Here is a 211,209-nt window from a genome sequence, read left to right on the forward strand (position 1 = left end):
CCATCGGTGGCATCGTCCAGGTTCTGCATGCCGTCGGCGCCATACCCCTGTTCGCGGAAGCGGTAGTCCTCGCGGTTGCCGCCCAGCCCCAGCTTGCTGCTGAGCTTTCCGCCGCTGTCGAACTCACGCGCCCAGCTGAGATCGGTGCGGAGCTGGACCACGTCGATGCCGGTGGACTGGCGGTAACGCACGTGCCGCAGCTCCGGTCCGGACTGCGTCTGCCAGTCGATGTCGCCATGCTTGTTGTAGTTGCTGGCCTCCAGGAACGTCTGCCAGCCGAGGGTGTCGCCGTTCTCCAGGACGGCGTTGAAGTAGGGAGACAGCGAAAGCACATCGCGGAATCCTTCGACGCGCAGGTTCGTGCTGCGATGCAGGTCCTGCACGCCTTCAGGGCTGAAGCCGGCTTCGATACCGGTGTCCTCCACCAGGAACGCGCGCCGTGACAAGGCGGCATTCACCGTGTAGCCACGGTGTTCACCGCGACGGGACCGGCTCCAGTTGATGCCGGGCGTGGACCGGCCATTGGATTCCGCCAGGCTGATCTTGAGCTCGCGCGAATCCCGGCTTGCAGCCTTGGCCAGCACGATGTTGATCGTCCCGGCGATGGCCTCGGCGCGCATGTCGGCGGTGGCCGTGCGCAGGATTTCGATCCGCTCGACCATGTCCGGGGACAGCGAGCCGGGATCGAAACCCGCGTGAGCAGCCTGCCCGTCGACCAGGATCTGCGTGTATCCCTTGCCCATCCCGCGCAGGGTGATGCTGCCCGTGCTTCCGGGCGCGGCGGTGGTCACGGTCACCCCCGGCAGCCGTTTGATCGCATCCACAAGCGTGGTGTCTCCGTGCCGGACCAGTTCGTCCTTGCCGAAGACCAGGCGGGAGGCCGTATCGTGCCGCCGCGGATCATGGCGCTCGCCCCTGACCTGCACCTGCTGCAGGTCGGTCACGCCTTCGGGCGCAGGTGCCTGCAATGCTGCGACAGTCGAGGGCTGGGGCGCGGAATCAGTGGCAGCGGCCGCTTGGAAGCAGGCCAGCAACAGCGGAGCAGCAAGTCCCAGGCGCAGACAACTGCAAGTGGAAGGCGATGCGGAGCGGACTTTCATCTGCAGGAGCGGATTTTTCATGTTTCGCCAGGCAAGCAGCGTCCCTCCCGTGAGCCGGGAAGCGCGGCAAGTGATGGTTGTGGGGGAGGCCAGCCAGGGATACGCCGACCGGGACTCCGGTGCAGCCGTGCTGCGTGCCTATCCGCTCATCGCAGCAAGGGCTCCGGATCGACGCGCTGCCCGTCCAGCAGCAGCTCCATGTGCAGGTGCGGCCCTGTCACCTTGCCGGTGGTACCGGCGCGGCCGATCTGCGTACCGGCCGCGACCCGTTGCCCGACCTGGACGTCGAAGCCGTCGAGATGCGCATGCAGTGACTGCCAGCCACCGCCGTGGTCGAGCACGACCACCGTCCCGTAGTTGGGGCCATCCGGATAGCGCGTGGTCGCCGCCACGACGCTTGCATCCGCAGGTGCGTAGACGGGAGTGCCACGCGCCGCGGCGAAATCGATGCCCCTGTGCGGGCGCGTGTAGGGCCCGCCTTCGGCCCCGTAGCGGCTGCTGACCCTGGGCGCCGTCACCGGAAAACGAAAGCCGATGGCGGGCCTGGCAGACACGCCGGCTGTGGCTTCCGGAGCCGCCGCTTCACGGCGCACAGGCGCCACGACCGACACGACGGCTGCCCGTGGGCCGGCAGCAGCTTCGTCGATGCCGGCCTGGTCGCGGCCAGGCGTGACCGTGCCGATCTGCACTGCAGCCACCGCGCCGCCGGCCACCAGCGCCAACGCAAGCAGCGCGATGCGCCATGGCAGGGCCAGGCGTCGCCGCGCATCCCCCTGCACCATGTGGCGGATCCTCAGCCTGTGGCTGCCGGGGTCATGGCGCGAGAATGCCGCGACCGGGGATGGCATCTGCGATCCTGCCGACAGGCGCAAGGCTTCCAGGTAGGCCCTCGCATAGACATGGCGGGCTTCCGGCTCCACTCCCGCCGCCGCGGCGTCGCAGCACAGTTCCGCGGCGACCTGGACACGGCGCTCGATCAGTCCCAGGAAGGGATTGAACCAGAACACCACGCTCACCAGGCGCATAAGCGCCGCGCGCTGCGGGTCATGCCGGGCCAGGTGGCTCGCTTCATGGCGCAGGACCATCTGCAACTGGCGATCCTCCAGGCGAGCGGCCAGGGCAGCCGGGATGATGATCGCCCGCCGCGGCCAGCACAGCGCGAAAGGACTGACCTGCCGCGTGGTCGCCCGCAGTTCGATGCCAAGACGATGGAGGCGTTGCCATTCCATTGCGGACAGGGGCCCCGGCAAGGCAGCCGGAACGACCGGGGACGACGCCCGGACGATGCAGCGAACAGCGAGCATGCCCCTGCCCCAGCGCAGGGCCGCCAGCCCGGCACCGGCCACATACAGCATCAGCAGCAGTGGTTCCTGCCAGGCCCTGGCGCCAAGAGGCTCCGCTGCGTCCTGCCACGGCGCTTCAAGGCCGTTCGACCACCCACCCAGCTCGGCGACCGATGGCAGCGGCAGCGGCATGGGCAACGACCAGCTCGCACCTGCCGAGGCGAAGCCGTGGAAGGCGACTGCCAGCAAGGTCGGCAGGATCGCCAAGGCCCAGACGACGAGCCAGTAGCTGCGCGCCGCGTGCGAGATGCGCAGGCCGCGATGCAGGGCAAGACCCAGCGACCAGGCCAGCGCGCCGGCGAACAGGCAGGCGCCGGCGTGAAACCCCCAGATATCCGGCGCGAAGATGCTCATGCCTGCCCATCCTGGTCGGGATCACGCAGCAACGCCTCCAACTCGTCGACCTCGTCCGCGCTAAGCAGGCGACTGTCGGCAAAAGCCTGTGCCGGAAGCGGCCCCTCTATCTCCAGCACTCTCCGCGCGAAGTCCATGCTCAACGCCGCCAGCGTCGAAACCTTGCCGACGGCCGCGCGGTAGACGTTCAAACCGTGCGAATCGAACTCCTCGACCAGACCCTTTTCCACCATCCGCTCCAGCGTCTTGCGCGTGGACGAGTAGGACCAGCCGAGGACGGGCGTCACATGGTTGTGCACTTCGCGGGCGCTGCAGGCAGCGTGCCGCCACAGGCACTTGAGCAGCTCAAGCTCGGTATTCGAGGGATGGATCATCGAAGCTGTGTCCGCGACATGTCGTGAGTCGCAAACATACGACACTTGTCACACGCATGACAAGCCTCGTCCCATGGGCGTCACGGGCAGTCCCGCCCCAACCCGCCCCAACCCGCCACAGCGATGGCAGCACCGGGTGCGTGGGGTACGCAGCCGGCATAAAGACCACCACCCTGGTCAGCCGGCGGAGTACCCCACGCACCCGGTGCCCGCCGCCAAACCCTCAGCCCGAAAGCTGCTGCAACGCCAACAGCTCGTCCTCGCTGAAGCCCGCCGCGCTGCGCGCATCGATGTTGAATGGCCCATGCAGCACCGCGCGCGCGTACTCGGCGAGCAGCTCGCGGAAGCGCGGCTCCGGGTCGATGCCTTCGCCTTCGCAGCACCAGCGGAACCAGCGGCTGCCAGCGGCCACGTGCGCGACTTCCTCGCGCAGGATCACTTCGAGGATCCCGACGGTGGTCTCGTCGCCCAGCGCGCGCAGCTTCACGATCATCCCCGGCGTCACGTCCAGGCCGCGCGCCTCGAGCACCCGCGGCACCAGGGCCATGCGCGCCAATGCATCGTGGGCGGTCTTCTCGGCCATCTCCCACAGCCCGTTGTGGGCGTCGAAGTCGCCGTAGTCGAAGCCCATCGCCTGCAGCCGCGTGCGCAGCATCGTGAAGTGCCGCGCTTCGTCGTCGGCCACCATCACCCAGTCCACGTAGTACTGCGCCGGCATGCCGCGAAAGCGGTAGACCGCGTCCCAGCCGAGGTCGATCGCGTTGAACTCGATGTGGGCGATGGCGTGGATGAAAGCGGCGCGGCCTTCGTCGCTGCCGAAGCCGCGACGCGGCAGCTCGCGCGGGTGCACCAGGCGCGGACACGGCGGACGACCCGGCATGCGGATCGGTTCGGGCTGCGGCGCAGCCGCATCGACCACGAGCTCGCCGCGGCGGAACGCGGCGGCGGCGGCATGCGTGGCCGCGACCTTGTCCTCAGGCGATGCCGCGGCGAGGCAATCGCGCGCCGCGTCGAACAGCGAACCTCCCACCCTCACGCGCCCACGCGGCGCTTCTTCTTCGCCTCGTCGGAGCGCAGCTGGCGCAGGCGTTCGAAGTAGCCCGGCTCGATGCCGGTGACGTACTCGCCGCTGAAGCAGGAGCTGTCGAACTTCTTGCCGGGGAACTTGTGCCCGGCCACCGCGGCCTCGAGATCGGGCAGGTCCTGGTAGACCAGCCAGTCGCAGCCCAGCACCCCTTCGATCTCCTTCTCGCTGCGGCCGTTGGCCACCAGCTCCTCGACCGAAGGCATGTCGATGCCATAGACGTTGGGATGGCGCACCGGCGGCGCCGCCGAGGCCAGGTACACCTTGCGCGCACCGGCGTCGCGCGCCATCTGCACGATCTGCTTCGAGGTCGTGCCGCGGACGATCGAATCGTCGACCAGCAGCACCACCCGGTTGCGGAATTCGAGCGGGATCGCATTGAGCTTGCGCCTCACCGACTTCGCCCGCTCGCCCTGCCCCGGCATGATGAAGGTACGGCCGACATAGCGGTTCTTGACGAAGCCCTCGCGGTACTTCACCCCGAGCACGTTGGCCAGCTCCATCGCCGAGTCGCGCGAGGTGTCGGGGATCGGGATCACCACGTCGATATCGTGGTCCGCGCGCTCGCGCAGGATCTTCTCGCCGAGCGTCACGCCCATGCGCATCCGCGCCTTGTGCACCGAGATGTTCTCGATCATCGAGTCCGGACGCGCGAAGTACACGTACTCGAAGATGCACGGCGCATGCTCGCCGGCCTCGACGCACTGGCGCTGGTACAGCTCGCCGCGCGCGGTGATCACGATGCCCTCGCCCGGCTCGACGTCGCGCACGCGTTCGAAGCCGAGGATGTCCAGCGCCACCGACTCCGAGGCCACCGCGTACTCGGTGCCGCCCTCGGTCTCGCGCTTGCCAAGCACCAGCGGGCGGATGCCGTTGCGATCGCGGAACGCCACCAGGCCCAGGCCCAGCACCAGGGCCACCGCGGCATAGCCGCCGCGCGCGCGCCGGTGAACGCCCTCGACCGCATTGAGCGCCGCTTCGGGGGTCAGCGTGCGATGGCTGTCGAGCTCGTGCGCGAAGACGTTGAGCAAAACTTCCGAATCGGATTCGGTGTTGACGTTGCGGCGGTCGGTCTCGAAGACCTCGCGGCGCAGCGCATCGGTATTGATCAGGTTGCCGTTGTGCGCGAGCGCGATGCCGTAGGGCGAGTTGACGTAGAACGGCTGCGCCTCGTCACGGCCTTCGCTGCCGGCGGTCGGGTAGCGGCAGTGGCCGATGCCCACGCGCCCTTCGAGCAGCGCCATCGCCGCGTCGTCGAAGACATCGCGCACCAGGCCGTTGCCCTTGTGCACGCGCAGGCGGGTGCCGTGGCCGGTGGCGATGCCTGCGGCGTCCTGCCCGCGGTGCTGCAGCACCGTGAGGCCGTCATACAGCGCGGCTGCGACTTCAGTGGTTCCGACGATGCCAACGATGCCGCACATGGGGGTTCTGCCAGGTCTGGGTTGGAGCGGTGATCAGGGATGCGAACGCACGAGGCCGTCGATGCCGAAGCCCGACTTCACCCGCGCCTTGAGCTGGTCGGCGTCGCCGCGCGTGGCGACGGGACCGGCCTTGACGCGGGTCAGCGTGCCATTGTCCGTCTGTACGGTGTCGGTGAAGGCGCCGATGCCGGCGGCGCGCAGCCTGTCGCGCAGCGCGTTCGCATCGGCGGCGTTGCCGAAGGCGCCGAGCTGCACGGCGAAGCCGGTACCGCCCGCGGCGGCCGGCGCCGACGCTGCCGGGGTCGTGGAGCCCGTCGTTGCCCGCGGCGCCGCGGCGCTGCCCGAGCCCGAAGACGCCGGAGTGGCCGCGTCCAGCGCGACCACCGCGGCCTGGGCGCGCGAGCCGATGCCGGCGGCGCGGACGCGCGCGGACTCGGCGTCGGCACGCCCGGCGTAGGGACCGATGCGCACCCGCCACGCATCGCGGCCGTTGACGCGCGTTTCCTCCACGTAGGCAGGCAGGTTCTCGCGGCGCAGGCGCTCGACGACGGTGCCGGCGTCGGCACGGGTGGCGTAGGCACCGAAGTTCACCGCGTAATCGCCGCCGGCCGTGGCGGCGGGCAGGCGCGGCGCAGGCGGCGCAGGCGGCGCAGGCGTGGGCTTCGGAGGCTCGGGCTGTGCGGGCTCCGGGGCCGGAGGCTCTGGCCGGGTCGTGGCGACCGGAGGCGAGGTCGGCTCGGGCGCGGCTTCGCGGGGCGTTTCCGCCACCGGTTCCGGCGCGAGCGGCTCGGCAGCCACGTCGCTGCCCGCCACCGGCAGGGTCGCCACGTCCGAAGCCAGGTCGGCTGCATCTTCGTGGCGCGCATCGCCCTCGGGCCGCGCGGTCGCGGTGTCGACGGTCGCCAGGCTGCCGTCATCGGCCAGCAGGCCGGCGCTGGTCGTGGCATTGGGCACCACCAGCGGCAGGTCGCGGGTGACGTAATCGCCCGTGGGTGCGTCAGGCACCTGCAGCGACAGATCGGACACGCCGCTGTCGGGCGCCGGGCCCTGCACCAGCATCGGCAGGAAGATCACGGCCAGCGCAATCAGTACCGCGGCGCCGACAAGGCGCTGTTTCAGTCCGGAGTCCATGGGTGCTCGGGGCAGCAGGGGGCACTGGAATTATACGGCCCCGCCCGCTCCGGCTTCTGAATCCCCGGCAGCGAGCCACGCCAGCGCGGCACCGGCGACGTGGAAGGAGCCGAAGGCGAGCACGCGATCGCCCGTCCGGGCCTGCGCCAGGGCGACCGAGAGCGCTCCGGCGACGTCGTCGTGAGGGGATCCATCGGCCGCCGCGGTGTTCGCAAGTGCCGCGGCAAGCGTACGGGCCTCGCGGCCACGGCTGCCGGCATCGGCAATGCCCGCGAGGTGCCAGGAGTCCACGCAGGGGGCGATGGCCTCGACCACGCCGGCGGCATCCTTGTCGGCCAGCGCCCCGTACACCGCGATCGTGCGCGCGGCCGGGGCCGCGCGCAGCCATTCGGCCAGGGCACGCGCTGCCTGCGGGTTGTGGCCGACGTCGACCAGCACCTCGACACCGTCGCGTTCGAAACGCTGCAGCCGCCCGGGCACCTGCGCCGCGGCGACGCCGCGCGCCCAGGCGCCGTCATCGATGTCGAGGTCCAGCGCGCGCAGCGCGGCGATCGCGGTCGCGGCGTTGCGCAGCTGCGCGGGCGCCGCCATGCGCGGCAGGGGCAGCGCCAGTTCGAAGCCGGGCTCGCGCCACCACCATCCCGCGCCCGCTCCTTCCACTGCGCCTGCACCGGCTCCACTGTCATCGCGCCCGAAGCGGTAGTCGCTGCCGGCGCGGATCGCGGACGCGCCGATGGCATAGGCATGGCCCAGCACGCTCGATGGCGGATCGTCCTCACCCAGCACCAGCGGCGTCCACGGCCGCGCGATGCCCACTTTCTCGGTGCCGATGGCCTCGCGATCGGGGCCGAGCCAGTCCTGGTGGTCGAGGTCGACGGTGGTGATCACCGCCACGTCCGGATCCACCAGGTTGACCGCGTCCAGGCGCCCGCCCAGCCCGACCTCGAGTACCGCCAGGTCCAGGTCGGCGCGCTCGAACAGCCACAGCGCGGCGAGCGTGCCGTATTCGAAGTAGGTCAGCGTGATCGCTTCGCGCGCCGCTTCGACCGCCTCGAAGGCCTCCACCAGGGCCGCGTCGGACGCGTCGGCGCCGTCGATGCGCACGCGCTCGTTGTAGGCGAGCAGGTGCGGCGAGGTATAGGCGCCCACGCGCAGGCCCGAGGCCGCGGCGATGGCTTCGATGAAGGCCACCGTCGAGCCCTTGCCGTTGCTGCCGGCGACGGTGGCCACGCGGCGCGCGGGCCGGCCGAGCCCCATGCGATCCGCGACCGCACGCACGCGGTCCAGGCCCATGTCGATCGACTTCGGGTGCTGTTGCTCGATGCGCTGGAGCCAATGCTGCAGGTTCATGGGGCGAGTGTGGCGGATCGCCCGGGGGATGGCGACGGGCTGGTGGCCCCCGAGGACGGGAATCGCCTCTCAGAACGATTGCAGGTAGCTGGCGCCTCCGCCCCACTCGGGACTGCCGTCGGACAGGCCCCTGCTGAGATAGAGCTGGAAGCGGCCGCCGCCTCCGGCCTGTGTCGAGAAGAAACCGGTCAGGTCGCTGCGGTCGTCGAAGCTGCTGGAGGCGGTCTCCCGGTAGTCGTACATCAGGCCGAGCCGGCCACGGTTGCCGGCGCGCCAGCCCACGCCGAAATTGCCGCTGAGGACGTTGTCGACCTCGATGTAGTCCGAGTCGCCGAGCCGGGTGTAGCCAGCGCCACCGAACAGCATGGTGCCGTCGAAATCACGGTACAGGTCGATGGCGACGCCGTAGTCGTTGGCCCCGGTGCCCAGGCTCTTGTCCTCGTCGGCAGTGGCGACCTTTGCGTTGAAGGCCAGGTCCACGCCGAGCGCGCTGCCGGTCGGGATGGAATAGATCGCGGCGAGCGACAGATCGCCGATACCTGAGGTGCTGCCGCGTTCGGCGGGCTGGTCCGCGCCGTCGCCCGGGATGCCGACCAGGCCCCCTCGGCCACGGCCGAGCGGATTGAGATTGCTGACCCGGCCGGTCGTCGGCAGCACATTCGGATCACCGCTCACGTGCAGCCAGGGCAGGCTCGCGCGAAGGCTCCAGTTGCCGCTGTCGATGCGGCCGCTGACCGGGATCGAAAGGATGTCGGTGGTGGTGTCGCTGCCGTAGTCGCCGCTGCTGTAATCGACGCCGAGGCCGAAGCTGAAACCATCGACGGCATGGGCCTGGCCGGCGAGCGCGAGCAAGGCGAGGCTGAGAACGCTGGAACGGATCATGGGGTCTACCCTTGTGGAGAGGCTGTACGGAAGAACCGGACGCATATGCCAGGTCGCATGCGCCCGATTCGGACACGAAGACCGATGGGCGCCTGGCGGCCCCCATCGGCAGGGATCATCCTCGTGGGCGCCGGATCAACGGCCAACGCGCTGCGGGCGCTCGGGGCGCTGCGCACGTTCCGGCAGCAGGGGGCGCTCCGGCAGCAGCGCACGGGTGGGCAGCACCGGCTTCACGGCGCCTTCCGGACGGCCGGAGATATCACCGCGCGCACCGGCCTCGATCCTGGCGTTGGCGCGCGCGCCGGCGGAGACATCCGCACCGACCCCGGCGCGGCTGCGGGCGTCAGCAGCGGTGGCGGCACCGGCACCCGCGCCGCCGGCGTTGGCGGTGCCGTGGCCAGCGGCCTCGCCGGAGACCGCCAGGTCGACTTCGGCGTGGCCGCGGGCGCCCAGGGCACGACGGGGAGCACTGACCAGTTCGCCGAGGTTGAAGTCAAGCTCGCGGGCGATCTGGCCCCAGCCCATGCCGTCGACGCGCAGGTCGAGAACGCTGGCCAGGGCTGTGTCGAGGTCGGCCACGGCCCCCCCTTCGAGCATGGCTTCGGCCATCGCGAGGGTGAGGTTGATCTCGCCGTAGGCCATCGCCGCGCTGGTCTCGCTGCCCTCGCGCAGTGAGTCGACCAGGTCGACAGCGGCCTCGGTCGAGCCCGCCAGCTCGGCGTAGCGGTCGGCAAGCCTCTCCGCCGGCACGGTAGCCCGGGCGACCACTTCGGCATCCGCCGTGGCGTCGGCGGCGGCATCCTGGGCATGGGCCGTGGAGAGGGCGAACAGGGTGGCGAGCACCGCCGTCGTAAGCAGGGTCTTGTGGTTCATGTCTGGGACTCCATGACGTCGCGGACCATCCGCGGCCTTCGAGTCCAACTACGAGCGGGGTCGCGGGTTTCTTCCCGGACCGGTCAGGTCGCGTTCATGGCGGCGGGTCGGCCTCCACGAATCCTGGAGCCGTGCCCAACAGACCATGGCCGAAGGTGTTGTCGCGGCCGGGGCCGCCAAGGTTGCGGGCCTGCGCGGCCAGCGCGTTCCGGACCGCTTCGTTGCCCTCGCCGCTCGGCGCCGGCACGAGCTGCGCGGCCAGCCGGGCCACGATCGGCGCGGCGAAGGAGGTCCCGCGCACCCTGTCCCAGCCGCCGGCCGGCACTGCCACGCGCAGGTCGGCACCCGGTGCCGCGAAGTCGACCTGAGGTCCGCGCCCGGCCTCGGCCAGAACGCGCATGCGCGCATCGACCGCGGTCACCCCGATCACTTCGGGGTAGGCGGCCGGAAACAGCGGCGGCGCTGCCGGCCCGTCATTCCCGACCGCGGCGACCAGCACATGGCCGCGCCGGTGCATGGCCTGCACCACCCGCTCCAGCAGGCGGTTGTGCGGGCCAACGAGGCTCAGGTTGATGACACCCACCTGCTCGCGCGCCAGCCAGGCCATGGCCTCGGCCAGGCTGGTGACGGTGCCGCCGACCGGCTGGCCGCAGTAGATATCGGCAGCGAACAGCGTGGCCGGGGCGGGCGCGACCGTTCCGTCGCCGGTATCGCCCACGAGCAGCGACGCGACCGCGGTGCCGTGGCGGTCGGGTCGGGGCCCGCCATCACAGCCCCAGACATGCAGTTCGACGCCGGCCAGGGCCGGATGGCCGCCATCGACGCCGCTGTCGACCAGGCCGATGCGCCCCGGCCTTCCGCCAGCGCGTGCGACGAGGGTCGAGGCCGGGGCCTGCCCTCCGGCGCCCTTGGACGCGGAGCCGAGATAGAGGTGGTTGTACTCATACTGGCCGTCCGGATCGAGGCGCCGCATCCGCCGCAGCGCGGCGCGGGTGCCCATGCCATCGCGCGCACGCAGGACCACGATGCGCAGGCCCAGCTCATCCAGCTCCGACTGGCCGGCGATGCTGAAGCCGCCCGCCTGTGCGCGCCGCAATGATTCGACGCTCGGGTCGATGGCGACGATCTCGCTGCGCACCACCGGTGCGCCGGTCCGGTCCGTGTCGATGACGTCGCGGTGCGCGCGCGCCAGGCGTTTGAACTCCACCGTGGTGGGCGCCGACCGCAGGACGCCGTTGGCGGCCTTCTCGATGGCTGCCTGCGGCACGGGCAGCTCCTGCAGCTGTCCGGACGGCAGTCCGTGCACCCGTGCCGGCACCGGCAGCGCTTCCGGCACGCGCCCGGTGTGCGGAATCCGCTGCGCGGATGCCGCCGACGCAGCGGCCAGCGCCAGTGCGGCCAACGCCAGTGCCAGGTACCGCGGGGATGAATGTTTCCAATTGCGCATGGGACTGGATGGCGGCCTGCCCGGGTCCGCCCGCGGAAACGGTGGTGGCGGTGGATGCTAGCATCCGCCCCCGCCATTCCGTCCGCTGGCCGGGCGCACGCGCGGCATTCAGGATGAGGCACACAATCCGGGGAAGAAAACCCGCGCGCCGGACGTATATATCCAATGACCGACAACGATTCCGTCCATGCGCTGCAGGAGCGACTGTGCGAACTGCTGCCACGCCTGCGCCGCTTCGCGCGCTCGCTGGCCGGCAATCCGCACGATGCCGACGACGTCGTGCAGCTCGCGCTTGAACGCGCGCTGGCACGCGCGGCGCAATGGCGTGCGGGAGAATCGCTGGAGGCGTGGGTGTTCGGCATCGTCCGCAACGCCTGGATCGACGAACTGCGCGCACGCGGCCGCAGGCAGCGGATGTTCGCACCCGAGGAAGCGGGCGAGCACGTAGGCAGTTCGCCGCTGGAGGGCCAGGTGGCGGCGATGGCGGTACAGGCGGCGATGGCGAAGCTGCCGCCGGAGCAGCGCGAAGTGATCGCGCTGGTGCTGGTTGAAGGGCTGGCCTACCGTGAGGCGGCCGAGGCGCTGGGCGTTCCGATCGGCACCGTCACCAGTCGCCTCGCACGCGGACGCCACGCGTTGCAGCAGATGCTCGACGACGCTCGCTAGGGAAATGCAACCGGGACAAACGATGAAGATCGACGACCAAGCCCTGATGGCCTACGCCGATGGCGAACTCGACCCGGCCGAAGCCGCGCGCGTCGAGGCCATGGTCGCGTCCGATCCCGGGCTGGCGGAGGAGCTCGCGCGGCATCGCGCCCTGCAACGGCGATTGTCGGCGGCGTTCGACGACATGCTCGACGAACCGGTGCCCGGCCACCTGCTCGCCGCCGCGCGCGGCGGCGACCGCGCGACCGGCGGCGCCACCGGCATCAGCGCAGCCTCGCCACGGCGCGAGGCGCACACGCAGCGGCGCCGGTCATGGCCGCGGTGGGGCGCGATGGCGGCGTCGCTGCTGCTCGGCGTACTGCTCGCACAGGGGTTCCATGCGCACAACGCCCGCACCGATCCGCTGGTGGTCGATGCGGGCGGACGATTGCACGCGCAGGGCCGTCTGGCCGAGGCGCTGGAGGCTCGGCTGGCCAGCGAACCGGAGGCCACGGCCGAGGTCTCGATCGGCATCAGCTTCCGCGATGCGGGGGGCCGCTACTGCCGCAGCTTCGTCCTGCGGGGGAAGCACGCCCAGGCGGGACTCGCGTGCCGGGGCGAAGCGGGATGGCAGGTGCCGGTGACCAGCGAGGTCGCGGCCGCGCCGGGCGGCGAACTGCGCCTGGCATCCACCCCGCTGCCGGCTGCTGTGGTGGCCGAACTGGATGCGCGCATCGAAGGCGAACCCCTCGATGCCGACGCCGAACGCGCCGCCCGTGCCGCCGGCTGGCGCCGATAGCGGGAGCACGGAAGGCGCTTACAGCGCCCGGTGCACCGCCTCGCCGAACAGGAGCGTGTGGTGCGCACAGTCGTTCAGGCGCACCACCTCGAGCTGGCCGGGTTCCGGGCCCTCGAGCAGGTTCAGCGTCGCCGGCGCCTGGCGGAAGGTCCACAGGCGGAACAGCGGCAGGCCCAGCACCCGGCACAGCAGCACGCGGTTCACCGCGTCATGCGAAACCACCAGCAGCGTGTCCTCCGGCCCCAGCCCTTCGCAGGCCTTTGCGAACGCCGGCCAGGCGCGCTCGAGCACCTTCTTCAGCGACTCGCCGCCGGGCATGTGCACCTTGTCGGGCGTGTCGCGCCAGGCCGCCAGGCGCTCCGGGTCGGACTCGCGGATCTCGCTGGCGAGCTTGCCCTCCCAGCTGCCGTGGGCGATCTCCATCAGGTCCTGGTCGACCTCGAGCATGTCGGCCCGCGCATCGCCCAGCGCCAGCCGGGCGGTGTCGTAGGCGCGCCCCAGGGGCGAGGCCACGGCGCGGTCGATGCGCAGGTCGTGCAGGCGTTCGCCCAGGCGCAGCGCCTGCTTGACGCCGGTCTCCGACAGCGGGATGTCCTCCTGTCCCTGGTAGCGGCCCTCGCGATTCCAGTCCGTCTCGCCGTGGCGGGCCAGGAGGATCCTCACCGCTTCGGCTCCAGCCCGAGTTCGGCGAGCACGCGCGGCGCCGGGAAGACCTCCTGCATGATCCAGCGCATGTAGCGCTGGTCGACCGAGATCATCCGCGTCATCACCGGGTCGAACACCCAGTTCGAGGCCACCGATTCCCAGTTGCCGTCGAAGGCCAGGCCCACCAGCTTGCCGTGCGCGTCGAGCACCGGGGAGCCGGAATTGCCGCCGGTGATGTCGAGATCGGCGAGGAAGTTCACCGGCACCGACTTCAGGCGACGATCCTGCAGGCCGCCGTAGCGCTTGTCCGCGATCGCCTCGAGCAGCACCTTCGGGGAGTCGAAGGGCTCCTCGCCGGTGTCCTTGGCGGGGATCTCTTCGAGCACGGTGAACGGCTGCTGCGGCGTGCCGTCGAGCTTGGTATAGGGCTTGACGTTGCCGAAGGTGATGCGCAGCGAGGAGTTGGCGTCGGGATAGACGAACTCGCCCTTGCTGGCCTTGTAGTCGGCCACCGCCTGCAGGTAGACCGGGCGCGCCAGCAGGGCGTCGCCTGCACGTGCCTTGCGCTCCTCTTCAAGCGCCAGCAGGGTCGGCATCACCGCCACCGCATAGCTGATCGCAGGGTCCTTGCTGGACTCGAAGGCCTGGCGGTCGGCCTGCAGCCACTTCAGGCGCACGTCGGTGCCGTCGGCCAGTTCGCTGCGCCCAAGGCGGTCGAGCGCGCGGTCGATGGCCTTGTCGTCGCTGCCACCGAGCCATGTGTCCACCGCTTCGACGCGCTGTCCTTCCGGCAGCTTCACGTACTCGTCCAGCCAGTAACGCTGCAGGCCTCGATCCATCCCGGCCACGTAGCGGCGCTCCATCTGGCGCACGGCACCTTCCAGCGTCGGCAGGTCGCGCTCCTGGTAGCCCTGCTCGCGGTCGGCGTCGGGCTTCTCGCGCTCGATCGCCAGGCGGTAGGCGCGGATCGCGGTCGACAGCACGCCGGTGCCGTTGAACTGGCCGAACACCAGGTCGCGCTCGCGCGTGGCGCGGCCGACGGCGTTGAGTTCCAGCAGTTGCGCGTGCGCGTCGAGCACGGGCTGTCCGGCTTCGCCCTCGCCCTTCGCCCAGGCCAGCACCTCGGCCTCCTGCTGTTCCTTGGCGGCCATCGCGTTCGTACGCTCGAAGCCGGCCAGCTGGCTGTCGTAGTTCTTGTAGACGTTTTCCCAGCCGCGCATGGCGCTGGCGTACTTGACCTCGATGTCGGCGTTGTCCTTGCCGGCGTCGGCGACCATCTTCTGCAGCGCCTTGTAGTGGCGGACGATGGTCGGGTATTGCCAGTCCCGGGTGTCCTGGAACTCGCTGGCCAGGGCGTAGCGCGCGGTGCGGCCCGGATAGCCGGCCACCATCACGAAGTCGCCTGCGCCCAGCGGACGGTCGGCGAACTCGAGCCAGCGCTTCGGCTCGTAGGGCACGTTGTCTTCGGCGAACGCCGCCGGCTTGCCGTCCTTGCCCACGTAGGCGCGATAAAAAGAGAAGTCGCCGGTGTGGCGCGGCCACATCCAGTTGTCGACCTCGCCACCGTAGGCGCCGACGCTGCCCTGCGGCGCATACACCAGGCGCACGTCGCGGATCTCGAGGTTCTTGAACAGCCGGTAGGTGTTGCCGCCGGCAAAGCTGTACAGGCGGCAGCGGTAGCCTTCATCCGCCTCGCAGGAGGCCACCAGGGACTTCTCGATCGCGTCGAGCGCATGGGTGCGGCCGATGGCGTCGGCGGCGCCGTCGACCGCGGCCTGCACCTGTGCGGTGACGTCCTCGATCGACTCCAGCGCGAAGATGCGCGAGTTCGGCCCGGCGCTGATCTCGTCACCGACCTCGGCGGCGTAGAAGCCGTCGCGCATCAGGTTCTTCTCGGGCGTCGAATTGAGCTGGATGGCGCCGTAGGCGCAGTGGTGGTTGGTCGCGACCAGGCCCTGCGGCGAGACGAAGCTCGCGGTGCAGCCGCCCAGCGAGACCACGGCGCCCAGGGGATCGCCGGTGAGGTCGGCAAGCTGCTCGGGCTTGAGCTTGAGCCCGGCCTTCTTCAGTGGCAGCGCGATCTCGGGGAGCTGCTGCGGCACCCACATGCCTTCGCCGGCGTAGGCGGGGCTGGCGGCGGCCGTGACTGCGGCGGCGGCGGCGGCGGCGATGAGGGTCTTGCGCATGCGTCGGTATCCTGGATTCTGGTGGATGGATCGGAGTCTAACGGCCGGCGGCGGCGGCCGGGCGCTGCCGGTCGGCCTGGTCGAGCGGCAGGCCCATCTCGCGCAGCAGCTGCGGCGCGGGATAGACGCGGGCCATGATCCAGCGCATGTAGCGGGCGTCGACATGGATCGCGCGCTTGTAGCGCGGGTCGAACTTCCAGCTGGCGCTGACCGCTTCCCAGTTGCTGTCGAAGTTCAGGCCGACCAGGCGACCGCGGGCGTCCATCACCGGCGAACCCGAGTTGCCGCCGGTGGTGTCCAGGTTGGTGAGGAAGTTGACCGTCTGCGTGCCGAGGCCGGGATCGACCGTGGCGCCGAAGTCGCGCCGCGCAATGGCGGCGAGCAGCGGCGCCGGGGCGTCGAAGGGATCCACGCCGGTGTGCTTCTCGACAATGCCCTCGACCGTGGTCAGCGGCGACCAGCTGACCGCGTCGCGCGGCTGCAGGCTGCTGATGCGGCCGTAGCTCACGCGCAGGGTGGAGTTGGCGTCCGGGTACACCGCCCTGCCCTGCGAGCGCGCGTGGCCGATCATGCCGCGCATATAGGCCGGGCGCAGGCGCAGCAGTTCACCGGCGCGGGCCTTGTCCTCGTCCTCGAAGCGCAGCTCGGCCTGCAGCAGGGTGGCCGCGGCGCCCATCAGGGGATCCGCCGAGGCCTGGACTTCGGCCGGGTCGGCCGCCAGCAGGCGCAGGCGCTCCTCCTCCGCGGCCAGCGCCGTATCCGAGTACAGGGCCACGAGCGCGGCTTCGGTGGCGGCGGCATCGGTGCCGAACACGGCCTCGACTTCGGGCACCCGCTGCGCGGCCGGCAGTGCGCGATGGCGGGCCAGCAGCTCGGTCAGGATCGCGCGCTCCACCGCCGGCGCGTAGCGGCGCTGGGCCTGTTTCAGGGCGGCTTCGATCCGGGCTTCGTCGCGCAGCTGGTAGCCAGGCTCGCGCCCGGCATCCGGCTTGCCACGCTCCAGCGCCAGCCGCTGCAGCTGCATGGCGCCACGCAGCAGTTGGGTCCGGCCGCCCAGCATCGCGAACAGCTGGTCGCGTTCGCGCGTGGCGCGGGCCTCGGCGATCACCTCCTGCGCGGCAGCGATATCGGCGCGGGTGGCGGCGGCATCGGGCTGGCCTGCCAGCCACTCGGACATGACCGCTTCCTCATGTCGACGCCCGGCCACTGCATCGCTGCGACGCAGGCCGTCGAGCTCGCCCTGGGCACGCTTGAGGGTGTTCTTCAGGCCGGCGACCTGGGCGGCGTAGCGCACTTCGGCATCGGCGTCGCCGGCCGAACCGCGTTCGACGGCCGCCAGCAGCGCATCCATCAGCTCCACGCGCGAGGGCAGCTGCCACTCGACCTGGTCGGCGAACTCCGCGGCCGTGCGGTGGCGGAAGGTGCGTCCGGGATAGCCCGCCAGCATGGCGAAGTCGCCCTCGGCCAGCGGATCCGTCGACACCTCCAGCCACGCCGCCGGCCGGTAGGGCACGTTGTCGGGCGAGTACGCCGCCGGCAGGCCGTCCGGGCCGACGTAGGCGCGATAGAAGGTGAAGTCGCCGCTGTGCCGCGGCCACATGAAGTTGTCGATCTCGTCGCCATAGCTGCCGATCGCATCCGGCGGCGCGTAGGCCAGGCGGATGTCCTTCAGCTCGAGCTGGCGCACCAGGTGGAAGTCGGTGCCGTAGTACATGTCGGCCACGCTGCAGCGGTAGCCGGGCTCGGCCTCGCACTCGGCCACGGCGGCCTTGGACGCGGCCTCGACGGCGTCGTGGTAGGCGCGTCCGGTCTTGCCCCGGGCGTCGGCGAGGATGCGGTCGGTGATGCGCTCGAAGCGGTCGGTCACCAGCACCCGCGCCCCCGGTCCGGCGGAGACTTCGTCGGCCATCGTGGCGGCATTGAAGCCGTTGACGATCAGGTTGTTCTCCGGCGTCGAATTCAGTTGGATCGCGCCGTGGGCGCAGTGGTGGTTGGTGACTACCAGGCCCTGCGGCGACACGAAGCTCGCGGTGCAGCCGCCCAGCGAGACCACGGCGCTCATCGGCGGCCGGGACAGGTCTGACAGGTTCGCCGGATCGCCCTGGAACCCCGCCCCGCGCATGGCCGTTTCGATCTCCGGCAGCTGGGACGGAAGCCACATGCCCTCGTCGGCAAGGGCGGCGGCGGGGAGCAGGAGGGCGGCAATGGCCGCGGTGGTGAAGCACAGGCGCATGGGATCCCCGTTGGTCTGGACAGCCCGCGACCTTAGGCCGTGGCGGCCGCCGCAGGCAAATGCCGACGGTCATCGCCGGGGGGGCGACGGTACAATGCGCATCCCAGACCTGAACCGATCGGCCCACCATGTCGCAGCCGCAACAGTCCGCCATCCCCACCACCATGAAGGCGCTGGTCAAGCGCGAGCTCGCCAAGGGCATCTGGATGGAGGAAGTCCCGGTGCCGGAGCCGGGCCCGAACGAGGTGCTGATCCGCCTGGAGAAGACCGCGATCTGCGGCACCGACCTGCACATCTACCTCTGGGACGAGTGGGCGCAGCGCACCATCCCGCAGGGCCTGGTGATCGGCCACGAATTCGTGGGCCGCGTGGTCAAGCTCGGCCCCGGCGCGACCGGCTACGAGGTCGGCCAGCGCGTCTCCGCCGAAGGGCACATCGTCTGCGGCCAGTGCCGCAACTGCCGCGCCGGCAAGCAGCACCTGTGCCCGAACACGGTGGGCATCGGCGTCAACCGCAATGGCGCCTTCGCCGAGTACATCGTGATGCCGGCCAGCAACCTGTGGCCCATCCCCGACCAGATCCCGAGCGAGCTGGCCGCCTTCTTCGATCCCTACGGCAACGCCGCGCACTGCGCGCTCGAGTTCGACGTGGTCGGCGAGGACGTGCTGATCACCGGCGCCGGCCCGATCGGGGTCATGGCCGCGGGCATCTGCAAGCACATCGGTGCGCGCAACGTGGTGGTCACCGACGTCAACGACTTCCGCCTGAAGCTGGCCGCCGACATGGGCGCCACCCGCGTGGTCAACGTCAGCAAGACCTCGGTCAAGGACGTCATGGCCGAACTCCACATGGACGGCTTCGACGTCGGCCTGGAGATGAGCGGCAATCCGGCGGCGTTCAACGACATGCTCGACTGCATGTACCACGGCGGCAAGGTCGCCCTCCTCGGCCTGCTGCCCAAGGGCGCCGGCATCGACTGGGACCGCGTGATCTTCAAGGGCCTGACCCTGCACGGCATCTACGGCCGGCGCATGTACGAGACCTGGTACAAGATGACCCAGCTCGTGCTCTCGGGCTTCCCGCTGCACAAGGTGCTCAGCCACCAGCTGCCGGCCGACGAGTTCCAGAAGGGCTTCGACCTGATGGAGAGCGGCAAGTCGGGCAAGGTGGTCCTGAGCTGGTGACAGGTGCGGGCTGGTCGCGCTGGCCGGTGGCCGATGTCCGGCGCGAGGCAGGTGGCGCCGCCGCGGCGCGACACGCCGTGAATACGTCCATGTAGGCTCATCGGCGGCATCCATGCCGCCGAAGGTCGCGTCGCGGCGGCGCCACCTGCCTCCCCAACCTTCGAGGAGTGTCCCGTGTCCCTCACCGAACGCTATAGCGAGACCCTGGCCGAGATCCGCGAGGCGGGCCTGTTCAAGGCCGAGCGCATCATCACCAGCCCGCAGTCGGCGGAGATCGAACTGGCCGACGGCCGCACGGTGCTGAACTTCTGCGCCAACAATTACCTCGGCCTGGCCGACCATCCCGACGTCATCGCCGCCGCGCGCGACGCGCTGGACACGCACGGCTTCGGCATGGCCTCGGTGCGCTTCATCTGCGGCACCCAGGACCTGCACAAGGAGCTGGAGCAGACCATCGCGGACTTCTTCGGCAAGGAGGACACCATCCTCTACGCCGCCTGCTTCGACGCCAACGGCGGCCTGTTCGAGCCGCTGCTGGGCGAAGGGGACGCGATCATCAGTGATTCGCTCAACCATGCCTCGATCATCGACGGCGTGCGCCTGTGCAAGGCGAAGCGCTACCGCTACGCCAACTGCGACATGGCGGACCTGGAGAAGCAGCTCCAGCAGGCCCGCACCGATGGCGCACGCACGATCATGATCACCACCGACGGCGTGTTCTCGATGGACGGCTTCATTGCGCCGCTCGACGAGATCACGGCGCTGGCGGCGAAGTACGACGCCCTGGTCCACATCGACGAGTGCCACGCCACCGGTTTCCTCGGCGCCACGGGCCGCGGCTCGGCTGAGGTCAAGGGCGTTCTGGACCGGATCGACATCATCACCGGCACGCTGGGCAAGGCGATGGGCGGCGCGCTGGGCGGCTTCACGACGGCGAAGGCCGAAGTGGTGGAACTGCTGCGCCAGCGCTCGCGACCCTATCTGTTCTCCAACTCGCTGCCGCCGCACGTGGTGGCCGCGGGCACGAAGGCGTTCCAGATGCTCGATGCCGCCGGCGAGCTGCGCGAGCGCCTGGCCACCAATACCGCCTGGTTCCGCGAGCGCATGAGCGCCGCCGGCTTCGACCTCAAGCCGGGTGTGCACCCGATCGTCCCGGTGATGCTGTACGACGCGCCGCTGGCGCAGCGCTTCGCCGAGCGCCTGCTCGAGGAAGGCATCTACGCGATCGGCTTCTTCTTCCCGGTGGTGCCCAAGGACCAGGCGCGCATCCGCACGCAGCTGTCGGCCGCGCACACCCGCGAGCACCTGGAGCGGGCGGTCGACGCCTTCACGCGCATCGGGCGTGAACTGGGCGTGCTCAGGAGTTGATCTGCAGGCCGCGGGTCCTTGCGGACCCGCAGCTGGCCGCCGGCCAGTAGCCGCGGGCCAGGACGGGGGTCAGTACAAGGCGGTCAGCGCGGCCCGCCACCGTCGGCTTCCGGGTCCGCTTCGGGGGCCGCTTCCGGATCTGCTTCGGGTTTCGCTTCGGGTTTCGCCTGGACCGGCGCGGACTGGTCTCCGACGGGAGCCGTCGCAGTCCCGTCTGCACCTGGCGCGGCCACGGCCGCTGCGGCCGGCGCGGCTCCGCGCGCAATGCGCACGCCGCGGGACTTCATCCAGGCATCGAACTCATCGGCAGTCATCTGCCGGCCGTTCTGGTTCATGTCGAAGCGCCAGGGCGCGTTGTCGAACTCGGTCCTGGGCTTGTAGGCGGCCGGGTCGTTCGGATCGGCGACGCTGGCAGGCGGCGCGATGGCCACGTTGCGGCAGCCCTCGATGCGTCGGCGCAGCAGCACTTCGTCGACGGTGTGCGATTCGTCATAGGCATGCCCGAGGACACCGCTGTTGGCGCCGAGCATGTACGACGGCGCCGTCAACTCCAGGGCCAGCGGTGCGAGCACGGTCACACGCTGCACGTTCGCGCCCGTATTGGGCAGGCCGGCGCAATCCACCGCCGCCGCTGCCAGGCCGGGGGCCGCGAGGCCCGCTGTCGCCACCACTAGCCACGCCAGACGCTTCATCGCCTACATCCACTGCTGAGATCCGGCCGGAAGTGTAGCAGCCGCCGGATACACGAAGCCCGGCACAAGGCCGGGCTTCGTGGTGTTGCCAGTGCCGCCGTCCTCAGTTCTGGACGTTCAGCTCCGTGCGGCGGTTGATCGCACGGCCTTCCGGGTTGTCCGAACCGTCATCGTTGGTGTTCGGCGCGATCGGGCGGCTCTCGCCGTAACCGGTCGGACCCACCATGCGCGAGCTGTCGATGCCGTTCGAGGCCAGGTAGTCGTACACCGCAGTCGCGCGGCGCTCCGACAGGGCCTGGTTGTACGCATCGGTACCCTTCGAGTCGGTGTGGCCAGCCACCTCGACCTTCAGCTCCGGATAACGCTTCAGGATCTCGATCGCCTCGTTCAGGATCGACACCGCATCCGGACGCAGGGTCGACTTGTCGAAGTCGAAGTTCACGCCCTTCAGGTCGATCGACACCGGTACCGGGCAGCCGTCCGGACCGATCGTCTGGCCAGGCTGCGAATCCGGGCAGCGGTCGTCGCAATCGTTCACGCCGTCACCGTCGCTGTCCATGTCGGCGCAGCTCGGGGCCACCGGCGCGGGCGCCGGGGCGACCGGGGCGGTCGGCTCCGGACCCAGCGGGATCACGACGCCCACCGTGGCCAGCACGTCGCCCAACCAGTCTTCGCCGGGAGCAGAGACGCTGCGGTCGTCAAAGTCGGCGCGATAGGCCAGCTCCGTGCGGACCTTTACGCGGCCGACGTCACCCTGCGCGCCGACACCGACCTTGGCGGCGAAGTTGCCTTCCTCGCGCTGACCGGGGGAGTTGGGGCTCGGGAACGCGTCGTACTCTTCCTCCGAACGCTGGTAGCCGATGCCGGCCAGCAGGTACGGGTTCCAGCCGCGACCCTCGGACAGGAAGTGGCGGCGCAGGTCCAGCGAAATGCCGTACTGGCTCCAGTTCAGGTCGCGGTTGGCGTCCTTCTGCGGGTTCTGGTAATTCAGTTCGGCGTCCACCGACCACTCGGGCGCGATGAACTTGCCGATGCCGAGACCCAGGAACGGCGCATTGCGCGTGTCGCGCTCGCCATCCTGGAGGTTCATGCCGGCGCTGCCGGTCAGGTACCAACGGTCATCGAACTCCTGGGCGGAGGCGGCATACGAAAATGCGAGGCCTGCCAACAGGGCGGTGCTCAGCACGCGAGTCTTCATTACGTAACTCCTAGATGTCAGTCAGGAAATGATCGGGGATGGCTGTGATGGGAGGCCGGCCACCAGCCGCCCGACCCTGCCAGTCGCGGCGCAATCATACACAATTCAGTTAGATGTTAACCATCCATTAAAAGACAGGGCCCGGCAGTAACCGGGCCCCGTCCGTAGCCATTGCGTCCTCAGTTCTGGACGTTCAGCTCCGTGCGGCGGTTGATCGCACGACCTTCCGGGTTGTCCGAACCGTCATCGTTGGTGTTCGGCGCGATCGGGCGGCTCTCGCCGTAACCGGTCGGACCCACCATGCGCGAGCTGTCGATGCCGTTCGAGGCCAGGTAGTCGTACACCGCAGTCGCGCGGCGCTCCGACAGGGCCTGGTTGTACGCATCGGTGCCCTTCGAGTCGGTGTGGCCAGCCACTTCGACCTTCAGCTCCGGATAACGCTTCAGGATCTCGATCGCCTCGTTCAGGATCGACACCGCATCCGGACGCAGGGTCGACTTGTCGAAGTCGAAGTTCACGCCCTTCAGGTCGATCGACACCGGCACCGGGCAGCCGTCCGGACCGATCGTCTGGCCAGGCTGCGAATCCGGGCAACGGTCGTCGCAATCGTTCACGCCGTCACCGTCGCTGTCCATGTCGGCGCAGCTCGGGGCGGCCGGCGCGGGCGCCGGCGCGACCGGAGCGGTCGGCTCCGGACCCAGCGGGATCACGATGCCCACCGTGGCCAGCACGTCGCCGAACCAGTCTTCGCTGGGAGCAGAGACGCTGCTGTCGTCGAAGTCGGCGCGATAGGCCAGCTCCGTGCGGACCTTTACGCGGCCGACGTCACCCTGGGCGCCCACGCCGATCTTGGCGGCGAGATTGCCGTCTTCGCGCTGACCGGGGGAATTGGGGCTCGGGAACGCGTCGTACTCTTCCTCCGAACGCTGGTAGCCGATGCCGGCCAGCAGGTACGGGTTCCAGCTGCGACCCTCGGACAGGAAGTGGCGGCGCAGGTCCAGCGAAATGCCGTACTGGCTCCAGTTCAGGTCGCGGTTGGCGTCCTTCTGCGGGTTCTGGTAATTCAGTTCGGCGTCCACCGACCACTCGGGCGCGATGAACTTGCCGATGCCGAGACCCAGGAACGGCGCATTGCGCGTGTCGCGCTCGCCATCCTGGAGGTTCATGCCGGCGCTGCCGGTCAGGTACCAACGGTCATCGAACTCCTGGGCGGAGGCGGCATGGGTGGCACCCAGGCCAGCCATCAACATGGCTGCACAGAGCAGCGTCTTGTTCATCATCATTGTCGCTCCTTGGATAGTGGGCGGGACCGGCAAACGCCTGGATCGCAACACTGGTGTGGGGTACGACGGCCGCCACCGGGGCCGCCATCGGGATGCAGGTTAGATTCGGGGATGTGAAGAGGACGTTAACGCTGGCCTAACAAATCCTTCCGGAAAGTCGCCTTTGCCATCACTTGCCGCGGAACACCGCTTCCCTGCATGGTGAAGCATTCCATACGCAAGCGAATGCAAAGATGACCGATGCCCGGCCCTACCCGCACCTCCTGGCCCCGCTGGACCTCGGTTTCACCACCCTGCGCAACCGCGTGCTGATGGGCTCGATGCACACCGGTCTCGAGGATCGGTGCCGCGACTTCCCGAAGCTGGCGGCCTACTTCGCCGAGCGCGCCGCCGGCGGCGTCGGGCTGATGGTTACCGGAGGCTTCGCACCCAGCCTCGACGGCTGGCTGAAGCCGTTCGCCGGCAAGCTCACCCGGAGTTGGGAAGTGGCCCGCCACCGCCTGGTCACCGCGGCAGTGCATGCGCACGACGCCCGCATCTGCCTGCAGCTGCTGCACGCGGGGCGCTACGCCTACCACCCGCTGTCGGTGTCGGCTTCTGCGCTGAAAACGCCCATCAATCCCTTCCGCCCTCGCGCCCTGTCCGCACGGGGCGTGGAGCGCCGGATCGACGCCTTCGCCCATGCCGCGCGACTGGCACGCGACGCCGGATACGACGGCGTCGAGGTCATGGGTTCGGAGGGCTATCTGCTCAACCAGTTCACCGTTGCCCGCACCAACCGCCGCGCGGACCGCTGGGGCGGCAGCGTCGAGAACCGGATGCGCTTTGCCGTGGAAACGGTACGCCGCGTGCGCGAAGCCTGCGGCCCCGACTTCATCATCATCTACAGACTGTCGATGCTCGACCTCGTGGAGGACGGCAACGACTGGCCGGCGATCGTCGCCCAGGCGCGGGCCGTCGAGGCCGCGGGCGCGACCCTCATCAATACCGGCATCGGCTGGCACGAGGCGCGCGTGCCGACCATTGCCACCTCGGTGCCGCGAGCGGCCTTCGCCGGCGTCACCGCGCGGCTCCGGCCCGAGGTCTCCGTACCGCTGGTGGCGACCAACCGCATCAACATGCCCGAGGTCGCCGAGGCGATCCTCGCCGCCGGCCAGGCCGACATGGTGTCGATGGCACGGCCGCTGCTGGCCGACCCGGAGTGGGTGGCCAAGGCCGCCGCTGGACGCGCCGACAGCATCAACACCTGCATCGCCTGCAACCAGGCCTGCCTGGACCACGTGTTCCAGAACCGCCGCGCAAGCTGCCTGGTCAACCCGCGCGCCTGCCACGAGACCGAGCTCTCCTACATGCCGACGGCCGCGCCGCGGCGGATCGCCGTGGTCGGGGCCGGGCCGGCCGGGCTCGCCTGCGCCACGGTGGCGGCCGCACGCGGGCACGCGGTGACCCTGTTCGAGGCCAGTGACGCCATCGGCGGCCAGTTCAAGCTTGCGCGGCGGATCCCAGGCAAGGAAGAGTTCGACGAAACGCTGCGCTACTTCGGCCACCGCCTGGACGAAACGGGCGTCACGCTGCGCCTGGGCACGCGGGCGACGCCAGCGCTGCTGGCCGGCTTTGACGCCGTGGTCCTGGCCACCGGCGTGGTTCCGCGCGCGGTCGACTTCGAGGGCCACGACCATCCCAGCGTGATCGGCTATGTCGATGTGCTGCTTGGCAGGGTGCTCCCCGGCAGGCGCGTCGCGATCATCGGGGCGGGCGGCATCGGCTTCGACGTCGCGGAGTTCGTGGTCCACGAAGGTCCATCGCCCAGCCTCGATACCGCGCGCTGGATGCAGGAGTGGGGCGTCGACCTCGCGTCGGACACGCCGGGCGGCCTGAAGCCCCCGCGACCGGAGCCCCCCGCGCGCGACGTCTGGCTGCTGCAGCGCAGCGATGGTCGTCCGGGCGCGCGGCTGGGCAAGACCACCGGTTGGATCCACCGCGCGACGCTGAAGGCCAAGGGCGTGCGCATGCTCGGCGGCGTGGAGTACCGACGCGTGGACGACGCCGGCCTGCACGTGGCCATCGACGGCGTCGACCAGGTCCTCGAGGTCGACCACGTGGTGGTCTGCGCCGGACAGGAGCCGCAGCGCGAGCTGTTCGAACCGCTGGCGGGCGTCGCTGCCGAAGTCCATGTGATCGGAGGCGCCGACGTGGCCGCGGAGCTGGATGCCAAGCGCGCGATCGACCAGGGAAGCCGGCTCGCTGCCGCACTCTGAGTCCGGGTCGGAGCCGTCCTGCCCTGCATCCCGGCCGCCGGATCCCATTCAGGTTTCAGTCAAAAGCACAAATGCCCGGCCACCCCCCGTTCAGCCGGGATTGCGAAAACCGGCAGTAAGGTGCGCCGACTTTCTCCGCCGCGTCTTCGGCGGAACCGGCACGGCCCGCACTCCCGCGGGCTTCGCGCCCGGGCAGCAAAGCGCCACAGAGTGCCGCCGCCCTCCCCAATACGCCAGGCCGTTCCGCGACGCGGTGGCCCGGACCCTCAACGGGTCCGGCCATGGCTGCGCGGGCGGCGCAACGGAGCAAGGAGCCGTCATGAAACTCGCCTGGATCCTGTGGCTGGCATCGGTACTGCCTCCACCAGCCGCAGATTCGCTGTGCCTCAGCACAACGCTGTACCTCGAAGCACGCGACCAGTCCGTCCTGGGCCAGCGCGCGGTGGCCGAAGTGGCCCTGCGCCGCGCCGACAGCGGCCTGTGGGGCGATTCGGTGTGTGACGTGGTGACCGCGCGCAAGCAGTTCGCGCCGACCATCGTTTCGCCGCGCACGCGCCTGACCAACACCGAGGCCTGGTCGCAGTCGGTGACCATCGCCCTGGAGTCGCAGCGCAACTGGGCGCTGCCGGCCGACGTGCGCAATGAAGTCGTGCCCGGCGCCAGCCACTTCCTGGCCCATGCGATCGCGAGCCCGAGCTGGCGCAACGCCTACCAGGTGGCGACCATCGGCGACCACACGTTCCTGCGCGTGCAGAACCTGAAGCCGAAGTCCTGACACCTCGCCGCTAGCCACAGCCACGCAAGCCTTGAGCAGGGTGTGGCCAAGGTCGATGATGGCGGCTCCACACATGCGGAGCCGCACATGAAGCTGTATTCCAAGCCGGGCGCCTGCTCGACGGCCGTCCACATCGTCCTGCAGTGGGCGGGTGGTCCGTTCGAGGTCGAGATCCTCGACGGTCCCGCGATGAAGGCGCCCGCCTTCCTCGCCATCAACCCCGCGGGCGCGGTGCCGGCGCTGATCGACGGCGATTTCGTGCTCACGCAGAACGCCGCGATCATGGGCTACATCGCCGACACGCATCCGCAGGCGGCCCTGGGCGGCGACGGATCCCCGCGCCAGCGTGCCGAAGCCGTGCGCTGGCTGGCCTTCGTCAACTCGGACGTGCATCCGGCGTTCAAGCCGATCTTCTCGCCCGCGCGCTACATCGGCAGCGACTCGCAGCACGACGCGGTCAAGACGGCCGCGCGAACCATGGTCCGCGGACTCATGGAAACCGCCGACAAGCGCCTGGCCGGCAACGACTGGCTTGCCGGTTTCCGCAGCTTCGCCGACCCGTACTTCTACATGACCGTGCGCTGGGCGCAGGGCACCCGCGTGGACATGGCGGGCCTGGACCACGTCGCCGCGTTCAAGGCGCGCATGGATGCCGACGCCGGCGTGCAGGAGGCATTGAAGGCCGAAGGCCTGGAATGATCCCCCCACCTCGCCGCAGGAGCAGCTACAGCTGCGACCCGGGACTTGCGGGGAGGTCGCAGCTGTAGCTGCTCCTACAGGTCTGGGCGCACTGCAGGAACAAAAACGGCGCCCACGTGGCGCCGTTTTCTCAAGCCCGCTCCGGGGCGATCAGTCGCGGTCGGCCATCGGCACCCAATCGCGATTCTCGGGGCCGGTGTAATTGGCGCTGGGGCGGATGATCTTGCCGTCGATGCGCTGCTCGATCACGTGCGCACTCCAGCCGCTGGTGCGTGCGATCACGAACAGCGGGGTGAACATGGCCGTCGGCACGCCCATCATGTGGTAGCTCACCGCGCTGAACCAGTCGAGGTTCGGGAACATCTTCTTGATGTCCCACATCACCGACTCCAGGCGCTCGGCGATGGCGTACATGCGGGTGTCGCCCTGCGCGTCCGACAGCTCCTTCGCAACCTCCTTGATGATGCCGTTGCGCGGATCGCCGACGGTGTACACGGGATGGCCGAAGCCGATCACGACTTCCCTGCGGCCAACGCGCTCACGGATGTCGGCCTCGGCCTCGTCGGGCGTGTCGTACCGCTTCTGCACCTCGAACGCGACCTCATTGGCACCGCCGTGCTTGGGCCCGCGCAGCGCGCCGATGGCGCCGGTGATGCAGGAATGCATGTCGCTGCCGGTGCCCGCGATCACGCGCGATGCGAAGGTCGATGCATTGAACTCGTGCTCAGCGTAGAGGATCAGCGAGGTGTGCATCGCGCGCACCCACGACTCCGGCGGCGGTTCGCCGTGCAGCAGGTGCAGGAAGTGGCCACCGATGGAGTCGTCGTCGGTCTCGACGTCGATGACCCGGCCGTTGTGGCTGTAGTGGTACCAGTACAGCAGCATCGAGCCCAGGGAAGCCATCAGCTTGTCGGCGATGTCGCGCGCGCCGGGGTGGTTGTGGTCGTCCTTCTCGGGCGCCACGCAGCCCAGCACAGAGACGGCGGTGCGCATCACGTCCATCGGGTGCGCCGAGGGCGGGAGCTCTTCCAGCGCGGCCTTGACCGCGGCCGGGATGCCACGCAGCGACTTCAGCTTCGCCTTGTAGCCGGCAAGTTCCGGCTTCGACGGCAGCTTGCCGTGCACCAGCAGGTAGGCCACCTCCTCGAACTCGGCGACGGTCGCGAACTGCGTGATGTCGTAGCCGCGGTAATGCAGGTCGTTGCCGCTGCGACCGACGCTGCACAACGCGGTGTTGCCGGCGGCGGTGCCCGACAGGGCCACCGACTTCTTCGGCTTGGGCAGGGTGCTCGGGGTTTCGCTCATCTGGTCGTTGCTCCGTCTAGGCAGTGGGATCGGCGCGGAGACGCGCTCAGTCCTTCGAGAACAGCGCGTCGAGCTTCTCTTCGTAGGCGTGGTAGCCCAGGAAGTCGTACAGCTCGCTGCGCGTCTGCAGGGTGTCGACGATGTTCTTCTGCGTGCCCTCGCGGCGCACGGTCTCGTAGAAGTTCAGCGCCGCCTTGTTCATGGCGCGGTAGGCGCCGCAGCAGTACAGGGCGATGTCGACGCCCGCACCGCGCAGTTCGTCGGTCGTGAAGAACGGGGTCGAGCCGAACTCGGTGAGGTTGGCGAGGATCGGCACCTTCACCGCCTCTTTGAAGCGACGGTAGTCGTCCAGCGTCTTCATCGCCTCGGGGAAGATCATGTCCGCGCCCGCCTCGACGTACGCGATCGCGCGCTCGATCGCGGAATCGATGCCCTCGACCGCGGCGGCGTCGGTGCGCGCCATGACCACGAAGCCGGCATCGGTGCGGCCGTCCACCGCGGATTTCACGCGATCGACCATCTCCTGCGTCGGCACCACCTCCTTGTTGGGGCGATGGCCACAGCGCTTCTGGCCGACCTGGTCCTCCATGTGCACGGCGGCCACGCCGGCGCGCTCGAAGCTGCGGACGGTGCGGGCGATGTTGAACGCCCCGCCCCAGCCGGTGTCGATGTCGACCAGCAGCGGGAGGCCGGTGGCGTCGACGATGCGGCGCGCGTCGATCAGCACGTCTTCCATGGTGCTGATGCCGAGGTCGGGCATGCCCAGCGAGTTGGCGGCCACGCCGCCGCCGGACAGATACAGCGCCTTGTAGCCGGTGCGCTTCGCCATCAGGCCGGCATAGGCGGTGATGGCACCCATCACCTGCAGGGGGGATTCTTCGGCGACGGCGGCGCGGAAGCGCGCGCCTGCGGAGGTCGGCTCGGACATGGCGATCCTGGTTCGTGCTGGGCGCGCCATTCTAACCGGGCGCGCGCCGTGCCCTTGCACAAGGTCGCCCGCGGCATCGACCACCGGCGGCCGGGCGGCCGATGCCGCCGACGAAAAAGCTCTTCTCCGATTTGAGGGAATGGCGCGCCATTGATACAGCGCGGGCGCCGGATGCCGGGTACCAAGGCCCTTGAGTGCTCATGTCCCCCGGCGCTGGCCTGCGGCCAGCGCCTCCTCCTTGACTTCGCTCTCAAGGGCCTTGGCACCCGGTGCGCAGCAGTACGCGGTGGCCCGGGAGAAAAGCCCGCGAACCTGCGCATTGCAGCCGAAGTCGAGCCCTGCCGTGGCCGGGAGGCCGCGGCGGGGCCCTCCAGGTCACGGCGAGCCGTAGCGAAGGAAGCAAACACTCCTCGTCGAAACCGTTTCCCCGGAGTCGGGAGATGGACCACGAAAAAGCCAGGCGCTGGGCCCGGCTTTCCGCGAACAGCGGCGGCGCAGGCTCAGCCCAGCAGGTGCGCCACGCCCGCGCGCTCTTCCTCGAGCTCGGCCAGCGTCTTGTCCATCGCGGCCCGGCTGAACCCGTCGACCTCCAGGCCCTCGACGCGGGTGTACTCGCCGTTCTCCGTGGTCACCGCCACGCCGTAGATCACGCCCTCGGGAATGCCGTAGCTGCCGTCGGACGGCACGCCCATGGTCACCCACTTGCCGCTCGAACCCAGCACCCAGTCGCGGACGTGGTCGATGGCGGCATTGGCCGCCGACGCCGCCGAGGACAGGCCGCGCGCTTCGATGATCGCCGCGCCGCGCTTGCCGACCTGCGGGATGAAGGCGTTGGCGTTCCAGTCGGCGTCGTTGATCCGGTCCTTCAGCGATTCGCCCTTGACGGTCGCGAAGCGGTAGTCGGGATACATGGTCGGGCTGTGGTTGCCCCAGACCACCAGCTTCTCGATGTCGCCCACGGCCACGCCGGCCTTGTTGGCGAGCTGGCTCAGCGCACGGTTGTGGTCCAGGCGCAGCATGGCGGTGAAGTTCGCGGCCTTCAGGTCCGGGGCCGACTTCATCGCGATATAGGCGTTGGTATTGGCCGGGTTGCCAACCACCAGCACCTTGACGTCGCGGCTGGCGACCTTGTTCAGTGCCACGCCCTGGGCGGTGAAGATCTTGGCGTTCTCGAGCAGCAGGTCCTTGCGCTCCATGCCCGGGCCGCGCGGGCGCGCGCCGACCAGCAGGGCGATGTCGGCGTCCTTGAACGCGACCTCGGCATCATCGGTGCCGACCATGCCCGCCAGCAGCGGGAAGGCGCAGTCCTCGAGCTCCATCATCACGCCCCGGAGTGCGGCCTGGGCCTTCTCGAGCGGCAGCTCCAGCAGCTGCAGGATGACGGGCTGGTCCTTGCCCAGCATCTCGCCGGAGGCGATGCGGAACAGGAGGGCGTAACCGATCTGGCCGGCGGCGCCGGTGACGGCAACTCGGACGGGGGTCTTCATGTGGGTGGCTCCGGGCGTGCTGTGGGTTCGTGGAGTGTGGTTCGCGCGCGGACTCAGGACAGTTCGGCGAAGAATTCCTGGATCCGCGCAAGGCCCGGCGCCAGCTGCGGCGTCGGACAGGTGTAGCTGATGCGCAGGCCGCGCGGCTCGCCGAAGGCCGAGCCCGGCACGCAGGCCACGCCCTTGGCTTCGAGCAGTGCCGCGCAGAACTCGACATCGTTGTCGATCACCTTGCCCGAGTGCGACTTGCCGAAGGCGACGCTGATGTCGGGGAAGGCATAGAACGCGCCCTGCGGCACCGGGCAGACCACGCCGGGAATGGCATTGAGCGCGGCCACGACCTGGTCGCGCTTGGCCTGGAACTCGGCGCAGCGCTCGACCGGGACGTCCTGCGGGCCGGACAGCGCCGCGACGGCGGCGGCCGAAACCACTTCCGGGAGACTGGTGATGTGGTTCGAATTCATGATCGTCACCGCCTGGGCCACGACCTCGGGGCCGGCCATCAGGCCGACGCGCCAGCCCGGCATGCCATAGGTCTTGGACAGCGAATCCACGAAGATCACGCGATCGCGCAGTTCGGGGCGCGCGTGCACGAAGTTGTGGTAGCCGACGCCGTCGAACACCATCATGTTGTAGATGTCGTCGGTGACGATCCAGGTGTCGGGATGGCGGACGACGACGTCGGCCAGCGCCGCGATCTCGTCCTTCGTGTAGACCATGCCCGTCGGGTTGGACGGGTTGTTGAACAGGAACACCTTCGGCTTCTTCGCCAGCGCGGCGTCGAGCTGGTCCGGGGTGAGCTTGTAGTCCTGCTCCGCCGGGCACGGCAGCAGCTGGATGTCGGCGCCGACGATCTCGGCGATGTCCATGTAGCTGGTCCAGTACGGCGTGGCGAAGGCGAGGCCGTCGCCCTCGTCGAGCAATGCCTCGGCCAGGTTGTAGAGGATGTGCTTGGCGCCGACGCCCGTGGCGCAGTTGGCGCGGGTGTAGCCATCGAGGCCCAGGCGGCCGAGGTGGCCGATGAAGGCGTCGAGCACGGCGTCGGCGCCGCGGTTCTTGCCGTACTGGCCGGAATCGGCCTCCAGCGCCTGTCGCGCGGCGGCGTAGACGTGTTCGCCGGGCAGGAAGTTGGGGACACCGATCGAGAAGCTGATGATGTCGCGGCCTTCGGCCTTCAGGCGCTGGGCCGTCTCGGCCACGACCATGATCGCGCTGGGCTTGGCGCGACCCATGCGCTGGGCAAGCTGGGGCATTGCGGGAACCTCGGGAAGTGGAGTGGCGGGGCGCGCCGGGAAGGCCCGGAAAGCGCCGGTTGCAGCCGCTTATTCTAGCATCGCGCCCCGCGGGGGCCGGTGGCTCAGGCCGCCAGGATCCGGTTCCACTCGGTGACGCGGTCCGCCTTCGCGGCCAGCACGGCATCGGCGTCGCCCTCGATCTTCACCGACTTGATGGCGTCGCCCTGCTTGACGGCGTCCACCACGTCCAGGCCCTCGGTGACCTTGCCGAAGACGGTGTGCTTGCCGTCCAGCCAGTCGGTCTTGATGTGGGTGATGAAGAACTGGCTGCCATTGGTGTTCGGGCCGGCGTTGGCCATGGACAGCACGCCGCGGTCGTGCTTCACGCCGTTGTTGGCCTCGTCCTCGAACTTGTAGCCGGGGCCGCCGGTGCCGGTGCCCTTGGGGCAGCCGCCCTGGACCATGAAGTCCGGGATCACGCGGTGGAAGTTGAGGCCGTCGTAGAACCCGCGCTTGGCGAGGTTGACGAAGTTGGCCACGGTCAGCGGGGCCTGGTCGGGGTAGAGCTCGACCTTGATCTGGCCACGGCCGGTGTCGAAAACTGCGTTCAGGGACATGTCGGGATTCCTGGGGAGGGGTCGGGAGGCGCTCGGACGGGGGGTCGCCCCGGCCACGGACCTGAAGTGGAGCCACTGCCGCCGCATTGCAACACTATGTGGCGGGAGGCAAGGCACAGTATAATGTCCGGCTTCCCGTCACAGGCCCTGTGCGCCCTGCCCCAAGAAGGCACGAGGTGCGGTTTCCCCGATGTCCATCGAACGCCTCCGCAATATCGCCATCGTCGCCCACGTCGACCACGGCAAGACCACCCTCGTCGATTGCCTTCTCAAGCAGTCCGGCACGTTCAACGAACGCACGGTGACCGCCGAGCGGATGATGGACAGCAACGACCAGGAAAAGGAACGTGGCATCACGATCCTGTCCAAGAACACCGCCATCAACTGGAATGGCAACCGCATCAACATCGTCGACACCCCTGGACACGCCGACTTCGGTGGCGAGGTCGAGCGGGTGCTGTCGATGGTCGACTCGGTGCTGATCCTGGTCGACGCGATGGACGGCCCGATGCCGCAGACGCGCTTCGTGACCCAGAAGGCGTTCGCGATGGGCTTCAACCCGATCGTGGTGGTCAACAAGATCGACCGCCCGGGCGCGCGCCCTGACTGGGTGATCGACCAGGTGTTCGACCTGTTCGACAAGCTCGGCGCCACCAACGAGCAGCTCGACTTCCCGATCGTCTACGCCTCGGCGCTGCATGGCTACGCCAGCCTGGACGACAGCGTCCGCGACGGCGACATGACTCCGCTGTACGAAGCGATCATGAAGCACGTGCCGGCGCCCACGGTGGACCCGGACGGCCCGTTCCAGATGCGCATCAGCCAGCTGGACTACAACAACTTCGTCGGCCTGATCGGCATCGGCCGCATCCAGCGCGGCACGGTGCGGACCAACATGCCGGTGAGCGTGGTCGACCGCCACGGCAAGAAGCGCCAGGGCAAGGTGCTACAGGTGCTGGGCTTCCTGGGCCTGGAGCGCGTCGAAGTCGATGAAGGCAAGGCCGGCGACATCCTCGCCCTCTCCGGCGTCGCCGACCTGTCGATCTCCGACACCGTTTGCGCGCTCGATAGGCCGGAGGCGCTGCCCGCGCTGACCGTCGACGAGCCGACCATCAGCATGACCTTCCAGGTCAACAACTCGCCCTTCGCCGGCAACAAGGACCGCAGCGGCGGCAAGTTCATCACCAGCCGCCAGATCCGCGAGCGCCTGGAGCGCGAGACGCTGCACAACGTCGCGCTCAAGATCGAGGAAGGCTCGGACCCGGACAAGTTCCTGGTCTCCGGCCGCGGCGAGCTGCACCTGTCGGTGCTGATCGAGACCATGCGCCGCGAAGGTTTCGAACTGGCCGTGTCGCGCCCCGAAGTCATCATCAAGGAAATCGACGGCCAGCAGATGGAGCCGGTCGAGCAGCTGGTGGTCGACATCGAGGAAGTGCACCAGGGTGGCGTGATGGAGAAGTTGGGCATCCGCAAGGGCCAGCTCAAGAACATGGAGTCCGACGGCAAGGGCCGTGTGCGGCTGGACTACATGATCCCGGCCCGCGGCCTGATCGGTTTCCAGAACGAGTTCAAGACCCTGACCCAGGGCACCGGCCTGCTGTTCCATGTCTTCGACCATTACGGCCCGAAGGAACAGGGCGCGATCGCCAAGCGCAGCAACGGCGTGATGATCGCCAACGCCGCCGGCGCCACCCCGGCCTACTCGCTCGGGCCGCTGGAAGAGCGCGGCAAGCTGTTCGCGGCCGAGGGCGACAACGTCTACGAGGGCCAGCTGATCGGCATCCACTCGAAGGACAACGATCTCACCGTCAATGCCATCAAGACCAAGCCGCTGACCAACATGCGTGCCTCGGGCAAGGACGACGCGATCAAGCTGACGCCGGCGATCAAGTACACGCTCGAGCAGGCCCTGGACTTCATCGAGGACGACGAGCTGGTCGAAGTCACCCCGAAGGAAATCCGCCTGCGCAAGAAGCACCTCAGCGAAAGCGACCGCAAGCGGGCCAGCCGCGCGGCGTGAGCCAGGCGCTGTTTCCCGGCTGGCGGCCGGATGCCGATGGCCGCGAACGCCTGGCCGCGCTTGCGGCCAGGCTCCAGGTCACCCAGCCGGCCGACGGGCGGCGCTTGCAGCTGCGCCGTCCGGACCAATGGCACGCGACCCTGTGCTTCATCGGTTACGACGCCCGTGACCTGGTGACGCCCGCGCTGTTCGACGCCTTCGCGGCGGCTGCGCGGCACATTCCAGCACATGGGTTCGAGGTCGAACGCGTGGCGTACTGGCCGCAGTCCGGGGCTGTCGTCGCGCTGCCCCATGCCAGTCCCGAGCTCCAGGCGCTGTGCGACGCGACCCGCGACGCCATCCGCCGATGCGGCATTCGCCCGCTGCAGGTGACGACGCAGCCACACGTGACTCTGGCCTATCTCGAACGCGGCTTGCCCGCGCAGTCGTGGCTTGAGGACATCGCCTGCGGCGACGAGGTGCTGTGCGTGGAGCGCTTCGAGCTGCTGTTCAACCCCGGCGGCCGCTACGAGGCGCTGGCCGCGTGGCCCTTGACCGGCGCGCCGCTTCCCCTCGCACCGGTGCAGGCCCGGTTGCTCTAGAGCGGCACCGCGTCAGACGCGCGCTTACCGTGCAACGCGGACGCCGCTCAGGCCTTGATCGGCGGCTTCAGCTGCGCCTGCTTGCGCACGATCGCCATCGCGATTTCCAGCGACTGCTCGTAGTTGAGCCGCGGGTCGACCGACGACCGGTAGGCGCGCTCGAGGTCGATCTCGCCCAGGTCGCGCGCGCCGCCGGTGCATTCGGTCACGTCCTCGCCGGTGAGCTCGAGGTGCACGCCACCGAGGCGCGTGCCGGCCGCGACGTGCAGGTCGAAGGTCTGCTCGATCTCGCTGCGGATGTTGTCGAAGCGGCGGGTCTTGTAGCCGTTGCTGGTGGACTCGGTATTGCCGTGCATCGGATCGCAGATCCAGAGCACGCGGCGCCCGTCGCGCTTCACCGCATCCAGCAGGGGCGGCAGCCGGTCCGCGACCCGCGGCGCGCCCATGCGGCAGATCAGGCTCAGGCGCCCCGGCTCGTCATCGGGGTTGAGCAGGTCGATCAGGCGCAGCAGTTCGTCGGGCGCGACCGTGGGCCCGACCTTCACCGCGATGGGGTTGCGGATACCGCGGAAATACTCCGCGTGGGCGCCGCCGATGGCGGCGGTGCGCATGCCGATCCACGGGAAGTGGGTGCTGAGGTTGAACCAGCCCCACTGCCGCGGCACCTGGCGCGTGAACGCCTCCTCGTACGGCAGCAGCAGCGCTTCGTGCGAGGTGAAGAAGTCGACGCGGTTGAGGTTGTGCACCTCGGTGCCCGACAGCGTCTCCATGAAACGCACGGCCTCGCCGATGTTGCCGACCATGCGCTGGTAGTCCTCGGCCAGCGGCGAATGCCCGACCCAGCCCAGGTCCCAGTACTCGGGATGGTGCAGGTCGGCGAAGCCGCCATCGATCAGGGAGCGCACGAAGTTCATGGTCATCGCCGAGCGCGCGTGCGCCTTCACCATGCGTCGCGGATCCGGAATGCGGGCGGCGGCGGTGAACTCGGGCGCATTGACCATGTCGCCACGATAGGTGGGCAGCGTGGTGCCGTCGCGGGACTCGGTGTCGGCCGAACGGGGCTTGGCGTACTGGCCGGCAAACCGGCCGACGCGCACCACCGGCAGGCGCAGGCCGTGCACCAGCACCAGGCTCATCTGCAGCAGCACCTTCAGGCGGTTCGAGATCACCGCCGAGTTGCAGTCGGCGAAGTTCTCCGCGCAGTCGCCGCCCTGGAGCAGGAAGCGCCGCCCCTCCTGGGCCTCGGCCAGCTGCTGTTTGAGCGCCATGATCTCCCACGAGGTCACCAGCGGAGGCAGCGCATGCAGCTCGTCCTGCACGCGCGCCAGCTCCCCGGCATCGGGATACACCGGCATCTGCAACGCGGTGCGCGTGCGCCAGCTGTCCGGGCTCCAGTCTGGAGCCAGGTTCACGGGATGGAGGTTGCGTTCGTTGGCGGGCATCGGATTCGTCAGTGTTGCACTGCAGCGACGTCCATCATCCGCCCCGGGGCGGCATATCGCAATGCCGGTCAGCGGTAGCTGCGGCGCCGCCGGCGCATGAACGCGGCGGTCACGAACAGGACGGCCAGCAGCACGAACCAGACCAGGCTCCAGGCCGGCATCGACAGGCCAAGGAAGGTCCAGTCGACGCTGCCGCAGTCGCCGCTGCCGGTCAGGACCTTGCGGATCACGTTGCCGGTCGACATCGTTTCCTGCAGAAATGACAGCGGCGGACCGCAGCCGGGGATCTCAGGCGGATTGTGCTGGATCCAGACGTGGCGCCCGGCGATGGCCATGCCCACGGCGGCGGCCAGGAAGCCGAGCACGCCATAGACCGCCCTGCCCCCGCCCGAGCGCGGCGCGTGCAGCCCGGCAACCAGGAACACCAGGCCCAGGGCCGCGAACGCGATCCGCTGGAAGATGCACATCGGGCACGGTTCCAGCCCCCAGGCGAACTGGGAAAAGATCGCGAAGCCGATCAACGCCGCGCAGCTCGCGAAGCCGGCCAGGCACTGCATGCGGAAGGTCCAGCGGAACGGGTTCAGGGTCATCGGTCGGCTCACGCGAAACGGACGCCAAGATAGCAAAAACCCCGGCACATGGCCGGGGTTGGTGCATGCGAAACGCCGCCGTGATTACTCGGCGGACGCCTGCGGCCGGTCGACGAGCTCGACATAGGCCATCGGCGCGTTGTCGCCGTCGCGGAAGCCGCACTTGAGGATGCGGAGGTAGCCGCCCGGACGCTCGCGGTAGCGCGGGCCCAGTTCGACGAACAGCTTGCCCACGGCTTCCTTGTCGCGCAGGCGCGAGAAGGCCAGGCGGCGGTTCGCGACGCCGTCGGTCTTGCCCATGGTGATCAGCGGCTCGGCGACGCGGCGGAGCTCCTTGGCCTTCGGGAGCGTGGTCTTGATCAGCTCGTGCTTGAGCAGCGACGCCGCCATGTTGGTGAACATGGCATCGCGGTGTGCGCTGGTGCGGCTGAACTTCCGGCCGGATTTCTGGTGGCGCATGGTCTTGGTTCCTGTCTGTCTTGTCTTAGCCGAGCATGCCGTGCGCCGAGACACCGGCCGGCGGCCAGTTCTCGAGCTTCATGCCGAGCGAGAGGCCACGCTGGGCCAGCACTTCCTTGATCTCGGTGAGCGACTTCTTGCCGAGGTTCGGGGTCTTGAGCAGCTCGACTTCCGTCTTCTGGATCAGGTCGCCGATGTAGTAGATGCTCTCGGCCTTGAGGCAGTTGGCCGAACGCACCGTCAGCTCGAGGTCGTCGATCGGGCGCAGCAGCACCGGATCCACGCCCGGGGTCTGGGCCTTCTGGTCGTTGCCCTCGCGGCGGGTGAAGTCACCGAAGACGCTCAGCTGGTCGGTGAGGATGTCGGCGGCGGTGCGCACGGCCTCCTCGGCGTCGATCGTGCCGTTGGTCTCGATGTCGATCACCAGCTTGTCGAGGTCGGTGCGCTGTTCGACACGGGCGGCTTCGACCTCGTACGCAACGCGGCGGACCGGCGAGAACGACGCGTCCAGCATCAGGCGACCGATGGCGCGGGTCTCCTCGTCCGGACGGCGGCGTGCGGACGCCGGCTGGTAGCCGAAGCCACGCTCGATCTTCAGGCGCATGTTGATCGACGCATCCTTGGTCAGATGGCAGATCACGTGCTCGCCGTTGAGCACTTCGACGTTGTGGTCGGTCTTGATGTCGGCGGCGGTCACGACGCCCGGACCGGACCTGGTCAGGGTGAGCGTGGAGCTGTCGCCGGTGCCCATGCGGATGGCGACGTCCTTGAGGTTGAGGAGCACCTCGAGCACGTCTTCCTGCAGGCCTTCGATGGTGCTGTATTCGTGCAGCACGCCATCGATCTCGACCTCGGTAATGGCGAAGCCGGGAATCGACGACAGCAGCACGCGGCGCAGGGCGTTGCCGAGCGTATGGCCGTAACCGCGCTCGAGCGGCTCGATCACGACCTTCGCGCGGTTGCCGGCGAGGCGTTCGATCTGGGGGCCACGCGGGCGCAGGACCTGGTTGGCGGTAACCGTCATGTTTCGTGTCTCCTGAGGCCTGCCGGCATCCGCCGGCGGGCCGGGTGAATTACTTCGAGTACAGCTCGACGATCAGCGCTTCGTTGATGTCGGCGGGCAGGTCGCCGCGGTCGGGGACCGCCTTGAACACGCCGCTGAACTTCTTCGAGTCGACCTCGACCCAGGAAGGCGACAGGTCCATGGTGGAGGACACCGTCAGGGCTTCCTGGACGCGCATCTGCTTCTGGGCCTTCTCCGACAGCGCGATCGCGTCGCCGGCCTTGACCTGGTAGGACGGCAGGTTCACGGGCTTGCCGTTGACCGTGACGCCGCGATGCGAAACCAGCTGGCGCGCGGCCGGGCGGGTGATAGCGAAGCCCATGCGGTACACGACGTTGTCGAGGCGGGTTTCCAGCAGCTGCAGCAGGTTCTCGCCGGTGTTGCCCTTCTTGGTCGAGGCCTTCTTGTAGTAGTTGCGGAACTGGCGCTCCAGCAGGCCGTAGATACGCTTGACCTTCTGCTTCTCGCGAAGCTGGAGGGCGTAGTCGGAGAGCTTGCTGCGACGCGCGCCGGTTCCGGCGCCGTGCTGGCCGGGCTTCTGCTCGAGTTTGCACTTCGAATCAAGGGCGCGCGCGGGCGACTTCAGACCGAGGTCGGCGCCTTCGCGGCGGGCGAGCTTACAGGTGGGACCGATATAACGAGCCATTTCTTATCGCCCCCTTAGACGCGACGCTTCTTCGGCGGACGGCACCCGTTGTGCGGGATTGGCGTCACGTCGATGATGTTGGTGATCTTGTAGCCCACGTTGTTGAGCGACCGGACGGCCGACTCGCGACCCGGACCCGGGCCCTTGATGCGGACTTCAAGAGACTTCACGCCGTAGTCGAGGGCGGCCTTGCCGGCCTTCTCCGCGGCGACCTGGGCGGCGAACGGGGTGGACTTGCGCGAACCGCGGAAACCCGCGCCGCCCGAAGTCGCCCACGAGAGCGCGTTGCCCTGACGGTCGGTGATCGTGATGATGGTGTTGTTGAACGAAGCGTGGACGTGGGCAACGCCGTCGGTGACGACGCGCTTGATCTTCTTCTTCGGCTTGGCTGCCGGCTTGGCCATGGTCGTGGTTCCTTATTTCCTGATGGCCTTGCGCGGACCCTTGCGGGTGCGTGCATTGGTCCGGGTGCGCTGGCCGCGCAGGGGGAGGCCACGGCGATGGCGCAGGCCGCGGTAGCAGGCCAGGTCCATCAAGCGCTTGATGGCCATGCCGATCTCGCGGCGCAGGTCGCCCTCGACCACGTACTTGCCGACCTCGGCGCGCAGGCGCTCGACGTCCGGCTCCGACAGGTCGCGGATCTTGATGCTCGACAACACGCCTGCGGCTTCGCAGACCTTCTTCGAACGGGTACGGCCAATGCCGTAGATGCTTTGCAGCCCGACCCAGACGTGCTTCTGGGCAGGCAGGTTGACACCTGCAATACGCGCCATGCGCGGATCTCCAACTGATTGGGGCGGCCGGACGGGTAATCCGGCGCAGTGAACAAGAAATTGTATCAGGATCCCGGGATGCAAGGAAGCCCGCGGCCGCCAAAGGCGTCCAGCAAGCCCGGCATGGGGAGTGTGCCCATGCTCCGGCGACGGTTCCCGGCTGGACCGGACCCCTTTCGGGGCCCTGCCCGCCCGGCGCTACTCTGGCGCCGGGACTGGCCTGGGAACCACCTGCGTGCGGGACCGCCGCGCAGGTCGCCCATCAAGGCCCGGCCGTGGGACGGTCGGGCCTGGATCCCCCGGAGACTCCGGCAACGCCGGGCACCTCGGGATCCGTGTTGAATCTTCAGCCGCGCGGCAAGCCGCGCGCGCCACCCTTGAGGTTGGCCTTTTTCAGCAGGCTCTCGTACTGGTGCGACATCAGGTGGGCCTGGATCTGGGAAATGAAGTCCATCACCACCACCACCACGATCAGCAGCGACGTGCCGCCGAAATAGAACGAAGCATTGAGCTCGGTACGCATGAACTCCGGCAGCAGGCAGACCAGCACCAGGTAGGTGGCGCCCGCAGCAGTGAGCCGGGTCAGCACGCCGTCGATGTAGTCGGCCGTGGCCTTGCCCGGGCGGATGCCCGGAATCAGCGCGCCGGACTTCTTCAGGTTGTCCGCGGTCTCCTGGGAGTTGAAGACCAGCGCCGTGTAGAAGAACGTGAAGCCGGCGATCAGGCCCGCGTACAGCAGGATGTAGAGCGGTTCGCCCGGCGACAGCGCCTGGCTCACCCGCTGCAGCCAGGTCGCCGAACCCGCCTGGCTGAACCAGGTCGAAGCCGTGGCCGGGAACATGATGATCGACGAGGCGAAGATCGCCGGAATCACGCCGGCCATGTTGAGCTTGAGCGGCAGGAACGAGCTCTGGTTCATGTACGCGTTGCGACCGCCCTGGCGGCGCGCGTAGTTCACCGTGATCCGGCGCTGGCCACGCTCGACGAACACCACGAAATAGGTGAAGGCCGCCACGATCAACGCGATCAGGATCACCGCGATCGGGCTCATGTCGCCGTTGCGGGCGGCCTCGAACGTGGTGATCACCGCGCTCGGAAGTCCCGCCACGATGCCGGCGAAGATGATCAGCGACACGCCGTTGCCGACGCCGCGCTCGGTCACCTGCTCGCCCAGCCAGACCAGGAACATGGTGCCGGCGGTCAGCGCGATGACCGCGGTGAGGATGAAGCCGAGGCCCGGGGCATAGGCCACGCCCTGGCTCTGGAGCATCGTCGCGATGCCCGCCGCCTGGAACACCGCCAGCGGGATCGCGCCGATGCGCGACCACTGCGTGATACGACGGCGGCCGGACTCGCCTTCCTTCTGGATCGCCTTCAGGCTCGGCACGATCTGCACCAGCATCTGGATGATGATCGAGGCCGAGATGTAGGGGATCACGTTGAGCGCGAACAGGCTGAAGCGCTCGAGGGCACCGCCGGAGAACATGTTGAACATGTCCACGATAGTGCCTTCGGTCTGCTCCATCAGGCGCAGCATGGCATCGGGATTGACGCCCGGCACCGGGATGTAGCACCCGACGCGGTAGACGATCAACGCGCCGAGGACGAACAGCAGGCGCTGGCGCAGCTCGGTGAACTTGCCGAGCCCGCCCATGCCCCCCATTGCGCTGCCGCTGCGTGCCATGCGCTGCTTACTCCTCGACCTTGCCGCCGGCGGCTTCGATCGCCGCGCGCGCGCCGGCCGTGGCCAGCACGCCCTTCAGCACCAGGGCCTTGGTGACTTCGCCCCGCAGCACGATCTTGGCGCGCTTGGCCGTGGCCGGCACCAGCTTCGCGGCGCGCAGCGCCTTGAAGTCGATGTCGCCTTCCAGGCGCTCGAGCTGGTACAGCATGACCTCGGCGGTGTCGCCGGCGATGCGCGAACGGAAGCCGACCTTGGGCAGGCGCTTGCGCAGCGGCATCTGGCCGCCTTCGAAGCCGGCCTTGATCTTGCCCTTGCCCGAACGGGCGAAGGAACCCTTGTGGCCACGGCCGGCGGTCTTGCCGAGCCCGGAGCCGATACCGCGGCCGACGCGCTTGCGATCGGTGCGGGCGCCCTCTGCGGGCTGCATGGTGTTGAGCTTCATGTGCTTATTCCTCGACCCGGACCAGGTAGTGGACCTTGTTGATGAGGCCACGGACCTGGGGGCTGTCCTTCAGTTCGCGGACGCTGTTGAGCTTGCCCAGACCCAGGGCCCGGACGGAGAGGCGGTGCTTGCCCTGCGCGCCGCGCAGGCCCTTGACCAGGCGCACCTTGACGGTGCCGGTACCGGCTTCGTTCTTAGCCATGGACGATGTCCTCCACCTTCTTGCCGCGCTTGGCGGCGATGTCGCCAGGCGAATGCATGCCGGCCAGGCCCTTGACCGTGGCGCGGACGAGGTTGATCGGGTTGCGCGAGCCGACGGCCTTGGCAAGCACGTCCTTCACGCCGACGGCCTCGAGCACGGCGCGCATGGCGCCACCGGCGATCACGCCGGTACCTTCGGACGCAGGCTGCATGAACACGCGGGCGGCGCCGTGGCCGGCCTTCACCGTGTGGTACAGCGTGCCGCCGTTGAGGTGCACGCTGGTCATGTTCCGGCGGGCCTGCTCCATCGACTTCTGGATGGCGACCGGGACCTCGCGGGCCTTGCCATAGCCGAAGCCGACCTTGCCGGCGCCGTCGCCGACCACGGTGAGCGCGGTGAAGGTGAACTGGCGGCCACCCTTGACCGTCTTGCTGACACGGTTGACCGTGATCAGCTTCTCGATCATGCCGTCGTCCATTTCCTCGCGGTTGCGGTCGCGGTCGCGGCCGCGCGGAGCGCGTTCTTCTGCCATTTCGATACTGCCTGTGTAGTTGAAGGATGTACGGCTCGTGGCCGCTTATGGTTGTGGTGTGGATCGGTGGACCGCGGCCCCGGGCAGAAGCCGGGAGGCGACCGATGCAGCCCGCATCGGCAGGTGGCAAAGGGTGGGGACGGTGCCCCACCCTTTCAACACATTGGCTTGACGCCTAGAACTGCAGGCCGCCTTCGCGCGCGGCGTCGGCCAGGGCCTTGATCCGGCCATGATACCTGTAACCGGAGCGATCGAAGGCAACCGTATCGATACCGGCGGCCTTGGCCTTCTCGGCGATCGTGCGGCCGACCTTGGTCGCGGCCTCGGTGTTGCGGCCGTTCTTCAAGCCGTCGCGGACGTCGGCCTGGGTGGTGCTGGCCGCGGCCAGGACCTTCGAACCGTCGGCGCTGAACAGCTGCGCGTACAGGTGCTGGCCGGTGCGCAGCACCGACAGGCGCGGGACGCCGAGTTCGCGGATGTGCGCGCGCGTGGACTTGGCGCGGCGCAGGCGGGCAATTTTCTTCTGCATGGTCTCGTTCTCCGAAAGCTGAAGGCCGATCAGGCCTTCTTGGCTTCCTTGCGGATGATGTTCTCGCCGGCGTACTTGACGCCCTTGCCCTTGTACGGCTCCGGCGGACGGTAGCCGCGGATCTTGGCGGCAACCTCGCCGACCTGCTGCTTGTCGGCGCCGTTGACCACGATCTCGGTCTGGGTCGGCGTGCTGATGGTGATCCCCGCCGGCGGCTTGAACAGCACCGGATGGGAGAAGCCCAGCTGCAGGTTCAGGTCCTGGCCCTGCATGGCGGCGCGGTAGCCGACGCCGACCAGCTCGAGCTTGCGCTCGAAGCCTTCGGAGACGCCCTGCACCATGTTGGCGATCACCGAGCGCATGGTGCCGGTGACGGCCATGTCGGCCGGGGTCGCCGGCGACAGCACGGCCTGGCCGTCTTCCATCTTGAACTCGACGCCGGCCGGCATCGCCATCGACAGCTGGCCCTTCGGGCCCTTGGTCGCGACGGTACCGTCCTGGATCTTCAGCTCGACGCCCTTCGGGAGGGCGATCGGCTTCTTGGCAATTCGGGACATTGCGGTGACTCCCTTAGGCCACGAAGCACAGAACCTCGCCGCCGACGCCCTGCTGGCGCGCCTGCGTATCGGTCATGATGCCCTTCGAGGTGGAGATGATGGCGATGCCGAGGCCGTTGAGGACCTTCGGCAGCTCGGACTTGCCACGGTAATGGCGCAGGCCCGAGCGCGAAATGCGCTGCATGCGCTCGATGACCGGACGGCCCTCGTAATACTTCAGCTCGATCTCGAGCTCGGCCTTGGCGCCGTTCTCGGTCACGCGCGCGCCTGCGATGTAGCCTTCGTCCTGCAGCACCTTGGCGATGGCCACCTTGGTCTTGGAGGACGGCATCTTCACCGTCGGCTTGCCAACAGCCGCCGCATTGCGCATGCGGGTCAGCATATCGGCGATGGGATCAGTCATGCTCATTGATTGTTACCTTTGAGTGCACCGATATCCGCGGGATTGCGAATTCGTTGAAACCGGCCCGGCGGGCCGGCGTACTACTGTTACCAGCTGGCCTTGCGCAGGCCGGGCACGTCGCCACGCATGGTGGCTTCGCGCAGCTTGTTGCGGCCCAGGCCGAACTTCTTGTACACGGCGCGCGGACGGCCGGTCAGCGCGCAGCGGGTGGTCTGGCGCGAGGGCGAGGAGTCGCGGGGCAGCTTCTGCAGCCTGACCGCGGCGTCCATCCTTTCCTCGTAGCTCGCCGACTCGCTGCTGACGATCTTCTTCAGCTCGTCGCGCTTGGCGGCGAACTTCTTCGCCAGCTTCGCGCGCTTCACTTCGCGGTTGACCATCGAGGTCTTTGCCATAGTGTGGTGTCCTGAGGTCTGTTAGCGGAACGGGAAGCGGAAGGCTTCGAGCAGCGCCTTGGCTTCCTCGTTGGTCTTCGCCGTGGTGGTGATGGCGATGTCCATGCCACGCAGGGCATCGACCTGGTCGAAGTCGACCTCCGGGAAGATGATCTGCTCCTTCACGCCCATGTTGTAGTTGCCACGGCCGTCGAACGACCGGGCCGACACGCCGCGGAAGTCGCGGACGCGCGGCAGCGCGACGTTGACCAGGCGGTCGAAGAACTCGTACATCCGGGCGCGGCGCAGCGTGACCTTGCAGCCGATCGGCCAGCCGTCGCGGATCTTGAACGACGCCACCGAGACGCGCGACTTCGTCACCAGCGCCTTCTGGCCGGAGATCTTGGCCATGTCGGCGGTGGCGTGCTCGAGCACCTTCTTGTTTGCGGCAGCCTCACCCACGCCCATGTTGAGCGTGATCTTGCTCAGGCGCGGAACCTGCATCGGATTGGTGTAGCCGAACTGCTCGGTGAGCTTCGGCACCACTTCTTCCTTGTAGAACTTTTCCAGGCGGGTCGTCATTTCACATTCCTCAGGCGTCAATCGCCTCACCGCTCGAGCGGAACACGCGTACGCGGCGTCCATCCTCGAGGATCTTGGTACCAATGCGCTCGCCCTTGCCGCTGGCAGGGTTGAAGTGCATCACGTTCGACGCGTCGACCGGCGCTTCGCGCTCGATCACGCCACCGGGCTGGTTGGCCTGGGGATTGGGCTTGGTATGGCGCTTGATGATGTTCACGTTGGAGACGACGACCTTGTCGCCGAGCACCCGGACCACCTCGCCCTGCTTGCCCTTGTCCTTGCCGGCGGTGACGATCACGCGGTCACCCTTCTTGATACGGTTCATGTTGGCTTCCTCTTCGACCGGCTCAGAGCACTTCGGGTGCGAGCGAGACGATCTTCATGAACTTCTCGGAGCGCAGCTCGCGGGTCACAGGCCCGAAGATGCGGGTGCCGATCGGCTCCTGCTTGTTGTTGAGCAGCACGGCGGCGTTGCCGTCGAAGCGGATCAGCGAACCGTCGGGACGGCGAACACCCTTGCGGGTGCGCACCACGACGGCGTCGTAGACTTCGCCCTTCTTGACCTTGCCGCGCGGGATGGCGTCCTTGACGGACACCTTGATGATGTCGCCGATGCCGGCGTAGCGGCGCTTGGAGCCGCCCAGCACCTTGATGCACATCACTTCCTTGGCGCCGGAGTTGTCGGCCACGCCGAGGTGGCTCTGCATCTGGATCATTTCGGAGCCTCCTTATTCAGCCGCGCGCGCGACGATCTCGACGACGCGCCAGTTCTTGGTCTTGGACATCGGCGCGATCTCCACGACGCGGACGGTATCGCCCTCGCTGCAGGAGTTCTCGGCGTCGTGCGCGTGCAGCTTGGTCGAGCGACGGATGTACTTGCCGTACAGCGCGTGCTTGACCTGGCGCTCTACGAGCACCGTCACGGTCTTGTCCATCTTGTTGCTGACAACGCGGCCTTCGACCGTGCGCAGCTTCTTTTCGGTGTTTTCGGTCATGTCTGCCCGGTCCTTACTGCTTCGCGCCGAGCAGGGTATTGACGCGAGCGATCTCGCGGCGTACCCGACGGGCGTCGTGGGTCTTGGCGAGCTGGCCGGTCGCCTTCTGCATGCGCAGCGAGAACTGCTCTTTCTGCAGCTCGAGAAGGTGCGCCTTCAGATCGTCCGAAGACTTCTGGCGGAGTTCCTTGATGTCCATCAGCGCACCGTCCGGGTCACGAAAGTGGTGGTGACCGAGAGCTTGGCGGCAGCCAGGCGGAACGCCTCGCGTGCGGTCGCCTCGTCGACGCCCTCGATCTCGTAGATCATGCGGCCGGGCTGGATCTGGGCGACCCAGAACTCCACGTTGCCCTTGCCCGAGCCCATGCGGACTTCGATCGGCTTCTTGCTGATCGGCTTGTCGGGGAACACGCGGATCCACATCTTGCCGCCGCGCTTTACGTGGCGGCTGATGGCACGACGCGCGGACTCGATCTGGCGAGCGGTCAGCTGGCCGGTCTGAGTGGCCTTGAGGCCGAACTCGCCGAAGCTGACGGCGTTGCCGCTCCAGGCCAGGCCGTCGTTGCGGCCCTTGTGCATCTTGCGGTATTTGGTTCGCTTGGGTTGCAGCATGACTTAGTCCCTCGCCTCGCGATCACGACGCGGGCCGCGCGGACGCTCGCGATCACCGCGGTCGCCACGCTCGCCACGCGGCGAATCGTCCTGCTTTTCCTGGCCGACCTGGGCGAAGTCGAAGATCTCGCCCTTGTAGACCCATGTCTTGATTCCGATGATGCCGTACTGGGTCTTCGCCTCGGCGAAGCCGTAATCGACGTCGGCGCGAAGCGTGTGCAGCGGCACGCGGCCTTCGCGGTACCACTCCGAACGCGCGATCTCGGCGCCGTTCAGGCGACCACCGACGTTGACCTTGATGCCCAGCGCGCCCAGGCGCATCGCGTTGCCGACGGCGCGCTTCATGGCGCGGCGGAACATGATGCGGCGCTCGAGCTGCTGCGCGATCGACTCGGCGACCAGCTGCGCGTCGAGCTCCGGCTTGCGGACCTCGGTGACGTTGATGTGCGCCGGGACGCCCATCATCGCGCTGACTTCCTTGCGCAGCTTCTCGATGTCCTCGCCGCGCTTGCCGATCACCACGCCCGGACGGGCGGTGTGGATCGTGACGCGCGCGGACTTCGAGGGACGCTCGATCAGGATCTTGCTGATGCCGGCCGCGGCGAGCTTCTTGCGAAGCATCTCGCGGACCTTCAGGTCCGAAACCAGGTAGTCGGCGTAATCCTTCTTGCCGGCGTACCACTTGGAGTTCCAGTCCTTGGAAACACCCAGGCGGAAGCCGATGGGATGAACTTTGTGACCCATATGCTTACTTCCCCTCGCCGACAACGACGGTAATGTGGCTGGTGCGCTTGAGGATCCGCGTGCCGCGACCCTTGGCGCGCGCCATGAAGCGCTTCAGCGTCGGGCCTTCGTCGACCATGATCGTCTTGACCTTGAGTTCGTCGACGTCGGCACCGAGATTGTTCTCGGCATTCGACGTGGCCGAGTACACGACCTTGTAGATCAGGTGCGCGGCCTTCTTGTCGCTGAACTTCAGCAGGTCGAGGGCGCGCGCGGCCGAGAGGCCGCGGACCTGGTCGGCGACCAGTCGCGCCTTCTGCGGGGAGATGCGCACGGAGCGCAGAATTGCCTTGGCTTCCATCGTCATCTCCTTAACGCGACTTCTTGTCGCCGCCATGACCCTTGAAGGTCCTGGTCAGGGCGAACTCGCCGAGCTTGTGGCCGACCATGTTCTCGTTGACGAGCACCGGGACGTGGTTGCGACCGTTGTGGACGGCGATGGTGAAGCCCACCATCTCCGGAAGCACCATCGAACGGCGCGACCAGGTCTTGATCGGACGCTTGGTGTTGCCCGCGGCTTCCACCTTCTTGACGAGGTGGTGGTCGACGAACGGACCCTTCTTGAGTGAACGTGCCATGGTCGATTAGCTCCTGCGATCGCGCACGATGAACTGCTGCGTCCGCTTGTTGTGGCGGGTCTTGTAACCCTTGGTCGGCACGCCCCAGGGGGTGACCGGATGCGGGTTGCCCTGGCCGGCCTTGGCCTCGCCGCCGCCGTGCGGGTGGTCGACGGGGTTCATGGCGGCGCCACGCACGGTCGGCTTGACGCCGCGCCAGCGCTTCGCGCCCGCCTTGCCCAGCTTCTGCAGGTTGTGCTCGACGTTGCCGACTTCGCCGATGGTGGCGCGGCACTCGCTCGGCACGCGGCGCATCTCGCCCGAACGCAGGCGGAGGGTCGCGTACACGCCTTCGCGGGCCACCAGCTGCACGCCGGCACCGGCGGCACGGGCGATCTGCGCGCCCTTGCCCGGCTTCATCTCGATGCAGTGCACGGTGGAACCGACCGGAATGTTGCGCAGCGGCAGGCTGTTGCCGGCGCGGATCGGGGCATCGTTGCCCGCGATCACCTGGTCGCCGGCCTTCAGGCCCTTGGGCGCGATGATGTAGCGGCGCTCACCGTCCACGTACAGCAGCAGCGCGATGTGCGCGGTGCGGTTGGGGTCGTACTCGAGCCGCTCGACGCGCGCGGGAATACCTTCCTTGTCGCGCTTGAAGTCGATGATGCGGTAGTGCTGCTTGTGCCCACCGCCCATGTGGCGGGTGGTGATGCGACCGTGATGGTTGCGGCCACCGGTCTTGCTCTGCGGCTCGAGCAGCGGTGCGTAGGGGGCGCCCTTGTGCAGCTCGGGCGCGACCACGCGTACGGCGGAGCGGCGACCGGCAGAGGTGGGCTTGAATTTCATCAATGGCATGGGAGCTTCCTCAGGCCTTGGCGTTCATGACGTCGATCGACTGGCCGTCGGCGAGCTTCACGTACGCCTTGCGCCAGTCGCCGCGACGGCCGTTGCGGTTGCGGAAGGCTTTCTGCTTGCCCTTCACGTTCAGCACGTTGACCGACTCGACCTTGACGTCGAACAGCTTCTCGACGGCGGTCTTGATGTCGGCCTTGGTGGCATCGGTCGACACTTCGAACGCGTACTGGTTGGACACTTCCTGCAGGCGCGCGGTCTTCTCGGACACGCGCGGCGCACGGATCAGTGCATAGAGCTTGGCGTCGTTCATGCCAGCCACTCCTCGATCTTCTTCACGGCGTCGGCGGTGACCAGCACGCTGTCGGCACCGACCAGCGAAACCGGGTCCAGGCCCTGCACGTCGCGGATCTCGACGTAGGGCAGGTTGCGTGCCGACAGGTACAGGTGCTCCGAGGCGTCCTCGGTGACGATCAGCGGCCGGCGGCCGAGATCGAAGCCCTTGAGCTTCTCGATCAGGCCACTGGTCTTCGTTTCTTCGACATCGAAGGAATCGACGACCTGCAGGCGGCCCTGGCGGTTGAGCTCGGACAGGATCGCCGACATCGCCGCGCGGTACATCTTGCGGTTGACCTTCTGCTCGAAGCTGCGCGGCTTGGCCGCGAACGTCACGCCGCCGCCGACGAAGATCGGGGCCGTCAGGGCGCCATGACGCGCGCCGCCGCCCTTCTGCTTCTTCGACTTCTTGGTCGTGCCGCTGACTTCCGAGCGCGTCTTCTGCGCCTTGGTGCCGGCGCGGCCGGCGTTGCGGTACGCAACCACGACCTGGTGGACCAGGTCCCGGTTGAACTCGCGGCCGAAGACCACGTCGGAAACCGACATCTTGTTGCTGCTACCGGTGATAGAGAGTTCCATTGCCATCTCCCTTATGCCTTGCTCGCGGGACGTACGATCACGTCTCCGCCCGGCGCGCCCGGAACCGCACCCTTCACGGCGATCAGGCCGCGCTCGGCGTCGACCCGGACCACCTGGAGGTTCTGCGTGCTCTGGCGCACGGCGCCCATGTGACCGGACATCTTCTTGCCCGGGAACACGCGACCCGGCGTCTGCCGCTGGCCGATCGAGCCAGGCGAGCGGTGCGACAGCGAGTTGCCGTGCGTCGCGTCACCCATGCTGAAGTTCCAGCGCTTGATCGTGCCCTGGAAGCCCTTGCCCTTGGTCACGCCCTCGACGTCGACCATCTGGCCCACTTCGAAGATGTCGGCCTTGACTTCGCCGCCCACTTCGAAGCCGCCGATCTGGTCGTCGGCGACGCGGAATTCCCACAGGCCACGACCCGCTTCCACCTTGGCCTTGGCCAGGTGACCGGCCTCGGGCTTGTTCACCAGCACGGCGCGCTTGCTGCCGACGGCGACCTGCACGGCGCTGTAGCCGTCGGTCTCGCTGGTCTTCACCTGGGTGATGCGGTTCGGGGTGGCTTCGATCAGGGTCACCGGGATGGACTGGCCGTCCTCGGTGAACACCCGGCTCATGCCGGCCTTGCGGCCGACGATACCCAGCGAATACTTCTTCGCAGTCATGTCAGCGGCCTCAGGTCAGCTTGATCTGGACGTCGACGCCGGCCGCGAGCTCGAGCTTCATCAGCGCGTCCACGGTCTTGTCGTTGGGGTCGACGATGTCAAGCACGCGCTTGTGCGTGCGGGTTTCGTACTGGTCACGCGCATCCTTGTCGACGTGCGGGGACGTCAGGATCGTGTAACGCTCGATCTTGGTCGGCAGGGGGATCGGGCCGCGCACCTGCGCACCCGTCCGCTTTGCCGTTTCGACGATCTCGCTGGCAGAACGGTCGATCAGTCGATGATCGAACGCCTTCAGCCGGATCCGGATTTTCTGGTCCGCCATGACGGAATTCCTTCGTTGAAAGAGCGACGGGCCCGCGGCTGGGTGCGCGGAACCCCATGTGGATTCAATGATTTCCGGAGCCCAAAACCCTGCGCGCCGGAAACCTTCCCTGCAAAAAACGAGGCAGGCCGGTCACCCGGCCCGCCCAGACTGAGAAGCGAACGCGACGATTCCCCTGGTTCGTCATGTCCCGAAAAGCTTCGGAACGAACCGGGGTACTGCCGCGCGACATGTTCCCTGTCTGGCGAAAACGAGGTGCGTCCTGCCCCTCATTTCGCAGTTCCGGCGAAGGCCCGAGGGCGTTCGCCGAAGTGGTCAACGATTATAGCTGGCTTCCAGGACAAAGCGCAACACCTGGAACCCGAAAAAGGCCGTCGGCGTGAGCCGATGGCCACTGGCGCTGTCCGGACCACCGGTCCGGATCAACGGCAGCACGTATCACGGCGGCAAGGCCGCCGGAATACGCTGGTTTACTTGATGATCTTGGCAACCACGCCCGCGCCGACGGTCCGGCCGCCTTCGCGGATCGCGAAGCGCAGGCCCTCGTCCATCGCGATCGGGTTGATCAGCGTCACCACCATCTTCACGTTGTCGCCCGGCATCACCATCTCCACGCCCTCCGGCAGCTCGCAGGCGCCGGTGATGTCCGTGGTGCGGAAGTAGAACTGCGGACGGTAGCCCTTGAAGAACGGCGTGTGGCGGCCGCCCTCGTCCTTCGACAGCACGTACACCTCGGCCTCGAAGTCCGTGTGCGGCTTGATCGAACCCGGCTTGCACAGCACCTGGCCGCGCTCCACGTCGTCGCGCTTGGTGCCGCGCAGCAGCAGGCCGGCATTGTCGCCCGCCTGGCCCTGGTCCAGCAGCTTGCGGAACATCTCGACGCCGGTGACGGTCGTCTTGACGGTCGGACGGATGCCGACGATCTCGATTTCCTCACCCACCTTGATGATCCCGCGCTCGATGCGACCGGTCACCACCGTGCCGCGACCCGAAATCGAGAACACGTCCTCGACCGGCATCAGGAACGGCTTGTCCACGTCACGCTCGGGCTCCGGAATCCACGTGTCCAGCGCCTCGACCAGCTTGATGATCGCCGGCACGCCGATGTCCGACTGGTCGCCTTCCAGCGCCTTCAGCGCCGAACCCTGGATGATCGGGGTGTCGTCGCCCGGGAAGTCGTACTTCGACAGCAGCTCGCGCACTTCCATCTCGACGAGCTCCATCAGCTCGGCGTCGTCCACCATGTCGGCCTTGTTCAGGAACACCACGATGTACGGCACGCCCACCTGGCGTGCCAGCAGGATGTGCTCGCGCGTCTGCGGCATCGGGCCGTCGGCCGCCGAACACACCAGGATCGCGCCGTCCATCTGCGCCGCACCGGTGATCATGTTCTTCACGTAGTCGGCGTGCCCCGGGCAGTCGACGTGCGCATAGTGGCGGGTCGGCGATTCGTACTCGACGTGCGAGGTCGAGATCGTGATCCCGCGCGCCTTCTCTTCCGGCGCCTTGTCGATCGCGTCGTAGGCGTGGAACTCGCCGCCGAAGCGTTCCGCACCGATCTTCGTCAGCGCCGCCGTCAGCGTCGTCTTGCCGTGGTCCACGTGACCGATCGTGCCCACGTTCACGTGGGGCTTGGTGCGCTCGAACTTACCCTTGGCCATGATTGCTGTCTCTTCGAAAGTTGGTTGACTTGGTCGCCGTCTCTGGCGCCGCTTACTTCTTCTTCACCACTTCTTCGGCGATGTTCGACGGCGCTTCCGCATAGTGGTCGAATTCCATCGTGAAGGTGGCGCGACCCTGCGACATCGAGCGCAGGCTGGTGGCGTAGCCGAACATCTCGCCCAGCGGGATCATCGCATTGATGATCTTGCCCGTCGGGCTGTCGTCCTGGCCCTGGAGGATGCCGCGACGACGACTGACGTCGCCCATCACGTCGCCCAGGTAATCCTCGGGGCTGACGATCTCGACCTTCATTACCGGCTCGAGCAGCACCGGGCTGGCCTTGCTGAAGCCTTCCTTGAAGCCCATCGAACCGGCGATCTTGAACGCCATTTCCGACGAGTCGACCTCGTGGTACGAACCGTCGTACAGCTTCACCTTGACGTCCACGATCGGGTAGCCGGCAAGGATGCCGTTGGCGACCGCTTCCTGGATACCCTTGTCGACGGCCGGGATGTATTCCTTGGGCACCACGCCGCCAACGATCGCGTTCTCGAACTCGTAGCCCGTACCCGGCTCCTGCGGCGAGATCTCGAGCCACACGTGACCGAACTGGCCCTTGCCGCCCGACTGGCGCACGAACTTGCCTTCGCACTTCACCGTCTTGCGGATGGTCTCGCGGTAGGCGACCTGCGGCTTGCCGACGTTGGCCTCGACGTTGAACTCGCGCTTCATGCGGTCGACAAGGATGTCCAGGTGCAGCTCGCCCATGCCGGCGATGATGGTCTGGCCGGACTCTTCGTCGGTGCGCACGCGGAACGAGGGATCTTCCTGCGCCAGGCGACCGAGCGCGACACCCATCTTTTCCTGGTCCGACTTGGTCTTCGGCTCCACGGCCATCGAGATGACAGGCTCCGGGAAGATCATGCGCTCGAGCGTGATGATCGCGTCCTGGGCGCACAGCGTATCGCCGGTGGACACGTCCTTCAGACCTACGGCGGCGGCGATGTCACCGGCGCGGACTTCCTTGATCTCGTTGCGGTCGTTGGAATGCATCTGCAGCAGGCGGCCGATGCGCTCCTTGCGCGACTTGATCGGGTTGTAGACCTGGTCGCCGGCGTTGAGCACGCCCGAGTAGACGCGGAAGAAGGTCAGCGAACCGACGAAGGGGTCGGTGATGATCTTGAACGCCAGCGCCGAGAACGGTGCCTTGTCCTCCGCCGGGCGGGTCTCGGTCTGCTCGCTCTCGTTGATGCCCTGCACCGCCGGACGGTCGAGCGGCGACGGCAGCAGCTGGATCACGCCGTCGAGCATCGCCTGCACGCCCTTGTTCTTGAACGCGGTGCCGCAGTACACCGGCACGATCTCGACGTTCAGGGTGCGCAACCGCAGGCCGGCAACGATTTCTTCCTGGCTGAGCTCGCCGCCCTCGAGGTACTTGTCCATCAGCTCTTCGGTGGCCTCGGCCGCCGATTCGACCATGAAGGCACGCGCCGCGATGGCCTTGTCGGCCAGGCTGGCCGGAATCTCGCGGTACTCGAACACCATGCCCTGCGAGGCGGTATCCCAATGGATCGCCTTCATCTTCAGCAGGTCGACGACGCCCTCGAAACCGTCCTCGGCGCCGATCGGCACCTGCATCGGCACCGGGCTCGCGCCCAGGCGCGACTTCAGCTGGCCAACGACCTTGTCGAAGTTGGCGCCGGTACGGTCCATCTTGTTGACGAACGCCATGCGCGGCACCTGGTACTTGTTGGCCTGGCGCCACACGGTCTCGGACTGCGGCTGCACGCCACCGACGGCGCACAGCACGAAGACGGCGCCGTCGAGCACGCGCAGGGAGCGCTCGACCTCGATGGTGAAGTCGACGTGCCCGGGGGTATCGATGATGTTGAAGCGGTGCTGCGGCAGCGACTTGTCCATGCCCGACCAGAAGGCGGTGGTGGCCGCCGACTGGATCGTGATGCCACGCTCCTGCTCCTGCTCCATCCAGTCCATGGTCGCGGCGCCGTCGTGCACTTCGCCCAGCTTGTGGCTGACACCGGTGTAGAACAGGATGCGCTCGGACGTGGTGGTCTTGCCGGCATCGATGTGGGCCATGATGCCGAAGTTGCGGTAGCGGTCGATGGGAGTGGTGCGGGCCACGGCGGTCTCTCTATATGTTGTCCGCAGACGCGGACGTGCGGAATTGGTTCCGGATGGCCGAATGCCGCCCTGCGGCGGCACCCGGCTACGCGTTGATCGGGCCGGCGCGCTGCGCGCGGCCTGGTGCCGTTACCAGCGGTAGTGCGCGAAAGCCTTGTTGGCCTCGGCCATGCGGTGCGTTTCCTCGCGCTTCTTGATCGCGCCACCGCGGCTCTCGGATGCGTCGATCAGCTCGCCGGCAAGCTTGCGCGGCATGCTGTTCTCGCCGCGCTTGCGGGCGGCATCGATCAGCCAGCGCATCGCCAGCGCCATGCGGCGCGACTGACGCACTTCGACCGGCACCTGGTAGGTGGAGCCGCCAACGCGGCGGGACTTCACCTCGACCGACGGCGAAATGTTGCCAAGCGCTTTCTCGACGACTTCCAGCGGGTTCGGGTTCTTCTCGCCGATGACGTCCATGGCGCCGTAGACGATCTTCTCGGCGACGGACTTCTTGCCGCTGTACATGACCATGTTGATGAAGCGGGCGATCGTCTCGCTGCCATGCTTCGGGTCGGGCAGCACCGAGCGCTGCGGGGTGTTTCCTTTACGCGACATTGTTCTTGTGCCTTTTCAGTATCTGGTTCGAAGGGCGGGACAATCCAGGGACAGGAGCGGATCAGCCCTTCGGACGCTTGGCGCCGTACTTGGAGCGGGCCTGCCTGCGCTTGGCGACGCCGGCGGCGTCGAGCGAGCCACGGACGGTGTGGTAGCGCACGCCCGGGAGGTCCTTGACGCGACCGCCGCGGATCAGCACCACCGAGTGCTCCTGCAGGTTGTGGCCTTCGCCACCGATGTAGGAGATGACCTCGTAGCCGTTGGTCAGGCGCACCTTGGCCACCTTGCGAAGGGCCGAGTTCGGCTTCTTCGGGGTGGTGGTGTACACGCGCGTGCACACGCCGCGACGCTGCGGGCAGTTCTGCAGCGCGGGGGAGTTGCTCTGGTAGGTTTCCGGGCTGCGCGGCTTGCGCACAAGCTGGTTGATCGTTGCCATCGGTGTCGGGTCTTCTGCTTCCGGGCGCGGGGCCCGCGGTGGTGTATGAAAACGAAGGCAGGCGGAATGAACCCAGCCTGCCGAGACGGAAAAGTATAGCCTGCGCCGACGACCAGCGTCAACGCATGCGATGACCGGGCAGGCGACGCCCCGGTACCCGGAGCGCGGCCTGGGCCGCAGTCTTCTTTCCCGCCCTTCCTGGGCCGAACACGAGGCGCCTCCATGGCACCTCATTTCGGAATCTGGGACGGCCCCGTGGGGCCGTCACTAACGGTGGATCAGTCTTCGGCGCCCTGGGCCGGAGGAGCATCGCCCCCCTCGACGGGCGCCGTTTCCTCGGCGACGGACTCTGCCACGGTGACCCCGGACAGGGCATCCATCTCGGACTCGGTCAGCCCCGAGGCGTTCTTGCGGCGCTGCGTATGGTACGCCATGCCGGTGCCCGCTGGGATCAGCCGGCCGACGATCACGTTCTCCTTCAGGCCGCGCAGGCCGTCGCGGGTGCCGCGGACGGCCGCCTCGGTCAGCACGCGGGTGGTCTCCTGGAAGGAGGCCGCCGAGATGAACGACTCGGTGGCCAGCGAGGCCTTGGTGATGCCCAGCAGCACGGGGGCGAAGTACACCGGGAGCTCGCCCTTGGCGTTCAGCTTCTCGTTGTCCTCGATCACGCGCTGGCGCTCGGCCTGCTCGCCATTGAGGAAGCGGCTGTCGCCGGCGTCGGTGATCTCGACCTTGCGCAGCATCTGGCGAACGATCACCTCGATGTGCTTGTCGTTGATCTTCACGCCCTGCAGGCGATAAACGTCCTGGATTTCCTTGGTCAGGTACGACGCAAGCTCTTCGACGCCCTTCAGGCGCAGGATGTCCTGCGGACTCGGCTCGCCGTCCACCACGGTCTCGCCCTTCTCCACGTGCTCGCCTTCGAACACGATGATCTGGCGGTACTTCGGGATCAGCTCCTCGTGGTCGTCGCCATCGGCACCCTTGATGATCAGGCGCTGCTTGCCCTTGGTGTCCTTGCCGAAGCTGACCACGCCCGACTTCTCGGCGAGGATCGCCGGGTCCTTGGGCTTGCGCGCCTCGAACAGGTCGGCCACGCGCGGCAGGCCGCCGGTGATGTCGCGGGTCTTGGAGGCTTCCTGCGGAATCTTGGCCACCACGTCGCCCACGCCCACCGCGTCGCCGTCCTGCATGTTGACGATCGAGCGCGGCGGCAGCATGTACTGCGCCGGCAGGTCGGTGCCCGGGATGTTGAGGCCCTCGCCGGTCTTCGCATCGACGATGCGGATCAGCGGACGCAGGTCCTTGCCCTGGGAGCCGCGGCGCTTGGGATCGGTGATCTCGCGCGAGGCCAGGCCGGTCAGGTCATCGGTCTTCTCGATCACGGTGACGCCGTCGATGAAGTCGACGAAGCGGACCACGCCCTTCACTTCCGACACGATCGGATGGGTGTGCGGGTCCCAGGTCGCGATGGTCTGGCCGGCCTTGACCGCCATGCCGTCCTTCGCGTTGATGGTCGCGCCGTAGGGCAGCTTGTAGCGCTCGCGCTCGCGGCCGTGCTGGTCGAGCACCGAGATCTCGCCCGAGCGCGACACGCCGACCAGGTGTCCATCGCCGTGCGACACCGACTTGACGTTGTTGAACTTCACCGAGCCGGTGGTCTTCACGGTCACGTTGTCGATCGCCGCCGCACGCGAGGCCGCGCCACCGATGTGGAACGTACGCATGGTCAGCTGGGTACCCGGCTCGCCGATCGACTGCGCGGCGACCACGCCCACGGCCTCGCCGTGGTTGACCAGGTGGCCACGACCAAGGTCACGACCGTAGCAGTGCGCGCACACGCCGAACGAGGACTCGCAGGTGATCGTCGAGCGGACCTGGATGGTCTGCACGCCGGCGTCCTCGAGCTTCTGCACCCAGGCCTCGTCGAGCAGGGTGTTGCGGGTCACGACGGGCTCGTCATCGTTGCCGGGCAGGAACACGTCCTCGGCCACGACGCGGCCCAGCACGCGGTCCTTCAGCGGCTCGACCACGTCGCCGCCTTCCACGATCGGGGTCATGGTCAGGCCGTCATGGGTGCCACAGTCGGTCTCGGTGATCACCACGTCCTGCGCCACGTCGACCAGGCGACGGGTCAGGTAGCCGGAGTTCGCGGTCTTCAGCGCGGTGTCCGCCAGGCCCTTTCGGGCACCGTGGGTCGAGATGAAGTACTGCTGGACGTTCAGGCCCTCGCGAAAGTTCGAGGTGATCGGAGTCTCGATGATCGAGCCGTCGGGCTTGGCCATCAGGCCGCGCATGCCCGCCAGCTGGCGGATCTGCGCCTGCGAACCACGGGCGCCGGAGTCGGCCATGATGAAGACCGAGTTCATCGACTTCTGCTCGACCTTCTCGCCCTTGGCGTTGGTCACGATCTCGGTACCGATGGTCTTCATCATCGCCTGGGCGACGCGTTCGTTGGTGCGCGACCAGATGTCGACCACCTTGTTGTAGCGCTCGCCGGCGGTGACCAGGCCCGACTGGTACTGCTGCTGGATCTCCAGCACCTCGGCCTCGGCCTCGGCGAGGATGCCCTTCTTCTCGTCGGGGATGGTCATGTCGTCGATGCCGATCGACACGCCGGCGCGCGTGGCGTACGCGAAGCCGGTGTACATCAGCTTGTCGGCGAACACGACCGTGTCCTTCAGGCCGAGCATGCGGTAGCAGGAGTTGATCAGGCGGCTGATGTTCTTCTTGGTCAGCTCGACGTTGGCCAGCGCGAAGGGCAGGCCCTCGGGCAGGATCTCGGCCAGCAGCGCGCGACCGACCGTGGTGTCCACGATCGAGGTCTTCTTCTGCGGGTTGCCGTCCTCGTCGATCACCGTCCCGTCAATGCGCACCTTCACCTTGGCATGCAGGCCCGCGACCTTGCTGTCGTAGGCACGCTTGACCTCGGAGACGTTGGCGAACGCCATGCCCTCGCCCGGGGTGTTCTCCAGTGCGCGGGTCATGTAATACAGGCCCAGCACCACGTCCTGCGACGGCACGATGATCGGCTCGCCGTTGGCGGGCGACAGGATGTTGTTGGACGACATCATCAGCGCGCGCGCTTCCAGCTGGGCTTCCAGCGAGAGCGGCACGTGGACCGCCATCTGGTCGCCGTCGAAGTCGGCGTTGAACGCGGTGCAGACCAGCGGGTGCAGCTGGATGGCCTTGCCCTCGATCAGCACCGGCTCGAACGCCTGGATGCCGAGGCGGTGGAGCGTCGGCGCGCGGTTGAGCAGCACCGGGTGCTCGCGGATCACTTCTTCCAGGATGTCCCAGACTTCCGCTTCTTCGCGCTCCACCAGCTTCTTGGCGGCCTTGATCGTCGTGGCCAGGCCACGGCGCTGCAGCTTGGCGAAGATGAAGGGCTTGAACAGCTCCAGCGCCATCTTCTTCGGCAGGCCGCACTCGTGCAGGCGCAGCGTGGGGCCGACCACAATCACCGAACGGCCCGAGTAGTCGACGCGCTTGCCGAGCAGGTTCTGGCGGAACCGGCCCTGCTTGCCCTTGATCATGTCGGCCAGCGACTTGAGCGGGCGCTTGTTGGTGCCGGTGATGGCGCGGCCGCGGCGGCCGTTGTCCATCAGGGCGTCGACCGACTCCTGCAGCATGCGCTTCTCGTTGCGCACGATGATGTCGGGCGCGTTGAGTTCGAGCAGGCGACGCAGGCGGTTGTTGCGGTTGATGACGCGGCGGTACAGGTCGTTCAGGTCGGAGGTCGCGAAGCGGCCACCGTCCAGGGGAACCAGCGGGCGCAGGTCCGGCGGCAGCACCGGCAGCACGGTCATGACCATCCACTCGGGGCGGTTGCCCGACTCGAGGAAGGCCTCGACCAGCTTGATGCGCTTGGTCAGGCGCTTGAGCTTGGTCTCCGAACCGGTGGCGGCGACGTCTTCCTTCAGGCGCACCATCTCCGCCTGCAGGTCGATCGTGCGCAGCAGGTCGAACACGGCCTCGGCGCCCATGGCGGCGTCGAAGTCGTCGCCGTGCTCCTGGCGCATCTGCATGAACTGCTCTTCATTGAGCAGCTGGCCGCGCTCCATCGGGGTCAGGCCCGGCTCGGTGACGACGAACGCCTCGAAGTACAGGATGCGTTCGATGTCGCGCAGGGTCATGTCGAGCATCAGGCCGATGCGCGAGGGCAGCGACTTGAGGAACCAGATGTGCGCGGTCGGGCTGGCCAGGTCGATGTGGCCCATGCGCTCGCGGCGCACCTTTGCAAGGGTCACTTCCGTGCCGCACTTCTCGCACACCACGCCGCGGTGCTTCATGCGCTTGTACTTGCCGCACAGGCACTCGTAGTCCTTCACCGGCCCGAAGATGGCGGCGCAGAACAGGCCGTCGCGCTCGGGCTTGAAGGTGCGGTAGTTGATGGTCTCGGGCTTCTTCACCTCGCCGAACGACCACGAACGGATCAGGTCGGGCGAGGCCAGCGCGATCTTGATCGCGTCGAAGTCGAGCGTCGGGCGCTGCTGGTTGAACAGGTTCAGAAGGTCTTTCATGTGTTTCTCCGGGATCGGGAATCGAGGACGGGGCTGCGGTGCTTTCCGGTGGCGGGCGCGTCAGGCGCGCCCTGCCCCGGGCTGCGTCCTCAGTTCTCTTCCAGCTCCATGTTGATCGCGAGCGAGCGGATTTCCTTGACCAGCACGTTGAAGGACTCGGGCATGCCCGCGACCATCTCGTGTTCGCCGTCGACGATGTTCTTGTACATCTGGTTGCGGCCCTGCACGTCGTCGGACTTCACCGTCAACATTTCCTGCAGGGTGTAGGCCGCGCCGTAGGCTTCCAGGGCCCAGACCTCCATCTCGCCGAAGCGCTGGCCGCCGAACTGCGCCTTGCCGCCCAGCGGCTGCTGGGTAACGAGCGAGTACGGACCGGTCGAACGCGCGTGCATCTTGTCGTCGACCAGGTGGTTGAGCTTCAGCATGTGCATGTAACCCACGGTCACCTTGCGCTCGAAGGCATCACCGGTGCGGCCGTCGTACAGCTGCGCCTGGCCGCTGGTCGGCAGGTCGGCGAGTTCGAGCATGTGCTTGATCTCGGCCTCCTCCGCGCCGTCGAACACCGGGGTGGCCATCGGCACGCCGCCGGTCAGGTTCTTCGCCAGCACCAGCAGCTCCTCGTCGGAGAACTGCTTGAGGTCGACGCGCTGGCCGTGCAGCTTGTCGTCGTGGTTGTAGATCTGGTCGAGGAACTTGCGCAGCTCGGCGACCTTGGCCTGCGCCTGCAGCATGCGGTCGATCTTCTGCCCCAGGCCCTTGGCGGCCCAGCCCAGGTGGACCTCGAGGATCTGGCCGATGTTCATGCGGCTCGGCACGCCCAGCGGGTTGAGCACGATGTCCACGGTCTCGCCATTGGCCATGTGCGGCATGTCCTGCACCGGCACGATGGTCGAGACCACGCCCTTGTTGCCATGGCGGCCGGCCATCTTGTCGCCCGGCTGGATGCGGCGCTTCACCGCCAGGTACACCTTCACCATCTTCAGCACGCCCGGGGCGAGGTCGTCGCCCTGGGTGATCTTGCCGCGCTTGTCCTGGAAACGGCGCTCGAACTCTTCCTCGTGCACCTGGATCTGCTTGGCGGCGCGCTCGATCGCGTCGGCGACGGCGTCGTCCTTCATGCGCAGCTGCAGCCAGTCGGACTTCTTCAGGCCGTCAAGCACCAGCGAGGACACGGTATCGCCCTTCTTGACGCCCGGGCCGCCGTTGGCGACCTTGCCCAGCAGCTGCTCGCGCAGGCGGGCGTAGATCGCGCCCTCGAGGATGCGGAACTGGTCGTCGAAGTCCTTCTTGACGAGCTTGATCTCGCTTTCTTCGATCTGCTTGGCGCGCTTGTCCTTCTCGATGCCGTCGCGGGTGAAGACCTGCACGTCGATGACGGTGCCGTCCATGCCCGGCGGCACGCGCAGCGAGCTGTCCTTAACGTCCGAGGCCTTCTCGCCGAAGATCGCGCGCAGCAGCTTCTCTTCCGGGGTCAGCTGGCTTTCGCCCTTGGGCGTGACCTTGCCCACCAGGATGTCGCCGGCGCGGACCTCGGCGCCGATGTACACCACGCCCGACTCGTCGAGGCGGTTGAGCGCCTGTTCGGAGACGTTCGGGATGTCGGCGGAGATCTCCTCCGGGCCCAGCTTGGTGTCGCGGGCGACGGCGGTGAGCTCCTCGATGTGGATCGTGGTGTAACGGTCTTCCTTGACCACGCGCTCGGACAGGAGGATCGAGTCCTCGAAGTTGTAGCCGTTCCACGGCATGAACGCGACCAGCATGTTCTGGCCCAGGGCCAGCTCGCCGATGTCGGTCGAGGGACCGTCGGCCAGCACGTCGCCGCGCGCGACCACGTCGCCCACGTTGACCAGCGGGGTCTGGTTGATGCAGGTGTTCTGGTTGGAGCGCGTGTACTTGATCAGGTTGTAGATATCGACGCCGGCATCGGTCTCGCCGGAGATCTCGTCCTCGAACACCTTGACCACGATGCGGCCGGCGTCGATCTGCTCGATCACGCCGCCGCGGCGCGCGTTCACCGTCACGCCCGAGTCGCGCGCCACGGCGCGCTCGATGCCGGTGCCGACCAGCGGCTTCTCGCTGCGCAGCGTCGGCACGGCCTGGCGCTGCATGTTGGCGCCCATCAGCGCGCGGTTGGCATCGTCGTGCTCGAGGAACGGCACCAGCGCCGCCGCGACCGACACGGTCTGCATCGGCGAGACGTCCATGTAGTGGATCTCGCTCGGCGGCTTGAGCAGGTTCTCGCCCTGGAAGCGGCAGGCGATGAACGGCGCGTCCAGCTTGCCCTTCTCGTCCTGCGGCGCGTTCACCTGCGCGATGACGTACTCGTTCTCCTCGATCGCCGAGAGGAACTCGACGTCGTCGGTGACCTTGCCGTCCACGACCTTGCGGTACGGCGTCTCGAGGAAGCCGTAGTTGTTGGTGCGCGCGAACACGGCCAGCGAGTTGATCAGGCCGATGTTCGGGCCTTCCGGGGTCTCGATGGTGCAGACGCGGCCGTAATGGGTCGGGTGCACGTCGCGCACCTCGAAGCCGGCGCGCTCGCGGGTCAGGCCGCCCGGCCCAAGGGCCGACACGCGGCGCTTGTGGGTGACCTCGGACAGCGGGTTGTTCTGGTCCATGAACTGCGACAGCTGCGACGAACCGAAGAACTCCTTCACCGCCGCCGCGACCGGCTTGGCGTTGATCAGCTCCTGCGGCGTCAGGCCATCGGCCTCGGCCATGGTCAGGCGCTCGCGCACCGCGCGTTCCACGCGCACCAGGCCGACGCGGAACACGTTCTCGGCCATCTCGCCGACCGAGCGCACACGGCGGTTGCCGAGGTGGTCGATATCGTCGACCACGCCGCGACCGTTGCGGATCTCGGTCAGCACTTTCAGCACGTCGAGGATGTCGGAACTGTCGCCGCACTGCTCGCGCAGGCGGGCGGAGTCGTCGTCCTTGCGCTCGGCGAAATAGCGCGCGTCGTACAGCACCGGTGCACCGGTGGCGTCCTTGCGGCCGATGCGGCGGTTGAACTTCATCCGGCCCACGGCCGACAGGTCGTAGCGCTCGAAGGTGAAGAACAGGTTGTGGAACAGGTTCTGCGCGGCATCCTTGGTCGGCGGCTCGCCGGGACGCATCATGCGGTAGATCTCGACCAGGGCCTCGAGCTGGGTCTTGGTCGCGTCGATACGCAGGGTGTTGGACAGGTAGGCGCCACGATCCAGGTCGTTGGTCCAGATGGTGCCCACCGCGTCGACGCCGGCCTTGCGCAGGGCCTCCAGCATCTCGTCGGTGATCTCGTCGTTGGCCGAGGCCACCAGCTCGCCGGTGGCGGCGTCGATGACATCGTGCGAGAGCACGCGGCCGACGAGGTAGCTGTCGGGCACGGCCAGGGCTTCGATGCCGGAGTCGGTCAGCTGCTTGACGTGGCGCGCGGTGATGCGGCGGCCGGCCTCGACGATGACGCGATCACCGTCGGCCAGGTCGAAGTCGAGGGTTTCGCCGCGCAGGCGATCGGGCACCAGCGCCAGCTGCACGCCTTCCTCGGGATCGATGTGGAAATGGTTGATCTCGAAAAATTCGTGGAGCATCTCTTCGTTGGAGTAGCCCAGCGCGCGCAGCAGCACGCTGACCGGCAGCTTGCGGCGGCGGTCGATGCGGGTGAACAGCGCGTCCTTCGGGTCGAACTCGAAGTCCAGCCAGGAGCCGCGGTAGGGAATGACGCGGGCGCTGTACAGCAGCTTGCCCGAGCTGTGGGTCTTGCCGCGGTCATGGTCGAAGAACACGCCCGGCGAGCGGTGCAGCTGCGAGACGATGACGCGCTCGGTGCCGTTGACGATGAAGGTGCCGTTGTCGGTCATGAGCGGGATCTCGCCCATGTAGACCTCCTGCTCCTTCACGTACTTGATGGCCTTGCTGGACGACTCGCGGTCGTAGATCACCAGGCGCACGGTCACGCGCAGCGGGGCGCCGTAGCTCATGCCGCGCTGGCGGCACTCGCGCTCGTCGAACACCGGGGTGCCGAGCTTGTAGCCGACATACTCCAGCGCTGCGTAGCCGTTGTAACTGGTGATCGGGAACACGGATTTGAGGGCGGCGTGCAGGCCACGGTCCTCGCGACGCGCGGGATCCTTGCCGGCCTGCAGGAACTCGCGGTACGAGTCGACCTGGATGGCAAGCAGGAACGGCACTTCGAGGATCGAACGGCGCTTGCCGAAATCCTTGCGGATGCGCTTCTTCTCGGTGAACGAATATGACGTCGTCATGGGGAGCTACCGCCTTTGGCATCTGCGGGCCGCGCGCGGCGCGACCCAGGGGGAACAATGAACCGCCAGTTGGAAGTTGCTGGTATTGCCGGCACCAGCACGCCTTCTCCTGCTACTTCCAACTGCCGACTCGGTGTCGGTTCTATCCAGCCGCTACAACGGCCGAAGGCCGGGGGCTTACGCCCCCAGCCTCGTGGTCGCCTCGTGACGCAGGCGACGCGACAACGCTTACTTGACTTCGACCGTGGCGCCGGCCGCTTCCAGGTCCTTCTTGACCTTCTCGGCTTCTTCCTTCGAAGCGCCTTCCTTGACCACGCCACCGGCTTCGGTCAGGTCCTTGGCTTCCTTCAGGCCCAGGCCGGTGATCGCGCGGACCACCTTGATGACCTCGACCTTCTTGTCGCCGGCCGACTTCAGGGTGACGTTGAACTCGGTCTGCTCTTCGGCGGGGGCGGCGGCGGCGGCCGGACCGGCAGCCATGGCAACCGGGGCGGCGGCGGACACGCCGAACTTCTCTTCCATCGCCTTGACCAGCTCCATCACCTCGATGAGGGTCTTGCTGCTGATCGCTTCGATGATCTGCTCGTTGGAAAGGGACATCTCGATACCTCTGGTTATCTAATGTTGGAAAACGTCTGTGGTCGGTTGTCGACCGAACTGTTGTTGCCTCAAGCCGCCTTCTGCTGGCCAATCGCGCTCGTGGCGCGGGCGACCTGCGTCGCCGGCTCGGCCAGCACGCGCACCAGCATGGTGGCGGGCTGGACCATGACGCTGAGCAGCATCGACAGCGCTTCGTCACGCGTCGGGAGCGAAGCCAGGACATCCACATGGGAGCCCGGGTACTTCTGCCCGCCGATCGCCACGAGGCGCGGCTTCAGCTTGTCGTTCGCCTTGGCGAACTCCTTGATCAGGCGTCCGGCGGCGCCGGGGTCTTCCTTCGAGAAGGCATACAGCAGGGGACCGGTCAGCTCATCCTTGACGATGGCGTAATCGGTGTCCTCGACTGCACGCGAGACCAGGGTGTTCTTCGCGACCTTCAGGTACACGCCTTCGGCGCGCGCCTTCTTTCGCATGCTGGTCAACTGCTCGACGGTCAGGCCCACGTACTCCGCGGCAACCAGCGAGTGCGCCGTAGCGGCGACCTCGGCCAGTTCGGCAACGACTTCCTTCTTCTGGTTCAGATTGAGAGCCATTGCACTTCCTCCGTACTTCGCAATCCGGCCTGGCGCATCCGCGCCGGGCCGGTCCTTTGTCGACACCAGTCCCTTGGTGCCGGGGACGCCGCAAGCGGCATCCCGTTGGTGGCCGTTTTCCGTCTGGATCGATGAAGCCCTGATCTTCTGGAGGGTCGGCAACCATCTGCGCAGGCCCGTCGCCGCTCCCGCGGTTCGAGGATTAAGCGCCCTGCGGCGGCAACGACGGCGAATCCATGCCAGTTCGAGCATCCCTGCCCGTCGTCGCTGCCACGCAGGCCGCGCCTGCGGTCTTTGACGGCCCCGCCTCGGGCTTGCGCCCTTGGCGATGCCCTCAAAACCTTCTTACTTGAGCACCAGCGTCGACTGGTCCACGGCGACGCCGGGGCCCATGGTCGAGCTGACCGAAACCTTCTGCAGGTACTGGCCCTTGGCGGTGGCCGGCTTGGCCTTGACCAGGTCCATCAGCAGCGCCTGCAGGTTTTCCTTCAGGCGGCCCGACTCGAAGTCGGCCTTGCCGATGGTGCAGTGGATGATGCCGGCCTTGTCGGTGCGGTAGCGGACCTGGCCACCCTTGGCGTTCTTGACCGCCTCGCCCGGGTTCGCCGACACGGTGCCGACCTTCGGGTTGGGCATCAGGCCACGCGGGCCGAGCAGCGTGCCGAGCTTGCCGACCACGCGCATGGCGTCCGGGGTTGCGATGACGACGTCATAGCTGAGGTCGCCGCCCTGCATCTTCTCGGCCAGGTCGTCCATGCCGACGGCGTCGGCACCGGCGGCCAGGGCCTCTTCGGCCTTGGCACCGGCCGGGGCGAACACCGCCACGCGCACGGTCTTGCCGGTGCCCTGTGGCAGCACGGTCGAACCGCGGACCTGCTGGTCCGACTTGCGGGCGTCGACGCCCAGGCGCACGGCCACGTCGATGGCTTCGACGAACTTGGCCTTGCTGTTGTCCTTGACGATCTTCAGCGCTTCGTCGATGGCGTAGGCCTTGCCGGGGACGACCGCGGCCTGGCTGCTCTTCTGTCGCTTGGTCAGTGCCATGTCCTCAGCCCTCCACCGTCAGGCCCATCGAGCGGGCGGAGCCCTCGATGGTGCGAACCGCTGCGTCCAGGTCGGCCGCCGTCAGGTCGGCTTCCTTCATCTTCGCGATGTCCTCGAGCTGGGCCCGGGTGACCTTGCCCACCTTCTCGGTGTTGGGGCGCTTGGAGCCGCTCTGCACGCCGGCGACCTTCTTCAGCAGCACCGCGGCCGGGGTCGACTTGGTGATGAAGGTGAAGGTGCGGTCCGAGTACGCGGTGATGATCACCGGGGTCGGCAGACCGGGCTCGAGCTTCTGCGTGGCGGCGTTGAACGCCTTGCAGAACTCCATGATGTTCAGGCCGCGCTGGCCCAGGGCAGGACCGACCGGCGGCGAGGGGTTCGCCTGGCCTGCCTTGACCTGCAGCTTGATGTAGCCGATGACTTTCTTTGCCATGTGTCCTCTCCGGGTGCGAGCGCCTGTCAGGCTCCCCATCGGGCCGGGAATGCATACGCGTCCCGGTATCGCGTCGTCACGCGCAAAGGCCGCCAGGGCGGCGGCCAATGCGTTTTGCCCGATTTCAGGGCAGGAAGCCGCGTACTATAGCAGCTTCCGGATCATGCCGCCAAGGGGCGGGCTCAGGCCTTTTCGACCTGCCCGAACTCCAGCTCGACCGGGGTCGAGCGGCCGAAGATGAGCACGGCCACGCGCAGGCGGCTCTTCTCGTAGTTGACTTCCTCGACCACGCCGTTGAAGTCGTTGAAGGGGCCGTCGACGACGCGGACCATCTGGCCGGCCTCGAACAGGACCTTCGGACGGGGCTTCTCCACGCCTTCCTGCACGCGGGCGAGGATGGCGTCGGCCTCATCGTCGCGGATCGGCAGCGGCTGGGCGGCGGTACCGCCGATGAAGCCCATGACCTTGGGGGTTTCCTTGACCAGGTGCCAGCTCTCGCTGTCGATGCGCGGAATGCCGTCCTCGTCCCGGGTCGCGATCTGCACCAGGACATAGCCCGGGAAGAACTTGCGCTCCGAGCGGCGCTTCTGGCCAGAGCGCATCTCCACGACCTCCTCGGTCGGGACCATCACGTCGCCGAACCTCTCTTCCATCTCCATGCGCACGATGCGGTCGCGCAGCGCCTGCGCCACCGACTTCTCGAAGCCGGAATAGGCATGGACCACGTACCAGCGCTTGACGATCTCGGTTTCCATCGACTCAGACATCTCCATCAGTTACCGAGCAGCAGGCGGATGACCCATTGGATCACCAGGTCGAAGCCCGCCAGCATCAGGCTGATGAGCACGACGACCAGCATCACCACCCAGCTCATGCGCATGGCTTCCTGGCGGGTCGGCCAGACGACCTTGCGCAGCTCGAAGCGGGCCTCGGAGAGAAATTCGCGCGTCTGGTGGCCCTTGCCGCTGGTCAGGAAGACCACCAGCGCTGCGGCGGCACCACCGACCACGGCCAGCACGCGCAACGGCGTCGGCCACTGGCCGTCGAACCAGTAGAACGCGACCAGCCCGCCAAGAAGCAGCAGGGATGCGGCCACGTACTTGGCGACGTCAGTCGCCGAAGCCTGGTTCCTGGATTGTTCGACCCTGCTGTTCAAGTCGCTATCGCCCTCGTTGCGGCATGGCACGCCAGGAGGGACTCGAACCCCCAACCTGCGGTTTTGGAGACCGCTGCTCTGCCAATTGAGCTACTGGCGTGTACAAGAAATTGGCACCTCTTAGACGCCAACGGCGAGCCGCTCCCGACTCGCCCTGGCGTCGTCACCGGCCGTCGGCGTGAGCCGATGGCCACTGGCGCTGTCCGGACCACCGGTCCGGATCAACGGCAGCACGTATCACGGCGGCAAGGCCGCCGGAATACGCTGGTTTACTTGATGATCTTGGCAACCACGCCCGCGCCGACGGTCCGGCCGCCTTCGCGGATCGCGAAGCGCAGGCCCTCGTCCATCGCGATCGGGTTGATCAGCGTCACCACCATCTTCACGTTGTCGCCCGGCATCACCATCTCCACGCCCTCCGGCAGCTCGCAGGCGCCGGTGATGTCCGTGGTGCGGAAGTAGAACTGCGGACGGTAGCCCTTGAAGAACGGCGTGTGGCGGCCGCCCTCGTCCTTCGACAGCACGTACACCTCGGCCTCGAAGTCCGTGTGCGGCTTGATCGAACCCGGCTTGCACAGCACCTGGCCGCGCTCCACGTCGTCGCGCTTGGTGCCGCGCAGCAGCAGGCCGGCATTGTCGCCCGCCTGGCCCTGGTCCAGCAGCTTGCGGAACATCTCGACGCCGGTGACGGTCGTCTTGACGGTCGGACGGATGCCGACGATCTCGATTTCCTCACCCACCTTGATGATCCCGCGCTCGATGCGACCGGTCACCACCGTGCCGCGACCCGAAATCGAGAACACGTCCTCGACCGGCATCAGGAACGGCTTGTCCACGTCACGCTCGGGCTCCGGAATCCACGTGTCCAGCGCCTCGACCAGCTTGATGATCGCCGGCACGCCGATGTCCGACTGGTCGCCTTCCAGCGCCTTCAGCGCCGAACCCTGGATGATCGGGGTGTCGTCGCCCGGGAAGTCGTACTTCGACAGCAGCTCGCGCACTTCCATCTCGACGAGCTCCATCAGCTCGGCGTCGTCCACCATGTCGGCCTTGTTCAGGAACACCACGATGTACGGCACGCCCACCTGGCGTGCCAGCAGGATGTGCTCGCGCGTCTGCGGCATCGGGCCGTCGGCCGCCGAACACACCAGGATCGCGCCGTCCATCTGCGCCGCACCGGTGATCATGTTCTTCACGTAGTCGGCGTGCCCCGGGCAGTCGACGTGCGCATAGTGGCGGGTCGGCGATTCGTACTCGACGTGCGAGGTCGAGATCGTGATCCCGCGCGCCTTCTCTTCCGGCGCCTTGTCGATCGCGTCGTAGGCGTGGAACTCGCCGCCGAAGCGTTCCGCACCGATCTTCGTCAGCGCCGCCGTCAGCGTCGTCTTGCCGTGGTCCACGTGACCGATCGTGCCCACGTTCACGTGGGGCTTGGTGCGCTCGAACTTACCCTTGGCCATGATTGCGTATCTCGTTGAACGGTTGGATGGAGGGCCGCGCGTGGTGCTGCGACCCGAAGATGGTGCTCACGACTGGAATCGAACCAGTGACCTCCTCCTTACCAAGGAGGTGCTCTACCGACTGAGCTACGTGAGCGTGAGTTGTGCCCTGGCGCCGCGGTTCCAATGATACCCCGCGGTGGAGCGGGAGACGGGAATCGAACCCGCACCATCAGCTTGGAAGGCTGAGGTTCTACCGTTGAACTACTCCCGCGCCGGGGATGTACTGGTGGAGGGAGGTGGATTCGAACCACCGAAGGCGTAAGCCAGCAGATTTACAGTCTGCCCCCGTTGGCCGCTTGGGTATCCCTCCAGCACACAAACCGGTGAAACAGCCCGCGATTTTGACGGTCCCGAACGCGACTGTCAACGTCCGCGACCGCTTTCGCCCGATCGCGCCGCGGCCGGATGCGCCGGCCGCCCCGCGGACTCAGACGTTGAAGCGGAAGTGCAGGACGTCGCCTTCCTGCACGCGGTATTCCTTGCCCTCCAGCCGCAGCCGCCCGGCCTCGCGCGCGCCGGCCTCGCCCTTGTAGCGGATGAAGTCGTCGTAGCCGATGGTTTCGGCGCGGATGAAGCCCTTCTCGAAGTCGGTGTGGATCACCGCGGCCGCCTGCGGCGCGGTGGAGCCGCCCTTCACCGTCCAGGCGCGGACTTCCTTCACGCCGGCGGTGAAATAGGTCTGCAGGCCGAGCAGCAGGTAGGCCGCGCGGATGACCCGGTTCAGGCCCGGCTCCTCCAGCCCCAGGCTCTCCAGGAAAGCGTCGCGGTCGGCGTCCTCGAGCTGGCTCAGCTCCTCCTCGATGGCGGCCGAGACCGGCACCACCTCGGCGCCCTCGCCCACCGCCCGCGCCCGCACGGCGTCCAGGTGCGGATTGTCCTCGAAGCCGTCCTCGAGCACGTTGGCGACGTACATCACCGGCTTGAGCGTGAGCAGGAACAGGTCGCGCACGGCCGCGCGGTCGTCCTCGGACAGGCCCAGCGCGCGCGCCGGGGAACCGGCGTCCAGCCCCGCGCGTACCCGCGCCAACACCTCGACCCGGGCCTTCGCATCCTTGTCCCCGGTCTTGGCCGAGCGCTCGGCGCGCTGCAGGGCCTTGTCCACCGATTCCAGGTCGGCCAGGGCCAGCTCGGTATCGATGGTCTCGATGTCGGCGATCGGATCGACCTTGTTGTTGACGTGGATGACGTCGGGGTTCTCGAAGCAGCGCACCACGTGGGTGATCGCGTCGACCTCGCGGATGTGGGCCAGGAACTTGTTGCCCAGGCCCTCACCGCTGGCGGCGCCAGCGACCAGGCCGGCGATGTCGACGAACTCGACCGCGGTCGGGATGCACTTCTGCGGCTTGACGATCTCCGCCAGCGCATTCAGCCGCGGGTCCGGCACCGGCACCACGCCGACGTTGGGCTCGATCGTACAGAAGGGGAAGTTGGCCGCGGCGATGCCCGCCTTGGTCAACGCGTTGAAAAGGGTCGACTTGCCGACGTTCGGCAGGCCGACGATGCCGCATGTGATGCCCATGGTGTTTCAGTCCCTGTTGGTGTGCAGCCGCTTCATGGCTTCGTTGAAATCGCCGGCCATGGCCAGCGGCAGCACGTCGAGCGCGTCGTCGATGGCGCGCCCGATGAGGATGTCGTCGTCGGGCGAGGGGCGCCCCAGCACCCAGCCGGTGACCCGGTCCTTGTGCCCCGGGTGGCCGATGCCGACGCGCAGGCGGTGGAAACGGCCGTGGCCGAGCAGGCGCATGGTGTCGCGCAGCCCGTTCTGGCCGCCGTGGCCACCGTCGAACTTGAGCCGGGCCGCGCCCGGCGGGAGATCCAGCTCGTCGTGGACCAGCAGCGCCTGCTCCGGCTCGATCTTCCAGAAGCGCAGCGCGGCGGTCACCGACTTGCCGCTGAGGTTCATGAACGTGGCCGGCTTCAGCAGCCAGGCCTCGTGGCCGGCGATCCGCAGCTTCGCGGTCTCGCCGAAGAGCTTGCCGTCGACCTTGAAGCGCTCGCCCTCGCGCTCGGCCAGGGCATCGACAAAACGGAACCCGGCGTTGTGCCGGGTCCTTGCGTGCTCGGGACCGGGATTGCCCAGCCCGACGATGAGCCGGAGGCCGTCCATCGGGTCGACGCCGGCCGGCGCCCGTTCACGGGAGCGCCGGCGCGGTGCGCCTTACTTCTCCTCGGCGTCCTGCTTGGCGGCTGGAACGTCGGCGCCCTCAGCGGCTTCATCGGCCTCGGGCTCTGCCTCGACGCGCGCATGGCGGGCCACGGCCACGGCCGGGTTGTGCTCGTCGTCGATCTTCGCCACGAGCTCGACGCCCTCCGGCAGCACGACGTCGGACAGGTGCACGGTGTCGCCCATCTGCATGTTGCTCAGGTCGACTTCGATCGACTCCGGCAGCTTGCCCGGAAGGCAGGCCACCTCGACCTCGTTGAGCTCCTGGGTCAGGACCACGCTCGCGGTCTTGCCGGCAGGCGAGGTTTCGGCATTGACCAGGTGCAGCGGCACGCTGACGCGGATGACCTCGTTCTCGCTCACGCGCTGGAAGTCCAGGTGCATGATCAGCTGGCGATACGGGTGGCGCTGCATGTCGCGCAGAAGCACGCGCTGCACCTTGCCGTCGATCTCGAGATCCATGATCGAGGAATAGAACCACTCGTGCTGGCTGGCGACCCAGGTCTTCTCCTGGTCGAGCTGGATGCTCTGCGGGGCGACGTCGCCACCGTAAACGATGGCCGGGACCTGGCCCGCGTGACGCAGGCGGCGGCTCGCACCCTTCCCCTCGTCCTTGCGGCTGGCGGCCGTGATCTTGTTCGTGCTCATTGGTATTTACTCACTTGCTGGGATGGTCCGCCTCGCGGCGGGGTGGTGACTCCCCCGCGACCAGGGAAGCCGATGTTGAAGCGGGTCGGACCGCGGCCCCGGGGGCCTCAGTCCACGTAAAGGGAGCTCACCGACTCGCCGAAGGCAATCCGGCGGATGGTCTCGGCCAGCAGTTCGGCGACGCCGAGCTGGCGGATGCGGCCGCACTCGTGGGCCGCCTGCGAAAGCGGAATGGTATCAGTGACCACCAGCTCGTCGAGCTGGGATGCGTTCACGTTGTCGATCGCGGCGCCCGACAGCACCGGGTGGGTGCAATAGGCGACGACCTTGGTGGCGCCCTGCGCCTTGAGCGCCGCGGCGGCCGCGCACAGGGTGCCTGCGGTGTCGACGATGTCGTCGACCAGCACGCAGGTCTTGCCGGCGACGTCGCCGATGATGTTCATCACCGTGGCCACGTTGGCCTTCGGGCGGCGCTTGTCGATGATCGCGAGGTCGGCGTCGTCCAGGCGCTTGGCGATCGCGCGGGCGCGCACCACGCCGCCGACGTCGGGCGAGACCACCACCATGTTGTCGGTGCCGTGCGCGCGCCAGATGTCGGCCAGCAGCAGCGGCGAGGCGTAGACGTTGTCGACCGGGATGTCGAAGAAGCCCTGGATCTGGTCGGCGTGCAGGTCGATGGTCAGCAGGCCGTCGGCGCCGGCGGCGGTGAACATGCGCGCCGCCAGCTTGGCCGTGATCGGCACCCGCGAGGAGCGCATGCGGCGGTCCTGCCGGGCGTAGCCGAAGTACGGCACCACCGCGGTGACGCTGCTGACCGAGGCGCGCTTGAGCGCGTCGATCAGGGCCAGCACCTCCATCAGGTTCTCGGCGGTCGGGGCGCAGGTGGACTGCACCACGAACACGTCCTGGCGGCGCACGTTCTCCTCGATCTCGACCTGCACCTCGCCGTCGGAGAACGTGGACACCAGGGCCTTGCCGGGGCGCACGCCGAGCTCGCGGCACACGGCGAGCGCGAGCGGACGGTTGGCATTGCCGGAGAAGATCAGCAGGTTGCCATCTTCCTTTTTCACGGGACTACTCCGCTGGACGCTTGCGACGATGAAGGTGTTTGGCAGGGGCGGCAGGATTCGAACCTGCGAATGCCGGGATCAAAACCCGGTGCCTTGGGCCACTTGGCGACGCCCCTGCGGTGACCTGGCCGCAAGTGCATCGAGCAGCGGTGAGCGCGACACGCCGGCCACCACGCGGGCACGAAGCCCTTGCGGCAGCCTGGCGAGCGCGTCCTCGGCGGGCTCGCGCGCGGCGAACTCGACGAAGCAACCGCTGCCCGTCCCGGTCAGGCGTGGCGTGCCGGCGCGCGAAAGCGCCTGGAACGTGGCCTCGATGGCCGGTTCCAGGCGACGCAGCACCGGCTCGAACACGTTGCCGAGCGGAGCACCCGAAGCGAAGTCGACTATTGTCGCGGGCGGGGCATCCCTCGTCAATTCAGGGGTTTGGAACAGCGTCGCCGTCGCCACGTGGACGCCGGGATCGGCGATCAGATACCAGGCCGGCGGAAGCTCCACGGGAACCAGGCGCTCGCCCACGCCTTCGGCCCAGGCGTTGTGGCCGTGGACGAAGACCGGCACGTCGGCGCCGAGCCCGGCGCCGATGGCGGCCAGCGCGCCGGTCCCGGCCTGCAGGCCCCAGAGGACGTCCAGCGCCATGAGGACCGTGGCCGCGTCGGACGAACCACCGCCGAACCCGCCCCCCGCCGGAACGCGCTTTTCAACGCGGATATCGGCACCTTCGGAGACGTTGAACGATTTTTTGAGGTTTTCTGCCGCGCGAAGCGAGAGATCGGAAGCTTCCGGCACCGCCGCCAGGTCGTCGCCGTGGCGGACGATCCGCCCGTCGGCGCGTGGGCGCAGATGCACCGTGTCGCCCCAGTCGAGCAGCCGGAACACGGTCTGCAACTCGTGGTAGCCGTCGGCGCGGCGCCCGGTGATATGCAGGAAGAGGTTGAGCTTGGCCGGCGCCGGCCAGGCCGACCAGGCGGCCGCGGTCATCGTTCGGTCCCGCCCCACGCGTCCACCACCAGGCGCACGCCGGCGTCGCCGCGGCGGGCGTCGATGCGCAGGGGCAGACCGGGCCGGCCATCCCCGGCCGCGCGCCAGGCGCGGAAATCGATGCTCCAGCCGGCCTGCTCCAGCCGCAGCGGCAGCAGGTCTTCACCGAAGGCCAACTGCGCCGTCCCGTGCACGGCCTCGTCGGCGGGCAGGCCGCGCAGCCAGGCGCCCAGCGCGTCGACCGGCACTTCAAGCCCGGTGGCTTCGAAGAGCAGCGCCTGGCCGTCGGGGCCGGTGCGGACGCCGCCTTCCAGGCCTTCGAGCCGGGCGCCCGCGGAATCGACCGCAAGCCGCCAGCTCTGTCGGGTCACCGGCGCTGCCAGCGCGACTTCGAAGGCCCCGCCGTCCTGGTGCCACTCGATCCGGCCACTGCCGCCCTTGCCGCTGCGGGTGATGGCCGCACGCCCGGTCAGCGACCAGGCCGGCATTGTCGCCAGTGCCTGCGCGCGCTCGGCCTGCAGGGCTTCGGCGCGGGCCCGGTCGGCGGCGTCAAGGAGCGGCGGCGCAACTGGTGGCAGCGGCCGCGTGGCGCATGCGGCAAGCGCTCCCGCGCAGGCCAGCGTGAACAGGAACCGCAGCAGCGTCATTCGCCGACCTCCTCCATGGCCCGGCGCAGCGCGCGGTTGTCGGGGTCGATGCCACGGGCCTGTTCGAACCACTCCATCGCCTCGTCGCGCCGGCCCAGCTGCCAGAGCACGGTGCCGACGTGGGAGGCGATCTCGGCGTCCTTCTCCAGCACGAAGGCGCGGCGCAGTTCGACCAGGGCTTCCTGGTGGCGGCCAAGCCGGTACAGCACCCAGCCGTAGCTGTCGATGATGGCGGCGTTGGTCGGTTCGGCGATGCGCGCGCGCTCAATCAGCTCCAGGGCCTCTTCATAGCGATCGGTGCGGTCGGCAAGCGTGTAGCCCAACGCATTGAGCGCAGCGGTGCTGTCGGGGTCGGCGACCAGGATGCGGCGCAGGTCGGCCTCGGCGCGGGGGATGTCGTCGTTGCGCTCCCACATCAGGGCGCGCGAATACAGCAGCGCCGGCTCGTCGGCGAACGCGGCCAGGCCGCGCGCCAGCGCGTCGAGCTCGGCGGCGGCATCGCCGTCCTCTCGGCGCAGCTCCGACTCCATCAGGTAGGCGTCGCGGCGCAGGCGCTCGTCGGCGTCGGCGTCCTGCTGCAGGGCGCGCAGCGCTTCGTAGGCCTCGTCGCCGCGCTCGAGATCGTGCAGCACCTTGGTCGCGCGCAGCCGCGCGGTGGCGCGCTGCTCGCCGCCCGGGACGCTGCGGTACCAGTCCAGGGCTTCGCCCGGCCGCTCCAGGAACTCGGCCACCTGGCCCAGCAGCAGCCGACGCGCGGGGTTGGGCACCCCGGCACCCTGCGCCAGGCCCGCGTAGAGCGCGGCCAGTGCGTCCTTGTCGTCGGCCTCTGCCAGCAGCGAGGCGCGCAGCGCCACCTGGGCCAGGTCGCCGGCGGCTGCAGGGTCGGCATCGAGCAGGACCGCACCGGCAGCAGGGTCGCCCAGCTCGGCATAGGTCAGCGCCACCCGCTCGCGGATCCGGGGGCCCGCCAGGGCGTCTCCGGTGGCCAGCGCATCGAGCACCTCGCGCGCCTCGCCGCTGCGGCCGGTGCGGTGCAGGTGGCGCACGCGCAGCAGGCCCATGACCGGGTCGTCCGGATGAAGCTCGCGCGCGACCGCGTCGATGCGTCCGAACAGGGCATCGTCGCCCAGGCCCAGCGCCAGCTGCCCCGCCGCCGACAGCGCCATGGGCTCGGTGGGCAGGGCGCCGCGCTCGAACAGCTGGCCCAGCACCCGCGCCGACAGTGCGGGATCGCGGCTGCCGGTGCCGAGGACGGCGAAGGCCGACAGCCAGCCGCGGGCGCCGCCGTCGCGCAGCAGGGCCTCGAGCCCACGCCGCGCCGCGCGCTGCTTGCCGGTGCGCAGCGCCAGGGTGGCGTCCGCGGCCCGCATCGCGAGCGTTTCGGGTGCGCGCTTGCGCCACAGTTCCAGCGCCTCCTTCAGCGCGCGGTCGTCGCGCCCCATCAGCGCGTAGCGGGTGGCGCGGGCGGCCAGCGCGGCATCGTCGGGCGCGGCCCGCGCGGCCTGCAGATACCAGTCGACCGCTTCGTCCAGGCGCCCGGCCGACACCGCGAACTCGGCCGCCATGGCCTCCTTCATGGGTCCGGCCGCGCCGGTTTCGCGCGCCATCGCCGGCGCGGCCAGGATCGCCACGCACAGGGCGACCGCCAGCGGCACGGCGAACCGCAACACAGTATCCGGGCGCCCTCCAAGGGGCGTCCGGGACGCGCGGTGCCCGGGCACCGTAAAATGTCGCCGTGTCATGCCAGCACTTTATCGCAAGCACCTGAACCCATGAGCCTCGTCGCCATCGGCCTCAACCACCAGACCGCGCCGGTTGAACTGCGCGAACGGGTGGCCTTTGCCGACGACCGGCTGCAGCGCGCGCTGGCCGACCTGCGCGCCCTGCCCGGCGTGCGGGAAGTGGCGCTGCTGTCGACCTGCAACCGTACCGAGCTCTATGCGGTGGCCGATGACGACGGCCGCGCGCTGGTCAACTGGCTGGCCACGCATCCCGAGGATCCGATCGGCGACGCCGGCTCGCTGCAGGCCTACCTGTACCGCCATGCCGACGACGAGGCCGCGCGCCACCTGTTCCGGGTCGCCACCGGCCTGGACTCGATGGTGCTGGGCGAGCCGCAGATCCTGGGCCAGGTGAAGCAGGCCTGGTCGGCCGCGCGTGGCGCCGGCACGCTTGGCGGCCATCTCGACCGCCTGTTCCAGCACGCCTTCGTCACCGCCAAGCGCGCGCGCACCGAGACCCGCATCGGCAACAGCCCGGTGTCGATGGCCTCGATGGCGGTGCGCCTGGCGCAGGACAGCTTCGCGCGACCGGAGGATTCGGTCGCGCTGCTGGTCGGCGCCGGCGAGACCATCGAGCTGGCCGCGCGCCACCTGGCGGCGGCGAAGGTCAAGCGGTTGATGATCGCCAACCGCACCTACCGCCACGCCGAGGAGCTCGCGCACCGCCACGGCGGCACCGCCCTGCCGCTGGAGGAGCTCCACCACCACCTGCACCTGGCCGACATCGTGCTCTCGGCCACCGCCAGCCGCACGCCCGTGATCCGCCGCGCCCACGTCGAAGCCGCGCTGGCGGCGCGCCGCCAGCGGCCGATGCTGCTGCTCGACCTCGCCGTGCCGCGCGACATCGAGCCCGAAGTCGGCCAGGTGCGCGACGCCTACCTGTACTCCGTCGACGATCTCGAGCGCGCGGTCGAGGACAACCGCCGCAACCGCCGCGAGGCCGCCGACGCCGCCGAGTCGATCATCGACCTGCAGGTGGCCCACTACGCGCGCCAGCAGGCCACCGGTGCGCGCAGCGGCCCGATCAAGCGCCTGCGCGCCCACGGTGACGCGGTGCGCGCCGACGTGCTGGACCGCGCGCGCCAGCAGCTGGCATCCGGGCAGCCGCCCGAGGCCGTGCTGGAATTCCTGGCGCACACCCTCACCAACCGCCTGCTGCACCCACCGACCGCGGCGCTGCGCGAAGCTGCGGCCAGCGGCGATGCCGGCATGCTCGACGCGGTCGCGCGCATGCTGCCGCCGGAGGAACCGACGCCCGCCGTCGCCCGGAACGACGACGATGCTGCCGACGCTGCGCCGTAAGCTCGAGGCCCTGGCCGAGCGCCGCGACGAGCTCGAACGCCTGCTGGCCGAACCTTCGGTGGCCGCCGACCAGGCGAAGTTCCGGGCCCTGTCACGCGAATTCGCCGGTCTCGCGCCGCTCGCCGCCGCGCTCGCCGACGAAGGTCGCGCGCGCGCCGACCTTGAAGCCGCCGAGGCGATGCGCGCCGATCCTGAACTGCGCGAACTGGCCGATGATGAAGTCGAGGCCGCCACCGCGCGCCTGGCCGAGCTCGACGACACCCTGATGGCGCTGCTGGTGCCGCGCGACGCCCGCGACGACGGCGGCATCTACCTGGAAGTGCGCGCCGGCACCGGCGGCGACGAGGCCGCGATCTTCGCCGGCGACCTGCTGCGCATGTACGCCCGCTACGCCGAGCGCCAGGGCTGGCGCGTCGAGATCGAATCGTCCAACGCCGGCGAGCACGGCGGCGTCCGTGAGGCCGTGGCCCGCATCGAGGGCGCCGGCGCCTACGCCCGGCTCAAGTTCGAATCCGGGACCCATCGCGTGCAGCGCGTGCCGGAAACCGAGTCCCAGGGCCGCATCCACACCTCCGCGGCGACCGTGGCGATCATCCCGGTCGAGGACGAAGGCGAGCCGATCGAGATCAACCCGGCCGACCTGCGCATCGACACCTTCCGCTCGTCCGGCGCCGGCGGCCAGCACGTCAACAAGACCGACTCGGCGATCCGCATCACCCACCTGCCCTCGGGCGTGGTGGTGGAATCGCAGACCGAGCGCTCGCAGCACGCCAACCGCGACAAGGCGATGAAGCGCCTGCGCGCGACCCTGGTCCAGGCCGAAGCCGAGCGCCGCGCCGCGGCCACCGCCGCCAGCCGCAAGCTGCAGGTCGGCAGCGGCGACCGCAGCCAGCGCATCCGCACCTACAACTACCCGCAGGGCCGGATCACCGACCACCGCGTCGAGGGGCTGACGCTGTACGACCTGCCCAACGTCATGGACGGCGCGCTGGACGCGCTGGTGGACCGCCTCACCCGCGAACACCAGGCCGACGAGCTGGCACGGCTGTCGGAACAGGCGGCCTGAACACACGGAGGAAGGCGTGATGGCGAAGATCAAGGGCAAGGCCTACGCGCAGGAACTCGAGCAGCTGCAGCACGAGCTGGTCGCCATGGCGCGCTGGGCCCGGCACCGCGGCGAGCGCATCGTCATCGTGCTCGAAGGCCGCGACACCGCCGGCAAGGGCGGCACCGCCAAGGCCATCACCGAGCACCTCGACACCCGCCAGTACCGCGTGGCCGCGTTGCCCAAGCCCAGCGAGGCCGAACAGGGGCAGTGGTACTTCCAGCGCTACGTCCCGCACCTGCCGACCGCGGGCGAGATCGTGCTGTTCGACCGCAGCTGGTACAACCGCGCCGGCGTGGAGCAGGTCATGGGCTTCGCCACCGACGCCCAGGTCGAGGCCTTCCTGAAGCAGGCACCGGTGTTCGAGAAGCTGCTGGTCGACGACGGCATCCATCTGTTCAAGTACTGGCTGTGCTGCAACCAGGAGCAGCAGGAGGAGCGCTTCGCCGAGCGCCGCGAGGATCCGCTGAAGGCCTGGAAACTGTCGCCGATCGACCGCGAGGCGCGGCTGCGCTACGACGACTACACCCGCGCCCGCGAGGCCATGCTCGAGGCCACCCATACGGCGCACGCGCCCTGGACGCTGGTCGATTACAACCACCAGAAGTCGGGGCGGCTGACGCTGATCCGGGACCTGCTCGACCGGCTGCCCGACGTGGCGGTGCCGGCGGTCCACCCGGAGTTCCCGCCGCTGCCGGGCAAGCCGCTCAGGGAGCGCTACGGCGCGCTGGAGCCGATCCCGCGCTACGCCATCGACAACGACTGAGCGCGCAGCCGGCGTCGCTCAGCCAGGCTGCCCCGGCGCGGGTCCGCCGGCGGCCTCGATGGCCTGTTCCAGCTCGGCCGCGGTGACCGGACCGAGGAAGGTCTTCACCAGGCGCCCGTCGGGCGCGACCAGGCAGGTCAGCGGCAGCCCGCGCGGGGTCGGAAAATCGCGCGGCGGGTCGTAAACATCGACAATGGCCACCGGATAGACCACCGGGCGCGTCTCCAGGAACATGCGCAGCGTCTCGGGGTCGGTGTCCTCGTAGGCCAGGCCGATGACCTCCACGTGCTCGCGCATGGCGTCGAGCGCGGACAGTTCCGGCATCTCCTTCAGGCACGGCGCGCACCAGGTCGCCCAGAAGTTCACCACCACCCAGCGGCCCCGGCGTTCGGCCAGGTCGTAACTGGCCCCGTCGAGGGTCGTCACCACCAGGCCGGGAAACTCGGCGCCCCCCTGGGCGGCGGCCGCTGCCGGCGATGCGGGCAACGTCGTCGCCGTCCCCGCATCGCCACCTGCAGCGTCTGCGCCAGCCTCCGGCGTCGTGGCGGGTGCGGGCGATGCCGGCGACTGCGCGTCCTCCCGCTGGCAGGCGGCAAGGAGCAACAAGGCAAGGCAGGCGACAAGGGCGTGGCGAAAATGCATGTTCATTCCCCGGGTGGGTCGAGGCAGTCGCCGACGCGGCGACGGAGCAGGTCGCGCAGCGGCAGGCGCAGCTGGTCGATGGTGGCGATCACCGCGGCGCCGCGGGCGTCGTCGGCACCGGGCAGGTGCGCCTCGGCGATCGGGATGCGCAGCTGGCCGGCCTCGTAGAGTTCGGCCAGGCTCAGGGTATCGAGGTCGCGGGCGAGCAGCCATTCGCCGGTCTCGACCCGGCGCACCACGCTGATCGACGCCAACTGGGCCAGCGTCTCCTGCACGAGCGCATCGGTGAGCACGGGCTCGCAGTCCAGGATCTCTTCGCTGTGCAGGCCGCGGCCCTCGCTGCGAGCCTCGCGCAAGCGCGCCAGCAGGCGCAGCATCGCGTAGATCTCGTAGCCCTGCGGCAGCCGCAGGTGCGCAGGCTGGTAGCGGAAGGCCGACACGGACGACGCGAACGAGGCACCCAGCAGGATGCTCACCCAGCCGAAGTACAGCCACAGCAGGAAGATCGGCACGAAGGCCACCGCGCCGTAGATGTGCTGGTAGGCGTTGAAGCTGCCGAGGTAGATGCCGATCAGCCGGCGGCCGATCTCCAGCAGCACCACCGCCACCACGGCGCCGGCGAAGGCGTGCCGCCAATGCACCGTGCGGTGCGGCACCACGCGGTAGATCAGGGCGAAGGCCAGCAGTTCGATCACCACCGGCGCGGCGTCCAGCATCGCCGACTGCAGCCACTGCCCGGCGCCGGTCCGGAACATCTCCAGCGCGAAGATCCGCCCCAGCACGGAGAGGCTGGCCGCGGCCACCAGCGCGCCCAGCGTGAGCACGGTCCAGTACACCAGGAAGCGTGAGAGCTGCGGCCGCGCGGTGTGCACCCGCCAGATGCGGTTGAAGGCGGATTCGATCCCGAACAGCGTGACCAGCACCGAGGCCACCAGCGCGATCACGCCCACCGCGGTGAGCTTGCCGGTGTTGCCCGAGACCGACAGCAGCCAGTCGCGCACGCCCTGCGCCGAGCTGGGCACGAAGTTGGCGAAGATGAACTCGCTGAGCAGGTCGCGCCATTCCTCGAACACGGGGAATGCCGAGAGCACGCCGAACACCACCATCGTCAGCGGCACCAGGGCGAAGGTGGTGGTGAACGACAGCGCGCCGGCGGCCTCGAACAGGCGGTCGTCGAGGAAACGCCGCCACAGGAAGCGCGCGAACGTCACGGCGCGCGCGCGATCACGCAGGCGCTCGCCCCAGCGGTTGAGCGAATCCAGTGGCTCCATCGTCGCGAGGTTAACCGATCGCGGCACCGCCGCGCCCTGGCGGCTGCGGCTATGCTTGCCGCCCCGGAGGAGAACCCATGGCCGAGATCCTGGTCCTGTACTACAGCCGCGGCGGCTCGGTCGCCGCGCTCGCACGCCAGGTGGCGCGCGGCATCGGCGAAGTCGAAGGCATGTCGGCGCGCCTGCGCACCGTGCCGCCGGTGGCGCCGGTGACCACGAACGCGGCGCCGCCCGTGCCCGAGGACGGCGCACCCTACGTCGAAGCCCGCGACCTCGCCGAATGCGCCGGCCTGCTGCTGGGCAGCCCCACCCGCTTCGGCAACATGGCCGCGCCCCTGAAGCACTTCATCGACGGCCTCGGCAGCGACTGGGCCAGCGGCACCCTGGTCGGCAAGCCGGCCGCGGTGTTCACGTCCACCGCCACCATGCACGGCGGCCAGGAGTCGACCCTGCTGACGATGATGCTGCCGCTGCTGCACCACGGCTGCGTGATCGCCGGAATCCCGTTCACCGAGCCGGGGCTGTCGGCCACGCGCAGCGGCGGCACGCCCTACGGTGCCAGCCATGTCGCCGGCGGCGACAACGATCCGACGCCCAGCGACGAGGAATCGAAGCTGGCGCGCGCGCTGGGGCGCCGCATCGCAGGACTCGCAGCGAGGCTGGGCTGATGGCCCTGGCCGCATCCCAACGCGTGCTGGCGGTCCTGCTGCTGGCGCTGGCGGCGCTGTTCGCGGCCTGGTTCGCGGGCGATGCGCGCTACCTGCAGGCGCTGGCGGTGTTCGCCCTGCCGCCGCTGCTGCTCGCCCTCGGCGTACTCGCACGCCGGCCCACGGCTCCGTTCTGGGCCGGGGTGCTCGCGCTGGCCTGGTTCTGCCACGGCGTGATGCTGGCCTGGGAGCGCGCCGATGGCCGCGGCTTCGCACTGGGTGAAGTGGCATTGGCGCTGGGCATCATCTGCGCTTCGTGCTGGCCGGGGCTGCGTGGCCGCTTCGGTGGGCGACGCGAAGGGCAAGGGCGCGCGAAAGACTAGAATGCGCATTCGGCCCGCGCACCGCGCAGGCCTCGGCCGGGCATTCGAGGAACACGCGATGGAAGAACTGCTGATCGTCACCACCGGCGGCACGATCGACAAGGTCTACTTCGACGACAAGTCGGATTTCCAGGTGGGCGAACCGCAGATCGGGCGCATCCTCGAGGAGCTCGGGGTCGCCTTCCGCTTCCGCGTGATCCCGATCATCCGCAAGGATTCGCTGCATATCGACGACGCCGACCGCGAACTGCTGCGCGCCACCATCGCCGCCCAGCAGGCGCGCCACGTGCTGGTCACCCACGGCACCGACACCATGGTCGAGACCGCGAAAGCGCTGTCATCGCTCGACGACCGCACCATCGTGCTCACCGGCGCGCTCAACCCGGCGCGCTTCCGCGGCTCGGACGCGGAGTTCAACATCGGCACCGCGGTGGGCGCCGTGCAGTCGCTGCCGGCTGGCGTCTACATCGCCATGAACGGGCGCATCTGGGACCCGCTCAGCGTCCGCAAGAACGTCGCCGCGAACCGCTTCGAGCCCGCCTGACGCGCACGGCGTCCCGCCCCGCCTTCCCGCACCCGCCCACATGGAAGCCCCTCCCCCGCAAGCGTGGGAGGGGCTCGGCTGCCTACTCACGGCTGCCGGTACGCGTCTGCGATCAGTACGTCCCCACCAGCGACACGCCCGAGTACGCGCTGTATCCGCGCACGAGGACATGCCAGGTGCCCGCGGCCGGGCTGTTGATGGTGCAGGTCTCGTTGTTGCCGGTCAGGTAGGGACGGCAGGTGTACGCCGTGGTGGTCGGTGCCGATCCGTGGCGCAGGTACAGGTCGGCGTCGCCGGTCCCGCCGGACATCTGCAGGCGCAGCTGGCTGCGGCCAGTCGGCACCTGGATGGTGTAGCGGCGCTCGCTGGACGCCGCGCCCGACAGGCCGGTGACCGGCACGCCGTTCTGCAGCTGGTCGCCGCCTCCACCGGCGACAGTGTAGCTGCCGGTCAGCGTGAGGCCCGAGAACGCCGAGTAGCCACGCACCATCACGTGCCAGGTCCCGGCCTGCGGATTGGTGAAGCTGCAGCTCTCGGCATTGCCCGCGCGATAGGGCCGGCAGTCGTAGGTCGACGTGGTCGGCTGCGAGCCGCGGCGCACGTAGAGGTCGGCATCGCCGGAACCGCCGCTGGTGGCGATGGTGAGGTTGGTGGCGCCCGACGGGACCGTGATCGTCCAGTACCGGGCGCTTTCGCTGGCACCCGAGACGCCGGTCACGGGCGTGCCGTTCTGCAGCTCGTCGCCACCGGGATCGCCCGGATCGCCACCACCGGCCGCCGCATCCACCGCGGCCTTGGCATTGACGATGCCCGCCCCGATCGGCTGGGAAGGCGTCGACGGGAAGGCGCGCGCCGTGCTCTTGATCAGCGCCTCGACCTGGGCCGGTGTCTTGACCGGATTGGACACCGACTGGATCAGGGCAACGACGCCGGCCACGTGAGGCGCCGCCATCGAGGTGCCGCTGTAGCTGGCATAACTCTCGCTGCCCGGACCCTGGGTGCCGGTATTGAGGGTGGAGTAGATGTTCGAGCCCGGGGCCGCGATGTCGACGATGGCGCCGTAGTTGGAGAAGCTCGAGCGCGCGCCGGTGCTGGTGATCGAACCCACGGCGATGACGTTGCTGCAGTTCGCCGGCGAGAAGCCCGAGGTATCGGCATTGCTGTTGCCGGCCGCGATGACAAGGGTCGAGCCGCGGCCGACCGCGCCGTTGATCGCGCTCTGCATGGCGCTGCCGCAGCTTCCCGACCCGCCCAGGCTGAGATTGATGGCCTCGGCCGGGTTGGCGTTGGCGGGCACGCCGCTGACCGAACCGCCCGACGCCCAGATCACGGCGTCCGCGATGTCGGAGTCGTAGCCGCCGCCACGGCCGAGCACGCGCACCGGGACGATCTTTGCGCCATAGGCGGTACCGGCCACGCCCTTCGCGTTGTTGGTCACCGCGGCCACGGTGCCGGCGACATGGGTGCCGTGCCAGCTCGAGGCGTAGCCGCCGTAGTAATCGCCCGGGTCGCTGGGATCGCTGTCGCGCCCGTCACCGTCGCCGCCCACCGATGCGGTGGAAATGAAGTCGTAACCCGGCAGCACGTTGGCGTTGAGGTCGCTGTGGTTGGTGATGCCGGTGTCGAGCACCGCGACCACGGTGCCGGAGCCACTGGTGGTGTCCCAGGCCTCGGTCGCGCGGATGCCGCCGGCACCGGTGCCATAGCCCCACTGCTGCCCGAAGTGGGTGTCGTTGGGGGTCAGGACGAGCCTGTTGAGCTTGTCGACCTCGACATATTCCACGTTCGGGTTGGCCGCGATCTGGCGCATCAGGCTCTCGGCCTCCACGCGGTCGAGCTTGCGGCTGGTGGAGATGACCTCGGCGCCCACCGCCATGCGGCGCTCGTGGCGCAGCGCCAACGGCGCCCCGCGCACGCCGGCCGGGACGACGCCGGCGGCCGCCCTGAGGGCGGCATCGCGCTCTTTCGCGCTCGCCTGCTCGGGGCTGCCACCGACATACTTGATGATGAAGCGGTCGTGCTGTTCGGACGCCTGCAGGCCGCTGAGGTTGATGCGGTCGGCCGCGAATGCCGGTGCGACAGCGAGGGAAGACAGGGCCACGGTGGTGGCAAGCGCAAGCGCGTGCATGCGCGCCCGGCGGAGCTTTGCGTCGGTCATGTGTGGAGTTCCCGGAACGGATGGAATGCCGCGCGGGGCGGCGAAGCGCCGGTGGCCGCCGCTCCGGGATCCCTCCCCGTTCCTGGCATCCGCCGACATGGGCGGACTGACATTTTTTGTCCGCAAAGTGACGCTAAGCGACAGCTTCGCAGCCATGCAAGCGGGAACTGGATGCAGTTGGCAGCGCAAGACGTGCGCTTAGTCACGATTCAGACAATTGCCTGTCGAAACAGGAACGATGGGCCTTGCGCCCACCGCCGGGGTCAGAACATTCCGGTTTCCAGACGCGCGGCCTCGGACATCATGTGCCGCGTCCACGGCGGGTCGAACACCAGCTCGACGTCGGCTTCGACCACGGTCGGGATCATCTCGATCTTGCTGCGCACGTCGTCGACCAGGATGTCGCCCATGCCGCAGCCGGGGGCGGTCAGGGTCATGCGCACCTCGACCAGGCGCTGGCCGTCGTCGCGATGGGTGACGTTGGCCTCGTAGACCAGGCCGAGGTCGACGATGTTGATCGGGATCTCGGGGTCGAAGCAGGTGCGCATCTGCGACCACACCAGCCGCTCCACCGCGGCGTCGTCGGCGCCTTCGTCGAGCTCGAGCGCTTGCGGCGGCTCCTTGCCGATGGCGTCCGCATCCCGGCCGGCGATCCGGAACAGGTTGCCCTCGATGAACACCGTGAAGCTGCCGCCCAGCGCCTGGGTGATGTAGCCGATGCTGCCCGCCGGCAGGGTCACCTCGTCGCCCTGCGGCACCAGCACCGCGGCGCAGTCGCGTTCCAGGCGGACGGGTTCACTGTTTCGGGAATACATGGCGTGGTCACGGCGCGTCGATGCAAGTGCGCCATTCTACCGCCCACCGGGGCGCTATCCTGTACCGCCACGAACGGTGCTGCGTTCCATGCCCCCATTCCGATTCCGGCCCTCGACGGCGCTGGCACTGGCGCTCGCCGGAAGCATCGGCATCGCCGCCGCATGGATCCTCGTGGCCCAGGCGACCCGCGGCCAGGGCAGCTGGATGGCGGTGGTCGCCGCGCTGGACGCGGCGCTGTTGCTGCGCATGGGCGGGTTCCGCCCGGGCGTTGCGCGCGCGGCCTGCGGGGTCCTGGCCACGGCGCTCGCCATCGCGCTGGCGAACTGGGGCATCGCCGCCAACGAGGTCGGCCGCATGCTCGGCCTGGCGCCCTGGGCATCGATGGGCAAGCTCGGCGTCGAACACGCATGGCTGCTGGTACGCCTTGCCAACGACGCCATCGACCTCGCATGGCTGGCGGCCGGGCTGGTCGTGGCCGCGGTCTGCAGCCGCTGAATGGCTCCCGTGCGACGTGTACGGCGGCTCAGTGGCCGCCGTCGAGCGCCTTGAGCTCGCTGACCAGGGCGCTGGCCATCTCCGCGCCGTCGCCGTAGAGCATGCGCGTGTTGTCGGCATAGAACAGCGCGTTCTCGATGCCGGCGAAACCCTTGCCCTTGCCGCGCTTGATGACGATCGCGTTCTTCGACTCCACCACGTCGAGGATCGGCATGCCGTAGATCGGGCTCGCCGGGTCGGTCCTGGCGACCGGGTTGACCACGTCGTTGGCACCGATCACCAGGCTGACGTCGGTGTTGCGGAACTCGGGGTTGACGTCGTCCATGTCCACGATCAGGTCATAGGGCACGCCGGCCTCGGCCAGCAGCACGTTCATATGGCCCGGCATGCGCCCGGCCACCGGGTGGATGGCGAACCTCACCTTCACCCCGCGCTCGATCAGGCGCTGGCTCAGCTCCCAGATCTTGTGCTGCGCCTGGGCGACGGCCATGCCGTAACCGGGCACGATCACCACGCGCTCGGCGTAGGCCATCATCGCCGCGACGTCGGCGGCATCGATCGGCTTCTGGCTGCCGGTGATCTCCGCGGCTTCGCCGGTCGCGCCGAAGTTCGAGAACAGCACGCTCTTGATCGAGCGGTTCATGGCCTTGGCCATCAGCCGGGTCAGCAGCATGCCCGCCGCGCCAACCATGGTGCCGGCGATGATCAGGGCCTCGTTGCCCAGCACATAGCCCTCGAACGCCACCGCAAGGCCGGTCAGCGCGTTGTACAGCGAGATCACCACCGGCATGTCGGCACCGCCGATGGGCAGCGTCATGAGCACGCCCAGCGCCAGCGCCACCACGAAGAAGGCCGCAATCTGCGGCACGCCCAGGGAGTGCACCACCATGCCGCCCAGCACCACCGCGGCCAGGAACACCGCGGCATTGAACAACTGCATGCCGGGGAAGCTGTAGCGCTTGTCCATGCGCCCGTCGAGCTTGGCCCAGGCGATGATCGAACCCGACAGCGCCACCGAGCCGATCAACGCGCCCAGCACCGCCAGCACCGCCGCCGTCTGCGTGGTCGCCTGCCCCGCCGCCGACCAGCGCAGCAACTCGACCGCACCGATCGCCGCGGCCGAACCGCCGCCGAGACCGTTGTACAGCGCCACCATCTGCGGCATGTCGGTGATCGCGACCTTCTTGCCGGAAACCCAGGCCAGCACCGTGCCCAGCGCCAGCGCGACCACCATCAGCGCGATGTTCTGCAGCCCCGGGATGAAGAAGGTGACCAGGGTCGCCAGCACCATGCCCACGCCGGCCCACTGGATGCCGCTGCGCGCGGTGCGCGGCGAGGCCATGCGCTGCAGGCCGAGCAGGAACAGGGTCGCGGCGACCAGGTAGCTGGCCTTGATCACCAGCAGGAGGATTTCCTGGACGCTCATGCGCCGCCCCCCTTGCCGCTTTTGGTCCTGTCGCTGGGCTTGAACATCTCGAGCATGCGCTCGGTGACGACGTAGCCGCCCGCGGCATTGCCCGCGCCCATCAGCACGGCCACGAAGCCGATCGCCTTTTCCAGCGTGGTGTCGGCGTGTCCCAGCACCACCATCGCGCCGATCAGCACGATGCCGTGGATGAAGTTCGATCCCGACATCAGCGGTGTGTGCAGGATCACCGGCACCCGCGAAATGATCACATGGCCGGCGATCGCCGCCAGCATGAAGATGTACAGCGCCACGAATCCATCGGCCACACGTGCTCTCCCCGGACAGCCCACGCCGATCATAACCGCCCGGCGCGCCGCCGCGACCGCCAGTGTCAACCGGTCGCAGCCGCGTGCGTTGTCATTCCCGACCCCAGTAGACGCGTGCGACATGGATGGCAGCCTGCAAGCACATCGCGACGGCCCGGGGGTGGCTATGCTGGACGCCATGCCCGCGGACGCCGCCACCCGCGCCCCTGGACCGCCTGTCCCGGCGGCCGGGGCCGAGACCCTCGAGGCCTTCCTCGATGGGATCGCCGCGCGCGCCTATCGCTTCGCCGAGGCCGGCCTGCGCCACCGCGAGGACGCGCTCGACGCGGTGCAGGACGCGATGGTGAAGATGCTCGGCTATCGCGAGCGTCCTGCGGATGAATGGACGCCGCTGTTCTGGACCATCCTGCGCAGCCGCATCGTCGACGTACAGCGGCGGCGGACCCTGCGCCTGGGCTGGATGACCTCGGCCGACGAACGCCAGGAGGCCGGCGTGGAATGGGCGGATGCCGGCCCGGATCCATCCCGCGCCCACGATGGCCAGGAGGCCTGGGGCGAGGTGGTCGCAGCGTTGCGCGACCTGCCCCGGCGCCAGCGCGAGGCCTTCGGCCTGCGCGTGCTGGAAGAGCTCGACGTGGCGACCACCGCGCGCGTCATGGGCTGCAGCGAGGGTTCGGTCAAGACACACCTGTCGCGCGCACGCGGCGCGCTGCAAAAGCGACTGGAGGATTTCCGATGAACGACAAGCGCCAAGACGACTTCGACCGGAGCATGCGGGCACTGCACGCACAGGCGGTCGAACAGGTCCCGTCGCGCACGCTGTACGCACTGCGCGTACGCCGCGAAAACGCCGCGAAAACGCCGGCCCGCCCGCTCCATCGCGCCGCCGGCTGGTGGCTGGCGGCAGCCTGCGCGGCGGTGTTCGCACTGGCCATCGGGCTGCGCCAGCCCGGCCTGGAACCCGCACCCGCGGGCGAGTCCGTCCCCACGCTGGCGGCGGCCACCGAGGCCGTCGAGGCGGCCACGTATGACGAAGGCTTCGCCGCCCTCGACGAAGACCCCGACCTGTTCCTGTGGCTCGCCGCCCAGGACAGCCAGATCCTGGCCATGGAGTGAGCACCATGCCGAACATCCGCACCCGATCGATCGCCGTTCTCCTGCTGCCCCTGGCCCTGGCCTTCGCGCTGCCCGCCGTCGCCCAGCCCGCGGACGGCGCTTCGCCGCCGCCGGCCTGGGACCAGCTCACCCAGGCCCAGCGCGACGCGCTGATCGCCCCCGTGCGCCAGCGCTGGAACGACCATCCGGAAAAGCGCGCGCACATGCTGGCCCACGCCGAACGCTGGCAGGACATGGATCCCGGGCAGCGCGAGCGCGCCCGCCGCGGCGCCGAACGCTGGCGGAAGATGGATCCCGACAAGCGCGAGGCGATGCGCGCGCTCTACGCACGGCTGCGAACGCTGCCCGAGGCCGAGCGCGCTGCCCTGCGCGAAGAGTGGCGTGCAATGGGCCCGGAACAGCGACGTGCCTGGAGCAAGGCCAACCCGGCCCCGCCCGAGGCATCCGGGGACCGTTGAACAGGCTTGATCAGGCCGCGCCGCCCGGCGCGGAGCGCGGCTGACGCCAGCCGCCTTTTTTGGTTCATCTCCGAACTCCGGGGAACCGGTTCGACGAGGAGTGTCTGCCTCTTTCGCTACGCCTCGCGGTGACCTGGGGGGCCCCGCCGTGGCCGGGAGGCCTTCGCGGCTTCGCCCCCGGCTTCCGCCTGGCGGAGGATGCCTCCTCCTTGACTTCCCCGCGATGGCCTCCCGGCCACGACGGGGCTCGGCGTTGCTGCAGGTGCGCGGGTGACCAGCTTGCGCTCCTCGGGCCACCGCGTATTGTTGCGCACCGGGTGCCAAGGCCCTTGAGAGCGAAGTCAAGGAGGAGGCGATGGCCGCAGGCCAGCGCCGGGGGACATGAGCGCTCAAGGGCCTTGGCACCCGGCGCCCGCGCTCTAGCTATGGCGCGCCATTCCCTCAGTTGGGAGAAGAACCTTTTTTTCGACAGCAGCTGCCGGCTCAGCCTTCGCGCGGCGGCCAGACCGTCTTCGCCAGCAGTTCATCCTCCCAGTCGAAGGCGAGCGCGCCTTCGGAGACCAGCAGGCTGGCGAAATTGAACGCGTTGCGCGCGAACATCTCGCTGGCATGCAGGGCGCCGCTGCTGGCCAGGTTCAACGGCCCGGCCACGGTGACGCCGCCGGCGTCGATGGTCTCGCCGGGGCGCGTGAGTTCGCAGTTGCCGCCGGTCTCGGCAGCCAGATCGACGATCACGCTGCCCGGCGCCATGCCCTCGACCATGGACGCGGTGATGATCCGAGGCGCCGGACGCCCGGGCACCGCCGCGGTGCAGACGATGGCGTCGATGCCGCGCAGGTGCTCGCCCAGGCGGCGCTGCTGCTCGGCGCGCTCCTCCTCGGTCAACGCCCGCGCGTAGCCGCCCTCGCCCGCGGCGCTCACGCCGAGGTCGAGGAAGCGGCCGCCCAGCGATTCGATCTGTTCGCGCGTTTCAGGACGCACGTCGAAGCATTCCACCTGCGCGCCCAGCCGGCGCGCGGTGGCGACCGCCTGCAGGCCGGCCACGCCGGCACCGATCACGAGCACCTTCGACGGCCGGATGGTGCCGGCCGCGGTGGTGAGCATGGGGAAGAAGCGCGGTGCCAGCTGGGCGGCGATCAGCACCGCCTTGTAGCCGGCCATTCCCGCCTGCGAGCTGAGCACGTCCATCGCCTGCGCACGCGTGGTGCGCGGCAGGCGCTCGAGCGGAAACGCGACCAGGCCGCGCGAGCGGATCGCTTCGGCACGCGCCGGATCCCCTTCCGGCTGCAGCTGGCCGATGATCGCGGCACCTTCGCGCAGCGTTGCCAGCACATCGGGCGCCGGCGCCTGCACGCAGAGCACCAGGTCGGCGCCGGACAGCGCCGCCGAGGCGTCGTCGACCAGGGTCGCACCGGCGGTGGCATAGGCCTCGTCGGGGAAATGAGCAAGTGCGCCAAGGCCGCGCTCGACCGCCACCGTGGCGCCGGCGGCCACCAGCTTCCTGCAGGTTTCGGGGGTCAAGGCAACCCGTCGTTCACCGGGCGCGGACTCGCGCACTACGCCTATGCTCACTGCCATGCCCGCTCCCCGGTTTGCGCTGCGGCCATCCTAGCGAAAGCGCCGGCGGCGTGCGATGCGGCTCAGCGCTCGTTCACCTGCTTCTTCGGATTGAGGTGCTGCCAGACCTGGCGCATGGCCTCGTCGAAGGGGGCGTCATTGGACCGCACCACCACCCGGCCGGCGGCGACCAGGGCAGTGAGCTCTTCCGGCGAGACCACCATCCTGCGCGCCCCGCGACGGTTGACCACCAGGAAACGCCCGGTCAGCGGGCTGACCCAGGCGATCCGGGCCGCGGTTTCGTGGCCGCCACCATCGATCAGGCGCAGGCCCTGGCCAACCCTGAGCCGGCGCATGCGTGCGGCGACCTCGGGATCGAAATCGAGGGTGTCGGTGCCGCCTGCGAGCTGCAGCCCCGAGAGTGTGGACGCGTCGTCCACACCGCCCTCGGCGTCATCGGCCGGTGCTTCCGGGCGATGCACCTTGCGCGGCGCATCGGGCAGGCCCAATGCGGAGATGATCCGCGCCATGGCGTCGCGGGCGGCGGTGGCATCCATGCCGCAGCTCGAATAGCACTCGCCCAGCGGCACCTGCAGCGCCAGCAGTTGCTCGGCAACCACGCGGCCACGGGCCTGCGCGGCGTCGGCGTCCACCTGGACCATGGCGTCGCCCAGGGCGATGGCCTGGTGGTGGCGGGCGGTGCCCGGCCCGTCGCGCAGCCAGGCCTGGGTGAGGTGATGGCGCCAGTTGCGGTCGAGGAACTGCGCCACCGACGCCGTCAGGGCGCGCTCGGACAGCCGCGATGCGACGAGCTCGGCGGCATGCGCACGCGCCTGCTGCAGGCGTTCGCGGCCATGGATGGCCTCGGCCGCGCGCTTCTCGGCCAGATCGGTGCGGCGGCGCTGCTGCTCGAGCTGGTCGCGCAGCTCGCTGGAGGCGAGTTCGAAGATGGCCTGGTCGTCGTCGTACTCTTCGACCACGCGATCGACCGCGCGCTCGGCACGGTCGAGGGTCTCGCGGTCCTGCGGGGTCTCGCCGGCGTTGCCGTCGCAGGCCTCGGTCAGCACGTCGAGCATGCGCCGCGCCGGGTGGCTGCGGCGGTTGAACATGGAGTCGTCGGTGAGCGCCACTTTCAGGTAGGGCACCACCAGGCGACCGAAGAAGTCACGCGCGCGGTCCTCGAGATCGTTGGCGTCGTTGATCGAACTGAACAACATGCCCACCAGGTCGATCGCGTCTTCCTCGTCGACGCTGAAGTGCGTGGCGTCGGCATCCAGGCCGAGCTGGCGCACGCCACCGAGGATGGCCTCGCGCATGACCCGGGTGAGTTCGCGGGCATCGCTGGCGGCGAGCGCGCGGGAATACGGGGCGGAATCATCGCCCTGCAGGATCTGGGCGACGTTGAGCAGGTCCTCGGTGCGCAGCACTCCGGCGCCGGCAGGCATGTCTGCATCCCCCGCGGATGAAGCCTCCGTCTCGTCGCCCGTATCGGCCGCGTCGGCACCCGCGGCACGCCAGTGCGCGAGCTGTTCACGGACCACGTCGCGGTAGCGCGGCGGACGCCCTCCGGCGGACGCGGCATGCAGCGCACTCGCGGCGATCGAGGCGCCGATGCCGCCGCCGGCTCCCGCTCCACCGCCACCCACGCCACTGCCGTCCATCGCTGCGCCAGGGACGCCGCCGCGCCCACCGCCGCCCGGGACCCCGCCAAGGTGTTCCACCGTGCCGCCATCGGGAACCCAGCCAGCCTCGCCGCTGCCGGCCTGCGCCGCGCCGCCGACCTGCTGGCCGGGCTGGCCCGGAGGCTGGCCGGACTGCTGGCCGGGGCCGCCCCGCCCTCCGGCACGAGTGCGTCCGGAGCCGCCCGCATCGTCACGCGACTGCACGCCGAAGCCTGCGCCCCCGAGCAGTTCGTTGAGCTTTTCGTAGAGATCGCCCAGCACTTCGGGCAGGCGCTTGTCGAACTGGTTGAACACCAGCGGACGCAGGCCGCGGGTCAGGTCCTCTGCGCCGAAGAGGTCGACGAAGGCGGCCACCGCCGCCTCCGGGCGCACCGGGTTCGCGCGCTTGCCTTCGACGCCCAGCGCCGCGGCAAGCGCCTGCATGCGCTCGTCGAGCTGCTCCAGCGGATGCAGGAACTGGTGGTCGAGGAGTTCGGTGGTGTGCTGGCCGGCCAGATGGATCTCGAGTTCGCCTTCGGACATCAGGCTCAGCGACTTGTCGTCCGTACGTGCCACCGGCGGCTCGCGCCAGGAGTCGAACTCGCGCTCAAGCACTTCGCGGTAGCGGGTGGCCAGCTCCAGTGCACGGTGGCCCAGGGCCATCACCGCCATGCGGTCGTCCTGCGCGCCGCTGTAGTCGTGCCCGGCCAGCGCCTCCAGGCGCACCTGCTCTTCGATCGTGCCCCAGAAGCCCGACAGCACGCCGCCCAGTTCGGTCACCGTTTCGCGCCTGACGGCCTCGAACAGGCGGGCGGGATCGCGCATTCCGCCCTGGCGGGACCGGGGGGACGGGTAGGCGCGGGGTTCTTCTGCGATCATCTGGATGCGTCCGGTGCTGGGGGATGCACCCACTCGTACCATCCCTGAATGGAGCCATTGACGTCTGTGACTGCAATCGCAAATAGCCCAAGTTCCACCGCCCTGTCCGCTCTCGACGCCCGGCGCTCGGTGCCCGCGAGGAAGCTCGCGGAGCCCGGCCCGACCGCATCCGAGCTCCAGCGCATGCTCGCCTCCGCGGTGCGGGTGCCCGATCACGGCAGGCGCGTGCCGTTCCGCTTCCTGTCGATCGCCGGCGACGCGCGCGCCACGCTGGGCGACGCGGTTGCCGCGCGGGGCCTGGAGCTGCATCCCGATGCCGACGAGGCCGCCGTCGACAAGGATCGCGCCCGCTTCTCACATGCGCCACTGGTGGTGGTGGTCGTGGCGGTGCTCGACCCCGACGACGACGCGATCCCGGAGCAGGAACGCCTGCTCAGCGCGGGCTGCGCCTGCTTCGCCCTGCTGCAGGCAGCGCAGGGGCTCGGATTCGGTGCCACATGGCTGACCGGCTGGCCGGCCTACGACCCGGCGGTGCACGCACTGCTCGGTCTCGGCGCGCATGAGTGCGTCGCCGGCTTCATCCACATCGGCACGCCGACCTTCGAGCCGCCCGAACGCGCGCGCCCCGACCCCGCCGCGCTGCTGCGCGAGTGGGTGCCGGCGGCGTGAGCCTGCCAGCGCCCGCGCTGCCGCTGTACCTGGTCGACGCCAGCCTGTACGTGTTCCGTGCCTGGCATTCGATGCCGGCCGACGGCTTCCACGACGCCGACGGCTGGCCGACCAACGCGGTGCACGGCTTCGCCCGCTTCCTGCTCGACCTGCTCGAGCGCGAGCGGCCGCGGCACATCGCCATCGCGTTCGATGAAGCCCTGGACTCCTGCTTCCGCAACGCGCTGTACCCGGCCTACAAGGCCAACCGCGACCCGGCCCCCGTCGAACTCAAGCGCCAGTTCGCCTACTGCAAGGCGCTGTGTGCTGCGCTCGGGCTGCCGGTGCTGGCGCATCGCGAATACGAGGCCGATGACCTGATCGGCGCAGCGCTGGTGGCGGCGCGCAGGGACGGCTTCCGCGGCGTGATCGTGTCGGCGGACAAGGATCTGTCACAGCTGCTGGAAACCCACGACGAGCAGTGGGATTACGCCCGCGGGCAGCGCTGGGGCGCTGCCGGGGTCAAGGCGCGCCACGGCGTGCACGCGCACCAGGTCGCCGACTACCTTGCGCTGTGCGGCGACGCGGTCGACAACATCCCCGGCGTGCCCGGCGTCGGCAGCAAGACCGCCGCCGTGCTGCTCGCTCACTTCGGCAGCCTCGACGCCCTGCTCGAACGCATGGACGAAGTGGCCTTCCTGCGCCTGCGGGGCGCGGCCACCGTCGCCGTGCGACTGCGCGAACACCGCGAACAGGTGCTGCTGTACCGGCAGCTGTCGACGATCGCCTGCGACGCGCCGCTGCTCGATGCGGCCCCGCCGTTCGCGCGCGCCGCGGCCGAGGCCGGCACCCTGGCCGCGTTCGCCGACGCGGTGGGCTTCGGCCCGATGACGCGCCGCCGGCTGGAGACCTTCGCCGGCGACAGCGCGCCCGCCGCTGCGCGGGCTTAGGCGCGCGGGGTTAGGATCGGGCCATGGACAACGACAGTCGCGAACAGCACACGGACGAGCCCGAGGTCCTCTACAAGGGCGAATGGCTGCGCATGGTCAAGCGCGGCCACTGGGAATCCTGCGAGCGCACCCACGGCAAGGACGGCCTCGCCGTGCTGGTGATCGCGGTGACGCCCGACGACCACGTCCTGTTCGTCGAGCAGTATCGCGTGCCGCTGGGCGCGCGCACGATCGAGATGCCCGCCGGCCTGGTCGGCGACGATTTCAGCGAAGACACCCTGGAGTCCGCCGCGCGCCGCGAGCTGATCGAGGAAACCGGCTGGGACGCCGGGCGCATCGACGTGCTGCTGACAGGTCCCACCTCATCGGGCATGAGCAACGAGCGCATCGCCTTCGCCCGCGCGCTGGACCTGCGCAAGGTCGGCGATGGCGGCGGCGTCGACGACGAGGCGATCACCGTCCATGCCATCCCGCGCGCGACCGCCCCGGCCTGGCTGATGCAGAAATACGCCGAGGGCTACGAGCTCGACCTCAAGCTCTGGGCGGGGCTGTGGATGATCGAGCACAACCCCGACGGCACGAAGGCCTGAGTCGGGCGGGGCCCTGACTCCCGCAAGCTTCGCCCCACCCGCGCAGGATCAGGCGAAGCGGTCGGTCGCCCGCACCAGGGCGTCGACCGTTTCCGCCTCGAAGGCCGAATGGCCCGAGGTCGGCGTGACCACCAGTTCGGCCTTGGGCCAGACCTGATGGAGGTCCCAGGCGTTCTGGATCGGGCAGACCACGTCGTAGCGGCCGTGCACGATGACACCGGGGATGTCGACGATGCGGTAGGCATCGCGCAGCAGCTGGTCGTCGACTTCGAAGAAGCCGGCGTTGGTGAAATAGTGGTTCTCGATCCGCGCGAAGGCCAGCGCGAACTGCGGATCCTCATGGTCGGCCATGAAACCGGGATCGATGTGCAGGAAGCTGGTCGCCGCTTCCCACACGCTCCAGGCGCGCGCGGCGGCCAGGCGGGTGGCTTCGTCGTCGGAGGTCAGGCGGCGGTGGAAGGCCGCGATCAGGTCGCCGCGCTCGCTTTCCGGAATGGCCGCGATGTAATGCTGCCAAGCCTCCGGGAACAGGCGCGACGCGCCCTCCTGGTAGAACCATTCCAGCTCCCAGCGACGCAGCATGAAGATGCCGCGCAGCACCAGCGCGGCAACCTGCTTCGGGTGCGCCTGGGCGTAGGCCAGGGCCAGGGTCGAGCCCCAGGAGCCGCCGAACACCTGCCAGCAGTCGATGCCCAGGTGTGCGCGCAGGCGCTCGATATCCTCGACCAGGTGCCAGGTGGTGTTGTCGACGAGGTCGGCATGCGGTGTCGAGCGGCCCGAGCCGCGCTGGTCGAACAGCACGATGCGGTACTTCGCCGGGTCGTGGAAGCGGCGCATCTTCTCCGTGCAACCGCCGCCCGGGCCGCCATGCAACAGCACCACCGGCTTGCCCTCGGGATTGCCGCACTGCTCGTAGTACAGGACGTGGCGATCGTCGACACGGAGCGTGCCTGTGTCGAAGGGTTCGATCTCGGGATACAGCGTGCGCATGCAGATACGGCCTCGTACGGAAAAACGCGGCCAGTCTAGCAGCCGGTCCCGCTCAAACCACGGGCCTGCGCCCGAGGCTGACGCGGTCGCGGCCCTCGAGGTCGGGCACGGTGGCCACCGCATCCAGACCCGCCGCCAGCAGCAGGTCGCGGACCGCCGGCCCCTGGTCGAAGCCGTGCTCGAGCAGCAGCCAGCCGCCAGCGACCAGGTGCTCCGACGCCGCCGCCGCGATGGCCCGGATCGCGTCCAGGCCATCGGCGCCGGACGCCAGCGCGGACGGCGGTTCGTGTCGCAGGTCGCCCTGCCCAAGGTGCGGATCGCCATCGGCGATATAGGGCGGATTGCTGGCCACCAGGTCGAAGCGCTCCCCCGACAGCGGCGCGAACCAGTCGCCGGCGCGGCATTCCACGCGATCGCCCAGGCCATGGGCCAGCGCGTTGTCGCGTGCCACTGCAAGCGCGGCTTCGCTGCGATCGGTGGCGACCACCTGCGCCAGCGGCCGCTCGCTGGCGATGGCCAGCGCGATCGCACCGCTGCCGGTGCCGAGATCGGCCACGCGCGCCGGCGCCCCGGGATCCAGCCGCGCCAGCGCCTCTTCGACCAGCAACTCGGTTTCCGGGCGCGGGATCAGGGTGTCCGGCGTCACCGTCAGGCCCAGGGTCCAGAAACCGCGCCGGCCGAGGAGGTAGGCCACGGGCTCGCCTGCGGCGCGCCGGGCCACCAGGCCCCGGAACCGCGCCTCGGCGTCTGCCGGCAGGACGGATTCACCATGGGCATACAGCCAGGAGCGCGGGCGATCCAGCACCTCCAACAGCAGCAGTGCGGCCTCGTCAGCCGTGATCTGCTCCCGGGCCAGCGCAAGGGATTGCGAGACGCTGCGTTCATTATTCATAGATATCAACTATTGATTGGATAACTACAATTAACTTCACTTATTGATAGTCTGTACCTAACATTCCCTTCGTCCGGCAGCGCCGGTGCCCCTTCCCACCCACCCATGAGGATTCCATGTCCGTCATCAATACCGAAATCAAGCCGTTCAAGGCTACCGCGTACCACAACGGCGAATTCGTCGAAGTCGACAGCGCCAACCTGAAGGGCAAGTGGTCCGTATTCGTGTTCTACCCGGCCGACTTCACCTTCGTCTGCCCGACCGAGCTCGAGGACCTGGCGATCAACCATGACGAGTTCAAGAAGCTCGGCGTGGAGATCTACAGCGTGTCGACCGACACCCACTTCTCGCACAAGGCCTGGCACGACACCTCGGATGCGATCGGCAAGATCCAGTATCCGATGATCGGCGACCCGACCCACGAGATCTCCAAGGGCTTCGAGATCTTGCGCCCGTCCGGCCTGGCCGACCGCGGCACCTTCATCGTCGACCCGGAAGGCGTGATCCAGTCGATCGAGATCACCGCCGAGGGCATCGGCCGTGACGCGCTGGAGCTGCTGCGCAAGGTCAAGGCCGCCCAGTACGTCGCCGCCCATCCGGGCGAGGTGTGCCCGGCCAAGTGGAAGGAAGGCGAGAAGACGCTGAAGCCGTCGCTGGACCTGGTCGGCAAGATCTAAGTCCGCCGAGCTTTTGTAGGAGCTGCTACAGCAGCGATCGCGGCTATAGCCGCTCCTGCAGGCGCCCAGCCCACCCCGCTTCCAGTGGGGTGGGGCTGGACCGGAGTCCGTGCCACGGCGCGGCCTGCGGTCCATCCCCACGCCGGATGCGACCCGTCGATGACGGGACGCAGGCCCCCGCCTTGCCGTTTACCAGGAGTTCCCCATGCTCGAAGACGATCTCAAGACCCAGCTCAAGGCCTATCTCGAGCGCCTGCAGCGCCCGGTGGTGCTGGTGGCCAGCGTCGACGACGGCACCAGCTCCGCCGAGATGCTGGAACTGCTGGAAGACATCCGCGCGCTGTCGGACAAGGTCTCGGTCGAGGTGTCGCGCGACGATGCCCACCGCAAGCCCTCCTTCGCCGTGACCTCCCCCGGCCATGACATCGACCTGCGCTTCGCGGGCCTGCCGATGGGCCACGAGTTCACTTCGCTGGTGCTGGCCCTGCTGCAGGTCGGCGGCCATCCGTCGAAGGCCGCGCCGGAGCTGCTGGAGCAGGTCCGCGGTCTCGAGGGCGAGTACCGCTTCGAGACCTATTTCTCGCTGTCCTGCCAGAACTGCCCGGACGTGGTCCAGGCGTTGAACCTGGCGGCCGTGCTCAACCCCAACATCCACCACGTGGCCATCGACGGCGCCCTGTTCCAGGACGAAGTCGAGGCGCGCGAGGTGATGTCGGTGCCGACCGTGTTCCTCAACGGCGAAGTCTTCGACCAGGGCCGGATGAGCCTGGAGCAGATCGTCGCCAAGCTCGACACCGGTGCCGCCAAGCGCGACGCCGCGGCCATCGCGAAGAAGGACGTGTTCGACGTGCTCGTGGTCGGCGGCGGCCCCGCCGGCGCCGCGGCCGCGATCTATGCCGCGCGCAAGGGCATCCGCACCGGCGTGGCCTCGGAGCGCTTCGGCGGCCAGGTGCTCGACACCATGTCGATCGAGAACTTCATCTCGGTGCAGGAAACCGACGGCCCGCGCCTGGCGGCACAGCTCGAAGCGCACGTGCGCCAGTACGACGTCGACATCATGAACCTGCAGCGCGGCAGTGCGCTCAGCCAGGACGACGACGGCATCACCACCGTCGAACTCGAGAGCGGCGCAGCGGTCCGCGGCCGCAGCGTGATCCTGGCCACCGGCGCGCGCTGGCGGCAGATGGGCGTGCCCGGCGAGGACCAGTACCGCAACAAGGGCGTGGCCTACTGCCCGCACTGCGACGGCCCCTTGTTCAAGGGCAAGCGCGTGGCGGTGATCGGCGGCGGCAACTCCGGCGTCGAGGCCGCGATCGACCTCGCCGGCATCGTCAGCCACGTGACCCTGGTCGAGTTCGACAGCCAGCTGCGCGCCGACGAAGTGCTGCAGCGCAAGCTGCGCAGCCTGTCCAACGTCCGCATCATCACTTCCGCGCAGACCACCGAGGTGCTCGGCGACGGCAAGCGCGTCAACGGCCTGGTCTACCGCGACCGCGCCGGCGGCGATTCCCATCGCGTGGAGCTGGAGGGCGTGTTCGTGCAGATCGGCCTGCTGCCCAACACCGAGTGGCTGAAGGGCACGATCGAACTCAGCCCTCGCGGCGAGATCGTCGTCGACGACGCCGGCCGCACCTCGCTGCCGGGCGTGTTCGCCGCGGGCGACGCCACCACGGTGCCCTACAAGCAGATCGTCATCGCCATGGGCGAAGGCGCCAAGGCCGCGCTGAGCGCGTTCGACCACCTGATCCGCACCAGCAGCCCGAAGGCGGAGGCGGCGACGGCCGAGGCCTGAACCGCACCGCCCACGGAAGGGGCATCACCATGAACCTGCGCGACCTGAGCTACTTCATCGCCCTTGCCGAGCACCTGCACTTCGGCCGCGCCGCGGCGGCCAGCTTCGTCAGCCAGCCCACGCTGTCCACCCAGATCCGCAAGCTGGAGGAGGAACTGGGGGTGGTCCTGGTGGAGCGCGCGCCGCGCAACGTGATGCTCACGCCCGCCGGCCGCGACGTCGCCGCGCGCGCGCGGCGGATCGTGGCCGACGTCGACGAGATGCGCGAGGCCGCACGCCGCAGCCAGGACCCCGAGGCGGGCAAGGTGACCCTGGGCCTGTTCCCGACGCTCGGACCCTACCTGCTGCCGCACGTGGTGCCCGCCATCCGCACGCGCTTCCCGGAGCTCGAGCTGCTGCTGGTGGAAGAGAAGAGCGACGTCCTGCTCGAACGCCTGCAGCAGGGCCGGCTCGACGCGGCCCTGCTGGCGCTGCCGGTCAACGATGAGCAGCTGCACCTTGAATTCCTGTTCGAGGAGCCGTTCGTGCTCGCCGTACCGGAGGCGCATCCGCTCGCCGGCCGCAGCCCGCTGTCGCTCGACGACCTCGCCGACGAACGCCTGCTGCTGCTTGCGGATGGCCACTGCCTGCGCGACCAGGCGCTCGACGTCTGCCACCTGTCGGGAGCCTCCGAAAAGGGCGAGTTCCAGGCCACCAGCCTCGAGACCCTGCGGCAGATGGTCGCGGCCAACGTCGGCGTCACCCTGCTGCCGATGCTGGCGGTGAAGCCGCCGGTCGCGCGCTCGGACAGCATCGAACTGGTGCCTTTCCGCGACCCGCCGCCCAGCCGCCGCATCGCCCTGGCCTGGCGCAAGAGCACGGCGATGACGCCTTTCCTGCAGGAGTTCGCCCAGGTGCTGCGCGGACTGCCGGCGGACCTGCTGCTGCCCACGGTGCGCGAGAGCACCCTGCCGATGCACGTCCCCGGCGCGCCCGGCGTCTAGTCGCGACCCGACGGGATTCTTCCCCGCAGAAGTCAGCTGCCGGTGCCGACCCGGCAGCTGACGCCGGTGCCGCCGAGGCCGCAATAGCCGCCTGGATTCTTCGACAGGTACTGCTGGTGCTCCTCTTCCGCGTAGTGGAAGGGAGGCGCGGGGAACACGATCCCGGTCGTGATCCCGCCATGGCCCGCGGCGGACAGCCGCTCCTGGTAGGCCTCGCGGCTGGCCAGCGCGGCTTCGTGCTGCTCCGCAGTGCAGCAATGCAGCACCGACCGGTACTGGCTGCCGATGTCATTGCCCTGGCGCATGCCCTGGGTGGGGTCATGCCCCTCCCAGAAGCGGGCGAGCAGCGCCTCGAACCCGATCCGCCCCGGGTCGTACACCACCAGCACCACCTCGGCGTGGCCGGTGCGGCCGCTGCAGACCTCGCGGTAGTCCGGCGCTGGCGCATCCCCGCCGGCGTAGCCCACGGCCGTCGTCTCCACGCCCGGCAGCGTCCAGAACAGCCGCTCGGCGCCCCAGAAACAGCCCATCCCGAAGACCACCCGCTGCATGCCGGGGAACTCCCCCTGCAGCGGACGGCCGTGGACATGGTGGATATTGGACAGGCGCATGGCGTGGCACTCGACGTGGGATCCACCTGATCGTGGGCGCTCGGACCCGCAGGTTCAAGCCGCGCACGCGCCGGCTCGGCTACACTGCCCGGTCCATGGCGCAGGCCCGCGCCCGCACCCTTGAAGACCGCATGACCGAGCCCACCCCCACCGCGGCCGGCGCCGCGCCGGCGCCCGCCGAAAAGCAGGATTTCATCCGCCAGATCGTCCGCCAGGACATCGCCAGCGGCAAGCACGACGCCATCCGCACGCGCTTCCCGCCCGAGCCGAACGGCTACCTGCACATCGGCCACGCCAAGGCGATCTGCCTGGACTTCGGCATCGCCGAGGAGTTCGGCGGCCGCTGCAACCTGCGCTTCGACGACACCAACCCGGCGAAGGAAGACCCCGAGTTCGTGCAGGCGATCCAGGACGACGTGCGCTGGCTGGGCTTCGACTGGGCCAGCCTCCGGCACGCCTCGGACTACTTCGCGGTGTTCTACCTCGCGGCCGAGAAGCTGATCCGCCAGGGCGACGCCTTCGTCTGCGACCTCTCGGCCGAAGAGGTGCGTGAGTACCGCGGCAGCCTGACCGAGCCGGGCCGCGATTCGCCGTACCGCAACCGTGGCGTCGAGGAGAACCTCGACCTGTTCCGGCGCATGCGCGCGGGCGAGTTCGACGACGGCGCGCGCACCCTGCGCGCGAAGATCGACATGTCCAGCGGCAACATCAACCTGCGCGACCCGGCGCTGTACCGGATCAAGAAGGTGCCGCACCAGAACACCGGCGACGCCTGGCCGATCTATCCGATGTACGACATCGCGCACGCCCTGGGCGACGCCATCGAGGGCATCACCCATTCGCTGTGCACCCTGGAGTTCGAGGATCACCGCCCGCTGTACGACTGGTGCGTGGACAAGGTCGACCTGGCCGGCAATCCGGAGCTGCTGGCGCCGCTGGCCGCCAAGGACCTGCCGATCGAGGCCGCGAAGCCGCGGCAGATCGAGTTCTCGCGGCTCAACATCAACTACACGGTGATGAGCAAGCGCAAGCTCACCCAGCTCGTCGCCGAAGGCCTGGTCGACGGCTGGGACGACCCGCGCATGTACACGCTGCAGGGACTGCGCCGCCGCGGCTACACCCCGGGCGCGCTGCGCCTGTTCGTCGACCGCGTGGGCATCAGCAAGCAGAATTCGATGATCGACTTCTCGGTGCTCGAGGGCGCGCTGCGCGAGGACCTCGACGCACGTGCGCCGCGCCGCATGGCAGTGGTCGCGCCGCTGAAGATGGTGCTGACCAACCTGCCCGACGGCCACGAGGAAGTCCTGCGCTTCCCCAACCATCCGAAGGACGAATCCTTCGGCGAGCGCGAGCTGCCGTTCTCGCGCGAGCTGTGGATCGAGCGCGACGACTTCGCCGAGGTCCCGCCCAAGGGGTGGAAGCGCCTGGTGCCGGGCGGCGAGGTCCGCCTGCGCGGCGCCGGCATCGTGCGCTGCGACGAGGTGGTCAAGGACGCCGATGGCGACGTGGTCGAGCTGCGTGCGACGCTCGACCCCGAGTCCCGGCCGGGCATGGACGGCGCCAACCGCAAGGTCAAGGGCACGATCCACTGGGTCGGCGCGGCACGCGCGGTCGAGGCCGAGCTGCGGCTCTACGACCGCCTGTTCTCGGTCCCCGACCCGGACGACGAAAGCGGTGGCCTCACCTACCGCGACCACATCAACCCGGATTCGCGGGTGTCGGTGCGCGGTTACCTCGAACCGGCGGCCGCCGACGCTGCGCCCGAGCACGCGTTCCAGTTCGAGCGCCTGGGCTATTTCGTCGCCGACCGCCGGGACCACCGCGCCGACGCGCCGGTGTTCAACCGCAGCGTGACCCTGCGCGACACCTGGGCCGCCAGGGCCTGACGCCCACCCGACGTCATACTGGCCAACGGCGCCAGCGTCCCCGGCTGAACAACCGCGGCGGCGCTACCATGCCCGCGCCGCCCGAACTCCGGAGACTCCCATGCGACGGATCGTCCAATCCGCCATACCCGTCCTGTTCGCACTCTGCCTCGCCGCGTGCGCCGCCCCGCTGCCGGACGCCGGCGTGAGCGCGCCACCCATGAGCGATCCGCTGCCGGCCACGCCGGTGCCGGCGCAGCCCGCGCGCCCGGCCGTCGCCGGCGTGCCCGACCTCGACCGCAGCTGCCGCGTCGACAGCGACTGCGCGGTGAAGAATGTCGGCAATTGCTGCGGCTATTTCCCCGCCTGCGTAAACACGGACGCCCAGCCCGATCCTGCGGCCGTGCAGGCCGCATGCGCGCAGTCGGGCATGGTCGGGGTCTGCGGCTTCAAGGAGATCGAGGCCTGCGCCTGCGTCGCCAGCACCTGCGAGCCGGCGTCGTCCGCGGGAGCGCTGCGATGAACCTGCCCGCACGCGTCGGCCTGCAGCTTCCCGAATGGGTCCAAAGCGTTGTCGAACGCGACCGCACCTACACCAGCGACGCCGACAAGGTGGCGCTCGCGATCGCGCTCGCGGCGCGCAATATCGCCGAGGCCACCGGCGGCCCGTTCGGCGCGGTGGTGTTCGGTCCGGACGACCGCGTGGTCGCCGCCGGCGTGAATGTCGTCCTGCCGCAGTCGACCTCGCTGGCGCATGCCGAGACCATGGCCTACATGCTCGCCCAGCAGTCCCTGGGGCGGGCGCGCATCAACGTCGACGACCAGGACCGGCCCTGCGGCCCCTACACCCTGGCCACCTCGGCGCAGCCCTGCTGCCAGTGCTATGGCGCCACCATCTGGGCCGGCGTCGACCGCCTGCTGATCGGCGCCCGTTCCGATGACGTGCACGAACTCACCGAGTTCGACGAGGGTCCGCTCCCCGAAGACTGGCCCGGCGAACTCGCCCGCCGCGGCATCGAGGTCGTACGCGACATCGCCCGCGACCAGGCGCGCGACGTGCTTGCCCGCTACGGCAGCGACGGCGGCCAGCGCTACTGATGCCCGCGGCCCCGGCAGGCGCATCGGCATGAGCGGCCTGCTCTGCTATTGCCGCAGCGGCTTCGAGCCCGAGCTTGCGGCCGAGCTCGGCGAGCGCGCGGCCGCGGCCGGCCACCACGGCTACGCGGCCACCGAGCGCGGCACCGGCTTCGTGCGCTTCCTTGCGCCCGGCGACGATGCCGCCGCGCTGTCGCATGCGCTGCCCTGGCACGCGCTGGTGTTCGCGCGACAGAAGCTGGTGCTGCTCGAGGAGCTTGAGGGCCTCGACACCTCGGACCGCCTGACACCCCTGCTCGCGGCCCTGCATCGGCATGTCGATGCGGCCGGTGGCCGCGGACCGGCGTTCGGCATGCTCGTGGTCGAACACCCCGACAGTGACGCGGCGCGGCCGCTCGCCGGCCTGGCCCGCGCGCTGGCAAACGCACTCCGCCCCGCCCTGCGCAAGGCCGGGCTGCTGTCAGCCTCCGAGGACGCGCGTCGTCCCCGGCTGCACGTCTGCCTGCTGGCCGGCGACCACCTGCTGCTTGCGACCGCCGCCCCCGGGGATTCCTCGCCCTGGCCGATGGGTGTCCCACGCCTGCGCCTGCACCGCGACGCGCCCTCGCGCTCCGCGCTGAAGCTCGAGGAGGCCTTCCTCACCCTGCTCGACCCCGACGAGCGCGCACGGCTGCTGCGTCCGGGCATGGTCGCCGCCGACCTGGGCGCCGCCCCCGGAGGCTGGACATGGGTGCTGCAGCGCGCCGGCGTGCAGGTCACCGCCGTCGACAACGGCCCGCTGCGCCAGCACGTGCTCGACGGCGGCGGCGTCGAACACCTGCGCGACGACGGCTTCCGCTGGCAGCCGTCGCGGCCGCTGGACTGGATGGTCTGCGACATGGTCGAACAGCCGCGGCGCGTGGCCTCGCGCATGGCGACCTGGTTCCGCGAAGGCTGGTGCCGGCAGGCCGTGTTCAACCTCAAGCTGCCGATGAAGAAGCGCTGGTTGGAAACCTCGCTCTGCCTGGACATCTTCAGCCGTGAAGCACAGCAGCCGCTGGAGCTGCGGGCCCGCCAGCTCTACCACGACCGCGAAGAGATCACCGTCCTCGCGATGCCGACCGGCAGCTGAATCCTCGACCGCGTTCAGCGCCCGGCAGGGCGATCCTGACTCCCGCTTCATTGCCGCGGCGCTAGCGTGGCGTCCCATCACCCCGTGAGGACGCCTCCATGAATCCGCGACAGAACATGACCCGACTCAGCGCTGCCCTGCTCGCCTGCAGCCTCGCGGCGAGCGGCACGCTGATGGCCCAGACCGTGGGCACCGGCACCGCACAGGGACGCACCACCGTCAACTCCAAGGCGGCACACCAGGATGCACGCGCCGCCGAACAGGACGCCCGGGCCGCGCGCGATGCCGCGCACGCGGCTGCGGCCGAAGAACGCGCCGGCGCGATGACCGCCCGGGGCGCCTCCCAAGCGGACTATAGTGCCTGGGAGGCCGACCAGGCTTCGCGCCGCGCCGAGCGCGCTGCCCACGCGGCCAAACGCGCCGCCAACCAGGCCGGCGCGGCAAACGCCGCCGCGCACGGCGGCACCGCGCTCCCGGCCGAGACGGCGATCCAGTCGCGCCACGCTGCGGGCAACGCCAGCGCCGCAGGCAGCATTGCCCGCCAGGCGGCGATGGATGCCCAGGCCGCGGCCGAGACCGCGCGCGTCGCCACCCGCACGCCCCCCACACCGCCGGCACCACAGCCGCGCGCCCCAACCGAGACCTGGCCGAGCGAACCCCAGGTGACCTTCACCTCAAGCCCTTCCAATTCGGTGATTGGCGACTACCGCATCGACATGGCGACGCTGGACGTGAACGGTGACGGGCGGCTGAGCCGGGCCGAGGCCCGTGGCAACGCCACGCTCAGCGCCGAGTTCGCCGCGGTCGACAACAACAACGACGGCGTACTCGACGCCAGCGAACTCAAGGGCTGGATGCGCTGATCCGCCAGCGCGGCACGCGGCGGGGAACTCAGATCCCCGCCGCGTGCCGCCACAGCGCCCCTGCCACCGGCGGCAGGCGACCGGCCAGCCCCAGGGCGTGCCCGCGCAACAGCACCGCGGCCGGCGAATCGCTTGTATAGACCCGGTTGATCCCGTCGAAGGCCCGCGCGGCCATCGTGGACTCGCTGCGCCGCGCGCGCGCCCAGCGCACGATGCGCTGCGGCGTGTCCCAGGCCTGGTGTCGGGCCTGCGCGGCCGCAATCGAGTCGCGCAGCGCGGCCACGCCACGCAGGCCCACGTTGACGCCCTGCCCGGCCAGTGGATGCATCACGTGCGCGGCGTCTCCCAGCAACAGCACGCGCCCGGTCGAGTACTGACGCGCCAGCTGCAGGCGCAGCGGGAAGGCGGCGCGCTGCGAGCACGGCTCGACCCTGCCCAGGCGCCGATCGAAGGCACGCGCCAGGACATCGCCAAACGCAGCGTCGTCCATGGCCAGCGCCGCCTCCGCTTCCGCGGTGGGCAGGGACCATACGATCGAGCAGTTGCCTTCGGCAAAGGGCAGGAAGGCGAGCGGCCCTCCGGGAAGGAAGCGCTGCCACGCCGTGGCCTCGTGACCCAGCTCGGTGCGCACGTAGCCGACCACGCCCGACTGCCCGTAGCCATGGCCCTCGACCTCGATGCCGGCCAGCCGGCGCAGGGTGGAACCGGCGCCGTCGGCGGCGAGCACGATGCGCGCCGACACCCGGCGGCCATCGTCCAGGCGCAGGCGCACGCCGCGGTCGTCCTGTTCCATTTCTTCCACCCGCGCGGGGCAGCGCACGTCCACACCCGCGCCCGGGAGACAGGCCCACAGCCTGTCGACCAGCAGGCCGTTCTCGACGATCCAGCCCAGCTCGCGCCGGCCGAGGCGGTCGGCGTCGAAGGCCAGTTCGCCGCCGCCGGCCGCGTCCCAGACCCGCATCCTGCGATAGGGCTGGAGCCGGGTCGCCTGGCCGTTCCGACCGGCCACGCCGTCCCATGCACCGATGCCGTCGAGCAGCGCGGCGTTGTCATGGGCGAAGGCAAACACCCGCAGGTCGGGCTTCGCCTCCGACCAGGCAGGCGGCGCGCGGCCCTCGACCAGGGTCACCGACAGGCCCAGCTTCGCCAGCGCCAGCGCGGCGGCCGCGCCGACCACGCCGCCGCCGGCAACGGCGACATCGACCGTTCCGGGGCTCATCGCACGGCCTCCGCACGGCAGGCGTCCGGTACGTCGCCGCGGTAGCCCATGGCACCCCCGACCACGCTGGCCTGCAGCCCGGGCAGCGCCGCGAGCGCGACCAGGCCGGCGCTGCGCAGCAGGGACGCACCGCGTCCGGGATTGGCCGTGAGCCGCGCCAGGCCGTCGGAGAAGTCGAGCGTGCGCGAGCGGTCCTCGCGACGCCGTGCAGCGTAGGCCGCCAGCAGGGCGGGATCGCCCGGGTCGCCGTCGCCGCGTGCGCAGGCCGACAGCGACTCCGCCAGCGTCATCGCGTCGCGCAGGCCGAGATTGAAGCCCTGCGCGCCGACGGGATGGATGCTCTGCGCGGCGTTGCCCACGAGCACTGCGCGCGGGGCGATCGTATCGTCCGCACGCATGGCCACGGCGGGATAGGCGCTGCGCGGACCCACCGACAGCAGGCGGCCGATGCGCCAGCCGAATGCGTCCTGCACGCGCGCCAGGAAGCCGGCGTCGTCCAGCGCCTGCACGGCGGCGGCATCCGCGGTGGCCACGCCATGCACCAGTCCCCAGGCGCGATCGCCGCGGGGCAGCAGCGCGGTCGGGCCATCGTCGCCGAGTCGCTCATACGCGGTGCCGTCCGGCGCGCGGGCGGCGCGCAGCCTGGCCAGCATCAGCACCTGGCCGTAGTCGTGGCGGGTGGCGGTGATGCCGAGTGCCTCGCGGACGCCGCTGTGCATGCCGTCGGCGGCCACGACCAGCCGCGCGCGCAGGCGCGATGGTCCGTCGCCGGCCAGTTCGAGGACGCGATGGCCGTTGTCGTCCAGACCAAACCCGGTAAAGCGCGCGCCGCGATGGCGCACCAGCCCGGCCACCCCGGCCAGGCGTGACTCCAGCGCTTCGCCGAAGTCCCGCGCCACCACCACCTGGCCGAAGGCAGCCCGGCCGTAGTCCGCCGCCTCCAGCAGCACGCGTCCGAAATCGCCGCGCCGGCTGGCGTGGATGCGGGTGATCGCGCCGGTCGGCGCGCGCAGCCGCTGCATCACGCCCAGCGCCGTGAGTGCGTGGATCGTGGCCTCGGCGAAGCTCAGGTTGCGCTCGTCGAACACCGCCGGCATCGCCGCGGCCGGCGCGGCCTCGACCATGGCCACGTCCAGCCCGCTGTCTTCCAGGGCAATCGCCAGGCTGGCCCCGACCAGGCCGCCGCCGATGACCACCACGTCGTGTCTCGCCGTCATCCCGGCATGATACGGCCGCCGCCGCCCGCAGTTCGCTAGAATGGCGGGAATCCAGCAATTACATATGCCGTCGGAGCCGCACGCGAGATGAACACCAACCTGCAACGCGCCATCGTCCTCTCGCTGCTCGTGCTGCTGATGGCGGCCACGCGGAGCCACGTCTTCACCCATTTCACCCCGGTGCCGGACGCGAGCTGGGCGGCGTTCTTCATCGGCGGCTTCTACCTGCGTGCCTGGGCACGCTGGGCCTTCCCGGCCCTGATGGCGCTGGCGGTGGTGATCGATTACATCGTGATCAGTGGCCAGGGCATCAACTTCTTCTCGCACTACTGCGTCTCGCCGGGCTACTGGATGCTGGTGCCCGCGCACGCGGCGATGTGGGCCGGCGGCCACTGGCTGCGCAGCCGCCATGCCGGCGCCAGCTTCGGTGCGCTCGCGCGCCTGGCCACGGTGCTGGTGCTCGCCACCGCCACCTGCCACCTGTTCGCGCAGGGCGGCTTCTACTGGCTGTCGGCTGCGGTCGCCGAGCCGACCTTCGCCGGCTGGGCCGCCAACTACGGCCACTGGTTCGCCCCCTACCTCGCCGCCACCGCCATGTTCGTGGCCGCGGCCGCGCTCGCCCAGGTGGTCTCGGAGCTGGTGGCCCGCAACGCCGGTCCCGCGCGCCAGCACGACAAGCACTGACCGCGATGGGCAACCGCCTCTCGAAGATCTACACGCGTACCGGGGATGACGGCAGCACCGGGCTCGGCGACGGCAGTCGCACCGGCAAGGATTCGCTGCGGGTCGAGGCCTACGGCACGGTCGACGAGGCCAACTCGACCATCGGCATGGTCCTCGCCACCGACGTGCCCGACACCGTCCGCACCCTGCTGACCTCGATCCAGCACCAGCTGTTCGACCTCGGCGGCGAACTCTGCATCCCGGGCCACGCCGCCATCGACGACGACGACGTGACCCGCCTGGAGCAGCAGCTCGACCACTACAACGCCGACCTGCCGCCGCTGAAGGAGTTCATCCTGCCGGGCGGCGGCGAAGCCGCGGCGCGCTGCCATATCGCGCGCACCGTGGTCCGTCGCGCCGAGCGCTGCGCGGTGGCGCTGGCGCGGGTCGAAGACGTGCGCCCGCAGCCCGTGCGCTACCTCAACCGGCTGTCCGACCTGCTGTTCGTGCTGTGCCGGGTGCTGGCGCGCGAGGGCGGCCATGGCGAGGTCATCTGGCAGCACGAGCGCCGCCGGAGCTGAGGGCGGGCATGGGCGCGAAGCGGCTGGCGGTCTTCACCCACGCAGCGTGCTTCGCGCATGACACCGGTCCCGGCCACGTCGAGACGCCCGCCCGCCTCGGCGCAGTAGTGACCGCGCTGCGGGACCACGTCCCCGGACTCGAATGGCTCGAAGCCCCGCGCGCAAGCCGCGGCCAGCTGCTGCGCGTGCACGAGCCCCTGCTGTTGCGCACCGTCCTCGAGGCCGAGCCAGCCCATCTGGTGCAGCTGGATCCCGACACCGTGCTCTCGCCAGGCTCGCCGGAGGCGGCGCTGCGCGCGGCCGGGGCCGTGGTCGCGGCCGTGGACCTGGTCATGGCCGGCGAGTCGGAGGCCGCATTCTGCGCGGTGCGCCCGCCCGGCCATCATGCGACGCCCGCGCACGCCATGGGCTTCTGTCTGTTCAACAACGTCGCCGTGGGCGCCGCGCATGCACTCGACCGCCATGGCCTGTCGCGGGTGGCGATCATCGATTTCGACATCCACCACGGCAACGGCACCCAGGCGATCTTTGCCGAAGAACCGCGCGTCCTCTACGCCAGCGCCCACGAGATGCCGCTGTTCCCCGAAACCGGCCAGCCCCGGGACCGCGGCATCGGCAACCTGCACAACGCCGCCCTGCAGGCCGGCAGCGGCAGCCACCGTTTCCGCGAGGCCTGGCGTGACCGCCTGCTCCCGGCGATCGACGGCTTCGAGCCGCAACTGGTGATGATATCCGCCGGCTTCGACGGCCACCGCGCCGACCCGGTGGCCCACATCGAACTGGAAGCCGACGACTTCGCCTGGCTCACCGGCGAGCTCGCCGGCATCGCCTCGCGCCACGCCGGCGGGCGCATGGTCTCGGTGCTCGAGGGCGGCTACGACCTGGCGGCGCTCGCCGAGTGCAGCATCGCCCATGTCCGCGCCCTGGGCGCCTGCGCCACAGGCTGAGGCGTTCACGGTCCGTGCATTGCCGCTGCACGGGGGATACGGCAAGCTGTCCGCCGCCCTCCTCCCCCATCGGAATCCTGCGTGCGCCAAGCCTTCCGCCTGCTCCCGCTGCCGCTGTGCATCGTCTGTGCATTGGCAGCACACCATCCGGTCGCGATGGCCGACGATGACATCGAGCCGGACTGGAGCCTGTGCCCGATCGTGGAGTCGGTGCCGGACTTTCCCGATGCCCAGCCGGCCAGCGGCGATCCCGCGGACCGCGCCTCGCTGCCCACCGACATCGCCGGCGACAGCCTCACCGGCGTTGACGGGGAGAACCTCGAGTACTCCGGCAACGTGACCCTGCGCCGCGGCGACCAGTTCCTCGGCGCCGACAACATCGAGTACCACAACCAAAGCGCCACCTACATCGCCACCGGCCGCGTCCGCTACCAGGACTCCGGCATGCGCCTGATGGCCGAGCGGCTCGAAGGCGACCAGGACGCCGACACCCACCGCGTCGACAACGTCGCCTACCAGCTCACCGAGCGTCGCGGCAACGGCGGCGCCGAGCGCATCGAGATGAAGGGTTCGCAGGGCGCGCTCTACGGCTCCACCTATTCCACCTGCCCGCCCGACGACCGCTGGTGGGAGCTGCGCGCCGAACGCATCGACATCGACAACGACAAGGGCGAAGGCATCGCCCGCGGCGCCACCCTGCGCCTGGGCAAGGTCCCGGTGCTGTACATGCCGATCTTCGCCTTCCCCACCGACAACCGGCGGCGGACGGGCCTGCTTTACCCGAGCATTTCCTATTCCAGCCGCAACGGCTTCGACTGGCGCCAGCCGATCTACCTCAACCTGGCGCCGCACTACGACATGACGCTGGAACCGCGGCTGATGACCAACCGCGGCTTCCTGCTGGGCACGGAGTTCCGCTATCGCAGCAACGGTGGCCGCGGCACCCTGGACCTCGAGTTCCTGCCGTCCGACAAGCTCACGCGCGACGGCCTCCAGGAGGAGATCGACGAGAACATCCGCCCCGAGAACCGGCGCAAGGACGATCGCGGGCTGTTGCGTTTCAACGGGGTCCAGAACGTCAACCGCTACTGGCAGGCACGCACCCGGCTCACCTGGACCAGCGACCCGCGCTACATCGAGGACTCCAGCAGCAACCTCAACGGCCGCACCAACTTCTCCTACAAGAGCGACCTGGGCATCTACGGCCGCGGCCGTACATGGGACGCCGGCGTCATGGCCGACTACTGGCAGCTCGGCGACTACACGCGCGCGGAGACCATCCTTGCCTACCACCGCCTGCCGCGCACGTACGCCAACTGGGAAGACAGCATCGGGCCGTGGTTCGTGGCCGGAGCCTCGGCCGAAGCGATCCGCTTCGAACACGCCGACAGTCACGCCCGCCCCGGCGGCAGCCGCCTGGACATGAAGCCCTGGGTTTCGATGCCGCTCGAAGGCGCAGCCTGGTTCGTCACGCCGACGCTGGCCTGGCGATACACCACCTACGACCTGGAAGACAGGCTGGCCCGGCAGCTCGCCAACAGCAACGGCACCGAGCCCGACACCTCGCCGTCGCGCAGCCTGCCCATCGGCACCGTGGACGCGGGCGTCTACTTCGACCGCACCACGCTGTTCCGCGGAGAGGCCCACACACAGACCCTGGAACCGAGGCTGTTCTATGTGAACGCGCCCTATCGTGACCAGTCGGGCTTGCCACGCTTCGATACCCAGGCCATGTCCTACAGCTGGGGCCAGCTGTTCCGGGACAACCGGTTCACCGGCGCCGACCGCCAGGCCGACGCCAACCAGCTGACCCTGGCGCTGACCACGCGCCTGGTCAGCGACGAGACCGGCCGCGAACGCCTGTCGGCGAGCATCGGCCAGATCCGCTATTTCGAGGACTCGCGCGTCGGCCTGACCGCCACCTCGCCGGTGATCGAACAGGGCAAGTCGGCGTGGATCGCCGACGCCAACTACGAGATCAACGACCGCTGGAGCATCGGCACTACCTATCACTGGAACCCCGCCAGCCGCCAGGAGGACCTGGCCAGCGTGCGTACCCGCTACCTGATCGGCGACGATGGCGTGGTCAACTTCGGCTACCGCTACCGGCGCAGCGCCAATACCGGGGACGATCTGCTCGAGCAGGTCGACTTCTCCTTCCTGTATCCGATCAACCCGTCCTGGAGCCTGGTCGGACGCTATTACTACTCGCTGCTGGACAACCAGCTGCTGGAGGGAATCGCCGGCGTCCAATGGGACAGCTGCTGCATGTCCGCGCGCCTGGTCGGCCGCCGCTACGTGCGCAATTTCCGCGGCGACATGAACGACGCGATCCAGCTCGAGATCGAATTCAAGGGTCTCGGCTCGGCGGGTCCGGAAACAAGGAGCCGGCTGCGCCGTGCTATTCTCGGCTACCACCGCGAGGACCTCTATCTGACGCCTCCGCCCGAAGTCGGTGTCGACGACGGCGAAGTGCCTACGGACGATTTTTTCCCATGAAGAAGCGCTTCCTTTCCCTCGCATTCGCGCTTGCCGCACTTGCCGCGCCCGCATTCGCCCAGGACGTGCAGCCGATCGACGGCATCGCCGCCGTGGTCGACGAAGACGTCATCCTGCAGAGCGAGCTCGAGCGCGCGGTGCAGAACATCAAGGCGCAGTACGGCGGCCGCAGCGACCAGCTCCCGCCCGAAGCGATCCTGCGTCGCCAGGTGCTCGAACGCCTGATCCTGGTCCAGCTGCAGACCGCGCGCGCGCAGTCCACGGGCGTGCGCGTGGCCGATGAAGAGCTCGATGGCGCGGTCGCCGCGGTTGCCCAGCAGAACAACATGACCCCCGACCAGCTGCGGCAGCAACTCGCGGCGGACGGCATCTCCCTGGGCGAATTCCGCAACTCGCTGCGCGACGAGCTTGCCATCCAGCGCCTGCGCCAGCGCTTCGCGCAGAGCACGATCTCGGTGAGCGACGCCGAGGTCGACGCCGCGCTGGCCAGCCAGGCCGGCGGCACCCAGTACCGCCTTGCCAACATTCTCGTCGCCCTGCCCAACGGCGCCACGCCCGAGCAGATCGCGATCGCACAGGAGAAGATCGACGGCATCCAGGCCCTGCTCGAACGCGGGGAGATGGACTTCGCGGCTGCGGCAGTGCGCTATTCCGACAGCCCCAACGCGCTTGAAGGCGGCGACCTCGGCTGGCGCACCACGGACGAAATCCCCTCCGCGTTCAGCGCGATCGTCGGCAACCTCCAGGCGGGCCAGGTCTTCGGGCCGGCGCGTGGTCCCAGCGGCTTCCAGCTGCTGCAGCTCGTCGACGTGCGCGACACCGCCGGCGGCGCCGGGCCGACGGTCACCCAGTACCAGGCGCGCCATATCCTGGTGCGCGGCGACGATGCCGCGGCCAAGACCCGCATCGACAGCCTCCACGCGCAGGTCACCGGGGGCGCCGACTTCGGCACCGTGGCCCGCGAGGACTCCGACGACAGCAGCACCCGCGCCGCCGGTGGCGACCTGGGATGGTTTGCCCAAGAGACCTTCGGACCGCAGTTCGGCGACCAGGTAGCCGCGCTGCAGGACGGTGAGGTGTCGGCGCCGTTCCGCAGCCAGGCAGGCTGGCACATCCTCCAGCGCACCAGCACCCGCCAGGCCGACGTCAACGCCGAGAACCGCCGCAACCAGGCCCGCGAGGCCATCGGCCAGCGGAAACTCGAGGACGAGTGGAACCGTTTCCTGCGCGAGATGCGCGGCGAGGCGTTCATCGACATCCGTCCCTCCTCCGGGGCCGTCAGCGGCAGCTGAGATGCAGCGTCCACGGCTCGCGCTGGTCCCGGGTGAACCGGCCGGCGTCGGGCCGGAGCTCTGCGTCCGTGCGCTGCAGCGCAGCTGGGACGCCGACCTCGTACTCTTCGCGGACGGCGCGGCGCTGCTTGCCGCGGCCAGGCACCTCGGGCTGCCGATGCAGCGCCCCGCACCCGACCGCGTCTCCGCGCCCGGAGGCAGCTTCGTCCTGCACGACGTGCCGGCAGCGGTCGCCGTATCCCCGGGCGTGCCGGCCCCCGCCAACGCCGCGTCCACCGTGGCCGCGCTGCTTGCCGCGGCCGATGCCTGCCTGGCCGGCCGCTGCCAGGGCATGGTCACCGGCCCCGTGCACAAGGCCGCGATCAACGACGGCGGCATCGCCTATACCGGCACCACCGGCCTGCTCGCCGCGCATGCAGGACGCGACGTGGTGATGATGCTCGCCAATCCCGCCATGCGCGTGGCCCTGGCCACGGTGCACCTGCCCTTGAGGGACGTGCCGGAGGCGCTGACGCCGGGCCTGCTCGAAGACACCCTGCGCATCCTGCATGCCGCCCTGGGCAAGGACTTCGCAATCGGCGACCCCGTGGTCGCGGTGCTGGGCCTGAACCCGCACGCCGGCGAGGACGGCCACCTCGGCCGCGAGGAGATCGACATCATCATCCCCGTGCTGGAGCGGCTGCGCGGCGAAGGCATGCATCTGGAGGGGCCGCTGCCGGCGGACACCGCCTTCCTGCCTGCAAAGCTCGCGCGCTTCGACGCGGTCCTGGCGATGTACCACGACCAGGGCCTGCCGGTCCTCAAGCACGCGGGCTTCGAACAGGCGGTCAACATCAGTCTGGGCCTGCCCTATCCGCGCGTCGCGGTCGACCACGGCACCGCGCTCGACCTGGCCGGCAGCGGCCGTGCCGACCCCTCGAGCCTGTTCGCCGCCATCGAAACCTGCACCCGCCTCGCCGCGGCGCGCGCACCGGGAGCATCACGCCATGAGCCAGCATGACGGCCACGACGGCCGCTTCCGCGAGCCCGCCAAGAAGGCGCTCGGCCAGCACTTCCTGCACGAGCGCGGCGTGGTCGACCGGATCATCCTCGCGCTCGGCCCGCAGCCGGGCGACCGGGTCGTCGAGATCGGACCGGGCCAGGGCGCCATGACCTTCCCGCTGCTCGAGCGGCACGGCACCCTGACCGCGATCGAGTTCGACCGCGACCTGCTGGCACCGCTCACGGTGCGGGCGCGGGAATACGGCGAACTGGAGCTCATCCACGCCAACGTGCTCGACGTCGACTTCACCGCGCTCGCCGCCGGGACGCCGCTGCGCCTGGTCGGCAACCTGCCCTACAACCTGTCGTCTCCAATCCTGTTCCATGCGCTGGACCACGCCGCGGCCGTCCGCGACATGCACTTCATGCTGCAGAAGGAGGTCGTCGACCGCATGGCCGCCGCCCCTGGCAGCAAGGTCTACGGGCGCCTCAGCGTGATGCTGCAGGCCTGGTGCCGGGTCACGGCCTTGTTCACGGTGGGGCCGGGCGCATTCAGGCCGCCGCCGAGGGTCGACTCCGCCGTGGTGCGCCTGGTCCCGCGCGCCCCGCAGGAGATCGGCATCGACGATCCGGCGCGCTTCGCTGCGGTCGTACGCGCCGCCTTCGGACAGCGCCGCAAGACCCTCCGCAACGCGCTGCAGCCGCTGTGCAGTGCGGAGGACATCACCGCCGCCGGGATCGATCCCTCGCAGCGCGCCGAGCAGCTGGAGGTCGCGGATTTCATCCGCCTGGCGAACGCGGTGCCCGCGGCATAGCCCCGGTTTTCACGCCGAACGCTTACACTCGCCGCATGGACGAAACACCCGACTACACCCTGGAGATCCAGATCGCCACGCGCTTCCTGCCCGAGGAATCCGCGCCCGAGGACGACCGCTACGTCTTCGCCTACACCATCCGGATCCGCAACCTCGGCCGCCGCGCCGCGCAGCTGCTCGACCGCCACTGGCTGATCACCGACGGCAACGGCCACGTCGAGGAGGTCCGTGGCGAAGGCGTGGTCGGCGAACAGCCGCTCATCGAACCCGGCGACCAGTTCACCTACACCTCCGGCGCCGTGCTCGAGACCGCGGTCGGCACGATGGAAGGCAGCTACGGAATGGTCGGCGACGACGGTACGCATTTCGACGCGCCGATCCCGCCGTTCACCCTCGCCGTCCCGCGTACGCTGCACTGACATGGCGGTCTGGGCGATCGGCGACCTCCAGGGCTGCCTGGGGCCTACCGAGCGGCTGCTCGAGCGCATCGGCTTCGATCCTGCGCGCGACCTGCTGTGGTTCTGCGGCGACCTGGTCAACCGCGGCGGCGAGTCGCTGGAGACGCTGCGTCTGGTGCATTCGCTGCGCGAGAGCGCGGTCACCGTGCTCGGCAACCACGACCTGTCGCTGCTGGCGATCGCCGAGCGCCGCGAGGCCGACCAGCGCAAGGTCAATCCCGACCTGCAGCGGGTGCTGTTCGCGCCCGACCGCGACCAATTGCTGGACTGGCTGCGCACCCAGCCGCTGGTGCACGCCGACCGCGAACTGGGCTGGATGATGGTGCACGCCGGCCTGGCGCCGAAGTGGAGCGCCGACGACGCCCTGGCGATGTCCGGCGAAGTCGAGCGCGTGCTGCAGGGAAGCAACCGCCAAGGCCTGCTGCGCAACATGTACGGCGACCGCCCGGCCTGGTCCAACGGCCTGCGCGGCACCGACCGCCAGCGCGCGATCATCAACACCTTCACCCGGATGCGCTACTGCAGTCCGCGCGGGCGCATCGCGTTCGAGGAAAAGGGCGCGCCCGGCACGCAACAGCCCGGTCTCTATCCCTGGTACGCGGTCCCCGGGCGCGTCGAGCGCGGACTGAAACTCGTCTGCGGCCACTGGTCGTCGCTGGGGCTGTTCATCGGCCACGGCGTGCATGCGATCGACACCGGCGCGGTATGGGGCGGCAAACTCACCGCCCTGCGCCTGGATTCCGACGAACTGCAAGTGGTGCAGGTCGAGGGCAGGCCACAGCCGGCTCCGCCCCCGCCGCTGCCGACAGGCGCTCAGGGACGCCGGTAGTCGACGAATTCGAATGCGAAGGCGTGGCGCCCGTCGGCCGGATGCCGCTCGCGGGAGATCACGCGCCAGCCAGCCTCGTCGAAGACGGGGAAGAAGGCGTCGGCGTCGGCCACCACGGTGTCGACGCGGGTCAGGTGCAGCGACGATGCATGCGGCAGCGCGAGCGCGTAGACCTCGGCACCACCAATGACGCACAGCTCGCCGCGTCCGCCCTCGGCTTCGCCTGCGACGATCGCAAGCGCATCCTCCAACGAAGCCACCGCTTCCATGCCCGCGAAGGGCACGCGGCCGCTGCGCGTAAGCACCAGGTTGCGACGCCCGGGCAGCGCGCGGCCCAGCGATTCCGCCGTCCGGCGCCCCATCAGCAGCGCTTTCCCGAGCGTCCGCGCCTTGAATCGCGCAAGGTCGTCCGGCAGCCGCCACGGCAGGTCGTTGTCGCGGCCGATCGCGAGCCTGCGGTCGACCGCGGCAAGCACGGTGACCTCCACGGACCGCGTCGCGTCGCCCTGCACCACCCGCGGCCTCAGACCGCCACCGGCGCCTTGATCGCCGGGGCCGGGTCGTAGTCCTCGATGGCGATGTCGTCGCAGGTGAAGGCGAAGACATCGTCGATGGCCGGGTTCAGCACCAGCCTTGGCAGCGTCCGCGGCTCGCGCGCCAGCTGCTCGCGCGCCTGGTCGTAGTGGTTCGAGTACAGGTGCGCATCGCCCAGCGTGTGCACGAAGTCGCCCACGCCCAGCCCGCAGGCCTGCGCCACCATGTGCGTGAGCAGGGCGTAGCTGGCGATGTTGAACGGCACGCCGAGGAAGATGTCGCCGCTGCGCTGGTAGAGCTGGCAGCTCAGCCGCCCTTCGACCACGTAGAACTGGAACAGCGCGTGGCAGGGCTGCAGCGCCATCGCCGGCAGGTCGGCGACGTTCCAGGCGCTCACCACCAGGCGGCGCGAGTCGGGGTTGCGGCGGATCTCGTCGATCACCCAGCGGATCTGGTCGATCTCGCCACCGCGGCCATCGGCCCAGCGCCGCCACTGCTTTCCGTAGACCGGGCCGAGCTCGCCGTCGGCGTCCGCCCATTCGTCCCAGATCGTGACCTTGTTGTCGCGCAGGTAGGCGACGCTGGTTTCGCCCTTCAGGAACCACAGCAGCTCGTGGATGATCGAGCGCAGGTGCAGCTTCTTGGTGGTGACCAGCGGAAAACCGTCATTCAGGTCGAAACGCATCTGCCAGCCGAACACGCTGCGCGTGCCGGTGCCGGTGCGGTCGGCCTTTTCGGTGCCGTGCTCGAGCACATGGCCGAGGAGATCGAGGTACTGCCGCATGCATCAGGCTCCGTCAGAAGTTGGCAGGTCGTTGCCGGTCGCGGCTGCAGCCGCTCCTACAGGTGGCCGGCGGCGGCCGGCGGTGCGGGCTGCAGGGTCGGCGAGCGCCGCGCCAGCCACAGCCAGTACAGGCCGAGCAGCACCAGCGGCGTGCTCAACACCTGGCCCATCGTCAGCCAGCCAAAGGCAAGATAGCCGATGTGGGCGTCGGGTTCGCGCACGAACTCGACCAGGAAGCGGAACGCGCCGTAGAGCAGCGCGAACATGCCCGAGACCGCGTAGCGCGGCCGCGGCCTGCTCGAGAACCACCACAGCGCCGCGAACATCAGCACGCCCTCGAGGAAGGCCTGGTAGAGCTGCGAAGGGTGGCGCGCGTACTGCTCCAGCTGGCCCGCACCGTGCAGCACGCGCAGCGCAGCATCATCCAGCCGGACCAGGTCCGGCGGCAGCGCGTGGCGGAACACCGTGGCCCAGGGCAGGTCGGTGGGCTTGCCCCAGAGCTCGCCGCCGATCCAGTTGCCGATACGGCCGAAACCCAGGCCCAGCGGCACCAGCGGCGCCACGAAGTCCATCGTGTCGAAGAAGTGCACCCGGCGCGCGCGCGACCACAGCCAGCTTGCCAGGAACACGCCGAGCAGGCCGCCATGGAAGCTCATGCCGCCCTCCCAGATCCGCACCAGCATCAGCGGGTTGGCCAGGAAGTCGCCGAAGGAATAAAACAGCACGGAGCCGATGCGCCCGCCCAGCACGACGCCGAGCATGCCGTAGAACATCAGGTCGCCGAAGCCGGCATCATCGACGCCCGGCAGACGGCCGGCACGGATCCGCGACCGCCCCAGCAGCCAGGCGCTGAGGAAGGCCAGCGCATACATGAGCCCGTACCAGTGCACCCCCGGCGCGAACGTCCTTCCGAAGAGTTCGAAGGCCGGGGCCTGTACCGCGATCGGATCGACCAGATGCAGGAGGCTCATGCCGCGGTCACTCGCGGGCCACGCCGGCCAGCGCGCGACGCTTGGCCCAGAGATTGAGCCCCTCGACGAAGGCCGAGAAGGCCATCGAGCCGTAGATGTAGCCGCGCGGGATATGCAGGTCGAAGCCCTCGCTGAGCAGGTAGGCGCCGATCAGCACGATGAAGGCCAGGGCCAGCATCTTCACCGTCGGATTGTTGTCGATGAACTTGCCCAGCGGCTGGGCGGCCAGCAGCATCACGCCGACCGCGATCAGGATCGCCGCCACCATCACCGGCACATAGTCGCCGGCCATGCCGACGGCCGCGATCACCGAGTCGAGCGAGAACACGATGTCGATCACCGCGATCTGCGCGATCACCATGCCGAACGAGGCTGCCGCCTTGCCGGTCCCATCGACATCCTCATGCTCGCCGAGGACCAGCGTGCGGATCTCCATCGCGCCCTTCACGATCAGGAACAGGCCGCCCAGGACCAGTACAAGATCGCGTACCGAAATCCCCTGGCCGAACAGCGTGAACAGATCGCTGGTCAGTCCCGCCAGCCAGGCCAGCGTCAGCAGCAGGCCCAGGCGCGTGATGCAGGCCACCGCGATGCCGAACTTGCGCGCGAACTCGCGGCGCTCCGCCGGAAGCCGGCTGACCGCGATGGAAATGAACACCAGGTTGTCGATGCCGAGCACGATTTCAATCGTGGCCAGCGTGACCAGCAGGATCCACACCTGCGGGTCTGTAATCAGTTCGATCATTGCTTGCTTGTCCTTCGGGAATCGATTGCCGTGCGGCGCACGGAGTTCATGGCAGTCGCGGCAGCAGCAGCGCGCCCCATACCAGCAATACGTTGAGCATCAGCACGAAGACCGCCGCCGAGCCCATGTCCTTGGCGCGGCCGGCGAGTTCGTGGTGCTCGTCGCCATAGCGGGCGATGACCGCTTCGACCGCTGAATTCAGGAGTTCCACCGCCAGCACCAGCATCAGGCAGCCCACCAGGAGCGCGCGCTCGACGCCGTCGCGGCCCAGCCACAGGCCCAGCGGCGCCAGCACCAGGAACAGGTAGACCTCGAGCCGGAACGACGACTCGTGGAGCCAGGCCGCGCGCAGGCCCTGCAGCGACCAGAGGGTCGCCTTCAGCATGCGTGCCGGGCTGCGGGGCAGGTGTCCGGTCTCGTCGGCCATAAGCGCGCAATTTTGCCACAAGGCGGAGCGCAGGGCCGGGTTCGCCCACGGATTCCGGCCCGGGCGGGCGTTGGCCGCCATTCACCCGGCGCGCAGGCACCCGCTGCCACGATGCAGGCGTCACGCAACCGAAGCAGGAATCCGCGCATGCGCAGACCCGCTGTTATCCTCGGATCGATCGCCGCACTCGTCTCTGGAGTAGCCATGAATCCATCTTTTGCACAGGCCACGCCGCAGCCCATGCAGCCCGGCGACGCCGGCTACAACGTGGTGCTCGACGCCGCCACCCGACCGCTGCGCGATGCCCTCGGCGGGCAGGTCGAACTCGAGGTGGAGCGCATGGACCGCGTCGGCAGCTGGGCCTTCGTGCTCGGCAACATGCGCGCGCCCGACGGCGGCCGGCCGGATCTTTCCGGCACGTCGTTCGCCGATGCCTCGGCACAGGGCGCCATGTCCGACGTGTACGTGGTCCTGCTCCGGCACGAACAGGACTCCAGGCCCGCCGACGAAGGCGAGGCCGCTGATACCGGGGTCCCTGCCGATGCCGACGCTGCCGCTTCCGCCGCCCCTGCCGCAGCAGCGGCGCGCGACCAGAGCGGCGCCCCTGCCGGTGCCGAGGGTTTCCCCTCCGGCGGCACTTGGCGCGTGCTCGACCACGCCATCGGGCCCGGCGACGTGGCCTGGATTGACTGGCCGCAGGCGCATGCGGCGCCGAGGGCGCTGTTCGGCTTCTGATAGCAGCCCTCGCGCACCTCCAGAAACGACAAAGGCCGGGCATTCGCCCGGCCTCCGTCATCCCGACTGCGCGAGACCTCAGCGCGGCGGGGCGATGATCTCGTAGTTGCCCGACGCGCCGCCCCAGCTGACGCGCTGTGAGCCGTCGGCGTTGACGTTGTTGGAACCGATGAACTTCGGCTGCCCGCCCTCGAAGCCCGCGAACAGCACCACGTGCGACTGCCCGTTGCGCTGCATCAGCACGACGTCGCCGGGCTGGGCGTCGGCCAGCGACACCGTCTTCCAGCCATCGCCCTTCAGGTTGCTCGCCAGGTTGTCCACCGACGCGCTGGCCTGGCCGGGATCGATCAGGCCCGCCTTCTGCAGGCAGGCGGAGACGAAGTTCGCGCAGTTGACGTTGTTCGGCACCCAGCTCTGCATCGGCAGCTCGTTGCTGTGCTTGAGCTCGCCGGCATTGCGGCCGATGAACTGCTCGGCGATCGCGGCGGCGTTGTTGCCGCTGACGCGGGTGCCACCGGAGATGCCTTCGGTGCCCGACACCCCGCCGGCGCCACTGTCGCCCCGGGTGCCCGGCGACCCGCCGATGTTCAGCGTGGCACCGGCGTAGATCAGGTCGGCATCCTTGATCTGCGAGTTGGCGTCCATCAGGGCGTTGACGGTGGTCCCGTAGCGCTGCGCGATCTGCGAGAGCGTGTCGCCCGAGGCGATGTTGTGGATGGCGGTCATGTCGCGTCTCCGTCCGCTGCGCGGTTCGTGGCTATGGACGCAGTGTCCGGCCGCACGCGCCAGCCGCCAACCCGGGGCCGGTCCCAATGGGGTCGACCCGAGGTCGGGTTACTGGCGCAGCGCTTCGATCGGATCGAGCAAGGAGGCCTTGCGCGCCGGGTAGTAGCCGAAGAACAGGCCCGTCGCCACCGAGAAGCCGGCCGCGAGCCCCACCACCTGGCCGTTGAGCACCACCGGCAGGTCGCCGAAACGGCCGACCAGGACCGCGCCGACGATGCCGATGACGATGCCCAGCGCGCCGCCGACCAGCGACAGCAGCATCGCCTCGGTCAGGAACTGGCGGCGCACGTCGGACGGCCCGGCGCCGACCGCCATGCGCAGGCCGATCTCGCGGATCCGTTCGGTCACCGACACCAGCATGATGTTCATGATGCCGATGCCGCCGACGATCAGGGAGATGGTCGCCACCGCGCCGAGCAGCAGCGACATCAGTCGCGTGGTCGCGGTGCGGGTGGCCACGATCTCGGAGATGTTGCGCACGCTGAAGTCGTCGTCGTCGCCCGGGCCGATGCGGTGGCGCTGGCGCAGCAGCGATTCCACCTCGCCCTGCACGTAGCCCAGGTCGTCAGCGTTGGCGACGGCCAGCGCGACCTGCATGACCGCGCCCGGCGGCAGGCCGATCGAGCCCAGCAGCCGGCGGCGCCCGGTCTGCAGGGGCACCATCATCACGTCGTCCTGGTCCTGGCCCCAGCCGCCCTGCCCCTTCGGCGCCAGCGTGCCTACGACCACGAACGGCACGCGGCCCAGGCGCACCGTCTGCCCGATCGCCGGCTCGTCGCCGAACAGCTCCCGACGCACGGTCTCGCCGATGATCACTTCCTTCGCGGCACCGCCGTAATCCTGCGCGTCGAAGGCCTCGCCCTCGGCGATGCTCCAGCCGTTGATGTCGAAGTAGTCCGGCTGCACGCCCTGCCAGCGGCTCGACCAGTTGTTCTCGGCATAGACCACCTGGGTGCTGCCGTTCAGCGAGCCGGCCACGAACTGGACCTCCGGGATGTCGGTGCGGATCGCCTCGACGTCGCCCTCGGTGAGGGTGTAGAAGCTCGACGCGCTCATGCGCACGCCACCGGGGCCGCGGCGCGAGCCGGGCGAAATGTCCAGGCGCTGCGAACCCAGGCCCGAGACCATCTTGTCGATCTCGGACTGCGTGCCCTGGCCCACCGACACCATCACGATCACCGCGGCGATGCCGATGATCACGCCCAGCGAGGTGAGCACGCTGCGCATCCAGTTCCCGCGCAGGGCGTGGATCGCGGTGCGGATGACGTCGCTGAACTTCATGGCGCCGCCTCCGCGTGCTCGGGGTGCAGCTCGCCGTCGCGGATCACGTAGGTGCGATCGGCATGCGCCGCGACCTCGGCGTCGTGGGTGATCAGGACCACGGTGTGGCCTTCGTCGCGCAGGCGCTTGAACAGCGCCAGGATCTCCTCGCCGGTGCGCGAGTCGAGCGCGCCGGTGGGCTCGTCGGCCAGCAGCAGCGGCGGCCGGTTGACCAGCGCGCGCGCGATCGCCACGCGCTGCTGCTGGCCGCCCGAGAGTTCATTGGGCCGATGCCCGGTGCGGTCGCCCAGCCCGACCGCTTGCAGCACCTCGGTGGCCAGGCGCTCGCGCTCGGCCGGCGGCACGCGCGCATAGCCCAGCGGCATTGCCACGTTTTCCAGCGCGCTCATCCGCGGCAGCAGGTGGAAGCCCTGGAAGACGAAGCCGATCTTCTCGCGGCGCAGCGCCGCCAGCGCCTCGGCATCGAGGGTCGACACGTCCACGCCGTCGCAGTGGTAGCTGCCCGAGCTCGGCGTATCCAGGCAGCCGATCAGGTTCATCAGAGTCGACTTGCCCGAACCCGAGGGCCCCATGATCGCCACGAAGGAGCCGTGCTCGATGCGCAGGTCGACGTCCTTCAGCGCCACCACCTCGGCCTCGGAGCCGGCCGAGTAGACCTTGCCCAGGGCGCGGGTCTCGATGATCGGGGCGGCGGCGCTCATCGCGCGGCGCGCTCGCCCGTGACCAGCAGGTCGCCGGCCTGGAGTCCGCCGGAGACCTCGGTGGCCGTGCCGTCGGTGGCGCCCACGCGGACCATCACCGGCTCCGGCCTGCCATCCGACAGCCTGTAGACGGTCGTGCGGGTGGCCCCGACCAGGCTCGCCACCGCGGCGTCCCAGCGCCCGGCCTGCCCCTCGTCGAGGCTGGCGCGGAAGGTCGCGAAGTCGTCCCGATAGCGCTGCAGCATGCGCTGGCGGATCTGCGATGCCATCGCAGCCGGGGGCGCGCCGCCACCGCGGGGCCCACGGAACATCGCCCCACCCGCAGGACCGTTGCCCGCGGGCGCCGCCTCGCGCGCCTGCTGCCGGGCCTGGATCGCGGCGATCGCTTCGTCGAACGCGGCCTGCTGCTCCGGGCCGAGTCCGAGCGCGGCGGCTTCGCGACGGAGGTCGTCGGCGACGCCGCTGCGGGCCCCGCCGCGCGCTGCGGCCGGGACCGCGCCGTCGGTGCTCGTGGGCTTGTAGCGCAGCGCCGCGTTGGACACCTTGAGGACGTCGTCGCGGCGGCTGACCTCGATCTCCGCGTTCACGGTCAGGCCGGGCAGCAGCGTGCCATCGCTGTTGTCCACGGTCACGACCACCGGGTAGGTCACCACGTTGCTGGTATTGGTGGCGCTCAGCCGCACCTGGTCGACCACGCCGCGGAACTGGCGGTCGGCAAAGGCATCGGCGGTGAAGCTCACGCCCTGCCCGGCCTGGACCTGGCCGATGTCGGCCTCGTCCACGGCGAGCTCGATCTTCATCTGCGACAGGTCCTCGGCGATCGAGAACAGCTCCGGTGCCTGCAGGCTCGCGGCTACGGTCTGGCCGGGCTCGATGGTGCGCGTCAGCACCACGCCATCCACCGGCGAACGGATCACGGTGCGCTCGAGGTTGATGCGCGTGGTCTGCGTGGACGCGGTCTGCTGGTTGATCTGCGCCTGCGCGGAGGCCACCTGCGCACGCGCCTGGTCCAGCGCCGCGCGCGCAAGGTCGACGTCACTGCGCGCCACCAGCTGGCGCTCGCCCAGTTCCGTCTTGCGCGTGTGGTCGAGCTCGGCGTTGCGCAGCCCCGCCTGCGCCTGCGCAAGGCTCGCGCGGGCGCTGGCGATCTGCGCCGAACCCTGCTCGATCTGCGCCTGGTAGCTGCTCGGGTCGATGCGGGCAAGCACCTGGCCCTGCTCCACCTTGTCGTTGAAGTCGACCAGCACGTCGGTCACCTGGCCCGAGATCTGGCTGCCCACGACCACCGTCGAGATCGCGCTCAGGGTGCCGGTGGCCGAGATCGCGACGCGGATGTCACCCTGCTCGACCTCGACGGTCCGCCAGGTACCGGCGTCGGCGGACGCGTTGCGCTGGCTGAAATACCAGGCGCCCGCGCCGAGTGCGAGGACGGTGATGACGGCGATGGCGAGGGTCTTGCGGGGGCGGCTTGCGCGCTTGGGTCGGTGGCTCATTCGCTGCGGGATCCGGCTGGGGTCGTGAAGGCTAACGCACCAGCATGGCAGGCGTTGACCGGCTCAGGGATCCCGACGCGGCTGGAAGCGGACCGCCGCGTTGGTGCCTTTCCCGGGCGTGCTGTCGATGTCCACCGACCAGCCGAAGCGAGCGGCCAGTCGTCGCACGACGGCCAGTCCCAGGCCGCGGCCTCCGACGTACTGATCGGCGCGGTAGAACGGCTCGAAGGCGCGCTCAATCACGTCGCGCTCCATGCCCACGCCGGTATCACGGACCTCCACGCGGTCGTCCTCCACCAGCACGTCGACGGTGCCCTCGACGGTGAAGGTGCAGGCATTGCGCACCAGCTGTTCGAGGATGACGGCCAGTGCGCGCCGCGAGCCGCGAAGCCTTGGCGCGCCGCGTTCCACAAGCGCCAGGCGCACCATCGCCGCGTCGGGCAGTTCGTCCAGCAGCACCTGGCCGACGTTCACCGCCTCGGTGGCGACGTCCAGGGCGTCGAACTCCTCGCCGTTGCCCGGCTCGTCCTCGCGGGCCAGGATCAGCAGGGCATCGACCACCGCCTCCATGTCGCGCGCGGCTACCTGCAGCCGGTCCAGCGAGCGCTGCATGCGCTGCGGCAGCTCGGGATCGCGGCGCAACATGTCGGTGGCGACCCGGACCACGGTCAACGGCGTGCGCAGCTCGTGGCTGGCTTCGCGGGTGAAGTCGCGCTCGCGGCGGATGAAGGCCTGGGTACGCTCGGCCAGGCCGCGCAGCGCACCGCCAAGCAGATGCACCTCGCGCCCGACCGCCCCCGGAAGCCGCTCCGGATCGATGGCGTCGAGATCCAACTGGCGCGGATCCCAACTGGCGACCTGGGCTGCCAGGGTCGTCACCGGCAGCACCATCCGCCGCGCGATCCGGTAGCTGAGCCAGCTGACCATGGTGATCGCCCCGCCGGTCAGCAACGACGCGATCAGCAGCGACCACAGACCGGCATGGTCGAGCAGCGGGAAAGCGATCCGCATGTACAGGCGGCCGCCGGGACCGTCCTCGACCAGCAGCCGCTGCGAGGCGCCCGGCACCTGCATGCGGTGCAGGCCGGGGCCCGCATCCAGATAGGTCTCGGGCACCCCCGCATCGGCCGGATCGGTGCCGGCGGGTACGAAATAGCCGTGCACCGACGACGTCCACGGCGCCGGGAACGCCGGGTCCCTGGCGGATTCGACCCAGTAGCGGTCGGCTTCGGCGCGCACCCACTGCGAGGCAAGCATGCCGCGCCCGACCACGGTCGACACGTACAGGCAGGCGACCACTGCAACCACCGCCAGCAGCGCCTGCAGCGCAAACACCCGTCGCAGCTTGCGCGGCAACCCCTGTGGCATTCCCCTGCTCCCGCCGTCGTCAGGCCGGCGGCTGTTCGATGTCCGCGATGCGGTAGCCGGCACTCTGCACGGTGTGCAACAGCGGTTTGTCGAAGGGCTTGTCGATGGTCTTGCGCAGGTTGTAGAGGTGGCTGCGCAGGGTGTCGGAGTCGGGAAGGCTGTTGCCCCAGATCTCGCGCTCGATCTCCTGGCGGTTGACCACCCGTGGCGACTCGCGCATCAGGATGGTGAGCAGCTTCAGCCCGATCGGCGACAGCTGCAGCTCGGTGCCCGAACGGGTGGCGCGCAGGCTGGCCGGGTCGAGCACGAGGTCGGCGACCTTCAGCACCTCCGAACCCACCTGGCGCCGCTCGCGGCGGATCAGGGCGCGCAGCCGCGCTTCCAGCTCCTGCACGGCAAACGGCTTGACCAGGTAGTCGTCGGCGCCGGCACCGAGCCCGGTGAGCTTTTCGTCCAGGGTGTCGCGGGCGGTGAGCATGAGCACCGGCGTCGACTTGCGCGCTTCCTCGCGCAGGCGCTTGCAGACCTCGATGCCGTCCAGGCGCGGGAGCATCAGGTCGAGCACCACGACGTCGTAGTTGTTCTCGCTGGCCAGGCGGTAGCCGTCCAGGCCATCGGCGGCGTAATCGACCTCGAAGCCACGGCCCTCGAGGTATTCGCCCACCATTTCGGAAATATTGCGGTTGTCCTCGACGATCAGGACAAGGCCGCCGGGTTCCTGCGATCCACGCATACAGTTCTCTCCACGGGCGTCTTCAGCTTTGTGAAAGGTGCCGCGGGGCGAGTCTAGGCCATGTGAAGGCCTTCAGAACGGGATGCGCCCGGTGAGGATGTCCTTGAACATCACCCAGTCGCCAGCGAAGGAATACAGGGGATGGCGAAACGTGGCGGGCCGGTTCTTCTCGAAGAAGAAGTGGCCGACCCAGGCGAAGGCATAGCCGCATGTGAGCGCGGCCAGCAGCCACCACGCATTGCCGCTGGCGACGGCCGCGACGGCGAAGGCCAGCGCGCCGCAGCTGCCGATGAAGTGCAGGCGTCGCGACGTGCGATTGCTGTGCTCGTCGAGGTAGAACGGGTAGAACTCGCGGAAGCTTGCGAAGCGGGCCATGCGGCGGCTCCTGTTGCGGCCGGTTGCCGGCATCATGCCTCAGCGCACGCGTTCGCGCTCGGCGCCAGCGGCGGCCTCGCGTTCGGCATCCTTGACCCGCGTCCAGTAGGCGTCCTGCGCTCCGAGCGGCTGCCCGGCAAGCGGCGCGCCCTCGTCCGCGGCCAGGCTCTCCATGGCGCGGAAGCGGCGCTCGAACTTGTGGTTGGCACGGCGCAGCGCGGTCCCGACATCGACCTGGGCGTGGCGCGCCAGGTTGGCGGCCACGAACAGCAGGTCGCCGAGTTCGGCCTCGAGCCGGTCGCGCGCGCCGACATCCCCGGGCGCGGCGGCGACCGCATCAAACTCGGCCCGGACTTCTCCCAGCTCCTCTTCGAGCTTGGCCATCACCGGCGCGGGGCCGGGCCAGTCGAAGCCCACGCGCGCCGCGCGGTCCTGCAGCTTCACCGCCCGCTGCCATTCCGGCAGTCCGCGGGCGATGCCGGCCAGCGCGGATGCGTCGACCTCGCCGGCCGCGGCACGCTCGGCACGCTTGATCTGCTCCCAACTCGCCCGCACCGCGTCGGCATCCCCGCGGTCTTCATCGCCGAACACATGCGGATGCCGTCGCTCCATCTTGTCCGAGATCGCCCGTGCGACGTCCTCGAACGCGAACCCGCCGGCCTCGCTGGCCATCTGCGCATGGAACACCACCTGCAGCAGCAGGTCGCCCAGCTCCTCGCGCAGCCCCTGCATGTCGCCGCGATCGATCGCATCGGCCACCTCGTAGGCCTCCTCGATCGTGTAGGGCGCAATCGTCGAAAAATCCTGCGCCAGATCCCAGGGGCACCCACCGGCGGGATCACGCAAGCGCGCCATGATCCCCAACAAGCGCTGCATCTGGTCAAGCTGTTCGGTCACTTCGGGACTCCTGGAAAGCATTTTTTGCCACGGATTTGCGCGGATGAACGCGGATAAAGCCGAGAAGCTTTTTTTGGCCGCGGATTTGCGCGGATTGCGCGGATCTGGCTGAGGCAAGTTCGTGGCCACAAGCCCATCTAAAGAAAAGCAGGGCAGAGCGCGGTGTTCCGGCTGGCCTCGCTGTGATCCGCGTAATCCGCGCAAATCCGTGGCTGAATAAAGCTTCTGCCCTATCCGCGTTCATCCGCGCAAATCCGTGGCAAAAAAGCTCTTAAATCCAGCCCCGCCAAGGCAGCGCCGGATCCCCCAGCGCGACGAAGTCGCCGTTGAGGAGGGTGTCGCGCTGGTTGTAGCGGAAGGGGCGGCCGCGGAGGTCCAGCACGCAGCCGCCGGCGGCTTCGAGGATGGCCTGGCCGGCGGCGGTGTCCCACTCGCTGGTCGGCCCCAGGCGCGGGTAGGCGTCCATGCCGCCTTCGGCCAGCAGGCAGAACTTGAGCGAGGAGCCCAGGCCGATGGATTCGTGTTCGCCGATGCGCTGGAGCATCGCCGCGGTGCGCGCGTCGAGGTGCGAGCGGCTCGCGGCCACGCGCAGCGGCGCGGTCGCCGGGCGGCGGGTGGCAATGGCGCGCTCGGCGTCGCCGTCGCGGCGGAAGGCGCCCTGCCCCGGCGCGCCGTGCCAGACGGCGCCGCTCACCGGCGACTGGATCACGCCGAACACCGGTACGCCGTCGTCCACCAGGGCGATGTTGACGGTGAACTCGCCATTGCCCTTCAGGAACTCGCGGGTGCCGTCCAGGGGATCGACCAGCCAGAAGCGCGACCAGGCGCGGCGCTGCTGCAGCGGCACCGTGTGCGCCGACTCTTCGGACAGCACGGGAATGTCCGGCGTCAGCTGCGCCAGCCCGGCGACGATGCAGCGATGTGCGGCCATGTCGGCCGCGGTGACCGGACTGTCGTCGGCCTTGGCGCGCACGGCGATGTCGTCACGATGCACCGCCATGATGGCCGCACCGGCATCGCGGGCGATGGCGATGACGCCCTCGTGCATGCCCTCAGCCAACGACATGGTGCTCCAGCCAGTCGCGGGCGATGAACAGCGCCGCGATCGACCGGCCTTCCGAGAAATCCTCGCGCAGGATCAGCTCGTGCAGGCGGTCGAGCCTCCATGGCACCACTTCCAGCTCCTCCGGCTCGTCGCCGGGGAGACGCTCGGGATACAGGTCGCGCGCGATGACAAGGTGGGTGGAATGGCTCATGTAGGTCGGCGCCAGCGTCAGGCTGCGCAGCACGTCGATCCGCCGCGCGCCGTAGCCGGCCTCCTCCTTGAGTTCGCGATCGGCGGCCTCGGCCGGGGTCTCGCCGGCATCGATCCGGCCCTTGACCAGGCCCAGCTCGTAGCGGTGGACGCCGGCGGCGTACTCGCGCACCAGCAGCACGGTGTCGTCGTCGACCAGGGGCACCACCACCACGGCGCCATGGCCGCGGCCGTGCAGGCGCTCGTAACGCCGGCGCTCGCCGTTGGAGAACTCCAGGTCCATGCGCTCCAGGCGATAGGGGCCGGCGTCGGATTCGGTGATCTCGTGGATGATCGGCAGGCGGCGGCTCATGCGTGCGCGCCCGTTGCCCAAGGGGCGATAATGCGGCGATGTCCGACGAATCTCTCCACGATCCCGCCATTCTATCCGAGGGCGAACACTGGCGATCCCGTGACCTGGCGGTGCTCTGGCACCCCTGCACGCAGATGCGCGAGCACCCCGACACGCTGCCGCTGCTGACCGTCGCCCGGGGCGACGGCGCCTGGCTGGTCGGCCACGACGGCCGCCGCACGCTGGACGCGGTGAGCAGTTGGTGGACCAACATCCACGGCCACGCCGAACCGCGCATCGCCGAGGCCATCGCCCGGCAGGCGCGTACGCTGGAGCACGTGATCCTCGCCGGCGCCACCCACGAGACGGCGATCGAGCTGGCCGAACGGCTGCTGGCGATCGCCCCGCGCCAGCCCGGCCGCGACCCGCTGGCCAAGGTGTTCTACGCCGACAACGGTTCCGCCGGGGTCGAGGTCGCGCTGAAGATGGCCTTCCAGTGGTACCGCAACCGCGGCGACGAACCGCGGCGCACGAAGTTCGTCGCGCTCGCCAACGGCTACCACGGCGAGACCATCGGCGCCCTGTCGGTGGGCGACATCCCGCTGTACCGGCGCGTCTACGCGCCGCTGCTGATGGAGGCGATGTTCACGCCTTCGCCCGATGCCTGGAACGCACGCCCCGGGCAGTCCGACGCGGACTGCGCCGAAGAGGCCGCCGATGCGCTGGCGCGACTGCTCGACGAGCATCCGGGCGAAGTCTGCGCGCTGATCCTCGAGCCGCGGCTGCAGTGCGCCGGTGGCATGCGCATGCATCATCCGGTGTACCTGAAGCGCGCGCGCGAACTGTGCGACGTGCACGGCGTGTTCCTGATCGCCGACGAGATCGCGACCGGCTTCGGCCGCACCGGCACCATGTTCGCCTTCGAGCAGGCCGGGGTGATGCCGGACCTGATGTGCATGTCCAAGGGCCTGACCGGCGGCTTCCTGCCCCTGGCCGCGGTGCTGGCCACGCAGTCGATCTACGACGGCTTCCTCGACGACTCGCGCGATCGCGCCTTCCTGCATTCGCACAGCTACACCGGCAACCCCCTGGCCTGCGCCGCGGCGCTGGCCTCGCTCGACATCTTCGAGTCCGACGACATCATCGCCCGCAACCAGGTCACGGCCGCGAAGATGGCCGCCGCCGCCGCTCCGCTCGCCGACCTTCCGCACGTGGCGCAGGTGCGCCAGGCGGGCATGGTGGTGGCCTTCGAGCTCACCCGCGACGGCGACCGCAGCACGCCCTTCGAAGCCTCGGACCAGGTCGGCCTGCGCGCCTACCGCACCGCGCTGGACCGCGGCGTGCTGCTGCGCCCGCTCGGCGACATCCTCTACTGGATGCCGCCTTATTGCATCGACGACAACCAGTTGGAACTCCTGGCGGACACGACGCGTGCCGCTATCGGTGCGGCGACCTTGAAAGCTGTTTAGCCACGGATCTACGCGGATGCGCGCGGATTTTCACGGATAGGGCGGAGGAGCATTTTTTTGCCACGGATTTGCGCGGATTACGCGGATCACAGCGAGGCCAGTTGGAACACCGCGCCCTGCCCCGCTTTTTCTTCAGATGGGCTTGTGGCCACGAACTTGCCTCAGCCAGATCCGCGTAATCCGCGCAAATCCGTGGCTGAAAAAGCTTTTGCCCTATCCGTGAAAATCCGTGCGCATCCGCGTAGATCCGTGGCAAAAAAGGATTCTCCATGCGACTGAATCGTGCCCACATCGAAGAGCCGCTGAGCGTCGGAGCCCGGGTCACGCTGGACGAGGGAGCCGCGGCGCATCTGTTGCGCGTGCTGCGGCTGGGCGTGGGTGATGGCTGCGTGCTGTTCAACGGGGACGGCCACGATTACGAGGCACGGATCACCGCCGCAGGCAAGCGCGGGGGCGAAGTGGAGATCATGGCTGCGCACGCCGTCGACAACGAATCCGCGCTGCGCATCGTGTTGCTGCAGGGCGTGGCCCGCGGCGAGAAGATGGACTGGATCCTGCAGAAGGCGACCGAACTCGGCGTGGCCGCTTTCGTGCCCGTCAACAGCGAGCGCAGCGAGGTGCGCCTGGATGCCGCGCGCGCCGCGAAGCGGCTGGTCCACTGGCAGGGCGTGGTCGGTTCGGCCTGTGCGCAGAGCGGGCGTGCGGCGGTGCCGGCGGTGTCGGCGCCGCTGTCGCTGGCGGACGCCGTGGGCGCACTTCCGGAAGACGCGCTCAGGCTGACCCTCGATCCCGCGGCCGACGCTGTGGTGCGTGGGCTGTCCGATCCCGGCCGGCGAAGCGTGGTGCTGGCGATCGGCCCCGAGGGCGGCTGGTCGCCGCGCGACCGTTCCGTGCTTGCCGATGGCGGGTTCAGCGGCCTGCGCCTGGGTCCACGGATCCTGCGCACCGAAACCGCCGGCATCGCAGCGATCAGCGCCTTGCAGGCCGCCTTCGGCGACCTGGCCTGAGGCCGCCGCTCAGGCGGCCAGCGCCTCGCGGATGGCGGTTTCGACGGCGTCCACGTCGGGCAGCAGCGCCGGCTCGTCGTTGAGCAGCACGCGCATCAGCACGCCCGTCGGCAGCCCGGCCGCCCCGCCGTCGACGTCGCCCTCGCCGGCATCGGGCACCAGCGCGTCGCGCGACACCGTGACCAGGCGCGGGAAGCCCTTGGTCAGCAGCGCGACGTAAGGCAGGCGGCTGTCGCCACCCAGCGCCTTGAGCACCACTACCTTGCTGCCCAGGCCGCCGACTTCGTCGGCGATGCCCGCAAGGCGCGAGAACGAGGCCAGGGGAAGCTGCCAACCGCGCCAGCGGATGCGGCCAAGCAGCCAGTCGGGCGCGTCGGCGACCGCTTCGGGCTCGGCATAGGACAGCACCTCGGCGATGGTGGCGTTGGGCAGCAGGAGGCGCGCGCCCTCGACCTGGATCAGCACGCCGCGGATGTCCTGGATGGCGGGGGAATTCATGGGCAAGTCCTCATGCGGGCCAACGGTCGAGCAGGGTCTGCGCCAGGTCGCCGGGCTCGGCGGCTTCGGCCCCACGCGCGACCAGCGCGCCGACCGCCGCGCTGTCATAGCAGCTCTCGGGCGCCTGCGCGAGCACCAGGGCGCCTGCGGCGGCCAGGGCCATCGCGTCGTCCACGCGGGCCGCCTGGGCGCCGCTCAGGAGGATCACGGCGCTGTCCGATGCGGGCAGCGCGCCATAATGGTCGAACCCGCCTTCGGCGGCTGCGAACACCAGCCGCGCGCGATCCATGACGACGGCGATCCCGGGCGCCAGGAAGTAGACGGTGCCGGGTTCGACGGAGGCACCGTCCTCGGCCAGCGCAACCGGAAGCGAGGTCGCGCGCTGCATCTGCTGCACCAGGCGCTCGTAGCGCCCGCCGTCGAGCTGGAGTCGCACCAATACCGCGCGTGCGAAGCCTTCACCCAGGCCGCCGAGCAGCTGGCGGACGGCGTCCGGGCCGCCGAGGCCCGCTTCAACCACTACCGCACCCAGGAGCGCGCCGTGGCCATAGCTGTCGGGGTCGGCCAGCGACAGGCCGTCGAGCCTGGAGGCCAGGGCGTCGAAGTCGATCGCGGGCGCGTCAGCCGCGCGCGTGGCGATCGGGGCGTCGTCGTCGGCCAGCGACAGGCCGTCGCCGAGTGAAAGCGGGTCGACGGCGGGCACATCGTCTTCTGCAAGGGCTTCGGCAGCCGCGTCGGCGCCGGGAGCGGCCGAGTTCACGCCGCTTGCGTCCACATCGTTCGCGTCATCCCCGCCTGCGTTCGAGGACTGTGCCTCCGCGGCGCTGGCGATGAGCCCTGCCAGGGCCGGATCATCGGCCAACGGAGCCTCGTAGGCCGCCGATGACGACGACCAGTCCATGTCCTCCGCGGAGACCAGCCCGGTGAAGCCCGCCTCCGTCGTCGTCCCGTCCGCAAGCTGCGGCGGGTCGAAGGACTCGGCGCGCGGCACCTCTGCCGCAAGATCCTGGGCGGCACCGGTGAGCGCGCCGATGTCGATGCTGGACGGATCGAACTCGCGCCCAGGCAGCGGGCCGGGCGCCGGGTGGATCGCCTCGTCGGCATCCGCGCCCGGGGGCAGCACGTCCTCGTGGCCGTTGAGCTTGGCCGCGAGGTGCCGCACCCAGCGCGCCGCGTCCCAGCCATCACGCTGCGCAGCGACTTCGGCTTCGTCGAACACGACCAGCACGCCCGGATCCGACAGCAATGCGTCGTAGCGCTCCAGCGAATCCTCGATCGCCGGCTCCAGCGCCACCAGCACCGCGGCCGGTGCCATCGCGATGGCGGCGGCCGGATCGCCTTCGCCGGGGTCGACGGCGGCCAGCAGTTCGGCGCCGGCCTCCGCCAGCGCCGATTCGAGGTGTTGCCTGGCTTCGCCGGCGCGTGCCAGAAGCAGGACCCGCACCGTGGCGCCCTGCTCAGCCATCGCGATGCGGCTTCAGCAGGTCGTGGACGTTGCGCAGCAACTCGTTCTCCTGGTACGGCTTGCCGAGGTAGCGCTCGACGCCGATCTCGAAGGCCCGCTGGCGATGCTTTTCGCCGGTACGCGAGGTGATCATGATGATCGGCACGTTGCGCAGCCGCGGGTCGGCCTTCATCGCGGTCGCGAGCTCGTAACCGTCCATGCGCGGCATCTCGATGTCGAGCAGCATCAGGTCGGGCACGCGCTCGACCATGCGCTCCAGCGCGTCGATGCCGTCCTTCGCGGTCCCGACCTCGTAGTTGTGGCGCTCGAGCACGCGGCCGGTGACCTTGCGCATGGTGATCGAATCATCGACCACCATGACCAGTGGCACGCGGCGCTGGTCGGGCGTCTCCACCGGCATGGCATCGCGCGGCCTGGCGACCTGCAGGCGACGCGCCAGCGGTGCAATGTCGAGGATCACGACCACGCTGCCGTCACCCATGATGGTGGCGCCGAAGATGCCCGGGACCGAAGCCACCTGCGGGCCGACCGGCTTGACCACGATCTCGCGGTTGCCGAGGATCTGGTCGATCGCCACCGCCACGCGCAGCTCACCGGAGCGGATCAACAGCAGCGGCATCTGCAGCTGGCCTTCGGCGCGCGCCGGCGCGTGGCCGACCAGGCCACCGAGGTCGTGCACCGCATAGTCCTCGCCACCGTAGGCATAGCTGGCGTCGGACTTGTCGAAGTCCTCGCGCGAGATGCGTCCCACGCCGCGGACCGAGGCGATCGGCACCGCGAAGCTGGTGTCGCCGATCTTGACGAAGACCGCCTGCGTGACAGCGAGCGTCTGCGGCAGGCGCATGGTGAACGTGGTGCCCTTGCCGCGTGTGCTGGAGATGTCGAGCGTGCCGCCGAGCTGGCGGACTTCGCTGGCCACCACGTCCATGCCGACACCGCGGCCGGCCAGGCGGCTGACCTCGTCGGCAGTCGAGAAGCCGGGCTGGAAGATCAGGGAATCCAGGTCGCTGTCGAGCGCGGCGTCGTCGCGGATCAGGCCACGTTCGATGCCGCGGCGGTGGATCGCCTCGCGGTCGAGGCCGCTGCCGTCGTCGGCCACTTCCAGCACGACTTCCGACCCTTCGCGGCGTACCGAGATGCGCACCATGCCTTCGTCGGCCTTGCCGGCTTCGCGACGCTTGCCGGGCTTCTCCAGGCCGTGGGCCACGGCGTTGCGCAGCATGTGCTCCAGCGGCGCGGTCATGCGCTCCAGCACGTTGCGATCGAGCTCGCCCTGGGCGCCGTCGAGCCTGAGCTGGGCGTGCTTGCCGGTTTCCGTGGCGGCCTGGCGGACCACGCGGCGCAGGCGCGGCACCAGCGAGTCGAAGGGCACCATGCGCGTGCGCATGAGGCCTTCCTGCAGGTCGGAGCTTACGCGCGACTGCTGCAGCAGCAGGGTCTCGTACTGGCGGGTCAGGTCGTCGAGCGTGCCCTGCAGGCTGGACAGGTCGGCCGCGGACTCCGCCAGCGCGCGGGAGAGCTGCTGCAGGGTCGAGAAGCGGTCGAGTTCGAGCGGGTCGAAGGTGGCATCGGCCGTCTCGTGCTCGCGCTGGTAGCGGGCGATGATCTGCGCTTCGGTCTCGATGTCCAGGCGCCGGAGCTGGTCGCGCAGACGCATGTTCGTCTGCTCCATCTCGCCCATCGCGCCGCGGAACGCACCGAGCTGCTGCTCCAGGCGTGCGCGGTAGATCGCGACCTCGCCGGCGTAGTTGACCAGGCGGTCGAGCAGGTCGGCGCGGATGCGCACCTGCTCCTGGGGCGCACGGACGGTGATGTCGTCGTCGTCGGCATGAAGCACGACGTCGCCCATCGGTGCGGTGAGCGGAGGCAGCGCAACCATCGGGGCCGGCATGCGCACGCCAGCCGGGGCACCGATGTCCGCCGAAAGCTCCTCGCCACGGGCGCGGGCGTCGAAGGCGTCGATCAGGCCCTGTGACGGACTGATCGCACGGCCCTCGCCGACGCGGGTCACCATGGCGTGCAGCCGGTCGAAGCCGCGCTCGAGCAGCGGCACGTCGTCGCGCGCGAGGTCGAAGCGCTGTTCGGACACGGCCTCGAGCAGCGATTCCATCGAGTGGCCGAGTTCGCCGATGGCGAACACGCCCGCCATGCGCGCACCGCCCTTGAGGGTGTGCAGGTCGCGCTGCAGCCCCATCAGCGACTCGCGGTCGTCGGCCGATTCCCGCAGCCTGGCGAGCAGGCCGTCGGAATGGTCGAGCAGGTCGCGGCCTTCGTCCACGAAGATCTCGACCAGCTCGGAATCCAGGCCGGTGAAGTCGAAGTCGGCGTCGGGATCGTCCTCGGTCGCGATCGCGGCGAGCACGGCCCTGCTTGCGGCAGCGGCGACGCGGTCGACGTCCATGCGCTCACTTGCAAGGCGTTCGGCTTCGAGGCGTTCGGCTTCGAGACGCTCCGCTTCAAGACGTTCGGCTTCGAGGCGGGCCGCGTCGAGGCGCTCTGCTTCGAGGCGTTCCACTTCAAGATGTTCGGCTTCGAGACGCTCAACCTCGGCGCGCTCTGCTTCTGTCCGCTCGACTTCGGCAAGCTCAGCCTCGAGGCGCTCCGCTTCGAGGCGTTCGGCTTCAAGACGTTCGGCTTCAAGACGTTCGGCTTCGAGACGCTCCGCTTCAAGGCGTTCGGCTTCGGCGCGCTCCGCTTCGAGACGCTCCGCTTCAAGGCGTTCGGCTTCGGCGCGTTCGGCTTCGAGGCGCTCTGCTTCGAGACGTTCGGCTTCAAAACGCTCAACTTCGGCGCGCCCTGCTTCTGTCCGCTGGACTTCGGCGAGCTCGGCTTCGAGGCGTTCGGCTTCGAGGCGCTCGGCTTCGAGGCGCTCGGTTTCGAGGCGTTCGGCTTCGATCCGCTCCGCCTCGAGCCGCTCCGCCTCGATCCGCCCGGCTTCGACACGCCCTGCTTCGATGCGCTCGGCTTCGATGCGCTCCTGTTCCAGGAGCTGCGCTTCCATCTCGGCGAACTGGAGCCGCTCCGCCTCGGCGGCGCGCTCCGCGTCCACGCGCCCGGCTTCGAGCTGATCGTCTACGGCAAAGCCGGTGTAGGCGCTCATGTCGATGTCGACCAGCTCAGGCACCTGCTCGCCCGCCGCCGCATCCGCATCCAGTCGCGCGTCATCGGCAGTGGTGAGTACATCGAGGCCCATCGGGGCCGGTTCCGGAAGGCCATCGCGCAGCGCTGCGAGCCGGGCGGCCAAGGCGGCGGCCACGGGTACCTGCGGCTGCGCGGACAGGAGTCCGGCGATTGCGGCGCGCGCCACTCCGGCAAGCTCACCGATCGCGGCCACGCCCTCGGCCGAGGCCGGCTCGCCGGCCGACAGCAGCCGCCGCACATAGCCTTCGCCCGGCGTCAGCGCCTGGGCGACGGTCGGCACCTCGGTCATGGCGAAGGCGCCGTTCATCGTGTGCAGTGCGCGCAGCAGCGCTTCGGAGGCCGGCGCGGGCGCGGAGGACGCGCGATCCAGCCAGGCGTCGACCGTAACCAGATGTCCGGCGACTTCCGCTTCGAGGATCTCCAGCAGCAGGGCGTCGACCGATGCCGGCACCATCTCCAGCGGCGCGGGCGCCGCGTTTTCGGCAGCGTCCGGCATGGGTGCAAGCGGCGCGACCTTGTCCGCGGGAGCGGCCTCCTCCGGTACCGGCGCGTCCATGGCAGGCTGCACGCGCGTCGCCTCTTCGGGCATGCCTTCATCGCCGCTGGCGATACGCTCGGCCGAGGCCTGCATGCGCTCGAGGTCGGAGCGGACCGCGCCGTCGCCGCGCAGCGCCGCCTGCAGTTCGGGCAGCGTGTAGAAGGCCTGGTCGACCATCGCGACCACGGCAGGGCTGGCGGGACGGGTACCGTCGAGCACCCGGTTGAGCATGTTCTCGACCTTCCAGCTGAACTCGCCGAGCTTGCGGGCGCCGACCAGGCGGCCGCTGCCCTTCAGGGTGTGGAAGACGCGGCGGATCGGGCGCAGGCGCTCGAGGTCGTCGGGCTGCGCACGCCACAGCGGCAGCAGCTGGTCGAGGTTGTCGATCTCCTCGGCGAACTCCTCGAGGAAGACTTCGCGGATCTCGTCGTCGATCTCGTCGCCGGTGGCTTCGAAGCCACCCGGTCCGGCCGGCGCCGCGGCCGCTGCAGTAGCAGCAACTGACGATGCTGCGGCCGCAGCCTCGGTCTCGGCGCCCGGCGCCGACCCGTGGCTGCCGCGATCGATCAGCGCGGCCACGGTGCGTTCGATGTCGGCCTCGCTCACCACGGCGGCCCCGGCCTCGGCCGGTGCCGATGCGGGCTGCGTGGGCAGCTTCTCGGCCGGCAACGGCCAGTAGCCCAGGCTCTCGAGGCTGTGGCGGCTGACGTCCAGGATTTCGTCGCGGTTGAACCGGTTCTCGCGCAGCGCCTCGAGGTAGTACTCGAGGCTCGCCAGCGCATCGGCGAAGGTGTCGAGCTGGCGCCCGTTGGGCACGCGACGGCTGTCGATCAGCTCGTCCTCGATGTAGCGGCGCACGCCGGTGAGATAGGCCGCGGGCTGCGGGAGATCGAGCATCTGCAGCGCGCCGGTGACCTCGCGCAGCAAGCGCGGGACCTCGGCCAGCTCGCCGTGGTCCCAGCCGGTCTCGATGAAGGCGACGAAGGCCTGGCGGGCGTCGGCGAAGTTGTTGATCGCCTCGCGCGCGAGCACGTCGAGCACCTTTTCCGCCTCGCCGGCGGTGAGTTCGCCCTGCACGGGCGCGTCCTGGTCGCCGGCACCCAGGCGTGCGACCTGGTCGTCGAGCGTGGCATCGACGTAGAGCAGCGCGCCGGCGACGTCGAGCAGTGCGCCCTCGTCGGCGGGCTTGCGGCCCTGCACGATCTCCTCCATCGCCGCGCGCTGCTGTTCGACCACGCCGCGGGCGACGCCCAGGCCGAGCATGCCCAGCGTGTCGGCGACCCGGCCCAGCGCCTCGACCTGCGGCGCCAGGCGCCCGAGGTCGGTTTCGCCGGTGCGCAGGTGCAGGTCGAGCGCGTCCTTGACCCGAAGCAGATCCTCTTTCACCGCCGCCGCCACGGTGTCGAGCAGCGCGCGGTTGCGCCCGCTCATGCTGCCCTGGGCGTGGCTGATCTCGGAGTCGGTGGGCAGCTGCTGCTGCAGCTCGAAGGTGTCGTGCAGCGCGCGCAGCGCGGCATGGTCCGTGCTGGCATGGACCACGTGGAACAGGAGCTGGCGGGTCGGCTCGAGCGCGGACTCCGCGCGCGGGATGCCGAAGCCGTCGTCCTCGAACAGGCGCCGGGATTCGCGCTCGACGCTGGCAAAGGCCTGGCGCAGCGCAGGCGTGGCTTCCAGCGCGCCGTCGGCCACGCCCTTCGCCACCGACGACGCCACCCACAGCATGCGACGCGCGGGTTCGGCCTGGACATGGGCGATCAGCGCGTCAAGCGCGCCCGCAAGCACGCCGGCATCGGCCGGCGCACCGTCTTCAGGCCAGGCGCCCATGGCGCCGCGCAGGTCGCCGAGCAGCGGCTGTGCGCGCGCATTGCGCACCGGAACGGGATCGTTGGCGACCGCCGCCGACGCCAGGTTGCCGGGCAGCGGGCGCTGCAGGTCGGGCGCGAACAGCACGCTCTCCGACAGGCCGGTCTCGCCGCGCGCCGCGCGCAGGTCGTTGAGCAGGGGCAGCAGGACGATCGGGATGTCCTTGTGGCCGCTCTGCAGGCGCTCCAGGTAATCGGGCAGCAGCACCACGCCGCGCATCAGCATCGCGCAGGCGGCATCGCGATCGGCCACGGCGCCATCCTGCAGCGCCTGGGCCAGGCGCTCCATTTCCTCGGCCACCATCGCCGGCGCGTACAGCTCGACCATGCGCAGCGTGCCCTGCACCTGGTGCAGGTAGCCGGCGCAGAAGCGCATGCGGCTGGTGTCGGTGGGGTCGGCCGCGAAGTCCTCGATCTCGATCTGCGCCTGGCGCAGGGTCTCGTCGAGCTCCGGCTTGACCCAGCCGAGCGTGGTGTAGTCGATCGCGTCGCGCAGTGCGGTCATCGGTCTGGGCTTCAGGCCGGCAGCTTGAAGTCGGCGACCGAGCGCCGCAGGTCGGCTGCGAGCTGGGCCAGATTTCCGATCGACGCCGCGGTCTGGTTCGCGCCTTGCGAAGTCTGCGCGGTGATCGACTGGATGGTGTTCATTGTGTCGGTGATGTTGCTCGCCGCCGTGGACTGCTGCTGCGAGGCGCTCGAGATGCCTTCGATGAGCGCCGCGAGGCTGGTCGACACGCTTTCGATCTCACCCAGCGCGGTACCGGCGTCCTCGGCCAGGCGCGCGCCGGCGACCACCTCGGAGGTCGTCTGCTCCATCGAGCTGACGGCTTCGTTGGTGTCGGACTGGATGGTCTCGACCAGCGTCTCGATGCGCTTGGTCGCGTTGGAGGCGCGCTCGGCGAGTCGCTGCACTTCGTCGGCCACCACCGCGAAGCCGCGGCCCGCCTCGCCCGCCGACGCCGCCTGGATGGCCGCGTTCAGCGCGAGGATGTTCGTCTGTTCCGAGATGTCGTTGATCAGCTCGACGATCGAGCCGATCTCCTGCGAGCTTTCGCCCAGGCGCTTGATGCGCTTCGAGGTTTCCTGGATCTGGTCGCGGATCGAGTCCATGCCGGCGATCGTTTCGCGCACCACGCCCGCGCCCTTGGTGGCGATCTGCACCGAGCGCTGCGCCACGTCGGCGGACTCGGCGGAGTTGCGCGACACCTGGTTGATGCTCTGCGCCATCTCGTTGATGCGGTCGGACGCGGAGTTGATCTCCTGCGCCTGGTGCTCGGCGGCCTCGGCCAGGTGCATGGCGGTGGCCTGCGTCTCCTGGGCGCTGGACGCCACCTGCACCGAGGTGTCGTTGATGGTCTGCACCAGGCTGCGCAGCTGCTCGACGGCGAAGTTGATGGAGTCCGCGATGGCGCCGGTCATGTCCTCGGTGACCGTGGCCTTGACCGTCAGGTCGCCTTCGGCGAGCGAACCCATTTCATCCAGCAGGCGCATGATCGCCTCCTGGTTGCGGTTGTTGAGCTCCATCGTGGTTTCGTAGCGCTCGCGGCGGTCGCGGCTGAGTTCGCGCATCAGGCCCACCAGCGCGAGGGCGGCAATGCCCAGGAACACGATCGAGATCCAGATGTTGCCGAGGATCGAGGTATCGCTCAGCGAACCGAAGGTGGTCAGCGACTGGAACAGGCTCTCGCTGTCGGCCAGCAGCTTGTCCGACCCTGTGGTCAGCGAAGCCGCCGCGTTCTGCGCGTCGAAGAGGTTCCGGGAGCTGGCCAGGATCGCGTCCAGGTCCTTCTTCATCTCCTCCCACTGCGTTCCCGCCTGGTCGAGCGCGGCCAGCGCGGAGGCATTGGACAGCGCCTGCACGTTCATCGCCTCGTCGCCCGAGCGCAGACCGGTGAGCACCTGTTCGAACACGCCCGCGTCGCGGGCCAGCGCGTCGCCGGCCACCGAAGCGCCGGCACCGCCGGCCTGGATCTCGGTCACGCGGCGGGCCATCATCGAGGCCAGCACCACTTCGCGCAGGGCGATGTAGATCTGCGACGACGGCGAACCGCTGGCCGACATCGCGCGCACCACCTCGTCGAGCTGTGCCTGCAGCTGCGGGACGGCCTGGGTGAAGCGCGCGGCGTTGCCGGCGAAGGCCATCACGGCCGCCTCGCTGGCGACCACCTGCTCGGCGTTGGCGGCCAGCGGCTCCCAGGTCGCAGCGACGGTGCGGATCTCGCCGGCGACGTCGGGCGTGCCGCCGAAGTCGCGGACGAGCTGCTCGATGTCGCCGTCGATGGCGGCCTTGGTGCCCTTGAACGCCGTGTACGACGCGCTGTTGCCGTCGACCGCCTCCCGGCCCTGGTTGGCCAGGCGCTGCGAGTTCACCTGCAGGCTCGAGGCCGCCGTGCTGGCACCGCCCAGGCGCGAGGCCTTGGTCATCGCGTAGATGGTGTTGCCGGCGAAGACCAGCAGGGATGCCACCAGCAGCCAGATCCAGACCCTGGCGCCGATGCTGCGGCCCTTGCCGCTCTCGTTGTCGATGACGTTGCTCATGGGATTACCTCTGGCCTGTCTGGTGCGGCATCAGGCCGCTGCTTGTCTGAATTCGGGGGTGCGCGACAGCCGGTCCAGGCTGAACACGCCCCATGCATGCCCGCCCACCTTGTAGGCGCGGTCGATGAAGCTGGAATAGCGGCCCTCGGCGAGGCCGTCGTGGCCCGACTGCTGCTCCTCGAGGAAGCTGCGCTGGCCGAAGAGTTCGTCGATGGTCACCGCGACGTTGCCGCCGGGCTGGCGCACCACCAGCACGCGCTGGCCCTCGTGCATCACCGTGCGCTCGCCCTCGAGGAACAGGCGCAGGTCGACCACCGGCAGCAGGGTGCCGCGGATATTGGCGACCCCCAGCATCCACGGCTGCGCGCCGGGCACAGCGGTGAGCTGCGGCAGCGGCAGGATTTCCACCACTTCGTCGAAGCCCGAGGCCAGCAGGTGCTGGCCGACGCGGTAGCCGACGCCACGCCAGAGGCCCGGGGCATCCAGCTCTTCGGGCAGGCCGACGAGATGCGCAAGGCTGCGGCGCTCGAAGCCGGCGAGCGCCTCGAAGGGCTCGGCGGGCCGCGTGCGTGCGTCGCGTCCTGCCACCTCAGCCTCCCAGCAGCGCGTTGATGCTTGCGACGAGTTCGCTCTCGACCGGCGGCTTGACGATGTAGCCCTTCGCGCCCTGGCGCATGCCCCAGGCCTTGTCGGTCTCCATGCCCTTGGTGCTGACGATCAGCACCGGGATGGCGGTCGTGGCCGCGTCGCGCGACAGCGCCCGGGTCGCCTGGAAGCCGTTCATGCCGGGCAGCACGACGTCCATCAGCACCAGGGCCGGCTGCTCGCGTCGCGCGACCTCGATGCCGTCCTCGGCGTTTCCGCAGGCCAGCACCTCGTGCCCGTTGCGCTCGAGGAGCTGGGTCAGGACCGCGGTGTCTGTCGGCGAGTCCTCGATCAGCAGGATCTTTGCCATGGTGTACCTGTCCCCCCGGTCAGGTGTTGACGTGCGTACGGATCGCGTCGAGGAGTTCCTCGCGCGTGAAAGGCTTGGTGACGTACTGCTCGGAGCCGACGATGCGGCCACGCGCCTTGTCGAACAGGCCGTCCTTGGAGGACAGCATGATCACCGGCGTGTGCTTGAACAGCTGGTTGTTCTTGATCAGCGCGCAGGTCTGGTAGCCATCCAGGCGCGGCATCATGATGTCGACGAAGATGATCTGCGGGCGCTGGTCGGCGATCTTCGCCAGCGCCTCGAAGCCGTCGGTCGCGGTCACGACGTCCGCGCCCTCCCGTCGCAGCAGCGTCTCCGCGGTGCGGCGGATCGTCTTCGAATCGTCGATCACCATCACGCGCAACCCATCGAGGCTGCCGGCGCGATTCTGGTCCTGCGTCATCGTGTCTCCCCGTGCATGGCCCCGTGACTGCCGGCGCCTTGCGAGCGGCCAATCTTCCAGTCCACCGCAGCAGTGTCAAGCACGACCGCTGCGTACTGTGCGCATCCGCAGCTTATCCCCGCTCGGGCAGCGCCGTCAGCTGATAACATTTGTCACTATTTGCCGCAGGTGGACCGCATGTCGCTGGATGTCGTTGTCGTGATGGATCCGATCGGTTCGATCGGGGTCGCCAAGGATTCCACCTTCGCCATGCTGCTCGAGGCGCAGCGGCGCGGGCACCGCCTGCATTACGTGCTGCCAGGCGGGCTGTCGATGGCCGGCGGTGCCGCCCAGGCCCTCGCGGCACCGCTCAAGGTCCGCGACGACGCCTTGGACTGGTTCGAACTGGGAACAGCGTCACAACGCCGCCTTGGCGACGGCGACGTGGTGCTGATGCGCACCGACCCGCCGGTGGACGCCGACTACGTCCACGACACACAGATCCTCGATGTCGCCCGCATGGCGGGGGCGAACGTGGTCAACGACCCGCGCGGCCTGCGCGACCTGAACGAGAAGCTCGCCGCGCTGCTGTTCCCGCAGTGCTGCCCGCCGACCCTGGTCAGCCGCGACGCCGCCGCGCTCAAGGCCTTCGTGGCTGAACACGGGCAGGCGGTGCTGAAGCCGCTGGACGGCATGGGCGGGCGCTCGATCTTCCGCGCCGCCGCCGGCGAGTCCAACCTCAACGTGATCCTCGAGACCCTCACCGACGGCGGCCGCCACCTGGCCATGGCCCAGCGCTACCTGCCGGAGATCACGGAGGGCGACAAGCGCATCCTGCTGATCGACGGCGTGCCGGTGGATTACTGCCTGGCGCGGATCCCCCAGGGCGACGAGTTCCGCGGCAACCTCGCCGCCGGCGGCCGCGGCGAAGGCCGCCCGCTCACCGACCGCGACCGCTGGATCGCGGCCGAGGTCGGCCCGGAGATGGTGAAGCGCGGCATGCGCTTCGTCGGGCTCGACGTGATCGGCGACTGGCTCACCGAGGTCAACGTCACCAGCCCCACCTGCATCCGCGAGCTGGACGCCGAGTTCGGCCTCAACATCGCCGGCCTGCTGTTCGACGCCATCGAGCACGGCGCCCCCGGCGCGCCCGCCTGATGGCCGCCGTGGGGACCAGGCAAGGGTGAGCGCGTTGGCGGCACCCGGCGGCATCGGCGAGCGCGAGCGCCTGGGCGCGACCCTGGTGCTGTCGCTGCTGGTGCACGGCATGCTCGTGCTCGGCATCGGCTTCGCGCTTGAAGAGGCGGCGCCGGTGCTGCCCACGCTCGACGTCATCCTCACCCGCACCACCAGCCCCCTGACCCAGGCCCAGGCCGACTTCCTCGCCCAGGCCAGCAACCAGGGCGGCGGCGAGGACGAGGCCAGCCGGCGGCCGCGCGACGCCCAGGCCGGGCAGCTGCCGCAGGAAGAAGCCGGGGTCGCGCAGCGCGCGGCGCGCGCGCAGTCCCCGGACGTGGCGCCGCCCCCCGAGGCGCGCGTGGTCGCCAGTCGCCACGGGGAGGACGCGGTGCCCACGCCCGACGCCACCCCGCGCGCCGACGAGCAGCCGCTGCCGAGGGGAGAGGAGCGGATCGAACGCGACCTCGCCATGGCGCGGCTGGCCGCCGAGATCCACCTGCAGTCCGAGCGCTACGCCAAGCGCCCGAAGCGCAAGTTCGTGTCGGCCAGCACCCAGGAATGGGTCTACGCCACCTACCTGCGCGCCTGGGTCGACCGCGTCGAGCGCGTGGGCAACCTCAACTATCCCGACGAAGCCCGCCGCCGGCAGCTGTCCGGGACCCTGGTCATCAGCGTCGCGATCCGCCGCGACGGCTCGGTGGAGCGCGCGGAGGTGATCCAGTCCAGCGGCATCCGCCTGCTCGACGACGCCGCGCTGCGCATCGCCCGCCTCGCCGAGCCCTACCCGCCGCTGCCGCGCACCGACGAGGAGATCGACGTGCTCCACGTCACCCGCACCTGGAACTTCCTGCCGGGCGGCGGGATGGTGGACGACTGAGCTTCAGCCGCGGCAGCTTCAGCCGCGCGGCGCGCGCGCAGCGACCTGCTCGGCCAGGGTGAGCGCGACGTTGTCGCGGAGGTAGGCGGGCTCCACCCGCTCCGGCGCGACCGCGCCACCCGCGACATGCGCGAGCACAGCCAGGCGGGCGAGATCGGCGGCGCGCGGCAGGGCTTCTGCATCGACCGCCGCCAGGCGGCTGCCCAGGCGGCGGACCAGGGCCCCGTCCGCGGCCGCGAAGCCGGTGCCGACGCCGTGCCAGTCCTCGCCGGGCGGCAGTTCGACGGCCTCGGGGGCGGCCACCACTTCCCTGTCCAGCGCGCGCAGGCCGCTGCCCTCGCGCACGAAGGCGCCGACATAGACCTCGCCCATGCGCGCGTCGATCGCGGCGAGCACAGGGCGCGTGCCCGCTGCGCCAGCATCACTCGCGCCGCCCTCGCGTCCGGCCGCCTCACCTTCGGCCGCGCCGCGGAGCCCGCCCCAGGCCAGCACGGCAAGCGTCGACACCGGCAGCAGCGGGCGATCCAGCGCCAGCGCGATGCCCTGGGCGATGGAAATACCCAGGCGCACGCCGGTGAACGCACCCGGCCCGCGGCCGACCGCGATCGCGTCGAGGTCGGCGCGCCGCAGCCCGGCCTCGGCCAGCAGCGCCTCCGACCACGGCAGCACCAGCTCCGCGTGCCGGCGCGGCGCCAGCTCGAAGCGCTCGATCACCGCATCGCCCACCAGCACGGCGACGGAACAGGCTTCGGTGGAGGTCTCGATGGCGAGCAGGCGCATGCGGCTAGTCTCCGGCGAAGAAGGCCACCGCGTCCGCGACGTCGCGGGTGCGCGGGAACGGCGGCAGCGAGTCCAGGAAGCGACGGCCATAGCCCTTGCCCAGCAGCCGCGGGTCGCAGAGCACCAGTACGCCGCGATCGGTCTCGCTGCGGATCAGCCGGCCCACGCCCTGCTTGAGCGCGATCACCGCCTGCGGCACCTGCTCGTCGCGGAAGGGGTTGCCGCCGGCGCGGCGGATCGCCTCCAGTCGCGCCTCGAACACCGGGTCGTCGGGCGAGGCGAAGGGTAGCTTGTCGATCACGACCACGCTCAGCGCACCGCCGGCGACGTCGACGCCCTCGCGGAAGCTGGCGGCGCCAAGCAGGACACCGTTGCCGGACTCGCGGAAGCGCTGCAGCAGCACGTGCCGGGGCGCTTCGCCCTGCACGAACAGCGGCCACGGCCCGCCGCGCAGGACTTCGGCGGCCTCGCGCAGCGCGCGGTGCGAGGCGAACAGCAGGAAGGCGCGGCCGCCCGAGGCCTCCAGCACCGGGCGCACGGCGGCGGCGATGGCGGCGGTGTAGTCGCGCGAGGACGGCTCAGGCAGGTCCGGCGGCAGGTAGGCCAGTGCCTGGCTGGCCCAGTCGAAGGGGCTGGGCACGATCAGCAGGCGCGGATCGTCCAGGCCCAGGCGCGTGGACAGGTGGTCGAAGCGGCCTTCGACCGCCAGCGTCGCCGAAGTGAATGCCCAGGCCGCGCGCGAACGCTCGCGGTGCGTGCGCAGCGGTCCGGACACGTCCAGCGGCGTGCGCTGCAGGCGGAAGCCGCGCGGGGACAGTTCGTACCAACGGACGTCATCGTCGCTGACCGGCGGCGGGACCCTCGCGCCGCCCGTGGCGCTGCCCGTATCGACATCGACATCGACGTCGGCGTCGCCGGCCACGTCCAGGTCACGCCAGCGTCCCAGGCGTCCGCGCTGGTCGCGTGCGCGCAGCAGGCAGGCTTCGAGGCCGGGCGCAGCGTCCGCCAGCGGTACCAGCGCATCCGCCAGCGCCAGCAGCGCGCTGCCCAGGGCGTCCAGCGATTCGACCACCTCCGGCGCGGCCAGCAGCTGCTGGCGCGTGCCGCGCGCGGGCAGCACGTCCATGGCGGCGCGCAGCAGGCGCGTGCCCTGCTCGAGCGCACGCGCGGGCTCCTGCAGCGCGGCCAGCGCGCCGTTGACGCCGTGCGACTCCGAGACCGCATCGCGCGCCAGCTCCACCAGCGGCCGCGCGGACAGGCCTTCGCCGAAGAACTGCGCGGCCAGCTCGGGCAGCTGGTGCGCCTCGTCGACGACGAAGGCCTCGGCGCCGGGCAGGATCTCGCCGAAGCCTTCCTGCTTGAGTGCGAGGTCGGCGAGCAGCAGATGGTGATTGACCACCACGACGTCCGCTTCCTGCGCGCGCTGCCGCGCCTGCACCACGAAGCACTCGCCCCAGAACGGGCACTCGCTGCCCAGGCAGTTGTCCGCGGTGGAGGTGACCAGGGGCAGCAGCGGCGAGTCCTCGGGCAGGGACTCGAGCTCGGCCAGGTCGCCCATGCGCGTGCGGCCGCCCCAGGCCACGATGCGCTGGAAGTGGTCGGCCTGGACCGGCGTCTGGAAGCGGTTCTCGCCGCGCGCGCGCTCCAGCCGGTGGCGGCAGAGGTAGTTGGCGCGCCCCTTGAGCAACGAGGTGCGCAAGCCGGTGCCGAGCGCGTCGCGCACCCGCGGCAGGTCACGGTGGTAGAGCTGGTCCTGCAGCGCGCGGGTACCGGTGGAAATGATGGTCTTGCGGCCCGACAGCAGCGCCGGGACCAGGTAGGCGAAGGTCTTGCCGGTGCCGGTACCGGCCTCGGCCAGCAGCACGGCGCGGTCCTCGAAGGCCGATGCAACCGCGGCGGCGAAGTCCTGCTGGGCCTGCCGCGGGCGGAAGCCCGGCAGCACGGCGGCCAGCGGGCCGTCGGCGGACAGGGCTTGACGGCTGTCGCGGGCGAGCGCGGGCTCGCACGGCGCGGCTGCGGCCTGCAGCGCGTCGTCGACCGGGGCCGCGATGGATCGGGAGAGGTTCATCAGGACGCCATGATCGCCGCAAACCGCCGCCGGTGGGCTCGTCCGGGAGCAGATGTCGCTGTCGGGATTGTCGCCGTGGGTCGCGCGCGTCTCACCAGCGCGGCGGTGGCGCCACCCTGCACACGGCCATGGCCTCCTTCGCGGCGGCAGCGCCGGCGGCATCGCCCTGCACCAGGCGGACCTGTTCACGGGTGGCCCAGTGGCGCCGGCACAGCGGCCCCACGCCCGAACCCAGGGCCTGGGCCCGGGTGGCGAGTTCGTCTGCGCTGGCGAAGTCGGACAAGAGCAGCGCGACCTCGGCGCGTTCCTGGAGCAGCGCAGGGTCGTCGGACACCAGCGTGATCGCGTGGTCCAGCGCTGCGGCGGCATCAGCGTGGTGGCCCGCCTGCAGCAGGCGTTCGGCCTGCTGGCGCAGGTCCTCGACCTCGGAGTTCCTGAGCGGCTGCACGTTGAGCTCGCCCTCGCCGTCGCCCGCGGCCGCGTGGACGTACTCCACCATCTGCGCCGGCGTGGCGGTGGTCAGCGACTGCGCGGGCGGCTGCACGGGCGCGGACGCACAGGCGGCCAGCCCCAGGAGCAGCGCGGCGGCAAGCAGGCGGTGCATGCGGAAAACAGGGCGTGGGAGATCGGGGATCATCTGCGTGGCGTCTCGGAGTCCGGTTCGGAAGGCTGGGCTGAAGGTGCTTCTGAAGAAGGTGCAGTGGCGGGATCACGGCCGAAGCCGAACCAGTCGCGCCATCCCCCCGACCGCTCTTCGGGAGGCGGCTCGCGCACGCAGGGCTGCCAGGGCGGCACGAAGTCGGCATTGAAAGCGAAGCGCCGCGCGCCCTCGCAATCGGCGTCGGTGCTGTGGCCGCCAACCACCCAGCTCCAGTCCAGGCCCTGGCCGGCGACCTTCAGCGGCGCACTGGGCAGGCGCTTGAACATGGCCGACCACACCCGCATCGCGCCGGTGGCGCCGTACAGGCCGGTCTGCTCGTTCTGGTCGTTGCCGACCCAGACCACGGCCAGGTGGTCACCGGTCCAGCCGGCGAACCAGCTGTCGCGGCCATCGTTGCTGGTGCCGGTCTTTCCCGCCGCGCCGAGCCGGCCCAGGCCGTCGTTGACCAGCTGCCGCCCCGTGCCGGAACTCACGGCCTGCTGCAGCGCCAGGGTCACCAGGCGCGCCGCGGTGCGGTCGCGGTCGTCGGGCTGGGCGGGCGCCTTGTCGTAGCGGCTGAGCAGCTTGCCATCGGAATCGAGCACGCCACGCACGGTGTACAGCGGCTGGATCTCGCCGTCGGAGGCGAGGAACTGGTACAGCTGCGCCATCGCGTACGGACTCTGGTCCACCGAGCCCAGGATCAGGGCCGGGTTCGCGACGGCCTCGATGCCGGCCAGCTGGCGGATCAGGAAGGCCAGGCGCTCGGGGCGCACGGACATGCCCACGCGCACCGTGGCCTGGTTGTACGAACGCGCCAGCGCGTCGATCAGGCGCACGCTGCCGTGGCTCTTGCCATCGGAGTTGCCCGGGGTCCAGCGCTTGCCGTTCTGCAGCGTGACGGCGACCGGGGAGTCGTCCACCAGCGTGGCCAGCGACCAGCGGTCGGGCAAGGCCAGCGCCAGCAGATAGACGAAGGGCTTGAGCAGCGAGCCCACCGGCCGCTGCGCCTCGACCGCGCGGTTGAAGCCGGGCATGTCGACGTCGCGGCTGCCGACCACCGCCACCACTTCGCCGCTGTGGACATCGGTGACCACCAGCCCGGCCTCCAGCGACGGCCTGTTCCTGCTCGCCAGCGCCTCCAGCGTGCCGGTGACCGCGCCTTCGGCGTAGGCCTGCGCGGACGGCGACATGCTGGTCATCACCGCCAGCCCCGCGCCCTGCAGCTTGTCGGCGGGATAGTCGCTGGCCAGGTGGCGGCGGACCAGGTCGACGTAGGCCGGGAAGCGGTTGGCGGCGATGCTGCCCGGCGTCGCGGTCACGCCCAGCGGCGCGGCGACGGCGCGGTCGTGCTCGGCCTGGTCGATGAGCCCGGTCTCGAGCATTTCGCCGAGCACGAAGTCGCGGCGCGTCGTGGCGCGTTCGGGATGCCGGCGCGGGTCGTAGTACGAGGGACCGCGGATGATGCCGACCATCAGCGCCACGTGCTCGGTGCCCAGGTCGTCCAGCCTGCGCCCGAACCAGTACTCGGAGCCGGCGGCCACGCCGCGGATGGCCTGGTTGCCGCGCTGGCCGAGGTAGACCTGGTTGAGGTAGGCCTCGAGGATCACGCCCTTGTCGTGGCGCGCCTCGATGATCAGCGCGTACAGGATCTCGTTGAACTTCCGGCTCCAGGTCTGCTCGCGGCCGATGCCGAGCAGGCCGCTGCGCGCCAGCTGCTGGGTCAGCGTGCTCGCACCCTGGCGCGCCTCGCCGGCCTTGAGGTTGATCCAGGCCGCGCGCACGATGCCGCGCATGTCGATGCCATGGTGGTGGGCGAAGTCGCGGTCCTCGACCGCCTGCAGGGCGTCGGTGAGCTTCTGCGGCACCTCCGCCACGCGCACCAGGCGCCGCTCTTCCTGCTGCCGGCCGTAGAGGGTGGCGATGCGCGCGGGATCCAGGCGCACGAGCTCGGCATCGCGTTCGCCGACCAGGTCGCGGACACCCGCCACCGTCCCCTTCGCGATGCGCACTTCGACGCGGCTGGGCGCCACCGCGCCGGCGACGTCGGTGAAACCGCGGCTGGCGATGGTCCAGGCGCCATCCTTCGCGGCCCAGGTCCCCGCCCGTTGGCCGTCGCCCTCGCGGTAGCCGGCGGCGGCGAGTTCGAGCTCCAGGGTGGCCGCGTCCATCGCCGTCCCCGGCGCCAGGGCCAGCGGGCGCGCGTACACGCGCGTGGGCAGCTGCCACTGCAGCTGGCCGAAGCGCTCGTCGACCTGGTGGTTCAAGTACAACATGTACGGAACCAGGAAGCCGATGCCCAGTCCCGCCGCCGCCAGGCACCAGGTCAGCAGCGTGCGCCGCCAGTCGCGGCGCGGGCTGCCATCATCGTCGTGGTCGTCTTCGTCGTAGTCGATGCGTGCCATGCGGGCTCGGCAGCCATTGTTCGGGGGACGCCGGGGTCTGCGGCGCGGTGCGGGAATGCGAGAATGCGGCGATCCGTGCCGAGTCTAGCCCAGCGCCGGCAGCCCTTACCCGGCCGCGCACGCCCCCCTTCAGCCGGAGTTGTCGCTGGATGTCCTTTTCGATCGCCGACGCGCGCTTCCTCGCCGCACGTGCCGCCGGCCTCCTCCATCGCGGGTTGTTGAGCCTGCGCACCCGCGGCCTGCGCTCCAGCTGGACGCGGCTGCGCGAGCAGCTCCTGCCGCCGCGGGCGCTGCGCGAGGGCCTGTACCTGCCCGCCGCCACGCCGTTCGCACCCTTTGCCCTGGCCACCAGCGGGGAGCCCGTGGCCAGCATCGTGATCCCGGTGTACGGCCAGTTCACGCATACCCTGGCCTGCCTGCGGGCGCTGGCCGCGCATCCGCCGCGCGCGCCGTTCGAAGTGCTGGTGGTCGATGACGGCTCGGGCGACGAGACGCCGGAGCTGCTGCCGCGGATCGAAGGCCTGCGCTACCACCGCCGCGCCGCCAACGGCGGCTTCATCGCCGCCTGCAACGACGGCGCCGCGCTGGCCCGCGGCCGATACCTGGTGCTGCTCAACAACGACACCGTGCCGCAGCCGGGCTGGCTGGACGCGCTGCTGGACACGTTCGAAGCCCACCCGGACGCGGGTCTCGTCGGCGCGCAGCTGCTGTACCCGGACGGCCGCCTGCAGGACGCGGGCGGTATGGTCTTCGCCGACGGCAGCGCCTGGAGCTACGGCCGCTTCAGCGATCCCACCGACCCGCGCTATGCCTATCTGCGCGACACCGACTACGTCAGCGGCGCCGCGTTGGCGATCCCGCTCAGGCTGTTCCAGGACATCAATGGCCTGGACGCCCGCTACTCTCCGGCGTACTACGAGGACACCGACCTCGCCTTCGCCGTGCGCGAAACGGGGTACCGAGTGCTCCACCAGCCGGCCGCGCACGTGGTACACGACGAAGGCGCGACCTCGGGCACAGACACGCTTGCTGGCCCCAAGACTGCACAGGCACGCAACCAGGCGATCTTCCTCGCACATCGGCGCGAGGCTCTGGCCGGTCACGGCCGGCGCCGGGAACCGACCCCTGCCACCCTGCATGGACACCAGCGCCAGGTGCTGGTGATCGATGCGTTGACGCCGCAGCCCGACCGCGATTCGGGCTCGTTCCGCCTGGTGAACCTGATGCGACTGCTGCGCGCGGAGGGTGCCCACGTGGTGTTCCTGCCCGCCAACCTCCGCTACGACGGCGACTACACCGACGCCCTGCGCCACCTCGGGATCGAAACCTGGTGCGCACCGCACGCGGCAAGCGTGCCGTCATGGCTTGCCGAGCACGGGGCGCGCTTCGACGTGGTGATGGTCTGCCGCCACTACGTCGCCAGCGGGTTCCTGCCGCTGCTGCGCCGCCATGCGCCGCAGGCGCGGCTGGTGTTCGACACCATCGACCTGCACTACCTGCGCGAGACCCGCACTGCCGAAGTCACCGGCGACCGTGCCCTGGCGCAGGCGGCCGTACGCACGCGACGCCAGGAGCTGGCGGTGATCGCCGCCGCCGACACCACACTCGTGGTCAGCGCGGTCGAGCGCGAGGTGCTGGCCGCCGACGCGCCGGACGCGCGGGTGGAAGTGCTGTCCAACCTGCACAGCGTGGCAGGCCCGGGCCTGCCCTTCGACCAGCGCCGCGACCTGGTCTTCGTCGGCGGCTTCCGGCACCCGCCCAACGTCGACGCCGTGCGCTGGTTCGCGGGCGAGGTGATGCCGCTGGTGCTCGCACGCCTGCCCGGCGTGCGCTTCCACTGCATCGGCGCCGACGTGCCTCCGGAAGTCGCCGCGCTGGCCGATGCGCCCGGCGTCACCGTGCACGGCTACGTGCCCGACATCACCCCGTACATGGACGGCTGCCGCCTGGCGCTGGCGCCGCTGCGCTACGGAGCCGGGGTCAAGGGCAAGGTCAACCTGAGCATGGCCCACGGCCAGCCGGTGGTGGCCACCAGCTGCGCGGCCGAGGGCATGCACCTGGTCGACGGCCATGACGTGCTGGTGGCCGACGACGCCACCGGCTTCGCCGATGCCGTGGTCCGCGCCTACGGCGACCGCGGGCTGTGGGAACGCCTGGCCGGCAATGGCCTGGACAACATCGCCAGGCACTTCTCGGCGGACGCCGCGCGCGGCGTCGTCCGCCGCGTGTTCATCGACTGAGGCGCGGGCTCAGTCGGACCTCAACGCGGCCGCGGCCGCGCGCACGCGCAGCTCGAAATCGGCCAGTCCCGGCACGCCCGGGTCGGCCACGCGCGCCGCGGCCAGCGCGCTGCGCGCATTGCCGATCTCGCCGGCGCCAAGGCGCTCGTCGCCGACGGCGAGCCAGCGTTCGGCCAGCTGCCGGCGCGCGGCTGCCAGCTCGCCGGCGTCATCGCCGAGCGCGGCGCGGGCGTCGAGACAGGACGCTGCGCTGCGCAGGCGGTTGCCGCGCAGCGCAAGCGCGTGACACTCCTGCGCCGCCGGAAGCAGCCGGGTCGCCGCCGCGGCGACGGCCGGTGATGCAGGGTCCAGCGCGCGTGCCTCCGCGACCTTGCCCACGGCGCTGCCACCGGGCGGAGCGAAGATGTTTCCGGCCGCGCGCGCGGCCTCGGCCTCCGCCAGCAGCGAGGCCACGCGTTGCGCGCGCTGGTCGGCACCCATCGCCGCAACGCGGGCGTCCCCTTCCGGCCCGGCGCCGGCACCTGGAAGCCCGATGGCCTCGCCGGCAAGCAAGCGCGCCACGCCATCGCCATCCAGGCCCGACTCCTCCATCAGCCTCGCCACCGTATCGGGCAGGTCGATGTGGGCGGGATCGTAGCCGCGCACGGTGGCGACCAGGCGCACCGCGTGCCCGACGTCGCCGGCGCGCAGGGCCTCGCGGGCCTGTGCCAGGAGTTCGCCCAGCGCATCCTCCCGGCCGCGGAGCGCGCCCGCGTGCGCCGGCTCCAGCGCCAGCACGCGTGCGTACAGCGGCAATGCGCTGCCGGGACCGTCGTCCAGCCGTCCCCGGGCATGCGCGAGTTCGGCGCGGGCGAACATGCCGTCGATACCGGCCTGGCCGGCCTCGCGCGTGCGCAAGGCGTCGGCCAGGGCGTCGGCTTCGGCGCGCGGAACCGACAGCGCGCGCGCCAGTGCCAGGTGGCGGTGGGCGTCGGCGAAGCGATCCTCGGCCAGCGCCGTGCGCGCCTGGCCGAGCGCGGCCACCGCCACCCGGGCCAGGCCCTGCCGCGCTTCGCCGCGATCGGGATCCATGGCCAGCGCCGCTTCAAACAGCTCGCGCGCCCCGCGGCCGTCTTTGGCGCTCAGCATGCCGCGGGCCAATGCGCGTTCGGCTTCATCGTGCAGCGCCTGCGCACGCGTCTGCGGCCAGAGCCAGGCGCCGATGGGCGCGCGCAGCATCGCCAGCGCCACCACCAGCAGCATCGAGCCGATCAGCCACCAGCGCCAGTGGCGCAGCATGCCCAGGCGTTCGGGCATACCGGCAAGCCAGCGCGCGATGGCGTCGGCGCCGGGCGGTTCGGGGAACGGGTCGGCCTGCCTGCGCGGATTCACGCGGCCGAGCATAAACGGCAGCGCATGAACACGTTGGTCGCAAGCAGGTTGGTCGCAAGCAGGCCCGCCGCAAGCACGACGGACTCAGGCACGGTACGCGCGCTCGACGCCGGGCAGCGCTTCCAGCCGACCCAGCAGGCGCGAGAGCTGGCCGAAGTCCGCCACGCGCAGCGACACCCGCAGCTGCACGCGGCCGGCGCCGCGCGACGCGCCGCCGTCGATGGACAACACGTGCGCATCCTCCTGCGCGATCAGGTTGGTCACGTCCTTGAGCAGGTGTTTGCGGTCGACCGCATCAAGGGTGACCGCGGCCTCGTGTCCGCCGCCCGATGCGCTCCACTCCACCGGCAGCACGCGCTGCGGCTCCTTCGCCTCCAGCCGCGCGAAGGCCGCGCAGTCGGCGCGGTGCACGCTCACTCCGCGCGACCGTGTCAGGTAGCCGCGGATGGCCTCGCCGGGCAGCGGGTGGCAGCAGCGCGCGATCTGCACCAGCAGGTTGTCGACGCCGACCACGGTGAAATCCTGCCCGCCGCCGCGGCGCACGCGCTTCGGGGCACGCAGGGCGATGACGCCGCCGTCGTCGGCCGCCTCCGCCTCCCGCTGGGCACGCTCGTATTCGGACAGTGCGCGCGCCACCTGGTGCGGACCGACGTCGCCCAGGGCGACATGGACGTGCAGCTCATCGACGCTGTCGACGTTGAAGCGGCGCAGGACCGGCGCCAGGTCGGCCTGCGCCAGGCCGACGCGCTTGAGTTCGCGCTCCAGGAGTTCGCGGCCGTCCTGCAGGTTGCGTGCGCGGTCGAGCCTGTGGAACCACGACCGCACCTTCTCGCGCGAGCGCGCGCTGGCGAGATAGCCGTTGGTGATCATCAGCCAGTCGCGGCGCGGCTCGGCGACCTTGCCGGTCATGATCTCGACGCGATCGCCACTGCGCAGCACGTGGTCGAGCGGCACGATGCGGCCATCGACCTTGGCGCCGCGGCAGCGGTGGCCGACCTCGGTATGCACGCGGTAGGCGAAGTCCAGTGGCGTCGCGCCGCGCGGCAGGTCGATGACCTCGCCCTTGGGCGTCAGCGCATAGATGCGGTCCTCGACCAGCTCGGTGTCGAAGGCGCCGGCCAGGACGCCGTCGCCGGTGTCGGCGGTGGCGTCGAGGAGGCTGCGCATCCACTCGATCTTGCGGTTGACCGCGGCCTCGCCGGCGGCCGAGCGCTGCGAGCCACCGCTCTCTTTATAGCGCCAGTGCGCGGCCACCCCGCGCTCGGCCTGCTCGTGCATCTCGCGGGTGCGGATCTGTATTTCCAGCGTCTTGCCACCCGGGCCGACCACCGCCGTGTGCAGCGAGCGGTAGTCGTTGTTCTTCGGGCGCGCGATGTAGTCGTCGAACTCGCCCGGCACCGGCGTCCACAGCGCGTGCACCGTGCCCAGGGCCGCGTAGCACGCCTGCACGTCGTCGACCAGCACGCGCACCGCGCGCAGGTCGTAGAGCTCGCCGATCGGCACGCCCTTCTTCTGCATCTTCTTCCAGATGCTGTAGATGTGCTTCGGACGCCCGGCGATGTCGCCCTTCACACCGGCTGCCGACAAGGCGCCCTCGAGCGCCGCCGTGACTTCGGCGATATAGCGTTCGCGCCCGGCCCGCGTGTCGTCGAGCAGCTTGGCGATGCGGTGATAGGTGTCGGGCTCGAGGTGGCGGAAGGCCAGGTCCTCGAGCTCCCATTTCAGCTGCCAGATGCCCAGGCGGTTCGCCAGCGGGGCGTGGATGTCGCGGGTCAGCCGCGCCAGTGCCAGGCGCTCTTCGCCAGTCAGCGACGCGGCCGCGCGCATCCGGGCCAGCTGCCTGGCAAGCAGGATCGGCACCACGCGCAGGTCGCGCACGATGGCAAGCAGCAGCCGGCGCAGGCCCTCGTGGCCGCGACGGGCACCCTGCTCGGCATGCAGCGCCCAGACCTGGTTGGCGGCAACCTGGCCCTCGAGCAGGGCCGGCAGTGCCGCCCCCGCGGCCAGCTTCGAAGCGGCATGGCCTGCGGCCCAGTCCGGCACCGCATGCAGGATGGCCGCGGCCATGACGTCGCCGTCGGCATCGAGCAGGGCCAGTGCCGCGAGGGTGTCCTCCAGCACCGCGCGCGTATCGATGCAGGCCGCGCGGCCGGGCGCCGCCGCGTCGCGCAGCAGCCCGGACGCCGGGCGCGGCAGCATCCGCAGCGCGGGCAGCGCCAGCAGGGTCTCGATGTCCACAGTGTCGACCACGTCGAACGCCAATCCACGGGCTTGGACGGTTTACACTAGCTCGACCTCGCCCCCGGGAACAGACGCCATGCCGGTACGCAGCATTTTCCTTGCCGCCCTGCTCTTCATCGCCGCCCCGGCCGCGGCCCAGCAGGCGATCCAGACGCAGATGACACCCGAGGAGTTCAAGGCCGCGGGCCTGGACAAGCTCAGCGCGGACGAGCTCGAACGGCTCGACGCCTGGCTCAACCGCACCATCCAGGGCGAGACCGCCAAGGCCGTCGTCGATGCCAAGGAAAAAGTTGTCGAGGAGCAGCGCGGCTTCGCCACCATCGGCTCCACGGAGCCGATCGAGTCGCGCATCAGCGGCGAGTTCCGCGGCTTCGCCAAGGGCAACGAGTACACCCTGGACAATGGCCATGTGTGGAAGCAGGTGGACGATTCGAAGCTGTCGGGCGTGCGCCAGGACAACCCTGCGGTGCGCCTGAACGTCAGCGTGATGGGCAGCGCCTGGTACCTGAAGGTCGAAGGCTACAACACCCGCGCCAAGGTCGTGCGCATCAAGTAAGCGCGGCCAGCCGCGCCGCCAGTTTCTTCGGCGACACCCCGCCCTTCGCGCCAAGCTCCTGCGCGAAGACCTGCACGCGCAGCTCTTCCAGGTCCCAGCGCAGGGCCTGCCAGCCGGGTTCGCCCGCACGCCCCCCGGCCGCCGCAAGCGCCAGCGCGTCGGCGAAGGGCTTGAGTTCGAGCATGCGCTGCTGGTCGCGCGTGGGGTCGTTCAGCGCGCGGCCGGCGCGGGTGGCCAGGGCCTTCAGGTAGCGCGGGTACTCGGCCAGTACCGCGGCGGGGACCTCGCGCAGGAAGCCGGCGGGCGCCAGCGCAGCCAGCTGCGCCTGCATGTCATCCAGGTTGCCGCGCGCCCAGCCCATCAGCTTGGCGTCGAGCGCGGCGCGCGCCTCGGCCACCAGGGCGAGGATCGTCTCCGCCTGCTGCAGGCGGCGCATCGCCTCGGGAAACAGGGCCTTGCCGACGGCGTCGCTGCACGCCGCAAAGGCCGAGGGGTCGCGTATATCGCCCAGGCCTTCAGCGGTCAACGCAGCGAAGGCGCCGTCCACCAGGTCCTGGCGCAGGGTGTCCGCCGGACGGCTGCCGCCGGCGCCCCGCGGCGCGGTGGACTCGATCGCGGCATACAGCAGCGCCGTCTTCGACTGCACCGGCAGCTGCTTGCGCGCATGGCGCACGCGGTCGGCGACGGCCAGCGCCAGCAGCCGACGCACGCCGCGGGGGTGTTGGCGCTCGGCCTCGGCACGGTCGGCGTGGACCTCCAGCGACACGCTGTCGCCGTCGTCGTGCAGCGCCGGGAATGCCGGCACGCCGCCGGCGCCGGGCACGGAGACCGGGATCGGCATGTCAGGGAACGCGGTCAGCGCCTCGCGCGCCAGCCCGGCGGACGCGTGCGCGGCGAACGCGTCGGCGGCGTGCGCGCCGAAGCGTCCGCGGAGTTCGTCCAGGTCGCGCGATTCGGCCAGCACGCGGCGGCCGTCGGCATCGAGCAGGCGCAGGTTGGCGCGCAGGTGCGGCTCCAGCGCCGCGTCGTCGAAGTCGGTGGCGCCGATCTCCACGCCCGTCAGGCGCTTGAGGAAGCGCGCAAGCGCGCCGCCGATGCTGTCGGTGGCCGCGTCGGCGCCGCCATGGGCGTCTGCGAAGGCGCGCGCGAAGTCGGGCGCCGGCACGAAGTTGCGGCGCAGGGCCTTGGGCAGGCCGCGCAGCAGGGCGGTGGCTTTCTCCTGCACGAAGCCCGGCGCCAGCCAGCCCAGTCGTGGACCATCCAGGGCGTTGAGCAGGTGCAGCGGCACGACCACGGTCATGCCGTCGTCGGGCGCGCCGGGCTCGAAGCGATAATGCACGGCCAGCCGCGCATCCCCCAGCGGGTAGTACGCGGGGAAGCGCTCCGCATCGCTGCCGTCGGCGACCAGCAGGTCGTCGCGGGTCCACTGCAGCTCGCGCCGCTGCTCCTTCGTCAGCTTCGCGTACCAGGCGTCCAGCGCCTGGGCGCTGATGAGCTCGGCGGGAATGCGGTCGCGATACCAGCGCAGCATCCAGTCCTCGTCGACCACGAGGCCTGTGCGGCGTTGCTTCGCCTCTTCCTCCTCGGCCGATGCCAGCGCGCGGCGGTTGCGGGCGACGACATCCGCGCGCAGGTTGATCTCGCCGGCGACCAGGCCGTCGCGCAGGAACAGTTCGCGCGCCTCCTCCGGATAGTGGGCGCCATAGTGGAACGGCCGCGCAGCGGCCAGCACCAGGCCGAACAGGCCGACCTGCTCGCTGCCGACCACGCGGCCCTGCCTGCGCGACCAGCGCGGATCGAAGTGGCGCCGGGAGAGCAGGTGCGGCAGCTCCGCCTCCACCCACTCCGGCTCGATCGCGCCATTGGTCAGCGCCCACACTTTCTCGGTGTCGAGCAGGGTGGCGGTGAGCAGCCACGGCGGCGGTCGCGAGCTCAGCGTCGACCCGGGGAAGAGCTGGAAGCGCCGCCCGCGCGGCCCTTCGTAGCTGACCTGCCGGCGCTTGTCGCGCTCGGGCAGGGCGTGGCCGACCTGGGTGGGCAGCCCCGCCATGAGCGCGCGGTGGACGCTCTGGTAGAGATCACGCGCGGCAGCGGCGGCATCCTTCATGACGCTGTCGGTTGTTCCCTGGCGCGGGCGCCGGCGCGATCGGCGGACGCCTTCCCGGGCGGGCGCCGCCGCAGCCGCCTGCTCGGCGTCATCGTCCTCGCCCGCGGCGAAGAGCACGTCGCCGGCGCGATCCTCCTCGCTCCAGCCCAGTCCTTCGCACTGCAGCTTCAGCTGGCGATGCAGCTCGCGCCATTCGCGCATGCGCAGGAAGCCCAGGAAGTTGCGGTCGCACCACTTGCGCAGCTGCGACTGGGTCAGGTCCTGGTGCGCGACGCGATAGGCCTCCCACAGGCGCAGGATGGCCACGAACTCCGACTTCGGATCCCGGAAGGCGGCATGGGCCGCATCGGCCGCCCCACGCTGGTCGGCCGGGCGCTCGCGTGGATCCTGGATGCCGAGGAAGCTCGCGATCACCAGCATCTCGCGCAGGCAGCGATGGTCGTTCGCAGCCACCAGCATGCGCCCGAGCTTCACGTCCACCGACAGCTTCGCCATCGCCTGGCCGTGGGCGGTGAGCTTGCGCGCCGCGTCCACCGCGCCGAGCTCGGCCAGCTGCTGCCAGCCGTCGGCGATCGCGCGCGCGTCGGGCGGCTCCAGGAAAGGGAAGTCTTCGATCGCACCCAGGCCCAGCGCCAGCATGCGCAGGATCACGCCGGCCAGCGCGGCGCGGCGGATCTCGGGGTCGGTGAACTCCGGACGCGCGGCGAAGTCGGCCTCGTCGTACAGCCGGTAGCAGGTGCCCGGAGCGATGCGGCCGCAGCGGCCGGCGCGCTGGTTGGCGCTGGCCTGGCTGATCGGTTCGATATGCAGGCGGTCGAGCTTCTGCCGCGGGCTGTAGCGCTTGACCCGCGCCAGCCCCGGATCTACCACGTAATGGATGCGCGGCACCGTCAGCGAGGTTTCGGCGACGTTGGTCGCAAGCACGATGCGGCGCTGCGAACCGGGGTTGAACACGCGGTCCTGGTCGCGCACCGACAGGCGCGCGTACAGCGGCAGCACCTCGGTGTGGCGGTATTTGCGGCCCTCGAGCGCACGGTGCGCGTCGCGGATCTCGCGCTCGCCCGGGAGGAACACCAGCACGTCGCCACCCATGCCGCTGCCGCCGCGCATGATGATTTCGTCGCAGGCAGCGACGATGCCGTCGGTGGTGGACATCGCGCCGTCGTCGCCCGGGACGGTGCCGTCCGCGCCGCCGGCGAGCGCGCGGTAGCGCATTTCGACCGGGTAGCCGCGGCCTTCGACATCGACCACCGGCGCATCGTTGAAGTGCGCCGAGAAGCGCGCGGTATCGATGGTGGCCGAGGTCACGACCAGCTTCAGGTCGGGCCGCTTCGCCAGCAGCTGCTTCAGGTAACCGAGCAGGAAGTCGATGTTGAGGCTGCGCTCGTGCGCCTCGTCGATGATCAGGGTGTCGTAGCGCGACAGCCAGCGGTCGGACTGGATCTCGGCCAGCAGGATGCCGTCGGTCATGAACTTGACCGCGGTCTGCTCGCCGACCTTTTCGGTGAAGCGCACCTGGTAGCCCACGGCGCCGCCCAACGGCACCTGCAGCTCTTCGGCCACGCGCCGCGCCACCGCGCGCGCTGCGATGCGGCGCGGCTGGGTGCAGCCGATCAGGCCCGCCGCGCCGCGGCCCGCGGCCAGGCACAGCTTGGGCAGCTGGGTGGTCTTGCCGGAACCGGTCTCGCCGGCCACCACCACCACCTGGTGCGCGCGCAGGAGTTCGACGATGCGCTCGGCCTCGGCCGCGATCGGGAGCGACGGATCGACCTCCGCGCGCGGCAGGCTGGCGGCGCGCGCTTCGCGCTGCGCCACCGAGCGCGCGAGTGCGTCCTCGAACGCCTTGCGACGGACCTCGTCCCCACGCGCCTGCTCATGGCGTCGCCACAGGCCGAGCAGCCGGCCGCGGTCGCGGCTCAGCGCGCCATCGATGCCCTCGCGCCCCGGACGTCTTGACGCCAGGCTTGCATTGCGGGGGCTAGACTCCATTTCATTCATGCACGATTCGCAGCTCCGGGCCGCTTCATTCCCCTCCCCATATCGCGCCCATTGTCGCGCGCTGACAAGAAAGGACACAGTGATGGCGAAGACCAAGACGAAAACCAGGACCAAGAACGAAACCACGGCCGCCAAGCGGACGGGTTCGCGCAAGGCCGCTCCCGTCGCCTCCCCCGCCGCCGGTTCGGTGGCTCCGGGCGTGGATATCGGGATCGCGGACAGGGATCGCAAGACGATCTCGCAGGATCTCGCCCAGTTCCTGTCCGACAGTTTCACCCTGTACCTGAAGACCCACAACTTCCACTGGAACGTGACCGGGCCGATGTTCAACTCGCTGCACGCGATGTTCATGGACCAGTACACCGAACAGTGGAACGCGCTCGACGACATCGCCGAGCGAATCCGCGCACTGGGCTACAACGCGCCGGGTTCCTACGCCGAGTTCATCAAACTGTCGACGATCGCCGAAGAGCCGGGCCTCACCGAAGCGCCGGACTGGCGTGCCATGGTGGGCCAGCTGGTCGACGGCAACGAGGCCGTGTGCCGCACCGCCCGCAGGGCCCTGTCCCACGCCGATGACGCCGGCGACGACCCCACCGTGGACCTCCTGACCCAGCGCCTGCAGATCCACGAGAAGAACGCCTGGATGCTGCGCTCCCTGCTGCAGTGATGTCGCATACGCTGCGCGTCTGACGACCACGGGGCGGTGACCTGAAAGGCCCCGTCGCGGCCGGGAGGCCTTCGCGGGGATCTGGAGGGCCCCGCGCTCTGCTGCTCGGCAAGTCTTGACTCCAGGGACGACGCCGCACATGGCGAAGCCTTCCTACCCGTGCCCGGGGCCGATACCCGATAGGCCAGCAGTGGGTATCGCCGGTATCCTTGGCGCATGAGCGACGCCGCACACCGCATCCTGCACGAGGTCTTCGGCCACGAGACCTTCCGCGGCGAACAGGCCGCCATCATCGGACACGTGGCCGGCGGCGGCGACGCCCTGGTCCTGATGCCCACCGGCGGCGGCAAGTCGCTGTGCTACCAGGTGCCGGCGCTGCTGCGCGAAGGCACGGCGGTGGTGGTCTCGCCGCTGATCGCGCTGATGCAGGACCAGGTGGAAGCGCTGCGCCAGCTGGGCGTGCGCGCGGCCTTCCTCAACTCCACGCTGGACGGCGCCGAGGCCGCGGCCATCGAGCGCGAACTGCGCGAGGGTTCGCTCGACCTGCTCTACGTCGCCCCCGAGCGCCTGCTCACGCCGCGCTTCATGTCCCTGCTCGACGCCAGCCGCATCGCCCTGTTCGCGATCGACGAGGCGCACTGCGTCTCGCAGTGGGGCCACGACTTCCGGCGCGAATACCGCGAGCTCACCGTGCTGCACGAACGCTGGCCGCAGGTGCCGCGGATCGCGCTCACCGCCACCGCCGACCCGCCGACCCAGCGCGAGATCGCCGAGCGCCTGCAGCTCGAAGGCGCACGGCGCTTCACCAGCTCCTTCGACCGCCCGAACATCCGCTACACCGTCGTCAACAAGGACAACGGCCGCCGCCAGCTGCTGGACTTCATCGAAGGCCATCGCGGCGAGGCCGGGATCGTCTACTGCCTGTCGCGCAACAAGGTCGAGAAGACCGCCGCCATGCTGCAGGAGGCCGGCATCGACGCCCTGCCCTACCACGCCGGCCTCGACGCCTCGGTGCGCGCCGCCAACCAGCGCCGCTTCCTGCTCGAGGACGGCGTGGTGGTGGTGGCGACGATCGCCTTCGGCATGGGCATCGACAAGCCCGACGTGCGCTTCGTGGCGCATATGGACCTGCCCAAGTCGATCGAGGGCTACTACCAGGAAACCGGCCGCGCCGGCCGCGACGGCGACCCCGCCGAAGCCTGGATGTGCCAGGGCCTGGGTGACGTGGTCATGCTGCGGCAGATGATCGACCAGTCCGAATCCGGCGACGAGCGCAAGCGCCTTGAGCACCGCAAGCTCGACGCCCTGGTCGGTTACTGCGAGTCCACCCGCTGCCGGCGGCAGGTGCTGCTGGCCTGCTTCGGCGAAGACTATGCCGCCAAGGGCCCGGGCGAACCCTGCGGCAACTGCGACAACTGCCTGCATCCGGCCGAAACCTGGGATGCGACGGTGGCGGCGCAGAAGGCGCTGTCCTGCGTCTACCGCACCGGGCAGCGCTTTGGCGCAGCGCACCTGATCGACGTCCTGCGCGGCTCGGAATCGGAGCGGATCCGCCAGTTCGGCCACGACGGGATCAGCACCTACGGCATCGGCACCGAACTCGACGCGCGCAGCTGGCGCGGCGTGTTCCGGCAGCTGGTGGCCGCCGGCCTGCTGGAGGTCGACAGCGAGGGCTACGGCGGCCTGCGCCTCAACGCCGACAGCCGCGAGGTGCTGCAGGGGCGCCGCGAAGTGCTGCTGCGCAAGGAAGCGCCGCGGGCGCGGGCGCGCGAGCGCGACCGTGGCAATCGCACTCCGGCAGTCGAGGTCGGCGCCGTCGACCGGCCGCTGTTTGAAGCACTGCGCCAGATGCGCACACGGCTGGCACGCGAGCAGAGCGTGCCACCGTACGTGATCTTCCACGACGCGACCCTGCGCGAGATCGCGCGGCTGCGCCCGCGCACTCCGGGCGATCTCGCCCTGATTGGCGGCATTGGCGCCGGCAAGATCGAACGCTACGGCGACGAGGTGCTGGACGCGGTAGCGGAAGCAGAGGCGGCCTGAAGGCGCTGCCTGTGCTGTTGGTGGGCCGTGATGGATTCGAACCATCGACCAGCGGATTAAAAGTCCGATGCTCTACCGACTGAGCTAACGGCCCCACGAGACCGCGAATTATGTCACGGCGGACCCACGGCCGCAGCGCGTGACCCGGCTCAAGGCGGATTCCGAAGCGGCTGGAACGGTCAGTCCACGTAGCGCGTCGGGTCTGCCACGCCGGCGGCCGAGAATCCTTCGGCGCGCAGCGCGCAGGCATCGCAATGCCGGCAGGCGCGGCCTTCGGCATCGGCGCTGTAACACGACACCGTCTGCGCGAAGTCCACGCCCAGGCGCAGGCCCTCGCGGACGATGTCCGCCTTCGACATGTGCTGCAGCGGCGCGTGCACGCGGATGCCGGCGCCGTCCACACCGGCCTGGGTCGCCAGGTTGGCCAGGCGCTCGAAGGCGTCGATGAACTCGGGGCGGCAGTCCGGGTAGCCGGAATAGTCGACGGCATTGACGCCACAGAAGATGTCCGCCGCGCCCACCACCTCGGCCCAGCCCAGCGCGATCGACAGCATGATGGTGTTGCGCGCCGGCACGTAGGTGACCGGGATGCCGGCGCTGCCGGGTTCGGGCACGTCGATGTCCGCGGTCAGGGCCGATCCGCCGATCGCACGCAGGTCCACGCCCACCACCTTGTGCGCGGCCGCGCCCTGCTCCGCCGCGAGCACCGCCGCCGCATCGAGTTCGGACGTGTGCCGCTGGCCGTAGGCCACGCTCAGCGCATGCACGGAAAACCCCTGCTCGCGCGCGATGGCCAGGACGACGGCGGAATCCATGCCGCCGGAGGCGAGGACGACTGCGTTCTTCAAAGCATTTGGCTCCTGCACGTATTGCGTCAACGGGCGCTCAGCGACCCGGTTCGTCGTTCCAGAGGATCTTGTGCAGCTGCATCTGGAAGCGCACCGGCAGCCGGTCGGCAACGATCCAGTCGGCCAGCTCGCGCGCATCGATTTCCGACTTGCTGGGCGAAAACAGCACGTCGCAGCGCTCGGCGATCGCGTGCTCGGCCACCACGCCGCGCGCCCACTCGTAGTCCACCCGGCTGCAGATCACGAACTTGACCTGGTCGTGCGGCGTCAGCAGCGCGATGTTGCTCCACAGGTTGCGCGCGTCCTCCCCCGAGCCCGGCGTCTTGATGTCCAGGACGCGGGAAACCCGGAGATCGACCTCGCCGATGTCCAGCGCACCCGAGGTCTCCAGGGACACCGCGTAGCCGGCGTCGCAGAGCCGGCGCAGCAGGCCGATGCAGCGCTTCTGCGCCAGCGGCTCGCCGCCGGTCACGCAGACGTGGCGGACGCCGTGGCTTGCCACCTCTTCAAGGATGGCATCGACGTCACGCCACTCGCCGCCATGGAAGGCATAGGCCGTATCGCAGTAGCGGCAGCGCAGCGGACAGCCGGTCAGGCGCACGAACACCGTCGCCCAGCCGGCGTCGCGCGCCTCGCCCTGGAGCGACAGGAAAATCTCGGTGATGCGAAGCCGGTCCGGGGCCGCGGCGGGCGCCGCGCCGGAGCCGGCGGAAGGGGTATCCATGGCCCTTATTGTAGCGCGCGGCCCCCGAACCGGCCGGGCCCCGGAGCGCCGGTTCAGCGCAGGCTGTTGAGCTGGATCGAGCGCAGCCGGTCGTCGGCGGTGCGGGCGGCGTCGGTGCCCGGGTACTGCTCGGTGACGCGTGCCAGCGTCGCCTCGGCGGCGACCAGGTCGCTTTGTCCGTACTGCGACAGGCCGACCTTCAGCAGCGCGCCCGGCGCCTTGTCGTGCGTGGGCCAGCGCTGGAGGATGGCCTGGAACTGCGCCTGCGCGGCCGCGTAATCCTGGGTGACGTAATAGCTCTCGCCCAGCCAGTAGGTGGCGTTGGGCGCGTACGAACCCGTCGGGTACAGACGCAGGAACTCGCTGAAAAGGCCGGCCGCTTCAGCGTACTGGCCCGAGCGCAGCGCGGCGAAGGCGGTTTCGTAGGCGCCGCGCTCGTCGGCGGCGTTGGCCAGCAGGCCGGCATCGCCAAAGACGATCGGGGCGCTGTCGGCGGGCGCGGGCCGCGTCGGGGCCGGAGCCGGGGCGGCGGGCGAAGCCGCGGGGGCCGCGGCGGCCGCCTGGCCGTCGACCTGCCCCGCAGGGCCGCCTTCCAGCCGGTTCAGGCGGTCATCGACGTCGAGGTACTGGTTGCGGATGCTGGTTTCCAGCGTCCTGTTCTGCTGCTGGAGCTCCTCGACCTGGCCACGCAGGGTCCGCAGCTCTTCGCGCAGCGCGGTCATCTGGTTGAGCAGGTCGATGTTGCCCTGGTTGTTCGCGGCCTGCGCTTCGAGCGCGGCCACGCGCTCACCGAGGCTGGCACGCTGGGCGGCGGCCGGCGGCGCCACCAGGGCGGCGGACACGGCGGTGGCGAAGACGAGGCTGGTCAGGAAATGGCTGCGGGTCATGGCATGGGCATCGGTTTTCGGACACTTGAAAGACAATCGGCAGCTGGCGGGGTTCCCCACCAGCTGCCGACGTGCTGCTGACGCCGCCGAATCAGCGGGCGGTGTAGGTGATCTCGACGCGGCGGTTCTGCGCCCAGCAATCCTCGCTCGAGGCGGTGCAGGTCGGGCGCTCTTCGCCGTAGCTGGTCACCGTCTGCTGGCCGGCGGAACCACCGTTGGCCTGCAGCGCGGACGACACACCGTTGCCGCGGCGCTCGCCGAGGCCGAGGTTGTAGTCGCGGCTGCCGCGCTCGTCGGCATGGCCTTCGAGGGTGACGCGGGCCGAGGGGCGGTCACGCAGGTACTTGGCATGGCAGGCCATCGCCGCCTGGAACTCCGGACGCACCGCCTCCTGGTCGAAGTCGAAGTAGATCGTGCGCTGGCGCAGGCAGGCGTCGGTATCCAGATCCTCGGGGGTGTAGGCGCCCGGCGTGGTGGCCGGCTGGGTGGTGGCCGGCGGCTCGGGCTGGGCCACCGGTGGTTCTTCCTTGACCTTCTTGGAACAGGCAATGGCGGCCGTGCAGAGCAGGGCCGTCAGCAGTACGCGGATAGGGGTATTCATCTCGTCGATCCTTCAGGGTTTGGCACAGTGAATTCACATTGCTGTATCGGCCGTGCACGCGGCGTCATCGTTCGCGATAGGGCCCCCAAGCCGGCTCGCGGACGTTGCCGTCGGCAAGGACCAGCCGCTGGCGCACGCGCCCATCGGCAGAGACGGCATACAGGACTCCCCTGCTGCCTTCCCTGCCCGCGTACAGGACCATGCTGGCGTTCGGGGCGAAACTCGGCGATTCGTCGAGCGACCCCGGCGACAACGTGGACCAGCGCGGCGTCCCCAGGCTGCGGTCCAGCAATGCAATACGGTATACGTTTCCTGAACCCTGCGCCACGGCGATCTTCGTGTCGTCGAAGGACACCGTCGGGCTGGCGTTGTAATTGCCCTGGAACGAGACCCGCGTGGCGCTGCCGCCGCCGGCCGGAACCTGGTAGACCTGCGGCCGGCCGCCGCGGTCGGACGTGAAGTAGACGCTGCGGCCGTCGGCGCTCCAGACCGGCTCGGTGTCGATGCCGATCTGGCTGGTCAGCTGGGTCAGGGCCTTGCTGGCGAGGTCCATCACGTAGATCTCGGGGCTGCCGCTGCGCGACAGGGTCAGCGCCAGCTTGCCGCCGTCGGGCGAGAACGACGGCGAGCTGTTGATGCCGCGGAAGCTGGCCACGCGCTCGCGTGCGCCGGTGCCGAGGTTCTGGATGTAGATCGCCGAGTTGTTGTTGTGCTCGAAGGAGACGTAGGCCAGCTTGCTGCCGTCGGGGCTCCAGTCGGGCGACATCAGCGGCTCGGTCGAGCGCACCACGACCTGCGGGTTGTGGCCATCGGCGTCGGCCACCATCAGCGCGTAGTTGATGTTCTCGCCGGTGCCGGTCGAGGTCACGTAGGCGATGCGGGTCCAGAACGCGCCGCGCACGCCCAGGATCTTCTCGTAGATGGCGTCGGCCATCTGGTGGCCGACGTCGCGCATGGCGTTGGCGCGGCCGGTCATGGCGATACCGAGCAGGCGCTCCTGCTTGGCCACGTCGAACAGCTCGTACTCCACGCGGTAGGCGCCGCCGCCGGCATCGACCACGCGGCCGACCACCAGGAAGTCCTGCTTGAGCATCCGCCAGGTGGGGTAGTTGACCTCGCCGCCGCGTGTGGGCCGCTCGACCATGTCCTGCTCGGGCAGGCCGCGGAACTGGCCGGAGCGCGCCAGGTCCTCGCGCACCACGCGCGCGACGTCGGTATCCGGGGCCGCGCCGCTGCCCTGGTAGGGCATGGGCACGACGGCGATCGGCAGCGCCTGGGCGTTGCCGCCGACGATGTCGATCTCGAGGCCGCCTTGCTGCGCGCTGGCGGCAAAGGGCAGGAGAAGTGCGAGGCAGGCGATCAACCACGCGCGCGTGGTGGCCAGCCGGCGTTGGATTCGGGTCATACCGGGCTCCGGGGGTGGACTCTGCAAGGGTGACAGGATGGCCGTGAAGGCGCTCACAAGGATGAACGGATTCCTCCCCGAAGGAGATCAGCGGTCCTCGGCCCTGAAATTGAGGTTGAGGGTGCGGTTGAATACGCTCTCGAAGCCCGCGTACGGCAACGGCTCGGCCTTGCGCACCGCGGCCTCCACCGAGCGGCGGCCGAGCTCGTCGTAGGGACAGGAGGACGAAAACTCCACCCTGACCACGGTTCCGCCGCGCACCTGGGTGATGGTCATCCTGCACTGCTGCCCCAGCGGCACGTTGTCCGGGCGCGTCCAGTTGCCCAGGATCGCCTCCTGGATCGCGGCCTGATAGCGACTCGACAGGTTCGGGTCCACGCCCCCGTTGCCCGGCGGCGGCGGCGCGGATGCGGCAGCCTGGTCGGAAGCCTCCGCCGCCCTGCTCTGCGCAATCCGCTCGAGGTTGCGTTCGGCCTGCTCCCGCTCGCGTCGCGCCTGGTCCTGCTGGCGGCGCAGCTCGGCGAGCTTCTGTTCGGCCAGGCGCCGCTTCTGCTCGGCCTCTTCCTGCCGCTTGCGCTCGGTGAGGTCGATCTGCTCCTGGCGGCGGCGCTCTTCCTGTTCGCGCTCGGCGGTCTCGCGGGCGATCGCGTCGCGCCGCGCTGCGTCCTGGTCGACTGGCGCGGGTTCGGGCACCTGCAGTTGCGGCGCCGGCTGGGGTTCCACCGGAGCATCCTCGGGCAGCGGCGTCGGGATGGGCTGCGGCTCGGGCGTCGCCTCTTCCACCACGGCGGGTTCGGGTTCGGGTTCGGGCTCAGGCTCGGGATCCGGCGCAGGCGGCAACGGCTCCGGACGTTCGCTCAGGCTGCGCTGCATCGCCGTCGACAGGCTGCTGGCATCGACCAGCTCGGCGCTGATCGGCGAGCCCGCTGCCGAAGCCGGCGCGGCGCTGCGCGTCCACCACATGCCCAGGAAGATCAGCCCGAACAGAGCGACGTGGAGCAGCAGGGCCAGCACCACGGCTTGCGCGGTATCGGCGCGGCTGTCGCGCATCTAGAGCCCCGCCTCGACCGGCCTGCTGATCAGGCTGACACGCGTGATGCCGGCATCGTTGACCGCATCCAGCGCGTGCATGATCTGCTGATAGCTGGCGGCGCCATCGCCGTTGATGAGTACGGCCGCGCCCGGGTTCTGGTTGTTGATCGCGCGCAGGCGGACCAGCAGGTCGTCCCGCGTCACGGACTGGTTGTCTCCCTCCAGCATCAGCGCCAGGGCGCCGTCGGCATACACGCTGATCACCAGGGGATCCTCGGGCGCCTCCAGCGAACGCGCATTGGAGTCGGGAAGGTTGATGTCCGTACCGAGGTTCATCAGCGGCGCGGTCACCATGAAGATGATCAACAGCACGAGCATCACGTCGATGTAGGGCACGACGTTGATCTCGTTCTTGAGCTGGCGGCGCTTGCCGCGGCGGGTGCGGACGGACATGGATCAGGCCTCGCCGCCCGAGGACTGGCGCTCCAGGATCGAGGAGAACTCGTCGGAGAAGGCGTCATAGCGGCCGGCCACGCGCTCGACCTTGGTGGCGAAGCGGTTGTAGGCCCAGACCGCCGGGATGGCCGCGAACAGGCCCATCGCGGTCGCGATCAGCGCCTCGGAGATGCCCGGGGCCACGCTGGCGATCGTGGCCTGCTTGACGTTGGCCAGGCCCTGGAAGGCGATCATGATCCCCCACACGGTGCCCAGCAGGCCCACGTAGGGCGCGATCGAGCCGACGTTGGCGAGGAACTCGAGGTTGTGCTCCAGGCCGTCGAGTTCGCGCGAGCTGGCCACGCGCATGCCGCGCTGCGCGCCCTCGAGCTGGGCGCGGCCATCGCCGCCGCGACGCTGGTGGCCCCGGCTGTACTCGCGGAAGCCGGCCTCGAAGATCGCTTCCAGGCCCTCGACGTCGCGGTTGCGCTCGCTGGCCGCGCTGTAGAGCTTGCCGAGGTCGGCGCCGGACCAGAAGCGCTCCTCGAAGCGGTCGGCCTCCTTCTCGGCGCGGTCGAGCATGCGCTTCTTGCGGAAGATGATCACCCACGAGGCGATCGAGGCGAACAGCAGCAGCAGCATCACCAGCTGCACCGGCAGCGAGGCGTGCAGGACCAGGTGGATGAGGTCGAGCTCACCGCCGGTCACCGGCACCGTGGCGGCCTGGTTCGCGGCGTCGGCGGCCAGCGCGACGGTGTCCGCCGGCGCGTCCTCGGGCAAGGGTTCCGCGCTGCTCACCTGCATCAGGATGGCCGTTGCACTCATCGATGTTGCTCCACGTTCGATTCCAGGGGTTTGAGTTGTCCGTACAGCACGTCGGGCAGCGCGCGCGGCCGGAAGCTGCGCGTATCCAGCGCCGCCACCCGCACCCGCGCCGAGGCCAGCACGTCGCCGCCATGCAGGACCTCCTGCACGAACTCCAGGCTGACCCGACGCACGCGCGCCAGCGCCACGGTGACCTCGAGCGCGTCGTCCAGGCGTGCAGGGCGGCGGAAGTCGAGCTGCATGTCGCGAACCGCGAACACCAGGTCGAGCCCGTCGATCAGGGCCTGCTGCCCGTAGCCGAGGCTGCGCATCCATTCACTGCGCGCGCGTTCGAGGAAAGCCACGTACCGGGCGTGGTAGACCACGCCACCGGCGTCGGTATCTTCCCAGTAGACGCGGGTCGGAAGGCTGAACAAAGGCATTACGAGGTGCTCACGGCGACTGGATCGAGGATCGGGGCGTTCAGAACAAGGCCTCGGCCGCCGGCCCGCGCGGCTGCAGGCCCAGGTGGCGCCAGGCCTTGTTGGTGGCCATGCGCCCGCGCGCGGTGCGGACCAGGAAGCCCTGCTGGATCAGGTAGGGCTCGATCACGTCCTCGAGCGTGCCGCGCTCCTCGCTCAGCGCGGCGGCCAGCGACTCCACGCCCACCGGGCCGCCGTCGAAGTTCTCGATGATCAGGTTCAGCAGCCGGCGGTCGAGGTCGTCGAAGCCCTCGGGGTCGACCTTCAGCATCTGCATCGCCGCGGCGGCCACGTCGCTGTCGATGCGGCCGTCCGCGCGCACCTGGGCGTAGTCGCGCACGCGGCGCAGCAGGCGGTTGGCGATGCGCGGGGTACCGCGGGCGCGGCGCGCGATCTCGTCGGCGCCCTCGGGCACGCAGTCGATGCCGAGGATCTTCGCCGAGCGCCGCACGATCCGGGTCAGTTCGTCCGCGCTGTAGAACTCCAGCCGCTGGACGATGCCGAAGCGGTCGCGCAGCGGCGCGGTCAGCAGGCCCGCGCGGGTGGTGGCGCCGATCAGGGTGAACGGCGGCAGGTCGAGCTTGATCGAGCGCGCCGCCGGGCCCTCGCCGATCATGATGTCGATCTGGAAGTCCTCCATCGCCGGGTACAGCACCTCCTCGACCACGGGGGACAGGCGGTGGATCTCGTCGATGAACAGCACGTCGTGCGGCTGCAGGTTGGTCAGCAGCGCCGCCAGGTCGCCGGCCTTCTCGATCACCGGGCCCGAGGTCGTGCGCAGGTTGACGCCGAGCTCGTTGGCGATGACGTGCGACAGCGTGGTCTTGCCGAGACCGGGGGGGCCGAAGATGAGCACGTGGTCCATGGCCTCACCGCGCTTCTTCGCCGCCTCGATGTAGATCGACAGCTGCTCGCGCACCGGCTGCTGGCCGAGGTAGTCGTCCAGCCGCTGCGGCCGGATCGAGGCCTCGATGGCGGCGTCCTCGCGCGTGGCGCCGGGGCCGATGATCCGTTGCTCTTCCATCGCGATATGGTCGCACAGCCCCCCTTCCCCCGCCCGCGGGGGAAGGGATCGGGTCAGTGGGGCGATGGCAGGGACTGGCTGGCCTGGACGCCCTGGGGGACGCCGGTCATGTCGGGCAGGCGGTGGGCGATGCCCTTGTGGCAGTCGATGCAGGTCGCCTCGCCGGTGGCCAGGTAGCTGCGGTGGACGAAGGCGGCACGCCCGGCCTGGCGGGTCAGGTCCATCGAGTCGTAGTCATGGCAGTTGCGGCATTCCAGCGAGTCGTTGGCCTTCAGTCGCGCCCACTCGTGCTGCGCCAGCTCCAGGCGATGCTCGAGGAACTTCTCGCGCGTGTCGATGGTGCGGAAGATCTTGCCCCAGACTTCCTTCGATGCCTGCATCTTGCGGGCCATCTTGTCGGTCCAGTCGTGCGGCACGTGGCAGTCCGGGCAGGTCGCGCGCACGCCGGAGCGGTTGGTGTAGTGGATCGTGGTCTTGAGCTCTGCGAACACGTTGTCGTTCATCTCGTGGCAGCTGACGCAGAAGGTTTCGGTATTGGTCGCCTCGAGCGCGGTGTTGAAACCGCCCCAGAACACGATCCCGGCGATGAAGCCGCCGAGCGTCAGGAAGCCCAGGCTCAGGTGCCTTGCCGGCCGGCTGAACTGCCGCCAGAACCCCGGCACCGTGTCGCGGAGCCATTGCCAGGCCTTCATTGCGCGCGCTCCATGCGCAGCACCTCGTCGATGTCCATGAAGCCGTTGGCGACCAGCGGCTGCGCATCGGTCTGCACCACGTGGCACTGCACGCAGAAGTAGCGCCGCGGCGAGACTTCGGCCAGGAACTGGTCGTCACGATCCATGTAGTGGGTGACGCTCACCGGCGGCGCCTGGAACTGCGCCGCGGTGTTGCGCGCGTGACAGAGCATGCAGCGGTTGGAGTTGAGGTCGACCTGGTAGCCGTCGATCGAGTGCGGGATGGTCGGCGGCTGCATCGGGTAGGCGCGTCCGCGCGTACGGTCGAAGTTCTCCACCCGGGCCATCGGCAGCGGCGTGATCTCGACGTCCACCGGCACGTGGCGGCGCATCCCGTCGAGCTCCTGCGCGGGATTGCCGCGGGCACTGATCGGGGGCGCCGGCGGCTTGATCTCGGGGCCTGCGTCGCGGTCGCCGCAGGCGGCAAGCGGCAGCGCCAGCACCAGGCCGGCGATGAGGCACAGGACAGGCTTCAGGACTTGGCGCATGTCAGGCTCCCACCGCGACGACCTTGGCCGCGCATTTCTTGAAGTCGGTCTGCTTGGAGATCGGGTCGGTCGCATCCAGCGTGACCTTGTTGATCAGCTGGGCGGCGTCGAACCAGGGCACGAAGATCAGCCCGCGCGGCATGCGGTTGCGGCCGCGGGTCTCGACCCGGGTACGCATCGCCCCGCGGCGCGAGGCCACTTCGACCTCGTCGCCGCGCTTGAGCCCACGCGCCAGCGCGTCATCGGGATGCATGAACACCACGGCCGATGGAACGGCGCGGTACAGCTCCGGGACGCGCATGGTCATCGAGCCGGAATGCCAGTGTTCGAGCACGCGGCCGGTGACCAGCCACAGGTCGTATTCGTCGTCGGGCGACTCCGCAGGCGGCTCGTAGGGCAGCGCCCAGATCACCGCCTTGCCGTCCGGATTGCCGTAGAACTCGAAACCGGTGCCCGGCGTCACGTACGGATCGGCACCCTCGCGGTAACGCCACAGGGTTTCCTTTCCGTCCACCACCGGCCAGCGCAGGCCGCGCTCCTGGTGGTAGCGGTCGAAGGGTGCCAGGTCGTGGGCGTGGCCGCGGCCGAACTCGGCGTACTCCTCGAACAGGCCCTTCTGCACGTAGTAGCCGAAGGCGTCGGCCTCGTCGTTGGCATAGCCCTCCTCGATCCCGTCCACGCCGAACGCATCGACCTTGCCGTTGCGGTACAACACCTCGTACAGCGTCTTGCCGCGGAACTCCGGGTTGGCCGCCAGGATCTCCTCCGGCCAGCACTCGTCGGTGGTGAAGCGCTTGGAGAACTCCATCAGCTGCCACAGGTCCGACTTCGCCTCGCCTGGCGCGTCCACCAGCTGGTGCCAGAAATGCGTGCGGCGCTCGGCGTTGCCGTAGGCGCCCTCCTTCTCCACCCACATCGCCGAGGGCAGGATCAGGTCGCCGGCCTGGCAGGTGACCGTGGGATAGGCGTCGGACACCACGATGAAGTTGTCGGGATTGCGATAGCCGGGCCAGCCCTCCTCCAGGATGTTGGCGCCGGCCTGCATGTTGTTGTTGACCTGCACCCAGTAGGCGTTGAGCAGGCCGTCCTTCAGCGCGCGGTTCTGCTCGACCGCGTGGTAGCCGATCTTCTCCTTGATGATCCCGCGCGGGATCTTCCAGATGTCCTCGGCCATCGCGCGGTGCTCGGGATTGGTCACCACCATGTCCGCCGGCAGGCGGTGGCTGAAGGTGCCGACCTCGCGCGCGGTGCCGCAGGCCGAGGGCTGCCCGGTCAGCGAGAACGGGCTGTTGCCGGGCGTCGCGATCTTCCCGGTCAGCAGGTGGATGTTGTAGACCATGTTGTTCGCCCACGTACCGCGCGTGTGCTGGTTGAAACCCATGGTCCAGAACGACATCACCTTGACCTTCGGGTCGGCGTACAGCGCTGCCAGCTTTTCCAGCCAGCCGCGCTCCACGCCGGTCATCTCGACCGTCTTTTCCAGCGTGTACGGCGCGACGAAGGCGGCGAACTCGTCGAAGCCGATCGGCGTGCCGCCGTTGGCGTCGCCGGCGTTCTTCGCAGCCATTTCCAGCGGGTGCTCGGGGCGCAGGCCGTAGCCGATGTCGTCGTTGCCGCGTTTGAAGGTGGTGTGCCTGTCGACGAATTCCCGGTTGACGCTGCCGGACTTGATGATGTGGTTGGCGATGTAGTTCAGGATCACCAGGTCGGTCTGGGGCTTGAACACCATCGGGATGTCGGCGAGGTCGAAGCTGCGGTGTTCGTAGGTCGACAGCACCGCCACCTTGACGTGCGGATTCGACAGCCGGCGGTCGGTGACCCGGGTCCACAGGATCGGGTGCATCTCGGCCATGTTCGAGCCCCAGAGCACGAAGGCGTCGGCGGCCTCGATGTCGTCGTAGCAGCCCATCGGCTCGTCCATGCCGAAGGTGCGCATGAAGCCGGTCACGGCCGACGCCATGCAGTGGCGCGCGTTGGGATCGATGTGGTTGCTGCGGAAGCCGGCCTTCATCAGCTTGTTGGCGGCGTAGCCCTCCCACACCGTCCACTGGCCGGAGCCGAACATGCCGATGCCCTCGCCGCCCTTGGCCTTGAGCACGGCGCGGAACTTCTCCTCCATCACGTCGAAGGCCTCGTCCCAGCTGACCGGGGTGAAGTCGCCTTCCTTGTGGTAGGCGCCATCACGCTTGCGCAGCAGCGGCGTGGTCAGGCGGTCGGCGCCGTACATCACCTTCGACAGGAAGTAGCCCTTGACGCAGTTCAGGCCGCGGTTGACCTCGGCCTTGACGTCGCCGTGGGTGGCGACCACGCGGCCGTTGCGCACGGCGACGTTGATGCCGCAGCCGGTGCCACAGTACCGACACGGCGCCTTGCTCCATTTGAGATCCTTGTCGCCCTCGGCCAGCGTCTCGACGGCGGCTCCGCCGGGCACCGGCAGTCCGGCGGCGACGGCGGCGCTGGCAATGGCGCTGTTGCGGATGAACTCGCGGCGGCTGGTACTCATCTGTGTGACTCCTGTGAAGCGGATGCGGGAACATCGCCGGGCGGCGGCGACCGCTCGACGTGGTGGTAGACGAGGTTGACGGTGACCACGCCGGGCAGCGCCTGCAGCAGGTCGATATTGGCCATCAGGCCGGCGGTGCCGTCGCTTTCCTGCACCAGCACGCTGCGGGTGTCGTCCTGCAGCGCGAGTTCGAGGCCCTCGGCCGTGGCGACGGCCGCTGCAAGCGCGGGAATTGCTTCGGGATGGTGGCGGACCACCAGGCTGGCCAGGTGCCACTCCGGAACAGGGTCAGGCTTCAACGGGCATCTCCGCGACAAGTGGCGCCAGGCTGATGGCCGTCGCGGGACAGCCCTGCACGCAGGCGCCGCAGCCGGTGCAGCGGTCCGCGTCCACCTGCGGCATCGGCACCGTGCGCGTGGGCGGAAAGCGGATCGCCGACTCGCCGCAGGCATCGCGGCAGCTTGAACACACGATGCCGCGCGCAGCGAGGCAGGCGTCGCCGACCTGTGCGCGCAGCGTCCAGGGCGGGTCGGACAGCGGGCCGAACGCCGACTCGCGACAGGCCGACGCGCAGTCGCCGCAGAACGTGCACTCACCGCGCGCCGGATCGAACTCGGGCAGCCCGCCTTCGCCGGCCAGCAGCACGGCCTCCGGGCACGCGGCCACGCAGGCGTTGCAGCCCGTGCACGCGTCCACGAAAAGGGATTCGTCCAGTGCCCACGGCGGGCGCAGCAGCGGGCGCGCGCGCAGGCGGCCCTGCAGCAGCGCCCTGCGGCTGCGGTCGGGACGATGGTTCACGGCGGCGGCCACGGCGTCCCCATGGCCTCAGGCAGTCGGCGGACCGTTGAACATCTGCCAGATCCAGACGGCGAACCCGTAGCCGCCCACGATCATCACCGACAGCAGTGGAAACAGCACCACGGTGATGAACAGGAAAAGAGTCAGCTCCCTGCGCTTGCCCGGCTGGCTGGCCTCCGCGTCCAATGCGCGCTCCCGTTGGCTTCAACTGATTGCCGAACACCCTACATCCGGCCGTGTGAAGAGACCAGAGGATCCACGTTGTTGCGGAGGATAGAGTGATCCGCGAGGGGTTCAGGCGGTCTTGAGCGAAGGCGAAGGGCAGGCCCATCGCCGCCGCCAGGCGCGCGCTGAACTGGATCGTGCGGAAAGGCGTCGGCGCCGTCGTAACAGCGTCGCAGCGCGCGCACCGTGGCCTGGTCGGTGCGTCGCGCGCGGCACAAGGCCAGGGTCTGTGCAGGACATGGGGCCGCACGCCGCACTTGCCAGCCCCCGGACTCAGATCTCCACCTGCGCCCCCAGCTCCACCAGACGGTTTCCGGGGATGCGGAAGTAGGCATTGGCCGGCGCCGCGTTGCGATGCATGACGGCGAACACCCGGGCGCGCCACAGCGGCATGCCGACGTGCCGGGAGGGCACGATCGACTCGCGGCTGGTGAAGTAGGTGGTTTCCATGGGGTCGAGATCGAGACCCTCGATGTCGCACCCCCGCATCAGCGCCAGCGGCACGTCGGGGGTCTCCATGAACCCGAACCGCAGCGTCACCTGATAGAAGCCATCGCCGACGTTGTGCACCTGCAGCCGCCGCTCCGCGGGCGCGAAGGGCGTGGTCAGGGTGTGGGCGGTGAGGAACAGGTTGCGCTCGTGCAGCACCTTGTTGTGCTTGAGGTTGTGCAGCATCGCGTGCGGCACCACGCCCGGGTCGCTGGTCATGAAGATCGCCGTGCCAGGAACCCTGACGGGCGGCGCGAGCATCAGGCCCGAAATGAAGGTATCCAGGCGCAGGCCGTCGGCCTGGTTGCCCTCGCGCAGGACCTGCTTCCCGCGGCGCCAGGTCCGCAGCAGGGTGAACAGCACCACGCCCAGGACCAGCGGGAACCAGCCGCCCTGCAGCACCTTGGCGCCGTTCGCGACCACGAACGCGACGTCGATCACCACGAAGGCCACGCAGGACGGCAGCACCCAGCGGCGCCACTTGGGCCACAGCGCACGGGCCACGATCGCCAGCAGCAGGGTGTCGATCAGCATCGTCATCGACACCGATACCCCGTAGGCCGTGGCCAGCGCCGACGAGGTCCGGAAGCTCAGCACCAGCGCGATCACGATCGCCGCCATCGACCAGTTGATGGCCGGGATGTAGATCTGGCCGATGGTCTCGCTGGACGTGTGCTTGATGCGCATGCGCGGGATGTAGCCCAGCTGCATGGCCTGGCGTGCGACCGAGAAGCCGCCGGTGATCACCGCCTGCGATGCGATGACCGTGGCCGCGGTGGCCAGCACCACCATCGGCCAGCGTCCCCATTCGGGCACGCCGATGAAGAACGGATTGCGGATCGCCGTGGGATCCTCGAGCACCAGCGCGCCCTGCCCCAGGTAGTTCAGCATCAGCGAGGGCAGCACGAACCAGTACCAGCCCAGCCGGATCGGCCGCGCGCCGAAGTGGCCCATGTCGGTATAGATCGCCTCGCCGCCGGTGACCGCCAGCACCACCGCGCCGAGGATGAACACCCCGCCCCAGCTGTGCTCGACGAAGAAGCGCCCCGCCCACCACGGGTTGATGGCCTTCAGCACCTCCGGCTCGTGCAGGATGTTGAGCACGCCCAGCGCCGCGAGCGACGTGAACCAGAGGAGCGTGATCGGCCCGAATATGCGCCCGACCTTCGCGGTCCCGAAGCGCTGGGTGGCGAACAGCATGCCCAGCACCACCACGGTGATCGGCACGATCCAGTCGTCGAGCCCCGGCGCGACCACCTGCAGCCCCTCGACCGCCGACAGCACCGAGATCGCCGGCGTGATCACCCCGTCGCCGAAGAACAGCGAGGCGCCGAAGACACCGAGGATGCCGACCAGGTACACCGACTTCGAACCCGGCTTCAGGCTGCGCTGCGCCAGCGCCATCAGCGCCATGATGCCGCCCTCGCCCTCGTTGTCGGCGCGCATGATGATGGTGACGTACTTGAAGGTCACCACCACCGTCAGCGCCCAGAACACCAGCGACAGGATGCCGAGCACGGTGTCGTGGTTGGCGGTCAGTCCGTAGTGCGGGTTGAAGGCTTCGCGCAGGGTGTACAGCGGGCTGGTGCCGATGTCGCCGAAGACCACGCCGATCGCGCCGACCACGAGGCCCGTCAGCCCGACCCTGCCGTGGCCCGGACCGGAGCCGCCGCCACTGCCGCCGCCGTGGTCGCGGCCCCCGCCACGCCTGCCCTGTGACGCAGCTGCGAGCTTGGTTGTGCCTTCGGACATCGGATTTCCGTGGAGCGCCGGCTCAGCGAAGCGCGGACTGTAGCGCTTTTCGGATGATGGTTTCGGGGGTATCGCCCTCGACCTGCGCGGCGCGGGCCATGCGCTGGGCTTCGGCCGGCTTGTAGCCGAGCTGCTGCAGGGCCACCGTCGCCTCCGACAGCGGATCGGCGGGCACGCCGGCGCGCGGCAACGCCGTGGCGCCGCCCATGATCGCCTCGGCACGGTCGCGCAGTTCCACCACGATGCGCTCGGCGGTCTTCTTGCCGATGCCCGGGATCCGGGTCAGCGCGGTGACGTCGCCGGCCTGCACCAGGCGCGCGAACTCTTCGACGCTGGCGCCCGACAGGATCGCCAGCGCGATCTTCGCGCCGATGCCGCTGACCCGCTGCACATCGCGGAACAGCCGCCGCTCGGACTCGGTGCTGAAGCCGTACAGCGACACCGAGTCTTCCTTCTGCGCGTAGTGCGTGAACAGCGAGATCTCCTTGCCCAGCACCGGCAGCTCGTAGAAGGTGCTCATCGGCGCCTCCAGCTCGTAGCCCACGCCGTTGACGTCCACCACCAGCCACGGCGGCGACTTGTGCGCGAGCAGGCCCCTCAGGCGACCAATCATCTACGGCTCCAGGCCATCTTCGAATCGATGCCCAGCCGCTGCGCGCTGGCGCGGACGTGGGCGTGCGTGATGGCGATCGCCAGGGCGTCGGCGGCATCGGCCTGCAGCCGGCCCTTGAGGCCGAGCATGGCGCCGACCATGTGCTGCACCTGGGCCTTGTCCGCGGCGCCGGTGCCGACCAGGGCCAGTTTCACCTGGCGCGCGCCGTACTCGTGCACCGGCAGGTCGCGCATGACCACCGCGCAGATCGCCGCGCCACGGGCCTGGCCGAGCTTGAGCGCGGAGTCGGCGTTCTTCGACATGAACACCTGTTCGATCGCGACCTCGTCCGGACGGTGCTCGTCGAGCACCGCGCGCAGGCCGTCGAGCAGCCGGCGCAGGCGCTGCGGCAGGTCCCCGGGCGCGGCCGCGGCGCCGGCAAGCAGGTCCAGCGGCGCGTGGTACACGTGCGTGGTGCGGCCCGTGGCGTCGACGTCGATGATGCCGACGCCGGTGCGCTGCGAGCCCGGGTCGATGCCGAGGATCCTGGTCACGTCGCCCAGCTTACGCGTAAGCGTCGTCGCCGAGCTCGGCGTTGGAATAAACAGCCTGCACGTCGTCGATGTCTTCCAGCCAGGCCAGCAGCTTCACCACCTGCTGCGCGGTCTCGCCGTCCACCGCCACGTCGTTGTCGGCACGCATGGTGACCTCGGCGTGCTCGGCCGGCGCGCCGGCGGCGGCCATGGCGTCGCGCACGGCGGCGAAGTCCTCCGGCGTGGTCAGCACGTCGATCGCTCCGTCATCGGGATAGACCACCACGTCGTCGGCACCGGCTTCGATCGCGGCGTTGGTGACCGCGTCCTCGTCGGCGCCCGCGCCGAAGCGCAGGATGCCCTGCTTGCGGAACATGAAGGCCACCGAGCCGTCGGTGCCGAGGTTGCCGCCGAACTTGCCGAAGGCGTGGCGCACGTCGGCCACGGTGCGCACCTTGTTGTCGGTCAGGCAGTCGACGATCACCGCGACCCCGCCCGGGGCATAGCCCTCGTAGCGGATCTCCTCGTAATCGACGCCTTCGAGCTCACCGGTTGCCTTTTTGACCGCGCGCTCGATGACCTCTCTGGTCATGTTCGCCGCCAGCGCCTTGTCGATGCCGCTGCGCAGGCGCGGGTTGCCCCCGGGGTCCCCTCCGCCGGCGCGCGCGGCGACCGAGATCTCGCGGATCAGCTTGGTGAAGATCTTCCCGCGACGCGAATCTTCCGCGTTCTTGCGGGACTCGATGGAGGGGCCTCTGCCCATGCGTGCCACCTGTCCTTCTTTGAAAGCAATGGCGATTTTACCCGTTTCCCCTTGCTCACCGGGCTGGAGGCAGAAGGACACCGCTGGCTGTGCGGAGGGGGCGGGCTGACGGGGTGCGCGGCCGGTGGCGCGCGGGTGACCGCCGGCGCGCGGGACAGCCCACGGAGTGCCTGCACACCCTCCGCCCTCGCGCTCCGACGATCAATTCACCGCGTAGCGGCTTCCCCTGGACAGCCTGGAGACCTCGGGAAGCGACCCTGCTCGAGGAAGGCGATGGCCTGCCTGGCTGCTTCGGCGGAGAACAGCAGTCCGCTGTGCGAGGCATCCACGACGACGTGGCCGGCCAGTCCAGGCACCCTGGTCTCGTCGACCGACACCGTGCCGTCGTGCGCCCCGTCGAAACGGGCCACCAGCGCGCCCAGCCCGCGCGGCCGACGGCCGGCGATCATGCCGACTTCGACGCCTTCGGGCAGCGCCACGCAGCCCGCGCGCAGCAGCGCGGCGCTGCGGCCGAGGTAGAGCGTGGTCAGCGCGTGACGCGACAGGGTCTTCGCCACGCCGCTGCCGCACAGCGGCGTTCCCAGGCAGACCACGCGCGTCACCGGCAGCGTCGGTTCGGAGCGCAGCGCCTCCAGCGCCATGAGCCCGCCAAGGCTGTGGCCGACCACGTGGGTCGCGGGGCCATCACGCAGGCGCTCGCGCACGCGACGCACCGCCGAGTCCGTGCTGCCGACGATGCTGCGGTAGCCGACGATGTCGGTCCCGTATCCGGCCGCGCCCAGCCGCGATGCGAGGCGCCGCATGGCCAGGGGCGGCATCCAGAGGCCATGGACGAGGAGCACGCGGGTCGCGGTGGGCAGCGCGCGTCCGGGCCCGCCCTTCGCGGTTTCAGCGCGAAGCATCGGGATCCCGGTTGCGGCCGGGGCCGCTCGCACCTGTGCCGGTGGTTGCGGCGATGGCCGGGCGACGGAGGATGAATTCGCGGTCGCGGGCGCGGCCGACGGGGAAGACGTACTCGCCCACCGCTTCGAAGCCGCGGCGCGCGTAGAAGCGCTGGGCGCCCAGGTTCTCCGACCAGACGCCGATCCACAGCGTGCGCGGCCCGGCGCGCTCCAACCATGCGACCGCGGTGTCGAACAGCCGGCCGCCCCAGCCGCCGGACTGGTGCGAGGCCATCAGGTACAGCCGCTTGAGTTCGCCGTCGCCGGGCGCGACCTCGGGATGCGGCAGGCCGCAGGGCCCGGCGGCGGCATGGCCGACGGCGCGACCGTCGTCCTCCAGCAGCCAGACCGCGTAGTCGGGATGCGAAAGGATCACGCGCTGCCTGTCTTCGGCGTAGGCCTCGTCGAGGAAGGCCTGGAGGTCTTCAGGCGGATAGAGATGACCAAAGGTTTCGGTGAAGGTGCGGGCAGCCAGGCGGGACAGGAGGCCGGCATCGGCGGGCGTCGCGCGGCGGATGGTCGGGGTCATCGCGTCATGTCCTGGGGAGGCGGCTGGGGTGCGGGCGCGGCAGCACCCTGGCTGCTCAGCTTTCGGCCTTCGGACTCACCGCTATGTGCAATTCCACCAGTTGCGCCTCATCGATCGGCGACGGCGCACCCGTCATCGTGCACTGCGCAGTGGTGGTCTTCGGGAATGCGATGACGTCGCGGATGGATTCGGTCCCCGCCATCAGCGCGGCGATGCGGTCGATGCCGAAGGCGATGCCGCCGTGCGGCGGCGCGCCGTACTTCAGCGCGTCGAGCAGGAAGCCGAACTTGGCCTGCTGCTCCTCCGCGTCGATGCCCAGCAGCTCGAACACCGCCGACTGCATGGCGGGGCGATGGATGCGGATCGAGCCGCCGCCGATCTCGTTGCCGTTGAGCACCATGTCGTAGCCGCGACTGGTCGCGGTGCGGGCGTTGGCGCGCAGGTCGTCGACGTCGTCCACCGCGGGTGCGGTGAAGGGATGGTGCAGGGCCACATGGCGCTGCGCTTCGTCGTCCCACTCGAACATCGGGAAGTCGGTGACCCACAGCGGCTTCCAGCCCGCTTCCACCAGGTTGAAGTCCTTGCCGGCCTTCAGCCGCACCGCGCCCATGAAGTCGCTGACGGAGTTGTACGCGCCGGCGCCGAAGAACACGATGTCGCCCTTGCCCGCGCCCACGTGCGCCAGCAGCGCGGAGAACGCCGCCTCGTCGAAGAACTTGGCCACCGGCGAATTCACCGCGCCGTCCTCGCTTAGCTTGGCGTAGGCCAGGCCCTTGGCGCCGTATTTCGCGGCGTGCGCGGCGTATTCGTCGATCTGCTTGCGCGACAGCGCCGCGCCGCCGGGGATGCGCAGCGCGCACACGCGCATGCCGTCGACGCCGGCGACGTCGGTGAACACCTTGAACTGCGAATCCTTCACCAGGCCGTCGACGTCCACCAGTTCCAGCGCGATGCGCAGGTCCGGCTTGTCGGAACCGTAGCGGCGCATGGCCTCGGCCCAGGTCATGCGCGGGAAGGCGCCCAGCTCGACGTCCATCACCTCGCGGAACACGTCGCACATCATCTGCTCGACCGTGTCCTGCACGATCGTTTCGTCCACCCAGGCGAACTCGATGTCGAGCTGGGTGAACTCGAGCTGGCGATCGGCGCGCAGGGCCTCGTCGCGGAAGCAGCGCGCGACCTGGTAGTAGCGGTCGAAGCCGGCCACCATCAGGATCTGCTTGAACAGCTGCGGCGACTGCGGCAGCGCGTAGAACTCGCCGGCGTGCATGCGCGCGGGCACCAGGAAGTCGCGCGCGCCCTCGGGCGTGGCCTTGGTGAGGATCGGCGTCTCGATGTCCTGGAAGTCGCGCGCGTCCAGCCAGCGGCGCAGCGCCGCCACCAGCTTCGTGCGCGTGCGCATCCTGCGCTGCATCTCCGGCGTGCGCAGGTCGAGGTAGCGGTACTTGAGGCGGATGTCCTCGCCGGGATTCTCGTGGGCGTGGAAGGGCAGCGGCTCGGCCTTGTTCAGCACCTCGATCGCGGTCGCGACCACTTCCACCTGGCCGGTCGGGATCTTCGGATTGACCGATTCGCGGCGGCGCACGGTGCCGGTCACGCGCAGGCAGTCCTCGTAGCCCACCTTCCCGGCGATGGCGACAACCCCGGCATTGCCATCGGCGTCCGACGGCTCGGCCACCACCTGGACGATGCCGTGGTGGTCGCGCAGGTCGATGAAACACAGGCCGCCGAGATCGCGGGCGACGTCGGCCCAGCCGCAGAGGGTGACGGTCTGGCCGAGCAGGGACTCGTCGATCAGGCCGCAGAAGTGGGTACGCATGGAAACTCCGGACAGGGCCGCGCAGGCGCGGAAAGCCTCGCATTTTAGCGGGTCGGCCGCACGGTTTAGTTAGAATGGCGGCATCGATACGCCGCACGCCCCGTCCCCTCCCCCGCACCTCCGCAGCATGATCGCCACCGTTCGCCCGCTGGCCGCCCTGCTCGCGGGCGTGGCCCTGTTGCTGATGGGCAGCGGCCTGCTCGGGACCCTGCTGGCGGTGCGCGGGCGGATCGAAGGCTACGACGACCAGACCCTGGGGCTGGTGATGTCGGCGTATTTCGCCGGCTTCTTCTTCGGCACCTATGCCGCGCCCGGGCTGATCCAGCGGATCGGCCACATCCGCGCCTTCGCCTTCTATGCCGCCCTGTGCGCGGCCACCGTGCTCCTGCACCCGATCCTGGTGTCGCCCTGGGCCTGGGCCCTGCTGCGGCTGGGGACCGGCATCGCGCTGGTCGGCCTGTACACGGTGATCGAGAGCTGGCTCAACGTGCAGGCACCGCCCGAGCAGCGCAGCCAGGTGTTCGCGATCTACATGGCGGTGAGCCTGCTCGCACTGGCGGCGGGCCAGTGGCTGATCGGACTGTGGTCGGCGGCGGGCTTCGTGCTGTTCAACGTGGTCGCCATCCTCATCTGCCTGGCGTCGCTGCCGGTCACCGCCAGCCGCATGGTGCAGCCCGAACTGCCGCCGATGCCCCGGCTCGCGTTGAAAAAGCTGTTCCGCGTGGCCCCGGCCGGCGCCCTGGGCGCGCTGCTGGCGGGCATGGCGGTGGGCAGCTTCTGGGGACTGGGCGCGGTGTTCGCGAGCCGGCTCGGGCTCGGCGTGAGCGGCGTAGCGCTGCTGGTCAGCGCGACCATCCTGGGCGGCGCGGCGCTGCAATGGCCCATCGGCCGCCTCTCCGACGGCAGCGACCGCCGCACCGCGCTGGTCGTGGTCTGCGTGCTGGCCGCGGCCATCGGACTGGGCATGATGCTGCCGGCCGGCCAGTCCGGGCTGCCGCTGTACGCGCTGTGGTTCTGCTTCGGCGGCCTGGCGTTCGCCATCTACCCGATCTGCATGGCCCACCTTCTCGACCACCTGCCACCGGAAAGGACCCTGGCGGCGGGAAGCAGCCTGCTGCTGCTCAACGGCATCGGCTCGGCCTTCGGCCCGGCGCTGGCCGGCGTGGCGATGACCCGCTACGGTCCCGAGGCGCTACCCGCGTTCTTCGCCGCGACGCTGTTCCTCGCCGCCCTGGTCGCCGGCGGTCGCCGCCTGTTCTACCCGCGCGACAACGACACGCCATCGGTATTCCACCTGATGCTGCGCACCACGCCCTCCGCGATCGAACTGCTGCCGGAAGTGGACGCGGCGGAGACCGGGGAAGCGGAAGCCCCCTGATCCCACCTCCGCGGCAACGCGAAGATCAGGGAGCATGCCCGGCGTCGGGCTTGGCCGCAGCCGGCTTGGCCTCCGGCTTCGCCGCGGCAGGCGCCGCGGGCGCAGCGGGACTGTCGGCCTTCGCCGCAGCACCGCCCGTTGCGGTCCCCGTGTCTGCCTTGCCAGCGCCCTCGCCACCTTCGGCGAGGTTGCGCTTCTTGTCGCCGTCCTTCTTGAAGTCGGTCTCGTACCAGCCGCTGCCGGCCAGGCGGAAGGACGGCGCGGTCAGCTGGCGGCCGACCTCGCCCACGACGCCACATTCCGGGCAGGTATCCGGATCCTGATCCGAGAGCTTCTGCAGGCGGTCGAAGTGATGGCCGCAGGCGGAGCAGCGGAAGGCATAGATGGGCATGGCGGGAACCGGGGACAGCGGATGCAGCGCGCATTCTAGGCGCTTCGTGGAAAGAACCGCGCAAGCTTCGCCCCTTCCCCGCAAGCGGGGGAAGGGGTTCCGGCAGTTTGGTGGGGAAGGGCCGGTCAGTCGGTGGAGCCCCAGGGTGCCGGCGGCTCCGCCACCGGCGTCGTCAGGTCGAACTCGACCTGGAACATCCGGCCGCCCGGACGCGCCAGCTCGTACAGGAAGCGGCTGTCGGGCTCGATCTCCATCGCCCAGGTATTGGTGGTGGAGACGTCGGCGCCGGTACGGCCGAAGAGCTCGATCGACTCCGCGTCCACCGGGAACTCCTGGCGCACGGCGGTACCCGGGATGGCGGTGTCGCCGCCGTACATGGTCTGCTCGTCGGAGCTGCCGTCTTCGTGGCGGTGGTCGTGCTTCAGGCGCAGGCCGTCGTCGGTGCGGGTGAGCACCCAGGTACGCGAATGGTCGTCGCCGACGTGGAAGGGCACGCGCAGCTCGCGCGTCGGGTCGTCGCAGCCGCGCACGTGCATCACCAGGTCCTGGCCCTCGAAGGCGTCGGGTTCGGGCGATGCCGGCTCGTTGGCGACGATGCGCCCGGCGAAGGCCTGGCCGCAGTGGGTGGCGAGCGCGGCGAGGAAGGCGTCTGCCGGCGCGGAGTCGGGTACCGGCGCGTCGAGCGCCTCGGCGGGCGCGGCGTCGGCGGTGGCGTCGGCGGTCGCGGCCGGGTCGGTGGAAGGGGTGCAGGCGGCAAGGGCCACCAGCGCGGCGGAAAGCGCGGAGATCCGGATCGTATTCATCCCGCCACCCTAACCGCCGCGCGTGCCGCCGGCAATGCCGTCAACGCCCCTTGGGCTGGCGGTAGACCAGCACCGGGATGATCGAATGCGTCAGCACCTTGAGTGTCTCGCTGCCCAGCACCAGCCCGCTGATCCCGCGCCGGCCGTGGGAGGCCATCGCGATGAGGTCGCAGCCGGCGTCATTGGCGGCGTCGATGATCGCCTGGTAGGGATGCTCGCTCGCGGCCATGCGCGTCTGGCAGGGCACGCCCAGCGCCTTCGCGCGCTCTTCGGCCACGGCCAGGCGACGCGTGCCCTCTTCCCGCGCGGCCTTGGTGTACTCCTCGTAGCCGCCGGCCAGTTGCTCGCCGGTCACCCCATAGACGCGGATGGGCGTGGTCACCGTGAAGAAGGTCACCGCCGCGCCGATCTCGCTGGCAAAGGCCAGGCCCTGTTCAATGGCGGCAAGCGAGAGTTCCGAACCGTCGGTCGGGATCAGGATCTGCTTGTACATGGCATTCCTCCTGTAGTCGCGCCTGCAGACTGCGCCCGCGTGCGTAAAGAAACGTTGATCTCCCATCTCCGGGGAAACGGTTCCGACGAGGGGTGTCTGCTTCTTTCGCTACGCCTTGTCGTGACCTGGAGGGCCCCGCCGCGGCCGGGCGGCCTTCGCGGCTTCGCCCCCGGCATCCGCCTGGCGGCGTATGCCTCCTCCTTGACTTCCCCGCGAAGGCCTCCCGGCCACGACGGGGCTCGGCTTCGGCTGCAATTGCGCACGATCCCGGGGCTTTTCTCCCGGGCCACCGCGTACTGCTGCGCACCGGGTGCCAAGGCCCTTGAGAGCGAAGTCAAGGAGGAGGCGATGGCCGCAAGGCCATTGCCGGGGGACATGAGCACTCAAGGGCCTTGGCATCCGGCGCCCGCGCTGTATCAATGGCGCGCCGTTCCCCCAGTCGGGAGAAGAACCTGAAGAAACGCTGATCCAGGTCCACGCGCGGCGCGGGGAGCACCGGCCCCGCTACGAAGCCTCGTACAGGGCGAGGAGTGCAACCTCCGCCTCGGCAAGCTCGGACACCAGCGCGGCGCGGCGCTGTGCGGCGTCGGTCGCGCGCGCGGGCGCGTCAGGGCCGTCGTGGAACGCCGGGTCGGCGAGCCTGGCATCGATGTCCACGATCGCCGATTCGAGCGTCGCCACCTGCGCTTCGGCCTGGGCCAGCCTGTGGGGATTGACCTTCGACCGGGCCGCCTTCGGCACGGGCGGCGGCGGCGGCGGTGCCTCCACGACGGTGGCAGCGGGCACCGCCCCGGCCGACTTCGCATCCTGCGGCCGCGAGCGCAGCCATACGGCGTAGTCGTCGAGATCGCCGTCGAAGGGCCGGACCACGCCTTCGGACACGCGCCAGTAGGTGTCGCTGACCAGGCCGATGAGGTGGCGGTCATGCGAAACCAGCACGATCGCGCCGGCGAAGTCGGCGAGTGCTTCGGCCAGCGCCTCGCGCATCTCGAGGTCGAGGTGGTTGGTGGGCTCGTCGAGCAGCAACACGTTGGGCTGCCGCCAGGCGATCAGCGCCAGCGCCAGGCGCGCGCGCTCGCCGCCGGAGAAGCCATCGATGGATTCGAAGGCACGGTCGCCCGGGAAGCTCCACTTGCCGAGGAAGTTGCGGAAGTCCTGGGTGGACGCGTCGGGGGAGATCTCGCGCATGTGGTCGATGGGCGAGGTGCCGGCAACCAGGGCTTCGACCGTGTGCTGGGCGAAGTAGCCGATGCGCAGGTCGGGGTGGGCATAGCGCTCGCCGGTCAGCAGCGGTAGGTCGCCGACGAGGGACTTCACCAGCGTGGACTTGCCGGCGCCGTTGGGGCCGAGGAGGCCGATGCGGTCGCCGGCTTCCAGGCCGAAGTTGGCGTCATGGAGGACGACGGCGGGGTTGCCGCTCGCGGGATACCCGCAATCGGCATGGTTCAGGCGCAGCAGCGCATGCGGCAGCCGCACCGGCGCCGGGAAGTCGATCCGCACCTCGCGCTCCGCGCGCACCGCTTCGGTATCGGCCATCTTCGCCAGCCGCTTGATCCGCGACTGGGCCTGCGCGGCCTTGGCGGCGCTGGCCTTGAAGCGGTCGATGAAGCTCTGCAGGTGGGCGCGCTCGGCCTGGGTCTTCTCGTGGGTGATCTGCTGCTGGCGGAGCTGCTCGGCGCGCTGGCGTTCGAACGCGGTGTAGTTGCCGATATAGAGCTTCGCCTTGCCGCCGTGCAGGTGCAGGGTGTGGGTGTTGACGTTGTCGAGGAACTCGCGGTCGTGCGAGATCAGCAGCAGGGTGCCCTGGTATTTCAGCAGCCACTGCTCGAGCCACAGCACCGCGTCGAGGTCCAGGTGGTTGGTGGGCTCGTCGAGCAGCAGCACGTCGGATGGCGTCATCAGCGCGCGCGCCAGGTTCAGGCGCACCCGCCAACCGCCCGAGAAACTCGACACCGGCCGCTGCTGCGCCTCGCCCGGGAATCCAAGGCCGTGCAGCAGCTTGCCCGCGCGCGCGGCGCCGTCGTAGCCGCCGACTTCCTCCAGCCGCTGGTGGGCCTCGGCCACCGCCTCCCAGTCCTCGGCGGCAAACGCATTGGCCTCGGCCTGCAGCGCCGCATGCACCGCGACATCCCCGGCGAGCACGAAATCGATCGCCGGGTCCGGCAGCGAGGGCATTTCCTGGGCGATGGACGCGATCCGCATGCGCGTGGGCAGGTCCAGGTCGCCGCGGTCGGCCTCGACCTCGCCGCGCACGGCGGCGAACAGCGAGGACTTGCCGGTGCCGTTGCGGCCGACCACGCCGACCCTCCAGCCTGCGTGAAGGGACAGATCGACGTCGGACAGGAGCAGGCGTTCGCCGCGGCGGAGGGCGAAGTTGCGGAAAGAGATCATCCGCACAGTTTACCGGGCTGCACGGCCGGGGCCGCGTGGGAGAAGCGATCGCGACGCGACGGATGCGCGGGCGCGACCCCTTTTGGGACCGGGTCCGCAGGTTCCGGCAGCGAAACGCCGGAGCGACAGATTCCCGAGGATTGACCGGGTTGTTTCGCGAGTGTTAAAGCGGAGTTGCTTTCCGTTCGGATTCCCTCGTCCCCAAGGAGCAAGAACATGACCCGCCACCCCCTTGCGCTGGCGCTGTTGGCCGCACTCGTTCCCGTCTCCATCGCCCAGGCGCAGGAACCGGCCGAGACACGCCGCGATGCCACCAGCCTCGACAACATCATCGTCACCGGCACCCGCGTGGCCGACCGCACCGTGGCCGAATCGCAGTCGCCGATCGACATCATCACCAGCGACGCGCTGCAGGCCACCGGCACCACCGAGCTCGCCACCGCGCTCGCCCGCGCCCTGCCCTCGCTCAATTTCCCGCGCCCGGCGCTGACCGACGGCACCAGCGCCATCCGCCCCGCCCAGCTGCGCGGCCTGGCGCCCGACCAGGTGCTGGTGCTTGTCAACGGCAAGCGCCGCCATGCCTCCTCGCTGCTCAACCTCAACGGCACCATCGGCCGCGGCTCGGCGCCGGTGGACCTCAACACCATCCCGATCTCCGCCATCGAGCGCGTGGAAGTGCTGCGCGACGGTGCCTCGGCGCAGTACGGATCCGACGCCATCGCCGGCGTGGTCAACGTGGTGCTCAAGGGCGCGTCCGAGGGCGGCAGCCTGTCGCTGAGCCACGGCCAGTACTCCGCCGGCGACGGCGCCCAGACCCAGCTCGCCGGCGACACCGGCCTGTCGCTGGACGATGGCCGCGGCTTCGTGCACCTGTCGGCGCAGATCAACCAGCAGGACCGGACCAACCGCGCGCGGCCCTTCGCGGGCACGCCGGGGCCGACCCAGCCGGAGCTCGGCCAGAAGGCCTTCGTCATCGGCGATCCCGAGGTCAACGCCGCCGCGGCCTCGTTCAACGCCGGCTTCGACATCAGCGACACGCTGGCGCTGTACGCCTTCGGCTCGATCAGCAACCGCGACATCACCTCGTTCGCGTTCTTCCGCGCGCCCGGCAACCCCAACCAGAACATCCCGTCGATCTACCCGGACGGCTTCCTGCCCGAGATCAACAACGTCTCGCGCGACCGCGCCATCGTCGCCGGCCTGAAGGGCAGCTTCGGCGAAGCCTGGGACTGGGACCTCAGCTTCAACCACGGCTACAACAACCTCGAGTTCTTCACCCGCAACACCCTCAATGCCAGCATCGGCGCGAGCTCGCCGACCTCGTTCTACGACGGCGCGCTGGAGACCACGCAGAACATCGCCAACTTCGATCTCAGCCGGCAGCTCGACTGGGGCCTGGCCTACCCGGTCACGCTGGCGATGGGCGTGGAGTTCCGCAACGAGAAGTGGAACCAGTCGCCGGGCGAGTTCGGCTCCTACGCGCAGCCCGACCTCAGCCGCCCGGGCGGCGCGCAGGGCTTCGGCGGTTTCGCCCCGGAGGTCTCGGGCGCGTACTCGCGCGACAGCCACGCGGTCTATGCCGGGCTGGAAGCGGACTTCACCGAAAAGTTCTCCGGCGGCATCGCCGGGCGCTACGAGGACTATGACGACTTCGGCAGCCAGGCCTCCGGCAAGCTCTCCGCGCGCTATGCCTTCACCGACGCCGTCGCCCTGCGCGGCACGGTGGCCAGCGGCTTCCGCGCGCCGTCGCTGGCACAGCAGTACTTCCAGACGGTGAGCACGATCTTCCTGGCCGGCATCCCCGACCCGTTCGAGATCCGCACCTTCCCCGCCTCCAGCGCCGTTGCGCAGGCCTTCGGCGCCGAGCCGCTGCAGCCCGAGGAGTCGCTGTCCTACAGCCTGGGCCTGGTGCTGCAGCCGGTGGACGCGCTCTACGTCACCATCGACGCGTACCACATCGAAGTCGACGACCGCATCGCGCTCTCGTCCAACCTGACCGGCGACGACGTGCGGGCCCTGCTCGAATCCCGCGGCATCTTCGGCGTCAACGGCGGCCGCTACTTCACCAATGCCATCGATACCCGCACCCGCGGCATCGACCTGGTGGCCAGCTACCGCATGGACCTCGGCAACGGCAGCCTCAACCTGACCGGCGGCTACAACTACACCGATACCGAGATCACGCGCATCGCAGCCAACCCCGAGGAGCTGGAGCAGGCGGGACTGAACCTCGAACGCATCGACCGCACCGAGATCGGGCGCATCGAGGACGGCTTCCCGAACACCAAGCTGCTGCTGGCGGGCACCTGGTCGCTGGCGTCCATGGACTTCACCCTGGCCGCCACCCGCTATGGCAGCGTCACCACCCGCCCGGCCAACGCCGCCAACGACCAGACCTACGACGCGAAATGGCTGCTCGACGCCTCGGCGGCCTACAAGGTGGACAACTGGACCTTCACCCTCGGCGCCGACAACCTGCTCAACGAGTATCCCGACGAGAACACCTTCCCGAACTCGACCAACGGGCAGTTCCCGTACAGCAACCTGTCGCCGTTCGGATTCAACGGCGCCTTCGTCTACGGAAAGATCGGCTACACCTGGTAAGCACAGCGGATGCCACACCACACCGAGCTCATCGCGATCCTGACGGTCGGCTTCGTGCTGGCCTACGTGCTGGGCCTGGCGGCCCACCGGCTGCGCCTGTCGCCGCTGGTGGGTTACCTGGTGGCGGGCATCATCGCCGGGCCATTCACGCCCGGCTTCGTTGGCGACCAGGAGCTGGCGCCGCAGCTGGCCGAGATCGGCGTGATCCTGCTGATGTTCGGCGTCGGCCTGCACTTCTCGATCCGCGACCTGATGGCGGTGAAGTCGATCGCCATCCCCGGCGCGGTGGTGCAGATCACCGTCGCCACCCTGCTTGGCTGGGGCCTGTCCGCGCTGCTCGGCTGGCCGACGCTGCACGGCATCGTGTTCGGCTTTTCGCTGGCCACGGCCAGTACCGTGGTGCTGCTGCGGGCGATGGAGCAGCGTCGGCTGCTGGAGACCACGCGCGGGCGGATCGCGGTCGGCTGGCTGATCGTCGAGGACCTGGCCTGCGTCATCGCCCTGGTGCTGATGCCGGCGGTGGCCAGCGTGTACGGCAGCGCGGCCGGCGAGCCGGTCGGGACCGGCACGCTGCTGGTTGCCATCGGCAAGACCCTGGTGCAGGTGGCGCTGTTCGTGGCGGTGATGCTGCTGGTCGGGCGGCGGGTGATCCCGTGGATGCTGGAGCGCACCGCGGGCACCGGCTCACGCGAGCTGTTCACGCTCGCGGTGCTGTCGATCGCGCTGGGCATCGCGCTGGGCTCGGCGGAACTGTTCGGGGTGTCGTTCGCGCTGGGCGCGTTCTTCGCCGGCATGCTGCTCAACGAGTCCGAACTCAGCCACAAGGCGGCGCAGGACTCGCTGCCGATGCGCGACGCGTTCGCCGTGCTGTTCTTCGTCTCGGTGGGCATGCTGTTCGACCCCATGATCCTGGTGCGCGAGCCGCTGCTGGTGCTGGCCACCACCTTCATCATCATGTTCGGCAAATCGGCGGCGGCCTACCTGATCGTGCGCGCCTTCGGACACCCGAAATCGACGGCGCTGACGATTTCGGCAAGCCTGGCGCAGATCGGCGAGTTCGCCTTCATCATCGCGGCGCTGGGCGTGACGCTCGGGATCCTGCCGGAGGAAGGCCAGGACCTGGTGCTGGCCGGCGCGCTGATCTCGATCATGCTCAACCCGGTGTCCTTCGGCGTGGTCGACCGCTGGCTGGCGCGGCAGGACGCGAAGGCCACCGCCGAAGCCGCCAGCGCCACCGCGCGTGAAGTGGCCGCCGACGCCGCCAGCCACCATCTTCCGGAGTCGCTGTCGGGCCACGCCATCGTGATCGGTTACGGCCGCGTCGGCCGGCAGCTGGCGATCCTGCTGGCCGCTCGCGGGGTGCCGCTGGTGGTGATCGAGGACGACGCGGACCTCGTCGAAACCGCCCGCGCGCAGGGACTGCATGCGGTGCGCGGCAATGCGGCGTCGGAGGCGGTGATGCTGGAGGCCGCGCCCGATCGCGCCGCGTTGGCGGTGTTCGCGATTCCCAACGCGCTGGAGGCGGGCGAAACGATCGCCCGGCTCAAGGCCGTGAACCCCGCGATCACCGTGCTCGCACGCGCGCACAGCGACGCCGAGGTGAAGCACCTGCTGGAGCACGGCGCCGACGGCGCGGTGCTGGCGGAGCGCGAACTGGCCTATTCGCTGGCGGAAATGGTGATGGCGACGCCGCCCTACCGCCCCGCACGGACTACCTGACTTCGAGACCGGCCTGCCTGGGGCGCCGCGACCGGATTCCCGCAAGGTCGCAAGTTCCGGTCGCAGCTGCAGCTGCTGCTACGGGTGCTGTGGGATGAAGGCGAGCTTGCCGCCCTCGGCGTCCACCTTCACGGTGTCGCCCTGGCCGAACTCACCGGCCAGGATCTTCTGCGCCAGCGGATTCTCCAGCTCCTGCTGGATCGCGCGCTTCAGCGGCCTTGCGCCATACACCGGGTCGAAGCCGACGTTGCCGAGCAGCGCGAACGCGGCATCGCTGACTTCGATGCGAATGCCCCGCTCACCCAGCCGCTTCTCCAGCCCGCGCATCTGGATCCGCGCGATCTCCCGGATCTGCACCTTGTCCAGCGGATGGAAGACGACGATGTCGTCCAACCGGTTGATGAACTCCGGCCGGAAGTGCGACTGCACCACCGCCATCACGCCCGCCTTCATCTGCGTATAGGCCTCCGGCGAGCCGTCGCCGTCCAGCTCCTGGATCATCTGGCTGCCGAGGTTCGAGGTCATCACGATCACGGTGTTGCGGAAGTCCACCGTGCGCCCCTGGCCATCGGTCAGGCGGCCGTCGTCGAGCACCTGCAGCAGGATGTTGAACACGTCCGGATGCGCCTTCTCGACCTCGTCGAGCAGGATCACGCTGTACGGCCGCCGGCGCACGGCTTCGGTCAGATAGCCGCCCTCCTCGTAACCCACGTAACCCGGAGGCGCACCCACCAGGCGCGACACGGAGTGCTTCTCCATGAATTCGCTCATGTCGATGCGCACCATCGCGTCGGCGCTGTCGAACAGGAACTCGGCCAGCGCCTTGCACAGCTCGGTCTTGCCCACGCCGGTCGGCCCAAGGAACAGGAACGAACCGCTGGGCCGGTCGGGATCGCTCAGCCCGGCGCGCGAGCGACGCACGGCGTCGGACACCACCTTCACCGCCTCGTCCTGGCCGACCACGCGCGCGTGCAGGTGCTCTTCCATGCGCAGCAGCTTGTCGCGCTCGCCCTCCAGCATCCGGTTCACCGGGATTCCGGTCCAGCGGCTGACCACCTCGGCGATCTCCTCGGCGGTCACCCGATCCTGCAGCAGGGTGAAGCCGCGGGTCTCCGCCTCCTGCGCGGCGCTCGCCTGCTTTTCGAGTTCGGGCAGCCGGCCGTACTGGATCTCGCTCATCTTCGCGAAGTCCTGCCGGCGCTGCGCGGCCTCGAGCTCGAGCTTGGCGGCCTCGATCTGCTCCTTGACCTTCGTCGCGCCCTGCACCGTGGCCTTCTCGGCCTTCCACACTTCTTCCAGGTCGTTGTACTCGCGCTCCAGCGTCTCGATCTCGGCTTCCAGGTCGGCCAGGCGCTGCTTCGACTCGGCGTCCTTCTCCTTCTTCAGCGCCTCGCGCTGGATCTTGAGCTGGATCAGGCGCCGCTCCTTGCGGTCGAGTTCCTCGGGCTTGGAGTCGATCTCCATGCGGATGCGGCTCGCCGCCTCGTCCATCAGGTCGATGGCCTTGTCCGGCAGCTTGCGGTCGGCGATGTAGCGGTGCGACAGCGTCGCCGCGGCCACGATCGCGGGATCGGTGATCTCGACGCCGTGGTGCACCGCGTACTTCTCCTTCAGCCCGCGCAGGATCGCGATCGTGTCCTCCACGCTCGGCTCGCCCACGAACACCTTCTGGAAGCGCCGCTCCAGCGCCGCGTCCTTCTCCACGTATTTGCGGTACTCGTCGAGCGTGGTCGCGCCGATGCAGTGCAGCTCGCCGCGCGCCAGCGCCGGCTTGAGCATGTTGCCGGCGTCCATCGAGCCTTCCGCCTTGCCCGCGCCCACCATCGTGTGCAGCTCGTCGATGAACAGGATGATCTGGCCCTCGTTCTTGGCCAGGTCGTTCAACACCGCCTTCAGCCGCTCCTCGAACTCGCCGCGGTACTTGGCCCCGGCGATCAGCGCGCCCATGTCCAGCGACAGCACGCGCTTGCCGCGCAGGCCCTCGGGCACCTCGTTGTTGACGATGCGCTGCGCCAGGCCCTCGACGATCGCGGTCTTGCCCACGCCGGGCTCGCCGATCAGCACCGGATTGTTCTTGGTGCGCCGCTGCAGCACCTGGATGGTGCGGCGGATCTCCTCGTCGCGGCCGATCACCGGATCGAGCTTGCCGATCTCGCTGCGCGCGGTCAGGTCGATGGTGTATTTCTCCAGCGCCTGGCGCGCCTCCTCGGCGCTCGCATCGCTCACCTTCTCGCCGCCGCGCATGGCCTCGATCGCCGCTTCCAGCCGCGCCTTGTCCGCACCCGCGGCCTTGAGCGCGCGGCCGGCGTCGCCGCCGTCATCGAGCGCCGCCAGCAGGAACAGCTCCGACGCGATGAACGCATCGCCGCGCTGCTGCGCCAGCTTGTCGGTGTGGTTCAGCAACCGGCCCAGGTCGTTGCCAAGCGAGACCTGGCCCGCCTGGCCGGAGACCTTTGGCAGCGTCTCCAGGATCTCGCCCAGGCGCTCGCGCAGCAGCGGCACATTCACGCCCGACTGCGCCAGCAGCGGCCCGCTTCCGCCGCCCTGCTGGTCGAGCAGGGCCGCCAGCACGTGGGCCGGTTCGATGAGGTTGTGGTCGCGGCCCACGGCCAGCGACTGCGCGTCGGCCAGCGCCTGCTGGAACCGCGAGGTGAGCTTGTCCATTCGCATGGTGATGCCTCGATCCGGGAGCCGGAAGGTCCGGCAACATCGAAGAAATGCGGCTCCCCAAGCCCCGATTCAAGCCGCCCGACGCCGACCCTCTTCCCCCGCCTGCGGGGGAAGATGCTCGAAGGGCAGAGGGGGCGAGCCCGCGGGACCGTCCCGCACCTTTCAAAACACTCACATCCCCTTGCCGCACAATGCCCCGCATGGCCGCCGAGACCCCCGTGCTCCCGCCGCCACCCCCGATCGACGACAGCTGCGCGCTGTTCCTCGATGTGGATGGCACCCTGCTGGACTTCGCGCCCAGCCCCGACGAGGTCAGCGTCCCCGGCCACCTGCGCGAAGCCCTGCGCGCGTTGCACAGACGGCTGGACGGCGCCGTGGCCCTGGTCAGCGGCCGCTCGCTGGCCACGCTCGACACCCTGCTCGCACCGCATGTGATGCCTGCCGCCGGCCTGCACGGACTCGAACGCCGGCACGGGCGCCGCGGCCACCGCGCCCCGCGCGCGCCCGCGGCCCTGGCCCTGGTGCGCACCGAGGCCGAGCGCGTCGCCGCCCGCCATCCCGGCGCCATCGTCGAGGACAAGGGCGCAGCGCTCGCACTGCACTGGCGCGCGGCACCCCAGGCCAGCGGCGAGCTGCAGGCCTTCGCCATCGCCGCCCTGCCGCGCCTGCCCGGCTACCGCCTGCAGCCCGGCAACGACGTGCTCGAACTGCGTCCTGCCGAGCACAAGGGCGGTCGCGCCGACAAGGGCGCGGCCATCCTGGCCTTCATGGACGAAGCGCCGTTCGCCGGCCGCCGCCCGGTGTTCGCCGGCGACGACATCACCGACGAAGCCGGCTTCGCCGCCGTCAACGCCCGCGACGGCGTCAGCGTACTGGTCGGCCTTCCACGCGAAAGCGCCGCGCACTTCGCACTGGCCGGCCCGGCCGCAGTCCACGCCTGGATCGGCGCGCAGGCATGAGCACCGCCAGCCTCGAGCTCGGACTGATCGGCAACGGCAGCGTGGCCGCCCTGGTCGACGCCCGCGCGCGCGTGTCCTGGTGCTGCATCCCCGCCTTCGACGGCGACCCGGCCTTCTGCGCCCTGCTCTCGCCGAAGATCGGCGGCGGCGACTACGCCATCGAGCTCGAGGATTTCGAAAGCGCCGAGCAGTCCTACATCAAGAACACCGCCGTGCTGCGCACCGTGCTGCACGACCGCCACGGCGGCGCGGTCGAGATCACCGACTTCATGCCGCGCTGGCGCCAGCACGGCCGTTTCTACCGCCCGGTGATGCTGGTCCGCCGGCTGCGCCCGCTCACCGGCCGGCCGCGCGTGCGCGTGGTGCTGCGGCCGCTGGCGAACTACGGCGCCGACGTGCCCGAGCAGACCTGGGGCAGCAACCACATCCGCTACCTGCTGCCCGGCTTCACCCTGCGCCTGACCAGCGACGTGCCGGTGCGCCTGGTGCGCGAGTCGCTGCCCTTCGAACTCGACGGCGAGCGCCACCTGGTGCTCGGCCCCGACGAAACCCTCACCACCTCCGTACCCGGCTTCGCCCGCAACGCCGAACGCCTCACGCTCGACTACTGGCGCGAATGGGCGCGCTACCTGTCGATCCCGCTGGAATGGCAGGACGCCGTGATCCGCAGCGCGATCACGCTCAAGCTCTGCCAGTACGAGGAAACCGGCGCGATCGTGGCGGCCATGACCACGTCCATCCCCGAAGCGCCACACAGCGAGCGCAACTGGGACTACCGCTTCTGCTGGCTGCGCGACTCCGCCTTCGTGGTGCGCGCGCTCAACCGCCTGGGCGCCACCCAGACCATGGAGTCCTACCTGCGCTATGTGCTCAACCTCGCCACCGGCGAGGAGGGGCTGCAGCCGCTGTACGGCATCGCCTTCGAAGCGACGCTTGAAGAGCACGAAGTCCCCGCGCTCGCCGGCTACCGGGGCATGGGCCCCGTGCGCCGCGGCAACCTGGCCTGGGTGCAGAAGCAGCACGACGTCTACGGCAGCGTGGTGCTGGCCGCCACCCAGCTGTTCTTCGACCAGCGCCTGGTACGCCCGGGCGACGAGCAGGCCTTCCGGCGCCTGGAGCCGCTGGGCGACCGCGCCTGGGCCCTGTACGACCAGCCCGACGCAGGCATCTGGGAATTCCGCGGCCGTGAAGAGGTGCATACCTATTCCAGCGTGATGTGCTGGGCCGCCTGCGACCGCCTGGCGCGCATCGCCGCGCACCTGGGCCTGGCCCCGCGCGCCGCGCACTGGCGCCAGCGCGCGGACGCCATGCGCGAAACCATCCTCGCCCATGCCTGGGACGAGGAGCTCGGCCACTTCGTCGAGTCCGCCGAGGGCCGGCGCCTGGACGCCAGCCTGCTGCTGCTCGCCGACCTCGGCTTCGTCGACGCCCACGACCCGCGCTTCGTCGCCACAGTCGAGGCCATCGGCAGCCAGCTGCGCCGCGGCAGCTCGATGTTCCGCTACATCGCCCCGGACGACTTCGGGCACCCGGAAACCAGCTTCACCATCTGCAGCTTCTGGTACATCGACGCGCTGGCCTCCATCGGCCGCGTCGACGAAGCCCGGCAGCAGTTCGAAAGCCTGCTGACCCGGCGCAACCACCTCGGCCTGCTGTCGGAAGACATGGCATTCGACGACGGCGAAGCCTGGGGCAACTTCCCGCAGACGTATTCCCACGTCGGCGTGGTGATGGCGGCGATGCGCCTGTCGCGGCCGTGGTCGGCGGCCACCTGAGATGGCGCGCCTGGTGGTGGTGTCCAACCGCGTCTCCCTCCCCGGCGAAGCCCGGGCCGGCGGCCTTGCGGTCGCGCTGCGGGCCGCGCTCGCCGAGCACGGCGGCCTGTGGTTCGGCTGGAGCGGGCGCACCGTCGCCGGGTCCTCGGGCGGCATGCACGAAGAGCGCGAGGGCGACACGCGCTACCTGGTGATGGACCTGTCCAGGCGCGATTTCGACGACTACTACAACGGCTTCGCCAACCGCACGCTGTGGCCGCTGCTGCACTTCCGCATGGACCTGGTGGACTACACCCGCGAGACCTATGCCGGCTACCGCCGCGTCAACGAACTGTTCGCCGACCGCCTGGCGCCGGAGCTGCGCGAGGACGACCTGGTGTGGATCCATGACTACCACCTGATCCCGCTGGCGCAGCGCCTGCGCGAGCGCGGCGTGGGCAACCGCATCGGCTTCTTCCTGCACGTGCCGATGCCGTCCTCGGACCTGCTGGCGGCGCTGCCCGAACACCGCGAAGTGTTCGCGGCGCTGTCGTCCTACGACCTGGTCGGATTCCAGACCGGGCGCGACCTGGAGCGCTTCCAGGACTACGTGCGCCTGTACGGCGGCGGCGGTGTGGTCGGCACCGGCGTGCTGGCCACGCCCGACGGCCGCCAGTTCCATGGCGGCGCCTTCCCGATCGGCATCGACGTGCCCACCATCGCCGGCCAGGCCGCGCGCGCGATGAAACGCCTGCCGGTGCGGCGCCTGCGCGACAGCCTCAGCGGACGCCGCCTGGCGATCGGCGTCGACCGCCTCGATTATTCCAAGGGCCTGCCCGAGCGCTTCCGCGCCTTCGAACGCCACCTCGAACGCCACCCGGACCAGAACGGCCAGCTCACCTTCCTGCAGATCGCCCCGCCCTCGCGCAGCGACGTGCCGGAATACCGGCTGCTGCGCCGCGAGCTGGAAACGCTGGCCGGCCACATCAACAGCGGCCACGCCACGCCCGACTGGACGCCGGTGCGCTACGTCAACCGCAACTTCGCGCACGAAGTGCTGACCGGCTTCTACCGCATCGCCGACGTCGGCGTGGTCACGCCGATGCGCGACGGCATGAACCTGGTGGCGAAGGAGTACGTGGCCGCGCAGGACCCGGCCGATCCCGGGGTCCTGCTGCTGTCACGCTTCGCCGGCGCCGCGCGCGAACTCGACACCGCGCTGCTGGTGAACCCCTACGACATCGACGGCGTCGCGGATGCGCTGGCCCAGGCCCTCGCCATGCCACTGCCCGAACGCCAGCAGCGCTGGCGCGCGATGATGGACCGGATCGAGGGCTACGACATCCACGCCTGGCGGCGGGATTTCCTGGGCAAACTCGCCGCCCGTTGAGCGCCCCTCGTCCCCGCCGGAAGCCCCTAGACCAGCGGCGAAGGCTGGATCAGTTCGATCCAGTAGCCGTCCGGGTCCTTGATGAAGGCGAGGTGCTTCATGCGCCCGTCTTCCAGGCGCTTCTGGAACGGCACGCCCAGCGCCTCCAGGCGCGCGCAGGTGGCGCGCAGGTCGGGCACGCTCAGGCAGATGTGGCCGAAGCCGCGCGGCTCGCTGTTGCCATCGTGGTAGACCGGCCCGTCCTGGTCTTCGGTGCCGTGGTTGTGGGTCAGTTCGAGCACGCCCTGCAGGCCGGCGATCCAATGCTGGCGCGCCTCCGGATCGGCCGGCATCGCCGACAGGTCGTCGACCAGCGCCAGGAAGTACAGCGAGAACGCCGCCTCCGGGAAATCGGTGCTGCGCAGCAGGCTGAAGCCGAGCACGCGGGTGTAGAAATCCAGCGACGCACGCGCATCCTTGATGCGCAGCATGGTGTGGTTGAAAACGAAGCCTGCGGTCGCGGGGTCGCGCGCGGCGACAGCGCCAGTGGTGCCCGGGTCGGTGCGGGTCTCGGTCATGGTCGGACTCCTGTGGGGGAAACAGCGGCCATTATCGCAGCGCCCGGTTCAACCCCCGGTCAGCGCGGATCGCACCACGCCAGCGTGGCCATGCGCCCGGTGCGCGCGTCGCGGCGGTGGGAATAGAACCGCGCGGCATCGGTGATCGTGCACAACCCGCCGCCGTGGATGTCCGCGGCGGCCAGGCCCGCGGCCTGCAGCCGGCGACGCGCCAGGGCGTACAGATCGACGCGCCAGTGGCCCGGACGGGTGGACACGAAGGCCGCATCGGCCCCTGCGTCGCCGGCCACGAAGGCGTCGCGCACCTCGGGGCCGATTTCATAGGCATCCGGCCCCGCGGCCGGGCCCAGCCAGGCCACGAGATCGCGCGGCGGGGATTGCATCGCCGCCACCGTGGTTTCCAGCACGCCCGCGGCCAGCCCGCGCCAGCCCGCGTGCGCGGCGCCAACCTCGCTGCCGTCGCGCGCGGCCAGCACCACCGGCAGGCAGTCGGCGGTGAGGATGGCCAGCACCGCGCCGGGGACGTCGGTGACCGCGGCATCGGCCTCCGGCTCCGCCGCCATGCGTCCGCGCTCGGTGGTCGCGTTGCCCGGCGGCAGTGGCGCGTCGACCCGCAGCACGGCGGTACCGTGCACCTGGCGCAGCCAGTGCGGCGCCGAAGGGAGTTCCGCGCGATCAACCAGCTCGGCGCGGTTCGCCGCCACGATGACGGGATCGTCGCCGCCTTCGCCGCGCGCATTGCCCAGGTTCAAGCGGTCGAAGGGCACCATCGAGGCACCCGCGCCGCGGCGCAGCGTCACCAGCGCGCGCACGCCGGGCGGCGCCGGCCAGCCGGCCTCGATCCATGCCCTGCGCAGCGATCCCGGGTCTGCACCGCCATGACTGTGCCCCGCACTGCCCGCGCTCACCGCCGGACTCCCGCTCCGGTGACGGCGTGGGCGGCGGCATCGGCGCGCAATTCGCGGATCAGCGCCTGCATGTCCCCGGGTACCGGCGCCTCGCAGCGCAGCGGCTCGCCGGTGGTCGGATGCACGAACTCCAGCACCTGTGCGTGCAGGGCCTGGCGGCGGAAGCCGCGCAGCGCCGCCACCAGCGACTCCGGCGCCGCGCGCGGCAGCTTCACCGCGCCGCCGTAGAGCGCATCGCCAACGATCGGGTGCTTCAGGTGCGCCATGTGCACGCGGATCTGGTGCGTGCGCCCGGTTTCCAGCCGGCACTCCAGCGCGGTATGGACGCGGAAGCGCTCCTGCAGCCGATAGTGCGTGGTGGCTTCGCGGCCGTCGTCGCGCACCGCCATGCGCAGGCGGTCGCGCGGATTGCGGTCGATCGGCGCATTCACCGTGCCGCCGGAGACCAGCGCGCCGACCACCACCGCCAGGTATTGCCGGTGCACGTCGCGCGCGGACAGCTGGGCCACCAGGGCCGTCTGCGCCTGCAGCGTGCGCGCCACCACCATCACCCCCGAGGTGTCCTTGTCCAGGCGATGGACCACGCCCGCCCGCGGCACCGCGGCGAACGCCGGATCGCGGAACAGCAGCGCGTTGACCAGGGTCCCGCTGTGGTTGCCGGCGCCGGGGTGCACCACCAGGCCGGCGGGCTTGTCGATGACCAGGACCTCGGAATCCTCGTACAGCACCGTCAGCGGGATGTCCTCCGGCTCGGCGCGGACCTGGGTCTCGAGCGTGGCGGTGAGCAGGATCTCCTGGCCGCCGCGCACCGCCTCGCGCGGGCGCACGCTGGCGCCGTCCAGCAGGACGTCGCCTGATTTCACCCAGGCGGACAGCCGCGAGCGCGAGAATTCGGGGAACAGCTCCGCCAGCACCGCATCGAAACGGCGCCCGGCCATGGCATCGGGCACCCGGGCGGCCCGGGGGGCTTCGGGGGCGGCGTCCGCGTCTGCGGGGGCGGCGTCTTCGTGCTCGTCGGTCATGGGGTCGGCTCGGGTTCAGTCGGTGGCGGCTGGCGGGCCGGGGCTGGCTGCTATTATCCCCGCTTCACGCCTTCACCGTCCCGGATGCACCATGACCCGACGCACCACCCTGTTCCGCAGCGCCCTGCTGCTCGTGTTGCTGGCCGTGTTCGCCGCCTCCGGCTGCGCGCGGATGAAGAACATGTTCAAGGACGAGGACGCCAACGAAGGCGTGGCGGTGGAAACCCTCTACGACAGGGGCCACGAGCTGATGCGCAGCGGCAACTGGAACGGCGCCGCCAACATCTACCGCCGCCTGGTCGCGCAGTATCCCTACGGCCCGCACACCGAGCAGGCGTTGATGGAAACCGCCTACGCCCAGTACAAGATGGGCCGCCACGACGACGCCGTGTCGTCGATCGACCGTTTCATCCGCACCTACCCCACGCACCGCAACGTGGCCTATATGTACTACCTGCGCGGCCTGGTGAACTCCACCCGCGACACGGTGTTCCTGCAGCGCGCCTGGAACCTCGACGCCAGCCGTCGCGACCTCGCCACCCCGCAGCAGGGCTACAACGACCTGCGCATCGTCACCGAGCGCTACCCCAACAGCCGCTACGCCGCCGACGCCACCAACCGCCTGGCCGAGCTGCGCAACATGTTCGCGCGCCACGAGATCGAGACCGCGCTGTACTACATGCGCCGCGACGCCTGGGTGGCCGCGGCCGAGCGCGCGCGCTACCTGCTCGAGACCTACCCCCAGAGCGAATACCAGAACGACGCCGTCGCCGTGCTGGCCGCCGCCTACACCGAGCTCGGCAACCAGACCCTGGCCACCGACGCCCGCCGCGTGCTCGAGCTCAACGAACCCGGCCATCCCTACCTGACGGGCAACTGGCCGGACTACCCCTGGACGATCCGCAAGCTCAATCCCTTCGCAAGCGAAAAGTCCGCGATCAAGTAAAAGGCCACCCTCTTCCCCCGCCTGCGGGGGAAGATGCCCGAAGGGCAGATGGGGGCAACCCCGCCGGAACGTCCCGTCGACTCTCTCAGTGCGGATATTTGTTGCTGATCGGGTAGCGGCGCTCGCGGCCGAAGGCGCGGCGGGAGATCTTCGGGCCGGGGGCGGCCTGCTGGCGCTTCCATTCGCTGTTGCGCACCAGCTTCACCACGTGGTCCACCACCGCGGCGTCGAAGCCCGCGGCGCGGACTTCCTCGCTCGACTGCTCCATGTCCACGAAGCGCAGCAGGATCGCGTCCAGCACGTCGTAGGGCGGCAGCGAGTCCTGGTCGCGCTGGTTTTCGCGCAGCTCCGCCGATGGCGGCCGGGCGATCACCGCCGGCGGGATCACCGGCGCACCGCCCACCGTGTTGCGCCACTTCGACAGGCCGTAGACCTCGGTCTTGTACAGGTCCTTGATCGGCGCGTAGGCCCCGCACATGTCGCCGTAGATCGTGGCGTAGCCCACCGCGTACTCGCTCTTGTTGCCGGTGGTCAGCACCAGCCCGCCGAGCTTGTTCGACAGCGCCATCAGGATCACGCCGCGCGCGCGCGACTGCAGGTTCTCCTCGGTGATGTCGGGCTCCTGGCCCGCGAAGGCATCGCCCAGGCTTGCCAGCAGCCCTTCGAACGCGGGTTCGATCGGCACCGTCATCATCTCCACGCCCAGCGCCCGGCACTGCTCGGCGGCCAGGTCGTTGCTGAGGTTGGCCGTATAGCGCGAGGGCATGCGCACCGCGGTGACGTTCTCCGCGCCCAGCGCCTCGACCGCCATCGCCAGCACGATCGACGAATCGATGCCGCCCGAGAGCCCCAGCCACGCGCGGCGGAAGCCGTTCTTGCCGAAGTAGTCGCGGATCCCGCGCACCACCGCGCGCCAGGCCAGCGCGTCCATGCTCTCGTCGCCGTCGTCCATCCACGCCATGGGCGCGAAGGCGCGGCTTTCGGGGTCGTAATCGACCACCAGCCACTGGTCGGTGAAGGCCGCCGCGGCCGGATGCACCGTGCCGTCGCCGTCGGCGACCACGGAGGAGCCGTCGAACACCAGCGCGTCCTGGCCGCCGACCACGTTGAGATAGGCCAGCGCCGCACCCGTGTCGCGCGTGTGCGCCGCGATCATGGCGTCGCGCTGCGCGTGCTTGCCGCGCTCGAAGGGCGACGCGTTGGGCACCAGCACCAGCTGCGCGCCCTGCGCGACCGTGTCGGCGATGGGTTCGACGAACCACAGGTCCTCGCAGACCAGCAGGCCCACCGGCACGCCCTTGACGTGGAACACGCAGGAACCGCCGTCGGGATCGACGTGGAAATAGCGGCGCTCGTCGAAGACGTTGTAGTTGGGCAGCTCGCGCTTGCGGTAGGTGCGCTCGATGCGGCCGTCGCGCAGCACGCTGGCGGAGTTGTAGAGCACGGCACCGGCCGACTCCGGCCAGCCGACGATGGCGACGATGCCGGTGGCGGCCTCGGCGATCGCCCGCAGTGCCAGCTCGCACTCGGCCAGGAACGAAGGCCGCATCAGCAGGTCCTCCGGCGGATAGCCGCTGACCGCGAGCTCCGGGAACAGCACGATGTCGGCCCCGTACTCGTCGCGCGCCTCGCCGATCATCGCCGCGATGCGCTTCGTGTTGCCGGCGACGTCGCCCACGGGGAAGTCGAACTGGGCCAGGGCGATGCGGAGCGAGTCGGTCATGTCAGATTCCATGCGTCAGGAAGTCCAGTGCGCCGATGATGGTCAGGCGATCGGCGGACAGATCCGCCAGCTGCCTGCCGAGCATCTGCATCGGCACGTTCGTGATCTGTGCCGTGTCCATCACCATCGGCTTTCCGGCGACGGTCAGGGTGGGCATCAGGCTGCCGACCAGCGGTCCCGCGCGCTCGGGCGCGATCAAGGGCACGACCACGCGGGATTCGACAGTATCGATCAGATCGCTCTGGACGCTCAGCCAGCAGGGTATGGAACGCCGCGACGCCGCGTCGGCATTCGAATAGGCGCGGAACTGGCTCATGCCTTGAGCGATGCCTTGAATGCGCGCACATGATCGCCGGCAAGGCCATCGCGCGCGACGCGCCCGTTGTATGCGGCAATCGCCTCGCGGTTTTCCTCCAGCCACTTCTCGCGCCTGCGTTCCCGGACCTCGGCGTCCAGCGCCTTCTCCAGCGTGGCGGACAGATTGATGCCCAGGGCCTTGGCGGCCTCCAGCAGGCCCTGGTTGATGCTGACGTTGGTGGCGCGCTTGCCGTAAGCGGCGTATTCGTCCTGGATGCGCATGGCATGAGACTCCATTAAATGCGCATCAATAGTGCGCATCGTCTACCCGCATGTCAAACTGGAGGCAAAGAAAAGGTTCACCTCCGAACTCCGGGGAACCGGTTCGACGAGGAGTGTCTGCTTCTTTCGCTACGCCTCGCGGTGACTTGGAGGGCCCCATCGTGGCCGGAAGGCCTTCGCGGCTCATGTCCCCCGGCATCCGCCTGGCGGCGGATGCCTCCTCCTTTACTTCCCCGCGAAGGCCTTCCGGCCACG

At 69.7% G+C, this 211,209-nt stretch carries 200 protein-coding genes, 6 tRNA genes and 4 pseudogenes (1 of these 210 running past the window's edge); 56 read left to right on the top strand and 154 right to left on the bottom strand.

Annotation, left to right across the window (positions count from 1 at the left end; translation table 11 throughout):
* From E2169_RS03665 to E2169_RS14400, 10 genes are all read right to left on the bottom strand, one after another.
* Positions 1-944: the beginning of a TonB-dependent receptor plug domain-containing protein gene (locus E2169_RS03665; protein ID WP_165942321.1), read on the bottom strand. The gene continues 1,126 nt to the left of window position 1, outside the view; 944 of the gene's 2,070 nt are visible here — the first part of the coding sequence; it begins with the start codon at positions 942-944; its stop codon lies beyond the left edge, outside the window.
* A 302-nt stretch (positions 945-1,246) separates the two neighbouring features.
* A complete protein-coding gene (locus tag E2169_RS03670) occupies positions 1,247-2,797 on the bottom strand; it encodes a M23/M56 family metallopeptidase (RefSeq protein WP_132985221.1) in 1,551 nt (516 codons plus the stop codon).
* Positions 2,794-3,171 carry a BlaI/MecI/CopY family transcriptional regulator gene (locus E2169_RS03675; RefSeq protein ID WP_132985222.1) on the bottom strand — a complete coding sequence of 126 codons (378 nt, stop codon included), beginning with the start codon at positions 3,169-3,171 and terminating at the stop codon, positions 2,794-2,796. Before E2169_RS03675 ends, E2169_RS03670 begins: the two co-directional genes overlap by 4 nt.
* Positions 3,172-3,394: 223 nt before the next feature.
* Positions 3,395-4,207, bottom strand: a complete 813-nt coding sequence (locus E2169_RS03680) for a ferritin-like domain-containing protein (protein WP_229659097.1) — start codon at positions 4,205-4,207, stop codon at positions 3,395-3,397.
* The gene (gene purF / locus E2169_RS03685) at positions 4,204-5,676 is read right to left on the bottom strand and encodes an amidophosphoribosyltransferase (RefSeq protein WP_132985223.1); all 1,473 of its coding nucleotides are present in this window, start codon (positions 5,674-5,676) and stop codon (positions 4,204-4,206) included. Before purF ends, E2169_RS03680 begins: the two co-directional genes overlap by 4 nt.
* A gap of 33 nt (positions 5,677-5,709) precedes the next feature.
* Positions 5,710-6,807, bottom strand: coding sequence for an SPOR domain-containing protein (locus E2169_RS03690; RefSeq protein WP_132985224.1), 1,098 nt, complete (start codon positions 6,805-6,807; stop codon positions 5,710-5,712).
* 30 nt (positions 6,808-6,837) lie between these two features.
* Entirely contained in the window at positions 6,838-8,157 is a 1,320-nt protein-coding gene (folC, locus tag E2169_RS03695) for a bifunctional tetrahydrofolate synthase/dihydrofolate synthase (RefSeq protein WP_132985225.1), read from the bottom strand.
* Between the two features lie 69 nt (positions 8,158-8,226).
* Complete coding sequence (locus E2169_RS03700) at positions 8,227-9,039, bottom strand: DUF3187 family protein (protein ID WP_132985226.1); 813 nt, start codon at positions 9,037-9,039, stop codon at positions 8,227-8,229.
* 135 nt (positions 9,040-9,174) lie between these two features.
* Positions 9,175-9,912 carry a hypothetical protein gene (locus tag E2169_RS03705; protein ID WP_132985227.1) on the bottom strand — a complete coding sequence of 246 codons (738 nt, stop codon included), beginning with the start codon at positions 9,910-9,912 and terminating at the stop codon, positions 9,175-9,177.
* 94 nt (positions 9,913-10,006) lie between these two features.
* Positions 10,007-11,359 carry a S8 family serine peptidase gene (locus E2169_RS14400; RefSeq protein ID WP_132985228.1) on the bottom strand — a complete coding sequence of 451 codons (1,353 nt, stop codon included), beginning with the start codon at positions 11,357-11,359 and terminating at the stop codon, positions 10,007-10,009.
* A gap of 165 nt (positions 11,360-11,524) precedes the next feature.
* Between E2169_RS14400 and E2169_RS03715 the strand changes: the two genes are divergently transcribed.
* Entirely contained in the window at positions 11,525-12,025 is a 501-nt protein-coding gene (locus E2169_RS03715) for an RNA polymerase sigma factor (protein WP_132985229.1), read from the top strand.
* A 22-nt stretch (positions 12,026-12,047) separates the two neighbouring features.
* A complete protein-coding gene (locus E2169_RS03720) occupies positions 12,048-12,803 on the top strand; it encodes an anti-sigma factor family protein (protein ID WP_165942322.1) in 756 nt (251 codons plus the stop codon).
* An 18-nt stretch (positions 12,804-12,821) separates the two neighbouring features.
* On the opposite strand, the gene E2169_RS03725 is transcribed toward E2169_RS03720, so the two are convergent.
* From E2169_RS03725 to E2169_RS03735, 3 genes are read right to left on the bottom strand one after another with little or no spacing between them, the layout of a single operon-like run.
* The gene (locus E2169_RS03725; RefSeq protein ID WP_132985231.1) at positions 12,822-13,466 is read right to left on the bottom strand and encodes a histidine phosphatase family protein; all 645 of its coding nucleotides are present in this window, start codon (positions 13,464-13,466) and stop codon (positions 12,822-12,824) included.
* Positions 13,463-15,634, bottom strand: a complete 2,172-nt coding sequence (locus E2169_RS03730) for a S46 family peptidase (protein ID WP_132985232.1) — start codon at positions 15,632-15,634, stop codon at positions 13,463-13,465. Before E2169_RS03730 ends, E2169_RS03725 begins: the two co-directional genes overlap by 4 nt.
* 37 nt (positions 15,635-15,671) lie before the next feature.
* Entirely contained in the window at positions 15,672-17,867 is a 2,196-nt protein-coding gene (locus E2169_RS03735; RefSeq protein WP_229659096.1) for a S46 family peptidase, read from the bottom strand.
* Between the two features lie 152 nt (positions 17,868-18,019).
* On the opposite strand from E2169_RS03735, the gene tdh reads away from it, so the two are divergent.
* Complete coding sequence (gene tdh / locus E2169_RS03740) at positions 18,020-19,051, top strand: L-threonine 3-dehydrogenase (RefSeq protein ID WP_188726154.1); 1,032 nt, start codon at positions 18,020-18,022, stop codon at positions 19,049-19,051.
* Positions 19,052-19,225: 174 nt separating this feature from the next.
* Positions 19,226-20,419, top strand: a complete 1,194-nt coding sequence (gene kbl / locus E2169_RS03745) for a glycine C-acetyltransferase (RefSeq protein ID WP_132985233.1) — start codon at positions 19,226-19,228, stop codon at positions 20,417-20,419.
* Between the two features lie 212 nt (positions 20,420-20,631).
* Here the strand turns inward: kbl and E2169_RS03750 are convergent.
* From E2169_RS03750 to E2169_RS03760, 3 genes and pseudogenes are all read right to left on the bottom strand, one after another.
* Positions 20,632-21,111: pseudogene (locus E2169_RS03750) on the bottom strand (hypothetical protein); the annotation flags it as partial.
* A 103-nt stretch (positions 21,112-21,214) separates the two neighbouring features.
* Positions 21,215-22,309 (bottom strand): OmpA family protein, encoded by a 1,095-nt coding sequence (locus tag E2169_RS03755; protein ID WP_132985234.1) that lies wholly within the window; start codon positions 22,307-22,309, stop codon positions 21,215-21,217.
* 179 nt (positions 22,310-22,488) lie between these two features.
* On the bottom strand, positions 22,489-23,586 hold the full coding sequence (locus E2169_RS03760; RefSeq protein ID WP_132985235.1) for an OmpA family protein: 1,098 nt from the start codon (positions 23,584-23,586) through the stop codon (positions 22,489-22,491).
* A gap of 239 nt (positions 23,587-23,825) precedes the next feature.
* On the opposite strand from E2169_RS03760, the gene E2169_RS03765 reads away from it, so the two are divergent.
* From E2169_RS03765 to E2169_RS03775, 3 genes are all read left to right on the top strand, one after another.
* The gene (locus E2169_RS03765; protein WP_132985236.1) at positions 23,826-25,850 is read left to right on the top strand and encodes an NADPH-dependent 2,4-dienoyl-CoA reductase; all 2,025 of its coding nucleotides are present in this window, start codon (positions 23,826-23,828) and stop codon (positions 25,848-25,850) included.
* A gap of 319 nt (positions 25,851-26,169) precedes the next feature.
* Positions 26,170-26,625: a cell wall hydrolase gene (locus E2169_RS03770; RefSeq protein WP_132985237.1), complete on the top strand. Its 456-nt coding sequence runs from the start codon at positions 26,170-26,172 to the stop codon at positions 26,623-26,625.
* An 87-nt stretch (positions 26,626-26,712) separates the two neighbouring features.
* Complete coding sequence (locus tag E2169_RS03775) at positions 26,713-27,324, top strand: glutathione S-transferase family protein (RefSeq protein WP_132985238.1); 612 nt, start codon at positions 26,713-26,715, stop codon at positions 27,322-27,324.
* A 150-nt stretch (positions 27,325-27,474) separates the two neighbouring features.
* On the opposite strand, the gene prpC is transcribed toward E2169_RS03775, so the two are convergent.
* From prpC to E2169_RS03800, 5 genes are all read right to left on the bottom strand, one after another.
* Positions 27,475-28,629, bottom strand: coding sequence for a bifunctional 2-methylcitrate synthase/citrate synthase (gene prpC / locus E2169_RS03780; RefSeq protein WP_132985239.1), 1,155 nt, complete (start codon positions 28,627-28,629; stop codon positions 27,475-27,477).
* A gap of 46 nt (positions 28,630-28,675) precedes the next feature.
* Positions 28,676-29,557, bottom strand: a complete 882-nt coding sequence (prpB, locus tag E2169_RS03785) for a methylisocitrate lyase (RefSeq protein WP_132985240.1) — start codon at positions 29,555-29,557, stop codon at positions 28,676-28,678.
* A gap of 500 nt (positions 29,558-30,057) precedes the next feature.
* Positions 30,058-31,044: a malate dehydrogenase gene (locus E2169_RS03790; RefSeq protein WP_132985241.1), complete on the bottom strand. Its 987-nt coding sequence runs from the start codon at positions 31,042-31,044 to the stop codon at positions 30,058-30,060.
* A gap of 53 nt (positions 31,045-31,097) precedes the next feature.
* Entirely contained in the window at positions 31,098-32,297 is a 1,200-nt protein-coding gene (locus E2169_RS03795; RefSeq protein WP_132985242.1) for an aminotransferase class I/II-fold pyridoxal phosphate-dependent enzyme, read from the bottom strand.
* 104 nt (positions 32,298-32,401) lie between these two features.
* Positions 32,402-32,896, bottom strand: coding sequence for a peptidylprolyl isomerase (locus tag E2169_RS03800; protein WP_132985243.1), 495 nt, complete (start codon positions 32,894-32,896; stop codon positions 32,402-32,404).
* Positions 32,897-33,086: 190 nt separating this feature from the next.
* Between E2169_RS03800 and typA the strand changes: the two genes are divergently transcribed.
* Both typA and E2169_RS03810 read left to right on the top strand, forming a co-directional pair.
* Positions 33,087-34,916, top strand: coding sequence for a translational GTPase TypA (gene typA / locus E2169_RS03805; RefSeq protein ID WP_132985244.1), 1,830 nt, complete (start codon positions 33,087-33,089; stop codon positions 34,914-34,916).
* Positions 34,913-35,497 carry a 2'-5' RNA ligase family protein gene (locus tag E2169_RS03810; RefSeq protein WP_132985245.1) on the top strand — a complete coding sequence of 195 codons (585 nt, stop codon included), beginning with the start codon at positions 34,913-34,915 and terminating at the stop codon, positions 35,495-35,497. Before typA ends, E2169_RS03810 begins: the two co-directional genes overlap by 4 nt.
* A 47-nt stretch (positions 35,498-35,544) precedes the next feature.
* Here the strand turns inward: E2169_RS03810 and E2169_RS03815 are convergent, their stop codons facing one another.
* From E2169_RS03815 to E2169_RS04080, 54 genes are all read right to left on the bottom strand, one after another.
* Entirely contained in the window at positions 35,545-36,939 is a 1,395-nt protein-coding gene (locus tag E2169_RS03815; protein ID WP_132985246.1) for a class II 3-deoxy-7-phosphoheptulonate synthase, read from the bottom strand.
* A gap of 68 nt (positions 36,940-37,007) precedes the next feature.
* Positions 37,008-37,523 (bottom strand): disulfide bond formation protein B, encoded by a 516-nt coding sequence (locus tag E2169_RS03820; protein WP_132985476.1) that lies wholly within the window; start codon positions 37,521-37,523, stop codon positions 37,008-37,010.
* A gap of 90 nt (positions 37,524-37,613) precedes the next feature.
* Positions 37,614-37,988, bottom strand: a complete 375-nt coding sequence (gene rplQ, locus E2169_RS03825) for a 50S ribosomal protein L17 (protein ID WP_132985247.1) — start codon at positions 37,986-37,988, stop codon at positions 37,614-37,616.
* Between the two features lie 25 nt (positions 37,989-38,013).
* Positions 38,014-39,012 carry a DNA-directed RNA polymerase subunit alpha gene (locus E2169_RS03830; protein WP_132985248.1) on the bottom strand — a complete coding sequence of 333 codons (999 nt, stop codon included), beginning with the start codon at positions 39,010-39,012 and terminating at the stop codon, positions 38,014-38,016.
* A 49-nt stretch (positions 39,013-39,061) separates the two neighbouring features.
* Positions 39,062-39,697, bottom strand: a complete 636-nt coding sequence (gene rpsD / locus E2169_RS03835) for a 30S ribosomal protein S4 (protein WP_132985249.1) — start codon at positions 39,695-39,697, stop codon at positions 39,062-39,064.
* A gap of 14 nt (positions 39,698-39,711) precedes the next feature.
* Positions 39,712-40,101 carry a 30S ribosomal protein S11 gene (gene rpsK, locus E2169_RS03840; RefSeq protein WP_132985250.1) on the bottom strand — a complete coding sequence of 130 codons (390 nt, stop codon included), beginning with the start codon at positions 40,099-40,101 and terminating at the stop codon, positions 39,712-39,714.
* A gap of 12 nt (positions 40,102-40,113) precedes the next feature.
* Complete coding sequence (gene rpsM / locus E2169_RS03845) at positions 40,114-40,470, bottom strand: 30S ribosomal protein S13 (protein WP_132985251.1); 357 nt, start codon at positions 40,468-40,470, stop codon at positions 40,114-40,116.
* A gap of 346 nt (positions 40,471-40,816) precedes the next feature.
* Positions 40,817-42,154, bottom strand: coding sequence for a preprotein translocase subunit SecY (gene secY, locus E2169_RS03850; RefSeq protein WP_132985252.1), 1,338 nt, complete (start codon positions 42,152-42,154; stop codon positions 40,817-40,819).
* Positions 42,155-42,161: 7 nt separating this feature from the next.
* Entirely contained in the window at positions 42,162-42,596 is a 435-nt protein-coding gene (gene rplO, locus E2169_RS03855; protein WP_132985253.1) for a 50S ribosomal protein L15, read from the bottom strand.
* A 4-nt stretch (positions 42,597-42,600) separates the two neighbouring features.
* Entirely contained in the window at positions 42,601-42,798 is a 198-nt protein-coding gene (gene rpmD / locus E2169_RS03860; protein WP_132985254.1) for a 50S ribosomal protein L30, read from the bottom strand.
* Entirely contained in the window at positions 42,791-43,330 is a 540-nt protein-coding gene (rpsE, locus tag E2169_RS03865; protein WP_132985255.1) for a 30S ribosomal protein S5, read from the bottom strand. Before rpsE ends, rpmD begins: the two co-directional genes overlap by 8 nt.
* A 175-nt stretch (positions 43,331-43,505) precedes the next feature.
* The gene (rplR, locus tag E2169_RS03870; protein WP_132985256.1) at positions 43,506-43,859 is read right to left on the bottom strand and encodes a 50S ribosomal protein L18; all 354 of its coding nucleotides are present in this window, start codon (positions 43,857-43,859) and stop codon (positions 43,506-43,508) included.
* Between the two features lie 29 nt (positions 43,860-43,888).
* Complete coding sequence (gene rplF, locus E2169_RS03875) at positions 43,889-44,416, bottom strand: 50S ribosomal protein L6 (RefSeq protein WP_132985257.1); 528 nt, start codon at positions 44,414-44,416, stop codon at positions 43,889-43,891.
* A 13-nt stretch (positions 44,417-44,429) separates the two neighbouring features.
* A complete protein-coding gene (gene rpsH, locus E2169_RS03880; RefSeq protein ID WP_132985258.1) occupies positions 44,430-44,825 on the bottom strand; it encodes a 30S ribosomal protein S8 in 396 nt (131 codons plus the stop codon).
* Positions 44,826-44,905: 80 nt separating this feature from the next.
* Positions 44,906-45,211: a 30S ribosomal protein S14 gene (gene rpsN, locus E2169_RS03885; protein ID WP_132985259.1), complete on the bottom strand. Its 306-nt coding sequence runs from the start codon at positions 45,209-45,211 to the stop codon at positions 44,906-44,908.
* 21 nt (positions 45,212-45,232) lie between these two features.
* Positions 45,233-45,772: a 50S ribosomal protein L5 gene (gene rplE / locus E2169_RS03890; RefSeq protein WP_132985260.1), complete on the bottom strand. Its 540-nt coding sequence runs from the start codon at positions 45,770-45,772 to the stop codon at positions 45,233-45,235.
* Between the two features lie 10 nt (positions 45,773-45,782).
* Positions 45,783-46,097: a 50S ribosomal protein L24 gene (rplX, locus tag E2169_RS03895; protein WP_132985261.1), complete on the bottom strand. Its 315-nt coding sequence runs from the start codon at positions 46,095-46,097 to the stop codon at positions 45,783-45,785.
* Between the two features lie 22 nt (positions 46,098-46,119).
* Entirely contained in the window at positions 46,120-46,488 is a 369-nt protein-coding gene (gene rplN, locus E2169_RS03900) for a 50S ribosomal protein L14 (protein WP_132985262.1), read from the bottom strand.
* 12 nt (positions 46,489-46,500) lie between these two features.
* Positions 46,501-46,767, bottom strand: coding sequence for a 30S ribosomal protein S17 (gene rpsQ, locus E2169_RS03905; protein WP_132985263.1), 267 nt, complete (start codon positions 46,765-46,767; stop codon positions 46,501-46,503).
* A gap of 13 nt (positions 46,768-46,780) precedes the next feature.
* Positions 46,781-46,966, bottom strand: a complete 186-nt coding sequence (rpmC, locus tag E2169_RS03910) for a 50S ribosomal protein L29 (RefSeq protein WP_132985264.1) — start codon at positions 46,964-46,966, stop codon at positions 46,781-46,783.
* Positions 46,966-47,379 (bottom strand): 50S ribosomal protein L16, encoded by a 414-nt coding sequence (gene rplP, locus E2169_RS03915; protein WP_132985265.1) that lies wholly within the window; start codon positions 47,377-47,379, stop codon positions 46,966-46,968. Before rplP ends, rpmC begins: the two co-directional genes overlap by 1 nt.
* 3 nt (positions 47,380-47,382) lie before the next feature.
* Entirely contained in the window at positions 47,383-48,123 is a 741-nt protein-coding gene (gene rpsC / locus E2169_RS03920) for a 30S ribosomal protein S3 (RefSeq protein WP_132985266.1), read from the bottom strand.
* Between the two features lie 4 nt (positions 48,124-48,127).
* Positions 48,128-48,463: a 50S ribosomal protein L22 gene (gene rplV / locus E2169_RS03925; RefSeq protein ID WP_132985267.1), complete on the bottom strand. Its 336-nt coding sequence runs from the start codon at positions 48,461-48,463 to the stop codon at positions 48,128-48,130.
* A gap of 10 nt (positions 48,464-48,473) precedes the next feature.
* On the bottom strand, positions 48,474-48,740 hold the full coding sequence (gene rpsS, locus E2169_RS03930; protein ID WP_132985268.1) for a 30S ribosomal protein S19: 267 nt from the start codon (positions 48,738-48,740) through the stop codon (positions 48,474-48,476).
* A gap of 6 nt (positions 48,741-48,746) precedes the next feature.
* Positions 48,747-49,574 carry a 50S ribosomal protein L2 gene (gene rplB, locus E2169_RS03935; protein WP_132985269.1) on the bottom strand — a complete coding sequence of 276 codons (828 nt, stop codon included), beginning with the start codon at positions 49,572-49,574 and terminating at the stop codon, positions 48,747-48,749.
* Between the two features lie 10 nt (positions 49,575-49,584).
* Positions 49,585-49,884 carry a 50S ribosomal protein L23 gene (gene rplW, locus E2169_RS03940; protein ID WP_132985270.1) on the bottom strand — a complete coding sequence of 100 codons (300 nt, stop codon included), beginning with the start codon at positions 49,882-49,884 and terminating at the stop codon, positions 49,585-49,587.
* A complete protein-coding gene (rplD, locus tag E2169_RS03945) occupies positions 49,881-50,486 on the bottom strand; it encodes a 50S ribosomal protein L4 (protein WP_132985271.1) in 606 nt (201 codons plus the stop codon). The genes rplW and rplD overlap by 4 nt, the downstream gene beginning before the upstream one ends.
* A gap of 11 nt (positions 50,487-50,497) precedes the next feature.
* Complete coding sequence (rplC, locus tag E2169_RS03950) at positions 50,498-51,151, bottom strand: 50S ribosomal protein L3 (protein WP_132985272.1); 654 nt, start codon at positions 51,149-51,151, stop codon at positions 50,498-50,500.
* 10 nt (positions 51,152-51,161) lie between these two features.
* Complete coding sequence (gene rpsJ, locus E2169_RS03955) at positions 51,162-51,473, bottom strand: 30S ribosomal protein S10 (protein WP_024891232.1); 312 nt, start codon at positions 51,471-51,473, stop codon at positions 51,162-51,164.
* Between the two features lie 470 nt (positions 51,474-51,943).
* Positions 51,944-53,134, bottom strand: a complete 1,191-nt coding sequence (tuf, locus tag E2169_RS03960) for an elongation factor Tu (protein WP_132985273.1) — start codon at positions 53,132-53,134, stop codon at positions 51,944-51,946.
* 52 nt (positions 53,135-53,186) lie between these two features.
* On the bottom strand, positions 53,187-55,277 hold the full coding sequence (fusA, locus tag E2169_RS03965) for an elongation factor G (protein WP_132985274.1): 2,091 nt from the start codon (positions 55,275-55,277) through the stop codon (positions 53,187-53,189).
* Positions 55,278-55,406: 129 nt separating this feature from the next.
* Entirely contained in the window at positions 55,407-55,874 is a 468-nt protein-coding gene (gene rpsG, locus E2169_RS03970; RefSeq protein ID WP_132985275.1) for a 30S ribosomal protein S7, read from the bottom strand.
* Positions 55,875-55,935: 61 nt separating this feature from the next.
* Positions 55,936-56,310, bottom strand: a complete 375-nt coding sequence (rpsL, locus tag E2169_RS03975; protein WP_132985276.1) for a 30S ribosomal protein S12 — start codon at positions 56,308-56,310, stop codon at positions 55,936-55,938.
* Between the two features lie 278 nt (positions 56,311-56,588).
* Entirely contained in the window at positions 56,589-60,833 is a 4,245-nt protein-coding gene (gene rpoC, locus E2169_RS03980; protein WP_132985277.1) for a DNA-directed RNA polymerase subunit beta', read from the bottom strand.
* An 89-nt stretch (positions 60,834-60,922) separates the two neighbouring features.
* On the bottom strand, positions 60,923-65,080 hold the full coding sequence (gene rpoB, locus E2169_RS03985) for a DNA-directed RNA polymerase subunit beta (protein ID WP_132985278.1): 4,158 nt from the start codon (positions 65,078-65,080) through the stop codon (positions 60,923-60,925).
* A 228-nt stretch (positions 65,081-65,308) separates the two neighbouring features.
* Positions 65,309-65,680, bottom strand: a complete 372-nt coding sequence (rplL, locus tag E2169_RS03990) for a 50S ribosomal protein L7/L12 (protein WP_132985279.1) — start codon at positions 65,678-65,680, stop codon at positions 65,309-65,311.
* Positions 65,681-65,748: 68 nt separating this feature from the next.
* Positions 65,749-66,273 (bottom strand): 50S ribosomal protein L10, encoded by a 525-nt coding sequence (rplJ, locus tag E2169_RS03995; RefSeq protein ID WP_132985280.1) that lies wholly within the window; start codon positions 66,271-66,273, stop codon positions 65,749-65,751.
* A gap of 345 nt (positions 66,274-66,618) precedes the next feature.
* Positions 66,619-67,317: a 50S ribosomal protein L1 gene (rplA, locus tag E2169_RS04000; RefSeq protein ID WP_132985281.1), complete on the bottom strand. Its 699-nt coding sequence runs from the start codon at positions 67,315-67,317 to the stop codon at positions 66,619-66,621.
* A 4-nt stretch (positions 67,318-67,321) separates the two neighbouring features.
* Complete coding sequence (gene rplK / locus E2169_RS04005) at positions 67,322-67,750, bottom strand: 50S ribosomal protein L11 (protein WP_132985282.1); 429 nt, start codon at positions 67,748-67,750, stop codon at positions 67,322-67,324.
* A gap of 182 nt (positions 67,751-67,932) precedes the next feature.
* On the bottom strand, positions 67,933-68,505 hold the full coding sequence (gene nusG, locus E2169_RS04010) for a transcription termination/antitermination protein NusG (protein WP_132985283.1): 573 nt from the start codon (positions 68,503-68,505) through the stop codon (positions 67,933-67,935).
* A 17-nt stretch (positions 68,506-68,522) separates the two neighbouring features.
* Positions 68,523-68,906, bottom strand: a complete 384-nt coding sequence (secE, locus tag E2169_RS04015; protein ID WP_132985284.1) for a preprotein translocase subunit SecE — start codon at positions 68,904-68,906, stop codon at positions 68,523-68,525.
* 24 nt (positions 68,907-68,930) lie between these two features.
* Positions 68,931-69,006, bottom strand: a tRNA-Trp gene (locus E2169_RS04020).
* A 169-nt stretch (positions 69,007-69,175) separates the two neighbouring features.
* The gene (gene tuf, locus E2169_RS04025; RefSeq protein WP_132985273.1) at positions 69,176-70,366 is read right to left on the bottom strand and encodes an elongation factor Tu; all 1,191 of its coding nucleotides are present in this window, start codon (positions 70,364-70,366) and stop codon (positions 69,176-69,178) included.
* Between the two features lie 60 nt (positions 70,367-70,426).
* Positions 70,427-70,502: transfer RNA gene (locus tag E2169_RS04030), tRNA-Thr, on the bottom strand.
* A gap of 43 nt (positions 70,503-70,545) precedes the next feature.
* Positions 70,546-70,619, bottom strand: a tRNA-Gly gene (locus E2169_RS04035).
* 13 nt (positions 70,620-70,632) lie between these two features.
* Positions 70,633-70,718: transfer RNA gene (locus E2169_RS04040), tRNA-Tyr, on the bottom strand.
* Between the two features lie 117 nt (positions 70,719-70,835).
* On the bottom strand, positions 70,836-71,927 hold the full coding sequence (gene ychF, locus E2169_RS04045; protein ID WP_132985285.1) for a redox-regulated ATPase YchF: 1,092 nt from the start codon (positions 71,925-71,927) through the stop codon (positions 70,836-70,838).
* Positions 71,928-71,933: 6 nt separating this feature from the next.
* Positions 71,934-72,515, bottom strand: coding sequence for an aminoacyl-tRNA hydrolase (gene pth / locus E2169_RS04050; RefSeq protein WP_132985286.1), 582 nt, complete (start codon positions 72,513-72,515; stop codon positions 71,934-71,936).
* A gap of 51 nt (positions 72,516-72,566) precedes the next feature.
* Entirely contained in the window at positions 72,567-73,220 is a 654-nt protein-coding gene (locus E2169_RS04055; RefSeq protein WP_132985287.1) for a 50S ribosomal protein L25/general stress protein Ctc, read from the bottom strand.
* A gap of 107 nt (positions 73,221-73,327) precedes the next feature.
* Positions 73,328-74,290: a ribose-phosphate diphosphokinase gene (locus tag E2169_RS04060; protein WP_132985288.1), complete on the bottom strand. Its 963-nt coding sequence runs from the start codon at positions 74,288-74,290 to the stop codon at positions 73,328-73,330.
* Between the two features lie 39 nt (positions 74,291-74,329).
* Positions 74,330-74,406: transfer RNA gene (locus E2169_RS04065), tRNA-Gln, on the bottom strand.
* On the bottom strand, positions 74,369-75,268 hold the full coding sequence (gene ispE, locus E2169_RS04070; RefSeq protein WP_132985289.1) for a 4-(cytidine 5'-diphospho)-2-C-methyl-D-erythritol kinase: 900 nt from the start codon (positions 75,266-75,268) through the stop codon (positions 74,369-74,371). Before ispE ends, E2169_RS04065 begins: the two co-directional genes overlap by 38 nt.
* Complete coding sequence (gene lolB, locus E2169_RS04075) at positions 75,265-75,915, bottom strand: lipoprotein insertase outer membrane protein LolB (RefSeq protein WP_132985290.1); 651 nt, start codon at positions 75,913-75,915, stop codon at positions 75,265-75,267. Before lolB ends, ispE begins: the two co-directional genes overlap by 4 nt.
* Complete coding sequence (locus E2169_RS04080; RefSeq protein ID WP_308422599.1) at positions 75,912-77,522, bottom strand: tetratricopeptide repeat protein; 1,611 nt, start codon at positions 77,520-77,522, stop codon at positions 75,912-75,914. Before E2169_RS04080 ends, lolB begins: the two co-directional genes overlap by 4 nt.
* 165 nt (positions 77,523-77,687) lie before the next feature.
* Between E2169_RS04080 and hemA the strand changes: the two genes are divergently transcribed.
* The 3 genes from hemA to ppk2 are packed head-to-tail and all read left to right on the top strand — an operon-like array spanning position 77,688 to position 80,869.
* Positions 77,688-78,998, top strand: coding sequence for a glutamyl-tRNA reductase (gene hemA, locus E2169_RS04085; protein WP_132985292.1), 1,311 nt, complete (start codon positions 77,688-77,690; stop codon positions 78,996-78,998).
* Entirely contained in the window at positions 78,976-80,064 is a 1,089-nt protein-coding gene (prfA, locus tag E2169_RS04090; RefSeq protein ID WP_132985293.1) for a peptide chain release factor 1, read from the top strand. Before hemA ends, prfA begins: the two co-directional genes overlap by 23 nt.
* Before the next feature lie 19 nt (positions 80,065-80,083).
* Positions 80,084-80,869 (top strand): polyphosphate kinase 2, encoded by a 786-nt coding sequence (ppk2, locus tag E2169_RS04095; RefSeq protein WP_132985294.1) that lies wholly within the window; start codon positions 80,084-80,086, stop codon positions 80,867-80,869.
* 18 nt (positions 80,870-80,887) lie between these two features.
* Here ppk2 and E2169_RS04100 read toward each other — a convergent pair whose 3' ends face one another.
* Complete coding sequence (locus E2169_RS04100; RefSeq protein ID WP_132985295.1) at positions 80,888-81,511, bottom strand: TlpA family protein disulfide reductase; 624 nt, start codon at positions 81,509-81,511, stop codon at positions 80,888-80,890.
* Between the two features lie 2 nt (positions 81,512-81,513).
* A complete protein-coding gene (locus E2169_RS04105; RefSeq protein WP_132985296.1) occupies positions 81,514-82,782 on the bottom strand; it encodes a YihY family inner membrane protein in 1,269 nt (422 codons plus the stop codon).
* 77 nt (positions 82,783-82,859) lie between these two features.
* Between E2169_RS04105 and wrbA the strand changes: the two genes are divergently transcribed.
* Genes wrbA through E2169_RS04120 form a run of 3 tightly spaced genes read left to right on the top strand, consistent with a single transcriptional unit; the run spans position 82,860 to position 84,356 of the window.
* On the top strand, positions 82,860-83,450 hold the full coding sequence (wrbA, locus tag E2169_RS04110; RefSeq protein ID WP_132985297.1) for an NAD(P)H:quinone oxidoreductase: 591 nt from the start codon (positions 82,860-82,862) through the stop codon (positions 83,448-83,450).
* Entirely contained in the window at positions 83,450-83,812 is a 363-nt protein-coding gene (locus tag E2169_RS04115) for a DUF2069 domain-containing protein (RefSeq protein WP_132985298.1), read from the top strand. Before wrbA ends, E2169_RS04115 begins: the two co-directional genes overlap by 1 nt.
* A gap of 58 nt (positions 83,813-83,870) precedes the next feature.
* Positions 83,871-84,356: an asparaginase domain-containing protein gene (locus tag E2169_RS04120; protein WP_132985299.1), complete on the top strand. Its 486-nt coding sequence runs from the start codon at positions 83,871-83,873 to the stop codon at positions 84,354-84,356.
* Between the two features lie 112 nt (positions 84,357-84,468).
* Here the strand turns inward: E2169_RS04120 and E2169_RS04125 are convergent, their stop codons facing one another.
* The gene (locus E2169_RS04125; protein ID WP_132985300.1) at positions 84,469-86,514 is read right to left on the bottom strand and encodes a S8 family peptidase; all 2,046 of its coding nucleotides are present in this window, start codon (positions 86,512-86,514) and stop codon (positions 84,469-84,471) included.
* A gap of 263 nt (positions 86,515-86,777) precedes the next feature.
* On the bottom strand, positions 86,778-87,329 hold the full coding sequence (gene sufT, locus E2169_RS04130; RefSeq protein WP_132985301.1) for a putative Fe-S cluster assembly protein SufT: 552 nt from the start codon (positions 87,327-87,329) through the stop codon (positions 86,778-86,780).
* Positions 87,330-87,417: 88 nt separating this feature from the next.
* On the opposite strand from sufT, the gene E2169_RS04135 reads away from it, so the two are divergent.
* Positions 87,418-87,825 carry a hypothetical protein gene (locus E2169_RS04135; protein WP_132985302.1) on the top strand — a complete coding sequence of 136 codons (408 nt, stop codon included), beginning with the start codon at positions 87,418-87,420 and terminating at the stop codon, positions 87,823-87,825.
* Between the two features lie 28 nt (positions 87,826-87,853).
* On the opposite strand, the gene E2169_RS04140 is transcribed toward E2169_RS04135, so the two are convergent.
* Both E2169_RS04140 and E2169_RS04145 read right to left on the bottom strand, forming a co-directional pair.
* The gene (locus E2169_RS04140; RefSeq protein ID WP_132985303.1) at positions 87,854-89,251 is read right to left on the bottom strand and encodes an NAD(P)(+) transhydrogenase (Re/Si-specific) subunit beta; all 1,398 of its coding nucleotides are present in this window, start codon (positions 89,249-89,251) and stop codon (positions 87,854-87,856) included.
* On the bottom strand, positions 89,248-89,559 hold the full coding sequence (locus tag E2169_RS04145) for an NAD(P) transhydrogenase subunit alpha part 2 (RefSeq protein ID WP_132985304.1): 312 nt from the start codon (positions 89,557-89,559) through the stop codon (positions 89,248-89,250). The genes E2169_RS04140 and E2169_RS04145 overlap by 4 nt, the downstream gene beginning before the upstream one ends.
* Positions 89,560-89,725: 166 nt before the next feature.
* On the opposite strand from E2169_RS04145, the gene E2169_RS04150 reads away from it, so the two are divergent.
* Genes E2169_RS04150 through E2169_RS04160 form a run of 3 tightly spaced genes read left to right on the top strand, consistent with a single transcriptional unit; the run spans position 89,726 to position 91,133 of the window.
* Positions 89,726-90,298, top strand: a complete 573-nt coding sequence (locus tag E2169_RS04150; protein ID WP_370465137.1) for an RNA polymerase sigma factor — start codon at positions 89,726-89,728, stop codon at positions 90,296-90,298.
* Complete coding sequence (locus E2169_RS04155; RefSeq protein WP_132985305.1) at positions 90,295-90,675, top strand: hypothetical protein; 381 nt, start codon at positions 90,295-90,297, stop codon at positions 90,673-90,675. The genes E2169_RS04150 and E2169_RS04155 overlap by 4 nt, the downstream gene beginning before the upstream one ends.
* Positions 90,676-90,680: 5 nt before the next feature.
* Entirely contained in the window at positions 90,681-91,133 is a 453-nt protein-coding gene (locus tag E2169_RS04160; protein WP_132985306.1) for a DUF3106 domain-containing protein, read from the top strand.
* Between the two features lie 483 nt (positions 91,134-91,616).
* Here E2169_RS04160 and E2169_RS04165 read toward each other — a convergent pair whose 3' ends face one another.
* On the bottom strand, positions 91,617-92,711 hold the full coding sequence (locus E2169_RS04165; protein ID WP_132985307.1) for an NAD(P) transhydrogenase subunit alpha: 1,095 nt from the start codon (positions 92,709-92,711) through the stop codon (positions 91,617-91,619).
* Positions 92,712-92,773: 62 nt separating this feature from the next.
* Positions 92,774-95,176, bottom strand: a complete 2,403-nt coding sequence (locus tag E2169_RS04170; protein ID WP_165942323.1) for a DUF1631 family protein — start codon at positions 95,174-95,176, stop codon at positions 92,774-92,776.
* A 102-nt stretch (positions 95,177-95,278) separates the two neighbouring features.
* Here E2169_RS04170 and E2169_RS04175 point away from each other — a divergent pair, with 102 nt between their 5' ends.
* The 3 genes from E2169_RS04175 to E2169_RS04185 are packed head-to-tail and all read left to right on the top strand — an operon-like array spanning position 95,279 to position 97,418.
* The gene (locus E2169_RS04175; RefSeq protein ID WP_132985309.1) at positions 95,279-95,899 is read left to right on the top strand and encodes a nitroreductase family protein; all 621 of its coding nucleotides are present in this window, start codon (positions 95,279-95,281) and stop codon (positions 95,897-95,899) included.
* Positions 95,896-96,828: a 5'-3' exonuclease gene (locus E2169_RS04180; protein ID WP_132985310.1), complete on the top strand. Its 933-nt coding sequence runs from the start codon at positions 95,896-95,898 to the stop codon at positions 96,826-96,828. Before E2169_RS04175 ends, E2169_RS04180 begins: the two co-directional genes overlap by 4 nt.
* 23 nt (positions 96,829-96,851) lie before the next feature.
* On the top strand, positions 96,852-97,418 hold the full coding sequence (locus tag E2169_RS04185; protein WP_132985311.1) for an NUDIX hydrolase: 567 nt from the start codon (positions 96,852-96,854) through the stop codon (positions 97,416-97,418).
* Positions 97,419-97,466: 48 nt separating this feature from the next.
* On the opposite strand, the gene pip is transcribed toward E2169_RS04185, so the two are convergent.
* On the bottom strand, positions 97,467-98,408 hold the full coding sequence (gene pip, locus E2169_RS04190; protein WP_132985312.1) for a prolyl aminopeptidase: 942 nt from the start codon (positions 98,406-98,408) through the stop codon (positions 97,467-97,469).
* A 52-nt stretch (positions 98,409-98,460) separates the two neighbouring features.
* Positions 98,461-99,300, bottom strand: a complete 840-nt coding sequence (prmC, locus tag E2169_RS04195; protein ID WP_132985313.1) for a peptide chain release factor N(5)-glutamine methyltransferase — start codon at positions 99,298-99,300, stop codon at positions 98,461-98,463.
* A 116-nt stretch (positions 99,301-99,416) separates the two neighbouring features.
* Here prmC and ahpC point away from each other — a divergent pair, with 116 nt between their 5' ends.
* The 3 genes from ahpC to E2169_RS04210 all read left to right on the top strand — a co-directional run bounded on the left by ahpC (position 99,417) and on the right by E2169_RS04210 (position 102,752).
* Positions 99,417-99,977 (top strand): alkyl hydroperoxide reductase subunit C, encoded by a 561-nt coding sequence (ahpC, locus tag E2169_RS04200; protein WP_132985314.1) that lies wholly within the window; start codon positions 99,417-99,419, stop codon positions 99,975-99,977.
* A gap of 205 nt (positions 99,978-100,182) precedes the next feature.
* On the top strand, positions 100,183-101,769 hold the full coding sequence (ahpF, locus tag E2169_RS04205; protein WP_132985315.1) for an alkyl hydroperoxide reductase subunit F: 1,587 nt from the start codon (positions 100,183-100,185) through the stop codon (positions 101,767-101,769).
* A 29-nt stretch (positions 101,770-101,798) separates the two neighbouring features.
* Complete coding sequence (locus E2169_RS04210; protein WP_132985316.1) at positions 101,799-102,752, top strand: LysR substrate-binding domain-containing protein; 954 nt, start codon at positions 101,799-101,801, stop codon at positions 102,750-102,752.
* Positions 102,753-102,784: 32 nt separating this feature from the next.
* Here E2169_RS04210 and msrA read toward each other — a convergent pair.
* Positions 102,785-103,357 (bottom strand): annotated as a pseudogene (msrA, locus tag E2169_RS04215) (peptide-methionine (S)-S-oxide reductase MsrA); the annotation flags it as partial.
* Between the two features lie 137 nt (positions 103,358-103,494).
* Between msrA and E2169_RS04220 the strand changes: the two are divergent.
* The 5 genes from E2169_RS04220 to E2169_RS04240 all read left to right on the top strand — a co-directional run bounded on the left by E2169_RS04220 (position 103,495) and on the right by E2169_RS04240 (position 108,297).
* On the top strand, positions 103,495-105,249 hold the full coding sequence (locus E2169_RS04220) for a glutamine--tRNA ligase/YqeY domain fusion protein (protein WP_132985318.1): 1,755 nt from the start codon (positions 103,495-103,497) through the stop codon (positions 105,247-105,249).
* Positions 105,250-105,433: 184 nt separating this feature from the next.
* The gene (locus tag E2169_RS14610; protein ID WP_132985319.1) at positions 105,434-105,751 is read left to right on the top strand and encodes a hypothetical protein; all 318 of its coding nucleotides are present in this window, start codon (positions 105,434-105,436) and stop codon (positions 105,749-105,751) included.
* Complete coding sequence (locus tag E2169_RS04230; protein ID WP_132985320.1) at positions 105,748-106,326, top strand: nucleoside deaminase; 579 nt, start codon at positions 105,748-105,750, stop codon at positions 106,324-106,326. Before E2169_RS14610 ends, E2169_RS04230 begins: the two co-directional genes overlap by 4 nt.
* A gap of 28 nt (positions 106,327-106,354) precedes the next feature.
* On the top strand, positions 106,355-107,434 hold the full coding sequence (rlmM, locus tag E2169_RS04235) for a 23S rRNA (cytidine(2498)-2'-O)-methyltransferase RlmM (protein WP_132985321.1): 1,080 nt from the start codon (positions 106,355-106,357) through the stop codon (positions 107,432-107,434).
* Positions 107,435-107,532: 98 nt separating this feature from the next.
* Positions 107,533-108,297 carry an EF-hand domain-containing protein gene (locus tag E2169_RS04240; RefSeq protein WP_132985322.1) on the top strand — a complete coding sequence of 255 codons (765 nt, stop codon included), beginning with the start codon at positions 107,533-107,535 and terminating at the stop codon, positions 108,295-108,297.
* Positions 108,298-108,325: 28 nt separating this feature from the next.
* Here the strand turns inward: E2169_RS04240 and E2169_RS04245 are convergent, their stop codons facing one another.
* Positions 108,326-109,516, bottom strand: coding sequence for an FAD-dependent oxidoreductase (locus tag E2169_RS04245; RefSeq protein ID WP_132985323.1), 1,191 nt, complete (start codon positions 109,514-109,516; stop codon positions 108,326-108,328).
* Positions 109,513-110,733 (bottom strand): 2-octaprenyl-6-methoxyphenyl hydroxylase, encoded by a 1,221-nt coding sequence (ubiH, locus tag E2169_RS04250; RefSeq protein ID WP_132985324.1) that lies wholly within the window; start codon positions 110,731-110,733, stop codon positions 109,513-109,515. The genes E2169_RS04245 and ubiH overlap by 4 nt, the downstream gene beginning before the upstream one ends.
* 87 nt (positions 110,734-110,820) lie before the next feature.
* Between ubiH and E2169_RS04255 the strand changes: the two genes are divergently transcribed.
* From E2169_RS04255 to E2169_RS04295, 9 genes are all read left to right on the top strand, one after another.
* Positions 110,821-111,417, top strand: coding sequence for a hypothetical protein (locus E2169_RS04255; protein WP_132985325.1), 597 nt, complete (start codon positions 110,821-110,823; stop codon positions 111,415-111,417).
* Positions 111,418-111,422: 5 nt separating this feature from the next.
* The gene (locus E2169_RS04260) at positions 111,423-111,977 is read left to right on the top strand and encodes a cob(I)yrinic acid a,c-diamide adenosyltransferase (protein WP_132985326.1); all 555 of its coding nucleotides are present in this window, start codon (positions 111,423-111,425) and stop codon (positions 111,975-111,977) included.
* 23 nt (positions 111,978-112,000) lie between these two features.
* On the top strand, positions 112,001-112,924 hold the full coding sequence (locus E2169_RS04265; RefSeq protein ID WP_132985478.1) for a histone deacetylase family protein: 924 nt from the start codon (positions 112,001-112,003) through the stop codon (positions 112,922-112,924).
* 81 nt (positions 112,925-113,005) lie between these two features.
* Positions 113,006-115,423: an LPS-assembly protein LptD gene (gene lptD, locus E2169_RS04270; protein WP_132985327.1), complete on the top strand. Its 2,418-nt coding sequence runs from the start codon at positions 113,006-113,008 to the stop codon at positions 115,421-115,423.
* Entirely contained in the window at positions 115,420-116,715 is a 1,296-nt protein-coding gene (locus E2169_RS04275; RefSeq protein WP_132985328.1) for a peptidylprolyl isomerase, read from the top strand. The genes lptD and E2169_RS04275 overlap by 4 nt, the downstream gene beginning before the upstream one ends.
* 1 nt (position 116,716) lies before the next feature.
* Positions 116,717-117,715: a 4-hydroxythreonine-4-phosphate dehydrogenase PdxA gene (gene pdxA, locus E2169_RS04280; protein ID WP_132985329.1), complete on the top strand. Its 999-nt coding sequence runs from the start codon at positions 116,717-116,719 to the stop codon at positions 117,713-117,715.
* Positions 117,702-118,511 carry a 16S rRNA (adenine(1518)-N(6)/adenine(1519)-N(6))-dimethyltransferase RsmA gene (gene rsmA, locus E2169_RS04285; protein ID WP_132985330.1) on the top strand — a complete coding sequence of 270 codons (810 nt, stop codon included), beginning with the start codon at positions 117,702-117,704 and terminating at the stop codon, positions 118,509-118,511. Before pdxA ends, rsmA begins: the two co-directional genes overlap by 14 nt.
* A 35-nt stretch (positions 118,512-118,546) precedes the next feature.
* Positions 118,547-118,930 carry a Co2+/Mg2+ efflux protein ApaG gene (gene apaG / locus E2169_RS04290; protein WP_132985331.1) on the top strand — a complete coding sequence of 128 codons (384 nt, stop codon included), beginning with the start codon at positions 118,547-118,549 and terminating at the stop codon, positions 118,928-118,930.
* A gap of 1 nt (position 118,931) precedes the next feature.
* Complete coding sequence (locus tag E2169_RS04295; protein WP_132985332.1) at positions 118,932-119,798, top strand: symmetrical bis(5'-nucleosyl)-tetraphosphatase; 867 nt, start codon at positions 118,932-118,934, stop codon at positions 119,796-119,798.
* On the opposite strand, the gene E2169_RS04300 is transcribed toward E2169_RS04295, so the two are convergent.
* Genes E2169_RS04300 through E2169_RS04320 form a run of 5 tightly spaced genes read right to left on the bottom strand, consistent with a single transcriptional unit; the run spans position 119,783 to position 123,259 of the window.
* On the bottom strand, positions 119,783-120,286 hold the full coding sequence (locus tag E2169_RS04300) for a dihydrofolate reductase (protein ID WP_132985479.1): 504 nt from the start codon (positions 120,284-120,286) through the stop codon (positions 119,783-119,785). The two genes, E2169_RS04295 and E2169_RS04300, sit on opposite strands and share 16 nt — an antisense overlap.
* Before the next feature lie 35 nt (positions 120,287-120,321).
* Entirely contained in the window at positions 120,322-121,116 is a 795-nt protein-coding gene (locus E2169_RS04305) for a thymidylate synthase (RefSeq protein ID WP_132985333.1), read from the bottom strand.
* A 56-nt stretch (positions 121,117-121,172) separates the two neighbouring features.
* Entirely contained in the window at positions 121,173-122,087 is a 915-nt protein-coding gene (lgt, locus tag E2169_RS04310) for a prolipoprotein diacylglyceryl transferase (protein ID WP_132985334.1), read from the bottom strand.
* A gap of 7 nt (positions 122,088-122,094) precedes the next feature.
* Complete coding sequence (locus E2169_RS04315; RefSeq protein ID WP_132985335.1) at positions 122,095-122,832, bottom strand: TerC family protein; 738 nt, start codon at positions 122,830-122,832, stop codon at positions 122,095-122,097.
* 46 nt (positions 122,833-122,878) lie between these two features.
* Positions 122,879-123,259, bottom strand: a complete 381-nt coding sequence (locus E2169_RS04320; protein ID WP_132985336.1) for a diacylglycerol kinase — start codon at positions 123,257-123,259, stop codon at positions 122,879-122,881.
* Positions 123,260-123,463: 204 nt separating this feature from the next.
* Here E2169_RS04320 and E2169_RS04325 point away from each other — a divergent pair, with 204 nt between their 5' ends.
* Positions 123,464-123,994, top strand: a complete 531-nt coding sequence (locus tag E2169_RS04325) for a hypothetical protein (protein WP_132985337.1) — start codon at positions 123,464-123,466, stop codon at positions 123,992-123,994.
* Between the two features lie 78 nt (positions 123,995-124,072).
* On the opposite strand, the gene E2169_RS04330 is transcribed toward E2169_RS04325, so the two are convergent.
* The 10 genes from E2169_RS04330 to nudE all read right to left on the bottom strand — a co-directional run bounded on the left by E2169_RS04330 (position 124,073) and on the right by nudE (position 133,235).
* A complete protein-coding gene (locus E2169_RS04330; protein ID WP_132985338.1) occupies positions 124,073-124,720 on the bottom strand; it encodes a C40 family peptidase in 648 nt (215 codons plus the stop codon).
* 108 nt (positions 124,721-124,828) lie between these two features.
* Positions 124,829-126,061 carry an ABC transporter permease gene (locus tag E2169_RS04335; protein WP_132985339.1) on the bottom strand — a complete coding sequence of 411 codons (1,233 nt, stop codon included), beginning with the start codon at positions 126,059-126,061 and terminating at the stop codon, positions 124,829-124,831.
* Complete coding sequence (locus tag E2169_RS04340) at positions 126,058-126,762, bottom strand: ABC transporter ATP-binding protein (RefSeq protein ID WP_132985340.1); 705 nt, start codon at positions 126,760-126,762, stop codon at positions 126,058-126,060. Before E2169_RS04340 ends, E2169_RS04335 begins: the two co-directional genes overlap by 4 nt.
* Positions 126,759-128,255 carry an efflux RND transporter periplasmic adaptor subunit gene (locus E2169_RS04345; RefSeq protein WP_132985341.1) on the bottom strand — a complete coding sequence of 499 codons (1,497 nt, stop codon included), beginning with the start codon at positions 128,253-128,255 and terminating at the stop codon, positions 126,759-126,761. Before E2169_RS04345 ends, E2169_RS04340 begins: the two co-directional genes overlap by 4 nt.
* A gap of 63 nt (positions 128,256-128,318) precedes the next feature.
* Entirely contained in the window at positions 128,319-129,623 is a 1,305-nt protein-coding gene (locus E2169_RS04350; RefSeq protein WP_132985342.1) for a sensor histidine kinase, read from the bottom strand.
* 19 nt (positions 129,624-129,642) lie between these two features.
* Entirely contained in the window at positions 129,643-130,356 is a 714-nt protein-coding gene (locus E2169_RS04355; protein ID WP_132985343.1) for a response regulator transcription factor, read from the bottom strand.
* A gap of 72 nt (positions 130,357-130,428) precedes the next feature.
* Positions 130,429-130,731, bottom strand: coding sequence for an Mpo1-like protein (locus E2169_RS04360; RefSeq protein WP_132985344.1), 303 nt, complete (start codon positions 130,729-130,731; stop codon positions 130,429-130,431).
* Positions 130,732-130,770: 39 nt separating this feature from the next.
* Positions 130,771-131,607, bottom strand: coding sequence for a nucleoside triphosphate pyrophosphohydrolase (mazG, locus tag E2169_RS04365; protein WP_229659184.1), 837 nt, complete (start codon positions 131,605-131,607; stop codon positions 130,771-130,773).
* A 292-nt stretch (positions 131,608-131,899) separates the two neighbouring features.
* A complete protein-coding gene (gene cysQ, locus E2169_RS04370) occupies positions 131,900-132,694 on the bottom strand; it encodes a 3'(2'),5'-bisphosphate nucleotidase CysQ (RefSeq protein ID WP_132985346.1) in 795 nt (264 codons plus the stop codon).
* The gene (gene nudE / locus E2169_RS04375; RefSeq protein WP_132985347.1) at positions 132,681-133,235 is read right to left on the bottom strand and encodes an ADP compounds hydrolase NudE; all 555 of its coding nucleotides are present in this window, start codon (positions 133,233-133,235) and stop codon (positions 132,681-132,683) included. The genes cysQ and nudE overlap by 14 nt, the downstream gene beginning before the upstream one ends.
* 38 nt (positions 133,236-133,273) lie before the next feature.
* Here nudE and bioA point away from each other — a divergent pair, with 38 nt between their 5' ends.
* Both bioA and E2169_RS04385 read left to right on the top strand, forming a co-directional pair.
* The gene (gene bioA / locus E2169_RS04380) at positions 133,274-134,683 is read left to right on the top strand and encodes an adenosylmethionine--8-amino-7-oxononanoate transaminase (protein WP_132985348.1); all 1,410 of its coding nucleotides are present in this window, start codon (positions 133,274-133,276) and stop codon (positions 134,681-134,683) included.
* Between the two features lie 269 nt (positions 134,684-134,952).
* Positions 134,953-135,690 (top strand): 16S rRNA (uracil(1498)-N(3))-methyltransferase, encoded by a 738-nt coding sequence (locus E2169_RS04385; RefSeq protein ID WP_132985349.1) that lies wholly within the window; start codon positions 134,953-134,955, stop codon positions 135,688-135,690.
* Between the two features lie 9 nt (positions 135,691-135,699).
* Here the strand turns inward: E2169_RS04385 and E2169_RS04390 are convergent, their stop codons facing one another.
* Genes E2169_RS04390 through E2169_RS14615 form a run of 3 tightly spaced genes read right to left on the bottom strand, consistent with a single transcriptional unit; the run spans position 135,700 to position 140,054 of the window.
* Positions 135,700-136,188: a chemotaxis protein CheW gene (locus E2169_RS04390; protein ID WP_132985350.1), complete on the bottom strand. Its 489-nt coding sequence runs from the start codon at positions 136,186-136,188 to the stop codon at positions 135,700-135,702.
* A gap of 10 nt (positions 136,189-136,198) precedes the next feature.
* Positions 136,199-137,653, bottom strand: coding sequence for a chemotaxis protein CheB (locus E2169_RS04395; RefSeq protein ID WP_132985351.1), 1,455 nt, complete (start codon positions 137,651-137,653; stop codon positions 136,199-136,201).
* Positions 137,646-140,054, bottom strand: a complete 2,409-nt coding sequence (locus E2169_RS14615; protein ID WP_425480534.1) for a response regulator — start codon at positions 140,052-140,054, stop codon at positions 137,646-137,648. The genes E2169_RS04395 and E2169_RS14615 overlap by 8 nt, the downstream gene beginning before the upstream one ends.
* Positions 140,055-140,062: 8 nt before the next feature.
* On the opposite strand from E2169_RS14615, the gene E2169_RS14620 reads away from it, so the two are divergent.
* Positions 140,063-140,830 (top strand): pentapeptide repeat-containing protein, encoded by a 768-nt coding sequence (locus E2169_RS14620; protein ID WP_425480535.1) that lies wholly within the window; start codon positions 140,063-140,065, stop codon positions 140,828-140,830.
* A 658-nt stretch (positions 140,831-141,488) separates the two neighbouring features.
* Here the strand turns inward: E2169_RS14620 and E2169_RS14625 are convergent.
* The 5 genes and pseudogenes from E2169_RS14625 to pilG all read right to left on the bottom strand — a co-directional run.
* Positions 141,489-143,699, bottom strand: a pseudogene (locus E2169_RS14625) (FimL-related protein); the annotation flags it as partial.
* Positions 143,700-143,710: 11 nt separating this feature from the next.
* Positions 143,711-145,732 (bottom strand): methyl-accepting chemotaxis protein, encoded by a 2,022-nt coding sequence (locus tag E2169_RS04405; RefSeq protein ID WP_132985353.1) that lies wholly within the window; start codon positions 145,730-145,732, stop codon positions 143,711-143,713.
* A 30-nt stretch (positions 145,733-145,762) separates the two neighbouring features.
* Positions 145,763-146,320 (bottom strand): chemotaxis protein CheW, encoded by a 558-nt coding sequence (locus E2169_RS04410; protein WP_132985354.1) that lies wholly within the window; start codon positions 146,318-146,320, stop codon positions 145,763-145,765.
* Between the two features lies 1 nt (position 146,321).
* Complete coding sequence (locus E2169_RS04415; protein ID WP_132985355.1) at positions 146,322-146,687, bottom strand: response regulator transcription factor; 366 nt, start codon at positions 146,685-146,687, stop codon at positions 146,322-146,324.
* A 19-nt stretch (positions 146,688-146,706) separates the two neighbouring features.
* Positions 146,707-147,108: a twitching motility response regulator PilG gene (pilG, locus tag E2169_RS04420; RefSeq protein ID WP_132985356.1), complete on the bottom strand. Its 402-nt coding sequence runs from the start codon at positions 147,106-147,108 to the stop codon at positions 146,707-146,709.
* A gap of 177 nt (positions 147,109-147,285) precedes the next feature.
* Here pilG and gshB point away from each other — a divergent pair, with 177 nt between their 5' ends.
* Together gshB and E2169_RS04430 are read left to right on the top strand one after the other, a co-directional pair.
* Complete coding sequence (gshB, locus tag E2169_RS04425) at positions 147,286-148,245, top strand: glutathione synthase (RefSeq protein WP_132985357.1); 960 nt, start codon at positions 147,286-147,288, stop codon at positions 148,243-148,245.
* 25 nt (positions 148,246-148,270) lie between these two features.
* Entirely contained in the window at positions 148,271-149,143 is an 873-nt protein-coding gene (locus E2169_RS04430) for an energy transducer TonB (protein WP_370465098.1), read from the top strand.
* Between the two features lie 18 nt (positions 149,144-149,161).
* Here the strand turns inward: E2169_RS04430 and tsaB are convergent, their stop codons facing one another.
* The 4 genes from tsaB to mrcB all read right to left on the bottom strand — a co-directional run bounded on the left by tsaB (position 149,162) and on the right by mrcB (position 155,036).
* Positions 149,162-149,923, bottom strand: coding sequence for a tRNA (adenosine(37)-N6)-threonylcarbamoyltransferase complex dimerization subunit type 1 TsaB (tsaB, locus tag E2169_RS04435; RefSeq protein ID WP_132985358.1), 762 nt, complete (start codon positions 149,921-149,923; stop codon positions 149,162-149,164).
* Between the two features lie 4 nt (positions 149,924-149,927).
* Entirely contained in the window at positions 149,928-151,991 is a 2,064-nt protein-coding gene (gene yoaA, locus E2169_RS04440) for a DNA repair helicase YoaA (protein ID WP_132985359.1), read from the bottom strand.
* A 91-nt stretch (positions 151,992-152,082) separates the two neighbouring features.
* Positions 152,083-152,595, bottom strand: a complete 513-nt coding sequence (locus E2169_RS04445) for a hypothetical protein (RefSeq protein WP_132985360.1) — start codon at positions 152,593-152,595, stop codon at positions 152,083-152,085.
* Between the two features lie 29 nt (positions 152,596-152,624).
* A complete protein-coding gene (gene mrcB, locus E2169_RS04450; RefSeq protein ID WP_132985361.1) occupies positions 152,625-155,036 on the bottom strand; it encodes a penicillin-binding protein 1B in 2,412 nt (803 codons plus the stop codon).
* A gap of 149 nt (positions 155,037-155,185) precedes the next feature.
* Between mrcB and E2169_RS04455 the strand changes: the two genes are divergently transcribed.
* Positions 155,186-157,276, top strand: a complete 2,091-nt coding sequence (locus tag E2169_RS04455; protein WP_132985362.1) for a glycosyltransferase — start codon at positions 155,186-155,188, stop codon at positions 157,274-157,276.
* A gap of 9 nt (positions 157,277-157,285) precedes the next feature.
* On the opposite strand, the gene E2169_RS04460 is transcribed toward E2169_RS04455, so the two are convergent.
* A complete protein-coding gene (locus tag E2169_RS04460; protein WP_229659093.1) occupies positions 157,286-158,647 on the bottom strand; it encodes a hypothetical protein in 1,362 nt (453 codons plus the stop codon).
* 84 nt (positions 158,648-158,731) lie between these two features.
* Entirely contained in the window at positions 158,732-160,846 is a 2,115-nt protein-coding gene (locus tag E2169_RS04465) for a RelA/SpoT family protein (RefSeq protein WP_132985482.1), read from the bottom strand.
* A 118-nt stretch (positions 160,847-160,964) separates the two neighbouring features.
* Here E2169_RS04465 and E2169_RS04470 point away from each other — a divergent pair, with 118 nt between their 5' ends.
* Positions 160,965-161,444, top strand: coding sequence for a hypothetical protein (locus E2169_RS04470; RefSeq protein ID WP_132985363.1), 480 nt, complete (start codon positions 160,965-160,967; stop codon positions 161,442-161,444).
* Here E2169_RS04470 and hrpA read toward each other — a convergent pair.
* Positions 161,437-165,549 carry an ATP-dependent RNA helicase HrpA gene (gene hrpA / locus E2169_RS04475; protein ID WP_132985364.1) on the bottom strand — a complete coding sequence of 1,371 codons (4,113 nt, stop codon included), beginning with the start codon at positions 165,547-165,549 and terminating at the stop codon, positions 161,437-161,439. The two genes, E2169_RS04470 and hrpA, sit on opposite strands and share 8 nt — an antisense overlap.
* 82 nt (positions 165,550-165,631) lie before the next feature.
* Here hrpA and E2169_RS04480 point away from each other — a divergent pair, with 82 nt between their 5' ends.
* Together E2169_RS04480 and recQ are read left to right on the top strand one after the other, a co-directional pair.
* Complete coding sequence (locus E2169_RS04480; protein ID WP_132985365.1) at positions 165,632-166,219, top strand: Dps family protein; 588 nt, start codon at positions 165,632-165,634, stop codon at positions 166,217-166,219.
* A 216-nt stretch (positions 166,220-166,435) separates the two neighbouring features.
* Positions 166,436-168,262, top strand: coding sequence for a DNA helicase RecQ (recQ, locus tag E2169_RS04485; protein ID WP_132985366.1), 1,827 nt, complete (start codon positions 166,436-166,438; stop codon positions 168,260-168,262).
* Positions 168,263-168,280: 18 nt separating this feature from the next.
* Here recQ and E2169_RS04490 read toward each other — a convergent pair.
* The 25 genes and pseudogenes from E2169_RS04490 to aspS all read right to left on the bottom strand — a co-directional run bounded on the left by E2169_RS04490 (position 168,281) and on the right by aspS (position 188,667).
* Positions 168,281-168,356: transfer RNA gene (locus tag E2169_RS04490), tRNA-Lys, on the bottom strand.
* Between the two features lie 85 nt (positions 168,357-168,441).
* Positions 168,442-169,110, bottom strand: coding sequence for a 7-cyano-7-deazaguanine synthase QueC (gene queC / locus E2169_RS04495; protein ID WP_132985367.1), 669 nt, complete (start codon positions 169,108-169,110; stop codon positions 168,442-168,444).
* A 37-nt stretch (positions 169,111-169,147) separates the two neighbouring features.
* A complete protein-coding gene (queE, locus tag E2169_RS04500) occupies positions 169,148-169,834 on the bottom strand; it encodes a 7-carboxy-7-deazaguanine synthase QueE (RefSeq protein WP_132985368.1) in 687 nt (228 codons plus the stop codon).
* Between the two features lie 53 nt (positions 169,835-169,887).
* Positions 169,888-170,721 carry a tol-pal system protein YbgF gene (gene ybgF / locus E2169_RS04505; RefSeq protein ID WP_132985369.1) on the bottom strand — a complete coding sequence of 278 codons (834 nt, stop codon included), beginning with the start codon at positions 170,719-170,721 and terminating at the stop codon, positions 169,888-169,890.
* Between the two features lie 91 nt (positions 170,722-170,812).
* Complete coding sequence (gene pal / locus E2169_RS04510; protein ID WP_132985370.1) at positions 170,813-171,322, bottom strand: peptidoglycan-associated lipoprotein Pal; 510 nt, start codon at positions 171,320-171,322, stop codon at positions 170,813-170,815.
* 64 nt (positions 171,323-171,386) lie between these two features.
* The gene (gene tolB, locus E2169_RS04515) at positions 171,387-172,727 is read right to left on the bottom strand and encodes a Tol-Pal system beta propeller repeat protein TolB (RefSeq protein ID WP_132985371.1); all 1,341 of its coding nucleotides are present in this window, start codon (positions 172,725-172,727) and stop codon (positions 171,387-171,389) included.
* Between the two features lie 87 nt (positions 172,728-172,814).
* Positions 172,815-173,777, bottom strand: coding sequence for a cell envelope integrity protein TolA (gene tolA, locus E2169_RS04520; protein ID WP_132985372.1), 963 nt, complete (start codon positions 173,775-173,777; stop codon positions 172,815-172,817).
* A complete protein-coding gene (gene tolR / locus E2169_RS04525) occupies positions 173,778-174,212 on the bottom strand; it encodes a protein TolR (RefSeq protein WP_132985373.1) in 435 nt (144 codons plus the stop codon).
* Positions 174,213-174,215: 3 nt separating this feature from the next.
* Entirely contained in the window at positions 174,216-175,019 is an 804-nt protein-coding gene (tolQ, locus tag E2169_RS04530; protein WP_132985374.1) for a protein TolQ, read from the bottom strand.
* Positions 175,016-175,441 (bottom strand): tol-pal system-associated acyl-CoA thioesterase, encoded by a 426-nt coding sequence (ybgC, locus tag E2169_RS04535; protein ID WP_132985375.1) that lies wholly within the window; start codon positions 175,439-175,441, stop codon positions 175,016-175,018. The genes tolQ and ybgC overlap by 4 nt, the downstream gene beginning before the upstream one ends.
* Before the next feature lie 40 nt (positions 175,442-175,481).
* Positions 175,482-176,504 carry a Holliday junction branch migration DNA helicase RuvB gene (ruvB, locus tag E2169_RS04540; protein WP_132985376.1) on the bottom strand — a complete coding sequence of 341 codons (1,023 nt, stop codon included), beginning with the start codon at positions 176,502-176,504 and terminating at the stop codon, positions 175,482-175,484.
* 53 nt (positions 176,505-176,557) lie between these two features.
* Positions 176,558-177,196 (bottom strand): cytochrome c3 family protein, encoded by a 639-nt coding sequence (locus tag E2169_RS04545; RefSeq protein ID WP_132985377.1) that lies wholly within the window; start codon positions 177,194-177,196, stop codon positions 176,558-176,560.
* On the bottom strand, positions 177,193-177,723 hold the full coding sequence (locus E2169_RS04550; protein WP_132985378.1) for a nitrate reductase cytochrome c-type subunit: 531 nt from the start codon (positions 177,721-177,723) through the stop codon (positions 177,193-177,195). The genes E2169_RS04545 and E2169_RS04550 overlap by 4 nt, the downstream gene beginning before the upstream one ends.
* Before the next feature lies 1 nt (position 177,724).
* Entirely contained in the window at positions 177,725-180,226 is a 2,502-nt protein-coding gene (gene napA, locus E2169_RS04555) for a periplasmic nitrate reductase subunit alpha (protein ID WP_132985379.1), read from the bottom strand.
* Positions 180,223-180,525 (bottom strand): chaperone NapD, encoded by a 303-nt coding sequence (locus E2169_RS04560; RefSeq protein ID WP_165942325.1) that lies wholly within the window; start codon positions 180,523-180,525, stop codon positions 180,223-180,225. The genes napA and E2169_RS04560 overlap by 4 nt, the downstream gene beginning before the upstream one ends.
* Positions 180,515-181,024, bottom strand: a complete 510-nt coding sequence (gene napF, locus E2169_RS04565) for a ferredoxin-type protein NapF (RefSeq protein WP_132985381.1) — start codon at positions 181,022-181,024, stop codon at positions 180,515-180,517. Before napF ends, E2169_RS04560 begins: the two co-directional genes overlap by 11 nt.
* Before the next feature lie 27 nt (positions 181,025-181,051).
* The gene (napE, locus tag E2169_RS04570) at positions 181,052-181,210 is read right to left on the bottom strand and encodes a periplasmic nitrate reductase, NapE protein (protein ID WP_132985382.1); all 159 of its coding nucleotides are present in this window, start codon (positions 181,208-181,210) and stop codon (positions 181,052-181,054) included.
* Positions 181,211-181,331: 121 nt separating this feature from the next.
* A pseudogene (locus tag E2169_RS14550) lies at positions 181,332-181,473 on the bottom strand (LLM class flavin-dependent oxidoreductase); the annotation flags it as partial.
* A 49-nt stretch (positions 181,474-181,522) separates the two neighbouring features.
* Positions 181,523-183,490, bottom strand: coding sequence for a potassium transporter Kup (locus tag E2169_RS04580; protein WP_132985383.1), 1,968 nt, complete (start codon positions 183,488-183,490; stop codon positions 181,523-181,525).
* Positions 183,491-183,512: 22 nt separating this feature from the next.
* On the bottom strand, positions 183,513-184,103 hold the full coding sequence (gene ruvA / locus E2169_RS04585) for a Holliday junction branch migration protein RuvA (RefSeq protein ID WP_132985384.1): 591 nt from the start codon (positions 184,101-184,103) through the stop codon (positions 183,513-183,515).
* On the bottom strand, positions 184,100-184,636 hold the full coding sequence (gene ruvC, locus E2169_RS04590; protein ID WP_132985385.1) for a crossover junction endodeoxyribonuclease RuvC: 537 nt from the start codon (positions 184,634-184,636) through the stop codon (positions 184,100-184,102). The genes ruvA and ruvC overlap by 4 nt, the downstream gene beginning before the upstream one ends.
* Positions 184,637-184,646: 10 nt before the next feature.
* Positions 184,647-185,378: a YebC/PmpR family DNA-binding transcriptional regulator gene (locus E2169_RS04595; protein WP_132985386.1), complete on the bottom strand. Its 732-nt coding sequence runs from the start codon at positions 185,376-185,378 to the stop codon at positions 184,647-184,649.
* A gap of 206 nt (positions 185,379-185,584) precedes the next feature.
* The gene (locus E2169_RS04600; protein WP_165942326.1) at positions 185,585-186,280 is read right to left on the bottom strand and encodes an alpha/beta fold hydrolase; all 696 of its coding nucleotides are present in this window, start codon (positions 186,278-186,280) and stop codon (positions 185,585-185,587) included.
* Positions 186,267-186,848: a GNAT family N-acetyltransferase gene (locus E2169_RS04605; protein WP_132985387.1), complete on the bottom strand. Its 582-nt coding sequence runs from the start codon at positions 186,846-186,848 to the stop codon at positions 186,267-186,269. The genes E2169_RS04600 and E2169_RS04605 overlap by 14 nt, the downstream gene beginning before the upstream one ends.
* A 55-nt stretch (positions 186,849-186,903) precedes the next feature.
* The gene (gene aspS, locus E2169_RS04610; protein WP_132985388.1) at positions 186,904-188,667 is read right to left on the bottom strand and encodes an aspartate--tRNA ligase; all 1,764 of its coding nucleotides are present in this window, start codon (positions 188,665-188,667) and stop codon (positions 186,904-186,906) included.
* Between the two features lie 127 nt (positions 188,668-188,794).
* Here aspS and E2169_RS04615 point away from each other — a divergent pair, with 127 nt between their 5' ends.
* Complete coding sequence (locus E2169_RS04615; RefSeq protein WP_132985389.1) at positions 188,795-190,045, top strand: MFS transporter; 1,251 nt, start codon at positions 188,795-188,797, stop codon at positions 190,043-190,045.
* 25 nt (positions 190,046-190,070) lie between these two features.
* Here E2169_RS04615 and E2169_RS04620 read toward each other — a convergent pair whose 3' ends face one another.
* From E2169_RS04620 to E2169_RS04635, 4 genes are all read right to left on the bottom strand, one after another.
* The gene (locus E2169_RS04620) at positions 190,071-190,436 is read right to left on the bottom strand and encodes an FmdB family zinc ribbon protein (RefSeq protein ID WP_132985390.1); all 366 of its coding nucleotides are present in this window, start codon (positions 190,434-190,436) and stop codon (positions 190,071-190,073) included.
* Positions 190,437-190,561: 125 nt separating this feature from the next.
* Positions 190,562-191,239: a hypothetical protein gene (locus E2169_RS04625; protein WP_132985391.1), complete on the bottom strand. Its 678-nt coding sequence runs from the start codon at positions 191,237-191,239 to the stop codon at positions 190,562-190,564.
* Positions 191,240-191,279: 40 nt separating this feature from the next.
* The gene (locus tag E2169_RS04630) at positions 191,280-191,732 is read right to left on the bottom strand and encodes a universal stress protein (protein WP_132985392.1); all 453 of its coding nucleotides are present in this window, start codon (positions 191,730-191,732) and stop codon (positions 191,280-191,282) included.
* 504 nt (positions 191,733-192,236) lie between these two features.
* On the bottom strand, positions 192,237-194,123 hold the full coding sequence (locus tag E2169_RS04635; protein ID WP_132985393.1) for an ABC-F family ATP-binding cassette domain-containing protein: 1,887 nt from the start codon (positions 194,121-194,123) through the stop codon (positions 192,237-192,239).
* Between the two features lie 216 nt (positions 194,124-194,339).
* On the opposite strand from E2169_RS04635, the gene E2169_RS04640 reads away from it, so the two are divergent.
* Together E2169_RS04640 and ybaL are read left to right on the top strand one after the other, a co-directional pair.
* Positions 194,340-196,727: a TonB-dependent receptor plug domain-containing protein gene (locus E2169_RS04640; RefSeq protein WP_132985394.1), complete on the top strand. Its 2,388-nt coding sequence runs from the start codon at positions 194,340-194,342 to the stop codon at positions 196,725-196,727.
* Between the two features lie 9 nt (positions 196,728-196,736).
* The gene (ybaL, locus tag E2169_RS04645; protein WP_132985395.1) at positions 196,737-198,446 is read left to right on the top strand and encodes a YbaL family putative K(+) efflux transporter; all 1,710 of its coding nucleotides are present in this window, start codon (positions 196,737-196,739) and stop codon (positions 198,444-198,446) included.
* 78 nt (positions 198,447-198,524) lie between these two features.
* On the opposite strand, the gene clpB is transcribed toward ybaL, so the two are convergent.
* Positions 198,525-201,116 (bottom strand): ATP-dependent chaperone ClpB, encoded by a 2,592-nt coding sequence (gene clpB, locus E2169_RS04650; protein ID WP_132985396.1) that lies wholly within the window; start codon positions 201,114-201,116, stop codon positions 198,525-198,527.
* Positions 201,117-201,316: 200 nt separating this feature from the next.
* On the opposite strand from clpB, the gene otsB reads away from it, so the two are divergent.
* Genes otsB through otsA form a run of 3 tightly spaced genes read left to right on the top strand, consistent with a single transcriptional unit; the run spans position 201,317 to position 205,219 of the window.
* Positions 201,317-202,075: a trehalose-phosphatase gene (otsB, locus tag E2169_RS04655; RefSeq protein ID WP_132985397.1), complete on the top strand. Its 759-nt coding sequence runs from the start codon at positions 201,317-201,319 to the stop codon at positions 202,073-202,075.
* A complete protein-coding gene (locus E2169_RS04660) occupies positions 202,072-203,850 on the top strand; it encodes a glycoside hydrolase family 15 protein (protein ID WP_132985398.1) in 1,779 nt (592 codons plus the stop codon). The genes otsB and E2169_RS04660 overlap by 4 nt, the downstream gene beginning before the upstream one ends.
* A gap of 1 nt (position 203,851) precedes the next feature.
* Entirely contained in the window at positions 203,852-205,219 is a 1,368-nt protein-coding gene (otsA, locus tag E2169_RS04665) for an alpha,alpha-trehalose-phosphate synthase (UDP-forming) (protein WP_132985399.1), read from the top strand.
* Positions 205,220-205,245: 26 nt separating this feature from the next.
* Here otsA and gloA read toward each other — a convergent pair whose 3' ends face one another.
* Genes gloA through rluD form a run of 3 tightly spaced genes read right to left on the bottom strand, consistent with a single transcriptional unit; the run spans position 205,246 to position 207,706 of the window.
* Entirely contained in the window at positions 205,246-205,776 is a 531-nt protein-coding gene (gene gloA, locus E2169_RS04670; protein WP_132985400.1) for a lactoylglutathione lyase, read from the bottom strand.
* Between the two features lie 59 nt (positions 205,777-205,835).
* Positions 205,836-206,633 (bottom strand): peptidoglycan editing factor PgeF, encoded by a 798-nt coding sequence (gene pgeF / locus E2169_RS04675; RefSeq protein ID WP_229659182.1) that lies wholly within the window; start codon positions 206,631-206,633, stop codon positions 205,836-205,838.
* A gap of 47 nt (positions 206,634-206,680) precedes the next feature.
* Positions 206,681-207,706 carry a 23S rRNA pseudouridine(1911/1915/1917) synthase RluD gene (gene rluD / locus E2169_RS04680; protein ID WP_132985401.1) on the bottom strand — a complete coding sequence of 342 codons (1,026 nt, stop codon included), beginning with the start codon at positions 207,704-207,706 and terminating at the stop codon, positions 206,681-206,683.
* A 91-nt stretch (positions 207,707-207,797) separates the two neighbouring features.
* Between rluD and E2169_RS04685 the strand changes: the two genes are divergently transcribed.
* A complete protein-coding gene (locus E2169_RS04685) occupies positions 207,798-208,652 on the top strand; it encodes an outer membrane protein assembly factor BamD (RefSeq protein WP_132985402.1) in 855 nt (284 codons plus the stop codon).
* A gap of 85 nt (positions 208,653-208,737) precedes the next feature.
* On the opposite strand, the gene E2169_RS04690 is transcribed toward E2169_RS04685, so the two are convergent.
* The 3 genes from E2169_RS04690 to E2169_RS04700 are packed head-to-tail and all read right to left on the bottom strand — an operon-like array spanning position 208,738 to position 210,954.
* The gene (locus E2169_RS04690; protein WP_132985403.1) at positions 208,738-210,375 is read right to left on the bottom strand and encodes an NAD+ synthase; all 1,638 of its coding nucleotides are present in this window, start codon (positions 210,373-210,375) and stop codon (positions 208,738-208,740) included.
* A 1-nt stretch (position 210,376) separates the two neighbouring features.
* Entirely contained in the window at positions 210,377-210,691 is a 315-nt protein-coding gene (locus tag E2169_RS04695) for a CcdB family protein (protein ID WP_132985404.1), read from the bottom strand.
* Positions 210,688-210,954 carry a type II toxin-antitoxin system CcdA family antitoxin gene (locus E2169_RS04700; RefSeq protein WP_132985405.1) on the bottom strand — a complete coding sequence of 89 codons (267 nt, stop codon included), beginning with the start codon at positions 210,952-210,954 and terminating at the stop codon, positions 210,688-210,690. Before E2169_RS04700 ends, E2169_RS04695 begins: the two co-directional genes overlap by 4 nt.
* Between the last annotated feature and the right edge of the window lie 255 nt (positions 210,955-211,209).

The sequence above is a fragment of the Luteimonas terricola genome (assembly GCF_004352845.1).
GTDB classification, from domain to species: domain Bacteria; phylum Pseudomonadota; class Gammaproteobacteria; order Xanthomonadales; family Xanthomonadaceae; genus Luteimonas; species Luteimonas terricola.

Excerpts from the sequence above, each read along its gene's own strand:
- E2169_RS03670 (WP_132985221.1), bottom strand. The coding sequence starts at position 2,797 with ATGAGCATCTTCGCGCCGGATATCTGGGGGTTTCACGCCGGCGCCTGC.
- E2169_RS03675 (WP_132985222.1), bottom strand. The coding sequence starts at position 3,171 with ATGATCCATCCCTCGAATACCGAGCTTGAGCTGCTCAAGTGCCTGTGG.
- purF (WP_132985223.1), bottom strand. The coding sequence starts at position 5,676 with ATGTGCGGCATCGTTGGCATCGTCGGAACCACTGAAGTCGCAGCCGCG.
- E2169_RS03690 (WP_132985224.1), bottom strand. The coding sequence starts at position 6,807 with ATGGACTCCGGACTGAAACAGCGCCTTGTCGGCGCCGCGGTACTGATT.
- folC (WP_132985225.1), bottom strand. The coding sequence starts at position 8,157 with ATGAACCTGCAGCATTGGCTCCAGCGCATCGAGCAACAGCACCCGAAG.
- E2169_RS03700 (WP_132985226.1), bottom strand. The coding sequence starts at position 9,039 with ATGATCCGTTCCAGCGTTCTCAGCCTCGCCTTGCTCGCGCTCGCCGGC.
- E2169_RS03705 (WP_132985227.1), bottom strand. The coding sequence starts at position 9,912 with ATGAACCACAAGACCCTGCTTACGACGGCGGTGCTCGCCACCCTGTTC.
- E2169_RS14400 (WP_132985228.1), bottom strand. The coding sequence starts at position 11,359 with ATGCGCAATTGGAAACATTCATCCCCGCGGTACCTGGCACTGGCGTTG.
- E2169_RS03715 (WP_132985229.1), top strand. The coding sequence starts at position 11,525 with ATGACCGACAACGATTCCGTCCATGCGCTGCAGGAGCGACTGTGCGAA.
- E2169_RS03720 (WP_165942322.1), top strand. The coding sequence starts at position 12,048 with ATGAAGATCGACGACCAAGCCCTGATGGCCTACGCCGATGGCGAACTC.
- E2169_RS03730 (WP_132985232.1), bottom strand. The coding sequence starts at position 15,634 with ATGCGCAAGACCCTCATCGCCGCCGCCGCCGCCGCCGCAGTCACGGCC.
- E2169_RS03735 (WP_229659096.1), bottom strand. The coding sequence starts at position 17,867 with ATGCGCCTGTGCTTCACCACCGCGGCCATTGCCGCCCTCCTGCTCCCC.
- E2169_RS03755 (WP_132985234.1), bottom strand. The coding sequence starts at position 22,309 with ATGAAGACTCGCGTGCTGAGCACCGCCCTGTTGGCAGGCCTCGCATTT.
- E2169_RS03760 (WP_132985235.1), bottom strand. The coding sequence starts at position 23,586 with ATGAACAAGACGCTGCTCTGTGCAGCCATGTTGATGGCTGGCCTGGGT.
- E2169_RS03765 (WP_132985236.1), top strand. The coding sequence starts at position 23,826 with ATGACCGATGCCCGGCCCTACCCGCACCTCCTGGCCCCGCTGGACCTC.
- E2169_RS03770 (WP_132985237.1), top strand. The coding sequence starts at position 26,170 with ATGAAACTCGCCTGGATCCTGTGGCTGGCATCGGTACTGCCTCCACCA.
- E2169_RS03775 (WP_132985238.1), top strand. The coding sequence starts at position 26,713 with ATGAAGCTGTATTCCAAGCCGGGCGCCTGCTCGACGGCCGTCCACATC.
- prpC (WP_132985239.1), bottom strand. The coding sequence starts at position 28,629 with ATGAGCGAAACCCCGAGCACCCTGCCCAAGCCGAAGAAGTCGGTGGCC.
- prpB (WP_132985240.1), bottom strand. The coding sequence starts at position 29,557 with ATGTCCGAGCCGACCTCCGCAGGCGCGCGCTTCCGCGCCGCCGTCGCC.
- E2169_RS03790 (WP_132985241.1), bottom strand. The coding sequence starts at position 31,044 with ATGAAGACCCCCGTCCGAGTTGCCGTCACCGGCGCCGCCGGCCAGATC.
- E2169_RS03795 (WP_132985242.1), bottom strand. The coding sequence starts at position 32,297 with ATGCCCCAGCTTGCCCAGCGCATGGGTCGCGCCAAGCCCAGCGCGATC.
- E2169_RS03800 (WP_132985243.1), bottom strand. The coding sequence starts at position 32,896 with ATGTCCCTGAACGCAGTTTTCGACACCGGCCGTGGCCAGATCAAGGTC.
- typA (WP_132985244.1), top strand. The coding sequence starts at position 33,087 with ATGTCCATCGAACGCCTCCGCAATATCGCCATCGTCGCCCACGTCGAC.
- E2169_RS03815 (WP_132985246.1), bottom strand. The coding sequence starts at position 36,939 with ATGCCCGCCAACGAACGCAACCTCCATCCCGTGAACCTGGCTCCAGAC.
- rplQ (WP_132985247.1), bottom strand. The coding sequence starts at position 37,988 with ATGCGCCACCAGAAATCCGGCCGGAAGTTCAGCCGCACCAGCGCACAC.
- E2169_RS03830 (WP_132985248.1), bottom strand. The coding sequence starts at position 39,012 with ATGACGGTTACCGCCAACCAGGTCCTGCGCCCGCGTGGCCCCCAGATC.
- rpsD (WP_132985249.1), bottom strand. The coding sequence starts at position 39,697 with ATGGCTCGTTATATCGGTCCCACCTGTAAGCTCGCCCGCCGCGAAGGC.
- rpsK (WP_132985250.1), bottom strand. The coding sequence starts at position 40,101 with ATGGCCAAGCCGGCAGCCAAGCCGAAGAAGAAGATCAAGCGCGTCGTC.
- rpsM (WP_132985251.1), bottom strand. The coding sequence starts at position 40,470 with ATGGCGCGTATTGCAGGTGTCAACCTGCCTGCCCAGAAGCACGTCTGG.
- secY (WP_132985252.1), bottom strand. The coding sequence starts at position 42,154 with ATGGCACGCAGCGGCAGCGCAATGGGGGGCATGGGCGGGCTCGGCAAG.
- rplO (WP_132985253.1), bottom strand. The coding sequence starts at position 42,596 with ATGAAGCTCAACACCATGCAGCCCGCAGAGGGCGCCCGCACCGATCGC.
- rpmD (WP_132985254.1), bottom strand. The coding sequence starts at position 42,798 with ATGGCTAAGAACGAAGCCGGTACCGGCACCGTCAAGGTGCGCCTGGTC.
- rpsE (WP_132985255.1), bottom strand. The coding sequence starts at position 43,330 with ATGGCAGAAGAACGCGCTCCGCGCGGCCGCGACCGCGACCGCAACCGC.
- rplR (WP_132985256.1), bottom strand. The coding sequence starts at position 43,859 with ATGCAGAAGAAAATTGCCCGCCTGCGCCGCGCCAAGTCCACGCGCGCG.
- rplF (WP_132985257.1), bottom strand. The coding sequence starts at position 44,416 with ATGTCCCGAATTGCCAAGAAGCCGATCGCCCTCCCGAAGGGCGTCGAG.
- rpsH (WP_132985258.1), bottom strand. The coding sequence starts at position 44,825 with ATGAGCATGACTGATCCCATCGCCGATATGCTGACCCGCATGCGCAAT.
- rpsN (WP_132985259.1), bottom strand. The coding sequence starts at position 45,211 with ATGGCAAAGACCTCGATGGTCAACCGCGAAGTGAAGCGCGCGAAGCTG.
- rplE (WP_132985260.1), bottom strand. The coding sequence starts at position 45,772 with ATGACGACCCGCCTGGAAAAGTTCTACAAGGAAGAAGTGGTGCCGAAG.
- rplX (WP_132985261.1), bottom strand. The coding sequence starts at position 46,097 with ATGAACCGTATCAAGAAGGGTGACCGCGTGATCGTCACCGCCGGCAAG.
- rplN (WP_132985262.1), bottom strand. The coding sequence starts at position 46,488 with ATGATCCAGATGCAGAGCCACCTCGGCGTGGCCGACAACTCCGGCGCC.
- rpsQ (WP_132985263.1), bottom strand. The coding sequence starts at position 46,767 with ATGACCGAAAACACCGAAAAGAAGCTGCGCACGGTCGAAGGCCGCGTT.
- rpmC (WP_132985264.1), bottom strand. The coding sequence starts at position 46,966 with ATGGACATCAAGGAACTCCGCCAGAAGTCTTCGGACGATCTGAAGGCG.
- rplP (WP_132985265.1), bottom strand. The coding sequence starts at position 47,379 with ATGCTGCAACCCAAGCGAACCAAATACCGCAAGATGCACAAGGGCCGC.
- rpsC (WP_132985266.1), bottom strand. The coding sequence starts at position 48,123 with ATGGGTCACAAAGTTCATCCCATCGGCTTCCGCCTGGGTGTTTCCAAG.
- rplV (WP_132985267.1), bottom strand. The coding sequence starts at position 48,463 with ATGGAAGCCAAGGCAATTCTGCGCTCCGTGCGCATCTCCCCGCAGAAG.
- rpsS (WP_132985268.1), bottom strand. The coding sequence starts at position 48,740 with ATGGCACGTTCACTCAAGAAGGGTCCGTTCGTCGACCACCACCTCGTC.
- rplB (WP_132985269.1), bottom strand. The coding sequence starts at position 49,574 with ATGCCATTGATGAAATTCAAGCCCACCTCTGCCGGTCGCCGCTCCGCC.
- rplW (WP_132985270.1), bottom strand. The coding sequence starts at position 49,884 with ATGAACGACGCCAAGCTCTATGCACTGATCCGTGCGCCGCGCGTGTCC.
- rplD (WP_132985271.1), bottom strand. The coding sequence starts at position 50,486 with ATGGAACTCTCTATCACCGGTAGCAGCAACAAGATGTCGGTTTCCGAC.
- rplC (WP_132985272.1), bottom strand. The coding sequence starts at position 51,151 with ATGACTGCGAAGAAGTATTCGCTGGGTATCGTCGGCCGCAAGGCCGGC.
- rpsJ (WP_024891232.1), bottom strand. The coding sequence starts at position 51,473 with ATGGCGGACCAGAAAATCCGGATCCGGCTGAAGGCGTTCGATCATCGA.
- tuf (WP_132985273.1), bottom strand. The coding sequence starts at position 53,134 with ATGGCCAAGGGTAAGTTCGAGCGCACCAAGCCCCACGTGAACGTGGGC.
- rpsG (WP_132985275.1), bottom strand. The coding sequence starts at position 55,874 with ATGTCGCGTAAAGGAAACACCCCGCAGCGCTCGGTGCTGCCCGACCCG.
- rpsL (WP_132985276.1), bottom strand. The coding sequence starts at position 56,310 with ATGGCAACGATCAACCAGCTTGTGCGCAAGCCGCGCAGCCCGGAAACC.
- rpoC (WP_132985277.1), bottom strand. The coding sequence starts at position 60,833 with ATGAAAGACCTTCTGAACCTGTTCAACCAGCAGCGCCCGACGCTCGAC.
- rpoB (WP_132985278.1), bottom strand. The coding sequence starts at position 65,080 with ATGACGACGTCATATTCGTTCACCGAGAAGAAGCGCATCCGCAAGGAT.
- rplL (WP_132985279.1), bottom strand. The coding sequence starts at position 65,680 with ATGTCCCTTTCCAACGAGCAGATCATCGAAGCGATCAGCAGCAAGACC.
- rplJ (WP_132985280.1), bottom strand. The coding sequence starts at position 66,273 with ATGGCTCTCAATCTGAACCAGAAGAAGGAAGTCGTTGCCGAACTGGCC.
- rplA (WP_132985281.1), bottom strand. The coding sequence starts at position 67,317 with ATGGCACTGACCAAGCGACAGAAGAGCAGCCAGGCCGCGGTCGTCCCC.
- rplK (WP_132985282.1), bottom strand. The coding sequence starts at position 67,750 with ATGGCAAAGAAAGTCATCGGCTACATCAAGCTGCAGGTCAAGGCAGGC.
- nusG (WP_132985283.1), bottom strand. The coding sequence starts at position 68,505 with ATGGAAACCGAGATCGTCAAGCGCTGGTACGTGGTCCATGCCTATTCC.
- tuf (WP_132985273.1), bottom strand. The coding sequence starts at position 70,366 with ATGGCCAAGGGTAAGTTCGAGCGCACCAAGCCCCACGTGAACGTGGGC.
- ychF (WP_132985285.1), bottom strand. The coding sequence starts at position 71,927 with ATGGGCATCACATGCGGCATCGTCGGCCTGCCGAACGTCGGCAAGTCG.
- pth (WP_132985286.1), bottom strand. The coding sequence starts at position 72,515 with ATGGACGGCCTCCGGCTCATCGTCGGGCTGGGCAATCCCGGTCCCGAG.
- E2169_RS04055 (WP_132985287.1), bottom strand. The coding sequence starts at position 73,220 with ATGAGCACGAACAAGATCACGGCCGCCAGCCGCAAGGACGAGGGGAAG.
- ispE (WP_132985289.1), bottom strand. The coding sequence starts at position 75,268 with ATGACCGCGGCCGCCTGGTCGGCCTGGCCGGCGCCGGCCAAGCTCAAC.
- lolB (WP_132985290.1), bottom strand. The coding sequence starts at position 75,915 with ATGACGCTGCTGCGGTTCCTGTTCACGCTGGCCTGCGCGGGAGCGCTT.
- E2169_RS04080 (WP_308422599.1), bottom strand. The coding sequence starts at position 77,522 with ATGGCGCGCGAAACCGGCGCGGCCGGACCCATGAAGGAGGCCATGGCG.
- hemA (WP_132985292.1), top strand. The coding sequence starts at position 77,688 with ATGAGCCTCGTCGCCATCGGCCTCAACCACCAGACCGCGCCGGTTGAA.
- prfA (WP_132985293.1), top strand. The coding sequence starts at position 78,976 with ATGCTGCCGACGCTGCGCCGTAAGCTCGAGGCCCTGGCCGAGCGCCGC.
- ppk2 (WP_132985294.1), top strand. The coding sequence starts at position 80,084 with ATGGCGAAGATCAAGGGCAAGGCCTACGCGCAGGAACTCGAGCAGCTG.
- E2169_RS04100 (WP_132985295.1), bottom strand. The coding sequence starts at position 81,511 with ATGCATTTTCGCCACGCCCTTGTCGCCTGCCTTGCCTTGTTGCTCCTT.
- E2169_RS04105 (WP_132985296.1), bottom strand. The coding sequence starts at position 82,782 with ATGGAGCCACTGGATTCGCTCAACCGCTGGGGCGAGCGCCTGCGTGAT.
- wrbA (WP_132985297.1), top strand. The coding sequence starts at position 82,860 with ATGGCCGAGATCCTGGTCCTGTACTACAGCCGCGGCGGCTCGGTCGCC.
- E2169_RS04115 (WP_132985298.1), top strand. The coding sequence starts at position 83,450 with ATGGCCCTGGCCGCATCCCAACGCGTGCTGGCGGTCCTGCTGCTGGCG.
- E2169_RS04120 (WP_132985299.1), top strand. The coding sequence starts at position 83,871 with ATGGAAGAACTGCTGATCGTCACCACCGGCGGCACGATCGACAAGGTC.
- E2169_RS04125 (WP_132985300.1), bottom strand. The coding sequence starts at position 86,514 with ATGACCGACGCAAAGCTCCGCCGGGCGCGCATGCACGCGCTTGCGCTT.
- sufT (WP_132985301.1), bottom strand. The coding sequence starts at position 87,329 with ATGTATTCCCGAAACAGTGAACCCGTCCGCCTGGAACGCGACTGCGCC.
- E2169_RS04135 (WP_132985302.1), top strand. The coding sequence starts at position 87,418 with ATGCCCCCATTCCGATTCCGGCCCTCGACGGCGCTGGCACTGGCGCTC.
- E2169_RS04140 (WP_132985303.1), bottom strand. The coding sequence starts at position 89,251 with ATGAGCGTCCAGGAAATCCTCCTGCTGGTGATCAAGGCCAGCTACCTG.
- E2169_RS04150 (WP_370465137.1), top strand. The coding sequence starts at position 89,726 with ATGCTGGACGCCATGCCCGCGGACGCCGCCACCCGCGCCCCTGGACCG.
- E2169_RS04155 (WP_132985305.1), top strand. The coding sequence starts at position 90,295 with ATGAACGACAAGCGCCAAGACGACTTCGACCGGAGCATGCGGGCACTG.
- E2169_RS04160 (WP_132985306.1), top strand. The coding sequence starts at position 90,681 with ATGCCGAACATCCGCACCCGATCGATCGCCGTTCTCCTGCTGCCCCTG.
- E2169_RS04165 (WP_132985307.1), bottom strand. The coding sequence starts at position 92,711 with ATGGCAGTGAGCATAGGCGTAGTGCGCGAGTCCGCGCCCGGTGAACGA.
- E2169_RS04170 (WP_165942323.1), bottom strand. The coding sequence starts at position 95,176 with ATGCGCGATCCCGCCCGCCTGTTCGAGGCCGTCAGGCGCGAAACGGTG.
- E2169_RS04175 (WP_132985309.1), top strand. The coding sequence starts at position 95,279 with ATGGAGCCATTGACGTCTGTGACTGCAATCGCAAATAGCCCAAGTTCC.
- E2169_RS04185 (WP_132985311.1), top strand. The coding sequence starts at position 96,852 with ATGGACAACGACAGTCGCGAACAGCACACGGACGAGCCCGAGGTCCTC.
- pip (WP_132985312.1), bottom strand. The coding sequence starts at position 98,408 with ATGCGCACGCTGTATCCCGAGATCGAACCCTTCGACACAGGCACGCTC.
- prmC (WP_132985313.1), bottom strand. The coding sequence starts at position 99,300 with ATGAATAATGAACGCAGCGTCTCGCAATCCCTTGCGCTGGCCCGGGAG.
- ahpC (WP_132985314.1), top strand. The coding sequence starts at position 99,417 with ATGTCCGTCATCAATACCGAAATCAAGCCGTTCAAGGCTACCGCGTAC.
- ahpF (WP_132985315.1), top strand. The coding sequence starts at position 100,183 with ATGCTCGAAGACGATCTCAAGACCCAGCTCAAGGCCTATCTCGAGCGC.
- E2169_RS04210 (WP_132985316.1), top strand. The coding sequence starts at position 101,799 with ATGAACCTGCGCGACCTGAGCTACTTCATCGCCCTTGCCGAGCACCTG.
- E2169_RS04220 (WP_132985318.1), top strand. The coding sequence starts at position 103,495 with ATGACCGAGCCCACCCCCACCGCGGCCGGCGCCGCGCCGGCGCCCGCC.
- E2169_RS04230 (WP_132985320.1), top strand. The coding sequence starts at position 105,748 with ATGAACCTGCCCGCACGCGTCGGCCTGCAGCTTCCCGAATGGGTCCAA.
- rlmM (WP_132985321.1), top strand. The coding sequence starts at position 106,355 with ATGAGCGGCCTGCTCTGCTATTGCCGCAGCGGCTTCGAGCCCGAGCTT.
- E2169_RS04240 (WP_132985322.1), top strand. The coding sequence starts at position 107,533 with ATGAATCCGCGACAGAACATGACCCGACTCAGCGCTGCCCTGCTCGCC.
- E2169_RS04245 (WP_132985323.1), bottom strand. The coding sequence starts at position 109,516 with ATGAGCCCCGGAACGGTCGATGTCGCCGTTGCCGGCGGCGGCGTGGTC.
- ubiH (WP_132985324.1), bottom strand. The coding sequence starts at position 110,733 with ATGACGGCGAGACACGACGTGGTGGTCATCGGCGGCGGCCTGGTCGGG.
- E2169_RS04255 (WP_132985325.1), top strand. The coding sequence starts at position 110,821 with ATGAACACCAACCTGCAACGCGCCATCGTCCTCTCGCTGCTCGTGCTG.
- E2169_RS04260 (WP_132985326.1), top strand. The coding sequence starts at position 111,423 with ATGGGCAACCGCCTCTCGAAGATCTACACGCGTACCGGGGATGACGGC.
- E2169_RS04275 (WP_132985328.1), top strand. The coding sequence starts at position 115,420 with ATGAAGAAGCGCTTCCTTTCCCTCGCATTCGCGCTTGCCGCACTTGCC.
- pdxA (WP_132985329.1), top strand. The coding sequence starts at position 116,717 with ATGCAGCGTCCACGGCTCGCGCTGGTCCCGGGTGAACCGGCCGGCGTC.
- rsmA (WP_132985330.1), top strand. The coding sequence starts at position 117,702 with ATGAGCCAGCATGACGGCCACGACGGCCGCTTCCGCGAGCCCGCCAAG.
- apaG (WP_132985331.1), top strand. The coding sequence starts at position 118,547 with ATGGACGAAACACCCGACTACACCCTGGAGATCCAGATCGCCACGCGC.
- E2169_RS04295 (WP_132985332.1), top strand. The coding sequence starts at position 118,932 with ATGGCGGTCTGGGCGATCGGCGACCTCCAGGGCTGCCTGGGGCCTACC.
- E2169_RS04305 (WP_132985333.1), bottom strand. The coding sequence starts at position 121,116 with ATGCGGCAGTACCTCGATCTCCTCGGCCATGTGCTCGAGCACGGCACC.
- lgt (WP_132985334.1), bottom strand. The coding sequence starts at position 122,087 with ATGAGCCTCCTGCATCTGGTCGATCCGATCGCGGTACAGGCCCCGGCC.
- E2169_RS04315 (WP_132985335.1), bottom strand. The coding sequence starts at position 122,832 with ATGATCGAACTGATTACAGACCCGCAGGTGTGGATCCTGCTGGTCACG.
- E2169_RS04320 (WP_132985336.1), bottom strand. The coding sequence starts at position 123,259 with ATGGCCGACGAGACCGGACACCTGCCCCGCAGCCCGGCACGCATGCTG.
- E2169_RS04325 (WP_132985337.1), top strand. The coding sequence starts at position 123,464 with ATGAATCCATCTTTTGCACAGGCCACGCCGCAGCCCATGCAGCCCGGC.
- E2169_RS04330 (WP_132985338.1), bottom strand. The coding sequence starts at position 124,720 with ATGACCGCCATCCACAACATCGCCTCGGGCGACACGCTCTCGCAGATC.
- E2169_RS04335 (WP_132985339.1), bottom strand. The coding sequence starts at position 126,061 with ATGAAGTTCAGCGACGTCATCCGCACCGCGATCCACGCCCTGCGCGGG.
- E2169_RS04340 (WP_132985340.1), bottom strand. The coding sequence starts at position 126,762 with ATGAGCGCCGCCGCCCCGATCATCGAGACCCGCGCCCTGGGCAAGGTC.
- E2169_RS04345 (WP_132985341.1), bottom strand. The coding sequence starts at position 128,255 with ATGAGCCACCGACCCAAGCGCGCAAGCCGCCCCCGCAAGACCCTCGCC.
- E2169_RS04350 (WP_132985342.1), bottom strand. The coding sequence starts at position 129,623 with ATGCCACAGGGGTTGCCGCGCAAGCTGCGACGGGTGTTTGCGCTGCAG.
- E2169_RS04355 (WP_132985343.1), bottom strand. The coding sequence starts at position 130,356 with ATGCGTGGATCGCAGGAACCCGGCGGCCTTGTCCTGATCGTCGAGGAC.
- E2169_RS04360 (WP_132985344.1), bottom strand. The coding sequence starts at position 130,731 with ATGGCCCGCTTCGCAAGCTTCCGCGAGTTCTACCCGTTCTACCTCGAC.
- mazG (WP_229659184.1), bottom strand. The coding sequence starts at position 131,607 with ATGCAGCGCTTGTTGGGGATCATGGCGCGCTTGCGTGATCCCGCCGGT.
- cysQ (WP_132985346.1), bottom strand. The coding sequence starts at position 132,694 with ATGTCGTTGGCTGAGGGCATGCACGAGGGCGTCATCGCCATCGCCCGC.
- nudE (WP_132985347.1), bottom strand. The coding sequence starts at position 133,235 with ATGAGCCGCCGCCTGCCGATCATCCACGAGATCACCGAATCCGACGCC.
- bioA (WP_132985348.1), top strand. The coding sequence starts at position 133,274 with ATGTCCGACGAATCTCTCCACGATCCCGCCATTCTATCCGAGGGCGAA.
- E2169_RS04385 (WP_132985349.1), top strand. The coding sequence starts at position 134,953 with ATGCGACTGAATCGTGCCCACATCGAAGAGCCGCTGAGCGTCGGAGCC.
- E2169_RS04390 (WP_132985350.1), bottom strand. The coding sequence starts at position 136,188 with ATGAATTCCCCCGCCATCCAGGACATCCGCGGCGTGCTGATCCAGGTC.
- E2169_RS04395 (WP_132985351.1), bottom strand. The coding sequence starts at position 137,653 with ATGGCTGAGCAGGGCGCCACGGTGCGGGTCCTGCTTCTGGCACGCGCC.
- E2169_RS14615 (WP_425480534.1), bottom strand. The coding sequence starts at position 140,054 with ATGGACGTCGACCGCGTCGCCGCTGCCGCAAGCAGGGCCGTGCTCGCC.
- E2169_RS04405 (WP_132985353.1), bottom strand. The coding sequence starts at position 145,732 with ATGAGCAACGTCATCGACAACGAGAGCGGCAAGGGCCGCAGCATCGGC.
- E2169_RS04415 (WP_132985355.1), bottom strand. The coding sequence starts at position 146,687 with ATGGCAAAGATCCTGCTGATCGAGGACTCGCCGACAGACACCGCGGTC.
- pilG (WP_132985356.1), bottom strand. The coding sequence starts at position 147,108 with ATGACGCAGGACCAGAATCGCGCCGGCAGCCTCGATGGGTTGCGCGTG.
- gshB (WP_132985357.1), top strand. The coding sequence starts at position 147,286 with ATGTCGCTGGATGTCGTTGTCGTGATGGATCCGATCGGTTCGATCGGG.
- tsaB (WP_132985358.1), bottom strand. The coding sequence starts at position 149,923 with ATGCGCCTGCTCGCCATCGAGACCTCCACCGAAGCCTGTTCCGTCGCC.
- yoaA (WP_132985359.1), bottom strand. The coding sequence starts at position 151,991 with ATGAACCTCTCCCGATCCATCGCGGCCCCGGTCGACGACGCGCTGCAG.
- E2169_RS04445 (WP_132985360.1), bottom strand. The coding sequence starts at position 152,595 with ATGCACCGCCTGCTTGCCGCCGCGCTGCTCCTGGGGCTGGCCGCCTGT.
- mrcB (WP_132985361.1), bottom strand. The coding sequence starts at position 155,036 with ATGGCACGCATCGACTACGACGAAGACGACCACGACGATGATGGCAGC.
- E2169_RS04455 (WP_132985362.1), top strand. The coding sequence starts at position 155,186 with ATGTCCTTTTCGATCGCCGACGCGCGCTTCCTCGCCGCACGTGCCGCC.
- E2169_RS04465 (WP_132985482.1), bottom strand. The coding sequence starts at position 160,846 with ATGCTGCCGCGCCCGGCGTCCGGGCTGCTGCGCGACGCGGCGGCGCCC.
- E2169_RS04470 (WP_132985363.1), top strand. The coding sequence starts at position 160,965 with ATGCCGGTACGCAGCATTTTCCTTGCCGCCCTGCTCTTCATCGCCGCC.
- hrpA (WP_132985364.1), bottom strand. The coding sequence starts at position 165,549 with ATGAATGAAATGGAGTCTAGCCCCCGCAATGCAAGCCTGGCGTCAAGA.
- E2169_RS04480 (WP_132985365.1), top strand. The coding sequence starts at position 165,632 with ATGGCGAAGACCAAGACGAAAACCAGGACCAAGAACGAAACCACGGCC.
- recQ (WP_132985366.1), top strand. The coding sequence starts at position 166,436 with ATGAGCGACGCCGCACACCGCATCCTGCACGAGGTCTTCGGCCACGAG.
- queE (WP_132985368.1), bottom strand. The coding sequence starts at position 169,834 with ATGGATACCCCTTCCGCCGGCTCCGGCGCGGCGCCCGCCGCGGCCCCG.
- ybgF (WP_132985369.1), bottom strand. The coding sequence starts at position 170,721 with ATGACCCGCAGCCATTTCCTGACCAGCCTCGTCTTCGCCACCGCCGTG.
- pal (WP_132985370.1), bottom strand. The coding sequence starts at position 171,322 with ATGAATACCCCTATCCGCGTACTGCTGACGGCCCTGCTCTGCACGGCC.
- tolB (WP_132985371.1), bottom strand. The coding sequence starts at position 172,727 with ATGACCCGAATCCAACGCCGGCTGGCCACCACGCGCGCGTGGTTGATC.
- tolA (WP_132985372.1), bottom strand. The coding sequence starts at position 173,777 with ATGCGCGACAGCCGCGCCGATACCGCGCAAGCCGTGGTGCTGGCCCTG.
- tolR (WP_132985373.1), bottom strand. The coding sequence starts at position 174,212 with ATGTCCGTCCGCACCCGCCGCGGCAAGCGCCGCCAGCTCAAGAACGAG.
- tolQ (WP_132985374.1), bottom strand. The coding sequence starts at position 175,019 with ATGAGTGCAACGGCCATCCTGATGCAGGTGAGCAGCGCGGAACCCTTG.
- ybgC (WP_132985375.1), bottom strand. The coding sequence starts at position 175,441 with ATGCCTTTGTTCAGCCTTCCGACCCGCGTCTACTGGGAAGATACCGAC.
- ruvB (WP_132985376.1), bottom strand. The coding sequence starts at position 176,504 with ATGGAAGAGCAACGGATCATCGGCCCCGGCGCCACGCGCGAGGACGCC.
- E2169_RS04545 (WP_132985377.1), bottom strand. The coding sequence starts at position 177,196 with ATGAAGGCCTGGCAATGGCTCCGCGACACGGTGCCGGGGTTCTGGCGG.
- E2169_RS04550 (WP_132985378.1), bottom strand. The coding sequence starts at position 177,723 with ATGCGCCAAGTCCTGAAGCCTGTCCTGTGCCTCATCGCCGGCCTGGTG.
- napA (WP_132985379.1), bottom strand. The coding sequence starts at position 180,226 with ATGAGTACCAGCCGCCGCGAGTTCATCCGCAACAGCGCCATTGCCAGC.
- E2169_RS04580 (WP_132985383.1), bottom strand. The coding sequence starts at position 183,490 with ATGTCCGAAGGCACAACCAAGCTCGCAGCTGCGTCACAGGGCAGGCGT.
- ruvA (WP_132985384.1), bottom strand. The coding sequence starts at position 184,103 with ATGATTGGTCGCCTGAGGGGCCTGCTCGCGCACAAGTCGCCGCCGTGG.
- E2169_RS04595 (WP_132985386.1), bottom strand. The coding sequence starts at position 185,378 with ATGGGCAGAGGCCCCTCCATCGAGTCCCGCAAGAACGCGGAAGATTCG.
- E2169_RS04600 (WP_165942326.1), bottom strand. The coding sequence starts at position 186,280 with ATGCTTCGCGCTGAAACCGCGAAGGGCGGGCCCGGACGCGCGCTGCCC.
- E2169_RS04605 (WP_132985387.1), bottom strand. The coding sequence starts at position 186,848 with ATGACCCCGACCATCCGCCGCGCGACGCCCGCCGATGCCGGCCTCCTG.
- aspS (WP_132985388.1), bottom strand. The coding sequence starts at position 188,667 with ATGCGTACCCACTTCTGCGGCCTGATCGACGAGTCCCTGCTCGGCCAG.
- E2169_RS04615 (WP_132985389.1), top strand. The coding sequence starts at position 188,795 with ATGATCGCCACCGTTCGCCCGCTGGCCGCCCTGCTCGCGGGCGTGGCC.
- E2169_RS04620 (WP_132985390.1), bottom strand. The coding sequence starts at position 190,436 with ATGCCCATCTATGCCTTCCGCTGCTCCGCCTGCGGCCATCACTTCGAC.
- E2169_RS04625 (WP_132985391.1), bottom strand. The coding sequence starts at position 191,239 with ATGAATACGATCCGGATCTCCGCGCTTTCCGCCGCGCTGGTGGCCCTT.
- E2169_RS04630 (WP_132985392.1), bottom strand. The coding sequence starts at position 191,732 with ATGTACAAGCAGATCCTGATCCCGACCGACGGTTCGGAACTCTCGCTT.
- E2169_RS04635 (WP_132985393.1), bottom strand. The coding sequence starts at position 194,123 with ATGATCTCTTTCCGCAACTTCGCCCTCCGCCGCGGCGAACGCCTGCTC.
- E2169_RS04640 (WP_132985394.1), top strand. The coding sequence starts at position 194,340 with ATGACCCGCCACCCCCTTGCGCTGGCGCTGTTGGCCGCACTCGTTCCC.
- ybaL (WP_132985395.1), top strand. The coding sequence starts at position 196,737 with ATGCCACACCACACCGAGCTCATCGCGATCCTGACGGTCGGCTTCGTG.
- clpB (WP_132985396.1), bottom strand. The coding sequence starts at position 201,116 with ATGCGAATGGACAAGCTCACCTCGCGGTTCCAGCAGGCGCTGGCCGAC.
- otsB (WP_132985397.1), top strand. The coding sequence starts at position 201,317 with ATGGCCGCCGAGACCCCCGTGCTCCCGCCGCCACCCCCGATCGACGAC.
- E2169_RS04660 (WP_132985398.1), top strand. The coding sequence starts at position 202,072 with ATGAGCACCGCCAGCCTCGAGCTCGGACTGATCGGCAACGGCAGCGTG.
- otsA (WP_132985399.1), top strand. The coding sequence starts at position 203,852 with ATGGCGCGCCTGGTGGTGGTGTCCAACCGCGTCTCCCTCCCCGGCGAA.
- gloA (WP_132985400.1), bottom strand. The coding sequence starts at position 205,776 with ATGACCGAGACCCGCACCGACCCGGGCACCACTGGCGCTGTCGCCGCG.
- rluD (WP_132985401.1), bottom strand. The coding sequence starts at position 207,706 with ATGACCGACGAGCACGAAGACGCCGCCCCCGCAGACGCGGACGCCGCC.
- E2169_RS04685 (WP_132985402.1), top strand. The coding sequence starts at position 207,798 with ATGACCCGACGCACCACCCTGTTCCGCAGCGCCCTGCTGCTCGTGTTG.
- E2169_RS04690 (WP_132985403.1), bottom strand. The coding sequence starts at position 210,375 with ATGACCGACTCGCTCCGCATCGCCCTGGCCCAGTTCGACTTCCCCGTG.
- E2169_RS04695 (WP_132985404.1), bottom strand. The coding sequence starts at position 210,691 with ATGAGCCAGTTCCGCGCCTATTCGAATGCCGACGCGGCGTCGCGGCGT.
- E2169_RS04700 (WP_132985405.1), bottom strand. The coding sequence starts at position 210,954 with ATGCGCATCCAGGACGAATACGCCGCTTACGGCAAGCGCGCCACCAAC.